Here is a 230,686-nt window from a genome sequence, read left to right on the forward strand (position 1 = left end):
ACCGCAATGCATTACCAAGGTAAATAAGTTTTCTACCATTTTACCACTTTGAAATGCTGCGCTAGATAAACCAGCATAAGCCGCAAGTGCTAATCCAATTGACTTACCCGCATAGCGAATACCAATAGAGGTATTTTCTAAGCCAAAATTACTTTGTAATGATGCACCTTGATTCGCTTTGGCAAAGCGGTATTCTCGTATTTTACTGTCTATGGCAAACATACCTTGTAATAAAAAAAAGCTCACCGAGGCAATTAATAAGCTACTAAAGCCCTTAGCGTGAGTCCATTTATACAAACCAAGGACTAAAATCAGGTTGGCAATCAGCATTCCAGAATCAACCAGCGCGGCACAGACGTTTTGTTTTAATATTGCTGCTTCTTCATTAAAGCGATGTAATATCCATTTACGGTGAATTAAATGCCCTATTTTAATAAATGAAAATAACAGCACAATTAATAATATGACCTTTAATGGGTTTGATTGTGCGGTGCTAATGCTTATTTCATCAAACAAAAATGCGATCGTGGCGATCACTACTAATATTTCAGAGGCAAAACTAATCCCCATTGCAAAATTATCATGTTGCGCTAATTCTTCCTTAAGTGCTTGTTTTGCTTTTATTTGAGTTACAATTCTCAAACAAATAATGGTAATGCAAATAACAACAAAACTAATGGTAATCGCAACTAAACTAGTGTTAGATAATGACAAATATGACATGGTGTTCCTAAATAGATTTACCTTGATAGGTTTTTAATCATTCTAGTATGGTTATTGGTGAGATAAAAGAGGGTATTGATGAGTAATGACACGCAGCTTCCTATTCAATTACAAAAACTTGGCGAAACACGCTTTGCAGCGCTGTATCCAGCGCAACAAACGCAGCAACAGATAGTGCGGCTATTAGCGTTAAGTGATTTTGCTTGGCGCAGTTTAAGTTCTCAACCTACGCTGCTGTCTTGGTTGTTATGTGAGCAAGAAATTAAAAATAGAAAAATTTCTGATCCTTTTGCGCAGCTTGATATTAGTGAAATAGAGGAAAGTGAGTGTCATAAGTTACTGCGCCAATATCGAGAAAAATATTGGTTAAAGGTGGCTTTTTTAGATTTATGCTGTAAAAACCCGATTGAAAATAGTATTCACTACATTAGTGAACTTGCCAACAAACTGATCGACAGTGCTAATCAATGGGCTTATAAAAATGTCGCTAAAACCAATGGTGAGCCAGTCGATGAGCACAACAATCCACTACCGTTAATGGTATTAGGAATGGGAAAACTAGGTGGGCAAGAACTTAACTACTCATCAGATATCGATCTTATTTTTGCATACCCGCGCAATGTTAAAACCCAAGGTGGGCGTCGTTCACTCGAGGCATCTGTTTTCTACACTAAAGTGGCGCAAAAGCTGATTGCAGCGCTTAATCAATGTACGGTCGATGGTCAGGTTTTTCGTGTCGATATGCGTTTGCGTCCATTTGGTGAAAGTGGTCCATTGGTGATGAGTTTTACTGCCATTGAAGATTATTACCAAGAGCAAGGGCGTGATTGGGAGCGCTACGCGATGTTAAAAGGGCGTATAATTGGGTCACCTAATGTTTATTGGGATGAATTTAATACGTTATTAAAGCCATTTGTGTATCGCCGCTATATCGATTTTTCGGTTATTGAGTCGCTAAGAAAGATGAAGCTTATGATTGCCCAAGAGGTGCGCCGTAAGCGCTTAACTAATAATATTAAATTAGGCGGCGGTGGAATTCGCGAAGTGGAGTTTATTGTTCAGGCTTTGCAAATGGTGCGAGGCGGCAGAGAGGCAAACTTACAAACGCAATCTTTACTAATTGCATTAAAAGAGCTGACTCTTAGCCAAGTTATTGATGAACTTGAGGCTAAAGATTTAAAAAACAATTACTTATACTTACGCAAAGTAGAGCAATACCTACAAATATTTGATGATCAACAAACACAAACACTGCCCGAAGATGAGCTAAATCAACAGCGACTATATGTATTGCTAAATAAGGCTGATTTTAAAGCAACACTTGTGAAAATTGACCATGTTATGAGCCAAATACATAACGAATTTACCCAAGTTATTGGTGAAGAGATTGAACCATTAGATACCTGTGAAGGGGCGTTTATTAGTGCTTGGGATCATGGCGATGTGAGCTTTTTAAATGAGCCCAGAGATGAATGGCAAACACCACTTCATGATTTTAAACAACGGCTTTGTAAAGCTAAAGTGGGCAATCGTGGACGTGATATCCTTGATAAATTAATGCCTGCATTACTTAAGCAATTAAACGACTTTAATGCCAGTGCGAACGCCTTTGCAACGGTATGCCAAATTTTAAATAAAATTATTTCGCGCACTGCTTATTTAGAATTGTTGTATGAAAATCCTGGCACATTAAAACAATTGGTTTTGCTCTGTTGTCATAGCAAATGGATTGGCGAGCATATTTCATTGTATCCCATTTTACTTGATGAACTTATCGACCCCGCTGTACTTTACAAACCAACCCCATTAACGGCCTACAAAGATGAAATAAGGCAGTATTTTTTACGCATCGAACATGATGATTTAGAGCAGCAAATGGAGGCCTTGCGTCAATTTAAGCAAACCCATCAATTACGCATTGCCGCCGCTGATGCCACAGGTGTTCTTGATGTGATGAAAGTAAGCGATCACTTAACAGCACTGGCTGAGTCGATAGTTGATCAGGCTGTCAATATTGCTTGGTATCATTGTGTAAAACGCTTTGGTATGCCGCCTAACACTAATGATGAGAATAAGGGGTTTGCGGTTATTGCTTATGGTAAAACGGGGGGCTTTGAGGTGGGTTATGACTCTGACTTAGATCTAGTTTTTGTGCATAACCATGATGGTACAAGCTACACCAGTGGTGATAAAACAATTGATTCAAGGCAGTTTTATTTAAAACTAGCGCAACGATTAATGCATTTATTTAATACTCGTACTGCCTCTGGCATTTTATATGAGTTAGATACTCGTCTGCGCCCAGAAGGGGCTTCTGGATTATTAGCGATAAACCTAGAAAGCTTCCATCATTATCAGCAAACACAGGCATGGACGTGGGAGCACCAAGCATTGGTTAGAGCTCGGTTGATTTTAGGCCAAGCTGAACTAGGGGCACGGTTTGCGCAAATTCGAGCCGAAATATTATGCCAAAAACGTGATGAAAATATTTTAAAACAAGATGTTATAAAAATGCGTGAAAAAATGCGCGGTCATTTAGCTAAAGGCAATGCGCAGCAGTTTGATTTAAAACAAGATGTCGGTGCTATGACGGATATTGAGTTTATAACGCAATACTTGGTATTAAAACATGCCCATGAGTTTACTCATTTATGTGACAATTCTGACAATGTCAGAATTTTAACTGACGCGGCTAAAATTGGGTGTATCAGTGATATTCAAAAACAGCAGCTTATTCAAGCGTATATAGCTTATCGCTCTCGCTATCATGTGTTGAGCTTAGATCAGCTAGGTCGTTGCGTAAAACGAGAAGAATTTAGCGAAGATATTAATAATGTAAGTGCTGTTTGGATGGCTATATTTGCGTTAGATAAAGAGGTTTAATGCCTCTGCGCTCAATATATTTGAGCGCATACATATCAATAAAGTAAACCAAAGGTAGTTAATTACTTATTTTTAAACAGTTTGAACGCACAAACTCAGATGGTAACTCGGTAATAACGGCAGCACGTTGTTTTGGACAAAAGAACGCGTACACTTCATTTTCAAAGTCATCATTGATAGATCGGCTAACGCGGTATAAAGCTGAATTAAAGCTACCGTCTATACGAAAATGATCTTTTACTACGTAATCTTTGTCTAAGTACCATAATAATTTAACACCTTCATTATCAGCATATTGAGTGAGTACTGTACGTAAGGTTTCGTCGCGTTGGAAGCGACGCGGTCCTGTTTTTCCACTCCAATTTAAAGGCATAGGTTTTACTACAAAAGAGCGTTGATTAAGTGCTCTATCGAGGCTGAGATCGGGTTTGTCCAATTGAATGACAAATTTATTATTATTTTTATCAGTGTTGATTCTGTTGCGAATTGATGCATAAAACCGAGAAAACCCTTCAGCCGCAGCATTAGTGGTTTGTTTATAATTTAGCGACGAAGCACTATTGAGCAAAAAGTAAATGGCTGCGCCAATTAACAATAAAGCTAAAAGTAAATATCTAATCCAAAACCACATAGGCGTTACTCATCATTATTATTTAATAATCCACTTTTAATAAAAAGATGGAGCGTCTTTATCTGGTCGTGTTTTAAAGCGCCTATGTAGCCACATATATTGCTCAGGAGCGGCATTTATTGATTGCTCCATACGCTGATTTACACGCCTTACATCTGCTTTATCGTCGCCACTTGGGAAGTTTTCAAGCTCAGGGACGATTTCTAAATGATATTTTCCGTCGTTATCTCGATGCGTAATTAGGCTCATTGTTTCGCAACTTTTACTGCCTGCAAACATCAGTGTTCCGGTGGTTGTTGCAGTGTCGGGCACGGCATAAAATGGCACAAACTCACAGCGGTTACGACCATAATCTTGATCAGGTAAGTAATAGCACACTTTTTTATTTTTTAACGCTTTTAATAGCCCTTTTACGTCTTTTTTACCAACCATGTATTCGTTAGAGCGAAGACGCCCGTTGGTAGTGAAATACTCCATTAATGCGTTATTATGTGGGCGATAAAAACCAATACCCTGGCACTTTAATCCCATTACGCGACTGGCCATTTCAAGATGAAGTACATGTGGAACAAGTAATAAAACACCTTTTCCAGATTGTTGGACGCGTTCAAAATGTTCAAGTCCTTTTAGTGAACCCAGCACTTTTTCGACGCGCCATTTCGGCCACCACCAAGCCATACCGGTTTCAACCATGGCAATGCCGGTATTTTCCATGTTTTTTAGTACTAAGTGTTGCTGCTCGGCTTCGCTCATCGTCGGAAAACAGCGTTTAATGTTAACCTCAGCGATGTGTCTTCTGCGTTTCATATATTTGTAAACTAAATGCCCAAGTTGTTTACCCATGGTTAATTGTAGTTTTTGTGGTAACCACGAAATAAGATATAAAAACAAGACACCAATCCACGTTAGCCAATAACGAGGACCTAAAAAAGAGGCTTTAAAAGGGGATGAGTTAACCACAAAAATTTCTCTAAAAAATAAAAGGCTAGGGTCTGGTGACCTTTACGGATTAATATTTGTTCAAACTAGGGACAATTTAATCGCGGCGCGAGGTTTGTAACCTAGTGGGCTAAGTAAAAACCGAGCAACAAAGAGTTAATTGTCCCTAGGCAGAACCCTTCGGGCAGCGCCTGTTTGGCATTGATGCTACGTTATCGCCTATTTATGAGGAATAACTACACCACATAAGCTCTGCCTTGCCTAAATACCAAACAGGCTGCTGCAAATTTAACCTTGAAAGGTCAACAGACCCTAGTTTAACGTTATGCGCTTAAAAATACAAAAAGCCAGAAAGAATCTGGCTTTTATAATTTTACACTAATAATGTGGTTGCTTAGTTTACGGTGTTTAACCCTTGATTTATAGCCACTAAATCGTCGCGGCTTAATGTGCCTGTTGCTTGTTTTAGGCGAAGCGTTGACAAAACATAACGGTAGCGCACATCAGCTAGATTACGCTTTGCATTGTATAAGTTTTGCGTACTTACGAGCACATCAACAATGGTACGTGTACCCACTTCAAAACCTGCTTCTGTGGCTTTGAGCGCACTTTGAGCTGAAACAACCGCTTGTTCGAGCGCTTTAAAGGTGGCAATGTCAGAGACCACTTGATTATAAGAAGTAATAACTGAGCGAGTTACTGCGCGATAATTAGTTTCAAAGTCTTGGCTTGCAGCAACATAAAATGCACGTGCTTGATCCGTTGCAGCTACAGTCGCTCCACCTGAGTAAAGTGGTACGCTAAAGTTAAGCCCAACAGAGCTTGAGTCTGAACGAGGTTGGCTGTCAAAACTCACACCATTTGTTTTACGGTCTGTTAATGAATCCCCATAGCTAGCATTTAAGGTTAGTTTTGGATAATGCCCCGCTTTGGCAAGCTCAATTTGCTCTTTAGCTATATCAACGGTGATTTTAGACACTTGCAGATTTAAGTTTTTGTCTTTCGCTATTTTAACTAAATCAGTTGCAGGCGTACTTGGCTTAACAGTAGAAAATGTTTCGGTGTTTAACATATCTAGCTTTGCATGGTATTTACCGGTGATCTCACGTAGTTGCTCACGGGCTGTTTCTACCGCATTATTAGCAATGATTTCTTGTGCTACTGAATTATCAAATTGCGCTTGTGCTTCGTGCACATCAGTGATAGCGGTTAAGCCAACGGCGTAGCGTTGTTTCGTTTGTTCAAGTTGACGCTCAATGGCACGTTTTTCTGCGTTTACAAACTCTAGGTTATCAATGGCACTTAATACGTTAAAATAGCCTTCGGCTACACGGACTATTAAATCTTGTTTAGCAAAGTCATATTGGCCGCTAGCTTGAAGTGCTTGTTTGTCGGCTATACCTAATGAATTCCATGCGCCTAAATCAAATAAGGTTTGGCTTAAGCTAACACCACGTGTGAATTGATCTGTGTCGCTTTCTACTTGAACTTGGTTTGATAAATCGCCAACACTTTGAAAAGAGGTTGAGTCGCTTTTTTCATAACCCATGCTCAAGCCAATTTGTGGTAATAGTGCGCTCATGGCACGATCACTTTGGTAAGATTGTGCATCAGCTTGGGCTTTTGCTTTTAATACTGTCGGGTCGTTAGCGGTTGCGATTTCAAAAACTTGAAGTAAATCTTCTGCATTGGCTACGGTTGAGCCCAATGCGCATGATAAACTAACCAGTGCTGCAAGGATGTTCTTTTTCATGTGATGTTCGGTCCTTAGACAATTTTTGTACTACAGGCATGTTAACCTGTTTTACTTAATAACTAAAAAAAAAATTAGTAAAACAACTTTTTCAAGTGTAACAGAATATATATCTATAATGGCGTTGATGTATTTGCGCATTTAAAAAAGGAAAATAGATGATTAACAAAAGTCGTATTAAATTTACTCATGACGATGTGAGCTTAAAGCCGATTGAAAACTTGTATGATGGTTTTTTTAAAATAAACCTTTATCAATTTAAGCATGCGCTGTTTGCGGGTGGAGAATCTGAGGTTATTCGTCGTGAAATTCTTGAGCGCGGTGATGCGGTCGCAGTATTGCCTTATGATCCGGTGACGGAGCAAGTTCTGCTAATCGAACAAATTCGAATTGGCGCAATTAAAAGCAAACATTCGCCTTGGCTGTTAGAATGTATAGCGGGTATGACTGATAGCAGTGATGATTATGAATCGGTTGTTAAAAAAGAAGCGTTTGAAGAAGCGGGACTTAATTTAACAGAACTTGAATTTATGTTGTCTTACCTTTCAAGCCCAGGAGGCACGACAGAGCGCTTATATCTATATTTAGCCCGGGCAGATCTAAGCCAAATAGCCACCGGTATTTATGGGCTTGAAACCGAAGGTGAAGATATTAAAACCCATATTATGGATTTAGATGAAGCATTTGAACGACTTAATAATGGTGAAATAGATAATGCTGCTACGGTAATTTGCTTGCAATGGTTAGCACTAAATCGCGATAAAATACGTAATAAGTGGGCATAGTTTTTAATTTTTAATAGTAACGGCGGTATTTTGACAGCACTTTTAACCACAAATCGATACATTCAAAGCCTTCCAAAGTATTTAACACTTTGTGAGCATAATTACGTACGCCTTTTAAAATTACTACCTCATGAACGAGCGATTGGTAGTGTTAGAGAAATCAAATTAGGCCACAGTGAATTTGCCATCAGCATTGATAACAGTGCTAAGTACACCCTTGATGTATCTATTAAACAGTTATCAGCAATGCTAAGTGGTATTGCGCCTTTGTATTTAACTGTGCGCTTATATAATGATGCTAAGGTAGCCGAAATTGTTCATCATGATTACCACCAACGTATCAAACCTTCTTATGGTTATCCTAATCCTAAAATGCATCAAAAAGATGAAAAATATCAATTAAATGCTTTTTTATATGACTGGTTAGTCGCTTGTATAGAGCGAGGCCAATCAACAGTTAATTGGGATATAAATAATGGCTTGGTTTGATGACACGTATTATTTTGAGCAAACTCAGCTGCGTATAGCCCATGTAACGGATTGTCATCTTTTTAGTGATAAACAGGGCGAATATTTTGGGGTTAACACCGCTGAATATTTTGCAAAGGCGCTCACCGATATAGCAAAAAAAAAACCTGATGCCTTGATATTTGGTGGTGATTTAACCCAAGATCACAGTTTTAATTCCTATTTGTTATTTGCTGAATTGATCCATAATAGTGAACTCAGTTGCCCAGTGTTTTGGGTGCCTGGTAATCATGATGAAATTGAGCAGCTCAATTTAATTAGTGGTGGGCAAATACAACGCGCTAAACATATTGTGGCGCAAGGAATTGAGCTTTTATTACTTAACTCTAAAGGAAATACGCCTGCTGGGTGGGTAATGCCCTCGCATTTAGATGAAATTATGGCGTGTTTAGTCGATTCAGATAATCGTCATATTGTATTTTGCCATCATAACCCATTGCCTATTAATGGCTACCTAGATAAACACATGCTAGAAAATGGGCCGCAGCTATTAAATTTATTAGTTAATAATGGTCGCGTTGATGCGCTGTTTCATGGTCATGTTCATAACGATTATCAACAGCAATTTAGAGAGCTTGATATTTACGCGACACCGGCCAGCTGCGTACAATTTACAAAGCACACTGCTAGCTGGCAGCAAGAGGACAAGGGGGCAGCTTATCGTATGCTGTATTTAAACGCTAAACAACAACAGGTGCATATACGTACGGACGTGGTATGGTTAAACGAGTAATTTATATTCATGGTTTTAATAGCTCTGAAAAATCATATAAAGCTGTGCGCTTTGGTGAGCTTATGGCACACTATGATGTTGATTATTGTGTGCCGCGCTTAAATCATGAACCGATAGAGGCAATTTTAGCGCTTGAACAACTAATAACGCCGAATACGGTGTTACTGGGCAGCTCGTTAGGTGGTTTTTTTGCCACGTATTTATCGCAGCGTTATCAAATTCCTGCGGTGGTAATTAATCCTGCCGTTGCCCCATATACATTATTAGAGCCTATACTTGGGCCTAATTATAATCCGTATCAAGATTATAATTACCAATTACAATCTCGTCATATAGATGCGTTAAAAGCATTAACGGTGACAGAGTTAAAACACCCTGAGCTGTTGTATTTATTACAGCAAACAGGGGATGAAGTGTTAAATTTTCAGCACGCAATAAAGTATTACTCACAATGTAAACAGTTAATTGAATTTGGCGGCGATCATAGCTTTAATGGCTTTGAGCGAGCTTTTTCAAGCATTGTCGATTTTCTTAAAATCAGATATTAGCGTATATAAAGATAAAAACTATGACTCAACAAAATTATAACGCCGAAGCCATTGAAGTACTTAATGGATTAGAGCCGGTAAAACGCCGCCCAGGCATGTATACAGACACATCGCGCCCCAATCATTTAGGCCAAGAGGTTATTGATAACAGTGTTGATGAAGCAATGGCCGGGCATGCGACGCGTATTGATGTCATTTTACATGAAGATAACTCATTTGAAGTGAGCGATGATGGTCGGGGGATGCCGATAGATATTCACCCTGAAGAAGGTATTCCTGGGGTTGAACTCATATTTACCAAATTACACGCAGGTGGTAAGTTTTCAAATAAAAATTACCAGTTTTCTGGCGGTTTGCATGGCGTAGGTATCTCGGTTGTTAATGCGCTATCTACCCGCGTGGAAGTAACGGTTCGCCGTGATGCACAGCAATTTAGAATGGCTTTTGAGCATGGCGATAAGGTTGAAGATTTAAATGTGATTGGCTCAGTGGGTAAACGCAACACCGGTACGACTGTGCGTTTTTGGCCAGATACCCGCTATTTTGACTCAGCTAACTTCTCATTGACTAAGCTTAACCATTTATTAAAAGCCAAAGCGGTTTTATGCCCAGGGCTGCGTATTAAGTTTGTAAATAAACAAACTAAAGAAACCCAAGAGTGGTTTTATGAAACCGGCTTAAAAGATTACTTAGTAGAGGCAGTTAAAGGCTACGAAATACTACCTAAAGACCCATTTGTTGGAGAGTTTTCTAGTTCTATTGAAGGCGCTGATTGGGCGGTAGTATGGATGCCAGAAGGTGGTGAGTCGATAGCCGAAAGTTATGTAAACTTAATTCCTACCGCGCAAGGGGGCACCCATGTAAATGGCCTACGCCAAGGGCTTTTAGAGGCTATGCGTGAATTTTGTGAGTTTAGAAATTTATTACCACGTGGCGTAAAGCTTACCCCAGATGATATTTGGGAACGTTGTAGTTATGTGTTGTCGGTAAAAATGCAAGACCCACAATTTGCAGGCCAAACCAAAGAAAAACTCTCATCACGTTCATGTGCTGCGTTTGTATCGGGTGTCGTAAAAGATGCCTTTAGTTTGTGGCTAAATGAGCACACTGACACCGCAGAGCTACTTTCTGAATTATGTATTTCAAATGCGCAGCGACGCTTACGTGCGGCTAAAAAAGTAGTTCGTAAACGTGTTACTTCAGGCCCTGCATTACCAGGCAAACTGACCGATTGTAGTGCTGCTGATAATGACCGCACGGAATTGTTTTTAGTAGAGGGTGATTCAGCAGGCGGCTCGGCAAAGCAAGCGCGAGATCGTGAGTTCCAAGCTATCATGCCACTAAGAGGTAAAATTTTAAATACTTGGGAAGTAGAATCAGGACAAATTTTAGCCTCTCAAGAAGTGCATGATATTTCAGTGGCATTGGGTATTGATCCCGACTCAACAGATTTATCAGGACTACGTTACAATAAAATATGTATATTAGCGGATGCTGACTCGGATGGATTGCATATTGCCACTTTATTGTGTGCCTTATTTGTGCGCCACTTCCCACAGTTGGTAAAAACGGGGCATGTATATGTTGCTATGCCACCATTGTTTAGAATTGATATTGGTAAAGATGTTTACTACGCGCTTGATGAAGACGAAAAAACCGGCATATTAGCGCGTATAGAAGCAGAGAAAAAACGCGGTAAGGTCAATGTGCAACGCTTTAAAGGCTTGGGTGAAATGAACCCGCTACAATTGCGTGAAACAACTATGGATCCGAATACCCGTCGTTTAGTGCAGCTTACACTTGATGAAGAAGAGCAAACAATGGAAATGATGGATATGTTACTTGCTAAAAAACGTTCATCAGATCGTCGTCAATGGTTAGAAGATCACGGTAACAAAGCACAAGTTTAATGCAAAACGAAACTACATTTGGACGCCCCGTTGTACTTACACAATTGAATGATGGCAGTCTATTGGTAAGCGATGATTACGCTAACGTAATTTACCGCGTAAGCTATAAGAAAAACTAGGTAAGCTTTAATGAGTGATACAGATACCTTGCTAATGCAAGGAATTGAACAACAAACAATGGGGCGTTTTACTGAAGACGCCTATTTAAATTATTCAATGTACGTGATCATGGATCGTGCTTTACCGCATGTTGGTGACGGCCTAAAACCAGTGCAACGTCGTATTATTTATGCGATGAGTGAATTGGGGTTATCGGCAAATGCCAAATATAAAAAGTCAGCTCGTACCGTGGGTGACGTATTAGGTAAATACCACCCTCATGGTGATAGTGCCTGTTATGAAGCCATGGTATTAATGGCGCAGCCGTTCTCTTATCGCTATCCTTTGGTAGATGGTCAAGGTAACTGGGGGGCAGCTGATGATCCTAAATCGTTTGCGGCAATGCGTTATACTGAAGCGCGTTTATCTAAATTCTCTGAGGTATTACTTAAAGAATTAGGGCAAGGGACTGTTGATTGGACGCCAAATTTTGATGGCACCATGGATGAACCTTTAGTTCTCCCCTCGCGCTTGCCACATATATTACTCAATGGTGTAACAGGGATTGCGGTCGGTATGGCCACCGATATTCCGCCGCATAACGTGCGTGAAGTCGCCAGTGCGTGTTGTTTATTACTTGATAAACCAAAAACAGAACTCGAAGAGTTACTTGAGCTCGTTCATGCGCCAGATTACCCAACCGATGCTGAAATAATTACGCCTAAAGCTGATATTCACAAAATTTATAAAACCGGTCGTGGCTCAATTAAAATGCGCGCAGTGTATTGTGAAGAGCAGGGCGATATTGTTATTACAGCCTTGCCGCATCAATGTTCGGGTGCAAAAGTACTTGAGCAAATAGCAGCGCAAATGAACGCTAAAAAGTTGCCAATGGTGGCTGATTTACGTGATGAGTCTGATCATGAAAATCCAACCCGTATTGTGATTGTGCCGCGTTCAAATCGAATTAAAGCTGAGCCATTAATGGCGCACTTATTTGCAACCACTGACCTTGAAAAAAATTATCGCGTAAACCTAAATATGTTGGGCTTAGATGGTCGCCCGCAGGTTAAAGACCTACGTGGCATTTTAACTGAATGGCTGACTTTTAGACGTGAAACAGTGCGTCGTCGTTTGCAATACCGGCTTGATAAGGTACTCGCACGGTTACATATTTTAGAGGGCTTACTTGCTGCCTTTTTAAATATTGACGAAGTCATAGAAATTATCCGCTCTGAAGACAAGCCTAAACCATTATTAATGGAACGCTTTGAGTTAACTGATATTCAAGCAGAAGCTATTTTAGAATTAAAACTTCGTCATTTAGCAAAACTTGAAGAGTTTAAAATTCGTGGTGAGCAAGATGAATTAGCCAAAGAGCGTGACAAACTAGAGCAAACATTAAGCTCAGACCGTCGCATGTCGACGTTGCTTAAAAAAGAAATTCAAGAAGCCGCAGAAATGTATGGTGACGATCGTCGCTCGCCTGTAATTGAACGCGTAGAAGCCAAAGCACTGAGCGAAAAAGACTTAATTCCTTCAGAGTCGGTGACTGTTGTTCTATCTGATAAAGGTTGGGCTCGTGTAGGTAAGGGTCATGACTTAGATGTAGAAGGGTTAAATTACCGCGCCGGTGATGGTTATAGAGCATCCGCGCGAGGTAAAAGCAATCAACCTGCGGTATTTTTAGACTCAGCAGGGCGCGCATTTGCGACCGATGCCCACAGCTTACCTTCAGCGCGAAGCCAAGGCGAGCCGATGACAGGACGCTTTAACTTAACCTCAGGCGCAAGCTTTGAGCATGTAGTTATGGGTGAAGACGCTCAAGTACTGCTAATGGCCTCCGACGCCGGTTATGGCTTTATTACTGATTTTAAAGACTTAGTAAGTAAAAATAAAAACGGTAAAGCTTTGGTGAGTGTACCAAAAGGTGGGGTGTTGTTATCACCAATTCGCGTTAATGACGTAGCCAGTGATTACTGTATGGCGATTTCTAACGAAGGGCGGATGTTGTTATTCCCACTACGTGATTTACCTAAGTTAGGTAAGGGTAAGGGCAATAAAATAATTTCTATTCCGGGCGCTAAGATACAAGCGCGCGAAGAGTTTGTAAAAGTATTAGCTGTAGTGCCCCAAGGCAGTAGTGTTACGCTGCATGCTGGTAAGCGTAAGCTAACTCTCAAGCCAAGTGACCTTGAACATTATTACGGTGAGCGAGGCCGCAGAGGGAATAAGTTACCTCGTGGTTTACAACGCGTTGATGAAGCTGTGGTAGAGTTAACGCCGCAGCAAGTGGATGAGCCAAGCTCAGACGCAGAGCCAAGTTAACCTTTGGACTAAACTAGACAACGGCTTACTTAGGTAAGCCGTTTTTTTATGACTGTTTTATTTCAGCGCACGCTTGTTCGCTATTTTCTCGTCTGCGCCATCAAATAACGTTATAATAACGCAATACATAATTGTGGTTACATTGGAGAGGCGCACTTGCTAGCTGTTATACGTATTTTAATAATGCTGTTGTTTATATTATTAAGTTGTTTTTTTGGTTTATTGTTATCAATTTTTAGACCCTTTCACCCCAATAATGTACACGTTATTGCAAGTTGGTTTGGCTCAATGGCTAAAATGCTTGGGGTTAAATTAGAACTAAAATATCATCCTGACGCGCTTCATGTTGGCCCTGCGGTGTATGTAGCGAATCATCAAAATAGCTATGATTTATTTACTATTCCAGCCATGGTGCCAAAAAATTGTGTGAGTGTGGGTAAAAAAAGTCTTAAATGGATCCCATTTTTTGGGCAATTATATTGGTTGTCGGGTAATATTTTAATTGATAGATCAAATCGTTCAAAAGCCGCCGGGACAATCTCTAAAGCTGCTGCTAAAATCAAACAAAAAGGTTTGTCGGTGTGGATGTTTCCTGAAGGAACGCGTAGTTATGGCCGTGGTTTACTCCCTTTTAAAACCGGTGCCTTTCATACGGCAATGAGTGCAGAGGTGCCTATTGTACCGGTATGTATGAACACAACCGACAAAACCATTAAACTAAACCGTTGGGATAATGGTACAATTTACATTGAAATGTTAGCGCCCATCGCACTTGATAAAAATATCAGTGCCCGTGAACATGCTAAAGATGTTCATTGTGTTATGGCTGCTAAAATAACCGAATTAGATGCTCAAGTGAGAGAGAAATAATGGAAAACTGGCGTGAAATAAGTGAAGACATCGTAACTTCATTACTTGAAGATGGGTCTGATCCGGAAATACTTTATGAAGTAGAACACCATTTTGTATGTGAAGATTTTGCCAAGTTAGAGCAGGCAGCATTAGCTGCGTTTAAGCTAGGCTACGATGTGGAAGAGCCAGCAGAACTTGAACTTGAAGACGGTGAAAAAATTTGGGGTTTTGACATTGTTGTTGAAGCTGAGTTAGACGTTGACGTGATAATGGAAGACGTTGATAAACTCGCGCAACTGGCTGTTGAATGTGATGTAGAATACGACGGGTGGGGCACTTACTTTCAAGAGTAAGGTGTAAACCAAAGGAAAAGGCGAACGTTCAATGTTCGCCTTTTTTGTGCCTTGTTGGATCTATGCAGTAATTACAGCCACTTTTTATTTTTAAAGTAAATACCAATCCCACCAGTCAAAATAATTAAAAACACCACAAATGCAGTGAATGCATAGGGGCTTTCTGTTCCAGGTATACCGCCAACATTGACTCCTAATAATCCAGTTAAAAAGCCCAGCGGTAAAAACAAAGCAGCCACTACCGACATTACATACATACGCTGATTTAATTGCTCAGAGACCTGATTTGTAATGGTTTGTTGAATAACTTGTGCGCGCTCAATTGAACTATCGAGCTCTTCTAAATAACGAATAAGTAAATTGGTGGTTTCGTTTAGTTTGGCTTTATCGTCGTTAAATAGCCACGGGTAATAGTTATTAACCATGTTGCTTAGTGCTTCTTTTTGTGGTTTTAAGTAGCGCTTTAATGCGATTGTTTGCCTGCGAAGTTGCGACAAACCTTGGTTATCAAACTTTTTACTGGGCTCATCAATTTCTTCTTCAAAGTTATCTAAACTTTCATCTAATTCATCGATGACTGTTTGCATACGCGAGGTTAGCTTATGCGCTAATGAACATATAAGTTCAGAAATACTGCACGGCCCCTCATTATTATTTAACGAGGTCAAAATATCTTGTACAGATAATAATTGGCGTTTGCGAGTGGTGATAACCACATCATTATTTATAAATAGCCGAATGGACACCATGTCTTCAGGGCTTTGTGCTGGGTTTAAATTAATTCCGCGTAAAAATAACATATGGCCATTAGTTGTAGGCGTTATTCGTGGGCGTGTTTCATCAGCAGTGAGTGATTCTAGCTCGTAGTCGTTTAACAGCCCACAATTTTTTAACCAATCAACTGCCTCTGCTTGGCTGTAGTCCATATGTACCCAAAGCTTCCCTTGTGCTGGTTGCCATTGATGTAATTGTTGGCTATTTTCTATTGGGCGTGCACCGCCTTGTTCATCAAGAATAAGCGCATGAAGTAAGCCGTTAATCATAATAATTTCTCATCGAAGGTATATTTTTAATATAGTTGACTGTAATGTATTTAATTAAGTAAATAAAATTTAGCTTTACTTTCGTATGTTAAATTGAGTTAAGTAACAAAAAATTGTTTTTTAGCCCATGGTTAAGTGCATCCGTTAAGGGGGCATTGTTAAACGACTTAACTCAAAAGGTCAATCAAATCGGCTTATCGAGTGGATAAATTTATTTTGTTGGTGTTTTAATCGCGGTAGCGTATAAAACACTTTTTTTACTAAGGGCACATTTATGACGACAAAAATAACAGTTGGTTGGCGTGAGTGGTTGAGTTTACCCGAGCTGGGCATCGAGCAAATTAAAGCAAAAATAGATACTGGTGCGCGTACTTCCTGTATTCATGCAATTAATATAGAAGAGTACGAAGTAGATGGCGAAAAATGGGTTAAATTTACAGCCCAACCATTGCAAGAAGACGAGCAAACGCAAATTACCTGCAATGCCAAAGTTAAAAAGATGAAGTACGTCACCAGCTCAAGTGGCCAGAAACAATTACGTTATTTTATTGAGACCACACTACATGCAGGCGAATTTAGTTGGCCAATAGAAATTACATTAACAAGTCGTGCGTCTATGAAGTTTAGAATGTTATTAGGACGCACAGCTATGGAAAATCGTATCGTCGTTGATCCGGCTTTATCACATTTATTATAAGAATTCGTTGAGTAGCAAACATTATTATATCTGCTTGCTCAACATTATTTAGTTAAGGTTTTAACTATGAAAATTGGTATTTTATCTCGCAACAAAAACTTATATTCAACGCGTCGTTTAATTGAAGCGGCTGAGCAACGAGGTCATGAAGTAAAAGTGATTAACGCGTTACGTTGTTATATGAACATAAATTCAGAACAACCTGAAATTCATTATCGTGGTGAAAATTTAAAAGATTTCGATGCTATTGTGCCACGTATTGGTGCATCGGTAACATTTTACGGTTGTGCAGTATTGCGTCAATTTGAAATGATGGGTGTGTACCCAGTGAATGAATCTGTGGCTATTTCTCGTTCGCGCGATAAGTTACGGTCATTACAGCTATTATCACGCAAAGGCGTAGGCATGCCAGTAACCGGCTTTGCTAGCAAGCCAGATGACGTTAAAGACTTACTCGAAATGGTCGGTGGTGCACCGGTCGTTATTAAGTTACTTGAGGGCACTCAAGGTATTGGTGTGGTACTTGCAGAAACGCGAAAAGCAGCTGAAAGTGTTATTGAAGCGTTTATGGGTTTAAAAGCCAACATTATGGTACAAGAATACATTAAAGAAGCCGGTGGTGCTGATATTCGTTGTTTCGTTCTCGGTGATAAAGTTATTGCCGCTATGAAGCGCCAAGCGCAAGAAGGGGAGTTTCGTTCTAACCTTCACCGTGGTGGTAGCGCTACACTGGTTCGTATCACGCCTGAAGAGCGTAAAACCGCCGTTGCTGCAGCAAAGGCTATGGGCTTAAACGTTGCTGGTGTTGATTTACTTCGCTCATCTCGTGGTCCATTGGTGATGGAGGTAAACTCATCACCAGGCCTTGAGGGGATTGAAGTGGCAACAGGCAAAGATATAGCTGGCATGGTGATTGATTTCATCGAGAAAAATGCTGCAAGTAAAGGAACCGCAACTCGTGGCAAAGGTTAAAATTAACCGACCTTTCACCCTATTAGGTGAAAGTATTGGTGTAGGTGAACGTAAAACACTCGCGCTAGAAGCTGCAAAGCTTTACACCCATTCACCGCTTAATATTCCTATTGAAGTGGTTAACGGTGTAATGGAAGGCCCTGTATTGATGGTGTGTGCGGCTATACACGGCGACGAACTAAATGGGGTTGAGGTTGTGCGCCAGTTACTGGCTAAAATCGACCCTAATCAGCTGCGTGGTACATTAATTGCGGTTCCGATTGTGAATGTATTTGGTTTTATTCATAAATCGCGTTATTTGCCCGATCGCCGTGATATGAACCGGAGTTTTCCGGGGTCTGAGCGTGGTTCATTAGCAGGTCGCATGGCGTATATGTTTTTTAACCAAGTAGCTGTGCATTGTACGCATATTATTGATTTGCATACGGGGGCGATTCACCGTACTAACTTACCGCAAATTCGTGCTAATTTAGCCGATGAAGCAACAGCGCAAATGGCTAAAGCCTTTGGTACGCCTGCGGTTATAGATGCGTCATTACGTAATGGGTCATTACGCAGTGAAGCCGCTAATTTAGGTATACCTGTTATTACTTATGAGGCGGGTGAAGCACTGCGCTTTGACCCAATTGCGATTGCTGCAGGCGTGCAAGGTGTTGATTATGTGATGCGCCATTTAAAAATGATTCGTGGCAAGCGCCCTAAAAAGCTACCAGATCCTGTGATTGCAAGCTCCACTAGCTGGGTGCGTGCTGAGGTTGATGGCATCGTAAGAGCGCAAGTTTCGTTGGGTGAACGTGTCACTAAAGGGCAAATATTAGCGTATATTAGTAGCCCACTAGGTGACTCTGAGCTTGAGCTACTTGCGCCTCGTAGTGGTATTATTATTGGCCAACAAACCATGCCATTAGTAAATGAAGGCGATGCCGTATTCCACATTGCTTATTTTGCACATGCAAATAGCTTGGTAGAGCAGCAGCTAGAAACCTTTATTGATGAGATTAATGATTTAGATGATGAGCTGAAAACGGCTGAACTAAATAATTAATACCAATTCGCTCAATTAAGAGAATTGGTATGACTGCATCTGTAAATATAAAAAACCGCCTTAGTTTTAAACTAACGCGGTTTTTTAATGCATGTTGTTTAGCTGCGTGGTTTTGGGCCAATAATGCGTTTAATTTTAGGCGCTTTTGTTGGTTTAGGCTCCGTATTTAGCACTAACACGGGGCGGGTAACAAATAAGTTATTAGGGTAAATCACTCTGTGTCCATCAACGTGCTCGAGTAACACATTCATCAATCCCATTTCAATAATACGCCCTTCAATGGCATTGGCCCCATCGACAATTCTAACCCAATAGCCTACGCGGCAGTCGTTTTGAATAAACATCAGTAAAAAAGCAGTTAAGTTACTCAATAATGACCAAGCGGCAAATAATGCAACTCCTAACATAGCAAATAAAGAGGAGCCTAATACTAATAAACCGCGCAACTCTATTCCCCAAAAAACCAACACTAAGCATAACATCACAAAAGCGAGTATTATTTTTAGGAGCAGCTCAGCGCGATATTTACGATGTAAATCGATTTTACCTTTAATGGCTTTTTCGAGTAATTGTTTAGTCAATCTTAGTAGTAACGGAAAACTCAAAAGAGCAACGACGGTGACGATAAGTTTATATTGTGTGCCTAAAAGCTTTAAAAGAGTGATTAATTCCAAAATGTATTCTCACAATAATAATTGGCGCAAAGTGTAACGCTTTAGTTCACTGCGCAGTAGTGATTTTAAAAAGAATTTTTAACACTGAGCAACCACTGTACTGAGTCAACATCATCATATTTATTTAACGGTGCAGCTATATCAAGATGGATCATAGTACCTGCATTGGCGCGGCTTGGCGCAAGGCGTAAACCTAAGCCGACATTTTTGAGTACCGGTGTGTTTTCAATTTTATACTGAGTATTCGAGTCGTTGTTATACCATGCGCGGCCTACATCTAAAAAAGCAGCACCGCCTACTTTGAACAGCTGTAGTAAGTCATATTCCCAATAATAGCGCTTTTCTAAACTGACTAAAAAGCTCCGATCGCCATGTTGAAACTCCATGGGGTAGCCGCGCAAGCCCGTTTCGCCACCTAGAGTAAGCTGCTTATCGCTTGTGAGGTTTTTCGCGTATTGCAACCTTGCTTTTATATACCAAGACTGATCAATACTGGTATTTAAATAATATTGAACCTGACCAGTTGTAAATAAGTTTTCGAGCTGTTTTTGCGTTGTATTCCAATATCCTTGAATATCAGCATGAAAACGCCACAGCGTGTTTTCACCACTAAAATGAGCTTTGTTGAAGTTAAATGAATATATGGCGCGGCTATCGTCATTACTGATTGATTCATCGGAGTAGCCTAGTGTTGCTTTTATATTCCAACCTAAGTTTAAATCCTCGGTCCGATGAATGCTGTCAAAGTTACGCACTTTTATAAAATTATCTTCAAACCAATGGCCACTTACATAAGGGTAACTAAGCTGCCTATTTTGAGGTAGAGGCACTGTGGTTTTATCTATGCTTTTAAATGTTTGCTGCTCGTCTATGTAACCAAGGGTTAGGCGCTGTGTCCAGTTATGGCTAAGCGTCTTAGAGTGACCAAAAAAGACTTGATTTAGATCGGTTGTCTGTTCAAATTCACTAAACTTTTCGCCTCTAATATACAAGGCTTCTTCTCGTTGAGTTGAGTAACTTAAAGCACCATAACTATAAGGTGTATTTATGGCATAAAATGGATAGGTTAGTTCAACTAAATGGCTTTTACCGTCACTGTTGTCAGCATACTCTAGGCGACCTCTGTAGCGCGTCGATAAAATATTAGGATCATCGTAAACAAATAAATAGCCATTGCGGTCACTGTCGGTTTTGCGTGAAAACGATAGCCGTTTACCCCAGCCAAATAAGTTAGACTCACGAAAGCCTATACTTGATTTATTTTCGCCTCCGCTGCGACTAAAGCTAAGTTCGGGTAATAAAGTCCATAAATCACGTGTAATAACAACTACATCTACATTGCCGTCGCAGTTTTCTGTGGCCGTTATTTGTGCGTCATATAAATAGTTTTGTTTGCGAAGTAGTCGTTCTGATTCAGCCAAGGCTTTTGGATTAAAGGTGTCACCTGTCTCGAACAACAAAATGCGCTTAATTACTTCAGGTTCAGTTTGAATGTGTGCTCGGTTAGCAAACCGAAACAATGCATTATTCTGGGCCTCTTCAGTATTAAATACATTAAGCTGCTGCAAAGTTATAGAGGCAACTTTGGCGTTACCTTGTGTTGTGAGCGCTGGTGTTTGAGACGTAATTTGGCGACGTAGGTTACTTTCATGAGTTTGTGATGAGTTGTCATTAGTGCAGCTTTGGGCTAGTGGCGCTTCTTGCGCGCAAACGCTGAGCATAAACATACTCGAAATAGAAAGGCTAAAACAACTACGTGCAATCCATTTTCTATTTAACATTGACCCTCTTTAGCGCTATTTTGCAAAATAAAACACTTACTCTAAGCTTACATCATTGTTATTGATATGTAAGTAAAAGACAGATTTAGTTTTGTTTTTATAGCGATTATAAGGTATTAGCTATGCATTTAAGTTAAATAAAAAGTTAACGCTGCCAATAGGTTGTCGGCATCTTGTCCTTCACCATTAATCCACACACTTTGGCTATAATGCTCAAAATTTAAATTAAATGTGTGGTTTGCATAGTTAAAACGTAGTTGATGACGATCTGCCCCAGCGGCATACTCATTAATGCTAATTTCATCGCTGTGCAAAAATAACGTTCCCCACAATTCAAAATCTTCATCGTGCGGCAGCTCTGCCGGTTTAACAATAATACATTGATGTGTGTGGTCGTATTCAAGTTCGGTCATAGGAGCTTATTGTTTTGCTAAATAATGTCGAATTGCGGTTAAAAACTCACCGCCATATTTGTTTAATTTGGTAAAACCAACCCCTGAGACTTTTAAAAACTCACTGTCGTTGGTGGGCATTAGCTGCGCCATTTCGGCCAAGGTTTTATCGTTAAAGACCACATAAGGAGGCACATCGTCGGCATCGGCTAACTCTTTACGTAGGGCACGTAGACGAGCGAATAGTTTTTTATCGTAATTAAACTGCGCTAGTTTATCTTGATAAACATGTTTAGCTTGTAAACGAGGCTCAGCCAATTGCAGCGCATATTCACCTTTTAAAACAGCCCGTGCGGCCTCAGTTAAACGTAGCGAAGCGCCTTGGGTTATATCTTGGCTTAGTAGTCCTTGGTGAATAAGTTGGCGTAAAATACTGAGCCAAAACTCACTACTTTTATCTTTACCTATGCCGTAGGTACTAAGCTCATGATGATTATTATCACGGATGCGACTTGTATTCGCACCGCGTAATAACTCCACAATGTAACCTAATCCAAAACGCTGCTGCGCGCGATATACGCACGAAAGTGCTTGCTGTGCGACTAAGGTGCCATCAAAACTTTTAGGTGGATTTAAGCAAATGTCACAGTTACCACACGGTTCGCGTTGGTATTCACTAAAGTAATTTAATAATATTTGACGGCGACACGTTTGCGCTTCAGCAAAGCTGGCCATGGCACTAAAGCGCTGCTCTTCTACGCGGCGACGCTGTTCATCGTCAATATCTTCAAAAAAGCGCCTAACTCGGCCTATATCGGCAGGATCAAAATACATAATGGCTTCTGCAGCCAGTCCATCTCGCCCAGCGCGGCCTGTTTCTTGATAATAAGCTTCAATACTTTTTGGAATGTCGTAATGCAGAACAAAGCGTACGTTAGGCTTGTTAATTCCCATACCAAAGGCAACGGTTGCCACCACAATTTGAATGTCGTCACGGGCAAACCCTGTTTGCACAAACTGACGATGTTCGTTACTCATTCCCGCATGGTAAGCGGCAGCATTAAAGCCTGCATCGGCGAGTTTTTCAGCGATATCATCAACGCGCTTACGGCTGGTACAATAAATAATGCCACTTTGGTTTTTTTGTTCTTTTAAGTAACGCAGCAACTGCACCATAGGTTTAAATTTTTCTTCTATGGTGTAACGAATATTAGGGCGGTCAAAGCTGCCAGTATGAATATAAGGCTGTTGTAGTTTTAATTGTTCAACAATATCAAAGCGAGTTGCTTTATCGGCGGTGGCCGTCAGTGCCATCATAGGCACGTGTGCAAAGCGCTGCTTAAGCTCATTTAATCTAAAGTAATGCGGTCTAAAATCGTGACCCCAATGAGAAACACAATGAGCTTCATCAATAGCAAACAAGCTCACATTTAAATGAGAAAGTCGTTCTAAAAAATCGTGCTGTAACACTTTTTCGGGAGCGACATAAAGTAGCTTTATCAGCCCTTGATGTAGCTGTTGATATACTAATTGTTGTTCTTCACGGGCTAAACTGTTATTGATATAGGCCGCTTTTACGTCAAGTGCTTGTAATTGGGCAACTTGATCTTGCATTAAAGAGATCAGCGGCGAAATAACAATCGTTACTCCCTCTAATACTAACGCCGGTATTTGGTAACACACTGATTTACCGCCACCGGTAGGCAGTAATACTAACGAGTCTTGGCCATTGATTGCGGCATCAATGACTGCACGTTGACCATCGCGAAACTCACTATAACCAAACACTTGTTTGAGTACAGTTTCAGGTTGACGCACTAGCGTATTAGGAGAAGGAGTGTGTGTATTCATCGGCGCTATTTTAGTGGTTTTTTATCAAGATGTCTTTAGCTTTCATCGCTTGATGTCAATATGGCTAATGATAAACTAAAATTTACGGGGGGTTACAATGGCTTCTAGCTGTGCTTTACTCATCGTACCACCTCAATACACAGAGAATAAAAATGAATAAAGAAATGTTGATTGACCAAGTAGGGGCGTTGTTTGTAAACAATATGCCTTTTAACCAGTTTTTAAAACTAGAAGTAGAGTCACTCAGTACTGAGCACGCTAAAATATCCTTTCCATGGCAAGATGTATTAATAGGCAATCCGGCGCAAAAAATTCTTCATGGCGGTGTTATTTCTGCGGTACTCGACAACGTAGGCGGAATGCTAGCTGCGGCAAGTATAATTAGTAAGCTCGACGACGCTGACTTGCCCAGTGTACACACAAAGTTAGCGACACTCGGCACCATAGATTTACGTACCGATTACTTACGTCCAGGTAAAGGGGATGTGTTTATTGCCAGTGCCACACTTATTCGTTCAGGTAATAAAGTGTGCGTATGCAGAATGGAGTTACATAACGAACAGTCAGTACAAATTGCTTTTGGAACGGGGACGTATTTAGTTGGCTAAAAAGTGAGAGGGAGTTAAACTGACGGCCTTTTAAATCACCAAGTGTTTACTATGCCGATTGATACTGAGCAGCGAAAGGGCGCTATTTTTGCCTGCCTTGCTTTTTTTATGTGGGGACTTGCACCCATTTATTTTAAGATGATCCAACATGTGTCAGCATTTGAAATTTTAATGCATCGTGTTATTTGGTCTGTTGTATTTCTTATTGTGGTAGTGAGTGTGTTCAACTACTGGGATAAAATAAAACGTATTTTAATCCAGCCTAAGCTTATTTTAATGTTAGTTATTACCTCTGCTTTACTAGGGTTTAACTGGGGGCTGTTTATATGGGCTATTAATAACAACCATATGCTAGATGCCAGCTTAGGCTACTATATTAATCCTTTGTTAAACGTTTTGCTGGGCATGGTGTTCTTAAATGAGCGGTTACGTAAATTACAAGGGGCTGCCGTTGCCTTAGCCTTTACAGGTGTTTTATTACAGTTAATTAGTTTTGGTTCATTCCCGGTTGTCGCATTTTCATTAGCGACGTCTTTCGCGTTATATGGTTTGTTACGTAAAAAACTACAGGTTGATGCATTGCCGGGGATTTTAATTGAGGCATTAATATTATTACCTGTGGCACTCACTTATTGGTGGTTAATGGCGCCAACAGGAACGTCTAGCTTACCTGCAAATGATTGGTCAACTAATGTATTATTAGTGAGTGCGGGCATAGTGACTACGCTACCATTGCTATGTTTTACTGGCGCGGCTAAGCGTTTACAATATACAACACTAGGGTTTTTTCAGTATATAGGACCTAGTTTAATGTTTATTTTAGCTGTGGTCTTTTATGGTGAGGTGTTTGATGCTGAACGGGTAATTACTTTTGCGTGTATTTGGAGTGCCTTGGCTATTTTTAGTTGGGATTCACTTCATCAATCGCGTAAACGCAAAAAAGCAGCTATTGTTGCCTCAGGTGTGGTTTAAAAACTAAACCACTCTGTTACGACCCGATTCTTTGGCCTTGTAAAGCTTTAAATCGGATTGTTTTAATAGATCGTCAATTTGATAGGTCGTACTGCAGCTGAAACCTATCGACAGTGTAAACTTAATCTTTGCGTGGCTAAATTCATGGCTATTGAGCTCAATAAAAAGCCTAAAACTTTCGAGTCGTTTTAACGCTTCTTGTTCGGTCTGCTCAGTAAAAAATACCGCAAATTCTTCTCCCCCTAAACGAGCGATTAACTGATTTTCAAAGTATTTATTAAAGCATACCGCAAGCCCTTTGAGGACTTCATCGCCGGTATCATGACCATAGGTATCGTTAATCGCTTTAAAATGATCAATATCAAGCATAGCTAACATGGCCGGTATTTGTGCCTTTTTGAAATTGTTTAAAAATTTGTTCGCCTCTTCGAAAAAGTAACGACGATTAGGGAGTTTAGTTAAATAATCGGTATTCGCTTGTCGCTTTATAGTGGCTATATGTTCCAGCATATCTACGTTTTGACTTAACCGGCAGTAAAACTCTTCACTATTAAAAGGTTTATACAAATAGTCGTTTGCCCCATTTTTTAGAAATAAAGCGGACAAATTAGACGCGGTAACTGCAGAAATACCTATAATAGCCTTTTCACCATTACCATATAGACGCCTAACTTCACTGCACAGTTCAATGCCTCCCATATTAGGCATTTCTTTATCGGTAATGATCACAGAGATATCTGGGGTTTTTTCAAGCTCTTTAAGTGCCTCTATGCCATCAGCTGCTTGTAATATTTGGTATTTATGGCGTGTTAATAAACTACAAATATATTGGCGTGTTGACGCAGAGTCATCAACAACCAGTACTTTTACCTGCTTATTGCGAGGAAGGCGATAAAGCTGCTTTTCTAAATACTCATAAGCTTGTTTATTGCCTTTGATAATATAATCGATAATAGGGTATTTTTCGACGGTATCGCGGGTTTGTTTATCGATATTACCTGTCATCACTATGGTAGGAATATCTGCTGCAATGGTACAGGGCACCGCTTCACCTTGTGGCGCGTCAGGTAATATGAAGTCGACCACCGCGCAAAAGTAATGATGCTTACTGATAAGCTCTTTAGTCTCAGCCAATGATTGAGCAATATCAACCTCGTAGCCGGCTTTTTGCGCTATATGCTTCTGAACTCTCGCAATAGTGGGAGTGTCTTCAACAATAAGTATCTTGTTCGTCACTTAACAACCCTGTTTAATATTTTACAAATATATTTGCTAATACAAGTTGTAACTGTTAAAACGCCAAAAAGCAACTACTGTAATGATTTATAAATTATCAGCTTCTGAATAATACTCTTGGCTTATTGTTGTTGGCCCTGATATTTTTGAGCGTCCAAATAATGTATGGAATTTTGTTTTACAGGTTGTTAACTTTAAATATTTAACCCATGCTCGCTCAATTGGATTGCTTGGCTCTACTATGCCACTGACAGCATTTACAAACTGTTGCTGGTGCTCGTTTTGAGGTTCAACGGTTTTGTTGTACAAGCTTTTTAAAATAACACCGTGCTGTTCTAAGATACTTGCCTCTAACAGGGTAAAGTGTCCGCTGCGACTAAATCCGCGTGGAAAGTTTTGGTCATCATAAAATTGACGTTGACTAACAAATGCTTGACGAAGTAGTGAAATATCATTGCTCATAGCTATACCCTCATACCAATTATTAGCTGGAGTATGGGACATAATCGCTATTTTTTTAAACAAAAAATTTTTATCGTGAGGATAAAAAATTGGATATAGATTTATTAAAAACATTTGTGGAAGTGGTGCGTACTCGCCATTTTGGTAAAGCGGCAGAGAACCTATACATAACCCAGTCTGCGGTGAGCTTTAGAATTCGCCAATTAGAGCAAGGTTTAGGGGTCAATTTATTTATTCGCCAGCGAAATAACATTCAACTTACCGCTCCCGGTGAGCGCTTGTTACCTCATGCGCAAATGATTATTACCGGTATGCAAAGAGCTAAAGTTGATGTAGCACTTGCTGATAATATGCATAAACAAATCAGTTTAGCAGGCACCCCCAATATTTGGGATGCATTTTTACAATTTGGTATTACAAATATTGTATCGGCTATGCCCGGTGTATCGCTGGTGGCAGAAGTGAAAGCGCAGCAAGAAAGTACTCGCTTACTATTGGAACGTACGCTTGATTTAGCTATTTTATTTGATCCACCAAAAGTTGATGAACTTGTTGTAGGACGTATTTGTGAACTGCCCATTATTCCGGTGAGTGGTTATGATACGGCAACCTGCGATAATTTTTTTGATAATCAATACGTTTATGTTGATTGGGGAACAGCGTTTTCTCTTTGGCATGCGCGTCAGTTTACCGGTAAAACACCGCCTTATTTTAGAACCAGTACTGGGCGTATTGCGCTTGATTTAATCCTGCAATGTGGTGGCAGTGCATTTATTCCACACGTATTAGTCAAAGATCATTTAGAAAAAGGCGAACTTTTTCATGTTAAAGGGGTAGAGAATACGTCAAGAGAGGTATTTATTGCCTATCATAGAGATAACGAGCAAAAAGAGTTAATAGAAACTTTAGTTAATTTGCTGTCACAAATGACACCGAGTTTATTAAATAAAAACAAGTCGTTGTCGAGTTAAATTTCATTTATATGTTATTTTGATTTCAGATTTAATGCATTTTTATTAACTTAAAAAGACAAAAATATGTCCGTTGTAATATTTTTGTCATTTAGCGATGGCACACTGCTGCTGCTTTAAAAGTTGGTCTATTGCGATTATCGAGGAAATAACATGAAATTTTTAAAATCGAGCTTATGCTTAGCTTTACTAAGTGGTTTATCTTTTAATGCGTTTGCACAAGTAAACATTTATGGTAAAGCAAACGTAACAGTCCAATCATCGGATGATGGCGAAGGGTCGTTTACTGAGATTAAAAGTAATGCATCTCGTTTTGGACTGAAAGGCTCTGAAAAAATTTCAGATAGCTTGGAAGCTGTTTATAAGTTTGAATTTCAGGTTGATGTTTCTGACGCTGATTCTAAAGGTGATGACGACAATATTTCTTCGCGAAATCAATATGTGGGTTTAAAAGGTGGATTTGGTCAGGTAGTAATAGGCCGCAACGATACCGCATTAAAGCAGGCACAAGGCAAGCTGGACTTATTTAATGACCTTGAGGGCGATTTAAAAAATACTTTTAAAGGTGAAAATCGTTTAGGTGATTCAGTGTCTTATACTTCAAACTCATATCAAGGCTTTAAAGTATTAGCGTCATTTATTGCACAAGACGACCTAGATGCCAAAAATGGCTACTCAGTGGCGTTAACTTATGGTGATGCAGGCCTTAAAAAGAGCGCAGTATATGCTGCCATTGCTGCTGATAGCGAAGTAAACGGGTATGATGTAGTACGTGCAACAGTTCAAGGTAAAATTGAAGATTTTAGACTTGGTGCTATGTACCAAACCCAAGAAAAAGTAGATGGCAGCGCAGAAGCTGACGGTTACTTAGTAAATGCAGCTTATCTAATGGGTAGCAACACTTTTAAAGTGCAATACCAAACAATGGATTTTGATGACGGTGATGATAAAAGCGCGGTATCGGTAGGTGTTGATCATAAGCTAAACAAAAATCTTAAAGTATTTGGTTTTTACTCAAGCTTTGATATGGATAACAATGTTGACCAAGATTACCTAGGTTTAGGTTTGGAATATAAGTTTTAACTTACGCTTAACTTCCCTTTTTTAACCGCACTCAGTTGAGTGCGGTTTTTTTTGCTTTAAATTATTTACTTATCTGCGCATAATAGCAAAGCATTTGGAATGAGGTGAAACTCCTCAACTATTCCCGTAACTGTGATCAGTTTTACTGTAAGTCAGATACAAATGCCTTAAAAATTCATATAACGAGCGGGTTAACTCATTTTCTTGTTGGTACGTATCAGTACTGAGTATGCCCCTGCCTAGGATAATTTTTTGCACACTCAAACCTCTAAAAAATCACCGCTTTTAACCGTTAATAACGTCTCTTGGCGGGTGGGAAATACATTAATTCTTAAGCACATTAATGTGAACATTGAGCATGGCAAATTTATTGGTTTAATAGGACCTAATGGCGCAGGGAAGTCGAGTTTACTGCGTTGTTTATATCGATTTAATCAACCATCAGCAGGCGATGTTAAATTTAACAATACCGATATTTGGCAGCTAAAAAGTGCAGATTACGCGAAGCAAGTAGCGGTAGTGCTACAAGAAACACCCTCGCAATTTAATCTCTCGTTATTCGATGTTGTGGCTCTAGGGCTTACCCCGCATAAAACACTCTTCAGTTCGACCACTCATGCCGATAGACAAAAAATAGTGCAGGCTATTAGCCGTGTTGGGCTTGAATTTCATAGTAATCAGTCGTTTGACTCACTATCTGGCGGTGAAAAGCAACGAGCGCTTATTGCCAGAGCCATTGTGCAGCAACCGCAACTTCTTATTATGGATGAACCGACCAGTCACCTTGATGTTAAATACCAAATTCAGCTTATGGAGCTTGCTAAATCTTTGGGTATTACCGTGTTTGCGTCATTTCATGATTTAAATTTAGCGGCAGCTATGTGCGATGAGTTAGTGGTTATTAAAAACGGAGAAATCGTTAGTGCGGGGAAGCCTAACAAGGTGCTCACTGAGCAAATACTCAACGACGTTTTTGGCGTTTGTGTGCAAGTGAGTAACCATCCTCAAACAACCTCTAGTGGTGAGTCTATCCCTCATATTACTTATTATTATGGATACCAATAGCATGGCTGTTATACCCAACCACAGTGTCGCGTTAATTAGTGCGCTATTATGCGCTGTATTAAGTTTATTTGTCGCATTGAGCTTTGGTGCGGCCCCCACCTCACTTGTAGATGTATACCAGAGTTTAACCTTTTCAAACGAGGCCTCATTTACCAGTCGCATTATTTTTGAATTAAGGATGCCACGCACGTTGTTGGCCTTTTTAGCTGGCAGCGGTTTAGCGATTGCAGGCTTAATACTGCAAACGGTCACTCGTAACCCATTGGCCGATCCTTACTTGTTTGGAATTTCGTCGGGTGCATCCTTAGGGGTTGTTATTTTGATGATTTTTATAGGAGTTGGCGCAGGCATTGCGCTATCAGTAGCGGCATTAATAGGTAGCTTAGTGGCGATGGGGCTATTAATTTTAATTGCTGGCAGCCAACGCAACGCCCAAGTGGAGTCGATGTTATTAGCTGGGGTGGCGTTATCATTTTTATTTAGCGCCTTTACCAGTTTGTTGCTTTATTGGAGCGATCCGCAGGCCGTCGCGGCTATTTTATTTTGGACTTTAGGAAGTTTTGCTAGGGCGCAATGGCAGTCACTGCTATTACCTGCCTTGGTCATCATTACATGTACAGTCATTATGTTAGGTTTTAGACGCCAACTTAATGCCATGTTGTTAGGTGATGAAAGTGCCACAACGCTTGGTGTACGGGTGCATCGCTTTCGAATTTTAATGCTTATTTTAAGCTCACTGATCACAGCTGTATTGGTTGCTATGTGTGGCGGAATTGGCTTTGTTGGCTTGATGGTGCCGCACATAGTGCGTTTTTTTATCTCTCAAGGCAGCAGCGTTGGGTTGTTAATGACTGCCTTAGTAGGGGGTATATTTATGGTATGGGTCGATGTACTAGCACGTTCATTACTCGCTAACCAAGAGCTGCCAATAGGGGTGATCACGGCGGCTATGGGGAGTATTTTCTTTTTAAGTATCTTGTATTTTCGTAAGCGCCAGCTGGTGGGTAAATAATGAAAACATTAATGGTACAGGGGACGACCTCCGATGCGGGTAAAAGTACCTTAGTCGCTGCACTTTGCAGAGTGTTTGCTAACCAAGGGGTGAATGTTGCACCGTTTAAACCACAAAATATGGCGCTTAATAGCGCCGTAACGCATGAGGGTGGCGAAATTGGCAGAGCCCAAGCATTACAAGCCATAGCCGCAAAAGTTAAACCTGAAATTGACTTTAACCCTATATTACTCAAACCCAATAGTGATACCGGCGCACAAGTTATAATTCATGGTAGAGCTATCAGCAATATGGAAGCAGATGCTTACCATGACTACAAAAAAGTGGCTATGGATGCGGTATTAACCTCGCATAATCGTTTAGCTAAACGCTTTGATTTATTACTGGTAGAAGGGGCTGGCAGCCCAGCCGAAATTAATTTACGCGCAAACGATATTGCAAATATGGGTTACGCCGAGCAAGTTGATTGCCCTGTTATTATTATTGCCGATATTGATAAAGGAGGAGTATTTGCGCACTTAGTTGGGACTTTAGCGCTATTAAGCGAGTCTGAGCAAGCACGAGTAAAAGGCTTTGTGATTAACCGTTTTCGTGGTGATATTAGTTTATTACAAGGTGGGCTAGATTGGCTCGAGGAGTACACCGGTAAACCTGTATTAGGGGTATTACCTTACTTGCACGATTTAGCACTTGATGCCGAAGATGCTATTGTAATAGATAATAATGTGACCGATGCCAGTATAAATATTGCTGTACTGTTATTGCCACATATTAGTAACCATACCGATTTTGATGCTCTGCGATTACACCCGAATATAAATATAACCTATGTGCGCCATACACAAGCAATTCCTGCTGTTGATTTAATTATCGTACCTGGCAGTAAAAATGTACTCAGCGATCTCGCGTTTTTAAAAAATGAAGGCTGGGATCAGCAAATTAAGCGCCATCTACGTTATGGTGGCAAAGTATTGGGTATTTGCGGTGGTATGCAAATGCTGGGTAACAGTATAAGTGATCCAAATGGGGTGGAGTCATCGTTGGGGCAAGTGACGGGTTTAGCGCTTAGCGATTTTGATACGCTATTGGGTGAGCAAAAAGTGTTAAGCCGAGTGAGCGCAGTGCTTAATTTAAATGAGCAACAGGTTGCATGTGATGGCTACGAAATACATGCAGGTATTAGTCAAGGAAAGGCGCTCTACAAGCCACTCATTCGCTTTAATAAACACCCCAATGACTTTAAAACCGATGGTTTTGTGAGTGATGATAATGCCATTGCTGGTACCTATTTACATGGCTTGTTTGATAGTCCTGCAGCCACAGAGCAGCTGTTAAAGTGGGTGAAACCAGAAAGTGCAATTAGTGCGATTAGTATAAATGAGCATCGTGAACGCCAGTTAGAACGCTTAGCTGATATGTGTAAAGCGCATTTAAATATTGAACAAATTATTAAAATTTATCAAGGATATAACAATGACTGAATCAACTAACGACAAGCACCAACAGCGTCAACAAAAAGTAAAAGAACAGGTTGACGCGCGAGTAGCCGCAGCGCAACGAGAAAAAGGCATTTTTCAGGTTATTACTGGTAACGGTAAAGGCAAATCGACTTCTGGTTTTGGTGTGGTTACACGCTGTGTCGGGCACGGTAAAAAAGCTGCGGTATGTCAGTTTATTAAAGGCACATGGGAGTGTGGTGAGCGTAATTTACTGCAAGGTGCTGGGGTTGAATTTGCTGTTATGAACACCGGGTTTACGTGGGATACGCAAAATAAAGAGGCCGATACCGCGGCAGCGCAAGCAACATGGCAAGAGTCAAAACGGATGCTAAGCGACAGCAGTATCGATGTGGTATTACTCGATGAACTCACCTATATGGTGACCTATGGTTATATCGACCTAGAGGAAGTGGTTGTTGCTGTAAATAATAGACCGCCTATGCAATCGGTCATTATTACTGGTCGTGCTGCGCATCGCACCTTAATAGAGCTTGCCGATACGGTAAGTGAAGTACGTAATGTAAAACATGCGTTTGAGTCGGGCGTAAAAGCATTGAAAGGCTTTGATTACTAATGTTAAAGCGTATTGTTTTTGGGCTGTTATTGTTAGCTGTCAGTGCATCCCAGGCTTTAGCCGACAAGCCGCTTCGTATAGTGGCTTTAGCACCACACATAGTTGAAAATTTATATGCTATTGGGGCGGGTGATTTAATAGTGGGTACGCTGGATTACGCAGATTATCCGCAAGAGGCGACTAAAATTGAGCGTATTGGTGGCTACAATGGTATTTCTATTGAAAAGTTACTCATGCTAAAACCTGACATGGTAATTGCGTGGAAAAATGGTAATCAGGCCGAAGATTTAGCACAAATAAAGCGTTTAGGAATTGAATTATATTTAAGTGATCCACGCTCTATTGAAGGGGTTGCTTCGGAAATACTAAAACTAGGTCAATTAACCGGTCACACTGAGCAAAGTAAAAAGGTGGCTGAGGCATTTACAGCGAGGTTCAACGCGATTAAAGCCACGCAGCAAGATAAAACTATCCTTAAAGGGTTTTATCAGCTCTGGCCTGAGCCAATGATGACAGTATCAAAAAATACATGGATCAATCAGTTAATTGAAACCTGCCAAGTCACGAATGTATTTGCCAATAGCGACACAGATTATCCACAAATTAGCATCGAAAACGTAATAGTCACTAAGCCACAAATTATTATTATTCCCGATGAAAAGTCAAAGCGAACAATACCCACGGTTAATTGGCAGCAGTGGCCTGAAATTCCTGCGGTAAAGTATGAGCAGTTTATTAGCGTCAATGCTGATTTATTACATCGGTTTACACCTAGAATGCTCGATGGGCTTGCGCAGATGTGTGACAAAGTAGATATATCTAGAGAATTTATTAAGAGTCAATTATGAGCAACTGGTCATCTTTTTTAAACCATGAACTTAGTCAAACATATATGCAGCAAACCCTTAAGTATGTTGCTAATAAACGCGCACAAGGGATTGCTATATACCCGCCAGAATCGCAGGTGTTTAGTGCATTTGATGCAACTCCACTTAGCGACATTAAAGTGGTTATATTAGGTCAAGACCCTTACCATGGAGAAGGGCAAGCGCATGGTTTGTGTTTTTCAGTATTGCCTGAGGTTAAAAAGCTCCCGCCTTCGCTCAAAAACATTTATAAAGAGTTAGTAACTGATATTAATGGCTTTACCACGCCAGAACACGGCTATTTACAAGGCTGGGCAAAGCAAGGTGTGTTTTTGCTCAATACAGTATTAACTGTAGAGCAAGGACACGCTCATTCTCATAAGCATTTAGGTTGGGAACAATTTACCGATAATGTGATTGCGCATATTAATGAGCACTGCCAAGGTGTGGTATTTATGTTGTGGGGAGCACATGCACAAAAAAAAGGTCAAAGTATTGATCGCCAGCGCCATCATGTATTAACAGGACCGCATCCTTCACCGCTTTCGGCACATCGAGGCTTTTTTGGTTGTCAGCACTTTTCAAAAACCAATGAATTGTTAAGCGCGCAAGGGGCGCAGCCGATTAATTGGCAAGTGTAACAGGCATTAAAAAAGGCTTTAAAAATGAAAGCCTTTTTAGTTGCTGCTATTGATTAAAACTCCAACTCATCAATAGCAATACTATCTGCAAAATAGTCGAGTTCCTGTAGTTCTTTGCGCAAACGTTGCTTATCTTTAATTGCTTCTATTTCGCGCCATTTTCTTTTTTTATTTTTTTGAGAGGTTTTTTTCGATGTATCAGACCCTTCTAATATTTCTATTATTTCGTTTAGGCTATCCATTGATTATCTCCTATTGACCACTTTTTGAACCTCGGTAGTATCTATACCACAGCTATTAATAAAATAGAATACAAATGTGACAAAACTGTTACCAATGAGTGATATTTTGATGAAGATCAATACAAAAAGCACTTAAATGAAGACAAGGTGATTATTTATAATATAGTGGCGGGTATAAAAAAACGCCGCTAAAAAGCGACGTTTATAAACTTGTTAAACAACTTGTGGTTACATTGCTTTAAAGCGTGCTTCTAATTGCTCTTGCGCATCTGCAAATGAGCGAATGCCTTCAGCGAGTTTTTCAGTCGCCATAGCATCTTGGTTATGTAACCAACGAAATTGTGCTTCGCTAAGCGGATCAGGTTTAGGCTCTTTAGTAATGTCGCTCTCTAGTAAGTATTCTTGTGCGTCTTTTAAATTATCTAATTCTTCTAAAAGATTTGGACTAATAGTGAGCTTATCACACCCTGTAAGGGCAATAATTTCACCTGTGTTACGAAAGCTTGCGCCCATAACCACAGTTTTGTAATCGTGACGTTTGTAAAACTCAAAAATACTACGTACAGATTGAACACCTGGATCTTGAAGCGGATCGGTTGGTTTTTCCATACCGTTTGCCACGTGCCAATCTAAAATACGGCCAACAAATGGCGAGATTAAAAATACGTTTGCATCAGCACAAGCGCGCGCTTGGGCATCGCTGAATAATAAAGTAAGGTTGCACTTAGTGCCTTCTTTTTCTAATTGTTCAGCCGCCTTAATGCCTTCCCATGTTGACGCTATTTTAATTAAAATTTTGTCTTTGCTTACGCCTTCTTTTTCGTAGAGGCTTAGTAAAGTATGTGCTTTATTAATGGTTGCTTGGGTATCAAATGATAAACGTGCATCAACTTCAGTAGAAATATAACCCGGTACAATTTCACTAATTTCTTTACCAATTAATACTGCAAAATAATCGCAAGCCAGTTCTAGCTGTTTTGCAGGCTGCTGTTCGGTTTCTTTAGCGTATTGCCATGCTTTATCTAGATAAGGTTTGTAAGCTTCAATCTCGCTTGCTTTTAAAAGTAGCGATGGATTGGTAGTCGCATCTTCAGGTTGATGTTTTTTTATGGCTTCTATATCGCCCGTGTCGGCCACGATAGAAGAATGTTGTTTAAGCCTTTGTAGAGCGCTAGTCATTTGCTTTTCCTCATTCCAAGCAAGTTAAAAGAAAATCTAAACTACCTTAATATAGCTATACTGCAACAGTGTGACAATGCTTGATAGGTCTTATGTCCTTATCAATAAAAAAACGGTAACGGTTGAGTTTTAGGTAGGATAATTTTAAACAAAACGTGCTTTTCGTTTCATTTAATGTTGAAATTGACATTAAATAATTTACAAGTCAATAGCTAACTATGATCACTGTTATTTCACCAGCAAAGAATCTTGATTACGACACGCCACCCGCAACAGATAAGTTCACTCAACCTGAATTACTTGAGCACAGCGAAGCGCTCATGAAAGTATGCCGTGAACTAACTCCTGCGCAAATTGGCAGTTTAATGAAAATTAGCGATAAACTCGCAGGCCTCAACGCAGCGCGTTTTAGTGAGTGGGCACAACCATTCACTACCGATAATGCTAAACAGGCCGTGCTTGCCTTTAACGGCGATGTATACGGCGGGTTAGATGCTAATACCCTCACTACTAAGCAGCTTGATTACGCTCAAGACCATTTACGTATACTTTCGGGATTATACGGCGTGTTAAAGCCGCTTGATTTAATGCAGGCTTATCGCTTAGAAATGGGTACAAAACTTGAAAATAGCCGGGGTAAAAACTTATATGAGTTTTGGGGCAGTGTTATTGCTAATAAACTTAACGACGTATTAGCGGCACAAGATGCACAATACTTAGTAAACCTAGCCTCTAACGAATACTTTAAAGCGGTAGATAAAAAAGCGCTTAACGCACACATTATTACCCCACACTTTAAAGACTGTAAAAACGGTCAATACAAAGTGATTAGCTTTTACGCTAAAAAAGCGCGCGGCATGATGGCGCGCTACATCATCGAAAATCAGGTGACTCAATTAAGCCAACTCAAAAAGTTTACTGTGGCCGGCTATTACTTTAGCCCAGAGGCAACCACCAAAGAACTTGAACCGGTATTTTTACGCGAAGAGCAAAACTAACACGCCTTTTAACGTATTTAATAAGCCATGCATTGCATGGCTTACTTATGTAGGTGCTTTTTTTACGCCTTAGATTTAGCTAAGCTAAATGATAATATTATTTTTAATACGTTTTACCCCATCCATATTTTCTAAAAACTTTTGTGCAAGAGCACGTTCAAAACCGTTATTGGCTTCGCCTTTAAGTTCAACGTCACCGTCATTAACGTGTACGTTTAGCTTTTCTAACTTTAAATTTGGGTTAGTGCGTAACTCATGAGTAATAGATTGTTGTAAATTAGGTTGTGTAGCCACACTGCTAACTACAGCTAAATGCGTTGCTGCATTGACTTTAAAAGCAGAGGCTAATAAAAATAAACAACAAAACGAAATAAAACCGATAGTAAATTTAATGCGATTCATAACTATATCCTTAGTGTGTTACTAAAAAGCAACGCCATTACTCGGCGTTTTAAAACTCATATGCTAGGTAGGGTTACAAGTTTCATTCCAAAATTAACTATTTGAAATAACTTACTATTTTATTAATCGGTTATTCAGCTAAGTATTTTTTACATGTTACTTTGAATAGCTTACTCACTGTTTTTAAGCCACAAAAAAGCCGACAAACGTCGGCTTAATTAAATGTGTTAAAGCTATTTTTTCTTTTTAGCTTTTTTCTTTGCTTTCATTTTTACTGGATCTTTACGCTTTTTAACCGGTGGCTTGGCTTCTTTATGCTTTGGCTCTAATCCTTTAAATACACGGCGTTTTAGCTTTTGCTCTATGTAACGTTCTACTTTGTAAAGTATACCAATGTCATGCGCTTCAATTAATGAAATCGCAATCCCTTTTTTACCAGCACGACCGGTACGGCCAATACGGTGTACGTATACATCTGCAGTACGTGGCATATCAAAGTTGATTACATGGCTAATATCAGCAACATCAATACCACGGGCGGCGACATCAGTTGCTACCAAAATACGGGTTTTGCCACTGTGGAAGTTTTCCATGGCTTTCATGCGTTTGTCTTGCGGCATTTCACCACGTAACCACGCAGCTTTTACGCCATTATTAGTAAGCTCACCAACGAGGGTTTCAAGGCGCTCACGCGTTTTTACAAACACAATCGCTTTACTGACATCAGGGCCATTTAAGGTGTTAACTAATAGCTCTAGTTTATGGCGGTAGTCGTCTGCTAAATGAACCCATTGATGAATTTTAGCTTTTTCTTTGCGTGTTGATTCGGCTTCAAGTAGTGCAGGGTCATTTAAAATACGCTCAGCAAATAATTCTACGCTATCGCCCTCAAGGGTTGCTGAGAATAAAAAGCACTGACGACGGTTTTTAGCTTCATCACAAATACGCAGCATTTCTTTACGAAAACCCATGTCGAGCATGCGGTCGGCTTCATCAAGAATGAGCATTTCTACGTTTTCAGCGTGGAAGTTTTCGGTTTCTAGATATTCCATTAATCGCCCAGGTGTGGCGATTAAAATGTCGTTATTATTTTCAAAAATTTCTTTGTGTGTACCGTAGTTAATACCGCCGGTAACAACCCCAATTTTTAACTGGGTTTGCTTTGCAAGTAACTCACATTGTTCATGAATTTGATAAGCAAGCTCACGGGTTGGGGTCATAATTAATACCCGTGCAAAGCCCGGATCACGACGCGGGAAATCCATTAAATATTGAATTGCCGGAATTAAAAATGCCGCCGTTTTACCTGTACCTGTTGGTGCTGACGCTAGAATATCGCGCCCTTGCAACGCCTCAGGAATGGCCTGTTGTTGAATGCTAGTAGGGGTTTCGTAACCCATTTTATTAATAGCATTGAGTAGCTTATCATCAAGATCAAATTCAGAAAATTGCATAGAGTGTCAAAAATAGGGGACAATTGCCGTTAATTATACGCACTTAAACCTGCTTGGTGAATGAAAAGGTGAAAAAATGTCTGGTTTTGCATTTAAACAATTTAAGGTTGAGCACGAACAGTGCGCCATGAAGGTCTCTACCGATGGCATTTTACTAGGCGCATGGGCTGATTTAAATGGAGCAAAGACGTTACTTGATATAGGAACAGGTACAGGGTTACTGGCTCTAATGTGTAAGCAACGAGCGCCACATTTAAAGGTAAGCGCGGTTGAAGTTGATGAAGCCGCCTACCAGCAAGCTGTACAAAACTGCCAGCAAAGTCCTTGGCCAGATATTAGTATTTACCATCAGCCTATTCAGCAGTTTGAGGCTGCGGGTTTATTTGATTGTGTTATAGCTAATCCGCCTTATTTCAATCAAAGTTTAAAAGGTGATAATGCAGCGCGTAATGCTGCTCGCCATACCGATGGTTTAAGCTTTGCAGAACTGCTTGGTGCGTTTAGGCAACTAAGTCATCAACATTCGCGTTTTAATCTTATTTTACCCACCACTGAGGCGCAGTTATTTATAACATTAGCACAGCAGCAAGGGCTGTATTTAAATCGTCACTGCCAAGTACAAGCTATGCCAAATAAGCCTTTTAGCCGCAGTTTGATGACTTTTAGTTATGAGCAGAGTGAGATAAGTACAACTAAGTTATGTATAAGAGCCGATGATAATAGCTATACCCCGCAATATCAGGCGTTATGCCGCGAATTTTATTTAAAAATGTAGCATGTTCTAGTTATTTAATCAGTTTTGCATCTGGGTATTTATTGTTAGTATGGATTCATTAATCACAAATATAGTAACGCAATGAATTTATTAAATAAAAAAAGAGTTAATACGCTATTGATGGGTTTTTTAGTTGGCAGTATTTTTGCTTCATTTAAGTTATTGGCTAACCCCACACCGGTTGGGCTTTGGAAAACCATTAACGAAGAGACCAACGAGGCTAAGTCGTACGTTCGCATTACTGAGAAAAATGGCGTGCTGACTGGTAAAATTGAAAAAATACTTAATAAAGCCAAGCAAGATACACTTTGCAGCGAGTGCAGCGGTGATAAAAAAGATCAGCCTATGTTGGGGATGACCATTATTGAAAATGTGACCTATGCGGGTGACGGTAGTTGGGAAGACGGTGAAATACTCGACCCAAATAACGGTAAAACCTACAGCGTGCGTTTAACACCGCAGCAAAACGGCGAAAAGCTTGAAGTGCGCGGTTATGTGGGCTTTTTTTACCGTAATCAATATTGGTTAAAAGTAGAGTAATTTAGGATTAAAAAGCGCTGCATGGCAGCGCTCTTTGCAATAGTGAGTTATAGAGTTTCAGCGTACTCTGTCATCACTTGTTCTACCCACGTGGCAATACGCTCGTCGCTTAGCTCGTACTGACTGTCTTCGTCTAATGCTAAACCTACAAACTGTTTACCGTCTTCGGTAAGTGCTTTTGATGCTTCAAATTCGTAATTGCTGTCGTTCGGCCAAAAGCCAAGTTGAGTAATGGCTTGAGCATTTATTTCGTCGTGAAGCATGCCGAGTGCATCTTGAAACCACTGGCCATATCCTTGCTGATCGCCCATACCAAATAGCGCAATGGTTTTACCATTTAAGTCAACATCTTTTATGTCGTCCCACTTTGATTCCCAATCTTCTTGAATTTCGCCAAAGTCCCACGTTGAGATACCAAAAATGATAAAGTCATATTGCTCAGCGTTTTTAAGCGGTTCGTCTTTAATATTGTGTAAACTGACGATATCGGCGCCAATAATGTCGCGTATTTTTTCTGCCGCCATTTCGGTATAGCAGGTAGTAGAACCAAAAAATAAACCAATCTGCATCGTATTTATCACTGTGTAATTGCCTGTTATGATAGGCCCAAGTTTACCGTAAGGTATTTTTAATTGATACCTTCTACCGTGGTATTACCAATATGAGATCACAACGTGACAACGCTATCTGACGATTTACCTGAACAAAATACTGAGCTAAGCAGCAATAGCGACTTTTTAGAAACCTTTTTAGATAGCCTCTATTTAGAGCAAGGCGTAAGTGAAAACACACTGAGCGCTTATCGCAGTGACTTAGATAAGTTTTGCCAATTTTTAAAAGGCGAAAACTTAATGATGGTGACAGGCTCTGACATTGAAAGTTATTTAGCACACCGGGTTGATTTAGGGCTAAAACCACGCAGCACTGCGCGCAGCATTAGCGCATTAAAACGTTTTTATCAGTACTTTGTGCGTGAAAAAATAATTACCGACTCACCTATGGTCAATATTGCTCAGCCTAAAGCGGGGCAGTCGTTACCAAAAACGCTTTCTGAGGCCGAGGTAGAAGCGCTTTTAAGTGCGCCTAATATTGAAGAACCAATGGGACTGCGTGATAAAGCCATGTTAGAGTTACTGTACGCGACAGGCTTGCGAGTAACTGAGTTAGTGGGGCTGAGAATGGAGCAAATAAATTTGCGCCAAGCTGTGGTGTTTGTAAAAGGTAAGGGAAACAAAGAGCGATTAGTGCCTTTAGGTGAAGAAGCTATGTATTGGCTCGAGCAGTTTTTAAAGCTCGGGCGAGCACAAATGATAAAACATGCCACCGATTTTGTATTTCCTTCTAAACGAGGGGTAGGCATGACACGACAAACTTTTTGGCATCGGATTAAACACTATGCTATTTTGGCATCCGTTGAGTCGCCGTTATCACCTCACACTTTGCGACATGCATTTGCAACGCATTTATTAAATCATGGGGCTGACTTGCGTGTGGTGCAGATGATGCTTGGCCACAGCGACCTATCAACTACCCAAATTTATACGCATGTAGCGAATGAGCGATTAAAATCGGTGCATGCTGAGCATCATCCTCGTGCTTAAGCGAATTTTTTTGTCACTAAGCCGGTCATATAGGCACGATAAGATAAGTATTTTTTAGGATAGAGAACCCGTTATGAAAAAATTAATGTTAGCAGGTGCCATGTTGTGCACTAGTTTGAGCGCTTTTGCTAATGGCGTTGCAGTAACACCCGATGCCAATGATCCTATCGTGACAAAATTTGCCGCGCTAGGAGTAACTGTTAAACAAATAAACCCAAGCCCCGTTGCAGGCTTAAAAGAATTGATCACCAATAAAGGCGTGTTATATGCAAGCCCAGATGGCCAGTTTTTAATGCAAGGTACGCTTATTGACTTAAACAACCGCAGTAATTTAACTGAGCAAGCACTTAATGGTGTGCGCCAATCAGGGTTAAAAGAATACGAAAATTCAATGATTGTGTACAAGGCGCCTGAAGAAAAACACAGCATTACCGTATTTACTGATATTAGTTGTGGTTATTGTCGCAAATTACACCGTGAGCTTGATGATTTACTTGAGCTAGGCATTACCGTTAAATACCTAGCGTTTCCACGCGGAGGGCTGCAAGGATCTGGTTATACTGATTTAATGAACGTATGGTGTGCTAACGATCAGCAAGAAGCATTAACAGAAGCTAAAGCGGGCGCTGACACAAAAGTTGTAAAAGACTGTAACGCACCCGTTGCAGAGCATTACCAGTTAGGCCAGAGCTTTGGTATTAGTGGTACACCGGCTATTATTTTGGAAGACGGCACTATGATCCCAGGCTATCAGCCTGCTGCGGCATTAAACGCTGCGCTTGAGGCGAACAAAGCGGGCTAAGTGATATCGCGAGTATGTATTTAAAAAGGCCTTAACGGCCTTTTTTTGTCTTATTATTAACACCATAAGTTAAAAAACCAGCATGAAAAAAATGATCATTGCGCGAGAACCCGTTGACGACTCTCATCTGCCGAGCCATCTTCATCCTGTTATTAAGCAAATTTATGCCACGCGAAATGTTTCCCATGCCGATGAGCTAAACAATAGCGCAGCTACATTGCACGACTTCACACTTTTTAAAGATATAGACAAAGCCAGCCAACTGTTAATTGAAGCCCTACACGCACAAAGCAAAATACTTATTGTTGGCGACTTTGACGCCGATGGCGCAACCAGCACCGCCACCTTAATGCAAGGGTTGGCCATGTTTGGCTTTACCCACTTAGATTACTTAGTACCAGACCGCTTTAGTTTAGGATACGGCTTAAGCCCAGCATTGGCAGAGCAAATAGTGACAATGCAGCCCGGTTTAGTGATCACCGTCGATAACGGCATATCGTGTATCGCAGGCATTGATATTGTTAAAGCCGCAGGCATAAAAGTGCTGGTAACAGATCACCACTTGCAGGGTGAACAACTGCCAAATGCCGATGCGATTGTTAACCCTAACCGCCACGATTGTGATTTTCCCTCTAAGTCAATAGCCGGTGTTGGGGTGGCATTTTATTTACTCATTGCCCTGAGAAGCGCACTGCGTGAACAAGGTTATTTTGAGCAGCATCCTATGCCAAATATTGCTGATTTGCTTGATATTGTAGCACTAGGTACGGTGGCCGATGTGGTAGCACTTGATGCGAATAACCGCACCTTAGTGCACCAAGGCTTGGCACGTATTCGCAGCGGTAAAACTCGCCCAGGGATCACCGCACTTATTGAAGTGGCTAACCGCAATGCAGCGCGTTTAAGCGCCAGTGACTTTGGTTTTTCGCTTGCACCACGCTTAAATGCAGCAGGGCGCTTAGACGACATGAGTCTAGGCATAGCGTGTTTACTTAGCAACGACATAAATCAAGCAAGGCGCATAGCCGGTGAGCTTGATAGCTTAAACTTTGCCAGACGTGAAATAGAGCAAGGCATGCAAGCAGAAGCGCAAGCGGTGCTCGATAGGCTCGCCTTTAAAGAAGACAGTGTGCCCGATGCTATTTGTTTGTACCAAGACGATTGGCACCAAGGGGTCATTGGTATTTTAGCCGGGCGCTTAAAAGAAAAGTACCACCGCCCAACGGTGATATTTGCCGGTGGTGAAAACGGTGAAATAAAAGGCTCATGTCGCTCAATTGAAGGCTTGCATATGCGCGACCTACTTGAGGGATTAAACACCGCGCAGCCTGGTTTGATTAATAAATTTGGTGGCCACGCAATGGCGGCAGGGTTAAGTATTAACGAGCAGCAATTTACTGAATTTAAACGTGCGTTTGATAGTGCGGTCAGCGCGCAACTCAGTGAAGAAAGTAAACGCTGCATTGTATTTACTGATGGCGAGCTACCTAATGACTGCTTTAGCATGGATTTTGCGCAATTATTAAAGCAATCAGGCCCGTGGGGGCAGCAATTTCCTGAGCCGATATTTGAACACACCTTTGAAGTGATACAGCAGCGCATTGTGGGTGAAAAACACCTAAAGTTAGTCCTTAAACACCAATCTGCACGTTTAGTTGACGCCATAGCTTTTGGCATTGATGTAAAAGCGTGGCCAGATACCGAGGCGCAGTTTGTTAAAGTAGCGTACCAGCTCGATATAAATGAGTTTAGAGGTAAATTTAGCTTACAACTTATAGTTAGAGAGCTTGAAAAAGTGGGCTAAAAAAGTTCTTCAAACCATGCATAAAAGGCTAATAAAACGTGCGGTTTTTTGTTAAAATCGGGCGTTTTTATTATTTGATGATTTTTAATTGCGCTCAGTCCCTTTTTTAAGTGCGCAATAACCTAGCCATTTTGGAGTAATGACCATGTTTGAAGTGAATCCTGTGATTAATCAAATCAAGGAAATTCGCGAGCGTACTGAACTGCTTCGGGGGTACCTTTGACTATGCTCTTAAACAAGAGCGTTTAGAAGAAGTTAACGCCGAACTTGAAGATTCAGCCGTATGGAATGAGCCTGAGCGCGCACAAGCCCTTGGTCGTGAAAAGTCAGCACTAGAAGCGGTTGTTGAAACCATTGACACCTTAGTGGCGGGTACTGACGACGTTGAAGGGTTACTTGAATTGGCAGTTGAAGCCGAAGATCAAGACACCTTTGATGAAGCACAAAGCGAACTGGCTGATTTAAATCAGCAGCTTGAAGGACTTGAGTTTCGTCGTATGTTTTCAGGTACTCATGATTCAAACGATGCCTACCTTGATTTACAGTCAGGCTCTGGCGGTACGGAAGCGCAAGACTGGTGTAATATTTTACTTCGTATGTACTTACGCTGGGGTGAAGCAAAAGGCTTTAAAGTAGAGCTAGTTGAAGCGACTGATGGTGATGTTGCCGGTATTAAAGGCGCAACGGTGCGTTTTTCTGGCGAATACGCTTATGGTTGGTTACGCACCGAAACAGGTGTACATCGCCTTGTACGAAAAAGCCCATTTGATTCAAGTGGTCGTCGTCACACCTCGTTTGCGTCTGCGTTTGTGTACCCTGAGGTTGATGATAATATTGAAATTGATATTAATCCGGCTGACTTACGTATAGACGTTTACCGTGCATCGGGTGCCGGTGGCCAGCACGTAAATACTACAGAATCAGCGGTACGTATTACGCACGTACCCACCAATACTGTGGTGCAGTGTCAAAACGAGCGCTCGCAGCATAAAAATAAAGCCCAAGCAATGAAGCAGTTAAAAGCGAAATTATTTGAGCTTGAGCTACAACAGCAAAATGCAGAAAAGCAAAGCCAAGAAGACAACAAGTCTGATATTGGCTGGGGAAGTCAAATTCGTTCTTACGTACTTGATGACTCGCGTATTAAAGATTTACGTACCGGCGTTGAAAACCGTAATACTCAAGCGGTACTCGATGGCGACTTAGACAAATTTATTGAAGCCAGCTTAAAATCTGGTTTATAACCACCAAGCTAAAAAAGAGCTAAAAAATGACTGATCAAATCCAAGACGAAAATAAGTTAATCGCTGAGCGTCGCGGCAAATTAGACGCTATTCGCGCAAATTGCCCAGCCAACGGTCATCCAAACCAATTCCGTCGTGAGCATTACACGGCAGATTTGCAGGCTGAGTTTGGTGATAAGAGTAAAGAAGAATTAATCGAATTACAGCACCTAGTATCGATTGCAGGTCGTATTCTTGCTAAGCGTGGTCCGTTTATGTCTATTCAAGATATGAAAGGCCGTGTACAAGTTTATGCATCAAAAGACGTACAAAAAGATTTAAAAGCAAAATATGGCCAACTCGATATTGGCGATATTATTGGTGTTAAAGGGCCGCTTAATAAATCGGGTAAAGGCGATTTATACGTAGACATGGCTGAGTACGAACTACTGACTAAGTCACTTCGTCCACTTCCTGAAAAATTCCATGGCCTATCGGATCAAGAAACGAAATACCGTCAGCGTTATGTTGATTTAATTACTAACGAAGCAACGCGTGAAACATTCCGTATTCGCTCACAAGTGGTTGAAGGTATTCGTCGCTTTTTAGCAGACCGCGACTTTATGGAAGTTGAAACGCCAATGCTACAGGTTATCCCTGGTGGCGCATCTGCGCGTCCATTCGTAACTCATCATAATGCGCTTGATATCGACATGTACTTACGTATTGCGCCTGAGCTTTACTTAAAGCGTTTAGTAGTCGGTGGTTTTGACCGTGTATTCGAAATTAACCGTAACTTCCGTAACGAAGGGTTATCGACGCGTCACAACCCAGAATTCACTATGATTGAGTTCTACCAAGCGTACGCTGACTACATTGATTTAATGAACATCACCGAAGACATGTTACGTACAGTTGCAACTAACGTACTGGGCAGCCCAATTGTGGTTAACACCACTAAAGATGAAAACGGTGAAGTGATTGATTCAGTAGAGTATGACTTTGGTCAACCGTTCACACGTTTAAGCATGAGCGACGCAATCTTAAAATACAACCCAGAGTTTGATGCTGCGGTATTTAACGACCCAGAAAACCACTTTGAAGAATTAAAAGCGTACGCTAAACAAGTGCATGTTAAAATTCCAGAAAACTGCGTATGGGGCCCGGGTAAGTTTTTATGTGAAATATTTGAAGAGACGGCTGAGCATATGCTTATCCAACCTACATTTATTACAGGGTATCCGTGGGAAGTATCTCCACTTGCACGTCGTAACGACGAAAACCCATTTGTAACTGACCGCTTTGAATTCTTTGTTGGTGGCCGTGAGCTTGCAAATGGTTTCTCTGAGCTTAATGATGCACAAGATCAAGCTGAGCGTTTTTCTCGCCAAGTTGAAGAAAAAGACGCAGGTGATGATGAAGCAATGCACTACGACGAAGACTACATTCGCGCGCTAGAGTATGGTTTACCACCAACAGCGGGTGAAGGGATTGGTATTGACCGTTTAGTCATGTTGTTTACTGACTCACCAACAATTAAAGATGTTATTTTATTCCCGCATATGCGCCCACAAGCAGACTAAGCTTAAAGGAATAAACTAAAAAATTATCAACGCCGCTAACTAGCGGCGTTTTTTGCCCTATTGTTTGTGAGACATTGCCTAAACTGCTCATTAAGCCTTTTAATTAATTGTTTTCACATTAATGATGAAGTCTAGTTATAAAGAGGTGTTAACCTTTAATTCAGTTTTACTTGTATTTGGTTACTCCATTACTTAGCAATATTACAGCTGTGACATAACTTTTTGTTATGATTGTTTTTTAAACATTATGTTGTATTTATGTGAATTTTTTAGTTAAAATATGGCCGAAATTTATACGCTGTCATTCTTAGTCGTAAAAAATAAAAATTTCTAAAGGACTTAGAAAAATAATATGAAAGTTAAACAAGTAGAACCTTTACCGGATGAAAACACCACTGAACAAGAGCGACAAGCATATTATCGTGCGTGCATTGTTGAGTTTCAGAAGTTGGGTTATCAAGAGCAATACCTTGCTGAGCTTACGGACGAACTAGTGCCAGTGATGGGTGTAAACTCCAATATTCCAAATGCAAAATCCGATTAAATTTCAAGCTAATTTCACTGTAAAACTAAACATATGTGCAATCTATAGCCATATAGTCACTTTTGTCAGAAAAGTGTTTGACATATTTTCTGAAATCTTTATTATACGCCCCACAAGACGGAGAGGTGTCCGAGTGGCCGAAGGAGCTCCCCTGCTAAGGGAGTATAGAGTTTGTAGCTCTATCGAGGGTTCGAATCCCTCCCTCTCCACCATTTTTATAATGGCGCATCTTGTAAAATAAAGTATGGGCGCATAGCTCAGCTGGATAGAGTACCTGGCTACGAACCAGGCGGTCGGAGGTTCGAATCCTCCTGCGCCCACCATACTTTACTCTTTTTTAGAGAACGCTCTGCTTAGAGTTAAAACAAGCAAAATGAAAGTGGGCGCATAGCTCAGCTGGATAGAGTACCTGGCTACGAACCAGGCGGTCGGAGGTTCGAATCCTCCTGCGCCCACCACCTTCATACAAACTCAAACTAAGAGTATAAAGTAAAGTGTTGGCTAAAGCCAAGCGGTCGGAGGTTCATTCTTACAAGATACGTCCTACGCCCACCACTTTCAGCTCTCACTTGAGTTTATAATGGCGCATCTTGTAAAATAAAGTATGGGCGCATAGCTCAGCTGGATAGAGTACCTGGCTACGAACCAGGCGGTCGGAGGTTCGAATCCTCCTGCGCCCACCATACTTTACTCTTTTTTAGAGAACGCTCTGCTTAGAGTTAAAACAAGCAAAATGAAAGTGGGCGCATAGCTCAGCTGGATAGAGTACCTGGCTACGAACCAGGCGGTCGGAGGTTCGAATCCTCCTGCGCCCACCACCTTCATACAAACTCAAACTAAGAGTATAAAAAAGTAAAGTGTTGGCTAAAGCCAAGCGGTCGGAGGTTCATTCTTACAAGATACGTCCTACGCCCACCACTTTCAGCTCTCACTTAGAGTTTAAATAAGTAAATATGAAAGTGGGCGCATAGCTCAGCTGGATAGAGTACCTGGCTACGAACCAGGCGGTCGGAGGTTCGAATCCTCCTGCGCCCACCACTTTCATACATAAGCCGACACTAAGTCGGTTTTTTTGTGCCTGAAATAAAGTGAATATGGGAAAGTAGCAAGCTACAAACCAGACGGTCGGAGGTTCACTCTTAGAAGATACATCCTGCGCCCATCACTTTCATACATAAGCCGACACTAAGTCGGTTTTTTTGTGCCTGAAATAAAGTGAAAACGAGATAAGCTACCCTGCTAAAGCTCTCTGTGGTTCAAAGCGAAAGTTAACGAGCAACGACAATAGGTTGCAGGCTAAAACTGCGAGCCTTTACACTACAAATATTCAAATACTTTAATTACGCGCTCTACGCCTGAGATATTACGGGCGATATTAACGGCTTGGCTCGCTTCATCGTCAGATACTAAGCCCATTAAAAAAACTTCAGCGTTTTCTGTCACTACTTTTATATTATTACTGCTGATATTTTTAGCGGCTAAAAGCTGGGCTTTAACTTTTGAGGTTAACCAAGTGTCGTGTGTTTGTGTGGTTATGCTGATGTTTGAGCCTATCCGTAGTTGGTTATGAATTTTACGAATACCTGAGATGTGTTCAATGGTTTTTAACGCTTGGTTTTTCATTTCTTGATTAGGGACTTGGCCTACCATTAATACCACCCCATTTACGCTGACAACGCTGATATGCGCAAATTTATTGAGGCGTTCTACTTCACTAATGGCAAAACTGGCTTTTATTTCAATATTGTTATCGTCTATTTGTGAGCCAATAGTGCGCCTATCATTTGCTGCAGTAACGGCGCCAGCGGTACCTGCAACAACTGCTGCGGCACACCCTTGTAATAATAAAACCGTGCTTAAAATAACTAGGGAGCGTTTAAACATAATTATCATCCTGTGGGAAGAGGGTTAAATCTACCAATTCACTTAAACAGTGAAGGTTTACTAAATGCGATTCAATGATGCGGCTAGGACGTTTTGATGGGGTACGTATTTCTACATCGTTATGCCCAAGTAGACCAACGAGTTCGCCGCCATCATCGCCTACCATCACTATGACCTTCATATCCTTGGTTAGTGCCGCTTCTACTGCTGAAATTATGTGTTTTTCATTGCCATTAATGGCTAATACCAGTAATAAGTCGCCTTGCTGAGCAAATGCACGTATTTGGCGTGCAAAGGTGTCGTGGTCATCAATTTGATAACTTTGACCTAAATTAATATTCGCTTGTGAGAGGGCGATTGCAGGTAAGCATGGCCGCTCTGTTTCGTAAAAGTTAACTAAAACGCCTGCTATATGTTGCGCTAGCATGTGGCAATTTGCTGTGCCGCAGCAAATAAGTTTATTTCCGTTGATTAAACTCTGTGCAATGGTAAAGGCGGCAGATTCGAGTGCACTTGGTAGCACTTCTCCAGCTGCTATTTGTACTTGAATGCTTTCTGTAAAAATTTCTTTTATTGTATCTTGCATGGGTTACCAACAATTAATATCTAATTCTATGTGAGCTCACACCCGCTTAATTTAAGTTATAAAAAGCGTTCGCTGATTTTTATCTATTGACTATTAAAATACGTTTTTTAGCCAGTTTATATGCAATGACGGCTCGCCTGTAATAGCAACATAGTCAATTCGTAATGGCTGATTTTTTAAATTTTTAGCCGCTAAATAATGATAGATAGCGCGCTTTAACTTTGCCTGCTTTTGCGGGCTAAGTGCATAATTAGCGCCGCCTTTACTATTATTTTTACGAAATTTAACTTCGACAAAGACTAAAGTGTCACCATCTTTCATGATCACATCCAGCTCACCATAGGGGCAGTAGTAATTGCGCTCAATGGCTTTTAAACCTTGCGCTTCTAAATACTTCTGCGCTTGGCGCTCATAATACTGGCCTTTTTCACGAGTATTTTGCCACAGCTGTTTAAACCACGACATATTCGCCCTTAGTTAATTGTTGAAATGCCATCGTTTGCAGGTTGCATAAATAATGGTAAGGGGCGTTGTGTTTTTAATTCTAACGGTTGTATGCGGTTATTTTTATATTGTGCCCACTGCAGCGTGCGTTCAATATTACCCGCACTATTAATCGACAATTTCCCACTTAAACCTGAGAAGTATTTATCAGGTTTAACAGTTAATTGCCTAATATCTTCAAGCATGCTTACGGAATCATAAGCCATAGCAAATAAACGTTGGCTAATATCGGCTTGTTCAGGCCATAATTCATTGTGTTGCTGACGCAGATTATGTTGCGTAATATATGAGTCTAACATCCAAGGTAGTTCAGTAAAGTACAGTCCGTCTAAATCGCCTTTGTCGGTTGTATCTATTTGCTTACTATGACTTTTAGAGCTGGCATAAATGGGAATTCTATCGGCAAAGGTACTTACGTTAACATCAAGGTAAGGCTTAATTAATCGAGTTTCAATGGCGTCACCCAGTATATAAATAGCGTCTATATCTCTACGTGAGCGTGTTTCGCTTTCAACTTCTTTATTAAACAGTGTTTTAATTGTTTTAATGCGCTCTTTTGATTTGTCAACTTCTAGCAAGCTAGTGATGGTATTTGGCATATCTTTGTTATTATTATAAAAACCAACTTGTGTGGTTGTTTCGCTATAGCGTTGCCACTGCAGATTAAAGTAGTCAATTAAACGCTGACCATTGCTATTATTTGGCGCTAGCAACATAGGTTTTTGATAACCTTGCGCTAAAAAATGATCTAGTGTTTGTTTTACTTCGTGCTCAGGATTTAAGGCAAAAAAGTAATGTTGTAATGAAACTCTTTCACCATCAAAGGTGTTTAAATGAAGTGTAGGTATATCGAGTAGTGTATTTGTGTTAGCGAGTTTATCTATATTTACTTTTAAGAGCGGGCCAATCACAAAGTCTGGCTGTAACTGTGCAATTTTTGCGCTCAACGCCTCAGTTTCAGTGTTTTCATCTATGAACAATGTTTCGTTAATCGCTTTTTTATCAAGTGCTGCCAGCACACCAGCCTTTAATGCATCCCCAAGGCGTTTATTGGCGCCTGACTGAGGTAGTAAAACAATTAAACGCTTAACATTAATGGGTGTAAATTCATTGGCGTAAGTTTCTTGTTTTTTGAGTACGTTACTCCCAGGATGACCAATATAACGACGGCGCCAATTATTAATGGCTTGGTCTAAATCAACTGAGTTACTGGCATAAACCTGATGATACAAGGCTAAGTTAACCCAGCCTTGTTGGATCACAGAGCCACGATTAAATCGTTCCAATGCATACGAAGAAAGTTGCGTTAAATTTCCCCAAAGCGCTTCACTAAGTTGAGGAATTGAAATGCTATTTTTAGTTGCAGATTCAGATGCGGCGAAAAAGTAAGGTATTGCGCGTTTTGGCAAATTTTGAGAAGCGAAAATACTGCCGGTTAAAAATTGGTGCCAAGCAAAATGCTCAGGTTGCTTGAGTTGTCCTTCAAGTGAGTTTAATACTTCGAGCGCTTGCTGGTTTTTATTTTGCTCTTTTTGTGCAAAAGCAATGTATAAACGGTTTTGGATTTGATCGACACTTGGCGTGAGTTCCAGCTCAGTGCATATTTTTTCGAGTAAAGCCCAATTTTGCTCGGTAATAGCACTATCTCGGGCAGTATAAAGTAATTGAATTTTATCGGCGCCATAGCGGTTTTGCGCCAATTGGTAAATAGATTGCGCATTCAGTGCTTCATTTTTCAGCGTATCGGCACTGCTATATAAGTTATCGCTGGTTTTAGTTGGTTTTTCGGTTGTGCTACACGCCGATAACCCTGACAATATAATTAATAGACTAACTAGTTTAAGTCGCACAATGATTTCCCATACGTTAACGCGATTTGCTTATATTACTGACTGACGCAGGAGACCTCAATGTTAAATGAGGAGAATTCACATAAAATTGGCACTCTTTACGTTGTTGCCACCCCAATTGGCAATTTTGATGACTTAAGTCAGCGTGCAATCGCGACATTATCGCAGGTTGACTTAATCGCGGCTGAAGATACCCGTCATACAGGTAAGCTACTTAGCCACTTTGGTATTAAGGCTAAAACTTTTGCGTTACATGACCATAATGAAAAGCAAAAAGCGCAGCAAATTATCGATCAACTTAATCAAGGGTTAAATATTGCATTAGTATCCGATGCCGGCACGCCGCTTATAAGCGACCCAGGTTATGCCGTTGTTAATTTATGTCGTGAGCAGGGCGCAAATGTAACACCCGTGCCTGGTGCGTGCGCTGCAATTACTGCGGTATGTTGCTCAGGCTTACCCACCGATCGTTTTCAATTTATTGGTTTTACGCCAGTTAAAAGTAAAGCACGGCAAGACTTTTTTATTGATGCGGTTAACTCAAGCATCACCAGTATTATGTATGAAAGTACCCATCGTATTATGGCAAGCTTAGACGATTTAGAAGCAGCGCTAGGTGGTGAGCAGCAAGTGGTATTTGCCAAAGAGCTCACTAAAACATTTGAAACCTTCTTTAATGGCACCGTGAGTGAGTTAAAACAGTTTTTAACTGACGATCCAACTAAACAACGCGGCGAAATAGTACTCATGCTACCGGGTAAACCTAAGGTAGTTGACGATATTCCGCCAGAAGCCCGTAAAATGTTAGCCTTACTTGAAAACGAAATGCCAATGAAAAAAGCCTGTGGTGTGGTAGCCGATTACTTTGGTATGAAGAAAAACGCGCTATATAAAACAATTATTGAAGAAAAACAGTAAATGTTTACTGCGTAGTGGAGTGCTCTGATGTATACTGCGCGCCGAGTTAGCCAAGATAATCGCTGCCTGCAACGAAAATGCGCAGGGGGAGGAAAGTCCGGGCTCCACAGGGCAGAGTGCCAGTTAACGGCTGGGGGGCGTGAGCCCACGACAAGTGCAGCAGAGAGAAGACCGCCAATCTTCGGATTGGTAAGGGTGAAAGGGTGCGGTAAGAGCGCACCGGGCCGCTAGTAATAGTCGGTTGCAAGGTAAACTCCACTCGGAGCAAGACCAAATAGGGTTCTATCATTTTAAATAATGAACGCGTGGCCCACGTGAGAACCGGGTAGGTTGCTTGAGCCATAGAGCGATTTATGGCCTAGACGAATGATTATCACTTTCTTCGGAAAGGACAGAACCCGGCTTAATGGCTGACTCACTCATTCAATAAAAAAGCCTGCAGTTAACGCTGCGGGCTTTTTTGTAGCCGGACGACGGGTAAGAGCTTCGGGCAATGGGCGGCGAGCTTCGGGCCTAGAACCTCGAGCCTAGAATCTAAAACATGCGCGAGGTAAACTCCCGCCTACGGTTAATCACCGCGTTTTAATTGTTTTTGGCGGGGCTTTATGCCGCGCACTTTAGTTACGGGTTAAGGGCGTCGGGTTATGAGATTCGGGTCTCGAGCCTAGAACCTCTCTATATAATATTTTTACTTTGCTCTGGGTCGCGTGATTCATCGGCTTGCTCGCGAATATCATTATCGTAGCCAATACCGATTGAGAAATGGCCGCGCATTTTTGGATTAGCGGTTAAGTTTTTAATGGTATTCTTATACACAGTCGCATTGGGTATTTGAATATGTTTGCCATCGTAGTCAACTAAAGTGGTTGCCCGTGCAGTTACTTTTTTAACAATACCAACTCTGCCATCAACTTCTATTACATCATCTATTTTAAATGGGCGCTGTACACTCAAAAGTAAACTGGCAATAAAGTTCTCAGCAATATCCCGAAAGGCAAAGCCCAAAATAAGTCCAATTAATCCGGTGCCACTCATAATTGCCATGGCAAACTGGGTTAATCCGGCTAAGCGTAAGAACAGATAGACTCCCAGTAAAATGATCAAGGTGCTAATACTGCGTCTAATCACTAAATGCACTAAGGTGCTGTCGGTCATATAACTAACAGGTTTTATCAATAAGCGCGATAATGGCGCAGCGATTAAGTAGCTAATCACCAAAATAACAATCCCTAAAAATAAAGTAGGCAGTAATTGCATGAATGTGTGTAGTAATTGCGTACTTTGATCTTTTAAAAAACTCTAGGAAATAGAGTTTGGCTTAACGGTGTCGATTACTGGAATTGATGTGTTATTAGCGAGTGTTGCAGTTAAAGCACTGAGCATAGAGGTCATCCCTGTTAGGTCGAAGTGATTAGGGCCTGTGTTAAACAATAGCAGCAAGTCTAATACCAAGCAGTATTTGTTTGGCAAGCATTTTGCTGCTTAATTAGGAAAAGGGAGTTAACTATGAGTGACTTTAAGCGAGGCCAAAGAGCCAAGCAGCCTAACCATATCCCTCTGCGTGGCTGGTGGGATATTACAAGGCGAATAGTAAAACAAATGAGCCGTGATAATTTATCTTTAGTGGCGGCTGGCGTGGCATTTTATGCGTTACTGGCTATTTTTCCCGCCATTGCAGCATTGGTGTCTGTGTATGCTTATTTGGCATCACCGAATGATATTGGTGTGTATTTAAGTCAATTTATGGCGTTATTACCACAAAGCACTCAAGAAATTATTTTATCTCAAGTTTTAAGTCTTGCGCAAAAGTCACAAACTAGTTTAAGCCTTAGTGCGCTGGGTACTTTATTGCTCACCATTTGGAGTAGCTCTAAGGGCAGTCAAGCATTGATCACAGCATGTAATATTAGTTATCACGAATACGAAAAACGCTCATTTTTAAAAGCGCAACTTGTACGTTTGTTATTTTCAGTGGGTGCAATTGTGGTGGCAGTAATAGCACTGGTAATTATAGGTATATTACCGCTTGCTCTTAATTTACTCGGAATTAAAGAGAGTATTGATTTTTTAATCATGCTTATATCATGGCCATTGCTGGCACTGACCTTTAATTTTGCATTATTAATTTTATACCGTTATGCGCCTCACAGAAAAGCAGCTAAATGGCGCTGGGTTACCGTGGGATCATTCACAGCCACCGTATTATGGATTGTGGCATCTATTGGCTTTTCATTTTATGTATCTCATTTTGCTAGTTACAACGAAACATATGGCTCTTTAGGTGGAGTGGTTATTATGCTTATGTGGCTATTTATTAGCGCTTATATCATTATTTTAGGAGCTACAATTAATGCAGCGTTAGAGCAGCAAACGGCACAAGATAGCACGAGAGGCCCAGATAAAAAAAGAGGGCAGCGAGGTGCTTATGTTGCAGATCACCTCGACACAAAATAACCAGTATTAGGGCTAAATGACTTTTATTTTAAACTAATCACTTGGTTTGTTGTTATCAGCTGCATAAACGAGGCTTTGTGCAGCGGCTTTGAAAACAAATACCCTTGGCCGTAATCACAACCGGCCTCAAGCAATAAGTCCATTTGTAATTTTGTTTCTATGCCTTCGGCAATCACTTTTAAACCGAGCTGATGTGCCATCATGATGATGGCTTCACACAGGGCAAGTTCTTGGCTGCCTTTTTGAATATTATCAACGAATCGCTTGTCTATTTTAAGGTAGTCGGTATCCATTTCTTGTAAGTAGGCAAGCGATGAATAACCGGTGCCAAAATCATCAAGGGCTAATTGCATCCCTGACTTAACTAAGGCTTTTAAGCGACTTTGGGTAAGCTCTTCAGGGTTAACCATTAAACCCTCAGTAATTTCAGCCACAATTGCTGAAGCTGGTATGTTGGCGCTTGCTAACATTCTACTCCATTCGTCTATGCCGCTATCGACGGTTGCCAATTGCACTGGTGAAACGTTAATGCTTATCTGAAATTCATCTTGAATGTGTTTTTTAATATCATTAAGTGTTTGTAGTGCCTCAGCAAATACAAATTGACCCAGCGCATTTATTTGTCTGGTTTCTTCAGCAAGAGGAATAAAGTCAGCAGGGCTGATCAGGCCTTTTTCTGGGTGTTGCCAACGTATAAGTCCCTCGGCTTTATGAATATGCAAACTATCAAGCGAGACAATAGGCTGGTAATACAGTTCAAACTGCGCAAGCTCTATTGCTGAGCGCAGCTCTTTAAGTAATTGCATTCTTGCGTTTGCATCTTCTCGCATATCTTGAGAGAAAAATTCAAAGCCATTGCGGCCGCTATTTTTTGCTTTATACATGGCTTGGTCAGCGGCTTTAAGTAACTGCTCTGGACTTTGGCCATCGTCAGGGGCGCAGGCAATACCAATACTGGCACTAATATATACTTTTTCTTCTTCGATAAAAATAGTAGAGGCAAGGCTGAATAAAAGTGAGTTTGCCATTTGTTTGATGTTTTCGCTACCGTGTAAATTACTAAAAACGACAACAAATTCATCCCCGCCAATTCGGGCTACAAAGTCGGCCTCTTTGGCAGTGAATACAATACGTTCAGAGACTAATTTAAGTAATCTATCGCCGTAGTGGTGGCCTAATGTATCGTTAATATCTTTAAAATGATCAATATCTAACAACATAATAACCAGCGTTTGATCGTCACTGGTTAGATTTGTGAATCGCTGATTTAAGCGCTCTTTTAGCTCTAATCGATTAGGTAAATCGGTTAAGTGATCAAAATGGGCTTGTCGCCAAATTAGTTCATCAGCTTGTTTTTTCTCGGTTAAATCGGTAAAAATAGCAATTCGGCTAGTTGGAACTTTGTTTTTATCGTAAATCGTGTCTATGGTTAGCCATTCAACATATAACTCACCATTTTTACGCCGATTAGTTATTTCACCTTGCCAGCGACCTGTTGTATTCAGTGATTGCCACATGTAGTCATAAAACTGCTTGTCGTGTTTACCTGAAGATAAAATCCCCACAGTTTGGTTTATCACTTCGTTTTTTGAATAAAAGGTGGTTTTGCAAAAGGCTGGATTTACATCATAAATAATACCGTCTTTATCGGTAATAGCCATACCTTCGCTACTGTTGTTGTAAACTAAGGATGCCAAGTGCAAGGATTCTTGGTTTTGCTTTCGTTGCGTTATGTTACTAATTACAACTACAAACTCGTTATTCTTTTTCATCGGGCTAATTTTAGCCTCAAAAAACTGGTTATTCTGCTTACTTTCAAGTTCAATAACAATAGGCTCAGCTATTGGCTTTAAATATGATTTTATTTGTTTTAAGTTGGTTGTGTCTAATAAGCAAGACAACTTTTGAGGTGGGGTTAAATTATTAGAATTTAATGCTCCAATATACCCTCCACAGTCTAGAATAGTGCCACTAGTATCAACACGCAAAAAAGCATCAGGTAGCGCATTAAGCAAGCTGTTGAGTTCGTCATGTTTATGCTGCAGTTGTGCTTCAGCATTTAAGCGAGTTTTAGCCATGTATTTAAAACAATGATAAAGCTCATTTAGTTCAGGACTATTTGGTTGTTCGTCGTGATGTGGCATATTACCGGCCGCGAGACGATTAATGGCTGAGGTTAGATTTTCAATAGGAGATAAAATACTTTTGTTGACTAACCTTTTTGTCAATGTTGCCAATACTATAATTGATAACAAAAATACTAAAACCATTCTTAAAAATTGAATATCAATTTGCTCAAGAGATTGAGTAACTGGCTGGGTGATAAATATAGAGAGTTGATTGGTATTGTCGTCACGATAGAGTGTTGCACGGTGGAAAATACGGCTAATACCATCTTTGCTTTTGTATATCTGCGTTTGTTTCTGGTTATGAGCTAAATCATGTTCTTTTAGCTGCTGACCTAATCGATCGGTTGAGACTGGGTGGTTTGCTACAATTCGTCCGTCAGAATCAGTAATTACTGCACGTACCCCTTTAGGTAACTTTATCGTGTTGAGCGCTGAGCTCCACCAATCTAATGCAATTACAGTAACAACTACACCTTCAATATTGTTGTTTTTATTTAAGATAGGATAAGCAAAGTTAATACTTTGTGCGCTGAGGCTTCGATCGTGTTGAAAGTGACCAATACTAAAGCCTTTATTAGTTAACGTACTTTGAAAATAAGGGCGATCGCTGATATTAATATGGGTAGTATTATTTTTGGTAGTGCACAATACATTACCGTTTTTATCTACAATTCCAATATTAGCGATGTTGCCGTTTAGCGTTTTTATATCAAAAATATGAGAGGGGCAAGAAGAGGTTATAGTCTCAATACTGCTTTGTTTTTTTGCTAAAAAAATAGTAGCTCGGCGTACATCATCTAGCATACTTTGTTGCTTAAAAATTAAATGCTTAGTAAGGTCCTGAACTTTTTTTTCGTGTTCTTTGATCGCAGCGTCACGGCTAAACCATAAAGTTACTAAAATAACAGCAACCACAGGTATGCAAACAAGCATTAGAAGGCGATAGAGTTGATGTTTTAGTGATGAAGTAAAAATAATCGAATCCAAATTATGTATAGTACCAATGTTATTAAAACCATGGCCATGCTAACGAGTAAAATAACTTGCTAATATAATTAAAAATTATTGAGCTGTTTTTATCGCTATACTTGACCACTAATTTAATGAAATTGGTATAAATTAGAGTTTCACAGACAATATTACTATAAATAATATTATAAGTACTATTGCTATATCTCAAATATCAAATGTATATAATTGAAATATATTAAAAACATGATGAGTAATAGATTAGTCCCTTATATTTATTTAATAAATTTTAGGCAATAAAAATGAAAATTACTAAAGTGCTTACAGCTTATGCTACCCAAGATGGCGATGGTGTTAATATTCGTCGTATACCTGGGTTTGATGGTAAATATTTAGATCCATTTTTAATGATAGATGAACTTAAATCTGACAATAAAAGTGACTATATTGGTGGCTTTCCTCCTCACCCGCATCGAGGTATCGAAACCTTTACCTATATTTTAAAAGGCGGATTTGAACATCAAGACCAAATGGGTAACAAAAAAGCGATTCGCGTGGGTGACGTACAATGGATGAGTACCGGTAGCGGTGTTATGCACAGTGAAATGCCACTTGCAGATGCTGAACAAGGTTTACATGGCTTTCAAATTTGGCTCAATATGCTAAGTGCTGATAAAATGCGTGAGCCTCAATACCAAGATACCACAGATCATCCTGCACCGAGTTTTACTAATCAGCAAGGTGTTTCACTTAAAGCCTTAGCAGGGACATGGCAATTTGAATCACACCAATTGGCTGCAAGCTTACAAAACTTAGCTGCTAATGGCGCTATAGCCGATGTAGCTTTACCTGCGGGTGAAGGTCTTCATTTACCGGCTTTAAAACAGCAAAAAGTAATGATTTATATTCATACAGGCTCATTAATTTCACAGACAGGTGACATGCTTGATGCGGGTAAGTTACTTATATTAGAACCATTGAGTGACATTGTATTACAGGCAAAGAAAACAGCGGGAGTTCTTATTTTAGCAGGCGATCCACTTAACCAGCCAATTGTGCACATGGGGCCGTTTGTAATGACTAGTGAAGCTGAAATTCGCCAAGCTATAAGTGATTACCAAGATGGTTTTTTTGGCTCGCTTTAGGAAGAATTTAAGCAAGCAGCTTTAGTAGCCAAGTGTATTTTTTGATTGTGTTGGCATCACCTTTTGCAGATTCCACAGCCACACCAGCTGCAAACGCACTGGCGAGCCCTATTTTTGTTGCAGCAAAACGCTTGGCTCTATATTTTATAGCCGCTAGGTGCTGAGACTTTAGTTCCGCTCGTATAGCGACATCTTTATTTAATTGTTTTACTTGGGAATTAGGTGAGTTGATCAAAAAATTGATTAACATAATTGCCAGTGCCTCATAGTTTGAGTAATTGCTTTAGGCTATTTAACGTTTTGGAAAAGCCAATTTTGTTGCTTAGGTAAATGGCGTTTCGCCATAACCAAATTAAGCATAAAGTTTGTAGGCATATCACTACACCAATGCTTAACCATATCGAGTTAAATAGATCAAACGTGGCATAGCCTACAATGCCTAAAAACCCCACCCACAGTAACACCAAGCCACTGGCAAAACATCCTAGTAGGATGGTGATCAGTGCTAAGGATCTTAACGACAGTTTCCACTCAGCTATGGCTAGCTGATGCGTTAACTTTCCTTGTTGGTGATAATCATCCTTGAGCTGCGCTGCATAATCAGCAAGCTTAGCAACATGATCTTGCCAGTCATCGGCTTGTGTAGCGGCCGATGACTGCGAGTCTGTTGCTTGTGATTCACTTGGTGTTGAATGTTGGTTTTGCATCAGTAATTACTTACGACGAAACAGTGCTGTAACTAACATACCAGCAGCAAATGCAATCCCCGCAGTTGCTAGTGGATTTTCTGATGCGAGTTGACGCGTTTTAGACGTACACTCTTCTATTTTCTCACGTGCAGCTAACTGCTTTTCATTAAGTGTTTCAGCTGAACTGGTTGCGCCTTTACGAACGCCACTTTCTGCCGCTGCCGCTTTGCTTGATAGTGCATCTACTGCGTCATGCGCGGCTGATGTTGCTTTGTCTGTTAGTGGGGCTTCATTGTCTTGTTTTGAATCAAGTGGTGTTTTGCTCTTAGTTGCCGTAGCCATAATCAATCCTTATTTTTTAAAAGTAATTAATGTGGTGCAATGATCGAACCAGTTTTATTTTTTGTTTAAGTTGTTGTTTTTTATGGGTTTGCATTTTTTTGTTTGTTTCTTATGTCGTTAAGGCTGTAACTATTGCGACACTAGGTTGTAATTTTTACATATTAAAAAATTGTAATTATTTACTGTTTATTTATTAAAAAAATAAGGTCAACAAGCGGATAAAAAAATCAGAAAAAAATTTTTTATTAGTTGAGTCGATTTTTTATTAAACAATTCAACCGCTTTAATCTGAGCCTTATTTTTTCAGGCTTAGCGGGGTGTTAAAGCTGGGTGACTTACTTGACAAAAAGGCTTGTCAAGCCCTAAACTGGAGCACTGTGGTAAAAAGTGGTGTTTAGTGGATCAAACTGGATCGGGTTAATCAAAACGTTGATTAAAAAATTTTGCAATGGGCTTTTTATGTTTCGTGGTGCAAGTTCGCTGAGTTTGGACGATAAAGGACGTTTTGCGGTACCGACTAAGTACCGAGATACGCTGTTGTCTGAAGATCAGGGAACGGTTATTTGTACTGTTGCACTTAATGAACCTTGCCTTTGGTTATACCCGTTTGCTGAGTGGTTAGAAATAGAGAGCCGTTTAGCAAAAATATCTAATATGAATCCCAGAGCACGACGGATGCAACGTATGTTGTTAGGCAATGCGACAGAGTATCAGCTTGATAAAAATGGTCGAATTTTGCTGGCGCCTTCATTGCGTTCACATGCAGAACTTGGCAAAAAAATTATGCTGGTGGGCTTAATGAATAAATTTGAAATTTGGGATGAAGCACGTTGGCACGAACAAATGCGCCAAGACACTGAGCTTGAAAGGCTCGGTGATTTTGAACCCAATGACGATTTAGATAACTTTACCCTCTAGCAGCACAATAAAAAGGCAGCTAATAGCTAATGACAGCGCAATTTGAACACGTATCCGTATTAATGGATGAAACCATAGATGCACTTGCAATTAAGCCAGACGGCATCTACATGGATGGCACCTTTGGACGTGGCGGACATTCAGGGCAGATATTAGCTCGCTTGGGTGATAATGGTCGCCTTCAGGCTATTGACCAAGATCCACAAGCTATTAAATCAGCAGAGAAATTTGCAGACGACCCGCGTTTTTCGATTGCCCATTCTCGATTTTCAAAACTATACGAAGTTGCTGAGCAAAACGATCTTATTGGTCAGGTTGATGGCATTTTACTTGATATTGGTGTGTCGTCGCCGCAGCTAGATGATGCAGCACGCGGTTTTAGCTTTATGAAAGATGGCCCGCTCGATATGCGAATGGATCCTAGTACTGGTCGTAGTGCAGCGCAGTGGTTAGCCGAAGCCGAATTAGATGACATTACCCATGTGATTAAAAAGCTAGGCGAAGAAAAATTTGGTAAACGTATTGCGCACAAAATTTTAGAAGTGCGTGAACACACGCCTATTACCACGACCAAGCAACTTGCTGATTTAGTTGATGAGGCTGTACCGGTTAAAGATAAGTTTAAACACCCTGCAACGCGTACATTTCAGGCTATTCGTATTTATATCAATAGCGAATTAGAGGAAATTCAAACGGCATTACAGGCGGCGATTAAAGTGCTTAAGCCGGGGGGACGTTTAGTCGTTATCTCTTTTCATTCGCTAGAAGATCGCATAGTAAAACAATTTATAAAAAAACAGAGTAAGGGAGAAGCGATACCCAGAGGTCTGCCTTTAACCGATGCACAAATAAATAAAAACCTGACGTTAAAGGCAGTGGGTAAAGCTATTAAACCAAGTGCTGATGAAGTGGCGCGTAATCCACGCTCTCGCAGCTCAGTGCTAAGGATCGCACAGAGGTTGGGATGAGTAAAAAAGCGAGCTATCGCCAGCCCAATTTATTTATCGAAATAATTAAAGGTCTAGGTGCAAACAAAATCACCTTGGCTTTATTGGTTGTGATATTTGTATCAAGCTTGAGCGCGGTGCAAATAACTCACTTATCACGATCGCAGTTAATTAAGCAAGACTCCTTACTTCAAGAGCGTGATGAGTTGGATTTAGAGTGGCGTTATTTTTTAGTGGAAGAAGAGTTTTATTCACAACATGCGCGCATTGAAGAAGTAGCAACGTCACAACTTGAAATGAAGCGGCCAACCAGCCAAGATGAGCAGGTAATCATATTAAGATGAGAACGCGAGGCAAAAAAACAGTCAATAAACTAATCGCATGGCGCTTTATTTTAGTGTGTACGGTGATTTTTTTAGTGTTTGTGACTTTGGTGTCACGTGCTGCTTACTTGCAAGTAATTGAACCCGATAAAGCACGTTCTGAAAGCGATAAGCGCACGGTACGTATAGAAAGACTACATGTACAACGTGGAATGATCTTTGATCGTAATGGTAAAGAGCTTGCCGTGAGTGTGCCTGTAGTGAGTGTGTATGCAGATCCTAAAGCTTTGCATAAATCATTGGTTAGCAAAGTCCTCAGGCAAGCTCGTAAAAATGGTGAAGATCAGCAAACACTGCGTGAAAATGTCGCTGAGCTAAATAAGCGTACTGCCCTGTATTATGAAAACGACTTACGCTGGCGTGAATTAGCCGATGTACTGCGCATTGAACCTAGCAAAATTAATTCGCGATTACTTGATGATCCAAGTCGTCGATTTGTTTACTTAAAACGCCAAGTCACCCCTGCTGTGGCTAATTACATTGGTGATTTACGCCTACCTGGTATTCATTTATTGGATGAATCAAAACGTTATTACCCCGCCGGTGAAGTAAGTGCACATATTATTGGGTTTACCAATATTGACGGAAAAGGTATTGAAGGCATTGAAAAGCTTTACGAAAACGCATTAACCGGTGAAGAGGGCCGCCGCACTATTCGAAAAGATGCGCAAGGGCGTGAAGTTGAAGTACTCGATGAGCGCGAGCGTGTAGAGCCCGAAAACATTCAGCTAAGTATTGATCAACGTATTCAAGCCATTGCCTATAAAGCGGTAAAATCAGCGGTATTAACTTACAAGGCGACATCGGGTTCTGCCATGGTAGTTGATGTAAGAACTGGTGAAGTATTGGCCATGGTCAATAGTCCGTCATTTAATCCTAACAACTTAAGCGGGGCAGCTCCGCATAAACGTCGTAATCGTGCAATTACTGATTTGTTTGAACCTGGCTCAACTGTTAAGCCCCTAGCCATCTTAGCTGGATTAGACTACGGCACAATCCAACCGGATGACGAAGTTGATACCTACCCAGGCTGGATGCGTTTAGGGGGCAGCTTAGTACAAGATACCCGTAATCACGGTGAAATGACGCTGCGCGATATTTTAAAATATTCCAGCAATATGGGCGTAACTAAAATAAGTCAAACCGTTCCAAAAGACTACTTTGTGGGTTTGTATCAAAAAGTGGGGTTTGGTAGTGATAGCGGTACTGGTATGGTAGGGGAAAGCAGTGGTTTATTTTACCCTAACCGCCGTTGGTCAGATCACGAAATTGCAGCGCTCTCGTTTGGTTATAATATTGCCGTGAGTACCGCGCAAATGGCACGTTTTTACGCCATGTTGGGCTCAGGTGGTGTTAACCGCCCGCTTACTGTACTAAAGCAAGATTCTATTCCTGAAGGAGAGCGTATTTTTCAACAAAAAGACGTTGAAGCCCTTGTGCATATGATGGAAAGCGTGTTTGAAAAAGGCGGTACCGCAAGACGCATTAAAGTGGATGGTTATCGCGCTGCTGGTAAAACGGGCACCTCTAAAAAAGCCGCTGCTGGTGGCTATGGTGACGAATATGTAGGTTACTTTGCCGGTATTGCCCCTGCAAGTAACCCGCGGTTAGCCGTTGTGGTATTGATCAACGAGCCCGGTGGAGATGTTTATTATGGCGGTGCGACGGCAGGTCCAGCATTTGCAGAAATAATCTCTAATTCATTAAGAATTTTAAACGTTGCCCCAGATAAAGATTCGGTGGCATTCGTGAAAGGCAAAGATGATGGTGCGTGATTTACACACAATTTTAAAACATTTAGAAATAGATGCAGCACGTTTAATAGTAAACGAGCTACGTTTAGATAGCCGCGATGTCAAACCAGGTGATGTGTTTGTGGCGATAAAAGGGCATCAGCTTGATGGCGGACACTTTATTGATAAAGCGATTGAAAATGGTGCCAGTGCCATTATTGCCGACAGACTTTGCGAGTTTGAAAGTGATTTTGAACCGCTATATTTAGTCTCTGAACTCAACAAAAAGCTGCCAGAATTAGCGTGTCAATTTTACCAGCAGCCTAGCCAACAATTAGACTTAATTGGCGTAACAGGCACTAATGGTAAATCAACAACAACCGCAATGATTGCTCATTTAGCACAATTTTGTGATATCCAAGCCGCTATTATTGGCACCTTAGGTTATGGCCATCCTGATAACTTAACAGCGCTACAAAATACCACGCCTTCGGCAGTTGATTTACAACGTATTTTAAGCAATTTAAGCGATCAGCAATATCGCTTAGTCGCTATGGAAGTATCATCCCACGGTTTGGTGCAGCATCGCGTTGAGCAGTGTCATTTTAAAGCAGCTGTATTTACTAACTTATCTCGCGATCACTTAGATTATCATGGCAATATGAATAGCTATGGCGATGCAAAGTTGATGCTGTTTCGTGATTTTGATGCCACTAATGTCATTCTTAATCAAGACGACGGACAAGCACAGCAATGGATTGAAAAATACAGCTTTAATAATTTAGTGTGTTATGGGCGTAAAAACTTAGCGCCTAAAAATACACAATGTGTTTATTTTAGTGACGTTAGCTATTCAGCTACCGGTATTTCGGCGCAGTTAGCCACAAGTTGGGGGGATGTTGCTATAAAATCCCCACTGTTTGGTGAATTTAATCTTTATAATTTAACCGCCGCTTTAGCAACGCTATTATCGCTAGGTTATCCATTGGCGCAGTTAGCGGCAGGGTGTGAGTATTTACAGCCGGTTGCAGGCAGAATGCAAGCATTTTCAACTCCTAATATGCCTACTTGTGTGGTTGATTATGCACACACGCCTGATGCACTCGCTTTAGCATTACAAGCGCTGCAACAACATGTACCAGGTGGTGTAAGTTGTGTATTTGGCTGTGGTGGCGACAGAGATAAAGGTAAACGTATATTAATGGCGCAAGCCGCTGAACAATTTGCAGACAAGGTGATCATCACCAGTGATAACCCGCGCTCTGAAGATCCTAATGCAATTATTAATGACGTAGCTGCAGGTTTAGCGCACCCAGAGCGTGCCCATTTAGAGGCAGACCGCGCTACAGCAATACAATTTGCTATTAGTAACGCCAAAGCAGGCGAGGTTATTTTAATCGCCGGTAAAGGGCACGAAGACTATCAAATTATAGGTGATAAACGCATCAATTTTTGCGACCGCCAATTTGTACAACAACAATTAAAAAATGCAGTAAGAGGGTCTCAAGCATGATCCCAATGGATTTTGATTGGCTAGCTAACGTGCTAGCAACGGATTATCAGGGTGATAATCGCAAGGTGATAAATATAAACACTGATACGCGTACTTTATGTGATGGTGAAGTATTTTTGGCACTAAAAGGCCCTAATTTTGATGGCCATAAGTTTATTGCCCAGGCTAAACAAAAAGGCGCTATTGGTGTGATTGTTGATCACGCTGTTAATACCGATATTGCTCAATTTGTAGTGCCTGATACACGCATTGCGTTGGGTGAGTTAGGTGCGGCGGTTATGGCAAGTGTGGCACCTAAAACCATTGCTATTACAGGCAGTGTAGGTAAAACCACAGTCAAAGAAATGTGTGCCGCTATTTTATCAAGCAAAGGGGATGTATTAGCGACCAAAGGGAATTTTAATAACGATATTGGCGTACCGTTAACGTTATTGAGATTAGAGCCACAACATCGTTATGCGGTTATTGAGCTCGGTGCTAATCATATTGGTGAAATTGCGTACACCACCGCGATGACCAAACCTGATGTAGCAGTGGTATGTAATGTTGCTGCGGCGCATTTAGAAGGCTTTGGTAGCCTGCAAGGTGTGGCACAAGCGAAAGGCGAAATTTACGACGGGTTAAAAAAAGATGGCATTGCCATCGTCAATTGCGACAGTGACTTCAGCCAATATTGGCTTGATAAGTTAGCAACACGCAATATTAAGTGTATTTCTAGTACTGAAAAGCGCGATATATGGGCTGAGGAGATTCGTTTAGACGATAGTGCACGTGCCAGCTTTACCTTATGCACGGCCGAACAACGAGTACCTGTTACCTTAGCTTTACCAGGTAAACATAATGTTAATAATGCGCTAATTGCTGCCGCTTTGACGCGTGAATTTGATGTGTCGCTTGAGGAGATAGCGCACGCATTAGCCAATATGGGAGAGGTTAAAGGACGGGTTAATCTAATTAAAGCGGGTGACTCTTTAACCATTATTGATGATACCTATAATGCTAACGTTAAGTCGGTAAAAGCAGCGATTGATTTACTCAGTGATATACAAGGTCATCGTATTTTGGCACTCGGAGATATGGGGGAATTAGGTGAAGATGCCCGTAAATATCATCAGGAAGTGGGTGAGTACGCATTAGCGCAAGGGATTGATGAGTTATTTACACTGGGTGTATTAAGTAAGTATGCAAGCGATGTATTTGCGCTGCCAAATCGTCATTTCTCAAACCGTGAGCAAATGCTGCAGCAAATTCAAAATAGCATTAGCAAAGTAGATAAAAAAATTACCCTTGTCGTGAAAGGATCACGCAGTTCTCGCATGGAGCTTTTAGTAACCGATTTAGTTAATGGCCAGCAACAAGCCATCAATGGAGCATCATCATGTTAGTTTGGCTGGCTGAGTATTTAACTCAATATTATAGTGGCTTTAATGTTTTTTCGTATTTAACTCTGCGTGCTATTTTAGGTATTTTAACCGCATTAATGATGTCGCTGTATTTTGGACCTAAGTTAATTCGTGGTTTACAGCGCATGCAAATAGGCCAAACAGTGCGCGACGATGGTCCGCAATCGCATTTATCTAAATCGGGTACGCCTACTATGGGTGGCTTACTTATTTTAGCGGCAATTTTTACCAGCACTTTATTATGGGCAGATCTTTCAAACAAATACGTGTGGGCCACTTTATTTGTAATTGGTTCGCTAGGTATTGTGGGCTTTATTGATGATTACCGTAAAGTGATCCGCAAAGATCCCAAAGGACTTATTGCCAAGTGGAAGTACTTTTGGCAATCGGTAATTGCATTGGTTGTGGCAACAGCACTTTATATGACCAGTACCCAGGCGACAGAGACATCGCTTGTAGTGCCATTCTTTAAAGATGTGCTACCACAGTTAGGGTTGTTTTATATTGTGATTACGTACTTTGCGTTAGTGGGCACGTCAAACGCAGTTAATTTAACCGACGGCCTAGATGGTTTGGCCATTGTACCTACTATTTTGGTGGCTGCGGCACTGGCTATTATTGCTTATTTAACTGGGAATATTAATTTTTCGGCTTATTTACATATTCCGCATTTACCACTGGCGAGTGAGTTGGTTGTGGTGTGTACCGCTATTGTGGGGGCTGGGTTAGGTTTTTTATGGTTTAACACTTATCCAGCGCAAGTATTTATGGGGGATGTGGGTTCATTAGCACTCGGTGGTGCGCTGGGTATAATTGCGGTACTTGTTCGTCAAGAGCTGTTGCTGATAATTATGGGGGGCGTTTTTGTAATGGAAGCGCTGTCGGTAATTTTACAAGTTGGATCTTATAAGTTACGCGGGCAACGTATTTTTAGAATGGCGCCGATTCATCATCATTACGAACTTAAAGGTTGGCCTGAGCCACGGGTTATTGTGCGCTTTTGGATAATTTCTATTGTGCTGGTACTTGCTGGCCTTGCGACATTAAAGATTCGATAAATGCAGTATTTAAACGAGATAAAAAATAAACATATAGCAGTGCTCGGACTCGGTGTAACCGGTCTGGGCATTGTGCGTTTTTTAGTATCTCAATCAATACAGCCTTATGTGGTCGACAGCCGTGAAAACCCTCCCGGTGTTGATTGGCTTTATGAGCACGCAGCACGTTTAAATTCGCACTTTGGTGACTTAGATAACGCAGCGCTTAGTGACTGCGATATGATAATTATTAGCCCTGGGCTGAGTTTAAAAACACCGGCAGTGGCGCAGGCAATTAACGCAGGCGTAGAAGTGATTGGCGATGTTGAGTTGTTTGCGCGCATTAATAAAAAGCCAGTCGTTGCGGTAACGGGCTCTAATGGTAAATCAACGGTGGTGACGCTTGCCTATCAAGTGTTAAAAGCCGCGGGTTATAAAGTGGCACTTGGTGGTAACATCGGGACCGCTGTATTGGATTTGCTCGACGGTGACTTTGATGTATTTGTACTGGAACTGTCGAGTTTTCAGCTTGACACTACCCACAGCTTAAAAGCGATGAGTGCAACTGTACTTAATATCTCAGAAGATCACCTTGATCGTTATGATAGCTATCAAGCTTACATAGATTCAAAACTAAGTATTTATAATGGTGCTGCACACTTAATTGTTAACGCTGATGATATACAAACGCGTCCAGTTGATCGTACGCTAGCGCCAATAATGAGTTTTGGTGAAACACAAGGCGATTACCACTTAGCACAGCACAATAACGAAGCGCACTTTATGGTCAAAGGCGAAGCTTATTTACCTGTAAGTGCTTTAGCCGTGGTGGGTAAGCATAATTATTTAAATACACTAGCGGTAATGGCGTTACTCAGCCCATTTATAATTACTAAGGCGCACTACAAAACCGCATTAGCGCAGTTTAACGGCTTAGCACACCGTTGTCAGTTTGTGGGTGAATTTAATGGCGTTAAATACTTTAACGACTCTAAAGCCACTAACGTAGGCGCAACAGTGGCGGCAATAGATAGTTTAGCGGGTAAGCACGAAAATCTTGTAGTTATTGCTGGTGGTGATGCTAAAGGGGCTGATTTAGAAGTATTAAAGCCTTATATACAACAGCATGTAAAAGCGCTTATATGTTTTGGTAAAGATGGCAAAGAGTTAGCCGCACTGACAACCAAAGGGCAGTTAACTACTAATATGCGAGCAGCTGTTGCCCTTGCTAAACAATTAAGTGCGTCAGGCGATATTGTTTTATTAGCCCCCGCTTGTGCCAGCATTGATATGTATAACAATTATATGCAGCGCGGTGATGATTTTGTGCAGTGCGTGCAGGCGGTGCATTCATGATTGCTTTTGCTGACATAAAAGAGGCACTTACGCCTAAGCCATCAGCACAGCTTTATGATGTGCCCCTACTGTATTGCATGATTATGCTCATTGGCGTGGGTTTTGTGATGGTAACCAGTGCTTCTATGTCAGTAGCCGATAGAATGTTTGACAATGCTTATCACTTTACATTGCGTCACGGTATCTTTTTGGCTTTGTCGTTTTGTTTATTTTGGATCACGACGTTAGTGCCTATGAGTTGGTGGAAAAAAGCAAACCCGTATTTGTTAATGCTGGGGTTAGTGTTGTTAGTTGTGGTGCTTATTGTGGGTCGGGAGGTAAATGGGTCTACACGCTGGATACCTGTTGGACCATTTAATATTCAAGCATCTGAACTGGCTAAGTTATTCTTTTTTAGTTATATAGCCGGCTATTTAGTCCGTAAGCGCAACGAAGTTCAAGAAAACATAAAGGGGTTTGCAAAGCCAATTGCTGTATTTACCGTATACGCTGCGCTTATTTTAATACAGCCCGATCTAGGGACTGTTGTGGTGATGTTTGTGACCACGGTTGGCTTATTGTTTTTAGCCGGTGCAAAACTGTGGCAGTTTCTTGCTTTAATTTTAACCGGTGCTGCACTTGTAACTGGTTTAATTATATTTGAGCCTTATCGTATGGCCCGTGTTTTGGGTTTTTTAGATCCATGGGAAGATCCCTTTGGTCGAGGGTATCAGTTGGTGCAATCGTTAATGGCTTACAGTCAAGGTGATTGGTTTGGTCAAGGACTAGGTAATAGTGTGCAAAAGTTACAATATTTACCTGAAGCACACACCGATTTTATTTTTGCTGTTATTGCTGAAGAATTAGGTTTTTTTGGTGTGTTTAGTATTTTAATCGTGTTAGGTACTTTGGTGTTTAGAGCATTGTTAATTGGCCAACATGCCTTAAAAAATGACAAAGAATATGAAGGGTATTTAGCGTTGAGTATAGGTATTTGGTTTGCGTTTCAAACCATGGTAAATGTGGGTGCAAGTGCTGGAATATTGCCAACCAAAGGGCTCACATTGCCGTTTATTTCTTATGGTGGTTCTAGTTTATTAATGATGACGATCGCTGTAGGGATTTTATTACGTGTTGATTTTGAAACTAAAATGGCAACCAAGCAGGCGACGTCGGGCGGTGCGAGACGATGAGTAAAAAAATAGTCATTGTAGCTGGGGGAACTGGTGGGCATATTTTTCCTGGCATTGCTGTAGCTGATCATCTCAAACAGCAAGGGTGGCAAGTTAGCTGGATAGGCACCGCAGATAGAATGGAAGCTAATGTTGTGCCTAAACACAACATAAATATAGATTTTATTAATGTAAAAGGCGTACGAGGCAATGGTATAAAACGCCTTATTAAAGCGCCATTCATGGTTATTAATGCAATATTGCAAGCGCGTAAAGTATTAAAACAACAACGTCCGGACGTCGTTTTAGCAATGGGGGGGTATGTAACTGGCCCAACAGGTATTGCGGCAAAAAGCCTGGGTATTCCTTTGGTTATTCATGAACAAAATGCCGTAGCAGGCATGAGTAATAGGTGGTTGGCTAAATGTGCTAATCGTGTTTTAGCTGCTTTTCCCAGTGCGTTTGCCAATGGCAAAGCTGAACTAGTGGGTAACCCTGTGCGTCAAAGTGTGGTTGATATTACTAAGCGTGAAGTAACCAGCCCTATAAATATTTTAGTAGTGGGTGGTTCGTTAGGTGCGCAAGTGCTAAACCAAACACTACCTGAAGCATTTAAGCGCTTAAATGATACTTGTGCCATTAATATTTGGCATCAAACCGGTAAAGGGCACCTTGGCAGTGTAAGTGAAAGTTACCAGCAGCAACAAATGGGTAATGAGCAAGTAACCGTTGCTGAATTTATTGATGATATGGATACCGCTTATAGCTGGGCAGATATTGTAATTTGCCGCGCGGGTGCGCTTACGGTCAGTGAAATTGCTGCTGCGGGTAAAATGGCCGTATTTGTACCGTTTCCGCACGCAGTTGATGATCATCAAACCGCGAATGCACAGTATTTAGTGATGGCAGAAGGGGCGTTATTAATGCCGCAAGCGCAATTTAATCAACGCAGTATTGTTGAACTTTTGAGCCCCTATTTAGCCGAACCTTTATTAATCACTAAAATGGCTACCAAAGCAAAACAGCAGGCCATATTAGATGCCACAGCCAGCGTAGCGATGCACTGTGAGCAAGTAACAAATAAGAGAACATAAGTGAAAGAAACATTAATAAAAGAAAAATATACACGCCCAGCGATGCGCCGCATTGAAACTATTCACTTTGTGGGAATAGGCGGTGCAGGTATGGGGGGTATTGCCGAAGTACTTGCTTTTGAAGGTTACCGTATTACCGGTTCAGATATAGCCCACAGCGCGATGACTGAGCGTTTAATTAAAGCCGGCGCTGAAGTGTTTATTGGTCATCATGAGAATAACGTAAAAGACGCCAATGTGGTGGTGGTTTCAAGTGCGATTGATAAGACGAATCCTGAGATTCAAGCCGCACAAGCGGCACGTATACCGGTTGTGCGCCGTGCCGAAATGCTCGCAGAACTGATGCGTTTTCGCCATGGTATCGCTATTGCGGGTACTCATGGTAAAACAACGACAACCAGCTTAATTGCCAGTATTTATGCACAAGCAGGGCTAGATCCAACCTTTATAATTGGTGGTTTGCTTAATAGTGCGGGCAGCAATGCTAAGGTAGGTAAAAGCGACTTTTTAATTGCCGAAGCAGATGAAAGCGATGCTTCTTTTTTGCATTTACAACCTATGGTGTCGGTGATCACTAATATTGAAGAAGATCACATGGAAACCTATGGCGGCAGTTTAGAAAAAATGAAAGATACTTATGTTGAATTCATTCATAACCTGCCGTTTTATGGGTTAGCTGTGGTGTGTATTGATTCAGACGTTGTTGCTGAATTGATCCCACGTTTTGGTCGCCCGGTGATCACTTACGGTGAGTCACACGACGCAGATTATAGAATGAGTGACTTTAGCCAAACAGCGAATACATGCCAATTTACGGTAACTAATAAACAAGGTGAGAGTTTAACCGCCAAGCTGAATATGCCGGGTAAACACAATGCCCTAAATGCAACAGCTGCGATTGCGGTGGCTAAAGATCAAAACATTGCGAATCATGCCATTTTAGCAGCACTTGATACCTTTGAAGGCATTGGTCGGCGTTTTCAGCACTACGGTGAATTTGAAAATGAACGCGGTAGCGTAATGCTAGTAGATGACTATGGTCATCACCCGTCAGAAGTGGCCGCTACTATCACCGCAGCGCGAGAAGGCTGGCCTGACAAGCGTTTAGTGATGGTATATCAGCCACACCGTTATACCCGTACTCGCGATTTATACGAAGATTTTGTAAAGGTATTGGCTGAGGTTGATCAGCTTTTATTACTCGATGTTTACAGCGCTGGCGAAGAGCCGATTGTGGGCGCTGATAGTAAGAGCTTATGCCGCAGCTTGCGTCAACGAGGTAAAGAGCCATTGCATGTAGCCTCAAGTTCAGAGCTTGCGGGGGTGCTTGCTAACTGCCTACAAAATGACGATCTCGTGCTTACACAAGGTGCGGGCAACATAGGTCAGCTGGTTAAAAACTTAGCGGCTACAAATATGTCGATAGAAAAATTACAGCAAGGTGAAGTATGACACAGATAAATTCCCAATTTGGTAAAGTAGCGGTGCTGCTAGGTGGAAACTCAGCAGAGCGCGATGTGTCATTAAAATCTGGCCAAGCAGTACTTAATGCCCTGTTAGCAAGCGGCATTGATGCAATTGCGTTTGATCCACAAAGTCGTTCGTTGTGGGAATTAAACGCATTAAAAGTTGATCGTGTTTTTATTGCTTTGCATGGGCGTGGTGGTGAAGATGGCACAGTACAAGGGGCATTAGAGTTTATGAACCTGCCTTACACTGGCAGTAATGTACTGGGTTCGGCACTGGCCATGGATAAAATTCGTTGTAAGCATTTGTTTAAATCAGCAGGTTTAAGCACCGCACCTTATACTGTGGTTGACGCTAAAAAAGGCTTTGATGCCAATGCTATTATGGCGCAATTTAAAAAGGTGATGGTTAAGCCATCACATGAAGGTTCTAGTATCGGTATGGCACAGGCAAGCTCTGTAAAAGAGCTTGAAGAGGCGCTTACTAATGCATTTAAGTTCGACACCCAGGTGTTGGTAGAACAGTGGATCATGGGTCGCGAATTTACGATTGCTGTGCTTGGCGATGAAGTACAGCCTGTCATTGAAATGAGTACCCCAAATGGGTTTTATGACTATCAAGCTAAATATCAATCAAATACTACGCAATACCATTGCCCTGCTGATTTATCACAGTTGGATAGCGAAAAATTACAAACAATGGCACTTGATGCGTTTGATTTGGTAGGTGCAAGTGGTTGGGGACGAGTGGATGCGATGCAAGATCAACAAGGGCATTTTTACTTGTTAGAAGTAAATACTGTACCTGGCATGACAGAAAAATCATTGGTGCCAATGGCAGCAAAAGCCAATGGGGCAAGTTTTGAGCAATTAGTTGTTCGCATTTTGGAGCAAACCCTTTAATATGCATCCCTTTTTAGAGAAGGCAAAGCAACTAAAACAGCAGCTTAACTGGTCGCTGATTTTTGGTGTGAGTTTTTTTCTAGCGGTGGTGATTGGGCTAATTGAAATAACCAGTGGCGTTTCGCACTGGTTAGTTGAAAATAAAGATGCACAAATTAAGCATTTAACGGTGTTAGGGAGCCCCAAATACACTGATGAAAAAGCAATAATAAAGGCTATAAAAAAAGCAGATTTAACGAGTTTTTTTAAATTAAATGTAAAGCAAGTACAGCGTTTAGTGCAGGAACTACCTTGGGTTGCTACGGTGTCGGTGAGAAAACAATGGCCTGATACCATTCAAGTTTATGTAGTAGAACATCAAGCGGTTGCCCATTGGAATAGTGACTTGTTAATTAATCAAAGCGGTGACGTATTTGAAGCAAAAAGTGATAAATTAAGTGCCACTTTGCCCCAGCTTTATGGCCCTGAGGGCAGTGAAAAAGAAGCATGGTTGGCGTTTAAGCAGCTGGATGAAATGCTTAAAGTAAATGCATTAACGCTCACTAGTCTCGCGCTATCTGAGCGGTTCTCGTGGCAACTTTGGTTAGATAATGGCGTGCGTTTAAATTTAGGACGCAAAGATAAAGCCAAACGCGTTCAACGTTTTATAGACGTTTATTCGCGCCTAGAACAACGTGCTGATGCACAAATAGATGTAATTGATTTACGCTACGATACCGGCCTTGCAGTGAGCTATAAGCCAGTGCAAGAACAGCAATTATAATAAAGAGTAAGGCATGACTAAGTCAGCAGAAAGAAACCTAGTGATTGGATTAGACGTTGGCACTTCGAAAGTAGTGGCTACGGTAGGTGAAATCACCACAGATAACAAGCTCAGCATTGTTGGCGTGGGGAGCCAAATATCTCATGGAATGGATAAAGGCGGCGTTAACGATTTAAATTTAGTGTCTGAGTCTATTCGCCGTGCGATTGATGAAGCAGAGCTGATGGCTGATTGTCGTATTAGCTCGGTTTATTTGGGGATTTCGGGCAAACACATACAATGCCAAAACGAAAGCGGTGTTGTGGCTATTAACAACACCGAGGTCACCGATGAAGACATAGAAAATGTTATTCATATTGCCCGTTCAGTGCCTATTTCAGCTGAGCGCAAAATGTTACATGCTTTGCCACAAGAGTACAGTATTGATATGCAAGAGGGGATTAAAAATCCACTCGGTATGAGCGGTGTGCGCATGGAAGCTCGAGCGCACATTATTACGTGTTCAAGTGATATGGCTAAAAATATAGAAAAGTGTGTAGAGCGTTGTGGGCTTGAGGTAGATCAACTTATTTTTACTGCATTGGCATCATGCTACTCAGTATTAACCGATGATGAAAAAGAACTGGGCGTTGCGGTGCTTGATATTGGTGGTGGCACTATGGATATTACGATTTATATCAATGGGGCATTGCGTCATTCGGCAGTTATACCGGTGGCAGGTAACCAAGTAACCGGCGATATTGCAAAAATATTTCGTACACCTATATCACATGCAGAGGCTCTCAAAGTACAATATGCCTGTGCAAGTAGCCAAATGGCCAGCAATGAAGATACCATTGAGGTGCCAAGTGTGGGCGGGCGACCAGCAAGGCTGATGTCTAGGCACACACTATCAGAAGTGGTTGAACCACGTTTTAGAGAATTATTTGAATTGGCGATGGAAGAAATTCGTCGTTCAGGATTAGAAGACCAAATTGCAGCAGGTCTGGTCATTACCGGCGGGACAGCTAAAATGACGGGTGCCATGGAAGTGGCTGAAGATATTTTTCAAATGCCAGTAAGAATAGGTAAACCAATTGGTGTCGTAGGTTTAACTGATTATGTTGATGATCCTTCGTACGCAACCGCTGTAGGTTTGTTACAATACGGGCGTACTATGCAGTCGATGAATGCACAAAAGTCGAAAGCGGATGATAATAATAATTGGTGGAACCGCATCACAAAATGGTTTCAAGGCGAGTTTTAATACTCAAGTCGGAGAGTAAATATGTTTGATATAATGGAACAACACAGCGAAGAAGCTGTAATAAAAGTAATAGGTGTTGGTGGCGGCGGCGGTAACGCAGTTGAGCACATGGTAAAACAACAAATAGAGGGTGTACGTTTTATTGCAGCGAATACGGATGCACAAGCATTACGTAATTCAGCCGCTGATGTAACGGTACAGCTAGGCACGCAAATAACTTCGGGGTTAGGTGCAGGTGCAAACCCTGAAGTAGGTCGTCAATCGGCTGAAGAGGACGCAGAAACCATTCGTGCCAGCCTTGAAGGTGCCGACATGGTATTTATAGCGGCAGGTATGGGCGGCGGTACAGGTACTGGTGCTGCGCCAGTTGTGGCTAAAATTGCTAAAGAACTGGGTATTTTAACTGTTGCTGTGGTAACACGTCCGTTTGATTTTGAAGGTAAGAAGCGCGCCGCTGCTGCAGAGCAAGGGATTAGCGAACTATCTGAAATCGTGGACTCGTTAATTACTATTCCAAATAATAAGTTACTGAAAGTACTGGGTAAAGGTACAACATTGCTGGATGCATTTGCTAAAGCAAATGACGTGTTATTTGGTGCGGTGCAAGGTATTGCTGAACTGATCACGCGCTCGGGTCTAATTAACGTGGATTTCGCCGATGTACGTACGGTTATGTCTGCAATGGGTACTGCGATGATGGGAACTGCATCAGCATCAGGCCCTGATCGTGCGCAAGAAGCAGCCGAAGCGGCTATTTCAAGTCCGTTACTTGAAGATGTTGATTTAACCGGTGCTAAAGGTATTTTGGTTAACATTACTGCTGGTATGGATATTGCGATTGAAGAATTTGAAATTGTGGGTAACCATGTTAAGGCGTTGGCCTCTGAAAACGCTACGGTTGTTGTGGGTGCGGTAATCGATCCTGAAATGACAGATGAGTTGCGTGTCACCGTTGTTGCAACAGGCTTAGGTGGCGATCGTCGTCCACAGTTTGGTATTGTAGATAACGGCTTTAAAAAAGCATCGGGTTCTGATGTATCAAGTGCTAGCACGCAAACCAGTAGCAGTATGTATGTGCCTAGTTTTGCCAGCCAAGGCTCAAGTGCTGAAGAAGGTACAGGCAATACGCAAGCGCAAACGAAAGAGCAGACAACATCGACTAGCTCAACGAGTTCTGCTAGCAATGCAACGTCGACAAGTAATAAAAAGTCAGATAAGTCTGAAGGTGGTGATTACTTTGACATTCCTGCTTTTTTACGCAAACAAGCGGATTAACATAAAATAGTACTTTTGTGCGAAATGTGAACAAATATTGTAGTGATGCCGTATTTATGTTACAATCCGCCGTCTAACTGTAATATTTACTAAAGTGAGCGAACCTATGATTAAACAGCGTACGATTGCACAAGTAGTCAAAGCCATAGGAATTGGACTTCATAAAGGTGAGAAGGTCACAATAACTCTCCGACCTGCGAGCGCAAATACTGGTATTGTATTTCGTCGTGTCGACCTTGATCCGGTTGTTGATTTTGAAACAACACCTGAAGCCGTTGGTGATACGCAATTGTGTACCTGTTTAATTAACAAAGATGGTGTTCGCTTATCGACCACAGAGCACTTAATTGCGGCAGTTGCAGCAATGGGTATCGACAATTTAATTGTTGAACTTGATAGCTCAGAAGTACCAATAATGGATGGTAGTGCATTGCCATTCATTTATTTATTACAAAAAGGCGGTATAGAAGAGCAAAATGTTGCTAAACGCTTTATTCGTATTAAAGAAAAAGTACGCATTGAAGAAGGTGATAAATGGGCCGAAGTAGAACCTTACGACGGATTCCATATTGATTTTGAAATTGCTTTTGATCACCCTGCAATTAATGAAAGCCGCCAACGCATTGGTTTAGATATTACGGCACAAAGCTTTACTGAAGAGATCAGCCGTGCACGTACTTTTGGCTTTATGAAAGACATTGAATATATGCACGCTAACAACTTAGCACTAGGCGGTAGTATGGATAGTGCAGTGGTACTTGATGAATTTAAAGTTTTAAATCCAAACGGTTTGCGTTACCCAGACGAGTTCGTCAAGCATAAGATATTAGACTGTGTAGGTGACATGTTTATGACAGGTCATAATCTTTTAGGCAAAGTAACTGCATTTAAATCAGGCCATGATTTAAATAATAAGTTGCTACGCAAAATTATGGCAACAGAGTCAGCATGGGAGTGGGCAACCTTTGAAACGCCTGTGACTATGCCTGCACCCGGCCTTGAATTAGCTCATACCTAATTAATATAAGGTTATGCCCCATACAATTATAAAAAATGACGCTAATTAGCGTCATTTTTTTTGTTTGTCAGCACAATACTTATTATCAAAGACCTAATATCGTTTGTAACTGTTTTAACTCAGTTACCTGGTAGGTTGGTTTAATGCCTTCAGGTAAGTTTACTCCAGGGTGCTGTAACCAGCAGGTGTCTATGCCCACATTTTGCCCGCCAAGAATATCACTACTGGCGGTATCACCGACCATTAAAATTTGCTCTTTCGGCGGGTTACCCATTAAGTTAAACGTGTGCTCGAATATTTCTTTTGCAGGCTTAGCAATACCGACTTGCTCAGAAATAACGAGCCAATCAAACATATCTTGCAGCCCAGTATGTGCTAAGCGGCGCTCTTGCAGCTGAGAGAAGCCATTGGTAATAATGCCTAATTTGGCATGGGGTTTAAGCGCATTTAATAACTCAACCGCACCGGGTAAAGGCATACAAATTTCGGCCATTGCTGATAAAAAATCATCATTGAGCTGCTGGGCAGGTACATTAAGCTTATTTGCCAGCTCGCTAAAGCGCGTTACTTGTAAGTGACTGGCGGTGATCTCGTTGTTTTGATATGCAACCCATAATGGTTTATTGGTATTTTGGTAATGGGCATAATCGGCCTCGGTAAAATCCATCTTATAGTTTGCCAGCATTGTTTTAAGCCCAGCAAAGGCATTGAAGCTAAATAAGGTTTCGTCGGCGTCAAATAATACGTAGTGATACTTCATTAAAACATCCATTATTGATTATATAAAGTGGGATTAAGGAAAGGCGCCATGGCAAGTGTTAGCGCTTGAGTATAGGTGCTTTCACGTGTTGCATGATGATTAGTTAATAAGCCAATAGCCCCTCCTTGCTGCTTAATATTGGTGGTATTAAATGCTTTATCTAACACATCTCCAAGCTCTTCACCTTGCAGTAATGCTTTATAGAAAATCCCAGGTAGAGGTAGGTTACTGCTTCGTCCTGTTACTTGCTTTGAGCCATTATCAATAACTACATAGGCAAAGGTTGCTGCACCATAGCTAAATTGTGCTGCGCCGCCCTCCATTGCCACATAGTAGTCTGCTTGATGCTGTGCTTTACAGTAGTTAACGCGATTTTGTGCACCTAAATGAGTTTGCTCTTCACCTAAGGGTTGATCGGGTACATTTGAAGGTGCGTGAACGCCACTACACTCGATTACATGCTCAGGGAAATACATGGTAAAAATGTGTTTAGCGGCATTTATTTTTACTGGGTTTTTAGACCCAACAATAATTTTAATTGGTTGCGACATACTACACTCACACAAGTTAAAACCAGCAGTGTACGTGAGTTAGGATTAACAAAAAAGAGCCTAAATAGGAATTTCAGGCGGGGCTAACTTTGCTAAGGCGCGTTTTTTTAAAATAATGTCTTTTATTAGCGGGGTAAGTACTAATTCCATGGCCAGTGCCATTTTGCCACCAGGGACCACCAAGGTGTTTATACGCGACATAAAACTCCCTTCAATCATCCGTAAATAATACGGAAAATCAACATCATCAATGCCTCTAAAGCGAATAACCACAAAGCTTTCATCAAGGGATGGAATATCTTTAGCGCTAAATGGGTTTGAAGTGTCGACGGTGGGAACTCGCTGAAAGTTTATATGGGTACGTGAAAATTGCGGCGTTATGTGATTGATGTAGTCATCCATACTGCGCACAATTGAGTCCATGACTTTTTCACGAGAATGGCCGCGTTCTGAGGTGTCGCGAATGAGCTTTTGGATCCATTCAAGATTGATAATTGGTACCATGCCGATGAGCAAATCAACATGTTTGGCAACATCATGATCTTCATCTACTACACCGCCATGTAGGCCCTCGTAAAACATCAGATCAGTATTTTTTTCAAGTTCTTGCCAAGGAGTAAATGTGCCTGGTAATTGATTATAAGGGACAGCTTCGTCAAAGGTATGTAAGTAACGGCGTAGTTTTCCTTCACCTGTTTCACCGTATTTAGTGAATAAATCTTCTAATGCGCCAAAGTCGTTGGCTTCTCGGCCAAAATAGCTGATGTGTTTACTTTCTTGTTGTGCTTCACGGATTTTTTTGTCCATTTCAGGACGTGTATAACGATGAAAACTATCACCTTCGACAAATGCAGCATTAATATCAAGACTACGAAAAATATGCTTCACGGCGCTGGTGGTTGTTGTAGTGCCTGCTCCAGATGAGCCGGTAATTGCAATAATGGGGTGTTTAGCTGACATGTTTATTCTCTTTTTTATGACCCGTTAGTTATAAAGACCTTACTAAGCTAGGTCAAGTGACGTCATCAGTAAATAACGTTATCATGAGGTGCTTAAAATTAAAACGAGAGAAAGCATGAAACTGATCAAACCATTGTTAGGGCTAATAACAATTAATGCTTTGACATTAGGCGTTGCCCAAGCAAATATGCCTAAAAGTCAAATACTACTTGCCGATTTAAATACACCTCATGGTATACGCGTAAGCTTAGTTACGGATAAGACTCGTTATAATAATCAGCCTCATTTAACCGATACGGGTCTATATTATACGCGTGAGGTAATCAGTAATAATCAAAGTCAAACCGATATTGCGTTTTATAATTTATCATCAAAAAAAACGGTTATGATTACTAATACGCCACAAAGTGAATACTCGCCCACGTTAACACCGGATGGGCTGCATTTGTCGGCTATTGTGGTTGAAGACGATGGCAAACAAAAACTATGGCAATACCCGTTGGCATCTGAGTTGGCTGCAAGTCGTATTTTTGATTGGATTGAACCTGTAGGTTATCATGCTTGGGGAAGTAAAAATGATTTAGTGATGTTTATTTTAGGTGAACCGCACACGCTACAATATACTACGGTTGCTGCGGCAAAAGGTGAGGTGGTAGCAAGTGATATTGGTCGCACGCTTATTTATAATAAAGCGCAGGCTGAGTTTTTGTTTAGTTATAGTCAGCACGGTCAGCATCATCTAGCACGTTTTGATCCGCAAACAAAGCAGGTCAGCAATATACTCAGGCTACCAAATCAAGTGCAAGACTTTATCCTCAAAGATGAAAATACGATTGCTTACGCGATTAAAAACCGTGTTTATCAACGACACTTAAAAGGTGGCTCTGATATATCGCAATGGCTTGATTTAACAACATATTGCGATAACGAAATAAGCCGTATGAGTTATAAAAATCAGCAGCTGGCTTTTGTATGCAGTGAATAAATTCGGACTTTCACTCATGCATGAGTTAGTCTAGGGTCTGTTGACCTTTGCGGATTAAAATTTGTTCAAACTAGGGGCAGTTTAATCGCGGCGCTTGGTTTGTAACCTAGTGGGCTAAGTAAAAACCGAGCAACAAAGAGTAAATTGCTCCTAGGCAGAACCCGAAGGGCAGCGCCTGTTTGGCATTGATGCTGCGTTATCACCTATTTATGGGGAATAACCACACCACATAGGCTTTGCCTTGCCTAAATACCAAACAGACTGCTGCAAATTTAACCTTGAAAGGTCAACAAACCCTAACCTCTATTAAATAAAAAGGAAAGTCACGTGGCATTTAGTGCAGACGAGTTAACCGAGCAGCTGATCAAACTAGAGTGTAGAAGTAACTTTAAAATTAAAAACATAGCTGAGTATATGCTAGTAAACTCTAAAGAAGCGTTTTATACCCATGCTGAAACGGGTAAGGGGAAAATTGTGATCCGCCCTGCATTTGAAGTCTTTAGTGACGATTTTACCGATATTGACGGAGTTGTGCGTACTCAAGGGTATTTTCATAGTAGTGAAATGACCCGATTTCCTACCCGTATTTATAAAAGTGCGCAGCCGATTCATTATGGTGTTGCTTTTAAAATTAACTCTGAGCAAGCAGCGAAAGAATTTATAGCCAAGCTCACAATGATTATTGGTAATTAATACTAGTTTTATTAAAACATAATCATTCTAGCGTATTAAGTAACTCGCTATCTGCGTTGAAAATTATTTATATAGAACAAGTATATGGCATAAATTTCGCCTTGTGAACGACTTACTTCCTTGTTGCTACGATAGATCACTAATGTAATTGGTACAAATAAAGGCTAGAATCGGATAATTAAAAACCGCTAAGTTCTCACTTGGCGGTTTTTTGTTACTTAATAAAAAATTTAGGCTTATCAGTTGAAAACATCACCATAAATAACTTACTAAAATTAGTAGCTGTCTCGAGCTATAAACCGTTGCCAATGAATATGAGAATTGATCACGCGGATCTGTTGAAGCACTGTATTTAACAAGGGTATGTCGGTAAAGTGATCTTGTGGGTAATCATTAAAGCCCATTAAGTAATTAAAGCAATCTTTAGAGCCAGCTTGCAGGGCATAAATACGAATTTGCTGTTCAAAGTTAAGCCGTAAACTACTAATTGCGGTTTTCATACCGAGCTGATCTACCGAAGGAATGGCACATTTTTGCAAATATCCCGCGCGTTCACCCTCTCCTGAAAACCATATGCGCACTTTTTCGCTATAGCGCCCTGTTTTAGCGGGAAGATCAAACATTAAACGGGAGTGATTTTGTGCTTCTACATAAGCTAAATAGTCATTAAATCCGGCACTAATAAGGGCATGATGAACAGGCACCAAACGTGGCTTAATTTTACCGTGTGTATGAAAGCTAAAGCACAGAATATTATTTTTAAGTATTAGGTCATCAAGGGTTAAGCAGCCAATTTCATCACTGTAAGCGCCACTATAATAAGTAATTAAGGGCAGCCAAAAGTGCCAGTGTTTGGGCTGTTCACGGGCAAGCCTTATATCACTATAAATATAACCGTTATAGAGCGTATGCAGCTCCATGGCTGAAAATGGACGACGACCAAGATGGGTTTTCAACGTATTACCTTGACAGTTTTTATTATTTTTATATCCCAACTAACCGTTGCTGTTAGTTGGGATAATGTCAGCGAACTAACGCCTAAAACTTATTCGCTTAGCGCGCGAGCTAAACCAACTGGCTCAATTTCTACACACACCTGATCGTCATTCCAATTTAAACCTACGAGTGCATCATCAGATTTAAGGTCTTCAACCCAATCATCTAAAAACTCATCAAGGTTAATTTCTACAGGGCTGTAGTCTTGCCACTCTTCTTTACACTGTGCTTGTGCTGCGTCTTGTGATTCCCACAGTAAAAGTACATCGGTGTCGTCAAACTGATTTGACTCACATACAACAAAGCCACCATCATCGGCACCCAGTGCCCAGATCTGCTCACTAACACGTACTTTTTCTACAAAGCTAACTAGTTGTGATTCAATTTCGATATCGCTCATGTATCCACCTTTTAAAATTTAAGTCGAGGGTTGGTATTTTTAGTCGCTTGACGCTGACTAAACGCCTCATGAAACTTAACTAATTGCGTCTGCGCGCTAAAATCGGCTAGTTCACGAAAGCGTATCCGATCAAGTAAGCAGTATAAACTGATGTGGAGGCATTCACAGCTTTTAAATTCATCATCGCATAAATGATCATTTAAATAGTGTGATATTTGCGCAACTCGCTCATTTTGCAGATTAAAAAAATAGCTTATCGGCTTGCATATCAAATCCAGAAAGTTGGCATAGCAATAGTTCAACAAATGAATCATTGTAGGTCCTAATTAAAAATGCTCTTGAGGTCATATAAGTGGAGGTTGTTGGTTTTTTTAAGTAATACCAACCTGCATAAATATTTGAACAATTTAGGGCTGGCATGCCAGCGACTAAGTATAGGAATTTTAGCCGTTGGATTTTTTGTGATTACCAAGGGCCTTAATAAATTCAAGCGCATAATTGTTTTTTTCTGCCCAGATTCTAACGCGCTGAACATAAGGGGAGGGAATAGAGCCAAATAATTGCATAATGGGGCTTTTGCCAATTCCACATAAATAAAAAGCCGCTGCTGCGGCTTTATAAAAAAATCAATTTGCTTACTCTGAACGGCTGGTTACTTCTAATAAGTGGTAGCCAAACTGTGTTTGTACAGGGCCTTGTACTTGATTTAGTGGTGCTGAGAAAACCACTGTGTCAAACTCAGGAACCATCATGCCAGGTCCAAATTCTCCTAGTGCACCTCCATCTTGACCCGATGGACAATTAGAGTGCAATTTAGCCAGTTCTGCAAAGTCTTCACCTTGCTCAATTTTTTCTTTAAGGTCTAAACATTGTGATTCACTGTCTACGAGTATGTGCCTTGCACTTGCAACTGCCATAAGTTCTCCTACCTGTAAGTTTAGTTTTTAAATCTGATAACCACATCTTAGTAAGGTTAAACTGAAAACACAAAATTAAAATGCACTTTTGATTGCGCTTTCCAGTTTTGCTGAATCTGGTGCTACGCGACTATTAAAACGTTTGATAGTTTTGCGATCCGCTGAAACCACGTATTTATAAAAATTCCAATTAGGTGAACTCGTTTGTGCGTTTAAATGCTTAAAAATAGGATTGGCATCACTGCCGCGCACTGCGCTGGTGGCCAGCATAGGGAAGGTAACACCGTAGTTTATGTAGCACACTTTGGCAGTGTCTTTTTCATCGTTTTCTTCTTGAAAAAAGTCATCTGATGGAAAACCTAACACCACTAAACCTTGTTCTTTATATTTTTTGTAGAGTGCTTCTAATCCTTCAAATTGCGAAGTAAAACCGCAGTTACTTGCGGTGTTAACAATTAAAAGAGGTTTGTTTTTAAATTCACATAAATTAAGGGTGTCGGTTGAGCGAAGCTTTCTAAGAGAAACATTAGTGAAGTCATTGCAGGTGTTAGCTTTAACTGAAGGTGTATTGGCGTCTGTGGCATTAATGTTTAGCGAAACACCACTTAGTGTTAAAGTTAAACCGAATATTATTTTTTTTATCATGCTATTACCTTGAGTGCGCAATGTGGGTATTTATGTGACTTATCATACGCTACTATAAGATAAATTGATCAATTAAACTTATTTTTCTATGACTATACGATTAGCAAAACCTGATGATTTAACTGCCATTGTTGCCATTTACAATGAAGCTATTCCTAGTCGAATGGTTACCGCAGATACCGAAGAGGTCACCGTTGCTGATAAACAATCATGGTTCGATAGCCATACCGCTAAAAGACCTATTTTTGTTTACTGCGAAAATGACCAAGTATTAGCGTGGGTTAGTTATAAATCATTTTATGGTCGTCCAGCTTACAACGGTACTGTTGAACTAAGCATTTATATAACTGCAGCAGCACAAGGTAAGGGGCTAGGTAAAAAACTCATGCAATTTGCGCAACAACAGGCAAAACAATTGGATATAGAGGTGTTGCTTGGATTTATTTTTAGCCATAACACGCCAAGTATTAAATTGTTTAAGCATTTTGATTTTACTGTTTGGGGAGAGCTACCTAATGTAGCTAAAATGGATAGCCAACTTTATAGCCTAACTATTTTTGGTAAACATTTATAATACGAGGTAAAAACGGTGTTTGCTCCAAAACATTAACGCTAAAGGCTTATGCGTCTCTGGGTAAGCCTTTTTCAACTATACGTATTAATCGAGCTGTTTTTCGACGTTGCTGCTTTTGTTTATCATGTTGCTGGGTGAGCGCCCAATTGATGTGCTCGCAAACTAATTCGCTCGCATCGTGGCGTTTATCTTCGAGAGCGTGAATAATTGCTGGGCTAAAATCTGCGTTGCCTAAGCCAACCGCTATATTTCGTAACCAACGCTCATGGCCAATGCGCCGAATAGGGCTGCCCTCGGTATTTGTTAAAAAGGTAGTTTCATCCCAGGCAAATAACGCGAGTAAATCTTTATTTTTTAACTGTGTACGGGGGTGGAAGTCTTGTTCGTCGGTAATTTGTCCATAGCGATTCCATGGGCACACTAACTGGCAATCATCGCAACCATAAATGCGGTTACCCATTAAGGTTCGGTATTGCTCTGGAATAGCTCCTTGATGCTCTATGGTTAAATACGATATGCATTTACGTGCATCTACCACATAAGGTTCTACAATAGCGCCGGTGGGGCAAAGGGTTATACAGGCAACACATTTACCACAACCTTCGAACGTGTTTTCATCATCAATAGGCAGTGGTAAATCTACAAATAACTCACCTAAAAAGAACCAAGAACCCGCCTCTTTATTTATTAATAAAGAATGTTTACCTCGCCAGCCAAGCCCTGCTTTTTCAGCTAATTGACGCTCAAGCACTGGCGCTGAATCAACAAAAGGCCTAAAGCCATAGTCACCTACCTGCTGTTCAATTTTTTTACCTAATTGCTTGAGCCGATTGCGCATTAATTTGTGGTAGTCACGGCCAAGCGCATAGCGGCTGATATAGGCTTTTTCGGTATTTTTAAGGTTTTTGGCAAAGCCTGAATCTGGCGGCAGGTAATTCATTTTTACTGAAATAACCCGTTGCGTGCCAGGGACTAGCTCGCTAGGGCGGGCGCGTTTCATTCCATGTGCAGCCATGTAATCCATTGAGCCATGAAACCCTGCATCAAGCCAACGCTGAAGCTGTGCTTCATGCTTAGTTAAATCAATGTCAGTAATGCCCACTTCACTAAAGCCAAGTTGTTGGCCCCATAATTTTATTTGCTGGGCTAGCTGTTCATAGTTTGGTTTTACGTCGCTCACATACTTCACACAGTTAAATGACAAGCCGCTTAATTTAGCATAATCGCGGCTTGGGTGAAATTGTTATTGCCTAATCTACAAAGCGTTTTAACTGTTGTTGGGTTTGTTGGCTTAGCTTTTGTGATTGCTCAGAATCATGCAGTGCTGTATCTATTTGTTGCTTAGCTTGTTCGCCTAGCGCCACAATTTGCTCAACCGATTCATGCGTTTGGTTTTGGGTATCTTCGAGCAAATGCACGGCATTGGCTATTTGCTGTAATTGTTGTTGATTAAGTTCAAACTCATTGAGCATTTTACCAAACCCATCAGAGGTGGTGTTAATTGATGTTTGCGCATTATTTGAGTGGTTTATTAATTGCTCTGACTCTTTATTCGTTTCATTAACGAGCTCATTCATTTGGGTAATAAAATCACTAATTTGGCGTGTTGCGTCGCTTACTTTAACCGATAGGGTACGAACTTCATCGGCAACCACGGCAAAACCTCGCCCGGCTTCACCAGCGCGTGCCGCTTCTATGGCTGCATTAAGTGCTAATAAGTTAGTTTGATCCGAAAACTCTTCAACCATTTTTAAAATACTGCGAATGTTTTCGCTGTTCTCTTTCAAGCCCGCAATCGTTTTAGAAAAACTACCCAGCATTTCATTAATAAGTCTTACCTGTTCAACTAGTTTTGACAGCTCACCAGCAGAGAGCTTTACAAAATTAAGGTGTTCATTATTGACCTGATGTACGCTATCAGTGTTACTTACTATATCTTGCAGGCTTTGGGTAATTTGGTTACTGGCATTAATTATGGTGTGGCTTAAATTAATTTGCTGCTCACTCAATTGTTCAGTGTGTTGCATTGATTGCGTTACTTGGCTGTTACTCTGCACACTCTCTTGGGCGCTGGTGTAGGTAGTACTTAATAAACTATTTAAATGGGTAGTAAATTGATTGTATTGCTCACTTAAATCTCTAAATTCATCAAACGTGAAATGGGGTAATTTGGCTGCTAAATTCGCATCTTGTTGATTAATATTAATCAACGTATCGCGCATTGCTTTTACCGGGCGCACAATTAAAAAGCGCATATAAAAAATAGTAAAAATAAAGCCTGCAATAATAAGTAGCGCAAGTGCCCAAAATAAGCCAGTGCTTTGCTGGTTTTCGGTTAAACTACTGTGTAACCAAAACAAAGTAATGGCTTGAAATAAAAAAACAAAACTTAAATTCCCAACTATTTTTCGGGTCAAAGTATAAAACAGTGTTTGTTCTAAAAAATTATAAATACGCATGTAGCTACTCATTAAATAGTGACCTACTAAATTATTGTTTTTATAGCATAAATGGCAATTAAATAATTAGTTATAGTTCATTTAATTGCGCTAAATAATGCTTAGTTCGTTCAGGGTCGTTAGTAAAAATACCATCAACACCACAGGCAAGCATCAGTTTAATATCTTCGACTTCATCTACGGTGTAAGCAAATACTTGTAAACCGCGCATTTTGGCATCGTCTACAAACGGTTTGTTCATAAAGTTTTTGTCAATATGAATGCTGTAGGCGTGTAAGTCTTGTGCAAACTTTGCATACTGCAATGGAATTGATGCAGTAAGTGCGCCAATTTTAAGCCACGATAAACGGCTCTTTAGCCAGTGTAGTTGATGATGATTAAATGATGAAACTAAAATATTGTCAGCGGTTATTTTTTTGTTCGCAATGTTACTTTCAAGCACGGTTGCAAACTTTTCAAGTTCAAAGGTATGCTTTAGCTCTAAATTGAGTAAGGTTTGGTTATTATTCCAGTCTATTAATTGCTGCAAAGTAGGGACTTGTTCGCCATTTCCTGCATCAAACAGTTTAATTTGCTGGGCACTAAAGTCGCACACTTTGCCTTTGCCATTAGTGGTTCTATCGAGGTAGGTATCGTGAATAATAACGTAATCATCAAGCGCGCTTTGTACATCAACCTCAATGCCATCTACATTCGCTTTTAACGCCGCTATAATGGCGCTTTGCGTATTTTCGGGGAAGTGTGTGCTTGCGCCTCTATGTGCAAATATTTTCATGGCTGCTTTTTCCGTGAAATTGACCAAGTTTCAAAGCACGCAGCACTAACAATCAGTGCGCCACCAATCAGGGTCATCACTGAGGGGCGTTCGTGCAGAATAATTATAGCCAGTATTGTGCCATAAAGGGGCTGTAAGCAAGAAATCAATCCAGCGGTTGCTGCTGATAAATGTTTTAAACTCGCTGCAAATAACGAATGCGGCATCGCAGTAAACACCACACCGGCAATAAGCAGCAATATTAAATCAGTATCATTAATTTCTGTTATGGGCACTTCAATAAAAGCACACAGCATCAGGCTTGCCACTAAGGTTTGGTAAAACATGGTTTGCGGTCCACCATACTCGCTAAAGTAGCGTTTATGAGTAATATTACGAAGAGCAAAAAATAATGCTGATACCACGCCCGTCACAACACCTAAAGTGATGTCATCGCCTAAATTAACGTTAGGGATCAATAAATAAATGCCAAAAATCACCACCACAGCACTTATTATATCTTTTGTTTTGGGCTTACTTTTATTAAATAGGGGTTCTAAAAATACCGTGATCACGGGATAGGTAAAAAAGGCTAACATGCCCACGGTAATTCCCGCCAATTGCATGCCTGCAAAATAGGTTACCCAGTGAATACCTACGGCAACGCCTAATAAAATGGCAATCACATAATCTTTAGCGCGATGCAGCTTAATTGGTTTTTTTTGCAAAGTTAGTAGCACACAAATTGCCAGCCCAGCGATAGCCGCGCGATAAGCGGTAATATCTAATGCATTCAAACCAATTAGCTTTGCGAATAAGGCGGTACCGCCAAATAAAAGGACAGCAATGTGTAAGTAAATTAAGCTTTGTTGTTGGGACTGCATTAAATTTCCTGGTCACTTTTTTTGGCTATATTAGCATTGCTTTTATACTCAGAAGATGAATTTTTCTATTTCATGACAAATGTCAGCCAAGTTAATGACACTTCACACTCTTATCTATTTTACCCACTGGCATAGTTACCTTACTTATATTGGAGGGTGTTATGAATTCTTTAATTTTAACAAGCTTAAGCATTAGCGATTTTTTAGAAACACTAAGTTTTACTATCACTTATGTCGATTGTTTTATGTTCGTATGCATTTTTATGTTATTTGTATTTATTAATAAAAAGAGTGCTATAAATAAAAATAATAGGCCAGAGGTATTGGTATGAGCTCGGTTAACAGGTTTTCTCAGCAAAGCGATAAAGATTTTTGGAAATATGGTCATTTAGTTTTTACCGGTTTTTATTTACTCCCGATGATCATCAATTTTGCCAACTTTACGGCTAACCAAATCACTTTGTCTTTAGCCTTTTATATTGCGTTTATACTTTTATATGTAAAAGCAATAAATTGCAAAAATAGGGGAGTAACTAAGTTATTTATCGCTATGTTACTGGTGTGTTTTAGTGCCACTTTTTATAGCGCTGGTACACCAACCTTATTTGGCTTTATAGCTTATGTAGCGGGTTATGCATATAGCAATTATCAAAGAATTTATGCCGCATTAGCGATAATTTTAACTGTTTTGCTAAGTTCGTATGTGGGTGATATAGCCAAGCTTGAGTACTTTTTAGCGGTGGCTTTAATTTTATGTGCTGCTCTATTTAGCTATGGTATAGCGGCAAAAAGAGAGCATTTACATAAAATTCGCGAACAAGAAAGCGCAAAGCAATTAGAGCAACTAGCAGCCATTGCTGAGCGTGAGCGCATAGCCCGAGATTTACACGATATTTTAGGTCATTCATTGTCATCAATAGCTTTAAAAGCTGAGCTTGCCAATAAACTCAATCAAGGTGAGCGCTACGATCAGGCCAATAACGAAATTGCCCAAGTAGCAAACCTTGCAAGGCAATTGCTTAGTGATGTGAGAAACGCGGTAAGTGATTTAAAGCAACTCGACCTAGTGAGCCAAATCGCACAGCTAAAACAAACGCTTATAGCGCAAGGCTTTAACATAAAATTTAACGTTAATTTAGCAACCTTACCCGTTAAAGTAGAGGGCATTGCGAGCCTTATTATTAAAGAGTCGGTTACTAATTTATTACGTCATAGCAGCACTAAAAACGGCTCTATCAATATAGAACAAACAAAGCAGCAATTAATTATCAGCGTTATTGATAATGCGCCATGCGCTACATTAAAGGCGGGTAATGGTTTAAATGGCATTAAAGAGCGAGCTGAGCAATTAAATGGCAGTGCAACATTTACCTGTGGCGATACATTTACTTTAAATGTTGTGTTACCACTGAGTGCTGAGGATTTAAAATGATCAAAGTATATTTAGTTGAAGACCAAGCGCTGGTGCGCGATGCCGTTGCAGCCTTATTAAGCCTTGATTTTAATATTGAGGTGATTGGTCAAGCAAGCAATGGCCAAGATGCGTTAAATGAAATCAACGCGCTTAGTAAAGACTTGCATCCAGATATTGTTTTAACAGACATAGAGATGCCAAGCATGAATGGCATTGAGCTTAGTGAACAAATAGCCGCTAAGCATCCTGCAATTAACATGGTAATTATGACCACCTTTTCGCGTGCCGGTTATATTAGGCGTTCTTTAAGTGCGGGTGTTAAAGGTTTTATTTTAAAAGAAGCGCCAAGCGAAGAGCTAATCAATGCGCTTAAAAAAGTAATGCAAGGGCAAAAGGTTATTGACCCAGAGCTGGCAATTAACGCATTAGACGATACCGATCCACTCACAGATAAAGAACGCAAAGCATTAAAACTTGCAAGTGATGGTTTAAAAACCAGCGAAATAGCAAAACAGCTTTATATAAGTGAAGGCACAACTCGTAATTATTTATCCGATGCAATTGCTAAACTCAATGCCACAAACCGAATTGATGCAGCACGTATAGCCCGCCAAAAAGGATGGTTATAACTGTGCGAATACTTAAACGCCACGTCTTAAGCTCTCGCTCCTTTGATGGTGACAAAAAATAGACGCTTTATAAATTTCATACAGTGTATTACTATTCAGTTTATAATTATAAAAGTAACGAAAAGTGCTAAAAGCGCGGCTAAATGCACTCAAAGAGGCTCTAATGACAGCATTGATAGAAATTACCACGCAAGGAAGCACGGCTATCCTTACTATGAATACAGCAGAAAACCGCCATAATCCAACCTTTATAAACGAGTTTAATCAACACCTAGATACGATTGAGGCTAACGAGCATATTAAAGCGGTGGTGCTAACCTCAAGTAGCGATAAAAGCTGGTCGTTAGGCATTGATTTACAGTGGATGGCAAACCCTGACAACACACCACAAATAATTGCCGATTTTATGAACTCGATAGGTGCCTTGTTTAAACGTATTGTTACTTTTCCTATGCCTATTATTGCCGCGCTAAACGGCCACACTTATGGTAATGGTTCGATACTGGCGTGTGCCTGTGATTTTCGTTTTATGAAATCTGACAAAGGCTTCTTTTGTTTCCCCGAAGTCGATGTATTAGTGCCGTTTGTACCGTCTATGTTTCCGATTATTAATAAAGCGATTAATCCGCAATTTTTTAACCGCTTAGCCATGACCGGCGAGCGTGTTGATGCGCAAAAATTATTACAACATAACGTTGTAGAGGCCACCTTTGCTGATGAGCAAGCCTTGCAAACGGGTGTGTTAGAGTTTGCGCAAAGCTTTAATAAAAATCGCTGGATATACTCTCAAAACAAAACCCAAATGAACAAACCAATACTCGATACTATGGTAAAACAAGACCCGAGTTTTATCGATAATATAAGTAATTTGCTGTGGAAAAACTTACAGCAAAAATAAGTGATTTTTAAAAAGTGAGTAAAACTACTACCGGCAGTTTACTCACTTTTAAGCTCTTAAATTAAGTACATGTTAAGTGTTATTTAGTTACATTGCTACAAAATGCAAAAGGTAATAACGCTTTATTAAAAGTTTAATGGCTTTTACCTGTCTCATTACGAATATATGAGTTAAAATACTTACATAACCAACTAACAAGATAGTGAATGTCAAACCAAGATCCAAATCTCAGTCGAGAACAAGAAAAGTACGAAAACCCAGTCCCTAGTCGTGAGTTTATACTTACTCACCTGCAAGAGCGTTCCAAACCTGCTAACTACGCACAATTATGTGAAGAACTAGCTGTAAACGATGACGAACGCCAAATAGCATTTAAGCGCCGACTTCGCGCCATGGAGCGTGATGGGCAGCTGTATTTTAATAAATTTAAATGTTATGCCCTGATTGACGAAGCCGGTTTAACCAAAGGCAAAGTAGTCGGTCACAGAGACGGTTTTGGCTTTTTAGAAGTTGAAGGCGAGAGCAAAGATTGGTTTATTGCCAAACATCAAATGAACATGGTGTTGCATGGTGATATAGTCCTTGCGAAAGGCACTAAGCGTGGCTCAGGCTCAAAATGCGATGCGCGTATTATAAAAGTACTCACCAATGAGCGCGCACCTATTGTCGGCCGCTATTTTGTTGAGCATGGTATTGCTGTTGTTGTGGCTGAAGATCCGCGCATTACCCAAGATATCATTATTTTACCGGGTAACGAAAAAGGCGCGCGCCATAACCAAATGGTGCAAGTGCAAATAACCCAAAATCCAAGCCGTAATATGAATGCGGTAGGTAAAGTTATCGACGTACTGGGCGAGCATTTAGCGCCGGGTATGGAAATTGAAGTTGCGCTGCGTAATCACGATATTCCACACGTATGGCCAGAAGAGGTTGAACAACAAGTTGCTCACCTTGGTGAGTTTGTTGAAGAAGCCGATAAACAAGGTCGAGTTGATTTACGCGACTTACCGCTTGTAACCATAGATGGCGAAGACGCTCGCGATTTTGATGATGCCGTATACTGTGAACCTAAAAAGTCAGGTGGCTGGCGCTTATGGGTAGCCATTGCCGATGTATCACATTATGTAGGTATGAACACCCCACTTAATGCCGAGGCAATCGAGCGCGGTAACTCTGTGTACTTCCCAGAGCAAGTTATTCCTATGCTGCCTAAAGTATTGTCTAACGGCTTGTGTTCGCTTAATCCTGAGGTTGATCGCTTGTGTATGGTTGCCGAAATAACCGTATCGCAACAGGGTAAGCTTTCGGGGTATAAGTTTTACGAAGCGGTAATGAATTCACATGCACGTTTAACTTACACCAAAGTAAATGCCATCTTGCAAAACGATGAAAAGCTACGTAAAGAATACGCAGCTGTAGTGCCGCATTTAACTGATTTGCAGCAAATGTACATGGCATTAAAAGCAGCGCGACAAGAGCGTGGTGCCATTGAGTTTGAAACACTCGAAACTCGTTTTGTATTTAATGCACAGCGTAAAATAGAATCAATTGTGCCAGTTATTCGTAACGATGCGCATAAGCTCATTGAAGAATGTATGATTTTAGCCAATGTTTCGGCGGCTAAATTACTGGAAAAACATGAAGCCAGCGCACTGTATCGAGTACACGATGAACCCGATAGCGAAAAGCTCAGTAACTTTACGCAGTTTTTAACTGAGCTGGGGATTGAAAGCACGCTAAGTGATGAACCAACCCCAAAAGAAATTACTCATGTGTTGGCTCGTTTAGGTGACCGCCCAGAGGCTGAACTTATTCAAACCATGTTGCTACGCTCGATGAAGCAAGCGGTTTATCAGCCAGATAACATAGGCCACTTTGGCTTAGCATTATCTGCTTACGCGCACTTTACCTCGCCAATTCGCCGTTACCCAGATTTAGTGGTGCATCGTGCAATTAAAGCGGTATTAAAAGCACAAGGGCAGCAAACCTCTGGTGAATACGCTTATAGCGATGATGAAGTCGATCAACTTGGTGAGCAGTGTTCTACCACTGAGCGCCGCGCAGACGATGCCACCCGTGAAGTAGCCGATTGGTTAAAATGTGAATACATGCAAGATCATGTAGGCATGGAGTTTAACGGGGTTATTTCATCGGTTACTAACTTTGGTTTATTTATTCGTTTAGATGACTTACAAATTGATGGATTAATTCATGTTACCAATTTAGGTGATGAATATTTCCAGCATGATGCAGCTAAACATTGCTTGGTGGGTGAACACACACATACGGTTTATCGTTTAGGCGACAAAGTGACTGTGCAGGTTGCCTCGGTAAGTTTAGATGATCGCCGTATAAACTTAACGCTTAAAGGCGATGTTGCCCAAGATCGTTACGCGCGTCGTCGTGCACCTAAAAAAAATGCTCCAGCCAGTGTTCGCTCGCAACTTAAAGCCGGTAAGATCCCGGGTAAAAAGTCAGCAAGTGATGACAAAAAGCCAAAGGCGGGTAAAAAGCCTGCTGCAAAAGGCAAATCAGCGAGCAAATCAAAAGTAAAAGCGGATGACACCACCGCCAAGAAAAAAACCAGAAAGAAAGCGGTCAAAAAGCCCAAAAGACCAGGCAAAAATGCCCGTAAAAGTAATAGCCCAGGAGCAAGCAATTCGTGAGTAATGAATTAATTTTTGGCTTTCACTCTGTTGAAGCAATTTTAGCAAAAGAGCCAGAGCGTTTTTTAGAAATATACGCCCTTAAAGGACGTGACGATAAGCGCTTATCGCCGGTTATTGAGCAAGCGCGCCAATTTGGTATTTCAGTACAATTTATGCAACGTAAAGCGCTTGATAACAAAGCGAAAGATGAGCAGCATCAAGGCATTATTGCTAACGTTAAAGCGGCACGTGTGTTTAACGAAAAAGATCTTGATGAGATCATTGAACGCGAAGACACCCCGTTTTTATTAGTACTTGACGGCATTACCGATCCGCATAATTTAGGTGCTTGTTTGCGTAGCGCCGACGCTGCCGGCGTTCATGCGGTGATAGTCCCTAAAGACAAATCAGCAAAGCTTAATGGCACGGCACGTAAAGTGGCCTGTGGCGCAGCTGAAACAGTACCGCTTATTCAGGTAACTAACCTTGCACGTACACTGCGCGAAATAAAAGACGCAGGTGTATGGGTTGTAGGCACAGCCGGTGAAACCGACACGCACGTATTTGATGCCAGCTTAACAGGCCCAATGGCGATTGTGATGGGTGCTGAAGGTGAAGGCATGCGCCGCTTAACCCGTGAGCATTGTGATGTACTTGTTAAAATTCCAATGGCGGGTACGGTTTCAAGTTTAAATGTATCGGTTGCAACCGGTATTTGTTTATTTGAAGTATTACGCCAGCGCGCAGAAACAAATTAAGCCTATTAATTACATAGGCATTAAAAAGCCGAGATTGATTTAATCAACCTCGGCTTTTTCAATGCCTTTATAATTTCATACCCATTTTTAGTAAGTAGGTACTCTGCTATAACGCTAGGAAAATAACTCAATAGCAATTACGCTTATATGAGTTATTTTCAACGCAGCTAAAGGGTTATTTAGAATGAGTAGCTGTAGCCCATTTGTACTGAACGTGGTTTACCAGGTTGAATACCGCCATTTGCACGGTTAGCAATGTAGGTTTTATCAAACAGGTTATCTACGCTTAGGTATACCTTTTGGTTTTCGTCGATTAAGTACTTAGCAGCTAAATCCCATACAACGCGACTATCAATCGCATTTAAGCCTGAGTTAGTTAAATCAGCATGTGCATCTGACACGTAACGTATTTGGCTATTTACCACAAAGTTATTCACTTCTGCGCCAAACGATAAAGCAACCTGGTTCTCTGGTACGTAAGGCATCGCATCGCCTTTTTCTACTGAGCCCCAGATACCAGAGTTAAATGAGTTTTTAAACTCTGAGTCTGTGTAGGTGTAAGTTAATTTTACTGGGAATGCAGCTGAGGCTGTATTAAACGTACGACCAGCGCTAAATTCAAAGCCTGATACCTCTACCTCACCGTAGTTATATTGGTCGCCAATATTTTCATCGCTACAACCAACTGATGCGGTACAGTTACCATGCATGTTGTCGTAATCAGAGTAAAACGCAATTACTTCACCGTTAAAGCCGCCAGCATTAAATCGAGAACCAAACTCGATGTTTACACTTTCTTCTTCCTCTTGCTCTGCATTACCTGGTGCTGCAGGGGCATAGCCTTTTTGAATGCCGGCAAGTAAAGTCAGGTTGTCGTTAAGTGTGTAAGTGGCGCCTAAAGAAGGTATTAAAATTTCAGTGTCATTAGAGATATTTTTAGTCAAGCCTTGGCTACGTGTTGGATCTGTTTTAGCCCACTCTTCACGTTTTATTGTAATGTCTTCATAGCGCAGGCCCGCATTAACAACTAATGCATCTAATGTCCATGTATCATGCACAAATAACGTGCTGGCTTTTGCGCTATCAAAACGGTTACTGTTAGAACCCGGTAGGCCTTGCGAGGTTAAAGTCATGCTTAAATCTTGATTAAGCGTGTACATATCTTCCCACTGAAAACGATCCATTTCATCTTCGTGGTAACGTACGCCAACCGTAATGTAGTGAGCGCCCGCTGGGATATGCAATTCAGACTGAATACCTTTTGCTTGGTAGTCACGGTTATTGGCTTTAACACCTATATTTTCAATACCCTCAGCTGTTGGGTTTGCTTCAAACTCGCTGTATTGCTCAAGTGTGCTTGAACCAACACTGCTTGCTTTGTACCAGTTACGGTGGAAGTCGTTTAAGTACGCTGTTGCTAAAAATTCATAACCGTCAGCAAAACGAAACGCGTAGTTTACTTGGTAAGCATTATGGCGAGTGTTCATTTCATCATTTTGCGATGCCGCATAACGACGGTACGGGTTTTGTTGGTAATCGGCATCAGTTAAGCCCATGTAGGTTTCGTCTGATGTTTCTTCAGAATACTTTACTTTGAACTCAATATTGTGTGCATCCTTTTCACCAAAGGTATGGCCAAACTTTACTAGTACATCGTTTTTTTCAAACCCTGTGTTGTCATCACCTACTGGTAATTCTTTAAAGCCATCAGCACCGTAGGTAAATACTTCTATTAACCCTGCGGTGTTATTTTTTTCTTTTGCGAAGTAAGCATGACCTTTGTAGTAACCGTCGCTACCAAGTGCTGCGTCAACCATGCCCATAGCGCTATTAGGTTCAGTGGGCAAGCTGCGAGAAAGTAAGTTTAAAACCCCGCCGGTTGTACGCGGGCCGTATTTAACAGAGGCTGCGCCTTTTAATACTTCAATTGATTCCATACGACCCATAGTAGGGAAGTAGTAAGCTGATGGTGCAGCGTAAGGAGCAGGAGCAGCTAATACACCGTCTTCCATTACTGAAATTTTATCGTTACGGCCAGTACCTGTGCCACGCATACCAATATTAGGGCGTAGGCCGTAGCCATCTTCTTCTTGAACGTATACGCCAGGTACAGATGCTAAAACGCGAGAAATATCAGTAAATTCGAATTTTTGCAATTCTGCATCCGAAATAAACGTCGCTGATCCAGGGATGTCATTAATTGCTTCTTGTGAGCCAATAACAGTAATTTGTTCAAATCCGCGTTCAAATTTATCAGCATCTTTCGCTATTGCAACAGTGCTCAAAGACAATGAAATAGCTGCGGTTAATGCAGAGACTAAAAATTTTTGTGACATGATTACCCTAAAAATAGTTTAACGAGTTAAATTGACGTAATTTAAACATGTTAACGAATGATAATCAATATTGTTAAGCTTTGCCTTTGTTTACAATTGCCGTAAAGTTACGCGCTTTTTATAACATTTTTTACTAAGTGTTTAGCTTTGCTTTATAAAAACAACATAATGTACTGGCTGGTGGTGGTTAATTTAACCTGAACGCTGCTTGAGATAGATTTATTATCCAGAGTTCAGGTTATTTAAGGAGTGGGGTAGCCTAGGCGCAGCTTAATAAACTCAGCGAGTTTAAACACGGCGTTTTCAGGCTCGCTGGCGGTTTTGACTAAACTAATGCCAATGCTACCAAGCGCAGGTAAATTTTTAGTGTGTAATTGATAGGTTAAATCGTTCGGCACCGTACTTCTTGCCAGTACAGTAATACCTAAACCTTCTTTTAATGCCGCAATTAAACCGGTTAAATCGGCGTTGCTGTAAACAATACGGTATTTAATACCTGCTTTTTCAAGCGCTTGGGTTGCTCTGCGTCGGTAAATACAGCCCTCAGGCGCTGTTACTAAGGTAACGGTTTCATTTTGCGCCAGTGAAAGATCGCCAACCCACACTAATTGGTCTTGAATAAAAATAGGGAATTTTTCTGAATCAAGCTGCTCATTTAGCGCCAGTACTAAATCAAATTGATCTTGGCGCTCATCCGAAAGTAAATGTTTACTCAAACGTGATTTTACTTCTAACGATACATCAGGGTAGAGCGCCACAAAGTCGCCAATAATAGAGGGTAAAATACGTGCTGCAAATTCGCTAGGGATCCCTAAGCGCACTTTACCAGTCACACTTTCGGAGGTGAACAACTGCAAAATGGCATCGTTATGTTGCACCATTTGTTTTGCCATAGGCAGTAACAGTTCACCATATTGATTAAGTACTTGGCGTTGCCCCTGCTTTTTAAATAATTTATAGCCTAATAAGTCTTCTAAACGTTTTACTTGTAAGCTTACCGCCGGTTGCGAAAGGCCAAGTAAATCGCCTGCTTTGGCAAATCCACCTACCTCAACCACCATAACAAATGTGCGTAAACTGTCGGTTGAAATGTTTTTCATATTTAAAATTACTATTTATATGGCTATATATATAAGTATTATTTATCAATTGATAAGTAATTACAATTTGTTGTTGTAAGCCTTGCGCAATATACTTTTGCTATTAAAGATAGATAGGTATTTGTTATGACTTTTAACCCGATAATGTTTGCCCGCCATAGCAACGCTAACAGCGCGGTTATTAATGCCTTACAAGCTAATAACAGCCACGTTGTTATTGATTTTAGCGGCAGTGAAGCATCGGTATTTTTAAGTGCTATTTTAGGTCATGACCTCACCAAACTAACCGCCAGTGGCTTTGGTTTTAAAGGCACATTGGATGGCGATTTAAATTCTGATTTTAGCTACGCCGTTTACTACTTCAGCGAAACCGCATTTAGATTTGTACTCCCAGTAAATGCCAGCCTGCAATTACAATCGCTTATTAACGAGCAACAGCTTAGGTACGATATCGACTTTGTGGTACGCACTGATTTAGCAACCTTTACCTTAACCGGTAGCAACGCCTTTGATACCTTAGTTGAAGCGTTTAAATTAACCCCAGGCTTGCGCCTTGCTGATGCGCAGCTTTGTTATGGCGCGCAAAGTGGCGAAGTGTTTGTTACCGCGGTAGATGAAAACAACGAGCAGCAGTTTATAGTGATTGCTAAAACGCCTACGCTTGATAAGTGGCAACAGTATATGCAGCAACAAGGCTTTAGTGTTACTAACGCCTAAGCCATTTAATTCGTTAAACATATTTTTGTTAAAGATTACAATTTGGTAGGCGTATTAATGGCTACCATGTTATTCCCCCTCATTTAATTGAGGCCACGCCCACACACATGGGTTAATTTAAAAGTGAAGGAATATTATGACTTCTAAAACAGTATTACATGCAAAGCACCTTGAAGCCGGCGCAAAAATGGTTGATTTTCATGGCTGGGAAATGCCAATTAACTACGGTTCACAAATAGAAGAACACAACGCCGTACGTAACGATGCGGGCATGTTCGACGTATCGCACATGACCATTGTTGATATACAAGGTGAGCAAGCACAAGCATTTTTACGCAAGCTTGTGGCTAACGACGTTGCTAAATTAACAGTACCTGGCAAAGCACTTTACACTGGTATGCTTAACGAGCAAGGTGGCGTAATTGACGACTTAATTATTTACTACTTTAGCGAAACATTTTATCGCTTAGTGGTTAACTCAGCGACCCGTGAAAAAGATCTAGCACATTTAGCTAAGGTATCGAGCGACTTTGCAGTAACGGTTACTGAGCGCCCTGAATACGCCATGATTGCAGTACAAGGTCCTAATGCTCGCGCTAAAACTGCCAAGGTTTTAAACGCAGACCAGCAAGCTGCAGTAGAAGGCATGAAGCCATTTTTTGGTGTTCAAGCCGGTGATTTATTTATTGCTACAACAGGTTATACTGGCGAAGACGGTTACGAAATTGTAGTACCAAACGAGCAAGCAGCCGATTTATGGCAGCAACTGCTTGATGCCGGTGTAGCGCCTGCGGGCCTAGGCGCGCGCGACACACTACGTTTAGAAGCAGGTATGAACCTTTACGGCCTAGATATGGACGAAAGCGTATCACCACTGGCGGCTAACATGGCATGGACGATTGCATGGGAACCAGAAGATCGTGACTTTATTGGTCGTGATGTTTTGGTAAAACAACGTGCAGAAAAAAGTACTCATAAGCAAGTAGGCCTTATTCTTGAAGAAAAAGGCGTACTGCGTAGTGGTTCTAAAGTAATTGTTGATGGTGGCGAAGGTGTTATTACATCGGGCACATTCTCACCAACATTGGGCTATAGTGTTGCATTAGCACGTGTACCACGTTCAACGGGCGACACGGCTCAAGTAGAAATGCGTAAAAAATTAGTTAACGTAAAAGTGGTTAAATCGGGCTTTGTACGTAACGGTAAATCAATAATTTAAATAATTTGGTTATACCAACAAAGAAGCGAATAACGCTAAGTTGGTATGTTCCCAATCTAAACCAAAGGATGAAAAAAATGAGCAATATCCCTAGCGAGTTAAAATACGCACCTTCACACGAATGGGTTCGTAACGACGGCAACGGCACTTACACTGTTGGTATTTCTGAGCACGCCCAAGAACTGCTTGGCGACATGGTGTTTGTTGAATTACCAGAAGTTGGCGATGTAGTCGATGCAGGCGAAGACTGTGCAGTAGCAGAGTCAGTAAAAGCGGCGTCAGACATTTACGCACCAATTAGCGGTGAAATTGTTGCTATTAACGAAGAGCTAGAAGATTCTCCAGAAACAGTAAACAACGACGCTTACGGCGACGGTTGGTTATTCCGCATTAAAGCATCTGACGAATCTGAAGTTGATAACTTGCTCGACGCAGAAGGCTACGCACACACTATTGACGAAGAGTAATCGTTAATTAGTTAAAAGCCCCTCTATTTAAAACATTGGGGCTTTTATGATTAAAGCGCTTATTTTTCCATACAAGGTGAGCAGCTAAGTCATAAATATTTTTTATTATTACTAGTTACCCATTGGTAATAATTACACTTTTTTGGATCATAGGAATCTGGACACATGTCAAACGCCAAATCTCTTGAACAATTAGAGCAAAAGCAAGATTTTATTCGCCGTCATATCGGGCCAAGCCCAGCGCAAGTAAACGAAATGCTAAGCGCTCTTGAAGTATCGAGCGTTGAAGAGCTGATCGGTCAAACAGTACCTGCTGGTATTCGTCTTGAGCAAGGTCTTAATATCGGCGAAAGCCGCACCGAAGTTGAAACACTAAGCTACTTAAAATCGGTAGCAAGCAAAAATAAAGTTTTCAAATCGTATATTGGCCAAGGCTACCACCCAACTCACGTGCCGCACGTAATTTTACGTAACGTACTTGAAAACCCGGGTTGGTACACAGCGTACACACCGTATCAGCCAGAGATTGCACAAGGGCGTTTAGAGTCACTATTAAATTTCCAGACTATGACCTTAGACATTACCGGCCTAGACTTAGCAAGTGCTTCACTGCTTGACGAATCAACTGCTGCAGCCGAGGCAATGGGCCTTGCAAAACGTGTATCAAAAGCTAAAAAAGCCAATGCGTTCTTTATTGCCGACGACGTACACACGCAAACCATTGACGTAGTGAGCACCCGTGCAGAGCAATTTGGTTTTGAAATTATTGTAGGTAAAGCCGCTGATGCCGTGAACCACGACATTTTTGGTGCGTTATTTCAATACCCGTCAACATCAGGCGAAATTGTTGATATAACTGACCTAATTGCTGGCGTACAAAGCAAAAAAGCGATTGCCTGTGTGGCAGCCGATATCATGAGCTTATTACTATTAAAAGCACCAGGTAAATTAGGCGCCGACGTAGTACTTGGCTCTGCACAGCGTTTTGGTGTGCCAATGGGTTACGGTGGTCCACATGCTGCATTTTTTGCAACACGTGATGCATACAAACGTTCATTACCAGGGCGTATTATTGGTGTATCAAAAGACCGTTTAGGTAACGATGCACTGCGTATGGCAATGCAAACCCGTGAGCAACATATTCGCCGCGACAAAGCCAATTCAAACATTTGTACTGCGCAAGTATTACTAGCCAACATGGCGGCGTTTTACGCGGTATACCATGGCCCGCAAGGCTTAAAAACCATTGCACAACGCATTCACCGTTTTGCTGATATTTTAGCAACAGGCTTAAAAGCAAAAGGTGTGGCACTTAAGCACACTACTTGGTTTGATACATTAACTGTTGTTGATGAAAACAAAGCCGACGTGATTGCGCGTGCTGTGGCTAAAGGCGTTAACTTTGCTGCTAACCATGCGGGCGAGTACTCAATTTCAGTATCAGAAACCACAACACGTGCAGACATTGCCGAGTTATTTGATATTATTTTAGGCGAAGGCCACGGCCTAAGCGTAGATGCAATTGCTGCGGACGTTGAAGCAAATGGCAGTGACTCTATTCCTGCAAGCCTAGTGCGTGATGATGAAATCCTTACGCATCCAAACTTTAACAGCTACCACAGCGAAACAGACATGCTTCGCTATATTAAGCGCCTTGAAAACAAAGATTTAGCGCTTAATCACTCAATGATCTCGTTAGGTTCATGTACCATGAAACTAAACGCGACCGCTGAAATGATCCCAATTACCTGGCCTGAATTTGCAAACCTTCACCCATTCTGCCCGCTAGACCAAGCAGAAGGTTACCAAATAATGATTAACGAGCTACACGATTGGCTAGTTAACATTACCGGTTACGACGCGGTTTCATTGCAACCAAATTCAGGTGCACAAGGTGAATACGCAGGCCTAATCGCCATTCGTAAATACCACGAGTCACGAGGGGACGCACACCGTAATGTGTGTTTAATTCCAAGTTCTGCGCACGGTACTAACCCAGCGTCGGCACAAATGGCGAGCATGAAAATTGTAGTTGTTAACTGTGATAAACACGGCAACATCGACATGGAAGACTTAAAAACCAAAGCTGCTGAGGTGTCTGAAAACCTATCATGTGCCATGGTAACGTACCCATCTACCCACGGTGTATACGAAGAAACGATTCGTGAGCTATGTGAAATTGTTCACCAGCACGGTGGCCAAGTTTACATGGATGGCGCAAACATGAACGCGCAAGTAGGTGTTACTAGCCCAGGCTTTATTGGCTCAGACGTATCGCACTTAAACCTACACAAAACATTCTGTATTCCACACGGTGGCGGTGGCCCAGGTGTTGGCCCAATTGGTGTTAAATCGCACCTTGCGCCATTTATGCCAAACCACAGTGTAATTAACCTACCAGGTACTAATGCTGGTAACGGCGCAGTATCGGCAGCCCCTTATGGCTCTGCAGCTATTCTACCTATTTCATGGGCTTACATTGCCATGATGGGCTCTGAGGGCTTAAAACAAGCCACAGAAATGGCGATTGTAAATGCTAACTACCTAAGCAATGAGCTTAGCAAGCACTTCCCAATTTTATACCGTGGCCGTAACAATCGCGTTGCCCACGAATGTATTATTGACCTACGCCCATTAAAAGAAGCCTCAGGCATTACTGAAATGGACGTGGCTAAGCGCTTACAAGATTACGGTTTCCACTCACCCACTATGTCGTTCCCAGTAGCGGGCACATTAATGATTGAGCCAACTGAATCTGAGTCTAAGGGCGAGATTGACCGCTTTATCGAAGCCATGGTATCGATTAAAGGTGAAATTGATAAAATCATTTCAGGTGAATGGTCAATCGAAAACAACCCACTGGTATTTGCACCACACACACAAGCTGATGTGTTAGGTAATGAATGGGATCGAGCGTATGACCGTTTTTACGCTGCATTCCCAGTACCAGCAGTTGCTAAAGACAAGTTCTGGCCAACCGTTACACGTATCGATGACGTATACGGCGACCGTAATTTAGTGTGTGCATGTCCTCCGATTGAGACATACCGCGATTAATTTTTGAACTTTAATTGGTAGTAAGTTCCACTGTAGAGTGGGGGGTTATCGAAATTATAAAAGCCGTTGCAGCAATGCAGCGGCTTTTTTGTGTTTGGTGAAAAACCATTTCAAATGCTTATGTAGGTTGGGTTGAGCGAAACGAAACCCAACGATTCTCCAATATCATTACCATCTTCCAAGCATGTAAATATGCATTGTTTGTAGGTCGCTCTTTAGGGCGAAAAAAAGCGAGAAAAAGAATTTCACCACAGAGATCATAGAGGCGCTTTGCGCTACACCGAGGTAAAAGGTATTACTGTAGGCGCTAAGCTTGCTGGCGCGTTGGTTGATAGGCTGGGCTTTAGCCCAAAAGTTGTATTAGCTTGGCTGATGGTTTTTATTGCTAACTTTCCAAGCCCAAACTCCAACCTAACGTTTAACACCCTCCCCCCCGTCATTACGCCCTGAAAATAAGCAATTGATGAGTAATGTCGCGCATGGATGCGCGATAAGGCGAAACTAGGCCATGGATGGCCTATCTTCGCTGTTTACGTTCACATCAATTAATTATTTGAAGGATTAAGCGTAATGCTCGGGTGCGCTGGGAGAGTCCAAGGAGGGGTCAGCGGCAGCCCCTATTTGGCTGCCGTCGCCAGCGCGATGGAAAAATACACGGCCTGACTTCATGCTTTAGTAGGTGGCCAAATTAACTATGCCACTACACTGCGTTAAAGGTGCAAAATACAGCAATGGGAAGAAGAAAGGCGCTACTAATCAAAAGAATGGTAATCGTTACTTAGCGTGGGCGTTTACTGAGGCCGCTAACTTTGCCATTCGGTATAACCCAACAATTAAAAAATATTATCAACGAAAACTGGCTAAAACGAACCACGTTATCGCAATTAAAACGGTTACGCATAAGCTCGCAAGAGCCTGTTATCACGTGCTTAAAGATAATGTCCCATTTGATGAACACAAGGCGTTTACTTAGCGACTATAAAAAATTAGGTTAACGTGTTGAGCTAATAATGGGGTTGGTAAAACCATTAGATTTGATTGAGCCTGCACGTTAACCGCTCATATTTTAAATACTGGATATGCCCAATGTTTGAGCCAAAAAGGGGTGGTTATGTTCAAACATAAACCACAGAATTGTTACAGCGCAGTGTGTAAACACAGCCAGAAACTGGACTGACATTGGTACTAAACGATGACTGAGGCGAAAGCCAAGGGCCTTAATTAATCATCCATGATGCTTAATTAAACTGCCTAAATTCACATGGGTGACTGGTGCATATTCACACCAATCGACGTCATTACTGGGTGCGTAGTCATATTTAAAGTGAGTTTAAAAAGTAACAACACTTGGTTTTTTGAATAAAAAGATCAAGAAAACACAGCTGCCTGCTTGACCGGAACTTTCTAATGGGTGACCCCATTTGGCTTTCTTATGGCCGTTCTGAGCCTGGCGGTACTATTAACATCATCACTAAATGAAGAACAAGGCTCTTTGAAAGTATCTGCAGGGAGCTGGCAAAGTTATCGCGCTGAAGGCGACTACACTAATGCAATTAATGATCAAGTTGCTTTTAGAATAAACGGTGCAATTGAAGACGGTGAGGGTTTTAGAGACTACCACGAAAATAAAAAAACAGTGATCACACCTTCAGTTCTTTGGTTAATATCCGACACAACAAAATTAAATTATGAACTAGAATATGTTGATCAGAGTGTGACGTTTGACCGTGGTATTGTTGCTCTAGATGGGAAGATAGACGCATTACCTATTGAAACATTTTTAGGTGAGCCAAGCGATGAACAAACAGAGGTTGATGCGATTTCTCATCAACTGACTTTTGAGCATCAGATAGGGCAATGGTCACTTTTAAATGGGCTTAGCTATAGCGATTCTAAATTTATAAGCGAATCGAGTGATGCTGAACTCGCCCCTAGCAGGCAGCTTTATTTTACTGATGGCGAAACCTTAAGTCGGCAACATAACGAACGTGATTTTCAAACTAAAAACATCTCAGCGCGCACTGAGCTAAGTGGTAGCGTTACTGCTGCTGGGTTTACCCATCACTTATTAATTGGCGCAGATGCCAGCAAGTTTGATTTTGACAAACTCTGGTACAGATACCGCCCTACGCTTGAAGATACGCGCTATGCAATCAATATGTATAACCCCATGTATGGGCAAACAGCACCCGAAGGCTCACTTTTATTTGACAGCACTGAAGTACAGCACAGTTACGGGGTTTATATTCAAGATCAAATCGACATCACTGAGCAGTGGAAAGTACAAGTAGGCGGTCGTTATGATTGGTTTGATCAGCAAATAGATAATCACATTAATCAAAGTCAGTCTAAAAGCAATCAGAGTACATTTAGCCCACGAGTAGGCTTAGTGTATGCTTACTCAGACGACATACAGTATTACAGCAGTTACTCGGAAGGTTTTAGGCCAAACAGTGGTTACGATATAAACGGTGATGCATTTAAGCCAGAATCGACAACCTCTATTGAGGCGGGTGTTAAATTTAGCACCGATACCCTAAATGGTAGCTTTACAGTATTTAGCGCCGAAAAAAGCAATATGTTGACCACAGATTTGCAAGCAGGCGTGTCGACGGCGTTAGGCGAGGTAACTAGCGAAGGCGTTGAGTTTGATTTACACGGTTATATTACAGAGCGCACGTCATTTGATTTTGCCTATACCTACACCGATGCAAAAACAGCAAACGACACGGTTAATACAGATTGGTGGGTAAAATTACCAAAAGGTAGCCCTTTACTTAATATTCCTAAACACAGTGCAAATGCGCGTATTAAAAGAGAATTAAATGATTTAATCGATTTAAATACGACCGTTGGTATAGCTGTTCAGTATGAGGGGGAACGCTTAGGTGAAACCATAGACCCTACGTATTACTTACCTTCGTATACGCTGGTGAATTTGTTCGCAAATTACAACGTTAATGAAGATGTGATGGTACAACTGAACATTAATAACGTGCTTGATAAAGAATATTACTCAAATTCTTACTCTGCAATTTGGACTCAACCCGGTGAGCCAGTTAATTATAAGCTGAGCTTAAAATATAGCTTTTAATTTATCCTTGGGGCAGGCTTAACGATGCTTGCCCCATCACTCTATTCAGGCTGTGCATCTGTTCCAAGTAAAGTGTCAATATAGGCGAGTTCTTCGCTAAAAATACCACTAAAAAATGCAGATTGTTCAATTATTACAGCGTCATTAGGCTGGGCTTTGTAGCTTTGCTGGCATCTGATAAGTTCACGGGTTAACCACGAGCACTCATTACTTGCAGTGTTTATAGCTGCTTTTAAAAAAGAGGGCCATTTGATTTTTTGTAAATTAAAGCGATAGAGCATTACAGCGATACAGCCATAGGCTTGTTGCTCAAGTGATGGTGGGTTATCACTCGTTACTACGTCGCTGTTTAACAGTTTACTGTTGATAAGTGCTTGTTGCAGTGCGACCTGTTGTGATTGACTTAAAAAGCTTGTTGTCATAATGCGTGAGTAGCCCTGGTTACAATAGAAAATAGCATTTTGTATTAAAGGCTAAGCAAGGCGTTTTATGACTCATGCAGCACCGAAAAAAATGCAACAACAGTGATAACAAAATTGGCCTGACTCTTTACTGAATTATTAAAATACAATTGTAATTGATTGGATAGTTTTTAAGAATAAAGCTAAATGAAACTGTACTTCCCTAAAATGAATTTTATCCAAAACTGCGTTATTATCTAAATACTTTGGACAACTGCTGAGATTACCTTGAATTACTTAGCCCACCTTTATTTAGCAAAGCCTACGGCTGATTCTCATTTTGGCAATTTGCTGGGAGATTTTGGTGGCCAACGACAGGTAACGCATTTATCTACAACTGTAAAAAGCGCACTAGATAATCATTATTTAGTGGATAAATTTACTGACACACATCCTTTAGTAAAAGAAGCTAAGCAGCTTTTTTCAGCCAAGCGCAGGCGCTTTGCAGGTGTGGCAGTTGATGTGGTGTTTGATCATTTTCTTATTGCGCATTGGCAGCAGTTTAATAACCAATCACTAATTGATTTTAAGCACACCAGTTATGATCTTTTGGACAGGCGTATACCTGTAATGTCACAGAAAATGCAGCGTGTAGTAACCCACATGACCCAAAACGATTGGTTTAAAGAGTACGAAAGCATTGATGGGGTAGGGCGGGCGCTTGATAATATTGCTTCGCGTATTCGATTTACTAATAACTTTGCAGGTGCTAACGAAGATATAATCCGTCATTACGGTGAGCTAGATGAGTTGTTTTTGGCGTTTTTCCCTGTGCTGATTAAGCACGTTAATGAGTTTAATTTGGAAAGCGCACATAGTTAGTGTGCGCTTTCCAAATTAAACCTATATAAGTTAGTATTTACATTTACCGTAGTCCGCATAAACCCCTAAGCGTTAAAATATAAGCAAACCTTTTGTCCGTTAACATTAATTATATCAAATGGGATCTCATAGATAGACTCCATCGTTTTTCTCTCTACAACCTCGCTGACTTTACCAGACGCAAATACTTCACCATTTTTCATTGCAACAATATTATCGGAATACACTGAGGCAAAGTTAATGTCGTGGATCACGATAACAACTGCTTTATTAAGATTATGTGCTAAGTTTCTTAACGTGCGCATAATTTCTACTGAATGTTTAATATCAAGATTATTAAGTGGCTCATCCAAAAACACATAATCGGTATCTTGAGCTACGACCATTGCAATAAATGCCATTTGACGTTGACCACCACTTAGTTCATCAAGATATTTCCCCTCGATATCCGTAATTCCTAGGCGAGCAATTGAGTCAGTAATAATACATTTATCCTCAGCCGTTAGTTTGCCTTGTGAATGTGGGAACCTACCAAAAGATACTAACTCTCTGACAGTGAAACGCATATTGATATTATTTGATTGTCTTAGAACAGCTAACTTCTTTGCTAATGCTTTACTATCCCATTGCGCTAATAACTTATCTTCAATTAAGACTTCACCTGCATCGCTTTTAGTTAATCTACTCGCCATTGATAACAAAGTGCTTTTGCCGGCGCCATTCGGACCTATGATCGACGTCACTTCACTACATGGAAATAATGCGTCAGCATTCTTAACAACGAACGTTTTACCATATTGTTTACTTAGTCCAGATAGTTTAATCATATTACGCCTTTTAATTTATTTTATTTTTCAGTAGTAACCATAAGAAGTAGCTACCACCGGCAAAGTTAATAATGACACTAATCGTCGTTTGAAAAGTTAGTACTTTTTCTACCAACCACTGACCAGTTACTAAAAGAAAAACGGCTAGTAAACTGCTGGCAATAATAAGAAAACGATGCTGAAATTTGTTGAACAACTCTCGCGTTAAACTCACGGTAATTAGGCCAAAGAATAGCACCGGACCGACTAACGCTGTTGATATAGCAATCATTACAGTAATCACTATCATTATCTGCTGAGTGAGTTTTTTGGTATCAATACCTAAGCTTCTCGCATTATCTTCACCGAGCCATAGTACATCGAGTTGCTTGGAAAAATGCATTAATATGAATAAACATATCGTTAATGGAATAGTGCTCCAATAAACTAAATCAGCATTTATATTATTAAAGCTTGCAAACATTTTACGTTGAATTACAGTAAATTCATTAGGGTCTACGAGCATGGTTAAAAAGCCAGTTACACTATTGAATAAACTCCCACAAACAATTCCAATTAATAATAGTGTGAAAATATTACTATGTTGACGATTGAAGTAAAAACGAAACAAAAATAGGGAAAACCCAATCATAATAAGAATACAAAGCAAAAAGTTGTTTGTAACATTAACAACCCAAAAACTTGTGCTGCCAAAGATAACCACTAGCAGCACTTGTACCATTAAATACAAACTATCAAAACCCAAGATAGAGGGCGTTAGAATGCGGTTATTAGTCACTGTTTGAAAAACCAAAGAAGATGCTGATATTGCTACTGCGGCAAAAATAATCGCTAATACTTTAGGTAAACGTAATGATAAGAAAAACTCATAGTTTTCATGTGTCAATCCTTGCCCAACAAACCAAACAATGATCATAACGGTTACTATAAAAAGCGTGCCTAACTTTAGATTTTCAGCCATTAACTTTGTCTCTTAGTATTAGATAGATAAACAAAATACCGCCAAATACACTGATAATCATCGCAATAGGCATTTCGTGAGGAAAGATGATTAAGCGACTTAAAATGTCGCAAGCTAATACTAAAACAATGCCCCAATAGGCTGTCCACGGTAAGATTTTTTTCATATTATCACCCATAAATAAGGCAACAATATTAGGGATAATTAGACCTAGAAATGGAATAACACCAACAATCATAACCACGGTAGATGTTGCTAGAGCAATGAGGATAACGCCTATTAGTACTATTTTTTGGTAATCTAGGCCAATATTTTTAGCAAAACTCTCTCCAACACTTGCTGCACTAAAGTGGCTTGCGTAATAGTAAGCAAGCACGCATGCTGGGATTGCCAGATATAGAATTTCGTAGTTTCCTTGCAGAACACTAGCAAAATTAGCAATTGTCCAAGATGACATAGTCTGAACCAGATCATACTTATAAGCTACAAACGTGGTTAAAGCGGATATGACATTGCCATACATAATGCCAACTAAAGGCACCAGCATAGTATTTTTGAATTGTATACGCTGGAGTATACGGACAAATATTAAAGTGCCTACCACTGCGAAGGTAAAGATAAACCCCAAATGTTCCCATTGTGTTGCATGCTGCAACCAAATAAGACTCAGTATGTAGCCCAATAATGCACACTCAATCGTGCCGGTTGTAGAAGGAGATGCAAAGCGGTTTTGCATAATTTGCTGCATAACTAGACCAGCAATACTTAACCCCGCGCCAGCCAGGATAATAGCAATTAAGCGCGGAATTCGACTGACAATATAAATTGAAGAAGCGTGTTCATTACCTTTAACAACGTCAAAAACACTTATGTCTGCAGCACCCACTAATAGCGATATAGACGCTAAGCTCAATATGCCTAAACAGGCACACATTCTTTTTATATTTTCCATTAACTTCATCAATAATGCGTTGAATTTTAATACACAACCGTAAATAAATTTGGCATTTAATTACAAGGTGAACTAAATACCTTTTTAACATCTTCAATCATCATCTGGGTGGCGGTGATACCACCGGCGGTAATGTACCAAGCATTAGAATTAATAAAAATTAGCTTGCAGTTTTGTGATGCTGGTGTCGAATATACTAGTGGGTTATCGAATAGAATTTTTGCTTTGCCTGAACTTTTACCGATAGCTTGCTGGCGATCCATTACAAACATTACTTGTGGTTTTGCATCTGCTATATACTCAAACGAAACTAAATTACCATGATGCCCTTTAATTGGTGCAATATTGTTACTACTCGCTTCAGCAAAGCCAAACTCATCGAAAATAAGTGAAAAACGGCTACCTTTATTAAACATGGCGACACTATTACCGTTATTCATTAACGCAAGTGCTTTTAGCGGTATATTTTTATTGTGGTGGGCGACAGAGTCAATTTTAACTTGTGTCTGAGTGATAAAAGCTTCAATTTCGTTTTGCTTACTAAATAAGCTACCTAGCATACGCCAGTTCTTCTTTGTATCAGACCAATATTGAGCACTGTCTACATAAAACATTACCGTAGGTGCAATCTGGTTTAACTTATCATGTAAAGTTAACATCCGGTTTTCAGCAATAATTACATCTGGCTTTAATGTAAAAATAGTTTCGAAGTTTGGTTCAGCAACTGTTCCTGTATTTTCAGTACTTAAACGATACTTTTGTAAATGCTCTGGCAACAAAGAGTGAGGCGTCCCTACAGGGGTAATACCTAAGTTGTCGAGGACATCTAAACTCCCATTACCTAAAACTACAACGCGTTTAGGAACGCTTTTAAATATATTCGTCCCTTTCAAATGTTTTACAATAATATCTTGTGCAGATAGTGGAAATGTAAACAGTAAACTAAACACTATGAGGAACTTACATAATTGCATATTTTTCTCTATCGATTTATTTGCTGAGTAATTCTGAGTACTTGTGCCTGCGTGCAATCTCTCAGCATATCAAACGCTTTAACTGCTGTTTCTGTACCTAATACAAACGGGTGTGGTTGACCGAGTTTACGAGTTTTTATTAGAGATAATTTTTTAACTGAACCGTCAGTCCTTGGATGATTTGACATAAAAATATCAACCTCTTGTGTTTTAGCAATTTTACCAAATCTAGCTGCTGCATCACTGTAAGCTTGAATCCGCTGTTTATCTGGTCCGTAATTTAGTCCTGTACCGCCCCACAAAGCGACCATATGTTTTTTACCGTTGTCATATACAGGAAAAATCAATGAAATAGTACCAGGCGTATGACCCGGTGTTTCATAAATTTGTACTTTGGTATCGCCTAGGGTCACTATGTCACCGTCTTTTACGGTAATATCACGTTTTGGCATTGCTCCCCAGCGAGGACTAAACACAGTTAACTGATTGTTTTCCATACGAGTCCATGCAGTATCACTCATCACAACTTGTGTTAAATATTTATCAACGAAATATCCTTGGCCACCATAATGATCCCCATGCTCATGACCAATAATTAAAAACTTTGTATCTGCAGGGGTCAAACCCAGTTCCAGCATGCCCTTTTCAATAAACGTTTTAGCTTGCTCGTTGGTATTAAGTGCATCGATTAAAATAAGTCCTTTACTCGTTTCAAGAACCCAACTTGACACGCCACTTGTCCCAACAAAATAAAGATTATCAAAAACTTTCACTGGCCCTATAGGCTGTCGTTGTATGTTTCTGTTAGGTTTACTTCGCTGTTCGGAGTTATCCGACACTGAACGTTTGCGGTTAGACAAATCACGAATTGGAGAGTCAATATCACACAGTTTTGTGAGCCCTGGAAACAATTCTGCATGTTGCATCCCTTTTTGCGACAAACCTTTAGCCGTTAAATCAGTTGCACTTGTATTGAAACTAGCGCCAGACATGACAACTAATAGAGTCGTTACTATTGGTATTATAATTTTCATGTTTCACACTCTTCGTTAAAAATTGGTTTCAACCGATAACCATAAGCGACGGCCGTCTTCTTTATAACCGTATTCTTCAGTGGTAATTTCTTTATCAAATAAATTGTATATGCCACTAGAGAACGTGAACATATTGTTTACTTTCCAGTTAACACCGAAATCTATGTAGGTTAACGATTTTGCTATGGTAGAACGCGAACCAAGGGTAATTGGTTGGCTATCTTTACCGCGGTAGGTTACTTTTGCCCATGTATTTATAACATTACTTAATTGCCAATTAATACCAGCATTAGCTAAATGCATTGGCACTTGCGTTAGTGGTTGACCTTTATTTTCACCAGACTTTTGTTCTGAATCGTTATAAGTGTATGCAGCATTAACAGATAATAACTCGGTTATGTCTGTCGAAATTGACGCTTCGACTCCTGAAACAATAGCTTTATCAAGATTTTCATATTGACGAGCTCCTTCTTGCGCACACCTTTCAATAGGGCAACTGGCTAAGTTGTTCTTATCGTCAAAGTCATTGTAAAATAATGTAATTTGTGCGACTAAGTTATCTTCACCAGTGTAGTAAACACCCACTTCATTATTTAGAGAAGTTTCTGGGGTTAATTCTGGATTCCCATAAATATCACCGCCACGGCTTTCTTGAATCCACTCTGGTGTCATTGCTCTGATTTTAGGAGCGCTGTACCCAGTTGATATACCACCCTTTAACGTCCAGTTATTGCTCAATGACCAAACGCCATATACACGATAACTAGCGTATGAATCAAAAATTTCATTATTATCTAAACGAAGGCCCAAGGTAATCGATAAATCATCATTAGTTTGCCACTCGTTATCTGCAAATAAAGCCCATTGATAGTTAGAAATCTCAGTTGTGTCATTTACATTACTTGCATCTTTTAATTTCTCAGATTCATAGGATAAGCCAGCAATCACATTATTTTGTTCAAATACCGTTGACCACTGTGAGTTAAATACTAAATTATCCAGCGTAATAACACGACCTACATTCTCAACGGTTTCTTTTTGGATAAAACTAGTACCTGCACCCCAGTCATAACTCCCAATATGAGATAATGAAAAGGATTCTCGATTATTATTTGTTTCAGAAGCTGCAAGAGCTGAATCAGCTGATTTACCCTCAGATGTGATACGTTTCTGATCTTGCTTGGCATAGTCTAGGGTAATACGGTCTGACTTTGTTGGTGTAAAGTGAAGTTCTGCGCGGTAGTTTTCCATTTCTTTAGCGCCATAACCATTAATTATTTCGTCTTCTTTACGCTCCTGTATAAGTCCTGTGAACGATGCAGATAGCATATCCTGTATCACTGGCATTGCCATGTAAACTTGTGCTTGTGAATGATTACCAGCATCACTATCCTCTTGAATCGTTGACTCTAAACGAATACTTCCTTGGAATTTATCAAAATCTTTTCGAGTTATAATGTTAATTACGCCACCAATTGCACCTGAACCGTACAGCGTCGCCATAGGGCCTCTTATCACTTCAATTCGTTCAATAGCATCTAATGGCGGTAACCAATCTTGTTCCCAGCCCGCACCACTTCCACTTGGCTGTGTTTCACGTCCTGATTGTTTTTTCCCATCAATTAAAATTGCCGTATATTGACCATTCATCCCTCTCAATGAGACATCCTCACTAGCGCCACCGCGAGTAAGAGTAACACCGGGAATGTCTCGTAATGCATCAGTAAGATCTTTATAAAAACCTTTTTCAATATCAGCACGATCAAGTACGCTAATAGACGCTGCAGCTCGTGACAGAAGTTGCTCTCTACCAGCGGCTGTGACCACAATAACTTCAGTGTCGTTTTCATTAATTTTCGTGACAGACGTTTGTTCGGCAAATGCCGGCGCAGATGAAAAAGCTGAAAGGGTAAATACAGCGTAAGAAATAAAGCTTAGAGAAAAAGAGTTATACTGCATTGAATAATGAAAACCTGATAAAAATGATAATGGTTCGTATTTAAGAGGTTATTTAGGAAATATGCAAGTGTTAAACTATTCACAATTGACATGGTCATTATGCACAAACTGCAAACAGTCTAGAGTCTGTACCTTTGTGCAACTAAGAATAGCCTTGAGAGCACTCCCTAGGGGCGATTTACTTTTTGTTGCCACCATGGATGATGGTAAGGGGCGTGAACAGGACGCACAAGCTTTGCTCGGTTTTGACTTAGCCCACTAGGTTACAAACCTCTTGGGGCGATTAAATCGCGCCAAGTTTGAACAAATTATCATCCGCAAAGGTCAACAGACCCCAGTATTAAAATTATTTCTTAGAATAAAATAAATTAGATTTAAGCAAATACTACTTTGTTTTCGTAGAGAGTTTTAAAAATATCACGTACCCATTCGCACATAGGATCGTCATGAAAGCGCTTATGCCAATATAAATAAACATTGGTAAAATCGAGCTGAATTTTTTCTGGTACTTCTCTCATAACTAATCGCGTATCTTTACAGGCTGATTCAGCAAACGGTGTAGGCAGATGAAAAATAATATCAGTTTCTGCAGCAATGTTTGGTGCACTGTTAAAGTTTGATAATTGAAGTGGTACTTTTAACTTATTTTTGCTATTTGCTAGCCCAAGGGCCTTGAACTTGTTTTCAAATGAGATTGATTTTTCACCCTGTAATGAAATTTGCCCAAAATGGCACTTGGCTAACTGTTCGGCAGTAAACTCTTCTTTGGCAAGCGGGTGAGATTTATTCATCAATAATCGAAAATCGCGCTTTGCGACTATCATTTGATAAATATTTTGTTCCGCTTTAGGAGGTAGATGTGAAGATAATACAAAATGTACATCACCACTTACAAGTGCTTCAAAGTGTCTCTTTGGGGTCGTATCTATACTAACCACAAGATTTGGGGCTTGTCGCCGTGTTTGTGCAATAACCTTTGGCATTAAAGCATCAATTTGAGGCTGCAAACCATAGAATTTAACAGTACTATCAACCGTTTTAGGATCAAATACTTGTTTATGCACTAGACGTTCTAGGCTCTCAATAACATAATTTAGATCCTGCTTAATTGATTCTGCTTTTGGCGTGAGCTCATAACCAAAGTTGGAGCGAACTAAAAGCTCATCCTCAAAAAATACTCGCATTTTTTGCAATGCTCGACTTATTGTCGATTGGCTTATATTAAGAGACAGCGCTGTATTTGAAATATGTTTTTCAATTAATAATTGTTTGAGAATAATTAAGGCGTTTAAATCGATATTCGTTAAGTTCATATTCACCATACACTAAAAGGTTCAAAGGTCGCCGCTCACTTAAAGTAGATTGTAATCGTTAGCTATAAAGTATGTAGACGATAGCGTTAATTATGAAGCCAATCAAAACAAAAAGTAACAGGAGCACTCCTTATAAAAAATCTTTCATATATTAAAGTTAATTTTTCGCAAATCTACGTAAAAAGTTTAATCCTCTGGCCCTGTTAAGGTAAACACTAAATGCTTGCGCATATCTTTTAAAATCACGCCTTTTTTAAGCATGGCGCCGCTTAAGCGTTTTTGCCACTTTAATAAGTCTGGCTCTGCCTCTGCAAGCGCTTGTTGATTTTCAAATTGAAAACACATCAGTAAAGAACCTGGAAATAAATGATATTCCACATCAAACCAGCATTGCAGCATACCAGGGAGCTCAGCACGGCCTTGTTCTTCTATTTTATCAGCAACACTGAGGACGAGTGCTTGTTGTTTTACTTGCACAGCAGATAGTTTTTTCATGTGGGAATCCAATTTAGAGGCTAAAAATACAGCCGGAATAATGCATTATACTCAAGCTTTTAGGTAGGCAACAACGTTAACTACGCTTTAAGTTTAATAGCACACTACGAGGGCTGAATCTGGTTTAATTTAATTAAATGATACAGTTAGTTTGAATACACTATTTATCAAGGGAAATCATGAACCATATAGTTATTATTTTTATATTGTCAGGATGCTCTGAAGAGCAAGTTTCTGAGAAAAAATTAAAACCTGTTTCTGTCATAGAGTTAAATAAAGCTAAATCGTTTGATAGTCGTATTTTGTCTGGTGTTATCCAACCTGCTAACACAGCAACTTTAATGTTTGCGGTTAGCGGAAAGGTCGAAGACGTTTTTTTGAAGTTGGCGAGGCTTTTGAAAAAGGTAAGCCGTTAGCCAAGCTGGAACAAACAAAGTATTTATTGGCAGTGCAAGAGGGCGAAGGGCAGGTATCTAATGCGAAGGCTATGCTGCTAAATGTTAAGCAAAATTTTGAACGCAAAGCATCTCTTTAAGACGTTTACGACCTATATTAATGTCTACTTGTACAACAATAATAGGCTTAATGCCGCTCATTTTATCTAAAAATGTTTTGTTTTATGGTCAAGCAAGTACTATTGCGTTTGGTCTTGCAATGGGAACAATTTTAACATTAGGGTTTGTTCCGGTTGTGTATACTTTTTTCTTTAAAATAAAGCCGGTTAAAGCAGATAAGCAACAAACCCAGCGTGAGTCAGAGCAGGCTTAATACGAAGGGCTGATAATAGTTTTAGCCACTAAATAGGCCTGTTTTACTCATGCTTTAATTGTTTAGATAAAAACAAGTTAGTAACGTCTGCGACTTTGATTAACGACTCTTTATCAGCATGACTCCAAGTTACCTTTGAGCCCACACTTTCACAACAAATAACACCTAACGGTTTGTTATCAATTATATAAATGTAATCAAGTAAAGAATAAATATCGAAAGGCTTAAAATAAGAGCTAGTAAATTGTTTAGTTGCTTCGTTATTTCTGGCATCAGAAGCGTCGAGTACTTGGTTAGCTAAAATATAGTCGAAATAAGCAGGGGAGTTTTCTGTGTATAGAGCAGTTCCACTTAACACGTCATTATTTTCATCAAGACAAATTAAGCAATTTAATGCACTGTATTCTTTATTAAATAACCAAAGGCTCACTCGATTAGCATTGGGGATAAGCGCTTTTAACTCTTTGCATATTTGCTTTAGCTTCCGGTCGCTAGAAACATTAGGATCGCTAATTTTTACTGCTAAGTTTTTTAGGTTGAGGTTCTTAGGATTATAAACATTGAGTAAGCTATTGATCTTAGCTTTATCAAACGGTTTAGTTAAGTAGCCATCCATACCAATATCTAAATAATGCTCAATGTCTTGTTTTAGGGTATTTGCTGTCATAGCTATAATCGGAACGGTTTTACCTGTAGGAAGCGCTCTAATAGCTTGCGTAGCTTTTATGCCATCCATTTCAGGCATTTGTATATCCATGAAAATTAAGTCTACCGAGTGCTCTTTGAAGTACTTAATGCATTCTTTACCGTCCTCTGCGATAATTAAATTAGCATTATGTGCTTTGAGCATTTTAACAATAATAAGCTGATTTATTTTATTATCTTCGGCAATTAAAACAGTACTACCATGAAGGTTTGTTATATCAGTGCACTGCTTCGAGGTTGGTGGCAATAAAGCAATCTCAAAGCTTTGCTCATAGGTAAACGTGGAGCCCTTATCTATTTTGCTGGTAAAGCTAAGGTGCCCCTGCATTAACTCACTTAAACGAGCGCAAATTGATAAGCCTAAACCTGTGCCTCCATATTTCCTTGAGGTTGATGAGTCGGCCTGATGAAATTCTTTAAATAAATGCTCTTGAACAGTCTCATTAATACCAAGGCCTGTATCAATAACTTCAAAGGTGAGTACTTGTGTTTGCAATGTACTATTTTTAACACTTATCTTCAGCTCTACTTGGCCAAAGTTGGTAAATTTAATCGCATTTGAGCACAGGTTATTTAAAATTTGCGAAACCCGAAGTGGATCGCCTTTTAAATTGGCTGCTATTTCAGAATCTACAGATGTAGTTAGTTTTATGCCTTTAGCATCTGCTTGTTTTAATAGGGGGTTGACTACGTTGTTGATGACTTCGGTGAGATTGAAGTTGATATGCTCAATCTCTAATTTACCAGCTTCAATTTTAGAAAAATCTAAAATATCATTTACAATATTTGATAAGTAATATGTTGATTTTAAAATGCTTTTTAAGGCATTGTTTTTTTCTTTTATAGTGGTTTCTGATATTCCAAACTCAGCTAAATTTAAAATTCCATGTAATGGGGTTCTCAGTTCGTGAGTCATATTTGCTAAAAATTTACTTTTTGAGTTATTGGCAATATCAGCTTTATTTTTGAACCTCTCTAGTTCTTTATTGTGTTTTTCTTGTTTTTCTAACGCCGTAACTAGCTTTTTATTATTAAGCCGAAGCTCTAATTGCGTAATAACCTCTTTGCTCAAAACCGTGAGTGCATTTATTTGTTTGCTTGAAAGCTTTTTTGGTTTATCACTAATAACACATAGCGTACCTATGGCATTGCCTCTTGGTGTTATAAGCGGTGCCCCTGCATAAAAGCAAATATTTGGGTCGTTTGTAACCAAGGGATTATCGTGAAAGCGGGTGTCAGTAAGTGCATTTTGAACTTCGAATACTTTGTTTTCTAAAATTGCGTGAGAACAAAACGAGATATCTCGTGCGGTTTCGGCTACATCAATACCATGCTTTGACTTAAACCATTGCCTGTTCGGATCAACAAGGCTTATCAGTGAAATGGGCGTTTCGCAAATATCAGATGCAAGCTGGGTTAAATCGTCAAAAGATTTTTCAGCTTCAGTGTCTAAAATGTCATACTCATATAAGTCTTTTAGCCGTGATAGTTCATCTGCAGGTGTTGACGCTTTTATCATTATTTAACCTTGTTTTTGTTATGCTTAACAATGAGTAATCAAATAAAAATAATAACGCATTGGCTAGTATAAAATGAAAAAATACGCGTTTAATGTCAATTTGCTTAAAGTGTATTTTTACTTACGAATTCATCTGCTGTTGAAAATTTAAGCTAAATTATTGTGCTTAAGTATTTAGCTTATATGACCTTTTAAATTTTTACGAATTGATTTAAAACAATCCGTCTTATAGCGGGTCAATCAACAATTTTATTTCGACCACTATTTTTTGCCTCGTATAAATAGTCATCAACGTATTTTAAGCTGCTTTGTAGGCTAATTGTGCCATTGTGGGTAAGCAGTCCAATACTGACAGTAAAGCTAATATTTTTATTACGATAGTAAACTTTATGTTCATTCACTGCGTTTTTAATACGCTCAGCGGCTTGCTTAGCTTCGGCTTTGTTTGTGTTAGGCATAATAATTAAAAACTCTTCACCGCCAAGGCGAAATACGGCGTCATTTTTTCTGATGAGGCCATGTAAAATATTAGCGAGTTCTTTTAAACCCTTATCTCCAGCTTCGTGGCCGTAGTTATCATTTATGGCTTTAAAGTGATCTATATCGAGCATTAATAATGAAATATAGGTATTTTCATCTTGTGTTTTTAATAGCTCATCGGTAAGAAACCTGTATAAGGTTCGCCTATTTAAACAGCCTGTAAGTGGGTCTACATTAGCTTGTTTTTCTAACTCTTTGTTAAGTGTAAATAGCTCTTGAGTGCGCGCCTGTATTCGTTGCTCTAAACTAGTATTAAGGGCTATGAGTTTGTGTTCTATGTTTATTTCTTTGCTTACATCGTTTTGCACCGCGAAGTAATAAGCGATTTTTCCATCTCTATAAATCGGCGATATTGCCAACTCATTCCAATAGGGTTCCCTACTTTTGGTGTAGTTTAAAATTCGGGTGCTTATAGGCAGCCCTTTTTTAAGGTGAGTTTTAAGTTTAGCTATCGTTTTTAAATCAGTATTTTCACCTTGTAAAATAGAGCCGAGCTTTTTGCCTTCGACCTCAAAAAGGCTATACCCCGTCATTTTTTCGAATGACCCATTAACCCAAATAACATGCTTATTTTTATCGGCAATGACCATTCCTACCGTAGTTTCTTTGAGTGCGGTAACTAAAAAGTCTCGTTCAAGGGCTATTGTTTCACTTCCTGTTATATCCTGAAAAATGCCGTATAGCTTAGTAATTTCACCATTTTTATTTCTTGATACATTACCGCTTGATATCACCGTGCGTTCTTGTTGGTCGTCATCTACAACACGTAATTTTATACAACGCCATTCTTGCCCCGTTAAAAGCGCATTTTCGACAGCGCTAGCTATTTTGGGCTTATCATCTACATGATAAAAGTTTATTGCAGTATCTAACTGTGGTGTGTAGCGACTAGGGGAAACACCATGGATAGTGTAAATTTCATCGGTCCAAAATAATTGGTTGTTATTACAGTCGAGCTGCCAATAACCTACTTTTAAAACTTCGCCTGCGTTTTCTATGATGGTTTGTAATTCGTTATTACTAATAACAGAGGACACTTGGGCAAAATGCTGGTTAAAAACTAAAACCATATATTGGTGTTGGTTTTGATCCACATTATGTAAGCAGCAATTTAGTTTAATAGAGCAATCGATTGCGAATGTGAGCTCAATATTAAATTGGTCTAACTCATTATGTTGCGATTTTAGTGCGAGAATTTGTTGTAATAGTGTTTTGCTTTCAGTTGTACAACAGGCATACAGGCTTTCAATGGTTGGCATGTTTTTGGTTGTAATATTTAGCTCTGACCACCCATCTGAGAGATAACTGAGCTGATGATGGTTATCAAATACCATTAAAAGAAAGTTGCATTTTTCTAGCAGTGCAATATTTATGTCTTTAATATCCATAAGCTCCCTACATACTGAAAAGTAGTACAACGATAAGCTGAGTATAGACCCACTCATAAAGTTTAACAGTATGGAAATGGTTAATTTATCGACAGATTTAATTCAAAATGACTAAAGACTTTACAGTGCGCGCATTGTTATTAGCGAGGGATATGTGTTTATAGCCTATGGTTGCTTTTAGAGCAGATTATTTTGTTTTTTGAGTTGTTTGCGTTTTTTTCAATAAAAAGCAGTTCTTTTGTATTGTTTTTAGTTTATTTTATAAGAAACAAGTCCAGTCTCTGTTAACATTCGTATATTACCCTATTATTTTAATTGAGCTTATTTATGCTGAACTTCTTTTCTTCTTTGTCTATTAGGGCAAGGTTATCTATTGGTTTTGGAGTTGCATTAGCTTTGCTAGTGCTGTTGACTGCGCAAGGTATTAATCGCGTTAACTACATTGACAGAACCTTAGCAAAAATCACTGATGTAAACTCAGTTAAGCAACGCTACGCTATTAATTTTAGAGGCAGCGTACACGACCGCGCTATTGCTATTAGAGATATTGCTATAGCCGATAGCGATGCAAGAATTAGTGAATATGAAAAGGAAATTAAAAGATTAGAAGGGTTTTATACTGAGTCAGAATCTCAGATGACGCAAATGCTCAATAGCGGCACTCTTTTTACGCCCAAAGAGCGTGAAATTTTACGTCGTATTGAAGCCATTCAAGCTCAGACCTTACCCATTGTGAAAACTATTATTACAATGAAAAAGGCGGGCCAGAAAGTAGATGCTAAAGTACTTAACGAAGCGCGTCCTGCTTTTATTAATTGGCTTAACACTATAAACCAGTTTATTGATTATCAAGAAAACCAAAACCAAATAGCGACACCTCAGGCACGTAATGTGGCCGGATCATTTCAAAATTTTATGTTGATATTATGCGCCATTGCGATTGCTTTTTCTGTTGCGGTCGGTTTTTTGATAGAGCGCAGCTTAAGAGCTACATTAGGCGGTGAACCTAATGAAGCGCAAGAAGTTATTGCCGTACTGGCTGATGGTGATTTAACAAAGAGCTTAAAAACACCTTACACGGGCAGTATTCTTGATTCGTTAGATACAATGAGCGAAAAACTGACCAGTATTGCTAAAAACATTATTTGTGCCTCTAATAAATTGCAAGACAAAGTAGAAGAGGTATCTAATGGTTCTACCTTGGTGCTAAATGGCGCGCAGCAACAAGCCCAATTAACCACTCAAACGGCCTCACAATTGAGCAGCATGAGCGCTAGTATTGATAAAGTAGCCGACATTGCCGCTAAAACAGAAGTGAACTCAGAGCAAACAGCCGATTACGCAATGGAAGGGCGTAAAGTGGTCAATGCCGCCGCTAAAGAAATGGAGCGGATTGCCACTACGGTTGATGAAACGGTAGAGCAAATAAGATTACTTGCTGAAAATACAAAGCAAATAGGCGGTATTGCGAGTGTGATCAGCGGTATTTCTGAACAAACTAACTTGTTGGCGCTAAATGCTGCAATAGAAGCAGCAAGAGCCGGTGAGTCGGGTCGTGGTTTTGCGGTCGTGGCAGATGAAGTACGCCAGTTAGCGCAGCGCACCGGTGAAGCGACTTCTCAAATAGAGATTATGATTAACGATGTGCAAACTCAAACTGCAGCGTCAGTAAGTGCAATGGAAACGACTCAACCACAGGTTGAAAACGGAAAAGCCAAAATTATGCAGGCAACCGATTTACTCAAACATATCGAGGAACAAGCAATGGATTCGTTAAGCTTGGTTAAGCAGGTGTCTAGTGCTGCTTCTGAGCAAGTTCAAGTTGTTACTGAGTTTAGTGCTGCGATGGAGCAAGTAGCGGTAATGTCTGAAGAAACCATAGAATCGATGAATAAAAATGACACCGCAACTAAGGTACTTACTGATTTATCGGGTTCGCTAAAAAAAGAAATTGCCTTCTTTAAAGTGTAAAACAGTTTTTAAGTTTACCAAGCGATAAATAGCATCGTTGAGATGTTTACTCGCCTTGTTTAAAAAGCAGCAATAACCGATTTGGTATGCTGCTTTTTTTATTCTTATGCATTATTTATCGAATTGTTTTTACAATAAAGTGTATTCACGCTTTGTTTTTGTGACTTTCCTGATAAGGTATTGGTTGTATAACAATATTTTAACGTTGTTTCGTTGTTGTTAACGAAAAACGAATCATTGGAGATTTTCATGAGCAAATTTCGATTGAGTGTTATTACCTCGATTTTTTTAGCCGCAAATTTTTGCGCCAGTAGTGCACAAGCCAATACTAAAGTGATTCATGCGGGAGAGCTATTAAGCGTCCCTGGCGAAAAATCACAGCAAAAACAAACTGTAGTAATAGAAAATGGCAAAATAGTGTCTGTATCTGCTGGTTTTTTACCGGCCTCTCGATTTGGTGATGATGCCCAATTAATCGATTTATCGACCAGCTTTGTTATGCCAGGGCTTATGGATATGCATGTGCATTTACAAGGTGAGCTTGGGCCAGATAATAAAAAAGAACTGGTTGAAATGTCTGATGCAGATATAGCAATGCGCAGCGTTCATTTTGCTAATAAAACCCTAATGGCGGGATTTACCACCGTGCGTGATGTAGGTAGCCAAAGCGAGCAAATGTACGCTTTACGTAAAGGGGTGGCGAATGGTTGGGTTAATGGTCCGCGTATTATTGCCGGTGCCGGAGTAACTATTACTGGTGGTCATTTAGATGTTGATGGTATGAGTCCTGATTTACTCACCATAAAAACACCACCAACAGTGTGTGATGGCGCAGTTGAGTGCCGTAAAAAAACACGTTATGCAATTAAGTATGGAGCCGATTTAATTAAAGTGGCCTCTACCGGTGGTGTGCTTTCTGATACCACCACGGGGACAGGTCAACAAATGGAAGACGATGAGCTCAAAGCCATTGTAAAAACTGCACATGGGTTAGGACGAAAAGTAGCAAGCCATGCCCATGCTGCACAAGGTATTAATGCCGCACTTCGTGCAGGGGTTGATAGCATTGAACACGGCAGTTACACCGATGAAGAAGGCATCAAGCTCTTTAAAGAAACCGGCGCTTACCTTGTACCAACGTTATTAGCTGGCGATACTGTGGTTAATATGGCAAAAAATTCAGATTTTATGTCTGCACCTATTAAGGCTAAAGCAACGAGAGTAGGGGGCGATATGCTCAACAACTTTACTAAGGCTTACAAAGCCGGCGTTAAAATTGCTTTTGGTACTGACAGTGGCGTATCAAAGCACGGTATTAACGCAAAAGAAGCTGTATTGATGTATGAAGCTGGTATGAGTACCTCCGATATTTTAAAGTCGGCAACCGTCAATGCTGCTGATTTAATTGATATGAGCCAGAGCTTAGGCACTATAGAGCCTGGTAAGTTTGCTGATATTATTGCCTTAGATTCCAGCCCTCTTAGCGATATTAGCGCTTTAATGGATGTTGATTTTGTGATGAAAGAAGGCGTAATTTTCAAACAACAATAAACATTATATTTATTTTATTATGAATGGCGTTATAGCGCTGGTAGGTCGTACTACAGAATGTTTGTAGACGATTGACCAGCATTATTTTGTTATACCGTTTTTAGGGTTTGTTGATCTTTGCAAATTTAACCTTAAAGTTCACCTAGTCTTAGGTAAAAGGAAGTAGTTTATTTTGAAGAGCTTAGTGGTTTTATTTTTTAGTGTATGGCCTTTGTTAGCAAATAGTGCTTCGCAGCGACCAGTTGAATTTCCTGATGTTGAAAATAATGTAGCTTATGCAAAAGTGGCTTCATTGGGATTTAACTTAGCCGATGAAAAAATAGCTTACGGCAGTGATGAGTCACAGTACGCATTACTTTGGCGTGCAAAGCAAACACTGGTGCAAACGCCGTTAGTTATTTTACTCCATGGTGGCTGTTGGCTGAGCGAGTACGATATTAAACACACGTATGCGTTAAGTACGGGGCTTGCACAAGCTGGCTTTAACGTGTGGTCTTTAGAGTATCGAAGAAGTGGTATAAGCGGTGGTGGCTGGCCTGTCACATTTAATGATATAAAAGCCGGTATTTTAGCGGCAAGTACTTACAATAATGGCGAGTTTAAATTAGCTGACTCGGTTGCTGTAGGGCACTCTGCTGGTGGGCATTTAGCACTGCTTGCGGGTGGTGAAATAAGCCAGCTTAAAGGTGTTATTGGCTTAGCCCCTATCACTGATATAAAAGCATATTCACGTGGTGATAATAGCTGTCAAAAAGTGACAAAAGATTTTATGCAAGGTATGCCAACTGATAAACCTAAGGCTTACACGCAAGCTAATCCGAGTGAGCAGCCACTTCATCCCCAGAGCATTATTTTACAAGGTGACAAAGACGCCATTGTCCCCGCTTTTAATTTAGCGCAGCTTAAACGCCCGGTGGTGATGCTCGAAGGCGTGGGGCATTTTGATTGGATCCACCCAGGATCTGAGGCATTTAGTACACTAATAAAAAATTTAAATGAGATATAAAAATGAATTTTAATGAGATTGTAGCGCTTGATAAAGCCGACCCGCTGGCTAATAAACGCGATGAATTTGATTTACCCGCAGACACTATTTATCTCGATGGTAATTCACTAGGAGCTTTGCCTAAAGCCGTTAAGTCGCGCGTGGCAGAGGTGGTAAACCAACAATGGGGTAGTCACCTAATTAGAAGTTGGAATGATCACCAATGGATTGATTTACCTACTCAGGTAGGGGATAAAATAGCGCCGATTATTGGTGCTGCAAAAGGCCAAGTGATTTGTTGTGACTCTATTTCAGTTAACTTGTTCAAGCTGTTAAGTAGTGCGTTATCGTTAAACCCTGGCCGAAATGTGGTGTTATCCACGCAAGATAACTTTCCAACCGACTTATATATGGTACAAGGGCTAAGTGATTTATTAGGCCCTGACTTATGTCAGCTTAAATTAGTAGCAGAGCAACACATTGAGCAAAGCCTTAATGATTCAGTGGCGGTGCTGCTATTAACGCAGGTGAACTTTAGAACCGGGCAGCTATTAGATATGCAAAAGCTGACCAAGCTTGCCCACGAAAAAGGCATTTTAGTGATATGGGATTTAGCCCACAGCGCGGGTGCTTTACCGGTTGAACTCGATAACTGTAATGCAGATTTTGCCGTTGGCTGTGGCTATAAATATTTAAATGGTGGTCCGGGCTCGCCTGCATTTTTATATGTGGCCAAACGTCATCAGGCTAGTGTAAAGCAGCCTCTATCAGGCTGGATGGGTCATGCTAAACCGTTTGCTTTTAATGCTGAATATCAGGGCGCTGATAATATAAATCAGTATTTATGTGGCACACCCAGTGTAATTGCTATGAGTGCGTTAGATGCCGCCCTTGATGTATGGCAAAACGTAGACATTTTACAAATAAGAGAAAAGTCGATTGCACTTGCCGACGTATTTATTAAATTGCTAAAAACACATTCATGCTTAAGTGATTTGCGTTTATGCTCTACTGAAAACGCGTGCCAAAGAGGTAGCCAATTGGCGTTTTCACATACAGACGCGTTCGCTATATGCCAAGCGTTAATTGAAAAAGGGGTTGTTGCTGATTTTCGTGCGCCCAATATATTACGCTTTGGTTTTACACCTCTTTATACCTCATTTGAAGATATATGGAATGCGGTCACGATTTTGGCTGAGGTGGTTAAAACCCAGCTATATACTCAGCCACGTTTTAATTTAGCAGGTAAAGTGACGTAATGTTAAAAAGTTATTATTGATCATATTACAAACCAATAATGACTTTTTAGAGCTATTGTTAGAGGGTGTTTATAGCGCAATTAGACTGTGTTCTAACATGGTTTGAATTTGTTTTACTATTTTAGCTTCGGTTTCGGGTTCAAACTGGGCAATGCGCGGGGTGTGAATATGCCCTGTCGGAATATCTGAATTGAGTTGATCGCGAAGGCGAATACTGCGATACGAAATTTCGTTAGACAGATAACCCCCACCACCGCCTTGCACTGCAACTGCGTTTTTTAATTCTTTAATTGTGCTGGCTTTAAAATCTTTTTCTAGAGTCATAACGTGGTGGTTATCATTAATAGAATATGGCCCTTTAGCAGATAGCATGGCCGCAACAGGTAAACTAAATTCAACAAATTCGTTCCCTGGTAATGGACGGTCATGCAAACTAGGAATAAGTGGTGCTGTTTGGGTGCCGCCATATACTATATTGGCGTTGTCGGGTGCTGTTACACTGCGGCGTTTACCAGGAAAGCGCTCAAGGTCAAAATCTTTGCGCCCCATGCTAACGGTCACTATCATATCCACATTGTTTAGTGCGTAATATGGGGCAAGTAATGATTCTATGATGCCTTGATCAAAATCTTCATAACGTACAGGGATCATCACTGTATTTATTTCAGCGGTTATGCCTTTATAGCGAATGACTTGGCCGTCAAGTAACAATGCGGCTACACCCGATGGATTGCTTTGATTTATATTTATATCCAGTAAAAACGGGTCAAACCCCGTTAGTAATATTTTTTTAGTGGTGTTTTGTGAGTAGCTAAGATCGGTGCGACCCCGGCTGCCATTCTCTAGAAGTGTTAATAACACTGTTTGCTGAGCGGTGCTCAGCGAAAATGCAGGCTTTGTGGTGCGAATAATTTTGCTTGATTGTAAGCGAGCCCAGTAAAGTGCGCGATCATCTAAGTTTTGCGTTGTAGCGATGCGTTTTTTTGCACTAAACCATAATCGTTTTGAGTAGTCATTAACGGCATCTACGGCTTGTGCATAGCTTGAGAGTGACTTGAATTGCTGCTCAAATTGATTAACTTCGCTGGCAAAAGCGCTTAGCACGCTAGGCATCGCTTGGCTGGCTTTTTCAATTCGCAATTCTTCTGGAGTTAGCGGTGTGTTTAAATTAGCTAACGCATTAAAAGAAGAAAAAATTAAGCTAGAGGCAATGAGTGTTTTTATCATGGAAATCCGGTGCTGTATCACATTTTATTGCCTACTATCCTACGCTTAATAAGTGGGTGCAAATAAAATCGTTAGTTGGCTTTGTATTTTGAGAAATAGCAAACTAGGCGTTAAATCAAAAACTACTGACATTTTATTAAAAAGAGTCGAAACTCTGTGGCGGGTTTAGCTACAATGGGGGCTGTGAATTTTTTAGTTTTAACTTTTAGGCAACTATGCAACTTATTCAAATAGATAAAGCTCGTTATCGTAAACATTTAAACCGCGTTATAGTCGGTTGTGCAGCAGGCTTAGCGATTGGAAGTTTAGCTATTTCGCAAACTTTGATCGCATTATTTCCCAATGAAAGTGGTAGCCATTTTCATTGGAATTTATTAGGCGTTATTGTAACTAGTCTTGGTATAGCTTGGTTATTAAATAAATATCGCGCACATCCGTTTATGACAGAGGTGGTGTATGTGTGGGAGCTTAAAAAAGCGCTCAATAAAATTACCCGAAAAATGGCCAAGTTAAAAGCGGCAGGGCGTGAAGGTAACCCCGATGCACTATTAGCCATTCAGTATAGTTATGCGGGATCACGGTTGTTATGGCAGCTTGATGATAACACCATCACCATGGATGAATTGGCAATTAAACAAGCAGAGCTTGATAGCGTCGCGGCCAAGTTCAACTTAACCTTGAATGCGGACGATTACGATGATGCAATTTTAAAGCAGTTTTAAACTTTGGCTAAGGAGTCCTGATGCAAAAAATACTGATTGTTTGTTTAGGCAATATTTGTCGCTCACCAACAGCTGAGGCGGTATTAAAGGCTCGGGCCAAAAAGCTAGGTGTTGATGTTGAGGTGGATTCTGCTGGAACGATAGGCCATCACCAAGGTAATCCACCGGATAGTCGTTCAATGCAGGCTGGTGAAAAGCGAGGTTATAGTTTTAAAGGTATTTTTTCGCGTAAGATACGCAGTCGTGATTTTGACGAGTTTGATTTAATTTTAGCGGCTGATACACAAAACTTAACGGATTTAAAGGCTCGTTGCCCCGAGCATTTGCAGTACAAACTTGCGCTGTTTTTAGAATATGGCGAGCAAACACAGAGTGAGATCCCCGATCCTTACTATGGCGGTGAGGATGGCTTTGAAAAGGTGCTTGATTTAATAGAAGCCGCCAGCGATAACATTTTAGCTAAGTTAAAACAGCCATGATAATAAACTAAAAAGGCGCTTAAAACGCCTTTGGTAGGTTATTAACGGTTTACTTTAAAGTCGAGTTGTACTTTGGAAATTGCAGCAACGGCTTTTCCATGTGCAAACTTTGGTGCATAGCGCCATTGCGATAATGCTTCTACTGCTGATTTTTCAAATGCCACGCCACCTTCAGAACTAAGTACCCGCGGGTTTTTTACAAAGCCAGACTCATCTACTTCAAACTCCATAACGACTTTTCCATCTTTACGAAAGCGTGCTTTGTTTGTAGGGTATTTAGGATTTACGCGGTATAGCGGCGTTTGCTCTTGGCTTTCTTTCCACGGCACCATTTTAGCAATCGCTATACAATGTTTAGTGGCTTCATCGCTTTTGCCTTGTTTTTCATACAAGCCAATCAGCCTTGAGTGTGCGCTAAGCTCGGCGCTGTGATCGTAACTTAAGTTTTCATCAAACACCTTTACTACACGATTAAGTCGTTCTATTGCTTGGTCGTATCTTTTTCGGCCTTCCGCAAACGACGCCATTAAAAAATCAGCTTTTATTTGTTCAACTGAGTTTTTAGGTAAGTTAGCTTGATAATATTCATCGGCTTTTTCTAGATAGTTTTTAGCTTCATGGTATTTTTTATGGCTGAATTTATTCGCTAATATGGTTGCCGCTTCTAATTGCATGTCGGCCAAAAATTTAGGTTTGTTTTGTATGTTTGCTATTGCAATCACTTGATCTAAATAATAATCCGCTTTTTGGGCAGAAGGAGAAAAACTAGCCATACCGACTAAAGCATCAATGGTTTCAGGCGATTGCTTACCATGGTTATTAACTAAAATAGTATAGGCTTGTTGATATAGCGAAAAACGTTTTTCAATCCACTGTTTACCATAGCCATTAATTGATTTTGCATAGTTAATCGCTAAGTTTGCGGTGTTATCTGAATTTTCACCGTAAACAATTTTACCTAATGTGTAAGCCTGCTCTGCGGCTTGCCGCACATTTTTTCCGATGTTAACCGCATTTAGGTAATTTTGATACGCGTCGTTGAAAACGGCTTGAGAGTTATTTTTTTGTTCTGCAAATGACGTTGTGCTCAATACAGATAAACACAAGCTTAGTAATACACGTTTGTTTAGTTTCATAATATTCCCCTATTATTTGTCGATAGCAAATTCGTGTATATATGTCACTATTTTAGGTAAACCAAAGTAAATGCTCGCTGGTAATATATTTGTGATAAAAGATTGAAAATAGTCGCTACCGTCGCCATATATTTGCCATTACCTAGGATGTACTACGATCCAATTTTAAACTTTTGTGATATTATCACTTTATCGTGTCGTAGTTTTTTAATATTTGGATTGGTCGTGGCGCAAGTAAGAGCAAGAGTCCAGCTTAATGTTGGCAAAAATAGTGATATTCCTGCAGAAATTATTTCCTTTAGTGGCTTAAAAGATGGCCAAGAGCATGTTGCGTTAGTGTTTAAAAACGCCGACACCCATCAAGACGTGCCGCTTATTCGTATGCATTCCGAATGCTTAACCGGTGATGTGTTTCACTCGTCGCGCTGTGATTGTGGTGAGCAGCTAAATGAGTGTATTGAAATGATGCACGAGCAAGGTGGTATTTTATTGTATTTACGTCAAGAAGGGCGTGGCATTGGTTTGTACAATAAAATTGATGCGTATGTATTGCAATCGCAGGGTATGAATACCTATGAAGCTAATAATCATTTAGGTTTTGCTGATGATTTGCGAGATTTTTCGGATGCTGTATTAATGCTTAACGCGCTAAATTTAAAGCACGTTAAGTTAATGACTAACAACCCTAAAAAGCTTAATGCATTAAAAGATGCAGGTATAGAGGTTGACTCGGTTGTGGGTACTCATGCCCACATAAAGGCAGGACTTTCAGGTAATAAGGCTTATTTAGAGACTAAAATTAAGCATGGCTCTCATATGCTTGATATTAAGAAAATTAAAAAACCTTAATATTACGTAATTGCCCCCTGTAATACCAACCAGCGCCGAGTTATACTCGGCGTGTTTTGTTTTAATTAAGAGCAAGTATGTCTACACAATTACGAATTTTTAAAGCGGATGCGGCGTTAAAATGGTTTAAAGCCGGTTGGCTAATTTTTAAAACTCAGCCATTAACTTTTATTTTTATGCACTTATTTATTGGCATTGTTGGTTTATTGTCTTTGTTTTTACCGTTTCTGCAAATAATTGCCGCGCTGGCTACGCCATTTTTAACAGCAGGTTTTTATCAGGCTGTTATTACTAAGCAGCAAGGCGGAAAAATTATGTTAGCCGATATTTTAAAACCATTTTCTGCAAAAGGAAATCGATTGGGGTTGTTTCGTTTAGCGCTTTATCAAATGGGTGCTGGTATTTTAATTGCGTTGCTTGCCAATGGTTTATTTGCTGATGCAGTGGCTGTTATGTCGCAGCCCGATTTAGATCCTAATACAGCGCTTGGGCAAATGCTTGAGAGCATTTCTTTTGCTAATGTTGCGTTGTTTTTAATTGCGCTGTCGGTCTACTTTACTTCGTTTGCCTATGCGGTACCGCTTGTTTACTTTAATAAAGAACAACGTATTTTAAATGCCTTAAAAAGTTCGTTTATGGTGTTTTATTACAATATTATACCACTGAGTGTTTATGGTATTATTTGCGCATTATTAATTGTGGTGTCGATGTTCTTATCGCTACTACCGCTGTTGATTTTAATGCCAATTTGCTACATTAGTTTTTTTGTTTCTTATCAGGCTATTTTTATGCCCGTTGTGCCACCAAGTGATGACAGTAATATTAAGCCTTTAAGTAGCGAGCAAAGTGGGCGCTTTGACGCTTAATGGACGATACGTTAAAACAAAAATTAAAAAACTATGTGCTTTGGTTACTAGGCAGACAAGAGTATTCTCGCCGAGAGTTAACCCAAAAGTTACAGCAAAAAGAAGCAACTGACGAATTCATAGAAAACCTGCTTGATTGGTGTGAAAAGCACAACTTTATTAATGAGCAGCGTTACTGTGAAGGGTTTGTAAGAAAGCACATATTTAAATGCCATGGCTTAAAGCGTATTCAAAGTGAGGCCATGAGTAAAGGGATTGATAGAGCACTGCTTGAAACAGTAATTGAAGAGCTGGAAATAGATTGGTTTGAGCTCGCGCAGGAAGCGTACAATAAAAAATATTCAACGACACCGGCAAACCTTGAGTACAAAGAAAAAGCTAAGCGCGTGCGCTACTTGATGTATCGAGGTTTTAGCTATGATGAAATAAATTTTGCAATGCAAGCACAGTAAATACAGGTGAGACTTTCACATGCAGCACATGACTACCGCACAAATTAGGCAACAGTTTTTAGACTTTTTTGCCAGTAAGCAACACCAAGTTGTTCCTTCTAGTTCATTAATACCAGGCAATGATGCCACGTTGTTATTTAATAATGCGGGTATGGTGCAATTTAAAGATGTATTTTTAGGCGCTGAAAGCCGTCCTTATACACGCGCAACGAGTTCGCAGCGTTGTGTGCGTGCCGGTGGTAAACACAACGATTTAGAAAACGTAGGTTATACAGCACGTCACCATACCTTTTTTGAAATGCTCGGTAATTTCAGCTTTGGTGATTACTTTAAGCAAGATGCTATTAAGTTTGCGTGGGAATTTTTAACTGATGTTTTAAAATTACCAAAGGAAAAGCTGTTAGTTACTATTTACCATGATGACGAAGAGGCCTTTGGCTACTGGGCTAACGATATCGGTTTACCTGAAGATCGCATTATTCGTATTGCAACAAGCGATAACTTTTGGTCTATGGGTGATACGGGTCCTTGTGGTCCATGTTCTGAAATATTTTATGATCACGGTGAGCATATTTGGGGGGGACCTCCGGGCACACCTGAAGAAGATGGCGATCGTTTCATTGAAATTTGGAACTTAGTATTTATGCAATACAACCGTCAAAGCGACGGGACTATGGAGCCACTTCCTAAGCAATCTGTTGATACGGGAATGGGCCTTGAGCGTATTTCAGCTATTTTACAAGGTGTGCATTCAAACTACGAAATCGATTTATTCCAAGGCTTAATTGCCGCAGCAGCAAGCGTTACTAATGCTCAAGACATGGATGATAAATCGTTACGCGTGGTAGCGGATCATATTCGTTCATGTGCGTTTTTAATTTCAGATGGGGTTATGCCATCAAACGAAGGTCGCGGTTATGTACTGCGTCGTATTATTCGTCGTGCAGTTCGCCATGGTAATAAACTAGGCGCTAAAGGCGCGTTTTTCTATAAATTAGTGACTGCACTGATTGACCAAATGGGTCAAGCGTATCCAGAGCTTGCTAAACAGCAAGAAATTATCGAAAAAGTACTGCGCATTGAAGAAGAGCAGTTTGGTAAAACGCTGGAGCGTGGTTTAGCTATTTTAGAAGAAAGTTTAAGCGATTTAACCGGGGATGTGATCCCGGGTGATTTAGTGTTTAAACTTTACGATACCTATGGTTTCCCTGCCGATTTAACAGCCGATGTAGCGCGTGAACGCCAGATGACAATTGATCATCAAGGTTTTGAAGCATGCATGGCAGTACAACGTAAAACAGCGCAACAAGCGGGTAAATTTGGCGCTGACTATAATGAGCAATTAAAATCAGACAAACATACCGACTTTAAAGGCTACGATAGCACCCATTATCGTGCCACTGTGGTAGAAATTTTTGCAGGTGGCGAAACAGTCTCGTTACTTGAAGATGGTCAACAAGGTATTATCGTTTTAGATCGTACCCCGTTTTATGCAGAATCAGGTGGTCAAATTGGTGATAGCGGGTTAATTACTGTTCCCGGTGGTGAGTTTAGTGTGACTAACACCACAAAACTAGGCAATGCATTTGCTCACCATGGAACCGTTCAAGGGCGTATTGGTGTTAATGATAAAGTAGATGCAACCATTGATGCTGCGCGTCGCGATAGCATTAAGAAAAATCATACTGCCACGCATATTTTACATGAAGCATTACGTCAGTTGTTAGGTGAGCATGTGTCGCAAAAAGGCTCACTTGTACAGCCAGATCGCCTGCGTTTTGACTTCTCACATTTTGAAGCGGTGACCAAAGATGAATTACGTGAAATTGAGCGTGCAGTGAATAATGAAATTCGTCGTAACTTTGCCCTTAACACTGAGCTAATGGCAATTGATGATGCTAAAGCAAAAGGTGCAATGGCGTTGTTTGGCGAAAAATACGATGACGAAGTACGCGTTGTGACCATTGGTGACTACTCAATCGAGCTTTGTGGTGGTACACACGTTGAGCGCGCGGGTGACATTGGCTTGTTCAAAATTGTATCTGAAAGCGGTATTGCTGCGGGTGTTCGTCGAATTGAAGCGGTAACAGGTGCAGAGGCAATTGCTTATGTAAGCGAGCAAGAGCAGCAATTAGCTGATGTTGCAGCGCTTGTAAAAGGTGACAATGCGTCAGTGCTTGAAAAAGTAACTGCCTTGCTTGAAAAGTCGAAAGGGCTTGAAAAGCAAGTTGCTCAGCTTAACGATAAACTAGCCAGTGCAGCAGGCGCATCGTTACTAGATTCAGTTATAGAGATTAATGGGATTAAATTACTGGTAGCCAATGTTGAGGGGACTGAATCAAAAGCGCTTCGCGGTATGGTTGATGATCTTAAAAACAAAATTGGCTCAGGTGTTATTGCGCTTGGTGTTGCCAGTGGTGACAAAGTAAGCCTTATTGCCGGTGTAACTAAAGATTTAACAGCCAAAGTAAAAGCGGGTGAGTTAGTTAATCACATGGCAGGTCAAGTAGGTGGTAAAGGTGGCGGTCGTCCAGATATGGCGCAAGCGGGTGGCTCTGAACCACAGAACTTAACGGCGGCACTTGATAGCGTAACAGCTTGGTTAACTGAGCGTACCTAAGCTTAAGTGGCACTTATAGTTCAAAAATTTGGCGGCACTTCGGTAGGCTCAATAGAGCGTATTGAAGCGGTCGCCGACCTTGTTGTTAAAACCAAGCAACAAGGGCACCAAGTGGTGGTCGTGCTTTCGGCAATGTCGGGAGAAACCAATCGCTTAATTAATCTTGCCAAACAAATCGATCTTCGCCCGAGTAGTCGTGAACTCGATGTATTACTGAGTACCGGTGAGCAAGTTTCTATTGCTTTGTTAGCGATGGCTATTATTAAACGCGGCCATTCTGCGGTAAGTTTATTGGCCGATCAGGTTAATATTTTAACCGATAATATGTTCGGTAAAGCGCGGGTGGAAGAGGTCGCGGCTACGCGTTTAAAACATGAGCTTGAACACAACCGCATTGCTATTATTGCCGGATTTCAGGGGCGCGATATTGAGGGCAACGTGACTACGCTTGGCCGTGGTGGCACCGACACTTCAGCCGTTGAAATTGCGGGTGCGATAAAAGCTGATGAATGTCAGATCTATACCGATGTTGATGGCGTATATACTACAGATCCTCGTGTTGAGCCCAATGCACGACGTTTGAGTCATGTAACATTCGACGAAATGCTTGAGCTGGCAAGTTTAGGTGCTAAGGTGTTGCACATTCGTTCAGTAGAATCTGCCGGTAAACACAATGTACCTTTAAGGGTTTTATCTAGTTTTAAACCCGATGAAGGCACATTAATTAGTTTTGAGGAGAGCGACGTGGCAAGCAATGTCGTATCGGGTATTGCATTTAATCGAGATGAGTGCTTAATTAAGGTACATGGAATGCCACAAGGCACCAAACATCTTGCAAAAGTTTTGAAACTTTTTGCTGATAATGGCATCGAAATAGATATGATTAATCAAATTAATCATAAAGTTGAAAAAGTTGACTATGCTTTTACTGTGCATTTAAATGATTACTTAAACGCACTTGATTTATTAACGGTTGAGCAACAACAATTTGACGCACAGGCAATTGACGGATTGACCAATGTGGCGAAAATTTCAGCGGTGGGTATGGGGATGAAATCTCATTCTGGGGTAGCGAGTTTATTTTTTGATTCGTTAGCAGAAGAAAATATTGATGTGATGTTTGTTGCCACCTCAGAGATAAAAATATCAGTTTTAATAGATGAAAAATACCTAGAGCTGGCTGTTCGTGCATTACATAAAACATTTTTAACAGAAAATGAATAGATTGAGAGTTTTTACTTACTTTTTAGTCTAATTTTAATTAAAATGCTTGTGCGGAATCTTATAATTTTATTGGAACATGGGAGCAAGAGAATGCTAATACTAACTCGTAGAGTAGGCGAGACCCTTATGATTGGTGACGAAGTAACCGTTACTGTTCTAGGTGTTAAAGGAAATCAAGTTCGTATCGGTGTTAACGCACCAAAAGACGTATCAGTTCATCGTGAAGAAATTTACATGCGCATACAAGCTGAAAAGTCTAACCCTAATCCGGGCAATGCTTAATCAACAAAAAATGTATTAGGAAATAACAAATACATTTTAAAAGCCACTCATTGAGTGGCTTTTTTGTTTATAAAATCAATAGTTTCATCTGTTAGTATAGCTTTTGAAATGTATTGCATACCGCTTTTTGTTTTTAAGATGAGTCCACGTTCAGTAGAAATTATTTCATTAATATCTTGCCATGTAAGTTGGTAATTTTTGTAATGATTAGCTGACCTTATACCTTCTTCGTCAAAAGTCAGAGTAACTTGCGAACCTGATGCCCTGCTGAGCATTTGTCTGGTTACCCACCATGGGCGGCGATAGTAAAAGGCGATGCATTCAAGTAAGGCTAGCATGAGTAAAAATGTACCTAAGTAATGATCGCCTAGGCCATAAATACCAAATAATCCTAACGCTACAAGCAATACCAATAAAAAGTATTTAGGTCGCGCCCGTTTACTATAAGGCAGCGATTGATCGAAGCATTCATAAAAGTAAGGTTTATCGAGTTTATAGGTTGTTGTGAATATCATGTATTTATACTTAAAGGCTATTTTTTACCATTTTAGCAAGCTATAGGATGAATGCGCAGCTTAAATAGATTAATGAGCTCTAAAGTTTATTCACTGTGTTCACGGGATACAAAAAAAGCGATCGAAAGATCGCTTTTGTAAAAAAAGAAGCCAATTTAGCAATTTGTCTCTTCGGCATTAACGCCTTCTTTTACTTCTTCACAGGTATCTTCTACCTTGTTTTGAACATCTGTCACGGCTTCGTCGATACGTTCACCGGCTTCTTCTGCGTTATTGTCTTCACAACCCATAATGAATGCACTTGCGAATAGGCCAATAGCTGCTGCTTTAAGTGTTGATGATTTCATAATGTAATTCCTTGTATATAAATTTAAAAAAGTTCGTTGTTGCTTATCTACCTGGGGCTTTTACCACGTAAAGCGCTTGAAACCAGTGAAATAACGAGTAAAACTAAAAAGATAAAAAATATGATCTTAGCAATGCCTGTTGCGGCTCCTGCAATACCACCAAATCCTAAAACGGCTGCGATTAGTGCGATCACCAAAAATGTAATTGTCCAGCGTAACATTGTCATCTCCTTGATTTATCTAAGTGTTAAAGTGTTGTTTATAAATAAGCGAGTAATGTGCCAGTATTTTATTTTGTTTTAAATCAATGGTTTATTTTGTTTTTTGAGTTTGGATTTATATTAGATTGGTAATTTTTACGATTTTATCTGTAACTTATTCATAGTGGTGTCTGATGAGATAATAAATAGTTTTTACAATTTTTATTTTGGTAAGACCAATTAACATTTGCTTTAGCGGTTTTTAGTGGATTAGCTCATTAGGTATATTTTTATGTGTTTTCAAAGAATATTAGGGTTTTATATATTCTTTATTTATAACGAACATTTTTATTATCTATATATCAGGGTTAAATAAGCCATTTTAGGTGGTGTTAACCTTATTGGTGATATGTTAGTTTTGGATTAATTGGTTTTACCAATTTACAAGCTGTAGACAAAAGTGTGATTTTTGTTATTATTGGTGAATAATTATTTAAACAAACCGACTTTTTATTTATTGGTGCGGTTTTGAAAGGGGGAGAACTATGGATATTGGGGCTTTGCTCACAACTGCAGGCAATTTAATGCTAACCGGTATGGTGAGCGTGTTTGTATTTCTTTCTTTATTAATAGGCGCTGTAACAGCTATGTCTAGGCTGGTTAGTAAATTTGCTCAACCAGATCTTGAAGCACCACAAAGAACACCATCTTTTAAATCTCAAGGTGTGCCAAATGAGCACATCGCTGCAATTAGTGCTGCCATTGCTCAGTACAAAAAAAATAATAATTAGAGGAGCATACCAATGGCTAAATTAAAAATAACAGAACTTGTACTTCGTGACGCACATCAGTCGCTTTTAGCTACCCGCATGCGATTAGACGACATGTTACCTATTGCAAAAAAAATAGATGATGCCGGTTATTGGTCTATCGAATCCTGGGGGGGGGCTACCTTTGACTCATGTATTCGTTATTTAGGCGAAGATCCGTGGGAGCGTATTCGTGCGCTTAAAAAGGCCATGCCAAATACGCCACAGCAAATGTTACTCCGCGGACAAAACTTATTAGGGTACCGTCATTATGCTGATGATGTTGTTGAAAAGTTTGTAGAGCGCGCATACAAAAATGGTGTGGATGTTTTTCGTATTTTTGATGCCATGAATGATGTGCGTAATTTAGAAACTGCGATTAAAGCGGCGGTTAAAGTAGGCGCGCATGCCCAAGGCACTATTTCTTACACGGTAAGCCCAGTACACACATTGGATATGTGGCTAACACTCGCTAAGCAGCTTGAAGAGTTAGGTTGTCATTCAATTTGTATTAAAGATATGGCGGGATTGCTTAAGCCTTACGATGCAGAAAAACTGATTAAAGGCTTAAAAGAAACGGTTTCAATTCCTATTGCTATGCAATGTCATGCAACAACGGGTTTAAGTACCGCAACGTATCAAAAAGCAATTGATGCCGGTATTGATATGCTCGATACGGCTGTGTCATCTATGAGTATGACCTATGGTCATTCAGCAACAGAAACAATTGCTGCAATTGTAGAGGGCACAGAGCGTGATACCGGCCTAGATTTAAACCACTTAGAAGAAATTGCAGCTTACTTTAGAGACGTACGTAAAAAGTACGCTGCGTTTGAAGGCAGTTTAAAAGGTGTGGATGGCCGTATTTTATTAGCGCAAGTGCCTGGTGGCATGTTAACTAACATGGAAAACCAACTTAAAGAGCTAGGCGCCGCTGATAAACTAAACGAAGTATTACTTGAGATCCCACGTGTACGTGAGGATTTGGGCTTTATTCCACTAGTTACCCCGACTTCGCAAATTGTTGGTACTCAGGCGGTATTAAATGTACTCACTGGTGAGCGTTATAAAACCATTACTAAAGAAACCGCAGGCGTATTAAAAGGTGAATATGGTTCAACACCTGCACCGATGAACAAAGCGCTACAAGAGCGTGTACTTGATGGCAGCGAAGCAATTACTTGTCGCCCAGCAGATGTGATCAAACCTGAACTTGAAACGCTTGAGGCTGAATTAAGTAAGCTTGCGCAAGAGCAAGGCTTAACGCTTGCTGATGAGCAAATTGATGATGTGCTTACTTATGCTTTATTCCCACAAATTGGTTTGAAATTTATTAAAAACCGCAATAACCCTGACGCATTTGAACCTGTTCCTAGTGCTGATGATAGTTCTGATAAGGCACCCGAAAAATCAGCGGCAAACAATAAAGGCGTCAAGGCTGAGCAATACAGCGTTAAAGTCGATGGTAAAGTATACGATGTCGTGGTTGCTCAAGGCGGTGAGCTTAAAGAGGTTACGTTAAAAGACTCCGAGCATATTCCACAGTCGGCATCGGTTGCTTCGGGTGAAACCCTTAATGCGCCACTTGCCGGTAATATCTTTAAAATTAAAGTAAAGCCTGGTCAGGTCGTAAATGAAGGGGATGTGGTGATTATTATGGAAGCCATGAAAATGGAAACCGAAGTACGCGCCATGCATACGGGTACAATTGCAGACGTGCTTGTCAGTGAAGGTGATTCAGTGTCAACCGGCGATGCTATGATTGCACTAGCTTAAGGAGTAAATAGAGGATGGATAGTATTTTAAACCTCTGGCATGCCACTGGCATTGCTAACTTTACGTTTCCTGGGTTGATAATGATTGCTGTTGGTTGTTTGCTGTTATTTTTAGCGATAGCCAAGAACTTTGAGCCATTATTGCTGCTGCCTATTGGTTTTGGGGCAATTTTAACTAATATTCCAGTAGCGGGTTTATCAGACCCTGGCGGCTTACTTTATCATGTTTACTATGTAGGTATTGATACTGGGATTTTTCCGTTATTAATATTTATGGGAGTAGGCGCACTCACTGACTTTAGTGCCTTAATTGCCAACCCGCGTATGTTGTTATTAGGTGCTGCGGCGCAGTTTGGTATTTTTGCGACTTTATTTGGGGCTATTTTACTTAACTTTATCCCTGGGTTTGAGTTTAGCTTACAAGATGCGTCAGCAATCGCCATTATTGGTGGGGCTGATGGGCCAACCGCTATCTTTTTAGCGTCAAAGCTGGCACCTGATTTATTAGGCGCCATAGCTGTGGCTGCTTACTCATACATGGCACTGGTTCCGATTATTCAGCCACCCATAATGCGTGCGTTCACAACGTCTGAAGAACGTAAAATTCAAATGCCAGAGCTGCGTAAAGTATCTAAAAAGGAAAAAATTATTTTTCCATTGATGGTACTTACTTTAACCGCCATTTTTCTGCCCGCTGCCATTCCACTGGTTGGTATGTTTTGTTTAGGTAATTTAATGCGTGAGTCAGGTGTGGTAGATAGGCTTAGTAACAGTGCACAAAACGAAATTATTAATATTACTACTATATTTTTGGGGCTGGCTGTAGGGTCTAAACTTGCCGCAGATCAGTTCTTAACAGTAGAAACCCTTGGTATTTTAGTATTAGGCGCACTGGCGTTTGCTATTGGTACAGCCTCAGGCGTATTTATGGCAAAAGGCTTAAATAAAATATCAAAAACCCCAATTAATCCATTAATTGGTGCAGCCGGTGTATCGGCTGTGCCTATGGCTGCACGTGTTGTTAATAAAGTTGGGCTTGAAAATAACCCGCACAACTTTTTATTGATGCATGCTATGGGGCCTAATGTAGCTGGCGTACTGGGAAGTGCTGTTGCTGCAGGTATTTTATTAGCACTTGTTGGCTAGTAATACATAATCCAACCATTAGCGCAGTTTACTGCGCTTTTTTTTGTCTAAAATTTGATGTTTTAGATTAAGCGGTTTCTTGTATAGGGGTTTTTGTTTAAAGTAATCACTCTTCCTATTTTTTAAAGGCTGTCAAAATGTTACACACTCCGCTGGCAAAATATTTACCCAAAGTAAGTAAACTTGTATTTGGTTGTATGGGCTTGGGAGGTGCTTGGAATAAAGAGGCGATTACCAGTGCGCACTTAAAGCAAGCTCATTCATGTATAGATACAGCAATTGAGAGCGGGATTAACTTTTTTGATCATGCTGATATTTATACTTTTGGCAAAGCTGAGCAGGTATTTGGTCAAGTATTGGCTGAGCGTCCTGAGCTCAGAGAGCAAATGTATATTCAATCTAAGTGTGGTATTCGCTTTACTGATGAGAAAACCCCGCAACGTTATGACTTTTCAGCTGATTGGATTGAACACGCCGTTGAGGGGTCTTTGAAACGATTAAATACCGGCTTCTTAGACGTGCTTATGTTGCATCGCCCAGACCCTTTAATGGAGGTAGAAGACGTTGCCAAAATATTTAGTTGTTTAAAAGAAAGTGGCAAAGTGCGTCATTTCGCGGTGTCCAATATGTCCCAGCATCAAATAAGGTTTTTGCAGCGCGCTTTAGATATGCCGATTGTGGCAAATCAAATAGAGGCGAGTTTACAAAAACATCAATGGGTCGATGAGGGGGTTTATGTCGGTAATGTCGATGGCAAAGATATTAACTTTACTGCGGGCAATATTGAATATTGTCGGGAGCATGACATTCAAATTCAGAGCTGGGGCAGTTTGTGCCAAGGTTTATACTCAGGTGGAGACTTATCAAAGGCGTCACAAGCGGATGTAAACACGAGTATTTTAGTTAGTAAGCTTGCCGTTTTATATGGCACAAGTGCTGAAGCTATTGTGTTGGCATGGCTACTGCGTCATCCTGCATCGATTCAGCCAATCATAGGGACAACTAATGTAGAGCGTATTAAAGCATCGAGTGATGCAATTAATATTCACTTAAGCCGTGAGCATTGGTATGAGTTATATATCAGCGCGAAAGGCTGCGCTTTACCGTAATCTAATAGTAGTCCGCAATAATACTTCAGAGAATTGGTATAACACGAGGGCGTTGATATGAATATATTTGTTATTTTAATTAGTTTAGTGATAGCGTTGGTGATCATTATTCCTTTGCTAGAAAAATACCAAAGTAAATTGGGATTAGAGGGCGCTACTAAATACAGTAAGTATATTTGGCCACTGGTCATGATATCCTTGATTATCCAGCTCATTTACGTACTTGTAAATTAAGCTTGAAAGTTAAATACCATATACAAAAAAGCCTTTGCGAGTCAGTCCAGCAAAGGCTTTTTTGTTTGATCAGCGAAGCGGTTTATTTAAGTGCTAGTTGTAATTCACGATTACGCTCAAGTTGTGCGATAAAGTTATCAGCAATCGGCTTAAATTTAGCAAGCTCTGAACGTGGTAATGGCTCTGACTTAGGTAACTTTACGGTTTTAGGATTACGATGCACGCCATTAACTAAAAATTCGTAATGTAAATGTGCACCGGTCACGCGACCCGTTGCACCAACGGTACCAATTTTTTCACCTTGTTTGACTTTTTGTCCTGTTTTAACTAGACGTTTATTAAGGTGTAAGTACTTAGTCACGTATTGAGTGCCATGACTAATAAAAACATAATTACCGTTATATTTGCTATAGCCAGACTTAATAACTTTACCATTACCTGAAGATACAACAGGTGTGCCAGTGCGGGCTGCGTAATCAATACCTCGGTGTGCTTTCACTTGCCCTGTAACTGGGTGTAGGCGGCGAGGGTTAAAGCTTGAGCTAATATATTTAAAGTTAACAGGCGCACGCAAAAAGGCTTTTTTCATGCTGCGGCCTTCTGGGGTATAAAAATTACCGTCAGTGTGACGAATAGCAGTGTAGCGCTCACCTTGGTTTATAAATTCAGCCGCAATAATTTTACCGGTACCAATAAATTCACCGTCAACAAAGTGAGATTCGTAAATTAAGCCAAACTCATCACCTTTACGAATATCATTCGCAAAATCCACATCCCAGCCAAATATATCAGCAAAATTCATAATTTGGCGCTCACTTAAGCCCGCTGCAATTGCTGAGGTCCAAAAGCTGTTTGAGATTTCACCACCGGCCGTTTTGCTCAGTGTTTCTATTTCTTTGCTGTCAATTGAGGTGTCGTATTGACCTTCCTCATTAAGGGTAACGTAAAGCGTATCTGTTTTAGAAATAACATAGCGTAATTGAGCCAGTGAGCCGTCTTCTGCGGTGGCAAAGCTTAACGTTTCACCAGGGTGAATTTTAGTCAACTTACGGGTTTCAGCGTTGGTGTTTACGAGTTTATAAAGCGTTTGCGCAGAAAAGCCCGCGCGTTTAAAAATAATAGCTAAGTTGTCACCATTTTTAACAAGGTGATCGACAAATTCGTATTCTGGAAGTTTTTGCGCTGCCTGCTCTGAGTTTAAGTCTGTGAGTTTTTCGTCTTCACCTACTTTGATTTGTAATTCGTAGCGCTTACCAATTTCTAGTGTGTTTTCACTATTGTCTTTGGATGCAGTAGCTTTTTCAGAAGGGAGGAAGGCTAAGGCAACAATAGCAGAAACCAAACCTAGAATAAGCATTTTGTGTTTTTTTGGGAGCGTGCTAACCACGTGAACCATAACGTGCCTTTTTCTGCTGTCAAGATAATAAATAGATTATATTGCAGGATATAACGAATATTCTGTGAATACTAGTATTTTGTTGATTTAAACTCGAGTTAAATTAAGCTAAAATCTCAGGGTATTCAGGCTGTTTGTGTTTAAAGTTGAACTACTACACTATTTTATATTCTTGGATACTTTGCTTTTTCACCATAAGGTTAAATTAGCTTATAAAACGATTTAATTCCAAAAAGTGGTTAATTTACAAACCTTTTTGAGTTTGTGGTAAACACTTTTAGCGCATTATTAATCACACGTTTATATCCTTTTTTAGGACGTACGCCCTACATTTTAGTTGGTGCTGCGATTAGTTAAAAAAGTTGTTCTAATTAGGTGGAAATTTGTTATGTTAGCTAAATAGTTTTATTTGCTTTGTGATAACGCGCTAGCAATAAATCGTAAGCATATTTCACCCCCCTTCGTTGTCAGAATTTTTTGGAGTAACACACAGTGGATTTACAAACCGCTCTAGCAGAGATAAAACGCGGTGCAGAAGAAATATTAATTGAAGATGAGTTGGTTGAAAAATTAAAGTCGGGGAAAAAGCTAAAAATTAAAGCTGGTTTTGATCCTACGGCTCCAGATTTACACCTAGGTCATACTGTACTAATTAATAAAATGAAAACCTTTCAAGATTTAGGTCATGAGGTTATTTTCTTAGTTGGTGATTTTACTGGTATGATTGGCGATCCAACTGGCAAAAATGTAACCCGTAAACCACTTACACGTGATGACGTGCTTGCCAACGCTGAAACTTACAAAGAGCAAGTGTTTAAAATTTTAGATCCGGCTAAAACAACCGTCGCTTTTAACTCTACTTGGATGGAAAAGCTTGGCGCTGCGGGAATGATTAAATTAGCCGCTCGTCAAACTGTGGCACGTATGCTTGAGCGTGATGATTTTAAAAAGCGCTATGCTGGCGGTCAATCTATTGCAATTCATGAGTTTTTGTACCCACTGGTGCAGGGCTGGGATTCAGTCGCATTAGAATCAGATGTTGAACTAGGCGGAACTGATCAACGTTTTAACCTACTAATGGGTCGTGAGCTGCAAAAAGATGAAGGTCAAAAACCACAAACCGTATTAATGATGCCTTTACTTGAGGGGACTGATGGCGTTCAGAAAATGTCGAAATCACTCGGTAATTATATTGGTATTACAGATACACCTTCTGACATGTTCGGTAAAATTATGTCAATTAGTGACGTACTCATGTGGCGTTACTACGATTTGCTAAGTAGTCTTTCTATTGAGCAAATTGCAGCGCAAAAGCAGCGTGTAGAGCAAGGTACAAACCCGCGGGATATTAAAATTGAATTAGCTAAAGAGCTCATTGCACGTTTCCACAGTGAAGCTGACGCGCAAGCTGCGCATGATGACTTTATTCAGCGCTTTCAGAAAAAAGCACTGCCAGATGAAATTCCTGAGCTGACAGTTAATATTGATGAAGAGTCAATTTTAATCGCTAACTTACTTAAAGAGGCGGGCCTAGTGGCGAGTACCTCAGAAGCAATGCGTATGATCAAACAAGGTGCTGTAAAGCTAAACGGCGAAGACAAAATTACAGATACGAAATTGGAAGTAGCAAAAGGCACAACGGCTATTTACCAGGTAGGTAAACGTAAATTTGCAAACATTACTATTGCCTAATATTTTAGTTTACGAAAAAACCAGCTATGGCTGGTTTTTTTATGCGCGCTTAAAAAGCGAGAACAGCCTTAATAATTTCAAGAATAACAATAACCAGTAACCAAAAAAAGCGGGTTTGATCAAGTATATAGAGCAGTTTTGGTACGTCATCGGCGTTAGGAAGTCGCTCTACACCCACCCGCATTTTATTAAAGCGTTGTGAATTGTATATTGCCGGTCCACCGAGTTGAATCCCCAAAGAGGCGGAGCATGTACTGAGTAACCAGCCTGTATTGGTTTGATAAAAATGTCGGCCATAATGCTTAATATAATGCATGCTTTTTTTACTGGCTTTTAGTGACGCAATTGTCAGCGCGAATAAACGTATGGGAATATACTCAATAATAAAAATAATCAGTTTAAGCGGCATTAAAAAAGAGCTATTGGGGGCAATATTACTTCGCCATGCTTGTTGAATTAAGGTGATCAAACGATAGGCCAGAGCAGCAATGGGGCCCAAGAGTAAAAATATGAAAATAACCACAAAGTAATGACGTGCCGTTCTAAGTATAACACTTTCCATAACGGCTTTAATGATCCCAAGGCTTGAAAGCGCTTTGACCTCACGTGCTACCAAAGGCTTTAATAATTCGCGGGCTGTGGATTTTTGATTTTTTTTGACCAGCCTAGCTATGCGTATCGCTTTTTTATTTAGGCTAGTGTTTTCTAAGCACACATATAAAATAAGTCCTGATAACAGTTCAGGATAAAAAGCAAATTCGAGTAGTAATACGATAATAATTATAATAACACTGAGTATAAGCGTACTTGCTAGTGAGGCTGCTAGATAATGATACTGCTTGGTGTCTGTTTTATTATAAATGCGCTGGCCTATAGCGCTAAAAATAGCGCAGAGTATGTGGTTAGGATGATACCAGCTTACTAAAGGTAGAAAGCGCTCTACTAGGAGCGCACAAATAAATACAATAAAGTCCAAATGATTTTGAACAATATTATTGAGCATTTACAGCGTAACCGCCGTTAACTTCTCAAGTAAAGCTACGACCATTTTTGATGAATTAACAGAAGCTGTTTCTAAGTATTCTTCAAATGATTGCGGAGATTCTTTGCCAGCTATGTCAGACATTGAGCGAATAACAACAAAGGGTGTATTTAATGCAAAACAGGTTTGCGCAATTGACGCGCCTTCCATTTCTACCGCTAGCATTGTCGGGAAGTCACTACGGGCTTTTTCAATACGAACAGGGTCACACATAAACGAGTCACCGGTGCAAATTAAACCAATGAGTGTTTTTACTTCGCTAATTTGTGCAATTGTTTGCTCGGCTGCTTCTACAAGTTTAGGGTGAGCAGTAAAGCCTGCTGGCATTTGTGGTACTTGACCAATTTCGTAACCAAACGCCGTAACATCAACATCGTGATGACGTACTTCAGATGAAATCACAACATCGCCAACGTTAAGTGATGGGTCGAATCCACCGGCAGAGCCTGTGTTAATAACACAATCTGGATTGAAGTTATCAATAAGTAAGGTGGTTGCAATTGTTGATGCGACTTTACCAATACCTGATTGCACTAAAGTCACTGTATTGCCTGCAAGCTCGCCTGTGTAAAAAGTAAAACCTGCTTTGGTTAAAACGTGTGAATTTTGCATCGCCTCGCGCAAAATTTTAACTTCTGGCTCCATTGCGCCAATAATACCAACATTCATAGTGTTAAATTCCTGAGTTTGAATACGGTGATTATACTGCAAAAAATAACATGGGGTAAAACAAACAAAAATGCGAGCTTAAAAAGCTCGCATTATATAAAAATTACTTATCATACTTCAGCAAGAGCAGTTGATTGTGCCTTTGCTTGAGAGGGCGACAGTACTGCAGGTTTGTGAACTCTAGCACGAGCGGGTCGTGAAGGTTTTGATGCCACAGGCTTACCTAATTTAAACATAATTGCATCGCGGACTTCGCTTGGGCGATAACCCGATTTTACTTTCATACGAATATGTGGAATGCCAGCGGCTTCTAATGCGCCATTAACAAACCAGTCGCGCTGTGCTTTATGACCATCTTTGTTGGCATTATTAACTAAGTCAACGGCAGCTACTATAGTCATTTTTTCTTTGTCTACTAAAACAAAGTCGAGCTGTTTATTTTTTGCTTTAGCTAATGCTGCACGTTTTGATTTAGCCGACAGGCCCTGTTTACAGTCAATCACATCAATTAACTTAACGCGGCTAACAATTTTATATTGATCGCCAACAGCGCGCTCTAATAAATTTAGAAACGCCCCTTCTACTTGGGTAAATACACTTTGCTTACGAGTAAAAGGATAAGGGTTTCCGCCGTCATCATTAAATTTTGACGCAACCACAGATGCCCCAACAACTAGCACTAATATTAATAATAAAGCGAATTCCATACGGTAACTCCATAACAACAAATTGACACTGCTTTTCTAAAGCAAGTTATGTGCCCAAATAGTTGTTATGGTTATTTTATTAACGAATGGGATGAGCGCTATTATGCTTTATAACCGCCTTCAATACCTTTTACGGCAATAGCGACGGCATCATGGGCATGTAAAGATTCATAATGGTTAATTTGCAGGAAATAATCGCTAAATTGCTTAGACTCTAACGTTGTTTTAATTTTTCGTGCTGCGTCTTCACAAAACATCAAATTTTGACCGTTTAAGCGAGCAAACTCTTGTTCATCTTCACGCTTGACCGCAGCTTGTACTGGTGTTTTAAGCTCATCTTCGAGTAAATTAATTAAGTTAACTACATCAAACTCTTGAATGTTTTGATCAAGCTTTACTTTAACATTAGCAATTGAGCGCTGTGAGTGCGGGGTGGCAACAATTCCTTGAGTTGTTCCAAGCCACTCTAAAACTTCTGATTGAGTGAGTGTTTCTTGAGAAAACTTTTCGCTGAATGCGTTTTGAATTAATTGGCGAGCCAGTGCAGCAGAGCAGGGGCAGGTTGATGAATAAGTCACATCAACACTGAGCTCAAAGCTAATGACACCTTGATTGATAGTGCTGGTAAGTACAATAGGGTAGCTTTTCCAACCTGCTTTGCCACTAAGTAATGACTTACGGCGTAGCGGCAATTCAAATTTAAATTCAATGTGTGCTTTATCACTTAAGCCTTCATGACTGGTGATAAAGGTATCTAACGCTTGTGCTAAGGTTTGTGGGTTGACCTGTTGCTCAGTTGAGAGGTGATCCAGCGCTAAAAATAGTCGCGACATATGAATGCCTTTAGCATCTTCTTTGTGTAAATTAACAAAGGCGCGGGCTTTTGCATTAACGGTAACAGGAGCTAAATCAAGAGATTCAAAAATAAAAGGCAGCTCTATATCGCCCATACCTACCCAGTCTAATTTACCTGTTTGTAAAGCGGCAGCCGTGATAGCAATATCTGGCATAGTTGTTTGCATGATACGTTACTCGTTATTTGCAATATTAAAAACGCAATATATTACACTAAATTAAGGGTTGCTGAAATGCAGCAAATAATACCAGCATGAAATTTTATTGTTTTTGTCGCACAACATGAAATTAGTGACTAGAAAATGCTAAAATTAGCCTTTAACCATACTTAACTAAGCATTTAGCTAAGAGAAACACTGATATATGACTGACTCTTCTTTGAATCCGTGGGTTCGGGTTCTTTCCAGTTCAATAACTCGTTTTGGTGAGTTTAAAACTGCCGCTATTTGCTATGCACTATTGCTGACGGTGTCGCTGGTTTTATCAAGTATGTTTTATTACGTTGCCATAGGTGAAGTGAACTTAGTTGATATACTTGCGGTGGTATTTTTTACCTCAGTTGTTTCTCCATTGGTAATTAGCGTTTTATTAAACTCTATTCGGCAACTTGATGCCTCTTATGCCTATTTAGACAGTGCCACAAAACAAGAAAAACTTTTAAATCAAACCCTCAAAGATAATATCAATCGCTTAAATATTGAAATTGACGAACGAAAAATGGCCTTTCATGCCAAGCACCGTGCAATAGAAGAGCTCAGGCGTGAAATTGCAGAGCGTAAAAAAACCCAGCAAGAGCTGGCGCAGCAAGGTATGTTACTGCGCTCAATTGTGGATTCCTCACCAGATTTATTTTATTACCGCGATAATAACGGGGTATTTGCTGGTTGTAATAAAATGTTTGAAGAGGTAATGGGTAAAACGAGTAAAGAGTTGATTGGTAAAACAGCAGAGGAAATATTTCCAAGTCACTTTTTATCTGAAGTACTCAGAACCGATGAAAAAGTTGAGCGTACTCATCAAGGATTAACCATAGATGTAGAGTATTCAGTAAACGGCGAAATCAGGTGGTTTGAATTGCGTAAACTTCCTTTTATTAATGAACAAGGGGATTATATTGGTTTACTTGCATTTGGTCGCGATATTACTAGCCGTAAAGAAGCAGCACAGGCACTGGAAACAGCTTATAAAGATAAAGGGAAATTTATTGCCACACTAAGCCATGAGTTACGCACACCGCTAAATGGTATTGTGGGCTTAACACGTATGCTATTGGATACTGAATTAAATAAACAGCAACGCAGTTGGTGTAATACCGTGTTCTCAAGCGCCGAAACGTTGGGGAATATATTTAACGATATTATTGATTTAGATAAAATAGATCGTGAGCAATTAGATATTGCCGCCAACGAAGTAAATGTTTCTGATTTTATTAATGATGTGGTTAACTTTGCAGGCTTAATTGCGGAGCAAAAAGAGCTGTCGTTTGAAGTTAAGCGTTCAGGGATGCTCGATATACACGCTTTGCTTGATCCAACTCGTTTACGGCAAGTGGTATGGAACTTAATTAATAATGCAGTTAAATTTACCCAGCAGGGAAGTGTTACTTTAGATTTTGCCAGAGAAAATCGAGAAAGTGGTCCATGGCTTATTATTAAAATACTTGATACAGGTGAAGGTATTCCACAAGGGCAGCTCCCACGTATTTTTGATATGTATTATAAAGCCCCCGATCTCAAAGGCACCAATGCGATTGGTTCAGGTATTGGTTTGGCAGTGACCAAAGCGCTAGTGAGTGCAATGAAGGGCACAATAACAGTTAATAGTATCCCTGGAGAGGGGAGTTGCTTTACTGTACAAATTCCACTGAGCTTATGCAATGCGCCTACTGAGCATAGTTATGTTGGCCGAGGCTTATATATTTTATTGGTAGAAGATGTGCCGCTTAACGCTGAAATTGCAACTAATCTATTGGAGCAACGTGGACATGAAGTATTGTGGGCTGAAACAGGTGAAGATGCTTTATCATTTGTAGAAACCGAAGATGACTTAGATTTAGTGTTACTCGATATGCAGTTACCTGATATTAATGGTGATGAAGTAGCAAGACAAATTCGTTCACAAAGTCATTTTGATCAGCTGCCAATCGTGGCATTAACGGCTAATGTACGCAGTGCTGAAGAAGAGCTTGAGGGTATTTCTATTCAAGGTGCGCTCGCTAAACCAATAAACACCAGCAAGTTAGATAATATGCTCGCTGAACTCTTTGGTATTAAGCAATCGCAAACCGAGCTACCTCAACCAGTGGTAAATCAAGCGTTATTAAATCAAACTAATACTGACTTGTTGGATGTTGAAACCATTGAAGACTTTGTAAATTCGATGGGTGTTGAAGTATTTAAACGCAGTAGCCAGTTGTTTGCAAAGCTAAATCCGCAGTACCAACAAGAGCTATTAGCTTCGTTAAACGCTGCTGATAGAGAAGAGTACAAATCGGTTGCGCACAAATTAAAAGGTGCGGCAGGTTCGGTCGGTCTTAATGATGTTCAGTTGCATGCAAAGCAAATGGAGCATGGGGCGCTGGAGCAAAGTAACGAAGTGTTAGCTGTGTGGCTTGAGGAGTTAACGGATAAAATAAATGAAGGACAACAGGCCCTTCATTTATTTTTACAGCAATTAGAGTAATACCTAATTAGCTGTCGATTTTACCAATGAAACGGTAACCTTCACCATGGATGGTGCTGATTAACTCAGACGTTGAGTTGTCGCTTTCAAAGTGTTTGCGGATACGACGAATTGTTACGTCAACCGTACGGTCGTTAGCGCGAAGCTCTCGGCCAGTCATGTGCTTAATTAGTTGCTCACGGCTAAATATACGACCCGGAGAGTCAAGCATTAAACGCAGTGCTCTATACTCGCCTTTAGGTAGACGTTTTGCGTCTCCGTTTGGAGAAGTAAGGCAGCGACTGTTTTCGTCAAGTTCCCAACCGTTAAAGGTGATCACGCCATTTGTTTCAATAGCAGACTCTTCACCACCTAATGCAGTACGCGTAATTAAGTTACGAGCACGAATAGTTAATTCACGCGGGTTGAAAGGCTTAGTAATATAGTCATCAGCACCAATTTCAAGACCTAAAATACGGTCTACATCGTTGTCACGGCCTGTTAAGAAAATAAGACCAACTTTGCGTTTTTGGCGTAATTCGCGAGCTAAAATAAGCCCGTTTTTACCTGGCAGGTTGATGTCCATAACTACAAGATTGACGTCATCGTTATTTGTAAGCTTATCATGCATATCATCGCCATCAATGGCTTCAATAACTTTGTAACCTTCGGCTTCAAATAAACTAACGAGGTTTAGTCTAGTTACGTCTTCATCCTCTACGATCAGAATGACTGGCGTTTGCATTTTTAATTAACCTTTTTGGAGTGTGTTTTATTTATAAATCGGCGTATTTATCAGTACCGACAACTAGAATTATAGGATTATATCAAAATGTTAACAAGTAATACCAATCCGCAATAATGCTAAATCATTCTGAGGGGGCTAATCAGGCGCTAGCTGCGTTAAAAATTCTTCACTTAGAACAACTAAATAATAAAATTTTCTTTGCTATCGACGTGATTCCCCACTCTTAAAATAGCTCACTTAATTAAGTGAATTGGTACAAAACAAATTAGATAAAAACAGCTGCGCGCCCAAACCTACTTTGACGTATTATTAAAAACCGCGGCTTAATTGATACTTAACGTTGGATGTATAATTTGAATTATAAAGTCGAAGCCATTTCCCTTTAATAATTGATACATCCATCAACCACCTAAAGATACTTAAAATAATCAGACTAATTCAAAACGAAATTATATCACTTTACAACTTTTCCTCAATCTATGAGATATGTTAAAGGTAATAAAGTTCATTAATAGTGTGAAAATTAAGCATTAATAGTACAACAATTTAGTTAGTGGTATTTAATTATGGCCATAAAGTTGTAATTCAAGCGCATATAAAAATTTTATTTCATATTTTTAAAATAATGTAATAATAAATCGTGCGCCTGATTGGTACTCAGTATCTAGCATAATTTCTCCAGCTAACGCTTGCGTTACTAAGTTATAGACTAAATGCATGCCTAAACCACTGGCTCCTTGGCCGCGTTTTGAAGTAACAAAGGGGTCAAAAATTTTCGCTCTTATATTGCTCTCAACGCCTAGGCCGTTATCGGTGTAGGTAATTTGTGTTTTTGTTTTTGTTGCCACAATATCAATTTGCACTATATTGTCACCGCCAGCTACAAATCCGTGTAGTAGGGAGTTTAAAATTAGTTGATGGAAAACTTGCTGCAGTGGCTCTTTTTTACTTTCAACGGTTAAATCTGCTGGACAATTTATAAGAACTTTAGGGTTTTTTATTCTCAACTCTTGCCCCATAGACAATAATGTATCGTTTATGAGCTGCTGTAAGTGAACGGTGCTAGTGATTTCATCATCTTTGATCACGGCTACTTTTTTAAAGTTAGAAATGAGATCTGCCACACGGTTTAAACTACTGTAGATGAGGTCTAAGTTTTCAATACCATCGTTAGTAAATTGCTCAAATTGACTTGCAGTCAATGACTTATTTTGAAAGTTAATTTGTAGCTCCGCGAGTTTATCCCTTAGTAAAGTAGAACCGGTGATCCCAAGCCCTATAGGGGTATTTACCTCATGAGCTACACCTGCCACCATTTGCCCTAATGAAGCCATTTTTTTGTTTTCGACAATTTGAGTTTGGTATTGATGCATTTTTTCAAGTGTAGATAACAGCTCTTTATTTGCTTCTCTGAGCGCTATGGTTCGTTGGCTTACTTTTTCTTCAAGATTTGAGTTTAGTAGCTTAATTTCTTTTTTATCTTCTTCGTGGCGCTCTATTTGTTTTTGTGTTCGCGCTAGCATTACATTTAAGCTATTGGATAGTCGAGTTATTTCAGTTAAGTTTGTTAAAGGCGCGCGAGCGAAGTAGTTATGGTTTTTAGCTATATTTTGCAGTAACAAGCTTAAGTTTTCTATGGGGCTGGCGATCTTTTTTTGTAGTCTTAAAATAATCAAAGATATAAAAATGAGTATTAAAGCCATAATAGCAATATCGATGATAATTTTTTTAGTAATAAGCTCATTTAAATCATCCAAGCTGCCTCTTATGTATACATAACCTAGTAACTGTTCATTATTGAGAACTGGCGTAATGTATTCAATATATTCATCGCTAACTTGCGGTTCAGTAAAGTCATTAATGCTGTCTGTTTTAATGGGGACAGGTGGCGATTTTCGGGCATTAAAACTGGTAAAAAATACCGGTTTATTGGTTTGCTCATCTAGCGCATAAATATGTAAGTTTGTAACCGATGATACTTGTTGAAGAAGCTTTAACCGCCTTTCTTCTGCAGGTCTATTTTTATTAAGTAATGACGGCATTGCATCAAAGGCAATGATCTCTGAAACCAAAACAAGTTTACTAATGAGCTGCTTTTTTTGCTCTTGGGCACTTAGATAGGTAGAAATCGAAAGAGACAATAGCAAGCAGACGGCTGTTATAAGCATGATAGTTTTAAATAATATGCTACGAATGCTATTTTGCTCTTCAGTTTTAGGCATTACGAGAGGGTCATCCGTGTCAATTGTGAATGTAATAAATACTAGTTTAGCAAAAACAGGAAAAAGTGAAGCAAAAAGATTAGCTTAATTACACAATTTATTCTTAGTTAATCTACGTCATAAAGTAAATATGCGGCTAATATACCGCATATTTATGTTTTGATAGGGGATTAATAATTAGTTTTAGCTACTGTATACAGCAAACTTATTATTCTTAAACACCGTTTGATAGCTATCAAATTGGGCTTCTAAAATAGGAGGGTATTTTAAAAAGCTATTAGCAACAATAGTTAACTTACCTGTTTTAGTTAGGTGCTGTTTAGCATTATTTAAAAACGATTCGGCCACTGTGTAGTCAGTTGCAATACCAGTATGAAATGGTGGGTTACTAATAATTAAATCAAACTTACCTGCAATGCTGTTTAAACCATCGCTCAGTATGGCTTCACCCTTAACGTTATTAAGTTTAAGCGTTTGTGTTGTTGCATAGGCAGCAAGTGCGCTTACATCACTACATGTAAATGTGAGAGCCGGATTTTTTAGCCCTAAAAACGTAGCAATAAGCCCCGCGCCACAACCAAAATCAAGAACGTTACCGTGTTTTAAATTTGGCGCATTTTCTAGTAGCATTTTAGTGCCGGCATCAAGGGCGCCATGGTTAAACACGCCAGGAATACTGATTGCTGTAAACTCAATATCACTTACGTTTACCACAAACTCTTTGTGGTAAGTACTAATATCAAATGTTGAATTAAGGGTTATTTCTGAAAATGAATATAAAACGCAGTGTTTTGCAGAGTCAATTTTATTACTAAACGCCGTTTTACCGGCGAGTTGCTTTTCAATTGATTTTACACCGCTTTTGTTTTCGCCAACGACTAGCAGCTCAGCTTCTTTGCTTATCACTGCACGTATGTTGTCTAATGCCATTAATAGCTCGGGCTTAGATTTGGGGTAATAAAGAATCACTAAATCATATTCACCGGCGTTAATCGTGTGATTAACTTCGACATTAATACCCGATATGTTTTTAGCAAATTCACCATTTGCATGGTTATAGCTAAAAGCCGTTATTTTACTTTGTGGGTTGAGCGTTATTAGCTCATTTAAAAAGCCATCTTGAACAAAGTTGACCACCAATATTGATTTACCTTTTAGCTCCTCGCTGTTGCGAAGTAATAATAGGCTCGGATTGGTTAATACGCTCATAAATGGCTTTACCTTACTTGATTATTTAATTAACGGTTATTTAGTACGTTCGAACATTAAATCCCATACGCCATGGCCTAAACGATGGCCACGTTGTTCAAACTTAGTCAGCGGACGTAAATCAGGACGAGGTACATAGTCGTTAGTCTCTGATTGGTTTTTGTAGCCAGGTGCTGCTTGCATTACTTCAAGCATATGCTCTGCATAGTTTTCCCAATCGGTTGCCATATGAAAAACGCCGCCAATTTTTAATTTAGAACGTAGTTTTTCTGCAAATTCAGTTTGTACAATACGGCGCTTATGGTGACGCTTTTTGTGCCATGGATCAGGGAAGAACAACTGTAAGGTCGATAAGCTTTCATCACTTATACAATCAGCAAGGACTTCAACGGCATCGTGTTCAAATACACGAAGATTAGTAACGCCTGCTTCGTCGGCATCCATTAAACACGCGCCAACGCCTGGGCGATGTACTTCTATACCGATAAAGTTAAGATGTGGTGCGTTTTTTGCCATTTCAACCAATGACTTGCCCATACCAAAGCCAATTTCTAACACTACATCATTGTCATTGCCAAATACTGCGTTTAAATCAAGCAGGCCGTTTTTATGCTCAAGCCCCATTGTTGGCCAGCATTTTTCGATTGCAGCGGCTTGGCCTTTGGTTAATCGGCCTTCGCGTTTTACAAAACTACGAATAGTGCGGATATACTTACCTTCTTGCTTAGCTTGCTCAAGGTTGTTGTTACTTGATTCACTCATATTATTGGCCTGACAAAACAATGTGTTTAAAAATGGTTGCGTATTATCCCTGACCCGCGAGGGGTTGACAAGCTCTAGGGCGTTATAGCTTGATCTTTTCAACAACTACAATAGACTGAGCCGCCATTAAGCATTAGTAAAAAAGTAAATATGTTGGATTTAAAAAAGCAGCAGTCTGATTGGTTTTCTAACCAAGTAGTTGATTGGTATCATCTCCATGGCCGCAAAACATTGCCATGGCAATTAGCTAAAACACCTTATAAAGTATGGGTGTCTGAGGTGATGCTGCAGCAAACCCAAGTTGTGACTGTTATTCCTTATTTCGAAAAGTTTATGCAAAGCTTTCCCGATATTATTGCTTTAGCAAATGCTGATGAAGATCAGGTTCTGCATCACTGGACTGGTCTAGGTTACTATGCACGCGCGCGCAACTTACATAAAACGGCCAAGATAGTGCGAGATACATATCAAGGCCAGTTTCCCAGCACACTTGAAGAGGTGATGGATTTACCCGGAATAGGGCGCTCTACTGCCGGTGCTGTTTTATCTTTATCTTTGGGGCAGCATCATCCTATTCTTGATGGTAATGTAAAAAGAGTGCTTGCGCGATTTTTCATGGTTGAAGGTTGGTATGGCGTCAAAAAGGTAGAAAATCAGCTGTGGCATTTAAGTGAACAACTCACCCCTAAAAATAATGTGACTGAGTTTAATCAAGCTATGATGGATTTAGGGGCAAGCCTTTGTTCACGAAGTCGTTTTGACTGTGAAGCATGCCCGTTAAAAACACAATGTGGTGCTTTTAATGCGGGTAAGGTTAAAGAGTTCCCACATTCTAAACCTAAAAAAGCAGTGCCTAAAAAAAGTTGTCATCAGTTAATTATTAAACATAACGACAAAGTACTTATGGAAAAACGCCCAAGTAGTGGCATTTGGGGGGGATTATTTGGTTTTTTTGAATTTAATGAGCACAGTGAGCTCGATACTTTTTTAGCACAGCAAGGGCTAAAAAGTGAGCTTGAGATATTAGCGCCTTTTAGCCATGTGTTCTCACATTTTGAGCTAACCATAAACCCACATGTGCTCAATGTTCAGCAAATCCCTGATGTGGTGAACGACAAGCAATTAATATGGTATCCACTTGATCAATCAATAGAGGTGGGTTTAGCTGCACCGACTAAAAAGTTGGTTAAACAAATGAGCCCAATAGGTTAAACTAGCAGCATTTAGCGTTAGAGAGAATAAATCATGGCACGTACTGTATTTTGTCAAAAGTTACAAAAAGAAGCTGAAGGCCTTGGATTTCAACTTTATCCTGGGGAAATTGGCGAAAAGATTTTTAATAATATATCTAAAGAAGCATGGGGACAGTGGCAGCATAAACAAACGATGCTGATCAACGAAAAGCATTTAAATATGATGGACCCAGAACATCGTACCTTTTTAGAAGAGCAAATGGTTGGCTTTTTATTTGAAGGAAAAGAGGTTGAGATTGAAGGCTATAAGCCAGTAGAAAAATAATCGTTAAAAAAGGGCTATAAAAGCCCTTTTTTGTTGTGTATATCTATAAACAGTTTAGTTAAATCTAGTCATCTTGTTGAGCGTGGTTTGTAATTTGTTCTTTTAAAAATTGTGCTGCTCTTGAGTATTCAATTTCGAGCTCATCTCTCATCTCAATTAACTCATCGGCATTAATTTCATCAGCCTTACACTTATCCTCAAATGACTGCGCTAAATCAGCAACAATATTAGCCCCGACAGTTTTCGATATAGATTTCAATTGATGGCAGGCAGCTAAAATCTCACTTTGACTCTTTTGTAGTACCGCAAAGTTAATTGATTTGATTTGCTCTTGGCTTTGCTCTAAATACATTTTAAAGAAGCGAATTTTTTTATCATCATCGCCATTTATATATTTGTTGGCAGACTCCATGTTAATAGGCATGACTGGCTTTTCAGCTGAGCTAATTTGTTTTGGCTGTTTACTGTCTAAATTACTCCATTGATTTAATATGTCTTCAAGTGCATTTAACTCAATCGGTTTAGTAATAAAGTCATTAATTCCAACAGCTAAACAGCGCTCTCGTTCACCTTTTAAAGCATTGGCAGTCACTGCAATAATATAGGGCTGAGCGTCGATTGATTCGAGTAATGAGGCTTCTTCTCGAATCTTTTCAACCATATCGTAGCCAGACATTTTCGGCATATGTAAATCGGTTAGAATAAGTGAGTAACTATTTTTACGCCACATCTCTATGCCTTCTTCACCGTTATTCGCCACTTCTACACTATACCCTAGTATGTGTAATTGCTCGGTAAGTACTTCTTGATTTAATAAATTATCTTCTACAAGTAATACAAGCCTATTTGCGGCGAGTGCTTCTTCTGAATTTAGGAAATGATTTATACTTTTAGTTTTTTTAATTTGCTTAGGTTTATGCAGTCCCGCCGCAACCAAAATTGAAAGCATAAAGTTAGATTTACACAGTGGTGAAGCATTAATATAAAAAATATTTTCATGATTAATAACGGCTTCATCTAGCTTACTTAATACCACCATTTGCTGATTATTATCTTCTAGTGAGTAAAGTAAACTTCTTAGCAAGGTGCTAATACTGCTCATGTCGTCAATACCATCAACAACCCAAATAATATCCTTTGTGTCTTGATGAGCTTCTATATCATTTGGCTCATAGGCATAGGTTATTTTAGCCCCCATAAATGACAAGTAACGATAAATTACCTTGCCGCGTTCAGCATTGTCACTAACAACAACAACATGTTTGCCATTGAGTGTATTTTTATGAGCAAATTCAGTTTTACCTGCCGTTGAAAAAGGCAGTTCAACGGTAAACTCACTACCAATCCCCTCATGGCTTGTAACATTTATATTACCAAGCATTAGCTCGGTTAAGCTTTTACAAATTGAAAGCCCAAGCCCTGTACCACCAAATTCTCGAGTGATTGAGCTTTCAGCTTGAGTAAAGGGGTTAAATATTTTTCTTAATTGAGACTGGCTCATTCCTTTACCATTATCACTTACACAAAAGCGTAAAGTAAAATGATCGGCTGTATTATGTGCTACTTCAACCGATATTTTCACTCTTCCTTGGGTAGAAGTATTGGTACTAGTAAATTTAATGGCATTGCTGCATAAGTTATATAATACCTGGCGAACTCTGACTGAGTCACCCATAAGGTTATTAGGAATATCAGGGGCGATTGACAAATCTAGCTCTAGGTGTCGGTTTTTTGCAACCGACGATAATACCTTTACTACTTCTTCTAATGTATCTGAGACAGAAAATGGAACAGGGTCTATGTTTAACTTTCCTGCTTCGATTTTAGAAAAGTCTAAGATATCGTCTAGAATACTTAGTAGCGAAAATGCGGATTCACGAATAATTGTACTTAAACGTTGCTGTGCACCATCAAGCTCTGTTTGGCGAAGTAAATCAATGGTGCCAATTACGCCATTCATCGGTGTTCTTATTTCATGACTCATGATAGCTAAAAAGGTAGTTTTAGCATCACTTGCTTTTAACGCTTTTTGGGTTTGTTTTTCTAATTCAAATGTACGGTTTTGTACTTCGGTTTCTAGGCTTGTTTGTAATTTTTTTAATTCTTTTTTTGCTGCTTGATCATTGTCTATCATCACATTAATGCTTTTTAGTAATGCATTAACTTGTTCAGCTACAGGCTTTAAACCACACCCTAGATGCTCATCGATGGTACTTTGAAAATCATTATTTTCGGTGATCGTTTTAAGATCTTGTATTAATAGATCTGTATTGTTACGTAATCGCTTTTTTATGTATTTATTAAACATAAATGCAAGGACAATAAGTGTAACAAGACTAATAACAGCCATGATGTAAGCATCTGAAATTGAACTATGTTTGGATAAAGCTATGGTTGGTTGCTTCCGTTTAATTATTAATTCAGCAATTACTTGACCATTTAGTGTAATAACCCGATGAAGTGTATTTCGTTCTTTTATATGTTTATTCATTGCTAAAGGGGCTATGGCATTATTGTTATTGTTATAGACTAGGGACGCTTTACTATTTTCGTCAAAACGATGAAGTGTGAATGCATAATCGTCATTTAATAAGGTAGCAATATCGAAAAGTTTCTTAACTTTGTGCTGTCCATATATTGTTAAAGCATCAATAATTGGTTGTTCAAGTTGAAATGCCAGTTCTTTAATTAAAGTTGCTGAAGTTAGTTCATTTTTTTGGGTGGTACTTTTAAAATAAAATGAGAAACTTGTCACAAATAATGTTGCAATTATTATATTGCTAATTAAAAACAAAGGAAGCAAACCTTTAATTATTGAGGAAAATTTATTCTGCATGAATTTCACTGTCGTCCTATTATTAAAACGGTAAGCCTTTACCAAAAGTTATAAACTAATCGTAACAGCTAAAAAAAATAATTCACTACGTTTTTTTAGCTTTATTGCTTGATAAATAAACTGCATTGGTGAAAATAACTTTGAGTTGTTTGAAAACCGCTCAAACGGTTATAAAGAATAAAAAAAAAGTTGACTTGTAAGGTCAAAACTCGTTTAATACGCCGCACGCCCAGATAGCCAGACAGTAGAGCTAAGTGGGAGCTTCATTGGAAATCTGTTAAGATTTTTAATTAGCACTGTTTAAGTGCCTCGATAGCTCAGTTGGTAGAGCAGAGGATTGAAAATCCTCGTGTCCCTGGTTCGATTCCGGGTCGAGGCACCATTATTAAAGTAATGGTGTTTTAAATCATAAGATTAAACATTGTTACACGTGCCATAGCACACAGTTTAGTGTGCCGACTTAGCTCAGCTGGTAGAGCAACTGACTTGTAATCAGTAGGTCAACCGTTCGACTCGGTTAGTCGGCACCATTTATAATGTAACTAGATAAAGAAACTGTAATCAGTAGTCTGTTTAAGTTACCCGTCGACTCGGTTAGTCGGCACCATTTATAATGTAACTAGAAAAAGAAACTATAATCAGTAGTCTATATTCAAGTTACCCGTCGACTCGGTTAGTCGGCACCATTTATTTAAATAGTTAATTTAACTATTGCACTGTTTAGTGCCTCGATAGCTCAGTTGGTAGAGCAGAGGATTGAAAATCCTCGTGTCCCTGGTTCGATTCCGGGTCGAGGCACCATTTATACAAAGCCTCGCTCGTGCGGGGCTTTTTTGTTTTTGAATTTGGCTGGACTGTTGTTCGGCATCAAACTTCGTTCGATTATAAAATACATCCTTGTATTTTCCCCTTCGGGCCATCTTTTAGATGTTAAAAATTGTTCCTGACAATTTTTTGCCGGGTCGAGGCACCATTTATACAAAGCCTCGCTTGTGCGGGGCTTTTTTGTTTATGCTTACGCTATAACTGTATTGCTTTTACGACCTGCCAAGGTAATACCAACTTTATTAAAAACACGATCATTCTAGCGTATTAAATAATCCGCTATCAGCGTAAAAATTATTTATATAGAACAACACCGTGTCATAATTTCGCCTTGCTATCGACTTATTTCTTTGTCGCTATAATAGAACCCTAATTTAATGCAGTCGGTATAACTTTTAGCTTTTATTAAATTTTGTGCCACACTTAGCAACAAAAATTGGCTTTTTACCATGTTGCTATTAAGACTATTACTACTGTTTTTATTAATTTTCACATGCAAAAATGCAATTGCGAAAGAGACTAAAATATTACTCGCAAGCAGTGATTATTATCCTCATTATGCTCACGATCTGGTAAAGCAAGGCCCAGTGAGTGAAATTGTTCGTCAAGCTTTTTTAGCGCGGGGAATAAGCATAACTATTGATTTTCTGCCTTTTGCTCGTGCGTATCGAGAAAGCCTTAATGCTCATTATGTGGCGCTTGTGGGGGGGTGGTATTCTCAAGAGCGAGCCGAGTCTTTTTATTATTCACAGCCATTGTATTCAAATGAAATTGTATTTTTTAAACGTCAGAATAACGAAATACAGACCACAGACTATCAAGAGCTTATTAATAAACAACTTACACTTGGTTTAGTGCAAGGTTACATACAGCCTAAAGGGCTTCAAGAAAGTGAATTTACCTATATAAATGTAGCTCATGATGAACAGGCATTTAAAATGTTGGCGCTCGGGCGTGTGGATTTAGTTCCTGCAGATAGGCTCAATGGCCTTTATTTAATTGAGCAACGCCTACCTGAGTATATAAATGAGATTGACTACTTAATGCCTGCGCTAGAATTAAGGCCAATGTATTTATTGTTCTCAAAAAAAGATCCTACCTCTAAATTACTGATGAAAGAGTTTAATAATGGATTGGCTGAGTTAAAACGCTCTGGAGAATATACAAAAATACTACAAGCCCATTTTCCTATTGATGTTGCACAGTCTGAATATCAATTGAATTAATACCATAATATGTAATTAATGTGAGGGGCAAACCTGACGCTAGTTGTGTTAAAAATTTCTCATTTACGACTGCAAGGGCACAGATTGATTTTGCACACTTGGAAAATCAACATATGTAATGTTATGTAAAGTCAATTGAGCAAAACTGACTAAAGTGCTTGAATAACATTCATAAATAGCATTAATCAGGTTTAAATATGATTTGGCAATATAAGCCATCTTTGTTGGCATTAAGTATTTTGCTGCTAAGTGGTTGTGCGAGTAACTTAAACTCGCAGCAGCGTGAGCAAGCACTAAGCACGCTTCCTGCTCAGTGGCAACAAGCGACTGTTGAATCAGTGGTTGCCGTGAATGATACTTGGTTTAACCAATTAGCTTCACCGACCGTACAACAGTTAGTTACCCAAGCGCTTAAAAATAATCAACAGCTACTACAAAGCCGTTTTGATGTAGAAATACAAAAACAACAATTAATTGTTGCTGGGTCTGCTTTATGGCCCAGTTTAGATATTTCATCGCGAGTAGGGCGTACTAAAAATAATCGCCCCGTTAGCTATAATAACGCAAGCTCTGCATCGTTAGAGCTAGGTTATGAAATTGATTTATGGGGTAAACTCTCAGATGCAAAACGCAGAGATAACCTTAACTACCTTGCTCAGCAGGCACGTTATGAGCAAACAAAACAGCAACTTATTGCTGATGTGGTTACAAATTGGTTTAACCTAATTAGTGCAGAGCAATTACTTGATTTATTTAAGCGCAGAGAAGCTAATGCCAAACAAAATCTCGATATTATTGAATCGGGTTATCGTCAAGGCTTAAATGAAGCGTTAGATGTTTATTTAGCGCGCAATGAGTTAAATAACGAACGCTCTCGTATCGCAACCCAAAGAGCAAACTTAACTCAAGCAGCACGCAGCCTTGAGCGCTTATTGGGCGAATATCCAAAAGGGGTATTTAAGGCGAATAATGACTTACCTGTTATTGATGACGATATTCCTCTTGGTTTACCTTCAGAGCTTATTACTCGTAAACCTGCGTTACGTGCTAGTTGGTATCAATTATTAGCCAGCGACGCTTCACTTGCGTATGCCCATAAACAACGTTTTCCAAGTTTAAATTTAGCCGCAGGTTTAAGCGACAGCACTAACAGAGTGAGCGACTTATTTTCTGCATCCAGCTTAGCATGGTCGTTAATCGGTAGTATTTCAGCGCCTATTTTTGACGGTGGGCGACTTGCTGCTAACGAGGAAATTGCCAGTTTACAAACGCAAAAGCAAGAGCAAGCGTACCTGCAATCTCTATACGATGCATTTGGTGATGTTGAAAATGCCATTACCCAGCAACAGTCTTTAAAAGCACGTTATCACAGTACATTGCAGGCAAAAGATAACGCCTTAGCGGCAGAGCAACTATCGTTTGAGCAATATCAAAGTGGTTTAGTGAGCTACACCACGGTATTAGATGCACAAGCGAGGTCATTTGATGCACAAAGTTCATTGATTGAAATAAAAAATCAATTACTCACAAATCGAATCAATTTACATGTTGCCCTTGGTGGCGATTTTGCAAAATCACTATCCGCACAGGATGAATAAGCAATATGAAACTCAATAAACAAAAAATCATTGTTCCCGCTGTTATCATAATAGTTACATTGTTTTTAGTGGTGTTTATCAAGGAAAATCCACCAAAAGCGACACGTTTTGCCTCACCGCCAAAAGCGAAAATTAATGTAGCGGTAAAACCTCTTCAGTTAATCGATTACCCTGTTGAAATTGACAGTTTTGGTACGGTTAAACCACGTACTCAGAGTATGTTAGTGGCCCAAGTTTCGGGGCAAATTATTGATATAAATGAGCAGTTTCGCGAAGGTGGCTTTTTTGACAAAGGCGATGTGCTACTTCAACTTGATGACCGTGATTTAAAAGCAGAAGTTAAATCAGCACAAGCTAGTTTACTCAATGCCGAGCAAAATCTATTAGAAGAGCAAGCGCGAGGACGCCAAGCGCTTACTGATTGGCAGCGATTAGGCAATGAGTCTAAACCGAGTATTTTAGTGCTGAGAAAACCGCAGCTAGCAGCGGCACAAGCACAAGTACTATCCGCTAAGGCACAGCTAGAGAAGGCGCAATTAAATCTTGAGCGAACCAAAATTAAAGCCCCTTATGCTGGGCGAGTACTCAATCGAAGTGTTGATCTTGGGCAAGTGGTATCTAACAACATGCAGTTGGCAACAATTTATGCCACCGACAGTGTAGAAATACGTTTACCCATTAAAAATAAAGACCTGCCTTTTATTAATTTACCAGAGCAATACCGTGATGGAGCTAAGAACCTGAGCGGCTCAGTGGTTAACTTTACTTCTGATTTAATTGGTGAGCAACAATGGCAAGGCCAACTAATTCGTACCGAAGGTGCAATAGATGAAAGCGCTCAGCAATTATACGTTGTGGCTAAAATCAATGATCCTTATAAATCGACCAAAGATAATCAATACCCAGTAAAAATAGGGCAATACGTTAAAGCTAAAATTAATGGCAAAGTCGCTCCTCAGGTACTTGTTATTCCTAATAACGCGATATATCAAGGTAGTTATGTTTATGTGGTTGAAAACGGCACACTACAGCGCAAAAATATTGCCTTAGCATGGCAAAATGCACAGCAAAGCATAGTAAGTGAGGGCCTCGAAGCTGGCAGTCAGTTAGTGCTTACACCACTGGGTCAAGTGAGTTCAGGTACGCCAGTGCAGATAATGGGAGCTACTGCTAAAGCACAAAAACGAGGAGAGCAGCCATGATCGCTTGGTTTACTCGTAACCACGTGGCAGCTAACTTACTGCTTATCAGTATTGTGTTGGGTGGATTATTTAGCCTATCTTCAAAGCTACCTTTAGAAGTGTTTCCTTCGTTTGTTTCGGATCGTATTAATATTAGTGTGAGTTTACGTGGCTCAACCCCTGAAGATGTTGAAAAAGGGGTCACCATACGAATTGAAGAAGCATTACAAGATCTTGAAGGTATTAAGCAAATATCAAGTCGCTCATCTGAGGGCTCATCGCAAGTGAGCGTTGAAGTTGATAGCGGTTACGATGAACGTGAATTGCTAGCTGATATTAAAAGTCGGGTTGATGCCATTAACACTTTTCCAGCCGATGCAGAAAAACCAGTAATAGGCTTAATTCAGCGTAAACGCGAAGTAATAGCCGTTACTGTTGCAAGTGACTACAACGAAAAAGAAACCTTAGAATATGCTGAGCAAGTACGCGATGAATTATTGCGTATTCCCGCAATCACTCAAGTCGAGCTCAGTGGCGTGCGTAACTATGAGTTGGCCATTGAAGTCAGCCAAGATACTTTGCGCCAATACGATTTAACCTTGGCGCAAATATCTAACGCTATCGCTAATTCAAGCGCTGATATTTCTGCAGGGAATCTTAAAACAGAGGGGGGCGATGTACTTATCCGCTCAAAAGGGCAAGCTTATCGTAAAGATGAATTTGCTAACATTGTGATAAAAAACCAAGCCGATGGCACCATTATTCGCCTACGTGATATTGCTAGCATTAATGATGATTTTGAAGAAACACCAGTACGTACCCGCTTTAATGGCAAACAGGCGGCATTTATTGACGTTTACCGCATTGGCCCACAAAGTGCGATAGAAGTGGCTGACGCAGTAAAAAGTTATATAAAAACGCAACAGGCAAACTTGCCGCAAGGATTTTATTTAAGCTACTGGGACGATGACTCAGAAGTGGTGAAAAGTCGTATTGCAACTTTAACCAGCAATGCTTTACAAGGCGGTATATTAGTACTTGGCTTACTCACTTTATTTTTAAGACCCGCTATCGCATTTTGGGTATTTATTGGTATTCCAGTTTCATTTATGGGCGCATTTATGGCAATGGCTGCCTTTGGTGTCACCATTAATGTGATCAGCTTATTTGGCTTTATATTGGTACTTGGGATTGTAGTTGATGATGCTATTGTTACCGGAGAGAACGTCTACACCCATTTAAAAACCGCTAAATCGGGGGAAGAAGCGGCTATAAAAGGAACCCAAGAAGTTGCCACGCCAGTTACATTTGGGGTGTTAACCACAGTGGCGGCATTTTTGCCGTTAGCCTTTATAGAAGGCGCTCGAGGTGCTATTTTTGCGCAAATACCGGTCGTGGTTATTCCGGTACTGTTGTTTTCGTTGATTGAGTCTAAATTTGTGCTGCCTGCGCATTTAAAATATATCAAACTGCGCCAGCAAAAAGGCGAAGGGTCTAAATTAGAGCAACTTCAACAACGTTTTGCTGATGGTTTTGAACATGCCATTTTAAAATATTATCAACCCGTACTCGGCTTAGCACTGCGTAATAAACTAGCCACAGTTAGTTTATTTATGGGCGTGTTTTTAATTATTTTAACCATGATCACCAGCGGTTGGACTAAATTTATTTTCTTCCCTCGTATCCCCAGCGAAACTGTACGGGCTAGTTTAACTTTTCCGGCGGGAACACCGTTTGAGGTGACTAATAAATATATTATTGATATGTCAGATAAGGCCAGAGAGCTGCAGCGTAAGTATCAAGATGAAGAAACTGGCGAAAGTATTATTTTAAATATTTTAGCCAGCACTGGCGGGCGAGGCGGTGCAGCTAATTCCGGTAGTGTGCGTTTTGAAATTACTCCAGCAGAACAGCGAGAGTCAGATATTGGTTCGCGTGAGTTGGTAAAAGAGTGGCGGCAGTTAATTGGGGTGATCCCTGGTGCTGAAAGCGTCACATTTAGAGCTGAAATAGGCAGAAGTTCAAACCCAATTGATGTTCAGTTATCGGGCAATTCCATTACCACACTACAAACCGTAGCTGAGCAAGTTAAACAACGATTAGCTACTTACCCAAGCGTGTTTGATATTGCCGATAGTATGTCTGATGGCAAAGAAGAATTACAAATAGAGATAACGGAGCAAGGGCTTGCACTAGGGTTAAATAGAGTGGATGTATCTAGACAAGTACGCAACTCGTTTTTTGGTGTGCAAGTGCAACGTATTCAGCGTGGCCGTGATGATGTGCGCGTTATGGTGCGTTTACCTATAGATGAAAGGCGCTCAGTGGCTGATTTAAAAGATATATTAATACAAACGCCTAATGGTGGGCGAGTGCCATTATCACACGTAGCCACTTTAGTGCCGGGGCAAAGCCCATCAACCATTACCCGTATTGATCGATACCGTACACTTAATGTGTCTGCGGACGTAGAAAAAACCGATACCAATATGACGGTGTTGCAAGCCGATTTAAAAGCGTATTTAGATGAGCTGGTACAACAATACCCAGGTGTTAGTCATTCACTCGAAGGCGAAGCCAAAGAGCAGCGCGAATCATTTGGTTCGTTATTGTGGGGCATGGTATTTGTATTTTTTGTCATTTATGGGTTGCTCGCAATTCCCTTTAAATCGTACTTACAGCCACTGGTGGTGATGAGCATTATTCCTTTTGGCATGATTGGCGCAGTAATTGGCCATTGGATCATGGCTATGGAGCTCACCATTATGAGTTTGCTGGGAATGCTCGCGCTAATTGGGGTCGTGGTGAACGACTCGTTAGTATTAGTTGATTTTATTAATAAAAAGCGCAGTGAAGGGTTCGATTTAATGGAAGCTGTTAAAACCGCTGGCGTGGCGCGTTTTCGCCCCGTTATGCTCACCAGCTTAACTACGTTTATAGGCTTAATGCCGCTGTTATTTGAAAAAGCGACGCAAGCGCAGTTTTTAATTCCTATGGCCGTTAGTTTAGGCTTTGGAATTATATTTGCTACTTTTATAACTCTGTTATTGGTCCCTGTTAATTATATGCTGATGGCTCGTTTTCAAGGCTGGTTTAAATTAGAAGGGCAAAGGATTAAAAGCGATTAGGCGTTAGAAATAAAATTAAATATCGGGCTGTGGAGACGCAGTTCGGTATATTTAAAGAGAAAAAGTAAGGATAAATTTAATGATAAATAAATGCTTGAGAACCTAGAACCTAGAACCTAGAACCTAGAACCTAGAACCTAGAACCTAGGCTATAAAAGAAGGTGTTCCCCGAGAATGCGGTGCCCGGTGTCAGTCCTGAAACCTTAAGGTTTCAGGGCGGAAATCTGCGGTCTACCGTAGGCTTCTCGGTACATGCCGAGCTTGCACAATAGTAAACGAACAAAAATCCTGGTATAAAATTTATCGGCTCAGGGACTTAACCAAGCTCCTGCACCCCAGGGAACAAATTTAGTATATAAGACATATTCCAATCCTTAAACCCCAAACGTAAAAAATTAAACCGTTCGCTCAGTTTTCCTGCAAATTTAATCTTATATTTACTTTTAAGATTGCTTTTTGAACTTAATCAGCTTTTCAATCGCTTGCTTTTGACCTCAGTCATAGAATTCATTGGAGTTGCTTTTTATCGAGTGGTAGCATTGCTTTAATTAGCAAAGCGAAGACGTCATTATGAATAACTTACCAGATTACGAAAAAGCCCAACTTCTTTTAGAGAAAAACGAAATATTTGTATCACCTGCTGAAGCGCATGGCGTTATTAGCGGTTTACTTGCTTGTGGGCTAAGCATTGACGATAAAGAATACTTGGGCTTACTGAGCGACGTATTTAATGATGGCGAGTCGTTTAGCAACGATTTAAAACAGTTTTTTGGTAAAGTTTATCAACAAGTTGTTGAAAGCTTTAACAATGAAGAGTTTCAATTTGATTTGTTTTTACCGAGTGATGACGAAACACTCATCGATCAAGCCAATGGGCTCGTATCATGGGTAGCTGGGTTTATGCTGGGCTTTGGCTTAAAGCAAAAAGACTACGGCAAGCTGTCGGCAGATGTAAAAGAAGTGATCAGTGACTTTAGCGAAATTACGCGCCTTGATACAACCTTTGAAGAAACCGAAGAGGATAGCCAAGCACTCCATGAAGTGATTGAGTATGTTCGTGTATCAGCTTTATTGTGTTTTGCAGAGCTAGGCAAAGAGCAAAATCCGCAAAGTGCAAAAAAAACACTTCATTAATTGGCAACACAATCAAAGTAATGGGTTAGTTATTAATGGTTGAAATACAAAAGTCAGAGTTTAAAGCGCGCCGCGAGCGTTTATTGGCGGCAATGGATAGCAACAGTATTGCGATAATTCCTGCTACAACCGAGCTCACACGTAGCCGAGATACTCACTACCCGTTTAGACAAGACAGTGACTTTTTTTACTTAACTGGTTTTAACGAACCTGATGCGGTATTGGTGTTATGCAAAGACAGTGATACGCCTTCTATATTGTTTTGTTTAGATAAAGATAAACTTGCAGAGGTATGGCACGGCAGGCGCATTGGTTTTGAAAAAGCGCAAAGCGAATACTTATTCGACAAAACTTATGCATTAAGTGAAGTAAACGAACAATTATTGAATTTGGTGAACGGCCAACAGATTTTATTTTATGCACAAGGGACGTATCCTACCTTTGACGGCAAAGTATTTTCAATGCTCAATACTTTGCGCAGTGCCCCCAAAAAAGGCGATACAGCACCGAGTACAATTAAAGATATTCGCCCGTTATTACATGAAATGCGCCTATTTAAATCGCCAAGCGAAATTAACATTATGCGTGAAGGCTGTGAAATAAGTGCCCGAGCGCACATGCGTGCCATGCGTTTTTCCCACGTTGGCGCAACCGAGTTTCAATTAGAGGCAGAGCTTCATCATCACTATGCAATGAACGGTGCGCCATATCCAGCTTATGGCACCATTGTCGGTAGTGGCGATAACGCTAATATTTTGCACTACACCCAAAACAGCGATGTATTAAACAATGGCGACCTAGTGCTGATTGATTCAGGTTGTGAGCTACAAGGTTACGCAGCCGACATTACCCGTACTTTCCCCGTTAATGGTAAATTTAGCACCGAGCAAGCTGCGCTTTATAATATTGTGCTTAAAGCGCAAGAAGTGGCATTTAACGAAGTAAAGCCCGGTGGCTACTTATCGCAGGCTAATAAATTAGCTATGCAAGTGCTAACCCAAGGTTTACTCGATTTAGGTATTTTAACCGGCGACTTTGATGAGCTAATGGCGCAAGGAGCCTGTAAAGAATACTACATGCATGGTCTTGGCCATTGGTTAGGACTCGATGTTCACGATGTAGGCGATTACCGAGTAAATAATGAAGAGCGTGCATTTGAGCCTGGTATGGTACTGACCATTGAACCTGGGCTTTATATTAGTAAAGACTCAAACGCACCCAAAAAATACCAAGGCATAGGTATTCGTATTGAAGATAACTTATTAGTAACTGAGTCAGGTCACGAAAACTTAACGATTACCGTGCCTAAAAAAATTAGCGAAATAGAAGCGTTAATGCAAAGCGCTAAAAACGTATAAGCTTGGAGATAAAAGTGGCTAAGCAGTTTGATGTTGTAGTTATTGGCGGTGGTTTAGTGGGCGCAAGTTGCGCACTGAGCATAAGTAAAAAAAATCCCAGCCTACATATTGCCGTGGTTGAAGCAAACCAAGTAACCACAGATTATCACCCAAGTTTTGATGACAGAAGCATAGCGCTTGCACAGCAGTCGGTGGAGTATTTACAAAGCCTCAATTTATTTGAAATAAACGCTCCCTATGCGGCAGCCATAAAAAAAGTAAGTGTGTCAGACAAAGGGCACTTTGGTAAAACCCATATACACAGTGATGAGTTTTCTAAACCCTCATTAGGTTATGTGGTTGAGGTAAACCCATTTGGCAGAGCGCTGCATCAGCGTTTAACGCAATCAAATATATCGCTTTTTTGCCCTGATAGCGTAACGGCGATAAAACAAAACGCCGAAAGTAATGAACTTACATTACAAAGTAGTGAAAAACTAAGCGCTAAGCTGTTAGTGATTGCCGACGGTGCACAATCGCCAACACGTCACTTGCTAGGCCTAGGTTTTAATACCCAGCCTTATGAACAAGGCGCGATTATTGCCAATATAGAAGTGGTTGGTGGACATAACCATCATGCGTTTGAGCGTTTTACCCAAAACGGCCCAATGGCCTTATTACCCATGAGTAATAACCGTTATTCGTTAGTATGGTGTATGCGTCAAGAGCATATTGAGCAGCATATGACATTAAGTGAGTCAGACTTTTTAAGTGTTCTGCAAACCACCTTTGGTTATCGCGCAGGGCAATTTATAAAAGTCGGTATGCGCGCCAGTTATCCGCTGGTTTATGGGCAAGTCGAATCGTTGACGGCGCACCGTACTGTGGTAATAGGTAACGCGGCACACGCCATTCATCCAATTGCAGGGCAAGGCTTTAATTTAGGGCTGCGCGACGTACAAGTGCTTAGTGACTTAATAGCAAACAGTGAACATGATTTAGGTAGTTATGCCTTTACTCGTCAATATTCAATTAAGCGCAGTGATGATATAAAAACGGTAATGACATTGACCGATGCATTGGTTCGGCTTTTTTCAAACTCATCACGGGTGTTAGCGCTTGGTCGCAGTATTGGGCTGTTTTCGATGGATTTATTCCCCGTATTCAAAGCCCCATTAGCAAAACAATTAATGGGGCAAGTTAAACAAGGTACACGTTTATGAAACAAGTACAGGTTTGTATAGTGGGTGGTGGCTGCGTTGGGTTAACCTTGGCGCTGGGGCTTGCTAAAGCGAATATCAGCGTGGTTGTGTTAGATGCAGCGCCTACTCAAGCTCCACCGAGTGACGATTATGGTTTACGCGTTAGTGCGCTTAGTATTGCCAGCCAAACCTTGCTCGAGCAATTAAATGTATGGCCATATATAATGGCCGAGCGGGCATGTGCGTATACGCATATGGATGTACGCGATGCCGATAGCTTTGGAAAAATAGCCTTTAATAACGAGCAACTTGAGCTTGACCATTTAGGCCACATAGTTGAAAACGACATTATTCGCTTTGCACTAATAAAAGAGCTTGAGCAGCAAAGCAATGCTACACTCATGTTTAATACCGAGTATCAGCAAATACACCAAAGCGAGTCTGATGTATTTATTAATTTAAAAACTGGCGAACCTATTATTGCTAAGTTGCTGGTGGCGGCTGATGGGGCAAATTCAGCGATTCGTACACAGTTTAATATGGCGCTGAGTTTTAAAGATTACGATCACCATGCGTTAGTCGCCACAGTTAAAACCAAAGAGCCGCACGGTAATACCGCGCGTCAAATATTTTTACCTACTGGGCCTTTAGCATTTTTACCACTGAGTGATGAGCATACTCATTCAATTGTGTGGTCTACCAGCCCTAATCATTGCGATGATTTGCTTGCGATGGACGATAGCAGCTTTAATAAAGCAGTTATGGCTGCAATAGATAGCCAATGTGGTTTGTGCGAAGTGCAAAGTAAGCGTGTCGCGTTGCCACTTAAAATGCGTTATGCGCAGCAGTGGGTAACTGGCAAAGTAGTGCTAATAGGCGATGCAGCACATACCATTCACCCTTTGGCAGGGCTTGGTATGAACCTTGGCCTAAAAGATGCGGCTTATTTAATTGAGCTATTAACAACCGATAGTGAGGAGTTTGCAAGTACTCGCACACTGCGTGATTACGAGCGCACCCGCAAGCTCGACGCACAAAAACACATCGCCATGATGCAAGGGCTAAAAGAGTTGTTTGAAGGCGCAAACCCAGTTAAAAAGCTGATCCGCGGAGTAGGGCTTTCACTCGTTGATAACCTAGGCCCAATAAAACACTTATTCGCCAAAGAAGCGATAGGGAAATGATAAAGACAAGCGGTCAGTTTTTAGCTGTCAGCTATCAGTTAAAGAAAAACCGATGTTTAGTTTAAGCATCGGTTTTTTTATAGGCTAATGCTTTCTTTAGTGTATGCGTACAGCTTGCTGACGCGACGAGCGAAGCTCGTAATGCTTTTAAATTAATGAGCTACAAGTTTTCTTGTGCTTCATTCACCATATCTTGCAGTGCATCGATTAATAGCGGGTCACGCGAGTTCTGTTTAGCAAGTTCTAGTGCGTGTTTCATACTAGTGAATGCCTCTTTGAACTGCTTATTAGCAGTGTAGCCTTGCGATAATCGCATGTGAGAGTAAGCAGCATTAGGGTAATTGTTAGTAAAGTGTTTAAGTGTTGAAATAGCTTTTTTAGTGTTACCAAACTCTTGCTGGCTGTGGGCAAATTCTACGTACACATCTTGTGGAATTTTAAGCTCAAATCCGTACTTATTACTAAGTGCTTGGTAGTAACCGGTAATCAATGATACATCCGAAAATTTTCCGTGCTCGTCAGTAACTTTAAATATCAGGTCGCTAAATAAGTGAATTAGGCTATCGCTAAGTGCTGGAAGTATGGTTCCCATATGAGTAAAAGTGGGATAATGCTTATATTTCCATTTTAGCTGCGTGGGCATTTGTTGCTCTAAATTTACTAAAGTATTTAATACGCCGGTATAAAAGCGTGCGCCTTCACTTGCAACACTAATAAATAACGCTTGACCGCCTTTGGGGTTTTTAGTGTATTTAATAATATTACTTTTTAACTCTTCATCACTCCACCAACTATTTGGGCTTATAGCGATGTAGTTGTTAAATAATGCCGGTTGATTAACTAAAGTATAAAGCGCTAATGTACCAGCATTAGAATGACCAATTAAGGTGTTGTAACCATTAGTTGGGTAGTTGCTATTTATATAGGGCATGAGTTCGTCAGACACAAACTTTAAAAAATTATCGGTTTGCCCTGCGTCAGGCCATTTATTTGTAACAAAGGTTTGAAACTCCGTTTTAGGCTCACCTTGTACTTTAGGTAAGTAATCACGAACACGGTTGGTTGTATCAATAGCAACAAGCATTGCATTAGGTATCTGCTCGTAATCAACAAGGGATTTTATAACGCCAGACGCCGTATGAAACTGCTCAACACCATCAAGTAAATAAATAACATAGAGCGGCTGATCGTCTTTTACATTGTCAGGTATGAATATTCTGATAGGTCTGTCTTCGTTAAGTATTTTTGATTGTAGAATGACCTTTTTACCCACGGTTATGTCGGTTGTAGCGGTGTCTGCATAGCTTAAAACAGGTGTACTAAAAGTAAGTATTAACACAAGCGATAGTAAAAGCTTCATAAATATCCTTATTAAATAATGTGTTGCTCAATAATTGCACGACTTTAGATTTGAGTAAATGTTTATATTTTAGGGGTAAATGTAGGGCTTAAGTAACTAAAGGCTTCGCTTTTCACGCGAGCAAGCTCAGCGCCTACCACAAAAAATTGAAACACTTATCTTTATTTGTTGATATCAAGAAAGTATCTAGTAATGTCTTCCCGAACCCCGAACCCCGAACCCCGAACCCCTATACCTTCAACACTTATCTATTAAAGCTTAAAAAACCTGCTTGCTTAATTATCCTACTAAGCGTAAAATGCGCGCTCATTTCGGCTTTTAAACTATTAATTCCTTGCCTTAAACCGACCGGCCGAAACGGTAGAAGGCTCTATTAACCGTAAGGAATATCCATGCGTCATTACGAAATCGTATTCATGGTTCACCCTGATCAGAGTGAGCAAGTATCTGGTATGATCGAACGTTATACTGGTTCTATCACTGAAGCAGGTGGTACTATCCACCGTCTTGAAGACTGGGGCCGTCGTCAACTGGCTTACCCAATCAACAAGCTTCATAAAGCTCATTATGTTCTTATGAACGTTGAAGCACCAACTGAAGTAATCAGCGAGCTAGAAACTACTTTCCGCTACAACGATGCAGTGCTTCGTAACTTAGTTATGCGTACTAAAAACGCTGTAACTGAAGCGTCTCCTCTTGTAAGAGAAGAGAAGAAAGAAGCACCAGCTGCTTAATTGTTTTGAGTCCTAGCATGGCACGTAGTCAGCAGTTACTATAATGGTTAGCCCATATACGAATCAGCTGGTTATATCGGGGGTCGTTTGTAAAACACCCAAGTTTAGCCAAAGCCCCGCGGGCATACCGCATTGTATTTTTGTTGTAGAACATAAATCAATGCAAGTTGAAGCAGATCTTAACCGTAATAGTTATGTGAGGCTTCAGGTGGTTGCCAGTGGTAAGCAAATGCAACAACAGACTCAACATTTGCACGTTGGGCAGGCATTGCAAGTGAGTGGTTTTTTAAATCGCCACGAAGGTCGTAACGGCCTTAGCCAATTGGTTTTGCATGCTCAGCATATAGAAAGAATTATTTGAGGAATTAATCTCATGGCACGTTATTTCAGACGTCGTAAGTTCTGCCGCTTTAAAGCGGAAGGCGTACAACAAATCGATTACAAAGATCTAGCTACTCTTAGAAACTATGTTACAGAAAGTGGCAAAATCGTACCTAGCCGTATCACAGGTACTAGCGCTAAATACCAGCGCCAGCTAGCAACTGCTATTAAGCGTGCTCGCTACTTAGCCCTTCTTCCATACACTGACTTACATAAGTAAGCAGCGGATTAACACGTTTTTAAAAGGTGTAGAAACATGCAAGTTATTCTACTAGATAAGATCGCTAACCTAGGTGGCCTAGGTGACCAGGTTGTTGTTAAATCTGGCTTCGCACGTAACTTCCTTTTCCCACAAGGTAAGGCAGTTCCTGCAACTAAAGCAAACATTGAAACGTTTGACGCACGTCGCGCAGAACTAGAAGCAAAAATCGCTGAACAGTTAACTGCAGCACAAGCACGCGCTGACAAACTTGAAGCATTAGCAGAAGTTACATTAGTATCTAAAGCTGGTGACGAAGGTAAATTATTCGGTTCAATCGGTACTCGTGACATCGCTGACGCTATCTCAGCTGTTGGTGTTGAAGTTGCTAAATCAGAAGTTCGTTTACCTCTAGGTACTATCCGTGAGACTGGCGAATTTGACGTTGCAATCGCAGTACACTCAGACGTAACAGCTACTATTAAAGTAATCGTTATTGCTGAAGCTTAATTTTTAAAATTAAGTTAAAAAAAACCGTGCTTTGCACGGTTTTTTTGTATCTAAAATTTGTAATTTAAAACAATAAATTGTTTGCTGTGGATTAAATCAAACACTTTTCTAAAATAAAGCTTCATTTTCTACAAATATTTTCTATTTCATTTAAACCTTTCTATTTCTCCTCGCGTCTAATAAGTTAAATTGCAATTACATAATTATAAACAGGAAAAATTTGCGATGTTAATGGACGCTAATCAGCCAATAACTGATCAAGTGCAGCAAATGCTTATTGATCAAGTTAAAAACGGCGACCAGTTAGCCTATAAAGCGCTCTATGACATGCATAAAGCAAAAGTTTATGGCTTATGCCTGAGGCTAATTGCCGATGAGGGGCATGCGCAAGATGCAACTCAAGAAGTATTTGTACAGGTATGGCACAAAATAGCGCAATTTGATGGGCGTTCGCAGTTTTCTACCTGGCTTCACAGTGTCGCCAGTAATATTGCCATTAGTTATGTGCGTAAGCAAAAACATTGGCTAAATACAGTTATTAGCTTTGAACAAAGCGGTATGGATGAGCAATCTGCAAATGACTGCAATGGCTTAAATGGCTTAGATAAATTAATCGTTAGGCTGCCTGAGCGCGCAAGAATGGTATTTGTACTGTATGCCGTTGAAGGTTATAGGCATGAAGAAATAGCAACCTTGCTAGGCATGGCTGTAGGCTCTAGTAAGGCGCAATATCATCGTGCAAGGCAATTATTAAAACAGTGGTACGAAAATGAGTAAAACAAATTTTGATGACTACTTAAATGAGTCGCTAACACAATTAAATAAAAATATAACACCCGATAAAGAGCTCTGGGATGGGATTGAGCGCGCCATAATGACTAATAAGCAGGCAAGTACAGTTAAGAGTGTAGTTTGGCCGAAGCTAACTGCTATTACGGCATGTTGTGTGGCTGCTTTGGTTAGCACTATGGTGTTTTTTACATCTCCAGAGACAAATACCGCTGTGGCGATGAGTGATTTTTTTACTAAGCAAAAACAAAGTTTACTTGTTCAATACCAAAGCCAAGCGGCACTAACAGATAACTGGCAAGTGCAGCTACAAGAACTTGAAGATGCTGAGCAGGCTATAAAGCAAACACTTGAAAATGAACCACAAAATAAGGCGCTACTGTCTATGTTAGCGCAAGTATATCAACAACAACTCGACTTAATTAACAAGGTGCATGCACCGCGTTGGCAACAAATCTAGGAGAAATAAATGAAAGCAATAATACTTGGAATCGCTTTATTACCAATGGCTGTATTTGCCGGTGAAAAAATAGAACAACAAATTGAAGTACCAAACGGTGGCGTTATTCATATAGAAAATCAGCGCGGCAATGTAAATATTATGGGCTGGGAGAAAAATCAATTTAAAGTGAGCGGCGAGCTTGATGATAAAGCACAAGGCTACACTCTTAAAACACAAGGTAATAAAACTCAGTTTATTGTAAAAATGCCTGATCTTTCAAATTGGGATAATAACAATAATGGCTCAACGCTAACTATTTTCATGCCTCAAAGCAGTGCGCTGGAGTATGTTGGGGTTAACGCTTCGGTAACTGCAAAAGAGTTAAAAAGAGGCACTGAAATTGATGTAGTCAATGGCGCCATTACAGTAAATGATCTTAACGGCGACATTAAGCTTACTAGTGTTAACGGTGACATCAACGCAAAAAACCTCAGTGGTAAAGTGCAATTTGAAACTGTAAATGGCGCAATTGATGATCAGCAATCTAACGGAGAAGTTCGTTTTAATGCGGTTAATGGGAATATAAAATCAAACTCGACTGCCAATGATATTCGCTTAGAAAACGTAAACGGTGATATCAATCTTACCTTCGATGCAATCAAAGAGTTACAAATAAGCACTGTAAATGGCGAAGTTGAAGTGCGTATTAATCGCCTTTTAAGTGATGCTGATTTAAGTTTTGAATCTGTAAGTGGCAATGCTGAGTTTTACTTTCCAGCTGATTTATCGGCACAATTTGAAGTGCAAGCCCATGCCGGCGGTAAAATTGACAACCAGCTAACCAAGGATAAAGTACAAAAAGCCAAATATGGCCCAGCAAGTGGAATTAAGTTTAATACTAATGGCACCGATGCCAGTGTAGAAATGAATACCATAAGTGGGGCGATTGGACTTAAGCGCCAATAATCATCCATTTTATTTTAAGTTACAAAAAGCAGGAAAGATTTCCTGCTTTGCTATTTGCACAGCCCCGCCAAGTCGATAGAATAGAGCCATTCAATTTTAGTACTGTGAAGTTATGGCCAAACCAGATAAGCAAGTCGACACTCTTAAAGTTCCTCCCCATTCAATAGAAGCTGAACAATCTGTTTTAGGTGGTTTAATGCTTGATAATCAAGCATTTGATCGCGTAGCTGAACTTGTTGTGTCACAGGACTTTTACACCCGTACCCATAAGCTTATTTTTGAGGCAATGACAGCACTGGCTGAAATTGGCGATCCGATTGATTTAATTACTATTTCTGAAAGTTTAGAAAAAAATAATCAGCTTTCAGGGATTGGTGGCTTTGCGTATTTAGCCGAAATAGCTAAAAACACCCCAAGTGCTGCTAATATTGATGCTTACGCTAGCATTGTACGCGAACGTGCAGTTGTGCGTGAAATGATTGGTGTTGCCAATGAAATTGCTGAGGCAGGCTTTAACCCAGAAGGGCGCACAAGCCACGATCTGCTTGATTTTGCTGAGAGCAAAGTATTTAAAATTGCTGAGCAACGTACAAAAAGTAGTGATGGCCCGCAAAGCATTCACAACATACTTGAAAAAACCGTTGATAAAATAGAAGAGCTTTATCAATCACCACAAGATGGTGTTACCGGTGTAAGCACAGGTTATGCTGATTTAGATAAAATGACGACTGGCCTGCAGCCCTCAGATTTAATTATTGTGGCAGCACGTCCATCGATGGGTAAAACCACCTTTGCGATGAACCTTGCTGAGCATGCAGCAATGACCCAAGACAAGCCTGTACTTATCTACTCACTAGAGATGCCCTCTGAACAAATTATGATGAGGATGCTGGCGTCCCTTGGTCGTATTAATCAAACTAAGGTACGTACTGGTCAGCTAGATGACGACGACTGGGCGCGTCTTTCATCAACCATGGGGTTACTCATGGAAAAAGGCAAAATGTATGTTGATGACGCCTCAGGCTTAACACCCACTGATGTACGTTCACGTGCACGTCGTATTGCCCGCGATCATGGTGGTATTAGTATGATCATGGTCGATTACCTACAATTAATGCGCGTACCTAGCTTGTCAGATAATCGTACCTTAGAAATTGCCGAAATTTCACGTTCACTTAAAGCATTAGCAAAAGAATTACAGTGTCCGGTTGTTGCACTATCGCAGCTTAACCGTACCCTAGAGCAACGTGCTGATAAACGCCCAATTAACTCAGATTTACGTGAATCGGGCTCTATTGAGCAAGATGCCGATTTAATCATGTTTATTTATCGTGACGAAGTATATAACGAAGACAGTACAGATAAAGGGGTCGCAGAAATTATCATCGGTAAGCAGCGTAACGGCCCGATTGGTAAAGTGCGTTTAACCTTCCAAGGTCAATTTTCTCGCTTTGATAATTACGCGGGGCCTGCTGTAGATGATGATTACTAATGCGCTTAGCTATTGCCGAAATTAACCTACAAGCACTTGCTCATAATTTAGCGCAAGTGCGACAGTTTGCGCCTAACAGTAAAGTTATGGCGGTATTAAAAGCCAATGCTTATGGCCATGGTTTAGTAAAAATAGCGCAACACCTTAATGATGCCGACGCATTTGCAGTGGCACGAATAGATGAAGCGCTCGCACTGCGAGCAGGCGGGCTGACCAAACCTATTGTGTTGCTAGAAGGTTTTTTCCATCAAAATGATTTACCGATTTTATTAGCCAATAACTTTCAAACCATTATCCATGATGAAAACCAGCTCAGAGCACTTGAAAATGCAAAGCTCGATGCACCAATTAGTTGCTGGTTAAAAATCAATACGGGCATGCATCGCTTAGGGGTTGCACCAACGCAGTTGAATGATTTTTATCAGCGCTTGCAAGCGACCAATAACGCTAAAGATACAATTAATTTAATGACGCACTTTTCCAGTGCCGATGATGTTAATGATCCCAAAACAACTGAGCAAATTGCTTTGTTTGATTCATTAGTGCAAGGCAAACAACAAGCACATTGTTTAGCAAATTCGGCTGGTATTATTGCGTGGCCTGCCGGTCATGGCGAATGGGTGCGTCCAGGCTTGATGATGTATGGTGTATCACCAATGCTTAATACTTCTGGCAAAGACTATCAGCTTAAGCCGGTGATGCGCTTAACCACTAAGGTCATTGCAATTCGCGATGTTGATGCTGCGCAAGGTGTTGGGTATGGTGGCAGTTGGCAAAGTACTAAGCCGACTAAGCTTGCAGTGGTTGCCATGGGCTATGGTGATGGCTATCCGCGCCATGCTAAACATGGAACACCTGTGGTGATTGCTGGCAAACGTTATGGTATTGCTGGCAACATCTCTATGGATATGATCAGTGTTGATATTGGTGAAAATGCTGATGGTATCAAAGTAGGCGATGAGGTGGTGATGTGGGGGCCCGAGTTACCGGTAGAAGAGATTGCGCAATGTGCTGATACTATATCTTACGAATTATTGTGTAATATTACACCGCGCGTAAGTTATGAGTACCAGCGCTAATATTTATTTTAAAAATACCTATTAAGTTTATGTAGCTAGAATGATCGTGATGCTAACTTAATCGGTATGGTTACTCTTTTATAAAGTAAATATCGCTAAAGCCCATGCGGGCAAATTCTTGATCACGAAAGTTACGTACAGCCGATGATCCTTTAGAGGTCATTTCAATTTGGCGTACCATGTTTAAATAGTTAGTTAAATCGATACCCTCGGCAGCCGCAATAGCCTGATACATATCGTGATATTTGTCTTTAGCGAAATTAATTTCGCGCGGTTGGTTTTTAAAAGTATAGGTAATTCTGCGTGCCATAATAAGCTCATTTAAATTGAGTGTTAGTGTAATTTTACACTGTATTTAAGTTGCGTTGAATGATTAGTTGAAATCAAATAATTAAAAAGGTGAGTTTGAAATGAAATTATCAGTAGAGATCAGTAAATACCCGCTCCACCAAGATTACATACCTTTTATTAAAGGCTTTATCGACAGAGTTAATGCCTACGAAGAGCTTAAAGTGATCACTAATACTATGTCGACCCAAATATTTGGTGATTACGACCTAGTTATGCAAGTGATCAGCACAGAAATTAAACATTCATATGAGCAATTTGGTAAAGCTATATTTGTGTGTAAATTTATTTCGGGCGATTTATCTCCCGAATAACCTCTTAACAAACACGGTCGTTTTATAATGATGGATTTTGTAACGCAAATACTCAGTGGTTTTACTGCTATGTCGCATTGGGAATATATTGCGGTTGCTTTGTCGATGGCGTATTTATTACTGGCCATTAAAGAGAACTTATGGTGCTGGCCTGCGGCTTTTTTTAGTACGTTAATTTATACCATTATGTACTGGAATGGTGCGTTGCTAATGGAGTCGTTACTAAACTTTTATTATATGTATATGGCGGTGTTTGGTTGGGTCGTGTGGCGCAAAGGCAAGGCTAATCAAGCGCAGCGACTAATTACATCCTGGCCGGTAAACCGACATATTATTTTAATTTTACTCACTACATTAGCGTCATTAGCGATTGGTTACGTGATGCAAAATTACACCCATGCAGATTTTGCTTACCTTGATAGTTTCACAACCTGCTTTGCTGTGGTTACTACGTATCTGGTAGCTAAAAAAGTACTAGAAAATTGGCTCTATTGGATAGTCATTGATGCGGCCTCTATGTATTTGTATTATGAAAAAGGTTATTACCCAACACTCGTGCTTTTTATATTTTATACCTTTATGGCAGCGTGGGGATTTAAAACGTGGTACGAAGAATATGCGCAAAGCCAAGCCAAGCCCATAGCGCAACTTTAATCTATGAATCAACATTCCCAGTTAGTTAATATTTGTCGTGCATTTTTAGTACCGAGTAAAATAACCTCAATAGAATATTTGGTTAACGGTTTAAGCAATGATAACTTTTTGATCCGTACTGACAACCAAGCTTATTTATTAAAGTGTTATAAAGCGTATTGGCCAAAAATAGGGCTGCATGCTCAGTATGAGCTTAGTAAACAACACGTTTGCCCTGCTCCCATATGGCTCGATAAGCAAAATAAGCGTGCAGCTTTTAACTATATTGATGGCGACGTCGCACAGTCTTATTTGGCGACGCCGCTACTGACTAAACTTGTTAAAGTACATGCGCATACAGCTAATAATGAGGCAATGAATGTAGCTTTGGAATTGCAAGCTTATCAGCATTTATTAGTGTTTAAACAGTATGAAAAGCTCATAAACAAGACATTAAAAAGCATAGCCAACATGCCCGTAGATAGCGGCTTTTGCCATAACGACTTAGTCAAAGAAAATATCGTGGTAAACCCGCAAGGCGTTTATTTAATCGATTTTGAGTATGCTCAAACAAATGATGTATATTTTGATCTTGCTGCGTTAGCGGTTAGTTTTAAATTAGATGCTTCAGGCAAGCAGGCTCTGCTTAACAATTACAAAACGCAAACCCTATCAGGTCAGTTTTATTTATCTATGCACAAACTCAATTGCTATCAGTTAGTTTATTTACTGTTATGCATAGGTTGGTATGAGCAACGCGCTATAAACAATCAGGTTGTTGTATTGCGCGCGCAACTGGATGAGCTTATAGCTTTAATGGAGAGTTAAAGCCCGCCAAAGCGCTCCGCTAGCTCTTTGTATTTTGCTACTTCATCAGCGTCAAATTGTAGTTCACCCTTATCATCTTCAGATTTAGCCATTAATAAGCTTTCTCGAGCAAGGCGTTTGACACGTTCTGTTTTTACACCCAAAAATTCAGCTACTTGCTCTGTTGACATTAACTTCATAATTACTTCCTCATGTTTAATCTTTCCATTCAGTGATAATAATAGATAATATGTTTGTAAAGCGTTACTGTTTTTTTATGTAATGTAAATAAATGGCGCTTTTTTGAGTTTTTGTGAAATGATTAGTCTAAATTATAGGCAACTAAACTAATCGTGCTGGCATTTACACAAAGATGCCTTTATTATTGCGCATGCTAACACATTGATATCGCGAGTTGATGTGGTGGCAACAAATGTGCTCTCGTGGTGAAATGGATATCACGTGGCCCTCCGGAGGCTAAGTTGTAGGTTCGATCCCTACCGAGAGCGCCATTTGCTTTTTAAATATTACTTCCTGATTTTCCTCAATCTACCTTCAATTATTTAAATTAGTTTATTATTAAATAATAAAAATCTAGCAATTTTTTCATACCTAAATTCGGATAATAAGTGCAATTTCTCAGATTAGATGGCCAGCTGTTATAATTCGGCCATTTTCTCGCCAAAGGAAATTGCTTTAATGAAATATAAACAGCTGACACAAGAAGAAAGATACCAGATTTACGCGTTAATAAAAGCAGGAAATAACCAAAAACAAATTGCTGATGAACTAACTCGTTCACCGTCATCTATTTCCAGAGAGTTAAAACGCAATAAAGGGCTTAAAGGCTATCGGCCTAACCAAGCCAATAATTTTGCAGAGCAAAGACGCAAATCATCTTTCAAAGCAAGTAAGTTAACAGATGAAGTTACTGAATGGATTAATAAATTGTTGCTTAACGGACTTTCGCCAGAGCAGGTGGCAGGTCGCTTAGCTTTAGAGAAAAAGGTCGTTTTACATCATGAAACGATTTATCAATATATTTACAGGGACAAGGCGCGTGGTGGTGAACTACATAAGACACTCACTCGTGCATGTAAAAAGTATAAAAAACGCTATGGAAGCTACGATAAACGTGGGCAGATAGTTAATCGAGTCAGTATTGATGAACGCCCAAGTATTGTGGATGCAAAGTCTAGGATTGGTGATTGGGAGGGTGACACAGTGATAGGCAAAGGGCGTAAAAATGCCTTTGTCACAATGGTTGAACGTAAAACGTTATATACAATCGTTCACAGAATTGAAAGCAAACATGCGCAAATAACAGCCGATGCGCTGATAAAGTGTATGACACCATATAAAGATAAGGTTATTACCGTGACTTTAGATAATGGAAAAGAGTTTGCTTACCATGAGCATATTGCACAAAAATTAGAAGCGGATGTGTATTTCGCTCACCCATATTCATCATGGGAAAGGGGCATAAATGAGAATACCAACGGCTTACTCAGGCGCTTCTTCCCCAAGGGAACTGACTTTATGGCGCTAAGTGAGTCAGAAATACAGGCGGCAGTTGATAAGCTCAACCATCGGCCAAGAAAGACAAGAGGGTATAAAACTCCTCATGAATTATTTACCGGGCAATCAGAAGTTCTGGTGGCTGCATAATGATTGCACTTAATACTTGAATTCAAGATACTTTCAAACGTATACTTATAATTTATTTCATAGCGTGTGTAATCATCATTTATTATTAACCTAACCTCGAAAGCTAGACTTTTATAGTTAAATAATGCTATTTAAAGTATATATTCATTAACTATAGACCCCCTCGTTTTTATGCTAATAACCTTACCTATATCAGAGCTCGTCCCCGGCATGTACGTTAATAGCGTTACTAAGCAGCAAGAAAGTGCAGATAGTATAAAAATTAAAACCAGTGGTTTGGTTCGCGATAAATCAATCATTCAGCGTTTAATTACCGAAGGGGTGCTTGAGCTTCTCATCGACTTTACAAAAAGTGATGTCGCCGTACCAACTAAATACAAAGAAAAACAAAAACCACAAGCTCCTATAGCAAAGCAGGAGAAGCCAGTTAAGGCAAAGATTGCTATAAGCTTAGAGCAAGAGTTTGCAAAAGCCAGTGTGAGTTATGATGCGCACAACAGAAAACTACAAAGTATTTTTGGTGATTTAACTTCTGGTTTATCACTTAATATTGAAGCGCTTAATGAAATAAGTAATGAAATAGTAAGCTCAGTATTTCGTAATGAGCACGCCATGACTATTTTAACTCGGATCAAAGATAAGCACAGTTACAACTGGCGCCATATGATCAACTGCACCATTTTTACAGCGGTGTTTGCTAAATACTTAGGTTATAAACGCGCTGTTGTGCAAGAGCTTGCAATGGGGGCTTTAATGCATGACTTAGGTCAAGCAAAGTTACCGCAAGGTATATTTTCCAAGCCAGGAAAAGTCACGGGTAACGAAATGACGGCAATAAAAAAGCATGTTGTACAAAGTTTAGGATTGTTAAAAGGCGGAAAAGGTATTACGCCTTTAATGCTAGATATGATTGTAAATCATCATGAGCGTCTTGATGGTTCAGGCTATCCAAGAGGTGTAGATGAGAGCAAATTAAGCCGTCCAGCTCGAATCATTGCGATTGTAGACGTCTACGATGCACTGACAGCAGATAGACCGCATCAAGAGGGTGATGAGCCAATTAATGCGCTTCGCTATTTGTTGGCTAACAAACAGCTGTTTGATGCAGAGTTAGTGCAGCTATTTATTAAGTGTTTAGGTGTACACCCAGTAGGGACTATTGTTAAGTTAACCAATGAGCGTTTGGCGTTGGTGCTAGAGGGCAATCATTCAAACCCTATTAAACCCAAAGTGAAGCTTTTTTACAATGCTAAACATAACCACCATGTTACCGCAAAAGATATTGATTTAAGCTTAAATAATAACGACATAAAAATACAGGCAAGTGTAAAACCGGCTGATTACAAAATTAATTTGCCTCGACTTTTAAAAGAGCATTTGCTTCTTTAGTGTTTTTACACCGCCTTTTTTTATTAGCTTTAACAGAAATAAACCCACCTAAAAAACAATTTCCCATGAGTGTTAACCACAATAGCGTACCTAGCTCTACATGTAATGCTGAGCAGCAAAAACCTAAAGAGGTAAGCGCCGTAGCAATAGCCGCAAGCCAATATTGATTAACCGGATTGTCACACTGTCCTGCACGTGTACAGGCGCAATAATTTGCCTTGTAAAAGAAATAAACACTTACACCGCAAAAAATAAGCCCAGCAATAATAAGTAAAATGATCACTGTTTTCTCCCTTTGTGATTTTATTGGCAGTGTAAATTGCAATGCATAGCAAGTCAATGCAAATGAGAATTAATTGCATTAGAGTATATACTCTAATAACACACTTCTGCTCCGATGAGTTTTAAATAGTTGTTAAATTGTAGTTAAAAAACGTGTTTTTTGGCGTTTTTTAACGTTTTAGTAGAGTTTTTTATAAAAAATTAAGGTAGGGTACGCGGGTTTGAAATCCTAATAACAACACACACAGCTATCCAAACAGTAAGTTTGGTCAAGGAAACAACAATGAAATTTACTAAAACACTTATCGCAGCATCGCTTGCATTTGTTTCAGCTGATACCTTTGCAGCGGCTTTTCAGCTTGCTGAGCAAAACGTATCTGGTTTAGGCCGTGCGTACGCAGGTGAAGCCTCTGTAGCAGACGACGCGTCTGTGGTTGCGCGTAACCCAGCATTAATGACCTTATTTAAAGAGAAGCAACTTAGTGTGGCAGCTATGGCTGTACTGCCTGATGTGAGCCTTAAAGGTACTGGTAATGGTTACGGTTTAGATAATAGTGTACTAAACGATGACAGCATTGCACCGAGTGCGATTATTCCGGCTGGTTATTTTACTATGCCAGTAAACGATAAAGTATCGGTTGGTTTTGGTGCATTTTCTAACTTTGGCCTTGCCACTGAATTTAATGATGATTATGCGGCAGGCCAAATTGCCGGTGAAACTGAAATTGTTACTGTGAATATGAATGCAAGCGTTGCTTATAAAGTATCAGAGCAGTTTAGTTTTGGTGTTGGTTTAAATGCAATTTATGCAGAAGCGAAGATTATTCGTAAGTTTGGTGTAGTACCTCCTGTAAACCCACTTATTGCTTCTATTCCTGCAAGTGCTGATGCGGTTAACCTTGAAGGTGATGATGTGGGCTACGGCTTAAACATCGGCTTAATGTATCAATTAGATGAAAACAGCCGTTTTGGTTTTAACTACCGCACAGAAACAGACATTACTTTTGAAGGCGAGTACTCGAATGAACTACCTTTACCTATTCCTGGTGGGTTAAACGGTCAAGTTGAATTACCTGGCTCTGTTGAAATTACATTACCCGCTATTGCTGAGTTTTCTGGTTCTCACCAGTTAGACGAAAAACTAGGCGTTCACTACAGCGTATTATGGACAGGTTGGAGCAGCTTTGATTCATTAGAAGCGCAAGTAACTAGCCCTACAGGTGACAAGTTTATTGCGTTTGAAAAAACAGAAGACTTCTCTGATGCAATGCGTTATTCAATCGGTGCTGATTACCAATACAATGAAAACTTAATGCTACGTGCCGGTGTTGCATTTGATGAGTCGCCAGTATCACAACAGCACTTATCAATTTCTATTCCTGATACAGACCGTTTTTGGTTCTCGTTTGGGGGTAACTACACGATTGATCAAAACTCAAACCTTGATTTAGGTGTGAGTGTATTACGTGGTAAAACGCAAAACTTTACTGAAAAAGTAGAAAGCGAAACGTTACCTCAGCAATGGTCTTTTGAATCAAAAGGTCATGCAGTATTGTTAGGCGCACAGTACAACTACACATTCTAATTCTACCTAGAACCTAGAACCTAGAACCTAGAACCTAGAGCCTAGAACCTAGACACAAAAAAGCCGCTCACTTTAATTAAAGTAAGCGGCTTTTTTAATACCTACTAAATTGCTTTAGTAGGTGACTAAAATTTATAAGCTTTCTATTTTAGCTTTTTGCTCAAGCAGCTTAGTTTTAGCATCTGTAAATTCAGCTAGTTTTGCATTTTCTTTAGCCAGTACGGTTTCAGGTGCGTTGTTAACAAACTTTTCGTTTGCCAGTTTGTTTTGCACTTGGGCTAGCCCTTTTTCTGCTTTTTCAAGTTGCTTATTAATACGTGCAAGCTCGGCTTCTACATCAATTAAGCCCGCCATGGGGATCATAATCTCAAGATTGCCAACATAAGAGGTTGCACACGCTGGAGCATCGTCTTTGTTGTCAAGCAGGGTAAACGCTTCAAGCTTAGCGAGTGATGCTAAGAATGATTCATTCTCGTTAATGCGGCGCATATCATCGCTTGATGCGTTAGCCAGTAAAACGCTAAGTGGTTTACTTGGGCTGATGTCCATTTCACCACGAATATTACGAATTGCTAAAATGAATTGCTTAACCCACTCTAAGTCATCCATTGCTTGTGCATCAACATTAGCTTGGTTATAAACAGGGAAACCCTGAACCATAATGCTGGTACCTGCTGTTTCAAGGCCCGCAAGTGGTGCTACACGTTGCCAAATCGTTTCAGTGATGTAAGGCATCATTGGGTGCATTAAGCGTAATAAGCTTTCAAGTACAGTAATAAGGGTATGACGTGTACCGCGTTGCTGTGCTTCATTACCTTTAAATAATACCGGCTTCGTCAGCTCTAAGTACCAATCACAGAACTGGTTCCAGGTGAATTCATACAGCGTGTTCGCCGCTAAATCAAAACGGTAGTTATCAAGGTGCTCAGTGTAGGTTTTAACCGTGGCTTCATATTGACCTAAAATCCAACGATCAGCTAACGAGTACTGCTTTTCGCTCTCGTTAAAACCACAATCTTGCTCTTCTGTGTTCATTAATACGTAACGGCTCGCGTTCCATAATTTGTTACAGAAGTTACGGTAACCTTCAAGGCGGTTCATATCCCAGTTAATATCACGACCGGTTGATGCCATGGCTGCTAAGGTAAAGCGCAGTGCGTCGGTACCGTGTGCTTCAATACCGTTTGCAAATACTTTGCGGGTATCTTTTTCAATTTTAGCGGCAAGTTTAGGCTGCATCATGTTGCCAGTGCGCTTTTGTACTAAGTCTTCAAGGCCAATGCCGTCAATCATGTCGAGTGGGTCAAGTACGTTCCCTTTAGACTTTGACATTTTATCGCCGTTGTCATCTCGTATTAAACCCGTTACATACACAGTTTTAAAGGGGACTTGTGGTTTGCCATTTTCATCTTTTATAAAGTGCAGCGTCATCATGATCATGCGCGCAACCCAGAAGAAAATAATATCAAAACCGGTTACCAACACGTCAGACGGGTGGAAGGTTTTTAAGTCATCGGTATTTTCTGGCCAACCTTGGGTCGAGAATGTCCAAAGTGCAGATGAAAACCATGTATCGAGTACGTCTTCGTCTTGGCTTAGCGCTACGCTGTCTGCAATGTTGTTATCGCGGCGTACCTCTGCTTCGTCACGACCAACGTATACGTTACCTTCGCTGTCGTACCAAGCTGGAATACGGTGGCCCCACCATAGTTGACGTGAAATACACCAATCTTGTATATCGTTCATCCACGAAAAATACATATTTTCGTATTGTTTGGGCACAAATTGAATATCGCCATTTTTAACGGCCTCTTTTGCAGGCTCTGCCAGTGGTGCAACACGCACATACCATTGGTCGGTGAGCAGTGGCTCAATTACAACACCTGAGCGATCACCGTAAGGCACAGTTAGGCTATGGTCTTCAATTTTTTCAAGTAAGCCCAGCTCTGCAAACTCTGCAACAATGGCTTTACGTGCGTCAAAACGGTCAAGGCCGTGTAAGCGTTCAGGAATGGGTGCATCAAACTCCAGCTCTTTGCCGTCAAAAGTATAGGTTTCACCTTTTGTTAAAATAGCCGCGTCTTTATTAAAAATATTGATCATCGGCATTTGATGGCGCTTGCCAACTTCGTTATCGTTAAAGTCGTGCGCTGGGGTGATTTTTACACAGCCCGTGCCTTTGTCTTTGTCGGCATGTTCATCGGCAACAATTTTAATACGACGATTTACAATTGGCAGTAAAACTTCTTTACCGATCAAATCTTGATAGCGCTCGTCATCTGGGTTTACCGCTACGCCTGAGTCACCTAACATGGTTTCTGGGCGGGTAGTAGCTACAACAATGTAGTCTTTACCGTCTTGCGTTTTTACACCATCAGCAAGTGGATAGCGTAAGTTCCACATGTGGCCTTGTTTGTCTTTATTTTCAACTTCAAGATCAGAAATCGCGGTATGTAATTTTGGATCCCAGTTTACTAGGCGTTTACCACGGTAGATTAGGTTTTCTTTATGAAGGCGAACAAATACTTCTTTTACGGCTTCAGACAGACCATCGTCCATAGTAAAGCGTTCACGATCCCAATCAACAGAAGCACCAAGGCGGCGAAGTTGTTTTGTGATCGTGCCGCCAGACTCGTTTTTCCATTCCCAAATTTTATCGATAAAAGCATCACGGCCTAAATCGTGGCGTGTTTTACCTTCTTCAGCAGCAAGCTTTCGCTCAACAAGCATCTGTGTGGCAATACCTGCGTGGTCAGTACCTACTTGCCATAATGTATTGTTACCTTGCATACGTTTAAACCGTGTTAGCGTATCCATAATGGTATCTTGAAAAGCATGGCCCATGTGTAAGCTACCGGTGACATTTGGCGGCGGGATCATAATTGAATAGGGGGTGCCTTGGCCAGATGGCTTGAAGTAGCCTTTTTGTTCCCAGTCTTGATAGAGAGACTGTTCAATATTTTGCGGATTGTAGGTTTTATCCATTACACTGAACCTTAAATAAGTACTTAAATGAGTTAGTTAGCTTTGTACGCAGTGAGCGTTAGCAATTAATATCTTGCGTGGTGATAGTGGCACCGAGTTGGCGTAGTTTTTTAAAGCGCTCACGAGCGGCTTGTTTGGCTACGGGCTCTACGGGTACAAAATCAAAAACTTGGTGAAACCGACGAATAAAATCCGGTAAATGATTGGCCAAGTTAATTAATACTTTACGGTTACCAACGGGTGGTGTTGTGCCTATTTCTACAGGTGCGCCGCCTTTTGGGCCTTCGCCTTGCAAATTGTGAGGTACAAAACTGTCGGCATCAAATGTCCAAATCGTTTCATCAATGCTATTGGCGGTTTCTTCGCTATCTACAAAAATAAAGACGCGTTGACCTAGTCGATACTGCTGCCCAGCTATTTGAGCTGCTAAAGCAAAATGATCATCGGCTTTTGCTAATGACTCATCTTGTTGCTTTAAAATGAAAAACTGAGCATTCATGTTCATTGTATCGGGATTTCCCATGACATTGATTGTGCTGTTATTAAATACACACAAATTAGGAAAGAGATTTTGCCATATAACGGGGTTTGCTTCAATTAATACCCAATAAATAAGGCGCTATAAAAGCGCCTTATTATATACTTAACAGCGAGCCTTGAAGCCCTATGGAGTTTATTAATCGTGAGTTGTTTCGTTAATGCCTGCTCGGTTTAATAAATATTGAGTGAGCATAGGAACAGGGCGACCCGTTGCGCCTTTTTTAGCACCGCTACGCCATGCTGTACCTGCCACATCCAAATGAGCCCAATGATACTTTTTAGTAAATTTAGATAAAAAGCACGCTGCAGTAATAGTGCCAGCCGCTCGTCCACCTAAGTTAGTAAAGTCGGCAAAGGGGCTTTCTAGTTGATCCTGATAATCATCCCATAATGGCAGTTGCCATGCACGATCGCCACTTTGATCCGACGCTTTTAATAAATCATGTGCCAGTGGATTATGATTAGCTAATAAACCTGTAGCGTGTGCACCTAAGGCGACAATACACGCACCGGTTAAGGTTGCAACATCAATGACGGTTTCAGGTTCAAAGCGCTCAACATAAGTTAGCGCGTCACATAATACTAAACGTCCTTCGGCATCAGTGTTGAGAACTTCAACGGTTTGCCCTGACATGGTTGTTAAAATATCGCCTGGGCGATATGCATTTGAGCTTGGCATATTTTCACAGCCAGCTAAAACGCCTATTACGTTTATAGGTAACTGCATTTGTGCAAGAGAGCGCATTGCACCAAGTACACCCGCAGCGCCGCCCATATCGTATTTCATTTCATCCATGGCTTCGCCTGGCTTGATAGAAATACCGCCTGAGTCAAAGGTTAAGCCTTTACCAACCAGTACAATAGGGGCTTGCTCATCACTTGCACCTTTGTAGTTAATAACCGACATTACTGACTCATTATCACTACCACGGCCTACCGCTAAGTATGAGTTCATGCCCAGCTCGGCCATTTTATCTTCGCCAATTAACTCAACAGTGATATTGTCAAAATTGGCCTCAAGCTCTTTAGCTTGCTCACCAAGGTATGCCGGATTACAAATATTTGGTGGCATATTGGCCACGTCTTTACATAGTTTACTACCCGCAGCAATAGCTAAACCATGCTCAATAGCGCTTTCACCTATAGGAAGCTCGCGGCGCGTAGGTACATTAAATACCATTTTACGCAGAGGGCGACGAGGATCTACTTTTTTACTTTTTAGCTGATTAAAAGTGTATAAGCAGTCTTGTGTTGTTTCTACAGCTTGGCGAACTTTCCAATAGGTGTCACGGCCTTTAACGTGTTGCTCAGTTAAAAAGCACACCGCTTCCATCGAGCCTGTCTCATTTAAGGTGTTAATAGTTTTTGAAATAATTTGTTTATATTGTTTGTCGTCAAGTTCGCGCTCTTTGCCACAGCCAACAAGCAAAATGCGTTCACTTAAAATATTCGGCACATGGTGTAATAGTAATACTTGCCCTGGTTTGCCTTCTAAGTCGCCACGGCGTAATAAGTTAGAGATATAACCATCACTGATTTTATCAAGTTGTTCACCAATGGGAGATAATCTGCGTGGTTCGTATACACCTACAACAATACATGCACTACGTTGTTTTTCTGGGCTACCACTTTTTACGTTGAATTCCATTGTCACTCCTGATTTTGAGTCATCTATAGCAACTAAATTGGGACTAAAAATGTATTTTCTAGTCTTTTTACCTAAGTTTTTAGGTTTAGCGCTAATAATAGTAAATTTTACTCGACTCTTACTGTGTATTTGAACTTTATATGCTTAAGGGTTACTAATGCAACATTATATCGTGATGTTAGGTAGGATAATTAATATTGATGGCTTATAATATGCACTTAATACTCATTTAAAATGAGTGAATTAACTAGTTCACTTATCGTTTTTTATTATTATATTGAAATTCCATGTTCAACAGGGGCGAATGTTGCTAATTTTCCGTTATTTGACCATTGAGGTTTTAAAATCGCAGGTCGCCGTATTTTTAACTTTAATGACTATTTTTTTGTCGCAAAAGTTTGTTGTTATTCTTGGTGATGCCTCAGAGGGCAGCATTCCTGCAAAGCTTGTATTTGCTATGATTGCGTTAAAATTACCGCAATTAGCTTCACTGATCTTACCGCTGAGTCTATTTTTAGGGATTATTTTAGCTTACAGCCGTATTTACGCTGATAGTGAAATGACGGTACTTAAAGCGTGTGGTGTAAGTGAGTGGTATGTTGTACGTATTACATTAATCTCAAGTGTTATTTTGGCTTTATTGGCCGCTGTACTTACATTATATATTGCGCCTTGGGCTAGTGAACAAGAATACCAACTAAAAGAACAAGCAAAAGCTGATGCTGGATTATCTGCACTTAGAGCGGGGCGATTCCAGCAAACCGGTAACGAAAAAGCGGTGGTATTTATTCACAACATTGAAAATGATGGTAAAGAGCTTAATAAAGTATTTGTTGCACAGCTGCCTGATAGTGAAAAAGATAACTTAGCGCGTTTAGTGTACGCTGAACAAGGCGTGGTTATTGAAGCGCAGAACGGTGAACAAAAGTTAGTGCTTACTGATGGCAAGCGTTACGAAACTAATGGTGAAGCACCCTCGCTAAACTTAACCGAATTTGATGGCTACAGTGTACAAATTCGCGAGCAAGAAATAGAACATCAACGTCGTAAATTAGAAGCGGTGCCAACCCGTGAACTTATGTCAATTAATACGCCCGAAGCAATTGCACAGTGGCAGTGGCGTTTGGCCATCCCACTTTCTATTCCATTATTAACTTTGCTGGCCGTGCCTTTGAGTGTAGTAAACCCTCGCCAAGGTAAATTTGCAAAATTAGTACCCGCTATCAGCTTGTATTTAGGCTATTTTATTTTACTTAATGCGGCCAAATTTGCGGTAGAAGATAGTAAAATTCCGCCATCAATTGGGCTGTGGTGGATTCACTTAAGCGCATTATTTATTGGTAGCTTATTAATTATAAAAGGTCGCCCGTTAGGTGCTTGGCTGAAGGCTGTTGTGACTAAGCGGGAGCGAAATATATGATGAAAACACTCGATTGGTATTTAGGCCGCAGTATTGTACAAACCACAGGTTTTGCACTTTTGGTATTAGTGGGCATAAGTACCTTAATTAAATTTATCGAGCAATTAAAGTCAGTAGGGCGTGGTAGTTACGACATAATGGCTGCTTTGTTATATACCATTTACAGTATTCCCGGTGATTTAGTGGTGTTTTTTCCTATGGCAGCGCTTATTGGTGGGTTAACTGGGTTAGGTGCATTGGCTTCAAATAGCGAATTGGTTGTAATGCAGGCAGCGGGTATGTCACGATTACAAATTATTGGCTCAGTAATGAAAACCGCTATTTTTATGGCCTTATGTGTAATGGCTTTAGGGGAGTGGGGAGCACCAGCTGCACAGCTTCATGCTAAAGAAATGCGCAATCAAGCAATTTATGGTGGCGATGTTTTTAATGCGCAAAAAGGGGTGTGGGCAAAAGATGGCAGTAACTTTATTAACATAGAAGATGTTGATCAAAATGGTATATTACGTGGCGTTAATATGTATTATTTTGATAAGTCACTGGCACTAACTCAAATTACCAAAGCAAAAGAAGCCGTAGGGCGCGATAACGGATGGTTGTTACGTGATGTAAATAAGGTCATGGTCAGTGAAGAGCTAATTACTACAGAGCAAGTTACTGAGGAGTTTTATCCATCAAAGCTAACAGCTGAAAAACTCGGCGTGGTATCAGTGAAGCCAGAATCATTGTCGTTCTCTGGGTTATGGTCGTATTTAGCTTATCTGCAGCAAAATGAGCAGGACACCAGTAGCTATGATTTGGCGCTATGGCGCAAACTCATGCAGCCCGTGTCGATTGCGGTAATGTTGCTAGTGGCGTTGTCATTTATATTTGGTCCTTTGCGAACGGTAACTATGGGCGCGCGTATTATTATGGGCGTTGTAACGGGGATAGTGTTTCATTTAACCAATGAGATATTTGGCCCTGTGGTGATGGTTTATCAAATCCCTGCAATTGTAGGTGCAGTTCTACCGAGTATTTTATTTACTGGGTTTGCCGCTTATTTAATGAATAAGCGTGTATAACGTTTAAATAAAAAACGCGGCCTTTGTTAAATGTGCCGCGTTTTTATTTAAAAGATCGAGTTTATTCGTTAATCAAGTTCTTTATATACACGTTTGTTTTCTTCTTTGGTCAGTGTAACAACCTCTGTTTTTGATAGGTAATCTTGTAATGCTTTTTTATTTTTAAAATCTACCAATACCACTAAATTCCCTAAACCCAATAATGCGCTAATGCTTCGAATAATTGCTTGTGGCCAGCTAATTAAGTTTCCCTGATGGGTTTGTACTTTTAATCGCCATGCTCGCATACCAATGGTTTGTCCGCTTTTTGTCCAAAAATAAGCAAAAAATACAATATTTACACCAACAAATAAGGCACTGCGAATACCAGATAATAATGGAGTTTCATCTATAAAACCTGCAGGGTCTAGGCCTTCGGTTTGTACAATAACACCCAGTGTAATTAAAATTTGGATCACAGCAAAATACAAAATAGCAGTCAGCATTGATAATGAAATAACGACTAAAGAGTCGTAAATCAATGAAGCAAAGCGACGCCAAAAGCCCGCACGTGGAAACTCACCAGACATAAACACACTCACAAAGTTAATATGCGCGCTAGTTTAGCAAATAGCGAGACAAATACTAGCCGCATCGTAGCCCGCTTTAATTGGGATATGTTAATGGTTGCTTAATTGTTAAGCGGTTGATCGTACTTAACACATAAAACGCTTGCCGCTTTGCTCATTGTTTGTATAATGCTAGGCATTGAGATGAAAGAGGGTACATAATCTTTCACTCTAAAGTGGTTTTTCTTTATCTTCTCATGCTTAGAAGGTCAAAGAAAAATGATGCCAGCGTGATGAAATTGGTATACATGGGGGATTCAAAATCCCCTGCCGCAAGGCGTGCCGGTTCAAGTCCGGCCGCTGGTACCACTTTTAATAGCCCTGACCAAATTGGTCGGGGTTTTTTTACGCCTTAAATTTGAGTTGCCGGACTTGAGCGGCACGTGAGGTGCCGCTGTTATAAGTAAAAGTCCGGCCGCTGGTACCACTTTTTATAGCCCCGACCAAATTGGTTGGGGTTTTTTTATGCCTTAAATTTGAGTTGCCGGACTTGAGCGGCACGTGAGGTGCCGCTGTTATAAGTAAAAGTCCGGCCGCTGGGTGAGAGTGAACCGAAACGTAGTTTTGCAGTGACTCGAAGTGAGTTCATGGATGAACGATGGATGCAGCTTCAGGGATGAATTATTTATTCAGCTATATACGTTATAGCCCCTGCTAGATTTAGCCGGGTTTTTTTTATGCCTGAAATTTGGCTTACAGCCCAAGCTAAGGACCTTTATGATTTGATCTCATTTTATTTTAATAACGTTTTATTAAATATTCTCACAGCATTACATTATTTACCGATATTAAAATACGTCGGGTTGTGTAATGTGTTTTGACTCGGGTATTATATGCCTTAACCTTTTGTTGCGAAAAAACATCATGACTCAATTAACCGCTAAACAGAATATTCAAGCTATTGTTAAAGCAATCAAAACCGAAGAAGCTTTGCTTCGCCAAAAACACCCACTATTAATGCATCAAAATATGATTGGCATGGCCATTTTGTTATTATCTCTGGGGGCGTTAATAGGCGTTGGTTCGTTGTACTATTTTGCTATTATTCCTGCTTGGGTATGTATTATTTTAGCAGCTATTGCGGCGTCAATTTCCCACGAACTTGAGCACGATTTGATTCATAAACAATATTTTAGCAATCAGCCATTTTTACATAATTTTATGATGCTAACCGTGTGGTTGATGCGCCCTAACACAATTAGCCCGTGGTATCGCAGAAAAATGCATTTACATCATCATAAAACCTCGGGTACTGAGCAAGACTTAGAAGAACGCTTGGTAGGAAATGGCATTAAAAATCCTTTTTTACGTGCGCTAGTGATTGTTGATGGCTTACTGGGTTTATTAATAAACGCAAAGCGCTTTAGTAAAGAAATTAAAGGGTTTAGCTTTTTTAACGTGTTCAATGCAGGATTTCCAATTACCACCGCTTATTTTGTTATTCTATACAGCGTAATCGCTTTTCATTTAATTAACTTATTTACCCCGCTCACGGCAAATTCACCAACATTATTGCTTGATGTAATGAATGTGTTTGAGTTTTTAATGGTGGTGTTGATTGTGCCTAATATTGTTCGTTCGAGTTCACTCAACTTTGTTACCTCAAGCATGCACTATTACGGTGGGGTAACTAATATGTTGCAACAAACGCATGTAATCACCAGTCGTTTGTTTATGCCATTTAATTTATTTTGTTTTAATTTTGGCCATACGCATACTATTCACCACTTTGTGCCAAACCAGCCATTTTATTTACGCCAAATGATCAGTAAAAAAGTTCTTGAAGTGATGCGCCAGCACGGCGTTCGTTTTAACGACTTTGCAAGCATAAAGCGAGCTAATTTGTATCAGTAAAACGACATTACAATGCAGCTAAACGCGCAACGACAATTAACTCAACAAGATGCGTTAGCACACTGTGTGCAGGCTATTAATGGGGTTGGCTTTGCGCAAAAGCTAATTAATTATATTGCGCTTTTAGTTGAGTTTGACTGCGCCGTTGTGTTGGCCTGTAGAGCAAACAAACACCCAGTTTATTTATTCGATTCTATAGATAAGCAGCGCGAGCTTTTATTTCAGCGTTATCTTACTAACTCGTATGTAAATGATCCTTTTTATACTGAGTTGGTTAACAAAGCGGAGGAAGGAGTATTTCGACTCGCTGATATAACCAGTTATCAAAATGAGCTGGCTTTTAAAGTATATCAACAGCAGTTTTATACTCGTACCGGTTGGGCTGATGAACTAAGTATTTGCATTAATATAGGCAATGGTCGTTCGATTATGATTTACCTTGGCTTATTAACCCAAATGCAGTGTTTCAGTGCGTCACACAAGCAACAATTAATTGCACATTTTAATTTAATTAAAGCACTTTGTAGTCAACATTGGGGCAGTCAGCTGTTACTATTAAATCAGTTTAGTAGCACCACTACTGGGCAGCTTATTGAAGGTGCTCTCACATCATTTGCTAATCAACAATTAACTGAGCGTGAGCATCAGGTTGCTTGTTTACTAGTGCAAGGTTGCGACTCTGCAGATATTGCTTTGCAGCTTGGGATCACACTAGGCACAGTTAAAAACCATCGAAAACGTATTTATGCGCAGCTGAATGTAGCTTCGTTAAGTGAATTTTTTCGATTGTTTTTAAATCATTTAATCACTATTAAATAAAACCCGTTTATATCCCTTTAGGGATATATTGTTGAGCTTGTAGTTTCATTAGTATTTTTCTAATAGATAACTTTGAGAAATACAATGACGGCACATTTACTTAACGATATTTCACAACGCGGCTTGGTCTCTCAGGTTAGCGATATTGAGCAGTTAACCCAAAAACTAGCAACCCCACAGGTGGTTTATTGTGGGTTTGATCCGACAGCGGGTAGCTTACATATTGGGCACTTAGTGCCATTAATTATGCTAAAACGTTTTATAGATGCGGGGCATCAAGGTGTCGCATTGATTGGCGGGGCAACAGGGCTGATTGGTGATCCAAGCTTTAAGGCTGTTGAGCGTACTTTAAATACTAAGCAAACCGTTGCTACTTGGGTTAATGCATTAACCAATCAGGTTGAAAGCTTACTTGCTCCACATATTAATCAATCATTGCAAATAAAAAATAACGCTGATTGGTTTAGTGGTGTTGATGTTTTGGATTTTTTCCGAGATGTGGGAAAACATTTTTCAATTAATAGCATGATTAATCGTGAGTCGGTAAAGCAACGCTTACAGCGGCCGGAACAAGGCTTATCGTTTACAGAGTTTAGTTACACCTTATTACAGGCGTATGATTTTGCCAAACTCAATAGCGAACTAGGCTGTACTATACAAATAGGCGGAAACGACCAGTGGGGTAATATTGTAAGCGGCATTGATTTAACTCGGCGTTTAAATAAGCAAACCGTGTTTGGGTTAACATTGCCACTTATTACCAAATCAGATGGTACAAAGTTCGGAAAAACCGAAGGCGGTGCTATTTGGCTCGACCCTAAAAAAACCTCACCGTATCGCTTTTATCAGTTTTGGCTCAATTGTGATGATAATGATGTATATAACTTTTTACGTTTTTACACTTTTTTATCAGTTAAAGAAATTGAAGCGATAGAAGCAAACGATATTATAAGCGGGCAAAAGCCTCAAGCGCAGCGTATTTTAGCCGAGCAATTAACTCGTTTTGTTCATGCAGAAGAAGGGTTAGTTAGTGCACGGCGTATAACTGAATTACTATTTAACGGGCAAATACACACACTTAGTTTGGCTGATTTAACACAGCTAGAACAAGATGGTTTACCAGTAACAATGATTGCTGATATTAAAACAAGTACAGCAGAACTATTAGTAAGCTGTGGTTTGGCAAGCTCTAAACGTGTAGCAAGAGAATTAATAGCTGCAAATGCAATAAAAATAAATGGTGAAGCTATTTCGATTGCTCAGAGTCAACTGGGGTTGGCGTTGTACCAACGCTTTTGGTTAATTCAGCGAGGGAAAAAGCAATTTAGGTTAGTTAAACTTAATTTATAAATGCGGGTCGTGTGTATTATCTCGTCGGATGACGCCAGCGGCTTATCCAACCTACGTTTATGTATACGTAGGTCGGTTAAGCGGCGAAGCCGCGCCACCCGACATCAATTCCCGACACAAATACACCCGATACAAATTCCCGAACATAAATTCATAAATCAATCTGTTTAATCGTCGGATGATACCTGTGGCTTATTGCACATGGCAATTGATCTCTTTATTCGCCTGTTTGAAATATTTCTGTAATATTTAGGTGTTCTAATGCGCTCTGAAACAAAAACGTCATTAAAATGCCACAATTGGCAAGACAAAAATTGAGATTTAAACATGAGTGAATCAAAGCAGAACACGCTATTAATTAAAACACTTAACTGGGCTGCCATCGCCTTTTTGGTTTATTTAGTCCTTGTGGCTGTGAGTACTGTAAGTGGTGGTTTTAAGTTAGCGTCGGGTGGCGCTCAAGGTGCGCAAGAAATTTTTGCTTTTGCAACTAATCCGTTTATCGCTTTATTGTTAGGTGCATTAGCCACCGCCTTAGTGCAGTCATCGTCTACGGTAACCTCCGTAACAGTAGGTTTAGTCGCTGGTGGCCTGCCATTAAGTATTGCTATTCCAATGATCATGGGAGCCAATATTGGCACCACCATTACAAATACCTTAGTGTCTATTGGCCATATTCGCTCAAAAGAAGAGTTTCAACGCGCGTTTGCAGCATCTACGGTTCATGACTTTTTTAACTTATTTGCTGTTATTATTTTTTTACCGCTTGAGATTATGTTTGGTTTACTCGAAAAGATGTCTGCTACTTTATCGCACCTATTTATTGGTGATGCAGACTTATCATTAAAGAGCTACAACTTCATTAAACCACTGGTTAAACCAGCTGTGGGTGTAATAAAAGACGCGCTGAGCTTTTTAGACACTAAAATGCTGGGTTTTGCTATGGTGCTAGCAGGCATTGGCTTGATTTTATTTGCCGTAACTACACTAGGCAAGCTACTTAAAAAAGCGCTGGTTGGTACGGCTAAAAATATACTGCATAGTGCTATTGGGCGTGGACCTATTGCGGGTATTACCTCGGGTGCGGCGGTCACTGTTATGGTTCAGTCATCATCAACTACAACGAGTTTAATGATCCCGTTGGCGGGTAGTGGTGTATTTACTACGCGTCAAATTTACCCATTTACACTAGGGGCTAACATTGGTACAACTATTACCGCTTTATTAGCTGCCACATCAATTACAGGGCCTATGGCTGAGGTTGCGTTAACAATTGCGTTGGTCCATGTTATGTTCAATGTATTTGCGGTTGCACTTATATACGGTATTCCAGTACTGCGTGAAATACCGCTTAAGTTGGCTGAAAAGCTAGCTGAAATTGGCACAAATAATAAATCAGCGGCATTAGGATATATATTAGGCTCGTTCTTTGTGGTGCCTGGTTTAATCGTACTTGCTGTTAGATAAACAAAAATAATTATATAAATCAATGCGCTATATAGTTTATATAGCGCATTATTTTACCACTGGTAACTTACAGACAACATGGCATTACGTGGTTTACCTGGGAAGTAACGATCACCAGTAAAGCTGGTGTAATCGGCGCGTTCAGCATAGGCAGTGTTGGTTAAGTTTATGATTCGCGCACTGAGTAATAGCTGTGAACTAATTTGCCATTGGCCGCGCAAACTTAAAATATCATGCCCTTGGTACATATGTAGGTTTTCAGGATCGGTAAAGTAGCGGCTAACATAGTGCCATTGCAGTGCAAGGTTAATACTCTCGTTGGCTTGCCAGTTAAAATCAATATTAGCGACCTTACGGGGCGCGGTATCTATATCGTTACCTTTAATATTTCCAGTGGTTTGCTCATTCGAATAAGTATGCTTGGCATAAGTGCCTGCAAAATTAACCGATAAGTGCTGGTTAAAGCTATGCGCTAATTCAAGCTCAATACCGCGATGCCGAGTTTGACCATCATTAACGGTAAAAAAGTCACTGTCGCGATAGATGGTGTTGTGTTTGCTCATCGCATACATCGATAAGCCATAGCGAGTATTGTTGTACACCCCTTTTATACCTAACTCAGCATTATTTGCTATTTCAGCGTCTAAGTCGGCAGTACTTTGCTCGCGTTGTAATTGATAGAGCTCAGCCGCTTGGGGGGCTCGATAGCCTCTTGAAAAGTTAGCGTATAATGTATTGTTAGCATTAAATTGATAGCTTACTCCAAGTTTGGGGGATAGGTTACTAAAACTGTTTTTTGTGCTTTCTGGGCGGCTATAACGACATCCACCAAAACCACATTCGTTGCCATCCTCTTTTGTACGCCCTGCAAGCATATTATTTTGATAGTCATATTGCATGTGCTCATAACGCAGTCCTGCGCTAATAAGCCAGTCATTAAGCTGCCAATCAATAGCGGCAAATGGGGCATATAAGGTAGCATCTACTTGGTAATCGTAATGTTTACCTTGCGGCACAGTGGCCACTAAAAACGCAGAGCCTTGGGTGGGGTTATCTTGGGTTTGTAAAAAATCGGCTTGGGTAAACTCACCATCAAAGCCAAGCTTTAAGTTCGTATTGTCGTTCACATTATATTGATAAAGCGATTGTAGGCCAAACCCCGTTTGACTGTTTTTTTCAAGTGGTGTGCCGGGTAAAAAGTGTTTGAAAAAGTCCATGCTTTGGTCACGAATATAAGGAGTAACAACAAGCGTGTTCTCACCTAATTGCCAGCTTGCTTTACTCCAAGCCCTAAGCGATCGGGCTTTTCTAAAGGCGTCAGGATCAAAATTTTGCTGTGCAATATCTTCATCTTTATAGCTTTGAAAGCCACTAATATATCCTGCGGTTTGTTGGTCTAAGTCGGTATAGGTCAACCCCGATATCAAACTTAAGTTGTTGTTAGCGTATCGATGTCGCACATTTATTTTTTGTTGTTTAACGCTTTCATCATCTCGGTAACCGCCATCATCGGTAAAGCTGGCATTAATACCGAACCCTGAATTATCCATAGCATGGCCTGCACGCAATTTATAGCGAGCATAACCGTAAGAGCCATAATCAACACCCAGTAAACCACCACCTTGGGTCGTGTCTGGTGTAATGACGTTAATTACGCCATGCACTGCATTTGAGCCATACAGTGCAGAGCCTGGGCCTTTTAATACTTCAATACGCTGTGCCATTTCGCTATGCGCTTCAAACAGCTCATTAATATTACAAAACCCAGCTGCACGAAGTGCAATACCATCTTCAGCAGTTAAAATCCCTCCACAAGCCCCCGTACCAGAAAGCACCTGCGAGCGTAGGGCGGGTAAATATTCTTGACCATTACCACGTTGTACATTGGCACCTGCAACGCGTTGTAGTGCTTCTTCTACATGGGTAGGGGCAATAAGCTCAAGCTGTGATTCACTTAATACACTGATCACCAAAGGCAATGGGGTGGAAAGCGCTTCACTACGTGATGCTGTGGTGGTGATACGTTCAATTGATTGCGCTGTATCTTCAGCACACGCACTATTAATTAAACTTAACTGACTGCATAACAATAAAGGGGGTAAATAGTAATATTTCATAAATTCCAGCACATTGGCAAGTTGATAAGTTTAGGGTAGGGGATTTTGTGAATTGGTTAAAGCACACTCAACCTATAAACCCGATAAGTAATCGATAAAACAATACAAAAAATACCCGGAAAAACTAAAGTGAGCACTGAGTAAAGTTTAAATAGTAATACACCAGCCACTCCGCCGGCTAAAAAACCAGCAATAATTAAGACAAAGACCAAGCACTTTCTGCTGTCAAAAGCTTCCCCTTTGAGGGCTTTACCAAGCATTAAACCTAAATCGGTAAAAATACCTGTTAAGTGGGTAGTACGCACAACAGCACCACTGTAGTTTGTGGCTAAAGCATTTTGTAAACCGCAGGCAGCAGAGGCGAGTGTAAGTGCGTAAGGGTAGGAATGTTGAAGTAGCTGTGCGCTTACCAGTAGTAAAATACCCTCAATAAATAATAACGTATCGTAATGGCGTCCTAACTTAAGTGACCCGCCTGAGAGCATTAACCCTGTTAATGTTGAGCCGAGTATAAAGCTCAGTACAATCGCAATTAAAAATAACGCTGCATTGATGTTGGTAGTAAGTTCAATAGCTAATGAGGTAATCGACCCCGAAACATGAGAAATTGCTTGCTGTTCAAATCCTAATAAGCCTACAGCGTTTACCATACCGGCAATAAAAGCGAGGGTAAATGCACCATATTCAACCCACTTAGGTAGTTTTGTAAACATCCTTTAAGCCCCAGTTTCAGTATGTAGGTTTATCATACACTTAATTAAAGTTAATAAATAAAAAGAGATTATATTTTTAACATAACAACCGAGTGATGATCGCTAAATTTAACTTTTGCGTATCAACAAAATTTGGAATAAATATGTTTAACCAAGAACAGCAATCACGCATTATAGAAATGGCATGGGAAGATAGAACACCGTTTGAAGCCATTGAAAATCTTTATGGGCTAAATTACTCGCAATTAGTTAACTTTATGCGTGACCACATATCTAGTGGCTCATTTAAAGTATGGCGTAAGCGCCATGCTGGGCGTAAAACTAAACACCTAAAGTTGCGCGATCCCGCGATTATGCGAAGCCATTGTAAAACCCAGTATAAAAATCGTTAATTTGATACGCTTTTGTATTTAGGGGGAAAGAGCTTGCAAATGCAAGCTCTCAGTTAGCTACTGACCTAAATTAAACTGATAGCTATGCTCAGCAAGTGCGTGTTGGTTGCCAACGGCATAAGTTGCAACGTCTACTTCTCCTGCTGGGCTGATATTAAATACACGATACATAGGATTGTGGCGTGTCTCATCAGGAATTTTAGTGCGCTCTAGGGCAGGGATATGTAAGTAGTGTACTTTGTCGATTTTTTTAGAGTGATTCACTCTGTCCATGTCCATATGTAAATCACCAGAGATTACTGCTTTTAGATTTGGCTGTGCAATAACGTCGGCAAATTTTATGTTGCCAATCCCTTTATCTGCATTCTCAGGGTAAACGCCTTTTTGTGCGCCGTGAACAACGAGTAAAACCGGTTTTGGGTTGAGTTGTTTTAGTTGCTCAAGAACCCATGAGACCCCTTTGTTATTAAAGTCACGGCCGTGATCGGGTGATGCAAGTACAATCGCTAGGTCGTCAAACTCTAAAACATACTTATCTGATTTAATAGTCGTTTTACCTTTATTCCATAAATTGGCAAAGTGTAAAAAACGTGTCACTGCGTCGTCTGCACCATGTTCTTCATTGCCCATAATTGGGTAAAAAGGCAGTGTTAGGCGCTGTAATTCAGGTGTTACATTATTATATTGCAGCATAGTGCCTTTGTGGGGAATGTCGCCTACACCTAATACAAAGTCGATTTTATTTTCGCCGGCTAGGCGGTTTACATCATCAACGGCACGCGCTAAATGAGGAAATTCTGCAACGGGTTTAGGCTCTGCGTCACCGAGTACTGCAAAACGAATGCCAGATTCTGCTGTGTGCGTATTTTGTGCGCAGAGCGTGCTACTTAATAATGAAATAGTGATTAAAAGTAGCGCTTTTAATGTAAATATTAGTTGTGTCATGTTTGCCTCATAAATACCTGTTAAGGTTATTGTTTTGTTATAAATGTGTATGTTTACTTTTAATTAGCGTGAGCACTTTGCTCAATCAGTGCTTGCACCTTACGCCAATCGATTATTTTAAAGTTTTGGGGTTGTTGTGGTAGACGGTTACGGCCATCTTGCACTATCATCACCCCTTGTGGGTAACCTGGCAGTGCAGCTGCTGTGACGGTAAGGCCATCGGTTTCCGACACGCCATCAATGCCGCTACTTAAATCCATATCGATTCTAAAGTTAGCCAGTATTGGGTAGTCATCCCATAAACCATATACAACAAAGCTGTCGTTGCCTTGGCTCGAAACCACTAAGTAGCTGGCGTTTTCACCATGGTAGACTTCCATGCCTTCCACATCGTCTTTTAAAATCTCACCAACATGGCTGATAAGTTGCGGTTGAGCGGTCGGGGTTGGTTCGGCATCTATTTGCCAAATTCCAGCATCTTCTTCACCCATGTAAAGCAGGCTTGTTTTGTCATCGGCGCTACACCCCTCTGGTTGACTAGGAAGGGCAAACTCTCTGACTTTTTTGGCAACAATGTTAGGTGTGGTTGCACTAATGCGATACTGCTGATAACGACCGTCTTTATCGTTTACAAATACATAGCTACCCGAGTCAGATTGATACATACATAAACCATAAATATCAGTAAGATCGGTGGCTATATCACCTAGATGCTCAACATTGCGTTGTGTATCTAATGCAAATACGCTAATGCTGCTGTTGGTTCTATTACTGGCGGTGATCAAGGTATTGAGGGGGCTGTTAATACCAGAATGTTGGCGAATATCAACGTTGTTAATTCGGCCAATTTCCAAGCTTTGTAATAGTGTGCCATCAAGTGCATACACCATCAGTCCAGCACGTTTGTCGGTACCTAAAATAAGGCTGTTGGCAGGATTTTGCTGATCAACCCATATTGCAGGATCATCAGCTGCATCGCCAAACCTTGCAACAGGATCCGTTTGTGCATCGGCGGTAATGGTAGTAATGAGCGCGTGTTTAAGCGGTTTTTGAGGAGTAATCTCTTTTATATTTAGTTGCCAATAGTTGTCATTTTCAGCATCAAAAGCGACTGCCTGAAACTGTTGGTTATGCCAAGTAACGCTTAGAGTTTCTGGCTCTGTAAGATCACTAAGTGTGATTGTTTGAGTTAAACCCGTTGTTGGCTGCACAACATGCAATTGTTGGCTTTGTGGGGTGGTGATCCATACTGAGCCTTCAGGTGTGACCGACACATCGGTGACTTCCCCTTGTAATGTACCAAATGGACGGGTAGCAGCAACTAGGGTGCGTATAGGATCAGACTCCGGATTGGCATTGTATTGCCAAACGCCGATATTGCCTTCAACCAAGTAAAGTTGCTCGCGCTTATCATCAACCGCGCAACTTTGCACTTCAGGGACGCCAGTAAAGCTGCGTATTGGCTGAATATCAATGAGTTGTTGTTTAGCATCGTAAATCATAAACTGATGTACTTGGCCTACAGCATCGGCTGTAAATAATGATATATCACCAGATGGCTGACGAAATAGGCACAGTGTTTCAAGTTGGCTGTGCTCAAAGGGTAAGCTGCCTTGCAGGGTAAAAGTATGATCTTGCGTAAGGCTCAACAGCTTTATGGTGTTTTGCTCGTTGTCGATAGTGGCTATTAAGGTATTTGTTTGCTTGTTAATGGTCACGTTATCGCGCACCGCTAATGCTTCAAAGTTACCACTAAAGCGGCTAATTGGTTGCGCCTGGTGATCAAGCAATAATAAACCTTGGCTTTCACTGGTGAGCAGCCATTTTGATTGTGAGCCACTTAACAGAATACCGCGTTTACCTCTTAATGCATGTTGTGAATAAAGAGGCTCAGAGTCAAGCATTGTAATAGCGCTTTCTTCTTGTTGTACACTACAACCAGTAATAGGAAGCAGCAATAACAACATGGCTGTGGTTAGGAAGTATTTCATTCATGTCCTTGTTTAGCTGTTGTTTTGAGCGGCTTTACAATAAAGCCGACTCATGATTAAAATGTGCGTATGTCATAATGCTTTTTGGTGTTACATTTTCCAGGTAAAACCAAGTTCAAAGGTGCGGCCATATTCTTCGTATTGCGCATTGCGATTACGCTCAGAGAAGTAGTTGTAAAATGGCTCATCAGTGATATTGATAGCGTTAAAATATAAGTTCATGTTTTGATTTATATAATATTTACTAGAGAAGTCTAATTGCTGGTGGCTGTCTTCCATAAGTAGTAAGTCGCCGTCTATTTCTTCTAGGTTTTCACTTTTATGGGTCATTGTTAGACGTAAGTTCCACGTTTGGTTTTCGTAGCCCACAGTTAGATTACCAACCCGATCAGCTTGATTAGGCAATGTGGTTTCAAAGCGTTCGCCATCGAGTAAAGTAACGGCTTCAGAGTCAGAAAAAGTAGCGTTAGCGGCCAGTAGTAAGCCATTTTCAAAGGTTTTTACCCAAGAAAATTCAATCCCTTGTAAGGTGGCTTTATCCCCATTAATAGGTTGTATAACTTCGTCAAAACCTTGCCATTGCGGTTGGTCAGCCACATCGGCGTAAATAACAAAATTGCTAATGTCTTTATAAAAGTAGCCCGCCGATAGCGCGCCAATGCCACCAGGATAATATTCAAGAGTGAAGTCGATATTGTCTGACTCAAACGGTTTAAGATCGGGGTTACCGACACTGGCTTCGCGCTCTGTTATCAAAGCGCCGTCATCTTCAGCGGTTTTTGATTCTATAATTTGATAAGCTGCAGACTCTTCAAACTTTGGTCGGGAAATTGTTTGTGTATAAGCAAAGCGTGAAATTAACTTTTCGCTTATGTTATAGCGCACATTCACACTCGGGAGTAAATAGTCATAATCTCGTTCTACTTGCCATGGGGTAACGTCTAATTGCTCACGATCGGTTAGTCCGTCTTCTATTAGTTCAACTTTATGTCCTGATGTACTAAATTGGGTTTTTTCATAGCGAAAGCCTGCTACAATTCTTAGCTGATCAATGTCAATTTTGCCCATAATATACGCGGCAAAAATGTCTTCTTTATTAATAAACGACTCACCTTTAGACTCAATATCGGAATCTAATTGGGCAATGTCAAAATTAGCTCGTTGGCTGTTAAAAAAGCGGCGTAATTCACGCTTGTTTAAACCGTCACCAAATTCTCCTAATCCCCACTCAGGTGAGCTGTCAGCGAACATTCCCGAGTCAATATCGTCAAAGTTGCCATCAAAGAAGGTTACTTGCGTTGTTTGTTGTTTCTCGCGGCTACGATATTTGCTACCAAATTTGACTTGGCTTGGATAATTTAAAAATGTTAAATCTTTGGCTAAATCAAATTTAAAGCTGTATTCCTTATCGTTAGCTTGATTATTAGCATATTCAATTTCGTCGAGTTCATAGTTGGCAAGTTCTGATACACCCGCTTGCTGCTCTACGTGAGGAATTTGGCCAAGTAAATCCGAGCTAATTGCAAACCCGTCGGTTTTAAATGTGTAGTTTAATGCCTCTGGTTCGTCTTCTGATGATTTCGAATAGCCCGCTTGATAGGTGAGTAGCCATTGATCTATTTGATGTTCAGCGCCGGCAGTAATTGAAAAAATTTGCTGCTCTTCAAAACGGTCTTTAGAGCTGCGCTCGATTTCAGAATCATCACCAGCAAAGGTAAAGGCATTTGCTTGCCTAAATTCGGTATCTGAAAATTGGCTGTAAAGTGTGCGTAAATAATACTGATTATTAAAGTCTGGGCGATAATCTAGATTGACCGCTGTCCCTAAGCGTTCTCGGTTGATTTTGTAATGACGTTGCTCTACTTCATCGTCGCCATTGCTTTCTATGTTATCTGAGCCGAAGTCACGGTCAGACCAAGATACGGCCGCGGCAATACCTAACACATCATCAATATTGCCAAAGCTGTAGCGATTAGTATAGCTGGCAGACACCTTTGGGCTGGTATCACTTCTGAGTTGATTGTGGCTTGCCTGTAGCGTTACACTGGCCGATTCGCCAGCGCGGTCAAAGGCACTCAAGCTTTTAATTTCGACACTACCACCAATGGCGTCTGCGTCCATATCGGGTGTCACTGATTTAGATACTTCTAAACCTTCCACTAACTCTGAGGGAAACACATCTAACGCCACTGAGCGCACACCCGCTTCAGGTGAAGGGATATTAACGCCATTCACAGTAACATTATTAAGATTAGGATCTAAACCGCGAATACCAACAAAACGACCTTCACCTTGATCTCGTTCAATCGATAAACCAGGTAGTCGCTGCAGTGCTTCGGCAACATTTTGATCAGGGAATTGGCCAATAGCATCGGATGACACAATTGATTTGATACTGTCGGCACTGCGCTGCATATTAAGCGCGCCAGCCTGACCTGCTCGTTGGCCGTATACCACGATGTCTTCGCTTACCGTATTGCTTTGCGCTAGTGTAAATTCGCCGCTGAGCGTTTTGTTTTCTTCAATAAAAATTGTTTTTACAATGGGGGCTGCGCCCAAGTAAGAAATTTCTAAGGTGTAATTACCTGGCTCTATATTGTTAAAGCGAAAGCTGCCATCACGGCGGGTTTGCGTGGTGAGATTTAACTCTTTAATTTTGACTTGCGCACCCTCAAAGTAGACCTGCTTGTTACTGTCACTTAATGTTCCAACAAAGTTTCCTGGTTCTGCGTAGGCACTTGTACTAAGCATCGCGGCTAAGCAGGCCGAGGAGAGGATAGATAATTTAAATTTCATGAGCGCATTCCTTGGTTGTAAATAAATCAGATGGCAGCACACTAGAAAGACTTGATGACGGTTTTATGAACGTTTCACCATGAAAGTAGGGACAAGCTATTAAAAGCGAAGCTAATAGCGATTTTTAGCGGTACTTATGAGCTATTTTGACCCTAGTAACTGTAGGTATGAGCTTGTTTTTGAGTGTTTACACTGTAGATATGTCATTCTTTTGTCATCTTGCTGAGCTAATTTGACCCTCAAAGAAAATCGAGTTTGCAGTTATCCTCGCCATAACAAACAGCTTTTTGAGTAATAAGATGAATTTTGCTTTATTAAAATTGCACCCGCGAATGATTGTGCTCACGCTCAGTATGATTGTGCTTGCGTTTGTACTTAGTAGCACAATAGGCACAGTAAAACCATGGGGGCAGATTGATTGGTGGGACGTGCTCGGTGAAGGGGGGATTGTACTGCTAACCATATTATGGCAATTTTTTTTATTGCTTAGTCGCCCACCAGGACGGGTTACCACCTTATTGACCGTTGGGCTTTGTTGTTTCATGTTCTCCGGTTTATTGGATTTTTTGGATGAATTTTTTCGCTACCCTGAAGATGCTTGGTTGCCATTAATTGAGAATATCCCCGCCCCATTTGGCATGCTCTTGATCAGTAGAGGTTTGTATTTATGGTATCAAGAAATGCAAGTGCTTAACGCCCAATTACGCCGCCGTGAGGCAAATGTGCGTGAGCATCAAGACGTTGATTGGGTAACACGATTATACCGTGCAGACTACATGCGCGAGCAGTTGCGTTTACAGCTTGAGCAAGGTGGCCGTTGTTGTGTTGCAGTGGTTGATATTGATCAGTTTGATGCCTTTAATCGTCGCTTTGGTCACCCTGAAGGGGATCGCTTACTGCGCGAGGTTGCCGAGTTAATTTTAATGAATGCACGACTTACTGATTTGGTTTGCCGTTACGCCGGTGATCGCTTTATTTTACTGATGCCGCAATTAACCTTCGCGCAGGCATCTTTGCAAGTGCAGCAAATAGCAAGTGCAGTTAAACATCTCGCTTTTAAGTCGGGGGATATGGCGGTGTTTCACACACTCACCACTGCGGTGGTTGAAGCGGCAGAAAATGAGTCGTGTAATGCGTTGCTAAAGCGGCTAAATACACAGCTTGCACAAAAAAAAGTCACTAAGCAGGAGTTGCATGGTGCGACCGTATGTCACGCTCGAGGATAAATTTATCCCTGTTCAGGGCATGGTGGCGTGTTTGCTCGACCTTGCCCAACAACGACAGTTAAATCAGCATAAATTATTACGTGGAACGGGCATTTTTGCTGAAGATTTGCTTCGTCCTGAGTTTTACCTGAGCTTATCGCAACTATTACGATTGCTAAAACAGTTTCACCGTTTAATGCCAGGGCGAGATGCCGCTTTTCAACTAGGGCATCGACTATTTCCTTCTCCTAACGCTGAAACAAGCGCTATTTTATATAGTCAAAACCTCACTCAGGTGCTGCGCTTATTGAGTTGTTTTAGGCTACAGTTAGCGCCGTTATTATTTGCCTATCATTATCAGCATAATGGTTATAGTTATTTACAGCTCAATGATGCGGTGGGTATGGATGAGCAACAATATCAATTTGTGGTTGAGCTTTACTGTTGCTTATTGGTCTCGGCGAGTCGACATTTGCTGGGTGAGCGTATCCCTTTTTGTTTTGAATTTCCCTTTCCACGCCCGCGTCATATTTACGAATATGAAGAACATTTAGGGCTTAGACTTGCCTTTGACCGACCCTCTCTGACGGTTAAATTTGCGCAGCAATGGCTTACACACCCTTTGCTGCAAGCGAGTCAATTACGTCGTCAATTAGCGATGCAACAAGTGAGTAAAAAAGCGTTTAAACAGACATTTATTGAAATGGTCACCCATTATCTACATCGCCATCGCCAAGCTAACTTGCAACAAGTCAGTGAGCATTTAAATATGAGTATGGCAACATTGAAACGGCGCTTAAAAGAACATAATTTACGCTTTTCGCAACTGCAAGATAGGGTCAATATGCAGCAGGCATTTCATTTACTGACCGTGCAAGGGTTGAGTAATGAGGAGGTAGCTGAAAAGCTTGCTTTTCATGATGCGCCAAACTTTCGTCGAGCCTGTAAACGCTGGACAGGATTAACGCCCACAGAGCTTAAAGCATTAGCATTAGGAAAGTGATAGCTAGCGTGTTAAATAACGCATTAATTTAAGACCTGTTTATCTTGCTATCAGCGAATTTTTCTGTTGCTATTAATATTCAAAATAGCTCACTTGAGCGAATGGGTATAATAACCCTTACTTTAGCTTATTTATTATTGATAAGTGCTTTAGATAATAACAATAAAAAGGGTATTAAATGTTACTTATGTTGGTTGTTTTTTTATGTATGTTGCTGGTGATTACGCTATTACCTATTTCTTACAGCCAGCATTATTTAGTTCGTAGCTGTGATTTTATTCGCCTACAGGTTTTTTATCTTGCATGCTTGGCAGGGATCTGTGTGTGTTTATTTTTTAGTACACAATTAAGTGTTTTGAATGTTGTATCCGTGCTTATTTTGGGCATTATATTAGCTGTTCAAGGTTATTGGATTTACCCTTACACGTGCTTTGCTCGTAAAGAAGTTGCGTCATCGGCTAAAGATGCAACGCACAGTATTCGTATACTGTCTGCCAATGTATTAATGTCGAACGACCATTACTCAGCGCTTATCGAACTTGTTGAGCAGCATCAACCTGATTTATTAATCACCTTAGAATCTGATGCTAATTGGCAGCAGCAGTTAAGTTGTTTAGAAGAGCTTTACCCTTATAGAGTATATTGCCCCAAAGACAACCGTTACGGTATGCATTTATATAGTAAGTATAAAATTAAACAATACCAAGTATGCGAACTGGTTGAGGATGATATTCCCTCAATTCACATTCTGTTTGAAAATACACAAGGTATCACCATGCAGGGGCACTTTATTCATCCTGCTCCACCAAGTCCAACGGAAGAAGATACTTCACGCCCGCGTGATACTGAGTTGATTATTTTAGCAAAAGCGCTTAAAAATGTGACAAGGCCCATTATTGTTGCAGGTGATTTAAACGATGTGGCGTGGTCGCGAACAACGCGGTTATTTATGCAGATAAGTGGCTTATTAGATCCACGAAAAGGACGAGGCTTTTATAATACCTTTCATGCTAAGTACTTTTTTATGCGCTGGCCGCTCGATCACTTATTTCACTCACAAGGTTTCACTGTAAAGCGGATTAAACGTTTAGCTAAATATGGCTCTGATCATTTTGCACTACTTAGCGAATTAGTTTTTGAAAACGTTAACCAACAATCACTCGAAACAAAGTCCAGAGAGCTAAAGCAACAAGACATTGAGGAGCTGGCTATGAATAAAGCCGATAAGCGCAAAGTGCCTAGGTTTGATAAGGACTAGCTCAATGAATTAAGTGCTGTGGCTTGCGTTCGTGGTGCAACATTTTGCTTTAACATTAAGTGTTCTAGATAGCGTTCGACTTCATTGTCTCCCATTGAGGCGGGGTGGCGCTTATTATGAAAATGAATATAAGATGCAATCCATCTCAGGTAGGTATCTACGGTACGTAATGAATACTGACGCACTAACATATATTCAGCGATATAATTTAAAAATGGGGAACGCGTTTTCATATTTTCACCAATAAGAATACTGTATTTATATACAGATTAGTTGTTTTGCTCCCATATTCAAGAAAATGCGCGCCGAGCGCACTTTCTTCTTTCTTATTATATTTAGTACCAAGAAAAAATTATAGCTGGTAATGAGTTAAGTTATTTGTTAAAAAGTAATTAATAAATATATTAGCGTAACGTTGGTAGAAATATACGCGACGAGCGCACTATAAAATTGTTATGTTTTTGAAATTTCAATAAAATTAAACGGTTAGAGAAACGCCGTGCCATTAACGCTTTCTAAATGAGCAACAGAAGTTTATCAGTACGGGTTAGTTTTAAAGCAGTCACATTAGTTCATCAAATGGGTAAACAGCCTTTGTCGTTATTAAGTGCAAAATATGGTGTTCTATTCATAGTTCTGCGGTTTGTTCGGGTTTATACTTCGGTTCAAGTTTTCACGCTGTCGTAGCCTGAGAGCTTGGGTGGCCCAAGGTTCAAAATTAATCGCCAACCCTCGAAGCACATCAGGTTATCAACAGGTGGCAGAAATAAACGGCATCAGTAATCGGATGCTTTTTAAAGACAAAGGGCAAAAGCGGTAGCCCGGTAGGGCAGTGCTAAATGCAAAATGTACATAACCAGCAGCTCCACCGGACAAATTTTAGCTGTCACCTTTTGTGCAAAAAGACGCACAAAAAGCGCCATCCAAAATTTGCGCGGTGAGCTGAGCGTTAGTCGGTTCAATCGTCTTAAGGTTTGGTTTTTTGGTTGCGAAAAGTCCGGTTATTATCCTGCACGGTTTCGTTTGAAGTGCAGGGGGATGTGGCACGTTTTCCCGCTGTTCCGGTGCACTTTTGAGTTTTCGTTTTGGCCAATAGTTTTGTGGCTTCGCTTGTGGTGTTTTGCTTGAGACTTCATCACAAGCTTTAAATTTAGTGGTTTTGTTCTAGTAGTTTCGGTTTAACTTCTTGGGAACAGGAACTGTATTTTTTTAACCTTGAATCATCAGCTCCGCTGGAAGTGCTTGGCTTCGCTGGAACTTGGAGGTTCACCAAACTAACCAGTCGCACCACCGGACGTCTAATCAGTCGCGGTTTTTGCATAGGGCCGCAAAAACGCGCGCCAGCTTAGCCGCTCGGTGTGCTCAGCGTTAGTCGGTTCAATCGTCTTTAGGTTTGGTTTGTAGGTAAACGAAAAGTCTGGTTATTTCCCGGCACGGCTTCGTTTGAATTGCGCTGGGATGTGGCACGTTTTCCCGCTGATCCGGTGCCAGTTTAAGGTTTTGTTTTGGCCAATTATTTTGTGGCTTCGTATGTGGTGTTTTGTTTGAGACTTCATCACAAGCTTTTAATTTAGTGGTTTTGTTTCTGTCGGTTTCGGTTTAATGTTGCGGGAATAGAATCTGTATTTTTTAACTTTGAATCATCAGCTCCGCTTGAAGTGCTTGGCTTCGCTGGAACTTGGTGGTTCACCAAACTAACCAGTCGCAGCACCGGACGTCTAACCCGTCGCGGTTTTTGCATAGGGCCGCAAAAACGCGCGCCAGCTTAGCCGCTCGGTGTGCTCAGCGTTAGTCGGTTCAATCGTCTTTAGGCTGGGTTTGGCGGTTGTGAAAAGTCCTGTTTTTTTTCAGGCACGGTTTCGATCAGGGTTTACGTAATGTGGCACCTTTTTCTTTTGTTCCGGTGCCAGTTTAAAGTTTTGTTCTGGCTATGAATTTAGTGGCTTCGTTTGTGGTGTTTTGTTTGAGACTTCATCACAAGTTTGTATTTAAGTGGTTTTGTTCCTGACGGTTTCGGTTTAGTTTTGCAGGAATACAAACTGTATTTTTTAACCTGAACCATCAGCTCCGCTGGAAGTGCTTGGCTTCGTTGGATCTTGGTGGTTCACCAAACTAACCAGTGGCACCACCGGACGTCTAACCAGTCGCGGTTTTTGCAAAGGGCCGCAAAAACACGCGCCAGCTTAGCCGCTCGGTGTGCTCAGCGTTATGTTTTTAAAATTTGAATAAAATGAATAAGTTGCCGAAACCCTATGCCATTAAAGCTTTCTAAATAAGCAACGGAAGTTTATCAGTGCGGGTTTGCTTTAAGCAGTCACAGCCGTTCATCAAAATGGTAAACAGCCTTTGCCGGTATTAAGTGCAAAGATGTCGTTCTGTTCAAGGTTTTGTGAGTTAATCAGGTTTAAACTTCTTGGGTTATTTTTAGTCCGGTAAAGCCGGAGAGCTTGGGTGGCCCAAGGTTCAAAATTAATCGCCAACCCTCGACGCACATCAGGCTATCAACAGGTGGCAGAAATAAACGGCATCAGAAACGGGATGCTTTTTAAAAACAAAGGTCAAAGGCGGCAGTGCGATAGGGCAGTGTTAAATGCAAAAAGAACATAACCAGCAGCTCCACCGGACAAATTTTAGCTGTCACCTTTTTTGCAAAAAGACGCAAAAAAGGCGCCATCCAAAATTTGCGCGGTGAGCTGAGCGTTATGTGCCGCCGATGATGTGGCGCTACTGAATTATAAAATTGCCCTTAGCCAGCTTGGTGAGCTATATAATCTGCGCAATTTAGAGAGCGAGTATGGTACATGAGAAAAATTAAAACTTGCTTAAGTAATATTGCGGTCATAAGCCCAAGGTCGATTGGTTGTTTAATAATTCTTGGTGGGTGGGAGCCTATCTATCAGTTATTAAGGTGGTTCAAATTAGTTAGCGATGGATTTAATGGTATTTTTATCACCACAGCCATCGTCATAGCTATAGTAACATTTACATTCGATTATATTAGTTTGAAAATACGTGCTAAGCGCCTTAGAAATAGGTGAAAATGCAGTCAAGTTGACCGGAATGTAAAAAGTAGCGCTATTAACTTGCACATAACAAACAAATTATGGCACTCGCTGTAGCTCGTTGGGACGCAAACACGTGCGCGGCTTCGCCATTATCGCACACGTGTCTGCGCCCCATATTTGGAAGTTATGCACTACAAGGAACTTGATGGATCACTCATTCACTTTTAAGTCTACTCAACTTGGTGTAATACCAGGAGAAGACGACGAAACAAATCCTCTTCGGTACGGTAAGTCCGTAGCAAATTGGATTTCTGGCGGTCTTAACGATGTAGGTTTTAATACAATAGTTAGCCCCGAAGATTGGGGGTGGCGCATAGATTGTATGTCTGAGCCTTATCCAATCTGGATTGGTTGCGGCAATATGGAAGAAGAGGATGGGCAGGGTAACTTTAAAGAGCCTGATATAAATAATTTAACTTGGCAGTGTTTCGTTTCGGCAGATAAACCGTTCTTCAAAAGCTTATTTAAAAAGTTAGATGCAACTGAACAAATTAATCAGGTTGCAATTGCGCTTAAAAAGCTCATTGAAAATGCCGATCACATTACACAAGTAAGCGAGCAATAAATGCATAACAAACAGCTCCACCGGACTCCGTAATGTTTGCACCTTTCCTGCAAAAACACGCAGTAAAGTCGCCAACATTACTACGCGCGGTGAGCTGGGCGTTAAATATATGAGAAATATCGTCGCAATTATCTTGGGGTTATCTATGATGGCAAATGCAACGATTGCATCAAAAGAAGGCTCTGTAGAGAAAAGACCATTCCTGGCAGTCTATGACTACGGAATGGGAGGTGTCTGGTTGCTAATTGATGCCCGCTCTGTAGAAGAGGTTGAATCGAAGTATCCCAAGCTAAAGGCATACGAAGACAAACCTGAGTGGATGTCGAATTCAGACAAAAGTGAATATATCCAAGATATCGAAAGTATAAAGTATCACTGGGATATAGACGAAAAGCCAACGGGGTGGTTAGCCGATCTATGAGTAAACATTTAACAAGCAAAGGCAGCATCGCCCTTCGGGCTGGACGCGCTAACGCGCGCCGCTGCTTTGGGCGTTATGTTCTCTAAAAGGATTTTGTGCATTGAACAAAAGCAAAAAATTTAAGCTCTCGCTTGTTGCATTAATTGTCTGCATTATTGGCTTTCAGTTTTCTACGCCGAGCATTAATTTTTATACTAACCCGTTCTATATAGGTTCTTTCATTTTCGCTATTGCTTTGTTGGTTATTGCGGTTAATTTTACCTGCCCCAATTGCAGGAAAAATCAGGTTGCGCTCTCTTTAAAGCAGTTTAGGCTTCCGAGTAATACATGCTGCAATTGTGGTTACAGTGTTGGTAAAAATGGCAGTGAATAACATCGGTGGTAAGAACATAACAAACAAATATTATCGCCAGCAAAAAGCGCTGGCTGCGACTTCAACCCGCTGCGCGGCTTTCCGCGCTAAATTTGGGCGTTAACTTTCAAGGAGGCTCCATGCCTGAGATGCCAGCATTTTGCGATAACTGTGGAGCTATTTTTGGTTCTGGTTTCGTATTTGAAAATTGTAGGAATGTAACTCTAAGCGGAAATCGGGTAGGTCCTTGCCCAAACTGCGGAGGCATGGGTCATGTACCTGATGGCGTTTACGACATCACTGGCAACGCAATAAAGTTGCTGCAAGGAAGTATCAAGACAGTTCAGCAGTTACAGAAATTATCGGCTGTATTGGCGGAAGCGCAAAAGAGAAACCTTTCAAAAGAGCAAGTTCAGGCAAACATACAAGAAACAGTCCCTGAGTTAACGAATTTCGCTTCTGTATTGCCGCAAACAAGGTCTGAATTGTACGGTTTCATCGGAATTATATTAACAGCTATTGGGTTAATGATTGCGGCCTACGGTACTTTCAAAGATGATCCCGTGCCGGAAAGAGAGATAGAACAAATTATTGAGCGCTCTATCGAGCAATCAATTCAAAAATTACCTCCACCTAAACCAACCGCACCTAAGAAGCAAAAGAGAAACGATCCGTGCGCATGCGGAAGTGGTGTTAAATTTAAAAAGTGCTGTTATTTGTCAGCATAAAAGTTAACAAGCGCAATCACGCGGATCAATTTTTCGCTGCGCTACAAATTGCCCGGTGTTGCGGGCGTTGAGGCTGAAGAATAACTCATTTGGTCAAATTTTTAGGTGGTTTAAGGGGTCTCAAATGCATTGCTTAGTACGAGATAATCGCTTAGAAAGCGATACAGGAGGTCTAAAAAATGGCCAAATTTATAAAAATAGAAATTCTACAGGCTCGTTAGGTGCCCACCGGCTACAATCAATCGGTAGGGAATTTTTGCTTCTGGTGTAGAACTCGCATTATGCGAATAATTGAACCTTCTACCCAGTACGAAACGATCATTGAGATTTCGGGAATAATGAATAATCGTCCTCGAATTCCATCTCGTTGAACACCCATCAATGGTTGTTCGAGTAAGTTTTCTACTTTAGCCTCAATAATGTCATCAGTTTTTTCAGCCGCATCAGGGTTAAAGTCATAAAGAAACTCAAAGATCTTCTCACGATCATTTAGCGATTCTTCTTCCCATAAAATCATTGCTGGCCTCGATTACGAATTTTGGCCTTTCGTTCAGCCATTCGTGCTTTAGCTGAATTATGTTCAACAAATGAAGATTTTCCTGAGTCAAACTTCTCAAATGCTAGGTTTATTTGTTCAGTTAACCAAGCGTCATGAGATAATGTTTTTCTTTGTTGCTCAGCCATTTGTTCAGTAAGTTCACGGCAAGCATCGCTGAGTGTGCGACCTTGGCTCTCAGCCATTTGTTGGGCTAAACGTTTAATTTCGTCATCAACACGAAATTGAATTCTAGTGTCCATAAGTAGTTCCTAAGTTTGCGTGTGTACAAATGTTAGCACTGGAGTTGGGCAAGGGCAACTAACAAACGGCTCAAGAGGGATTGCCAACGCTTGGCGGCTTTGGTGCAAAATTGAAGTTCAGTGTTTACAGTGTTTTTTTGAGTTCGGCTATGCGTTGTCTAACCCCTTAGCCGGGCGTTGAGGCTGTAGAATTACTCTTTTTAGGAACTGATTCTACGCATTTGGCTTGATTGTTTTTTAACCTTGAATCCATTTGGTTACTGTGATCTAATAGATATTATTCACCCACGGTAAATTGTTATGGCCAACTACAAGCCTGATTTATCCTGCCAAAATAAATTCATCCCTATCAATTTCGCTGAGCAAATTCTGCCAGGTACCTTTGAGTATGCGCTTTGTTATATTGTCGAAAATAAACTCGACTTGTCGGGCTTTGACGCGTGGTATAACAACGATAAAACGGGTGCAGCGGCGTATCCGCCCACGGTGATGTTAAAGATTATTTTACTCGGTTATGCGCATGGGTTAATAAGTAGCCGCCGAATAGCCAAGGCCTGTGAGAACAATATTTTATTTATGAGTGTGTCGGGCGATATTCAGCCGCATTATACATCAATAGCGGGTTTCGTGGCCAAAATGCATGAACAGATTGAGCCACTATTTACGCAAGTATTGATGATATGCGACGAAGAAGGGTTGATAGGCCGTAACATGTTTGCCATTGATGGGTGCAAATTAAAGTCCAACGCAAGTAAAGAATGGAGCGGCACATTCGATGAGCTAGGGCGTAAAAAAGCAAAACTAGAACGCGCGAGTAAACGTATTATCGAACGTCACCAATCACAAGATAGCCTGAGCGAAGAGCTGATAACTCAGGACTTAAAACAAAAAGAAAAGCTCGATAAAAGTGCAGATAAAATCACCGCGTTCTTAGCAACCCACGAAGAGAAAACAGGCAGTAAAGGCAAGCCTGTTAAAAGTAATATTACCGACCCCGATAGCGCGAAAATGACCACGTCAAAAGGCACAATCCAAGGCTACAATGGGATAGCGATAAATGACGATAAACATCAAATTATACTGCAAGCACAGGCATGGGGCTCGGTGGGTGAGCAACAAACCTTGCAGCCAGCAGTTAAGCAATTAAAGCAACAGTTAGATAAACTGAGCACAGATGAATCCTCAGATAAACACGCCATCAAATTCACCGCAGACAGTGGGTTTAATAGCGAAGCGAATCTTGAATACATGGCGAAAAGTGGCTTTGATACTTACATTGCGGATAACCAATTTAGAAAACGAAACCCGTTATTTAAAGACAGCGAAACATACGAAACAGAGCAAGAAAAACGCCGACTAAAACGCAGTAAAGGTAAGCCACGCTTATTTACTTCAGAGGACTTCCATTATGATGAAACGACACAAACCTGCCGCTGTCCCGCAGGCAATGACATGTGGCGAAGTGGTATCAATGTAAAAAGCCACAACCAAAAATACACGCGATTCTGCGGTTTGCATATTCTCCCCAGCTTTGATCACCCAATGGCATTAACTTTGATCGCTTATTCTCATTAAGCTTTGATCACGAAAATTACTCGATAATGATCACTTTTGTGCTCTTAATGATTTTGCCGATCAAAGCTTAATGCCACTCGTCACCGAGTTCACGTTTTATCATTTTTGTAGGTATGTTAAACCGTTATCTAAATCATTTGATGAGGATAACAATAATGTCAACAAGACCTATATCTATGAGTAAATTACATGCTATTTTACGGCTGAAATATTCAGCAAAATTATCCCATCGAAAGATTGCCAGAAGCTTAAATATTTCACCTGGCACTGTGGCTAATTACGTTAAAAAGGCCAATGAGTTAGGCTTAAACCAATGGCCGTTACCTGAAGATAAACAACACGGTACGTTTCTTAATACAAAAATCAGGGACTTCTCACCCCGTCAAAAAAGATACCCAACACCTGACTGGCTCACCATCAATAAGGATTTAAAGCAGCACAAACATTTGACGTTGCAGTTAGTATTCGATGAATTGCGTGAGAAAGTCGGTGAGCCATATTACAGTTATAGCCACTTTTGCCGAGCCTATCGGGAATGGGTGGGCAAACAACGATTGTCGATACGTCAGCATCATAAAGGCGGTGAAAAATTGTTTGTGGATTATTGTGGCCCCACGCTGACCATCACGTGCCCTACAACACAGGAGACACGCACTGCTCAAGTGTTTGTTGCCGTGCTCGGCGCATCAAATTATACCTATGCTGAGGCAACGTATAGCCAGCAACTTGAAGATTGGGTGATGAGTCATGCCCGTTGCTTTACGTTTTTAGGCGGTGTGCCTGAGCTTGTTATTCCCGACAACTTAAAAAGCGCCGTTAGTAAACCCTGTCGCTACGAGCCTGATTTAAATCCGACGTACCACCAGTTAGCCGAGTACTTTAACGTGGCTGTCATTCCGGCTAGACCTTATAAACCCAAAGATAAATCGAAGGCTGAAGTCGGTGTACAAATTGTTGAGCGTTGGATCATGGCACGCTTGCGTAACCAAACCTTCTACAGCTTAGCGCACCTAAATCAAGAAATAGCAAAGCTACTTGATGTAATGAACAATAAGGTGATGAAGCAATATCAACAGTCACGTAAACAGCTCTTTGATATAGTGGATAAAAGCGCATTAAAGCCATTGCCTGAAAAGCCCTATCACTATACACAAATCAAAACGGTGCGAGTACACATTGATTATCATGTTGAAATAGAGAAACATTATTACAGTGTGCCGTATCAGTGGGTTAAGAAACAATTACGCGCACACATAACCAATCAGCTAGTACAGCTTTATCATGACGATACCTTAATCGCACAGCATCCGCGTTCACATCGTTTAGGTGGGCATACAACACAGTCTCATCATATGCCTCTGGCGCATCAAAAACAGCATGAGCAGTCACCGATAAATTTACGCTCATGGGCATTAAGTATCGGGGAGTATACCCATCAAGTTATTGAGTTACAGCTTAGTGGACGGCGTCACCCCGAGCACGCTTATCGCGCCTGTTTAGGGGTGTTAAGTTTAGCTAAAATCTATTCAAAAGAGCGGCTTGAGCAGGCCTGTTATCGCGCAATCGTGATGAATACGGCAACACTCAAATCAATTAAGCAGATGCTGAAAAAAGGATTAGATCAACAACCGTTACCCACACAGCAAACAGAGCCAGAAAAGCCAGTTACACATAGCAACATACGTGGCACAGATTATTACCATTAAGGAAACGAATCATGATAGACACCATTAACCAACAACTTCAACTACTTAAGTTATCGGGTATAAAGCAGGCACTCAAGCAGCAGCTTGAACAGCCTAACTTATATCAAGAACAAAGCTTTATAGAGCGCGTTAGTTTATTGCTAACACATGAAATTGACACGCGTGAGCAAAGAAAAATTGACCGGCTCGTGCGACAGGCTAAATTCCGCTTACCGGCTCAGTTAAATCAACTGATTTACTCGCCGACACGCAATATAGAAAAAGCACAGATACGCAACTTAAGCCAAAATAGCTGGCTGAACTTACATCAAAATATCTTAATCACTGGCGCAACAGGCTGTGGCAAAACATACCTCGCATGTGCTTTAGGGCATGAGCACTGCCTAAAAGGAAAAAGTGTTTACTATGTTCGATTAAAAGAACTACTTGAAAGCCTGTTTCTAGCACAAGCAGATGGTAGTTACCGAAAATTACTAGCGAAGTTAATAAAGTATGATCTACTGATCTTAGACGATTGGGGGCTTGAACCACTGAGTGCACAGCAACGAGGTGACTTACTCGAATTAATCGATTCACGGTATGGGTATAAATCACACATAATAATAAGTCAGCTCCCGCAGGAAAACTGGCATGAGATGATAGGAGAATCAACCCATGCTGACGCCATTTTAGATAGGCTAATTCATGGTTCGATTAAGTTGAACTTAAAAGGAGAATCGATACGAAAACAGTTAAATAAATTGACTGATGATGATCAGTTAAGCTAATTTAAAAATGGCTCTACAAAATGATAAATCAGGTGATCAAAGCTGATGAGAATCGGTGATCAAAGTCATGAGAATACGCACGGTTACTTAAAAGATTGCAAAGTATGCCCACTGCAACAGCAATGTATGCGAAAGCCACCGATAAAAACAGGGCGGCAAGTACAGTTTAAAAATGATGAATCGCGTAAACAGCTAAGCTATATCGACAAAATGAAGGCCAAAATAGACAGCCCGATGGGGCGACGGCAGTACAGCAAACGACTTGGCTGTATAGAGCCGGTGTTCGGCAATATTACGGTAAACAAAGGCATGAACAAACTGACCTTACGAGGACAAACGAAAGTGAATGCGCAATGGCAACTGTACTGCCTTGTTCATAACATAGAAAAGCTGCAAAACAGGCTGCATTAAAAAAGGGGAGCCCTTTTAAGCCGAAATATAGCGACTTAAGCACCTGTAATTCCCTCTAAAACAGCCATTAAAACAATCGTACATTCTCTTTTTCTATTTTAAGTAAACTAGCGATAACTGATTGAACCAAAATAGGAACTCGGCTATGGTTAATGCATCAATAAAAATAAATTAAAAACGAGTTATTCTACAGCCTCGTTAGTTTACCAATCAATATTGTCACCCTAACTCAAAATGCTAGGGTGTGATAATTATCGTAGATGATTTTGTGGTAATTGCGATTGTCCAAGAACTGCAACGACCAAAATAAAGCCGTCTTCCTTGGTAAAGTAAGCCGTGTGCTTACCAATCGGGAAATAAAATCCATTTTCATATAAATCGTTGCAGCTTCTGCCTACTGATGGATTGTCAGCGAGCATCTGAAATCCAGTGAGAAGTGTGTCTTTGTATGCGTTCCACTGCCTCTCGGAAAAGTTTGTAACGGTATAATTTTTGATTTTGTGTAAATGAGCCTGTGCTAATTTACTTAGTTTATATTTACTCTTGTGCATACTTTACTTACAACGCGTTTAGGAAGTTTTCACCGTCAACTACATTACCTTGGGCTAAGTCTGCTTTTGCGGACTCAAAGCAATGTTTGATGTAATCTGCTTTCATAGCTTCAAGTTCTTCATAGTCTCTAATCGACATCACAACAACGGCATCTTTGTTGTTTTTACTAATTTTAACTGGTTCACGTTGAGCGCTTAGCAGCAGCTCACCGAAATTACGTTTGGCATCATTTGCTGTTAATGTGTACATGGTTAAGCTCCAAGTTTGGAAGTGCAATAACATTATAGTTTATCGCGCAAAATGTGCAATTCAATTAAATCGTGCGATTAATGCGAAAGGTAAACTAACAAAGCGTTTAAGAGTGATTCCAAACGCTTGCCGGTTTCGCTTCGCTCAAGTATGGCAAACGCTTGTTACACTTTAACGCAGCGTTACCGAATAAATATTCCAACTCATTTTTGTCCAAAAACGAGCTTACCCGACCATCAGCTCCTCGCTCATACCTGCCTACTGTAAGCCTATCCATCTAAACTCTTAGTTCAGTACCAGCTTCTATATATCGAATCTTAGCGCTATGTTTTGCAGAGTTTATCGAGCTATCTGAAATCATAATTTTAAACAACATGCCTGAGCTTTTACTAAATAAGCTAAATTGTGAAGTGAAGTTTTAGGTGTGTATTTTTAAGCAAAATATAGCCTTTGAGCGGATTATACTTAGCGGCTTTAACCATAAAAAAGCCTAAAAGTGTTTGCACAATTTTAGGCTTGGTAATATTTTTTAAACACGTAGAAATACTCTTTCAATACGTGTATTTCACTTCTGTAGCTAAATTAGCTATGAATCATAATGCTTTTAACATTCACAAACTCGCGAATACCAAAGCCACCATGTTCTCTGCCATAGCCACTGTCTTTAACACCGCCAAATGGTAGGTTCGGTTGTGCCAGTCCGTAACCGTTTATGTTGATCATACCGGTATCAAAATGCTTTTTAGCCAGCTCAATGGCTTTTCTCTCATCTTTTGAAAAGATACCGCCGCCTAGTCCATAACGAGAGTCGTTGGCAATACGCATAGCGTCATCATTATCTTTGGCTTTAATCAAAGATGCTACAGGGCCAAATAATTCGTCATCATATGCAGGCATCCCTGGTGATAAATTTTCTAGTACTGTAGGTGGATAGTAATAGCCTGTTTGCTTCGGAATTTCGCCGCCTACAATTACTTTTGCGCCTGCATTTACCGAGTCTTGCACTTGCTGATGAATTTTGTCGCGTAAATCTTCTCGTGCCATAGGGCCCAGTTCAGTATCTTTATCCATAGGGTCGCCCATTTTAATTGCTTTAAATTGCTGGCTCAGTGCTTCTTTAAAGTCATTGTATAATGAGTCAACTACCACAAAACGCTTGGCAGCGACACAGGTTTGGCCATTGTTAATAATGCGGCCCTGCAAACAGGTTTTAACTGCCAGCGCGAGGTCGGCATCATCAAGTACAACATAAGCATCGTTACTGCCAAGCTCTAATACGGTTTTTTTAACGTGCTTAGCAGCTTGCTCAGCTACTTTTTTGCCTGTGCCATCACTTCCTGTAAAGGTAACGCCACTAATGTGTTTATGAGAAATAAGGGCGCTGGCGGTTTTTCCATCAATCAGTAAGTTACTAAAGCAATACTCAGGGAACCCAGCTTGTTTAAATAAGGTATCTATTTTTTCAGCCATACCAAATACATTGCCCGCG

209 protein-coding genes, 11 tRNA genes, 2 other RNA genes, 3 pseudogenes and 1 riboswitch (2 of these 226 running past the window's edge) are annotated in these 230,686 nt (G+C 40.3%); of the genes and pseudogenes, 141 read left to right on the forward strand and 84 right to left on the reverse strand.

Annotated features, from left to right (window positions below):
- On the reverse strand, window positions 1-723 hold the 5' portion of the coding sequence (locus KG708_RS13680) for a hypothetical protein (RefSeq protein ID WP_213610621.1). 171 nt of this gene lie to the left of the window's left edge; 723 of the gene's 894 nt are visible here — the first part of the coding sequence; it begins with the start codon at window positions 721-723; its stop codon lies off the left edge, out of view.
- 78 nt (window positions 724-801) lie between these two features.
- Here KG708_RS13680 and glnE point away from each other — a divergent pair, with 78 nt between their 5' ends.
- A complete protein-coding gene (gene glnE / locus KG708_RS13685; RefSeq protein WP_213610623.1) occupies window positions 802-3,606 on the forward strand; it encodes a bifunctional [glutamate--ammonia ligase]-adenylyl-L-tyrosine phosphorylase/[glutamate--ammonia-ligase] adenylyltransferase in 2,805 nt (934 codons plus the stop codon).
- 58 nt (window positions 3,607-3,664) lie between these two features.
- Here the strand turns inward: glnE and KG708_RS13690 are convergent, their stop codons facing one another.
- From KG708_RS13690 to tolC, 3 genes are all read right to left on the reverse strand, one after another.
- Window positions 3,665-4,237, reverse strand: a complete 573-nt coding sequence (locus KG708_RS13690; RefSeq protein WP_213610626.1) for a toxin co-regulated pilus biosynthesis Q family protein — start codon at window positions 4,235-4,237, stop codon at window positions 3,665-3,667.
- Between the two features lie 36 nt (window positions 4,238-4,273).
- The gene (gene lpxL, locus KG708_RS13695) at window positions 4,274-5,197 is read right to left on the reverse strand and encodes an LpxL/LpxP family Kdo(2)-lipid IV(A) lauroyl/palmitoleoyl acyltransferase (RefSeq protein WP_213610628.1); all 924 of its coding nucleotides are present in this window, start codon (window positions 5,195-5,197) and stop codon (window positions 4,274-4,276) included.
- 373 nt (window positions 5,198-5,570) lie between these two features.
- Window positions 5,571-6,929: an outer membrane channel protein TolC gene (gene tolC, locus KG708_RS13700; RefSeq protein WP_213610630.1), complete on the reverse strand. Its 1,359-nt coding sequence runs from the start codon at window positions 6,927-6,929 to the stop codon at window positions 5,571-5,573.
- A gap of 158 nt (window positions 6,930-7,087) precedes the next feature.
- Between tolC and KG708_RS13705 the strand changes: the two genes are divergently transcribed.
- From KG708_RS13705 to rraB, 9 genes and pseudogenes are all read left to right on the forward strand, one after another.
- Window positions 7,088-7,714, forward strand: coding sequence for an NUDIX domain-containing protein (locus tag KG708_RS13705; protein ID WP_213610632.1), 627 nt, complete (start codon window positions 7,088-7,090; stop codon window positions 7,712-7,714).
- A 30-nt stretch (window positions 7,715-7,744) separates the two neighbouring features.
- A complete protein-coding gene (locus KG708_RS13710) occupies window positions 7,745-8,203 on the forward strand; it encodes a DUF1249 domain-containing protein (protein ID WP_213610634.1) in 459 nt (152 codons plus the stop codon).
- The gene (locus KG708_RS13715) at window positions 8,190-8,975 is read left to right on the forward strand and encodes a metallophosphoesterase (RefSeq protein ID WP_213610636.1); all 786 of its coding nucleotides are present in this window, start codon (window positions 8,190-8,192) and stop codon (window positions 8,973-8,975) included. Before KG708_RS13710 ends, KG708_RS13715 begins: the two co-directional genes overlap by 14 nt.
- Entirely contained in the window at window positions 8,960-9,523 is a 564-nt protein-coding gene (locus KG708_RS13720; protein ID WP_213610638.1) for a YqiA/YcfP family alpha/beta fold hydrolase, read from the forward strand. The genes KG708_RS13715 and KG708_RS13720 overlap by 16 nt, the downstream gene beginning before the upstream one ends.
- A 20-nt stretch (window positions 9,524-9,543) precedes the next feature.
- Window positions 9,544-11,433 carry a DNA topoisomerase IV subunit B gene (parE, locus tag KG708_RS13725; RefSeq protein WP_213610640.1) on the forward strand — a complete coding sequence of 630 codons (1,890 nt, stop codon included), beginning with the start codon at window positions 9,544-9,546 and terminating at the stop codon, window positions 11,431-11,433.
- A pseudogene (locus KG708_RS17705) lies at window positions 11,433-11,552 on the forward strand (sorbosone dehydrogenase family protein); the annotation flags it as partial. The gene parE and the pseudogene KG708_RS17705, both read left to right, overlap by 1 nt.
- 10 nt (window positions 11,553-11,562) lie before the next feature.
- Complete coding sequence (gene parC, locus KG708_RS13730; protein ID WP_213610642.1) at window positions 11,563-13,860, forward strand: DNA topoisomerase IV subunit A; 2,298 nt, start codon at window positions 11,563-11,565, stop codon at window positions 13,858-13,860.
- Window positions 13,861-14,016: 156 nt separating this feature from the next.
- Window positions 14,017-14,730 (forward strand): 1-acylglycerol-3-phosphate O-acyltransferase, encoded by a 714-nt coding sequence (locus tag KG708_RS13735; RefSeq protein ID WP_213610644.1) that lies wholly within the window; start codon window positions 14,017-14,019, stop codon window positions 14,728-14,730.
- The gene (gene rraB, locus KG708_RS13740; RefSeq protein ID WP_213610646.1) at window positions 14,730-15,065 is read left to right on the forward strand and encodes a ribonuclease E inhibitor RraB; all 336 of its coding nucleotides are present in this window, start codon (window positions 14,730-14,732) and stop codon (window positions 15,063-15,065) included. Before KG708_RS13735 ends, rraB begins: the two co-directional genes overlap by 1 nt.
- 71 nt (window positions 15,066-15,136) lie before the next feature.
- Here the strand turns inward: rraB and KG708_RS13745 are convergent, their stop codons facing one another.
- Window positions 15,137-16,108 carry a zinc transporter ZntB gene (locus KG708_RS13745; protein ID WP_213610648.1) on the reverse strand — a complete coding sequence of 324 codons (972 nt, stop codon included), beginning with the start codon at window positions 16,106-16,108 and terminating at the stop codon, window positions 15,137-15,139.
- Between the two features lie 274 nt (window positions 16,109-16,382).
- Here KG708_RS13745 and KG708_RS13750 point away from each other — a divergent pair, with 274 nt between their 5' ends.
- The 3 genes from KG708_RS13750 to KG708_RS13760 all read left to right on the forward strand — a co-directional run bounded on the left by KG708_RS13750 (window position 16,383) and on the right by KG708_RS13760 (window position 18,822).
- Window positions 16,383-16,805 carry an ATP-dependent zinc protease gene (locus KG708_RS13750; RefSeq protein WP_213610650.1) on the forward strand — a complete coding sequence of 141 codons (423 nt, stop codon included), beginning with the start codon at window positions 16,383-16,385 and terminating at the stop codon, window positions 16,803-16,805.
- A 66-nt stretch (window positions 16,806-16,871) separates the two neighbouring features.
- Window positions 16,872-17,777 (forward strand): 30S ribosomal protein S6--L-glutamate ligase, encoded by a 906-nt coding sequence (gene rimK, locus KG708_RS13755; RefSeq protein ID WP_213610652.1) that lies wholly within the window; start codon window positions 16,872-16,874, stop codon window positions 17,775-17,777.
- Window positions 17,764-18,822 (forward strand): succinylglutamate desuccinylase/aspartoacylase family protein, encoded by a 1,059-nt coding sequence (locus tag KG708_RS13760; RefSeq protein ID WP_213610654.1) that lies wholly within the window; start codon window positions 17,764-17,766, stop codon window positions 18,820-18,822. The genes rimK and KG708_RS13760 overlap by 14 nt, the downstream gene beginning before the upstream one ends.
- Window positions 18,823-18,920: 98 nt before the next feature.
- On the opposite strand, the gene KG708_RS13765 is transcribed toward KG708_RS13760, so the two are convergent.
- From KG708_RS13765 to recQ, 4 genes are all read right to left on the reverse strand, one after another.
- The gene (locus KG708_RS13765) at window positions 18,921-19,496 is read right to left on the reverse strand and encodes a mechanosensitive ion channel domain-containing protein (protein WP_213610656.1); all 576 of its coding nucleotides are present in this window, start codon (window positions 19,494-19,496) and stop codon (window positions 18,921-18,923) included.
- Window positions 19,497-19,561: 65 nt separating this feature from the next.
- Window positions 19,562-21,277: a POTRA domain-containing protein gene (locus KG708_RS13770; RefSeq protein WP_213610658.1), complete on the reverse strand. Its 1,716-nt coding sequence runs from the start codon at window positions 21,275-21,277 to the stop codon at window positions 19,562-19,564.
- Window positions 21,278-21,405: 128 nt separating this feature from the next.
- Window positions 21,406-21,690: a DUF3630 family protein gene (locus KG708_RS13775; RefSeq protein ID WP_213610660.1), complete on the reverse strand. Its 285-nt coding sequence runs from the start codon at window positions 21,688-21,690 to the stop codon at window positions 21,406-21,408.
- A gap of 6 nt (window positions 21,691-21,696) precedes the next feature.
- Entirely contained in the window at window positions 21,697-23,520 is a 1,824-nt protein-coding gene (gene recQ, locus KG708_RS13780; protein ID WP_213610662.1) for a DNA helicase RecQ, read from the reverse strand.
- A gap of 152 nt (window positions 23,521-23,672) precedes the next feature.
- On the opposite strand from recQ, the gene KG708_RS13785 reads away from it, so the two are divergent.
- Window positions 23,673-24,128, forward strand: a complete 456-nt coding sequence (locus KG708_RS13785; protein ID WP_213610663.1) for a thioesterase family protein — start codon at window positions 23,673-23,675, stop codon at window positions 24,126-24,128.
- A gap of 51 nt (window positions 24,129-24,179) precedes the next feature.
- Window positions 24,180-25,100: an EamA family transporter RarD gene (gene rarD / locus KG708_RS13790; protein WP_213610666.1), complete on the forward strand. Its 921-nt coding sequence runs from the start codon at window positions 24,180-24,182 to the stop codon at window positions 25,098-25,100.
- Window positions 25,101-25,103: 3 nt separating this feature from the next.
- On the opposite strand, the gene KG708_RS13795 is transcribed toward rarD, so the two are convergent.
- Together KG708_RS13795 and KG708_RS13800 are read right to left on the reverse strand one after the other, a co-directional pair.
- A complete protein-coding gene (locus tag KG708_RS13795) occupies window positions 25,104-26,336 on the reverse strand; it encodes a diguanylate cyclase (protein WP_213610667.1) in 1,233 nt (410 codons plus the stop codon).
- Window positions 26,337-26,423: 87 nt separating this feature from the next.
- On the reverse strand, window positions 26,424-26,798 hold the full coding sequence (locus KG708_RS13800; RefSeq protein ID WP_213610668.1) for a DUF413 domain-containing protein: 375 nt from the start codon (window positions 26,796-26,798) through the stop codon (window positions 26,424-26,426).
- Window positions 26,799-26,887: 89 nt separating this feature from the next.
- Between KG708_RS13800 and KG708_RS13805 the strand changes: the two genes are divergently transcribed.
- The 8 genes from KG708_RS13805 to ung all read left to right on the forward strand — a co-directional run bounded on the left by KG708_RS13805 (window position 26,888) and on the right by ung (window position 34,509).
- On the forward strand, window positions 26,888-27,769 hold the full coding sequence (locus KG708_RS13805) for a LysR family transcriptional regulator (RefSeq protein ID WP_213610669.1): 882 nt from the start codon (window positions 26,888-26,890) through the stop codon (window positions 27,767-27,769).
- Between the two features lie 153 nt (window positions 27,770-27,922).
- On the forward strand, window positions 27,923-28,852 hold the full coding sequence (locus KG708_RS13810; RefSeq protein ID WP_213610670.1) for a porin: 930 nt from the start codon (window positions 27,923-27,925) through the stop codon (window positions 28,850-28,852).
- Between the two features lie 55 nt (window positions 28,853-28,907).
- Window positions 28,908-29,032: riboswitch (cobalamin riboswitch) on the forward strand.
- A 72-nt stretch (window positions 29,033-29,104) separates the two neighbouring features.
- A complete protein-coding gene (locus KG708_RS13815; protein ID WP_213610671.1) occupies window positions 29,105-29,917 on the forward strand; it encodes an ABC transporter ATP-binding protein in 813 nt (270 codons plus the stop codon).
- 1 nt (window position 29,918) lies between these two features.
- A complete protein-coding gene (locus KG708_RS13820) occupies window positions 29,919-30,929 on the forward strand; it encodes an iron ABC transporter permease (protein ID WP_213610672.1) in 1,011 nt (336 codons plus the stop codon).
- The gene (locus tag KG708_RS13825) at window positions 30,929-32,410 is read left to right on the forward strand and encodes a cobyric acid synthase (RefSeq protein WP_213610673.1); all 1,482 of its coding nucleotides are present in this window, start codon (window positions 30,929-30,931) and stop codon (window positions 32,408-32,410) included. Before KG708_RS13820 ends, KG708_RS13825 begins: the two co-directional genes overlap by 1 nt.
- Window positions 32,403-33,002 carry a cob(I)yrinic acid a,c-diamide adenosyltransferase gene (cobO, locus tag KG708_RS13830; RefSeq protein WP_213610675.1) on the forward strand — a complete coding sequence of 200 codons (600 nt, stop codon included), beginning with the start codon at window positions 32,403-32,405 and terminating at the stop codon, window positions 33,000-33,002. The genes KG708_RS13825 and cobO overlap by 8 nt, the downstream gene beginning before the upstream one ends.
- Complete coding sequence (locus tag KG708_RS13835) at window positions 33,002-33,850, forward strand: cobalamin-binding protein (RefSeq protein ID WP_213610677.1); 849 nt, start codon at window positions 33,002-33,004, stop codon at window positions 33,848-33,850. Before cobO ends, KG708_RS13835 begins: the two co-directional genes overlap by 1 nt.
- The gene (gene ung, locus KG708_RS13840) at window positions 33,847-34,509 is read left to right on the forward strand and encodes a uracil-DNA glycosylase (protein ID WP_213610679.1); all 663 of its coding nucleotides are present in this window, start codon (window positions 33,847-33,849) and stop codon (window positions 34,507-34,509) included. The genes KG708_RS13835 and ung overlap by 4 nt, the downstream gene beginning before the upstream one ends.
- A gap of 53 nt (window positions 34,510-34,562) precedes the next feature.
- Here the strand turns inward: ung and KG708_RS13845 are convergent, their stop codons facing one another.
- On the reverse strand, window positions 34,563-34,751 hold the full coding sequence (locus tag KG708_RS13845; RefSeq protein ID WP_008110646.1) for a DUF3545 family protein: 189 nt from the start codon (window positions 34,749-34,751) through the stop codon (window positions 34,563-34,565).
- 228 nt (window positions 34,752-34,979) lie between these two features.
- A complete protein-coding gene (gene tal / locus KG708_RS13850) occupies window positions 34,980-35,930 on the reverse strand; it encodes a transaldolase (RefSeq protein ID WP_213610681.1) in 951 nt (316 codons plus the stop codon).
- A 218-nt stretch (window positions 35,931-36,148) separates the two neighbouring features.
- Here tal and yaaA point away from each other — a divergent pair, with 218 nt between their 5' ends.
- Complete coding sequence (yaaA, locus tag KG708_RS13855) at window positions 36,149-36,928, forward strand: peroxide stress protein YaaA (RefSeq protein ID WP_213610683.1); 780 nt, start codon at window positions 36,149-36,151, stop codon at window positions 36,926-36,928.
- Window positions 36,929-37,012: 84 nt separating this feature from the next.
- On the opposite strand, the gene KG708_RS13860 is transcribed toward yaaA, so the two are convergent.
- Entirely contained in the window at window positions 37,013-37,330 is a 318-nt protein-coding gene (locus KG708_RS13860; RefSeq protein ID WP_213610684.1) for a BON domain-containing protein, read from the reverse strand.
- Window positions 37,331-37,563: 233 nt separating this feature from the next.
- Window positions 37,564-38,784, reverse strand: coding sequence for an ATP-dependent RNA helicase SrmB (gene srmB / locus KG708_RS13865; RefSeq protein WP_213610685.1), 1,221 nt, complete (start codon window positions 38,782-38,784; stop codon window positions 37,564-37,566).
- A gap of 76 nt (window positions 38,785-38,860) precedes the next feature.
- Here srmB and KG708_RS13870 point away from each other — a divergent pair, with 76 nt between their 5' ends.
- Together KG708_RS13870 and KG708_RS13875 are read left to right on the forward strand one after the other, a co-directional pair.
- Window positions 38,861-39,559 (forward strand): methyltransferase, encoded by a 699-nt coding sequence (locus KG708_RS13870; RefSeq protein ID WP_213610686.1) that lies wholly within the window; start codon window positions 38,861-38,863, stop codon window positions 39,557-39,559.
- Window positions 39,560-39,640: 81 nt separating this feature from the next.
- Window positions 39,641-40,099: a DUF2147 domain-containing protein gene (locus tag KG708_RS13875; protein ID WP_213610687.1), complete on the forward strand. Its 459-nt coding sequence runs from the start codon at window positions 39,641-39,643 to the stop codon at window positions 40,097-40,099.
- 47 nt (window positions 40,100-40,146) lie between these two features.
- On the opposite strand, the gene fldB is transcribed toward KG708_RS13875, so the two are convergent.
- Window positions 40,147-40,668: a flavodoxin FldB gene (fldB, locus tag KG708_RS13880; protein ID WP_008467792.1), complete on the reverse strand. Its 522-nt coding sequence runs from the start codon at window positions 40,666-40,668 to the stop codon at window positions 40,147-40,149.
- Between the two features lie 105 nt (window positions 40,669-40,773).
- On the opposite strand from fldB, the gene xerD reads away from it, so the two are divergent.
- The 12 genes from xerD (at window position 40,774) to KG708_RS13940 (ending at window position 48,694) form a co-directional block, all read left to right on the forward strand.
- A complete protein-coding gene (gene xerD / locus KG708_RS13885; RefSeq protein WP_213610689.1) occupies window positions 40,774-41,700 on the forward strand; it encodes a site-specific tyrosine recombinase XerD in 927 nt (308 codons plus the stop codon).
- 73 nt (window positions 41,701-41,773) lie between these two features.
- Entirely contained in the window at window positions 41,774-42,502 is a 729-nt protein-coding gene (gene dsbC / locus KG708_RS13890) for a bifunctional protein-disulfide isomerase/oxidoreductase DsbC (RefSeq protein ID WP_213610691.1), read from the forward strand.
- 82 nt (window positions 42,503-42,584) lie between these two features.
- On the forward strand, window positions 42,585-44,306 hold the full coding sequence (recJ, locus tag KG708_RS13895; RefSeq protein WP_213610693.1) for a single-stranded-DNA-specific exonuclease RecJ: 1,722 nt from the start codon (window positions 42,585-42,587) through the stop codon (window positions 44,304-44,306).
- 145 nt (window positions 44,307-44,451) lie between these two features.
- Window positions 44,452-45,550 (forward strand): peptide chain release factor 2 gene (prfB, locus tag KG708_RS13900; protein WP_213610695.1). Its coding sequence is split into 2 segments (ribosomal slippage): window positions 44,452-44,526 and window positions 44,528-45,550, totalling 1,098 coding nucleotides; the frame shifts between segments, so codons are not numbered across the junction.
- A 26-nt stretch (window positions 45,551-45,576) separates the two neighbouring features.
- On the forward strand, window positions 45,577-47,112 hold the full coding sequence (lysS, locus tag KG708_RS13905) for a lysine--tRNA ligase (protein ID WP_213610697.1): 1,536 nt from the start codon (window positions 45,577-45,579) through the stop codon (window positions 47,110-47,112).
- Between the two features lie 352 nt (window positions 47,113-47,464).
- Entirely contained in the window at window positions 47,465-47,656 is a 192-nt protein-coding gene (locus tag KG708_RS13910) for a hypothetical protein (protein WP_213610699.1), read from the forward strand.
- A gap of 119 nt (window positions 47,657-47,775) precedes the next feature.
- Window positions 47,776-47,868, forward strand: a tRNA-Ser gene (locus tag KG708_RS13915).
- A 34-nt stretch (window positions 47,869-47,902) separates the two neighbouring features.
- Window positions 47,903-47,979: transfer RNA gene (locus KG708_RS13920), tRNA-Arg, on the forward strand.
- A 58-nt stretch (window positions 47,980-48,037) separates the two neighbouring features.
- Window positions 48,038-48,114 (forward strand) — tRNA-Arg (locus KG708_RS13925).
- A 148-nt stretch (window positions 48,115-48,262) separates the two neighbouring features.
- A tRNA-Arg gene (locus KG708_RS13930) sits at window positions 48,263-48,339 on the forward strand.
- A 58-nt stretch (window positions 48,340-48,397) separates the two neighbouring features.
- Window positions 48,398-48,474: transfer RNA gene (locus tag KG708_RS13935), tRNA-Arg, on the forward strand.
- Between the two features lie 143 nt (window positions 48,475-48,617).
- Window positions 48,618-48,694 (forward strand) — tRNA-Arg (locus KG708_RS13940).
- Window positions 48,695-48,973: 279 nt separating this feature from the next.
- Here the strand turns inward: KG708_RS13940 and dolP are convergent.
- The 4 genes from dolP to KG708_RS13960 all read right to left on the reverse strand — a co-directional run bounded on the left by dolP (window position 48,974) and on the right by KG708_RS13960 (window position 52,480).
- Complete coding sequence (dolP, locus tag KG708_RS13945; protein WP_213610701.1) at window positions 48,974-49,540, reverse strand: division/outer membrane stress-associated lipid-binding lipoprotein; 567 nt, start codon at window positions 49,538-49,540, stop codon at window positions 48,974-48,976.
- Window positions 49,533-50,126: an SIS domain-containing protein gene (locus tag KG708_RS13950; protein ID WP_213610703.1), complete on the reverse strand. Its 594-nt coding sequence runs from the start codon at window positions 50,124-50,126 to the stop codon at window positions 49,533-49,535. The genes dolP and KG708_RS13950 overlap by 8 nt, the downstream gene beginning before the upstream one ends.
- 93 nt (window positions 50,127-50,219) lie before the next feature.
- Entirely contained in the window at window positions 50,220-50,591 is a 372-nt protein-coding gene (locus KG708_RS13955; protein WP_213610705.1) for a YraN family protein, read from the reverse strand.
- 8 nt (window positions 50,592-50,599) lie between these two features.
- The gene (locus tag KG708_RS13960) at window positions 50,600-52,480 is read right to left on the reverse strand and encodes a penicillin-binding protein activator (protein WP_213610706.1); all 1,881 of its coding nucleotides are present in this window, start codon (window positions 52,478-52,480) and stop codon (window positions 50,600-50,602) included.
- Window positions 52,481-52,540: 60 nt separating this feature from the next.
- On the opposite strand from KG708_RS13960, the gene rsmI reads away from it, so the two are divergent.
- Window positions 52,541-53,398 carry a 16S rRNA (cytidine(1402)-2'-O)-methyltransferase gene (gene rsmI, locus KG708_RS13965; protein ID WP_213610708.1) on the forward strand — a complete coding sequence of 286 codons (858 nt, stop codon included), beginning with the start codon at window positions 52,541-52,543 and terminating at the stop codon, window positions 53,396-53,398.
- Window positions 53,399-53,440: 42 nt separating this feature from the next.
- Window positions 53,441-53,820, forward strand: an RNA gene (gene rnpB / locus KG708_RS13970) — RNase P RNA component class A.
- Between the two features lie 304 nt (window positions 53,821-54,124).
- On the opposite strand, the pseudogene KG708_RS13975 reads toward rnpB, so the two are convergent.
- Window positions 54,125-54,781 (reverse strand): annotated as a pseudogene (locus KG708_RS13975) (mechanosensitive ion channel domain-containing protein); the annotation flags it as partial.
- A 123-nt stretch (window positions 54,782-54,904) separates the two neighbouring features.
- Here KG708_RS13975 and KG708_RS13980 point away from each other — a divergent pair.
- Window positions 54,905-55,852: a YihY/virulence factor BrkB family protein gene (locus tag KG708_RS13980; protein WP_213610711.1), complete on the forward strand. Its 948-nt coding sequence runs from the start codon at window positions 54,905-54,907 to the stop codon at window positions 55,850-55,852.
- Between the two features lie 23 nt (window positions 55,853-55,875).
- Here KG708_RS13980 and KG708_RS13985 read toward each other — a convergent pair whose 3' ends face one another.
- Window positions 55,876-58,914: an EAL domain-containing protein gene (locus KG708_RS13985; protein ID WP_213610713.1), complete on the reverse strand. Its 3,039-nt coding sequence runs from the start codon at window positions 58,912-58,914 to the stop codon at window positions 55,876-55,878.
- Window positions 58,915-59,252: 338 nt separating this feature from the next.
- Between KG708_RS13985 and KG708_RS13990 the strand changes: the two genes are divergently transcribed.
- Window positions 59,253-60,095 carry a pirin family protein gene (locus KG708_RS13990; protein WP_213610715.1) on the forward strand — a complete coding sequence of 281 codons (843 nt, stop codon included), beginning with the start codon at window positions 59,253-59,255 and terminating at the stop codon, window positions 60,093-60,095.
- A 7-nt stretch (window positions 60,096-60,102) separates the two neighbouring features.
- Here KG708_RS13990 and KG708_RS13995 read toward each other — a convergent pair whose 3' ends face one another.
- From KG708_RS13995 to KG708_RS14005, 3 genes are read right to left on the reverse strand one after another with little or no spacing between them, the layout of a single operon-like run.
- Window positions 60,103-60,345 (reverse strand): hypothetical protein, encoded by a 243-nt coding sequence (locus KG708_RS13995; protein ID WP_213610725.1) that lies wholly within the window; start codon window positions 60,343-60,345, stop codon window positions 60,103-60,105.
- Window positions 60,346-60,358: 13 nt separating this feature from the next.
- Entirely contained in the window at window positions 60,359-60,802 is a 444-nt protein-coding gene (locus KG708_RS14000; RefSeq protein WP_213610727.1) for a hypothetical protein, read from the reverse strand.
- A 6-nt stretch (window positions 60,803-60,808) separates the two neighbouring features.
- Complete coding sequence (locus KG708_RS14005) at window positions 60,809-61,126, reverse strand: DUF883 domain-containing protein (RefSeq protein ID WP_213610729.1); 318 nt, start codon at window positions 61,124-61,126, stop codon at window positions 60,809-60,811.
- Between the two features lie 459 nt (window positions 61,127-61,585).
- Here KG708_RS14005 and mraZ point away from each other — a divergent pair, with 459 nt between their 5' ends.
- The 16 genes from mraZ (at window position 61,586) to lpxC (ending at window position 79,332) form a co-directional block, all read left to right on the forward strand.
- Window positions 61,586-62,044 carry a division/cell wall cluster transcriptional repressor MraZ gene (gene mraZ / locus KG708_RS14010; protein ID WP_213610731.1) on the forward strand — a complete coding sequence of 153 codons (459 nt, stop codon included), beginning with the start codon at window positions 61,586-61,588 and terminating at the stop codon, window positions 62,042-62,044.
- A gap of 29 nt (window positions 62,045-62,073) precedes the next feature.
- On the forward strand, window positions 62,074-63,012 hold the full coding sequence (gene rsmH, locus KG708_RS14015) for a 16S rRNA (cytosine(1402)-N(4))-methyltransferase RsmH (protein ID WP_213610733.1): 939 nt from the start codon (window positions 62,074-62,076) through the stop codon (window positions 63,010-63,012).
- Window positions 63,009-63,335 carry a cell division protein FtsL gene (ftsL, locus tag KG708_RS14020; protein WP_213610735.1) on the forward strand — a complete coding sequence of 109 codons (327 nt, stop codon included), beginning with the start codon at window positions 63,009-63,011 and terminating at the stop codon, window positions 63,333-63,335. Before rsmH ends, ftsL begins: the two co-directional genes overlap by 4 nt.
- Window positions 63,332-65,149 (forward strand): penicillin-binding transpeptidase domain-containing protein, encoded by a 1,818-nt coding sequence (locus KG708_RS14025; RefSeq protein WP_213610737.1) that lies wholly within the window; start codon window positions 63,332-63,334, stop codon window positions 65,147-65,149. The genes ftsL and KG708_RS14025 overlap by 4 nt, the downstream gene beginning before the upstream one ends.
- A complete protein-coding gene (gene murE, locus KG708_RS14030) occupies window positions 65,142-66,620 on the forward strand; it encodes a UDP-N-acetylmuramoyl-L-alanyl-D-glutamate--2,6-diaminopimelate ligase (RefSeq protein WP_213611108.1) in 1,479 nt (492 codons plus the stop codon). The genes KG708_RS14025 and murE overlap by 8 nt, the downstream gene beginning before the upstream one ends.
- Window positions 66,617-68,005: a UDP-N-acetylmuramoyl-tripeptide--D-alanyl-D-alanine ligase gene (gene murF / locus KG708_RS14035; protein WP_213610739.1), complete on the forward strand. Its 1,389-nt coding sequence runs from the start codon at window positions 66,617-66,619 to the stop codon at window positions 68,003-68,005. The genes murE and murF overlap by 4 nt, the downstream gene beginning before the upstream one ends.
- Window positions 67,999-69,081: a phospho-N-acetylmuramoyl-pentapeptide-transferase gene (mraY, locus tag KG708_RS14040; protein ID WP_213610741.1), complete on the forward strand. Its 1,083-nt coding sequence runs from the start codon at window positions 67,999-68,001 to the stop codon at window positions 69,079-69,081. The genes murF and mraY overlap by 7 nt, the downstream gene beginning before the upstream one ends.
- The gene (murD, locus tag KG708_RS14045) at window positions 69,082-70,416 is read left to right on the forward strand and encodes a UDP-N-acetylmuramoyl-L-alanine--D-glutamate ligase (RefSeq protein WP_213610743.1); all 1,335 of its coding nucleotides are present in this window, start codon (window positions 69,082-69,084) and stop codon (window positions 70,414-70,416) included. It begins immediately after the preceding gene.
- Window positions 70,413-71,588: a cell division protein FtsW gene (ftsW, locus tag KG708_RS14050; protein ID WP_213610745.1), complete on the forward strand. Its 1,176-nt coding sequence runs from the start codon at window positions 70,413-70,415 to the stop codon at window positions 71,586-71,588. Before murD ends, ftsW begins: the two co-directional genes overlap by 4 nt.
- A complete protein-coding gene (gene murG, locus KG708_RS14055; RefSeq protein WP_213610747.1) occupies window positions 71,585-72,661 on the forward strand; it encodes an undecaprenyldiphospho-muramoylpentapeptide beta-N-acetylglucosaminyltransferase in 1,077 nt (358 codons plus the stop codon). The genes ftsW and murG overlap by 4 nt, the downstream gene beginning before the upstream one ends.
- Window positions 72,662-74,113 (forward strand): UDP-N-acetylmuramate--L-alanine ligase, encoded by a 1,452-nt coding sequence (gene murC / locus KG708_RS14060; RefSeq protein ID WP_213610749.1) that lies wholly within the window; start codon window positions 72,662-72,664, stop codon window positions 74,111-74,113. It begins immediately after the preceding gene.
- Entirely contained in the window at window positions 74,110-75,030 is a 921-nt protein-coding gene (locus KG708_RS14065; protein ID WP_213610751.1) for a D-alanine--D-alanine ligase, read from the forward strand. The genes murC and KG708_RS14065 overlap by 4 nt, the downstream gene beginning before the upstream one ends.
- Window position 75,031: 1 nt before the next feature.
- Entirely contained in the window at window positions 75,032-75,793 is a 762-nt protein-coding gene (locus tag KG708_RS14070; protein WP_213610753.1) for a cell division protein FtsQ/DivIB, read from the forward strand.
- A gap of 13 nt (window positions 75,794-75,806) precedes the next feature.
- A complete protein-coding gene (gene ftsA, locus KG708_RS14075) occupies window positions 75,807-77,039 on the forward strand; it encodes a cell division protein FtsA (RefSeq protein ID WP_213610755.1) in 1,233 nt (410 codons plus the stop codon).
- 21 nt (window positions 77,040-77,060) lie between these two features.
- The gene (gene ftsZ, locus KG708_RS14080) at window positions 77,061-78,314 is read left to right on the forward strand and encodes a cell division protein FtsZ (RefSeq protein WP_213610756.1); all 1,254 of its coding nucleotides are present in this window, start codon (window positions 77,061-77,063) and stop codon (window positions 78,312-78,314) included.
- Between the two features lie 106 nt (window positions 78,315-78,420).
- On the forward strand, window positions 78,421-79,332 hold the full coding sequence (gene lpxC, locus KG708_RS14085) for a UDP-3-O-acyl-N-acetylglucosamine deacetylase (protein WP_213610757.1): 912 nt from the start codon (window positions 78,421-78,423) through the stop codon (window positions 79,330-79,332).
- Between the two features lie 85 nt (window positions 79,333-79,417).
- Here the strand turns inward: lpxC and yjjG are convergent, their stop codons facing one another.
- From yjjG to KG708_RS14100, 3 genes are read right to left on the reverse strand one after another with little or no spacing between them, the layout of a single operon-like run.
- Window positions 79,418-80,092, reverse strand: a complete 675-nt coding sequence (gene yjjG, locus KG708_RS14090) for a pyrimidine 5'-nucleotidase (RefSeq protein WP_213610758.1) — start codon at window positions 80,090-80,092, stop codon at window positions 79,418-79,420.
- An 11-nt stretch (window positions 80,093-80,103) separates the two neighbouring features.
- A complete protein-coding gene (yjjX, locus tag KG708_RS14095) occupies window positions 80,104-80,643 on the reverse strand; it encodes an inosine/xanthosine triphosphatase (protein ID WP_213610759.1) in 540 nt (179 codons plus the stop codon).
- Window positions 80,644-80,703: 60 nt separating this feature from the next.
- Window positions 80,704-81,603, reverse strand: coding sequence for a phosphoribulokinase (locus KG708_RS14100; RefSeq protein ID WP_213610760.1), 900 nt, complete (start codon window positions 81,601-81,603; stop codon window positions 80,704-80,706).
- Window positions 81,604-81,718: 115 nt separating this feature from the next.
- Between KG708_RS14100 and KG708_RS14105 the strand changes: the two genes are divergently transcribed.
- Both KG708_RS14105 and KG708_RS14110 read left to right on the forward strand, forming a co-directional pair.
- Window positions 81,719-82,588, forward strand: a complete 870-nt coding sequence (locus tag KG708_RS14105; RefSeq protein WP_213610761.1) for a hypothetical protein — start codon at window positions 81,719-81,721, stop codon at window positions 82,586-82,588.
- 327 nt (window positions 82,589-82,915) lie between these two features.
- Entirely contained in the window at window positions 82,916-83,281 is a 366-nt protein-coding gene (locus KG708_RS14110; protein ID WP_213610763.1) for a hypothetical protein, read from the forward strand.
- Between the two features lie 275 nt (window positions 83,282-83,556).
- On the opposite strand, the gene KG708_RS14115 is transcribed toward KG708_RS14110, so the two are convergent.
- The 4 genes from KG708_RS14115 to KG708_RS14130 all read right to left on the reverse strand — a co-directional run bounded on the left by KG708_RS14115 (window position 83,557) and on the right by KG708_RS14130 (window position 86,239).
- Window positions 83,557-84,237 (reverse strand): hypothetical protein, encoded by a 681-nt coding sequence (locus KG708_RS14115; RefSeq protein WP_213610764.1) that lies wholly within the window; start codon window positions 84,235-84,237, stop codon window positions 83,557-83,559.
- An 89-nt stretch (window positions 84,238-84,326) separates the two neighbouring features.
- A complete protein-coding gene (locus tag KG708_RS14120) occupies window positions 84,327-84,677 on the reverse strand; it encodes a DUF2750 domain-containing protein (protein WP_013464070.1) in 351 nt (116 codons plus the stop codon).
- A 635-nt stretch (window positions 84,678-85,312) separates the two neighbouring features.
- Window positions 85,313-85,594, reverse strand: a complete 282-nt coding sequence (locus tag KG708_RS14125) for a peptidylprolyl isomerase (protein ID WP_213610766.1) — start codon at window positions 85,592-85,594, stop codon at window positions 85,313-85,315.
- 75 nt (window positions 85,595-85,669) lie between these two features.
- Window positions 85,670-86,239, reverse strand: coding sequence for a glutathione peroxidase (locus tag KG708_RS14130; RefSeq protein WP_213610775.1), 570 nt, complete (start codon window positions 86,237-86,239; stop codon window positions 85,670-85,672).
- Window positions 86,240-86,327: 88 nt separating this feature from the next.
- Between KG708_RS14130 and KG708_RS14135 the strand changes: the two genes are divergently transcribed.
- On the forward strand, window positions 86,328-86,813 hold the full coding sequence (locus KG708_RS14135; RefSeq protein ID WP_213610777.1) for a GNAT family N-acetyltransferase: 486 nt from the start codon (window positions 86,328-86,330) through the stop codon (window positions 86,811-86,813).
- 46 nt (window positions 86,814-86,859) lie between these two features.
- Here KG708_RS14135 and queG read toward each other — a convergent pair whose 3' ends face one another.
- The 4 genes from queG to KG708_RS14155 form a co-directional block, all read right to left on the reverse strand.
- Window positions 86,860-87,993: a tRNA epoxyqueuosine(34) reductase QueG gene (queG, locus tag KG708_RS14140; RefSeq protein WP_213610779.1), complete on the reverse strand. Its 1,134-nt coding sequence runs from the start codon at window positions 87,991-87,993 to the stop codon at window positions 86,860-86,862.
- Window positions 87,994-88,063: 70 nt separating this feature from the next.
- Window positions 88,064-89,284 (reverse strand): methyl-accepting chemotaxis protein, encoded by a 1,221-nt coding sequence (locus tag KG708_RS14145; protein WP_213610781.1) that lies wholly within the window; start codon window positions 89,282-89,284, stop codon window positions 88,064-88,066.
- Between the two features lie 58 nt (window positions 89,285-89,342).
- On the reverse strand, window positions 89,343-90,047 hold the full coding sequence (locus KG708_RS14150; RefSeq protein ID WP_213610783.1) for a glycerophosphodiester phosphodiesterase family protein: 705 nt from the start codon (window positions 90,045-90,047) through the stop codon (window positions 89,343-89,345).
- Complete coding sequence (locus KG708_RS14155; RefSeq protein WP_024601220.1) at window positions 90,044-90,910, reverse strand: DMT family transporter; 867 nt, start codon at window positions 90,908-90,910, stop codon at window positions 90,044-90,046. The genes KG708_RS14150 and KG708_RS14155 overlap by 4 nt, the downstream gene beginning before the upstream one ends.
- A 328-nt stretch (window positions 90,911-91,238) precedes the next feature.
- Here KG708_RS14155 and KG708_RS14160 point away from each other — a divergent pair, with 328 nt between their 5' ends.
- From KG708_RS14160 to rlmB, 5 genes are all read left to right on the forward strand, one after another.
- Window positions 91,239-92,342, forward strand: coding sequence for a sensor histidine kinase (locus KG708_RS14160; RefSeq protein ID WP_213610785.1), 1,104 nt, complete (start codon window positions 91,239-91,241; stop codon window positions 92,340-92,342).
- Window positions 92,339-92,953 (forward strand): response regulator transcription factor, encoded by a 615-nt coding sequence (locus KG708_RS14165; RefSeq protein ID WP_213610787.1) that lies wholly within the window; start codon window positions 92,339-92,341, stop codon window positions 92,951-92,953. Before KG708_RS14160 ends, KG708_RS14165 begins: the two co-directional genes overlap by 4 nt.
- A 163-nt stretch (window positions 92,954-93,116) precedes the next feature.
- Window positions 93,117-93,851, forward strand: a complete 735-nt coding sequence (locus KG708_RS14170; protein ID WP_213610789.1) for an enoyl-CoA hydratase/isomerase family protein — start codon at window positions 93,117-93,119, stop codon at window positions 93,849-93,851.
- A 206-nt stretch (window positions 93,852-94,057) separates the two neighbouring features.
- Window positions 94,058-96,517, forward strand: a complete 2,460-nt coding sequence (gene rnr, locus KG708_RS14175; RefSeq protein ID WP_213610790.1) for a ribonuclease R — start codon at window positions 94,058-94,060, stop codon at window positions 96,515-96,517.
- A complete protein-coding gene (rlmB, locus tag KG708_RS14180; RefSeq protein WP_213610792.1) occupies window positions 96,514-97,257 on the forward strand; it encodes a 23S rRNA (guanosine(2251)-2'-O)-methyltransferase RlmB in 744 nt (247 codons plus the stop codon). Before rnr ends, rlmB begins: the two co-directional genes overlap by 4 nt.
- A gap of 179 nt (window positions 97,258-97,436) precedes the next feature.
- Here the strand turns inward: rlmB and KG708_RS14185 are convergent, their stop codons facing one another.
- Window positions 97,437-99,593: a TonB-dependent receptor gene (locus tag KG708_RS14185; protein ID WP_213610794.1), complete on the reverse strand. Its 2,157-nt coding sequence runs from the start codon at window positions 99,591-99,593 to the stop codon at window positions 97,437-97,439.
- A 242-nt stretch (window positions 99,594-99,835) separates the two neighbouring features.
- Window positions 99,836-100,693 carry a LysR family transcriptional regulator gene (locus KG708_RS14190; protein WP_213610796.1) on the reverse strand — a complete coding sequence of 286 codons (858 nt, stop codon included), beginning with the start codon at window positions 100,691-100,693 and terminating at the stop codon, window positions 99,836-99,838.
- Between the two features lie 126 nt (window positions 100,694-100,819).
- Between KG708_RS14190 and KG708_RS14195 the strand changes: the two genes are divergently transcribed.
- The 6 genes from KG708_RS14195 (at window position 100,820) to KG708_RS14220 (ending at window position 109,247) form a co-directional block, all read left to right on the forward strand.
- Complete coding sequence (locus tag KG708_RS14195; protein WP_213610798.1) at window positions 100,820-101,410, forward strand: hypothetical protein; 591 nt, start codon at window positions 100,820-100,822, stop codon at window positions 101,408-101,410.
- 136 nt (window positions 101,411-101,546) lie between these two features.
- On the forward strand, window positions 101,547-102,629 hold the full coding sequence (gene gcvT / locus KG708_RS14200; RefSeq protein WP_213610800.1) for a glycine cleavage system aminomethyltransferase GcvT: 1,083 nt from the start codon (window positions 101,547-101,549) through the stop codon (window positions 102,627-102,629).
- A 77-nt stretch (window positions 102,630-102,706) separates the two neighbouring features.
- Window positions 102,707-103,096, forward strand: a complete 390-nt coding sequence (gene gcvH / locus KG708_RS14205) for a glycine cleavage system protein GcvH (RefSeq protein ID WP_213610802.1) — start codon at window positions 102,707-102,709, stop codon at window positions 103,094-103,096.
- A gap of 165 nt (window positions 103,097-103,261) precedes the next feature.
- Window positions 103,262-106,153, forward strand: a complete 2,892-nt coding sequence (gene gcvP / locus KG708_RS14210) for an aminomethyl-transferring glycine dehydrogenase (protein WP_213610804.1) — start codon at window positions 103,262-103,264, stop codon at window positions 106,151-106,153.
- A gap of 694 nt (window positions 106,154-106,847) precedes the next feature.
- Entirely contained in the window at window positions 106,848-107,126 is a 279-nt protein-coding gene (locus tag KG708_RS14215; protein WP_301003434.1) for a transposase, read from the forward strand.
- 459 nt (window positions 107,127-107,585) lie between these two features.
- Window positions 107,586-109,247, forward strand: a complete 1,662-nt coding sequence (locus KG708_RS14220) for a TonB-dependent receptor (RefSeq protein ID WP_301003435.1) — start codon at window positions 107,586-107,588, stop codon at window positions 109,245-109,247.
- A 41-nt stretch (window positions 109,248-109,288) separates the two neighbouring features.
- Here the strand turns inward: KG708_RS14220 and KG708_RS14225 are convergent, their stop codons facing one another.
- A complete protein-coding gene (locus KG708_RS14225) occupies window positions 109,289-109,669 on the reverse strand; it encodes a hypothetical protein (RefSeq protein ID WP_213610806.1) in 381 nt (126 codons plus the stop codon).
- 267 nt (window positions 109,670-109,936) lie between these two features.
- Between KG708_RS14225 and KG708_RS14230 the strand changes: the two genes are divergently transcribed.
- Window positions 109,937-110,530 (forward strand): ACP phosphodiesterase, encoded by a 594-nt coding sequence (locus KG708_RS14230; protein WP_213610809.1) that lies wholly within the window; start codon window positions 109,937-109,939, stop codon window positions 110,528-110,530.
- 65 nt (window positions 110,531-110,595) lie between these two features.
- Here the strand turns inward: KG708_RS14230 and KG708_RS14235 are convergent, their stop codons facing one another.
- The 8 genes from KG708_RS14235 to KG708_RS14270 form a co-directional block, all read right to left on the reverse strand.
- Entirely contained in the window at window positions 110,596-111,357 is a 762-nt protein-coding gene (locus KG708_RS14235; protein WP_213610811.1) for an ATP-binding cassette domain-containing protein, read from the reverse strand.
- A 10-nt stretch (window positions 111,358-111,367) separates the two neighbouring features.
- A complete protein-coding gene (locus KG708_RS14240) occupies window positions 111,368-112,318 on the reverse strand; it encodes an iron chelate uptake ABC transporter family permease subunit (RefSeq protein ID WP_213610813.1) in 951 nt (316 codons plus the stop codon).
- Window positions 112,311-113,270, reverse strand: a complete 960-nt coding sequence (locus KG708_RS14245) for an iron chelate uptake ABC transporter family permease subunit (protein WP_301003436.1) — start codon at window positions 113,268-113,270, stop codon at window positions 112,311-112,313. Before KG708_RS14245 ends, KG708_RS14240 begins: the two co-directional genes overlap by 8 nt.
- Window positions 113,271-113,326: 56 nt before the next feature.
- A complete protein-coding gene (locus KG708_RS14250; protein ID WP_213610815.1) occupies window positions 113,327-114,244 on the reverse strand; it encodes an ABC transporter substrate-binding protein in 918 nt (305 codons plus the stop codon).
- An 8-nt stretch (window positions 114,245-114,252) separates the two neighbouring features.
- Entirely contained in the window at window positions 114,253-115,278 is a 1,026-nt protein-coding gene (locus KG708_RS14255) for an MBL fold metallo-hydrolase (RefSeq protein WP_213610817.1), read from the reverse strand.
- A gap of 15 nt (window positions 115,279-115,293) precedes the next feature.
- Window positions 115,294-117,237 carry a TonB-dependent receptor gene (locus tag KG708_RS14260; protein ID WP_213610819.1) on the reverse strand — a complete coding sequence of 648 codons (1,944 nt, stop codon included), beginning with the start codon at window positions 117,235-117,237 and terminating at the stop codon, window positions 115,294-115,296.
- 374 nt (window positions 117,238-117,611) lie between these two features.
- The gene (locus tag KG708_RS14265; RefSeq protein WP_213610821.1) at window positions 117,612-118,550 is read right to left on the reverse strand and encodes a LysR family transcriptional regulator; all 939 of its coding nucleotides are present in this window, start codon (window positions 118,548-118,550) and stop codon (window positions 117,612-117,614) included.
- Between the two features lie 186 nt (window positions 118,551-118,736).
- Window positions 118,737-119,045, reverse strand: a complete 309-nt coding sequence (locus KG708_RS14270) for a hypothetical protein (protein WP_213610823.1) — start codon at window positions 119,043-119,045, stop codon at window positions 118,737-118,739.
- A 179-nt stretch (window positions 119,046-119,224) separates the two neighbouring features.
- Here KG708_RS14270 and KG708_RS14275 point away from each other — a divergent pair, with 179 nt between their 5' ends.
- Together KG708_RS14275 and KG708_RS14280 are read left to right on the forward strand one after the other, a co-directional pair.
- A complete protein-coding gene (locus KG708_RS14275; RefSeq protein WP_301003437.1) occupies window positions 119,225-119,461 on the forward strand; it encodes a hypothetical protein in 237 nt (78 codons plus the stop codon).
- A 112-nt stretch (window positions 119,462-119,573) separates the two neighbouring features.
- Window positions 119,574-119,813: pseudogene (locus KG708_RS14280) on the forward strand (efflux RND transporter permease subunit); the annotation flags it as partial.
- Between the two features lie 43 nt (window positions 119,814-119,856).
- Here KG708_RS14280 and KG708_RS14285 read toward each other — a convergent pair.
- Both KG708_RS14285 and KG708_RS14290 read right to left on the reverse strand, forming a co-directional pair.
- Window positions 119,857-122,037: a response regulator gene (locus KG708_RS14285; RefSeq protein ID WP_213610825.1), complete on the reverse strand. Its 2,181-nt coding sequence runs from the start codon at window positions 122,035-122,037 to the stop codon at window positions 119,857-119,859.
- A 236-nt stretch (window positions 122,038-122,273) separates the two neighbouring features.
- Window positions 122,274-123,965 carry a sensor domain-containing diguanylate cyclase gene (locus KG708_RS14290; RefSeq protein WP_213610827.1) on the reverse strand — a complete coding sequence of 564 codons (1,692 nt, stop codon included), beginning with the start codon at window positions 123,963-123,965 and terminating at the stop codon, window positions 122,274-122,276.
- Window positions 123,966-124,292: 327 nt separating this feature from the next.
- On the opposite strand from KG708_RS14290, the gene KG708_RS14295 reads away from it, so the two are divergent.
- The 4 genes from KG708_RS14295 to kynU all read left to right on the forward strand — a co-directional run bounded on the left by KG708_RS14295 (window position 124,293) and on the right by kynU (window position 129,731).
- A complete protein-coding gene (locus KG708_RS14295) occupies window positions 124,293-125,936 on the forward strand; it encodes a methyl-accepting chemotaxis protein (RefSeq protein WP_213610829.1) in 1,644 nt (547 codons plus the stop codon).
- A 249-nt stretch (window positions 125,937-126,185) separates the two neighbouring features.
- Window positions 126,186-127,487: an amidohydrolase family protein gene (locus KG708_RS14300; protein ID WP_213610831.1), complete on the forward strand. Its 1,302-nt coding sequence runs from the start codon at window positions 126,186-126,188 to the stop codon at window positions 127,485-127,487.
- 172 nt (window positions 127,488-127,659) lie between these two features.
- Window positions 127,660-128,493: an alpha/beta hydrolase gene (locus KG708_RS14305; RefSeq protein WP_213610833.1), complete on the forward strand. Its 834-nt coding sequence runs from the start codon at window positions 127,660-127,662 to the stop codon at window positions 128,491-128,493.
- A gap of 2 nt (window positions 128,494-128,495) precedes the next feature.
- Complete coding sequence (gene kynU / locus KG708_RS14310) at window positions 128,496-129,731, forward strand: kynureninase (RefSeq protein ID WP_213610835.1); 1,236 nt, start codon at window positions 128,496-128,498, stop codon at window positions 129,729-129,731.
- Window positions 129,732-129,800: 69 nt separating this feature from the next.
- Here kynU and KG708_RS14315 read toward each other — a convergent pair whose 3' ends face one another.
- A complete protein-coding gene (locus tag KG708_RS14315; RefSeq protein WP_213610837.1) occupies window positions 129,801-130,958 on the reverse strand; it encodes a hypothetical protein in 1,158 nt (385 codons plus the stop codon).
- A gap of 215 nt (window positions 130,959-131,173) precedes the next feature.
- Between KG708_RS14315 and KG708_RS14320 the strand changes: the two genes are divergently transcribed.
- Together KG708_RS14320 and KG708_RS14325 are read left to right on the forward strand one after the other, a co-directional pair.
- Entirely contained in the window at window positions 131,174-131,680 is a 507-nt protein-coding gene (locus KG708_RS14320) for a DUF3087 domain-containing protein (RefSeq protein ID WP_213610839.1), read from the forward strand.
- A gap of 20 nt (window positions 131,681-131,700) precedes the next feature.
- The gene (locus tag KG708_RS14325) at window positions 131,701-132,159 is read left to right on the forward strand and encodes a low molecular weight protein-tyrosine-phosphatase (RefSeq protein WP_213610841.1); all 459 of its coding nucleotides are present in this window, start codon (window positions 131,701-131,703) and stop codon (window positions 132,157-132,159) included.
- Between the two features lie 41 nt (window positions 132,160-132,200).
- Here the strand turns inward: KG708_RS14325 and KG708_RS14330 are convergent, their stop codons facing one another.
- A complete protein-coding gene (locus KG708_RS14330) occupies window positions 132,201-133,295 on the reverse strand; it encodes a TonB family protein (protein WP_213610843.1) in 1,095 nt (364 codons plus the stop codon).
- Window positions 133,296-133,520: 225 nt separating this feature from the next.
- Between KG708_RS14330 and ribA the strand changes: the two genes are divergently transcribed.
- From ribA to csrA, 6 genes are all read left to right on the forward strand, one after another.
- Window positions 133,521-134,144: a GTP cyclohydrolase II RibA gene (gene ribA, locus KG708_RS14335; RefSeq protein WP_213610845.1), complete on the forward strand. Its 624-nt coding sequence runs from the start codon at window positions 133,521-133,523 to the stop codon at window positions 134,142-134,144.
- A gap of 77 nt (window positions 134,145-134,221) precedes the next feature.
- Entirely contained in the window at window positions 134,222-135,010 is a 789-nt protein-coding gene (locus tag KG708_RS14340; RefSeq protein WP_213610854.1) for a BPSS1780 family membrane protein, read from the forward strand.
- On the forward strand, window positions 135,010-135,462 hold the full coding sequence (locus KG708_RS14345) for a regulatory protein RecX (RefSeq protein WP_213610856.1): 453 nt from the start codon (window positions 135,010-135,012) through the stop codon (window positions 135,460-135,462). Before KG708_RS14340 ends, KG708_RS14345 begins: the two co-directional genes overlap by 1 nt.
- 19 nt (window positions 135,463-135,481) lie before the next feature.
- On the forward strand, window positions 135,482-138,082 hold the full coding sequence (gene alaS, locus KG708_RS14350) for an alanine--tRNA ligase (protein ID WP_213610858.1): 2,601 nt from the start codon (window positions 135,482-135,484) through the stop codon (window positions 138,080-138,082).
- Between the two features lie 6 nt (window positions 138,083-138,088).
- Complete coding sequence (locus tag KG708_RS14355; RefSeq protein WP_213610860.1) at window positions 138,089-139,306, forward strand: aspartate kinase; 1,218 nt, start codon at window positions 138,089-138,091, stop codon at window positions 139,304-139,306.
- A gap of 90 nt (window positions 139,307-139,396) precedes the next feature.
- The gene (gene csrA / locus KG708_RS14360) at window positions 139,397-139,588 is read left to right on the forward strand and encodes a carbon storage regulator CsrA (protein ID WP_004587515.1); all 192 of its coding nucleotides are present in this window, start codon (window positions 139,397-139,399) and stop codon (window positions 139,586-139,588) included.
- Window positions 139,589-139,635: 47 nt separating this feature from the next.
- Here csrA and KG708_RS14365 read toward each other — a convergent pair whose 3' ends face one another.
- The 3 genes from KG708_RS14365 to KG708_RS14375 form a co-directional block, all read right to left on the reverse strand.
- Window positions 139,636-140,103 (reverse strand): YcxB family protein, encoded by a 468-nt coding sequence (locus KG708_RS14365; RefSeq protein ID WP_213610862.1) that lies wholly within the window; start codon window positions 140,101-140,103, stop codon window positions 139,636-139,638.
- Between the two features lie 155 nt (window positions 140,104-140,258).
- Window positions 140,259-140,450 carry a hypothetical protein gene (locus KG708_RS14370; protein WP_213610864.1) on the reverse strand — a complete coding sequence of 64 codons (192 nt, stop codon included), beginning with the start codon at window positions 140,448-140,450 and terminating at the stop codon, window positions 140,259-140,261.
- A gap of 47 nt (window positions 140,451-140,497) precedes the next feature.
- A complete protein-coding gene (locus KG708_RS14375) occupies window positions 140,498-140,671 on the reverse strand; it encodes a DUF1328 domain-containing protein (RefSeq protein WP_213610866.1) in 174 nt (57 codons plus the stop codon).
- Window positions 140,672-141,195: 524 nt separating this feature from the next.
- Between KG708_RS14375 and KG708_RS14380 the strand changes: the two genes are divergently transcribed.
- From KG708_RS14380 to KG708_RS14400, 5 genes are all read left to right on the forward strand, one after another.
- Window positions 141,196-141,441 carry an OadG family transporter subunit gene (locus KG708_RS14380; protein ID WP_213610868.1) on the forward strand — a complete coding sequence of 82 codons (246 nt, stop codon included), beginning with the start codon at window positions 141,196-141,198 and terminating at the stop codon, window positions 141,439-141,441.
- 12 nt (window positions 141,442-141,453) lie between these two features.
- A complete protein-coding gene (oadA, locus tag KG708_RS14385) occupies window positions 141,454-143,235 on the forward strand; it encodes a sodium-extruding oxaloacetate decarboxylase subunit alpha (RefSeq protein ID WP_213610870.1) in 1,782 nt (593 codons plus the stop codon).
- A gap of 14 nt (window positions 143,236-143,249) precedes the next feature.
- Window positions 143,250-144,380 carry a sodium ion-translocating decarboxylase subunit beta gene (locus KG708_RS14390; RefSeq protein ID WP_213610872.1) on the forward strand — a complete coding sequence of 377 codons (1,131 nt, stop codon included), beginning with the start codon at window positions 143,250-143,252 and terminating at the stop codon, window positions 144,378-144,380.
- A gap of 137 nt (window positions 144,381-144,517) precedes the next feature.
- Window positions 144,518-145,489, forward strand: coding sequence for an aldo/keto reductase (locus KG708_RS14395; RefSeq protein WP_213610874.1), 972 nt, complete (start codon window positions 144,518-144,520; stop codon window positions 145,487-145,489).
- Window positions 145,490-145,546: 57 nt separating this feature from the next.
- The gene (locus tag KG708_RS14400) at window positions 145,547-145,723 is read left to right on the forward strand and encodes a hypothetical protein (RefSeq protein WP_213610876.1); all 177 of its coding nucleotides are present in this window, start codon (window positions 145,547-145,549) and stop codon (window positions 145,721-145,723) included.
- A gap of 82 nt (window positions 145,724-145,805) precedes the next feature.
- On the opposite strand, the gene KG708_RS14405 is transcribed toward KG708_RS14400, so the two are convergent.
- Window positions 145,806-147,119: a peptidoglycan DD-metalloendopeptidase family protein gene (locus KG708_RS14405; protein WP_213610884.1), complete on the reverse strand. Its 1,314-nt coding sequence runs from the start codon at window positions 147,117-147,119 to the stop codon at window positions 145,806-145,808.
- Between the two features lie 492 nt (window positions 147,120-147,611).
- Between KG708_RS14405 and tyrS (KG708_RS14410) the strand changes: the two genes are divergently transcribed.
- Window positions 147,612-148,811: a tyrosine--tRNA ligase gene (gene tyrS / locus KG708_RS14410; RefSeq protein ID WP_213610886.1), complete on the forward strand. Its 1,200-nt coding sequence runs from the start codon at window positions 147,612-147,614 to the stop codon at window positions 148,809-148,811.
- 49 nt (window positions 148,812-148,860) lie between these two features.
- Here the strand turns inward: tyrS (KG708_RS14410) and KG708_RS14415 are convergent, their stop codons facing one another.
- From KG708_RS14415 to folE2, 4 genes are all read right to left on the reverse strand, one after another.
- Complete coding sequence (locus KG708_RS14415) at window positions 148,861-149,814, reverse strand: cobalamin biosynthesis protein (RefSeq protein WP_213610888.1); 954 nt, start codon at window positions 149,812-149,814, stop codon at window positions 148,861-148,863.
- A complete protein-coding gene (gene mtnN / locus KG708_RS14420; RefSeq protein ID WP_213610891.1) occupies window positions 149,815-150,522 on the reverse strand; it encodes a 5'-methylthioadenosine/S-adenosylhomocysteine nucleosidase in 708 nt (235 codons plus the stop codon).
- Window positions 150,523-150,632: 110 nt separating this feature from the next.
- On the reverse strand, window positions 150,633-151,229 hold the full coding sequence (locus KG708_RS14425; RefSeq protein WP_213610892.1) for a DUF2726 domain-containing protein: 597 nt from the start codon (window positions 151,227-151,229) through the stop codon (window positions 150,633-150,635).
- 101 nt (window positions 151,230-151,330) lie between these two features.
- Window positions 151,331-152,251, reverse strand: a complete 921-nt coding sequence (folE2, locus tag KG708_RS14430) for a GTP cyclohydrolase FolE2 (protein ID WP_213610893.1) — start codon at window positions 152,249-152,251, stop codon at window positions 151,331-151,333.
- Window positions 152,252-152,447: 196 nt separating this feature from the next.
- On the opposite strand from folE2, the gene arcB reads away from it, so the two are divergent.
- Window positions 152,448-154,766: an aerobic respiration two-component sensor histidine kinase ArcB gene (gene arcB, locus KG708_RS14435; RefSeq protein WP_213610894.1), complete on the forward strand. Its 2,319-nt coding sequence runs from the start codon at window positions 152,448-152,450 to the stop codon at window positions 154,764-154,766.
- Between the two features lie 7 nt (window positions 154,767-154,773).
- On the opposite strand, the gene arcA is transcribed toward arcB, so the two are convergent.
- From arcA to trmB, 4 genes are all read right to left on the reverse strand, one after another.
- Window positions 154,774-155,490, reverse strand: a complete 717-nt coding sequence (arcA, locus tag KG708_RS14440; protein WP_008110444.1) for a two-component system response regulator ArcA — start codon at window positions 155,488-155,490, stop codon at window positions 154,774-154,776.
- Window positions 155,491-156,110: 620 nt separating this feature from the next.
- A complete protein-coding gene (locus KG708_RS14445) occupies window positions 156,111-157,715 on the reverse strand; it encodes an ATP-binding protein (protein ID WP_213610895.1) in 1,605 nt (534 codons plus the stop codon).
- A gap of 183 nt (window positions 157,716-157,898) precedes the next feature.
- Window positions 157,899-158,924, reverse strand: a complete 1,026-nt coding sequence (locus tag KG708_RS14450) for a methyltransferase (protein ID WP_213610896.1) — start codon at window positions 158,922-158,924, stop codon at window positions 157,899-157,901.
- A gap of 36 nt (window positions 158,925-158,960) precedes the next feature.
- Complete coding sequence (gene trmB / locus KG708_RS14455) at window positions 158,961-159,686, reverse strand: tRNA (guanosine(46)-N7)-methyltransferase TrmB (RefSeq protein ID WP_024601262.1); 726 nt, start codon at window positions 159,684-159,686, stop codon at window positions 158,961-158,963.
- 150 nt (window positions 159,687-159,836) lie between these two features.
- On the opposite strand from trmB, the gene mutY reads away from it, so the two are divergent.
- Window positions 159,837-160,898: an A/G-specific adenine glycosylase gene (gene mutY, locus KG708_RS14460; RefSeq protein WP_213610898.1), complete on the forward strand. Its 1,062-nt coding sequence runs from the start codon at window positions 159,837-159,839 to the stop codon at window positions 160,896-160,898.
- A 33-nt stretch (window positions 160,899-160,931) separates the two neighbouring features.
- Complete coding sequence (locus tag KG708_RS14465) at window positions 160,932-161,204, forward strand: oxidative damage protection protein (RefSeq protein WP_013464143.1); 273 nt, start codon at window positions 160,932-160,934, stop codon at window positions 161,202-161,204.
- A gap of 64 nt (window positions 161,205-161,268) precedes the next feature.
- On the opposite strand, the gene KG708_RS14470 is transcribed toward KG708_RS14465, so the two are convergent.
- On the reverse strand, window positions 161,269-164,040 hold the full coding sequence (locus tag KG708_RS14470) for an ATP-binding protein (protein WP_213610900.1): 2,772 nt from the start codon (window positions 164,038-164,040) through the stop codon (window positions 161,269-161,271).
- Window positions 164,041-164,346: 306 nt separating this feature from the next.
- Between KG708_RS14470 and KG708_RS14475 the strand changes: the two genes are divergently transcribed.
- The 7 genes from KG708_RS14475 to KG708_RS14505 all read left to right on the forward strand — a co-directional run bounded on the left by KG708_RS14475 (window position 164,347) and on the right by KG708_RS14505 (window position 171,998).
- Window positions 164,347-164,422: transfer RNA gene (locus KG708_RS14475), tRNA-Phe, on the forward strand.
- Window positions 164,423-164,494: 72 nt separating this feature from the next.
- Window positions 164,495-164,570, forward strand: a tRNA-Thr gene (locus KG708_RS14480).
- A gap of 195 nt (window positions 164,571-164,765) precedes the next feature.
- Window positions 164,766-164,841: transfer RNA gene (locus KG708_RS14485), tRNA-Phe, on the forward strand.
- A gap of 473 nt (window positions 164,842-165,314) precedes the next feature.
- Window positions 165,315-166,091: a transporter substrate-binding domain-containing protein gene (locus KG708_RS14490; RefSeq protein WP_213610902.1), complete on the forward strand. Its 777-nt coding sequence runs from the start codon at window positions 165,315-165,317 to the stop codon at window positions 166,089-166,091.
- A gap of 197 nt (window positions 166,092-166,288) precedes the next feature.
- Entirely contained in the window at window positions 166,289-167,689 is a 1,401-nt protein-coding gene (locus KG708_RS14495; RefSeq protein WP_213610904.1) for a TolC family protein, read from the forward strand.
- 5 nt (window positions 167,690-167,694) lie between these two features.
- Window positions 167,695-168,891 carry an efflux RND transporter periplasmic adaptor subunit gene (locus KG708_RS14500; RefSeq protein ID WP_213610906.1) on the forward strand — a complete coding sequence of 399 codons (1,197 nt, stop codon included), beginning with the start codon at window positions 167,695-167,697 and terminating at the stop codon, window positions 168,889-168,891.
- Complete coding sequence (locus tag KG708_RS14505; RefSeq protein ID WP_213610908.1) at window positions 168,888-171,998, forward strand: efflux RND transporter permease subunit; 3,111 nt, start codon at window positions 168,888-168,890, stop codon at window positions 171,996-171,998. Before KG708_RS14500 ends, KG708_RS14505 begins: the two co-directional genes overlap by 4 nt.
- 161 nt (window positions 171,999-172,159) lie before the next feature.
- On the opposite strand, the gene ssrS is transcribed toward KG708_RS14505, so the two are convergent.
- Window positions 172,160-172,343: non-coding RNA, 6S RNA (gene ssrS, locus KG708_RS14510), on the reverse strand.
- Window positions 172,344-172,568: 225 nt separating this feature from the next.
- Between ssrS and KG708_RS14515 the strand changes: the two genes are divergently transcribed.
- The 4 genes from KG708_RS14515 to KG708_RS14530 are packed head-to-tail and all read left to right on the forward strand — an operon-like array spanning window position 172,569 to window position 176,855.
- Window positions 172,569-173,132 (forward strand): UPF0149 family protein, encoded by a 564-nt coding sequence (locus tag KG708_RS14515; RefSeq protein WP_213610910.1) that lies wholly within the window; start codon window positions 172,569-172,571, stop codon window positions 173,130-173,132.
- Between the two features lie 35 nt (window positions 173,133-173,167).
- On the forward strand, window positions 173,168-174,490 hold the full coding sequence (pepP, locus tag KG708_RS14520) for a Xaa-Pro aminopeptidase (RefSeq protein ID WP_213610912.1): 1,323 nt from the start codon (window positions 173,168-173,170) through the stop codon (window positions 174,488-174,490).
- 14 nt (window positions 174,491-174,504) lie between these two features.
- Window positions 174,505-175,692 (forward strand): 2-octaprenyl-6-methoxyphenyl hydroxylase, encoded by a 1,188-nt coding sequence (gene ubiH / locus KG708_RS14525; protein ID WP_213610914.1) that lies wholly within the window; start codon window positions 174,505-174,507, stop codon window positions 175,690-175,692.
- Window positions 175,689-176,855 carry an FAD-dependent monooxygenase gene (locus KG708_RS14530; RefSeq protein WP_213610916.1) on the forward strand — a complete coding sequence of 389 codons (1,167 nt, stop codon included), beginning with the start codon at window positions 175,689-175,691 and terminating at the stop codon, window positions 176,853-176,855. The genes ubiH and KG708_RS14530 overlap by 4 nt, the downstream gene beginning before the upstream one ends.
- Before the next feature lie 160 nt (window positions 176,856-177,015).
- Here the strand turns inward: KG708_RS14530 and KG708_RS14535 are convergent, their stop codons facing one another.
- Complete coding sequence (locus tag KG708_RS14535; protein WP_213610918.1) at window positions 177,016-178,215, reverse strand: alpha/beta hydrolase-fold protein; 1,200 nt, start codon at window positions 178,213-178,215, stop codon at window positions 177,016-177,018.
- 392 nt (window positions 178,216-178,607) lie between these two features.
- On the opposite strand from KG708_RS14535, the gene rpsF reads away from it, so the two are divergent.
- The 9 genes from rpsF (at window position 178,608) to alr (ending at window position 184,807) form a co-directional block, all read left to right on the forward strand.
- On the forward strand, window positions 178,608-178,949 hold the full coding sequence (gene rpsF / locus KG708_RS14540; protein ID WP_008110420.1) for a 30S ribosomal protein S6: 342 nt from the start codon (window positions 178,608-178,610) through the stop codon (window positions 178,947-178,949).
- Window positions 178,950-178,992: 43 nt separating this feature from the next.
- Entirely contained in the window at window positions 178,993-179,310 is a 318-nt protein-coding gene (priB, locus tag KG708_RS14545; RefSeq protein WP_008466122.1) for a primosomal replication protein N, read from the forward strand.
- A 12-nt stretch (window positions 179,311-179,322) separates the two neighbouring features.
- On the forward strand, window positions 179,323-179,550 hold the full coding sequence (rpsR, locus tag KG708_RS14550; protein WP_002962753.1) for a 30S ribosomal protein S18: 228 nt from the start codon (window positions 179,323-179,325) through the stop codon (window positions 179,548-179,550).
- 36 nt (window positions 179,551-179,586) lie between these two features.
- Window positions 179,587-180,039 carry a 50S ribosomal protein L9 gene (rplI, locus tag KG708_RS14555; protein ID WP_008110407.1) on the forward strand — a complete coding sequence of 151 codons (453 nt, stop codon included), beginning with the start codon at window positions 179,587-179,589 and terminating at the stop codon, window positions 180,037-180,039.
- A gap of 225 nt (window positions 180,040-180,264) precedes the next feature.
- Window positions 180,265-180,816, forward strand: coding sequence for an RNA polymerase sigma factor (locus tag KG708_RS14560; protein ID WP_213610919.1), 552 nt, complete (start codon window positions 180,265-180,267; stop codon window positions 180,814-180,816).
- A complete protein-coding gene (locus tag KG708_RS14565; protein WP_213610920.1) occupies window positions 180,809-181,288 on the forward strand; it encodes a hypothetical protein in 480 nt (159 codons plus the stop codon). The genes KG708_RS14560 and KG708_RS14565 overlap by 8 nt, the downstream gene beginning before the upstream one ends.
- Window positions 181,289-181,297: 9 nt before the next feature.
- Window positions 181,298-182,236 (forward strand): DUF4097 family beta strand repeat-containing protein, encoded by a 939-nt coding sequence (locus tag KG708_RS14570; protein ID WP_213610921.1) that lies wholly within the window; start codon window positions 181,298-181,300, stop codon window positions 182,234-182,236.
- Window positions 182,237-182,348: 112 nt separating this feature from the next.
- Window positions 182,349-183,728, forward strand: a complete 1,380-nt coding sequence (gene dnaB, locus KG708_RS14575; protein WP_016900130.1) for a replicative DNA helicase — start codon at window positions 182,349-182,351, stop codon at window positions 183,726-183,728.
- Window positions 183,728-184,807, forward strand: a complete 1,080-nt coding sequence (alr, locus tag KG708_RS14580) for an alanine racemase (protein WP_213610922.1) — start codon at window positions 183,728-183,730, stop codon at window positions 184,805-184,807. The genes dnaB and alr overlap by 1 nt, the downstream gene beginning before the upstream one ends.
- 70 nt (window positions 184,808-184,877) lie before the next feature.
- Here alr and KG708_RS14585 read toward each other — a convergent pair whose 3' ends face one another.
- A complete protein-coding gene (locus KG708_RS14585; RefSeq protein ID WP_004588463.1) occupies window positions 184,878-185,117 on the reverse strand; it encodes a DUF2960 domain-containing protein in 240 nt (79 codons plus the stop codon).
- A gap of 100 nt (window positions 185,118-185,217) precedes the next feature.
- Here KG708_RS14585 and KG708_RS14590 point away from each other — a divergent pair, with 100 nt between their 5' ends.
- Genes KG708_RS14590 through KG708_RS14600 form a run of 3 tightly spaced genes read left to right on the forward strand, consistent with a single transcriptional unit; the run spans window position 185,218 to window position 186,930 of the window.
- Window positions 185,218-185,469: a hypothetical protein gene (locus KG708_RS14590; RefSeq protein ID WP_008110382.1), complete on the forward strand. Its 252-nt coding sequence runs from the start codon at window positions 185,218-185,220 to the stop codon at window positions 185,467-185,469.
- 30 nt (window positions 185,470-185,499) lie between these two features.
- Window positions 185,500-186,123 (forward strand): nicotinamide riboside transporter PnuC, encoded by a 624-nt coding sequence (gene pnuC, locus KG708_RS14595; protein ID WP_213611112.1) that lies wholly within the window; start codon window positions 185,500-185,502, stop codon window positions 186,121-186,123.
- Window positions 186,124-186,126: 3 nt separating this feature from the next.
- Complete coding sequence (locus tag KG708_RS14600; RefSeq protein ID WP_213610923.1) at window positions 186,127-186,930, forward strand: phosphotransferase; 804 nt, start codon at window positions 186,127-186,129, stop codon at window positions 186,928-186,930.
- Here KG708_RS14600 and KG708_RS14605 read toward each other — a convergent pair.
- Window positions 186,927-187,109, reverse strand: a complete 183-nt coding sequence (locus tag KG708_RS14605) for a helix-turn-helix domain-containing protein (RefSeq protein ID WP_213610924.1) — start codon at window positions 187,107-187,109, stop codon at window positions 186,927-186,929. The genes KG708_RS14600 and KG708_RS14605 overlap by 4 nt on opposite strands.
- Before the next feature lie 237 nt (window positions 187,110-187,346).
- On the opposite strand from KG708_RS14605, the gene KG708_RS14610 reads away from it, so the two are divergent.
- From KG708_RS14610 to KG708_RS14620, 3 genes are all read left to right on the forward strand, one after another.
- Window positions 187,347-187,421 (forward strand) — tRNA-Arg (locus tag KG708_RS14610).
- 187 nt (window positions 187,422-187,608) lie between these two features.
- Entirely contained in the window at window positions 187,609-188,577 is a 969-nt protein-coding gene (locus KG708_RS14615; RefSeq protein ID WP_213607586.1) for an IS30 family transposase, read from the forward strand.
- A gap of 171 nt (window positions 188,578-188,748) precedes the next feature.
- Entirely contained in the window at window positions 188,749-189,966 is a 1,218-nt protein-coding gene (locus KG708_RS14620) for an HD domain-containing phosphohydrolase (RefSeq protein ID WP_213610925.1), read from the forward strand.
- Here the strand turns inward: KG708_RS14620 and KG708_RS14625 are convergent.
- A complete protein-coding gene (locus tag KG708_RS14625) occupies window positions 189,926-190,249 on the reverse strand; it encodes a hypothetical protein (RefSeq protein ID WP_213610927.1) in 324 nt (107 codons plus the stop codon). The two genes, KG708_RS14620 and KG708_RS14625, sit on opposite strands and share 41 nt — an antisense overlap.
- Before the next feature lie 282 nt (window positions 190,250-190,531).
- On the opposite strand from KG708_RS14625, the gene KG708_RS14630 reads away from it, so the two are divergent.
- Window positions 190,532-191,833: an outer membrane protein transport protein gene (locus KG708_RS14630; RefSeq protein ID WP_213610929.1), complete on the forward strand. Its 1,302-nt coding sequence runs from the start codon at window positions 190,532-190,534 to the stop codon at window positions 191,831-191,833.
- Between the two features lie 132 nt (window positions 191,834-191,965).
- On the opposite strand, the gene KG708_RS14635 is transcribed toward KG708_RS14630, so the two are convergent.
- The 3 genes from KG708_RS14635 to pepA form a co-directional block, all read right to left on the reverse strand.
- The gene (locus KG708_RS14635) at window positions 191,966-194,818 is read right to left on the reverse strand and encodes a valine--tRNA ligase (RefSeq protein ID WP_213610931.1); all 2,853 of its coding nucleotides are present in this window, start codon (window positions 194,816-194,818) and stop codon (window positions 191,966-191,968) included.
- 58 nt (window positions 194,819-194,876) lie between these two features.
- Entirely contained in the window at window positions 194,877-195,323 is a 447-nt protein-coding gene (locus tag KG708_RS14640) for a DNA polymerase III subunit chi (protein ID WP_213610933.1), read from the reverse strand.
- Between the two features lie 171 nt (window positions 195,324-195,494).
- Window positions 195,495-197,006: a leucyl aminopeptidase gene (pepA, locus tag KG708_RS14645; protein ID WP_213610935.1), complete on the reverse strand. Its 1,512-nt coding sequence runs from the start codon at window positions 197,004-197,006 to the stop codon at window positions 195,495-195,497.
- Between the two features lie 307 nt (window positions 197,007-197,313).
- Here pepA and lptF point away from each other — a divergent pair, with 307 nt between their 5' ends.
- Window positions 197,314-198,426 carry an LPS export ABC transporter permease LptF gene (gene lptF / locus KG708_RS14650; RefSeq protein ID WP_213611121.1) on the forward strand — a complete coding sequence of 371 codons (1,113 nt, stop codon included), beginning with the start codon at window positions 197,314-197,316 and terminating at the stop codon, window positions 198,424-198,426.
- A complete protein-coding gene (gene lptG / locus KG708_RS14655) occupies window positions 198,423-199,490 on the forward strand; it encodes an LPS export ABC transporter permease LptG (RefSeq protein WP_213610936.1) in 1,068 nt (355 codons plus the stop codon). The genes lptF and lptG overlap by 4 nt, the downstream gene beginning before the upstream one ends.
- 68 nt (window positions 199,491-199,558) lie before the next feature.
- Here lptG and KG708_RS14660 read toward each other — a convergent pair whose 3' ends face one another.
- Window positions 199,559-200,059, reverse strand: a complete 501-nt coding sequence (locus tag KG708_RS14660) for an RDD family protein (RefSeq protein WP_213610939.1) — start codon at window positions 200,057-200,059, stop codon at window positions 199,559-199,561.
- A 263-nt stretch (window positions 200,060-200,322) separates the two neighbouring features.
- On the opposite strand from KG708_RS14660, the gene KG708_RS14665 reads away from it, so the two are divergent.
- The 5 genes from KG708_RS14665 (at window position 200,323) to KG708_RS14685 (ending at window position 205,588) form a co-directional block, all read left to right on the forward strand.
- Window positions 200,323-200,407 (forward strand) — tRNA-Leu (locus KG708_RS14665).
- 555 nt (window positions 200,408-200,962) lie between these two features.
- Window positions 200,963-201,952, forward strand: coding sequence for a fatty acid desaturase (locus KG708_RS14670; RefSeq protein ID WP_213610941.1), 990 nt, complete (start codon window positions 200,963-200,965; stop codon window positions 201,950-201,952).
- Window positions 201,953-201,964: 12 nt separating this feature from the next.
- Window positions 201,965-202,771, forward strand: coding sequence for a LuxR C-terminal-related transcriptional regulator (locus KG708_RS14675; protein WP_213610943.1), 807 nt, complete (start codon window positions 201,965-201,967; stop codon window positions 202,769-202,771).
- A gap of 84 nt (window positions 202,772-202,855) precedes the next feature.
- Window positions 202,856-204,121 (forward strand): tyrosine--tRNA ligase, encoded by a 1,266-nt coding sequence (tyrS, locus tag KG708_RS14680; RefSeq protein WP_213610945.1) that lies wholly within the window; start codon window positions 202,856-202,858, stop codon window positions 204,119-204,121.
- Between the two features lie 327 nt (window positions 204,122-204,448).
- Window positions 204,449-205,588, forward strand: a complete 1,140-nt coding sequence (locus tag KG708_RS14685; RefSeq protein WP_213610947.1) for a Na/Pi symporter — start codon at window positions 204,449-204,451, stop codon at window positions 205,586-205,588.
- Window positions 205,589-205,641: 53 nt separating this feature from the next.
- On the opposite strand, the gene KG708_RS14690 is transcribed toward KG708_RS14685, so the two are convergent.
- Both KG708_RS14690 and KG708_RS14695 read right to left on the reverse strand, forming a co-directional pair.
- The gene (locus KG708_RS14690) at window positions 205,642-207,705 is read right to left on the reverse strand and encodes a TonB-dependent receptor (RefSeq protein ID WP_213610949.1); all 2,064 of its coding nucleotides are present in this window, start codon (window positions 207,703-207,705) and stop codon (window positions 205,642-205,644) included.
- 56 nt (window positions 207,706-207,761) lie between these two features.
- The gene (locus KG708_RS14695) at window positions 207,762-208,418 is read right to left on the reverse strand and encodes a YoaK family protein (protein ID WP_213610951.1); all 657 of its coding nucleotides are present in this window, start codon (window positions 208,416-208,418) and stop codon (window positions 207,762-207,764) included.
- Window positions 208,419-208,561: 143 nt separating this feature from the next.
- Here KG708_RS14695 and KG708_RS14700 point away from each other — a divergent pair, with 143 nt between their 5' ends.
- Window positions 208,562-208,810 (forward strand): TIGR03643 family protein, encoded by a 249-nt coding sequence (locus tag KG708_RS14700; protein WP_213610953.1) that lies wholly within the window; start codon window positions 208,562-208,564, stop codon window positions 208,808-208,810.
- A gap of 57 nt (window positions 208,811-208,867) precedes the next feature.
- Here the strand turns inward: KG708_RS14700 and KG708_RS14705 are convergent, their stop codons facing one another.
- The 3 genes from KG708_RS14705 to KG708_RS14715 all read right to left on the reverse strand — a co-directional run bounded on the left by KG708_RS14705 (window position 208,868) and on the right by KG708_RS14715 (window position 214,542).
- On the reverse strand, window positions 208,868-209,755 hold the full coding sequence (locus KG708_RS14705) for a metallophosphoesterase (protein ID WP_213610955.1): 888 nt from the start codon (window positions 209,753-209,755) through the stop codon (window positions 208,868-208,870).
- A 59-nt stretch (window positions 209,756-209,814) separates the two neighbouring features.
- On the reverse strand, window positions 209,815-211,746 hold the full coding sequence (locus KG708_RS14710) for a phytase (protein WP_213610957.1): 1,932 nt from the start codon (window positions 211,744-211,746) through the stop codon (window positions 209,815-209,817).
- Window positions 211,747-211,836: 90 nt separating this feature from the next.
- The gene (locus KG708_RS14715) at window positions 211,837-214,542 is read right to left on the reverse strand and encodes a TonB-dependent receptor (protein ID WP_213610959.1); all 2,706 of its coding nucleotides are present in this window, start codon (window positions 214,540-214,542) and stop codon (window positions 211,837-211,839) included.
- 299 nt (window positions 214,543-214,841) lie between these two features.
- Between KG708_RS14715 and KG708_RS14720 the strand changes: the two genes are divergently transcribed.
- From KG708_RS14720 to KG708_RS14730, 3 genes are all read left to right on the forward strand, one after another.
- Window positions 214,842-215,768: a GGDEF domain-containing protein gene (locus KG708_RS14720; protein ID WP_213610961.1), complete on the forward strand. Its 927-nt coding sequence runs from the start codon at window positions 214,842-214,844 to the stop codon at window positions 215,766-215,768.
- Window positions 215,737-216,750, forward strand: coding sequence for a helix-turn-helix domain-containing protein (locus tag KG708_RS14725; protein ID WP_213610963.1), 1,014 nt, complete (start codon window positions 215,737-215,739; stop codon window positions 216,748-216,750). Before KG708_RS14720 ends, KG708_RS14725 begins: the two co-directional genes overlap by 32 nt.
- A gap of 178 nt (window positions 216,751-216,928) precedes the next feature.
- Window positions 216,929-218,008 (forward strand): endonuclease/exonuclease/phosphatase family protein, encoded by a 1,080-nt coding sequence (locus KG708_RS14730; RefSeq protein ID WP_213610965.1) that lies wholly within the window; start codon window positions 216,929-216,931, stop codon window positions 218,006-218,008.
- On the opposite strand, the gene KG708_RS14735 is transcribed toward KG708_RS14730, so the two are convergent.
- A complete protein-coding gene (locus tag KG708_RS14735) occupies window positions 218,005-218,241 on the reverse strand; it encodes a site-specific integrase (protein ID WP_301003440.1) in 237 nt (78 codons plus the stop codon). The two genes, KG708_RS14730 and KG708_RS14735, sit on opposite strands and share 4 nt — an antisense overlap.
- A 2,977-nt stretch (window positions 218,242-221,218) precedes the next feature.
- Between KG708_RS14735 and KG708_RS14740 the strand changes: the two genes are divergently transcribed.
- The 3 genes from KG708_RS14740 to KG708_RS14750 all read left to right on the forward strand — a co-directional run bounded on the left by KG708_RS14740 (window position 221,219) and on the right by KG708_RS14750 (window position 223,139).
- Window positions 221,219-221,638, forward strand: coding sequence for a hypothetical protein (locus KG708_RS14740; RefSeq protein WP_213610966.1), 420 nt, complete (start codon window positions 221,219-221,221; stop codon window positions 221,636-221,638).
- A gap of 223 nt (window positions 221,639-221,861) precedes the next feature.
- The gene (locus tag KG708_RS14745; RefSeq protein ID WP_213610967.1) at window positions 221,862-222,059 is read left to right on the forward strand and encodes a hypothetical protein; all 198 of its coding nucleotides are present in this window, start codon (window positions 221,862-221,864) and stop codon (window positions 222,057-222,059) included.
- Between the two features lie 492 nt (window positions 222,060-222,551).
- Entirely contained in the window at window positions 222,552-223,139 is a 588-nt protein-coding gene (locus KG708_RS14750; RefSeq protein WP_213610968.1) for an SEC-C metal-binding domain-containing protein, read from the forward strand.
- 238 nt (window positions 223,140-223,377) lie between these two features.
- Here KG708_RS14750 and KG708_RS14755 read toward each other — a convergent pair whose 3' ends face one another.
- Window positions 223,378-223,656 (reverse strand): type II toxin-antitoxin system RelE/ParE family toxin, encoded by a 279-nt coding sequence (locus tag KG708_RS14755; RefSeq protein WP_213610969.1) that lies wholly within the window; start codon window positions 223,654-223,656, stop codon window positions 223,378-223,380.
- Window positions 223,653-223,937 (reverse strand): type II toxin-antitoxin system RelB/DinJ family antitoxin, encoded by a 285-nt coding sequence (locus KG708_RS14760; RefSeq protein WP_017040620.1) that lies wholly within the window; start codon window positions 223,935-223,937, stop codon window positions 223,653-223,655. The genes KG708_RS14755 and KG708_RS14760 overlap by 4 nt, the downstream gene beginning before the upstream one ends.
- A 300-nt stretch (window positions 223,938-224,237) precedes the next feature.
- On the opposite strand from KG708_RS14760, the gene KG708_RS14765 reads away from it, so the two are divergent.
- The 4 genes from KG708_RS14765 (at window position 224,238) to KG708_RS14780 (ending at window position 228,396) form a co-directional block, all read left to right on the forward strand.
- On the forward strand, window positions 224,238-225,512 hold the full coding sequence (locus tag KG708_RS14765; protein WP_301003441.1) for a transposase: 1,275 nt from the start codon (window positions 224,238-224,240) through the stop codon (window positions 225,510-225,512).
- Window positions 225,513-225,667: 155 nt separating this feature from the next.
- Window positions 225,668-227,218 carry an IS21 family transposase gene (gene istA / locus KG708_RS14770; RefSeq protein WP_213608538.1) on the forward strand — a complete coding sequence of 517 codons (1,551 nt, stop codon included), beginning with the start codon at window positions 225,668-225,670 and terminating at the stop codon, window positions 227,216-227,218.
- Window positions 227,219-227,229: 11 nt separating this feature from the next.
- Window positions 227,230-227,985 (forward strand): IS21-like element helper ATPase IstB, encoded by a 756-nt coding sequence (istB, locus tag KG708_RS14775; protein ID WP_213608539.1) that lies wholly within the window; start codon window positions 227,230-227,232, stop codon window positions 227,983-227,985.
- Between the two features lie 45 nt (window positions 227,986-228,030).
- The gene (locus KG708_RS14780; protein ID WP_301003442.1) at window positions 228,031-228,396 is read left to right on the forward strand and encodes a transposase; all 366 of its coding nucleotides are present in this window, start codon (window positions 228,031-228,033) and stop codon (window positions 228,394-228,396) included.
- 251 nt (window positions 228,397-228,647) lie between these two features.
- On the opposite strand, the gene KG708_RS14785 is transcribed toward KG708_RS14780, so the two are convergent.
- The 3 genes from KG708_RS14785 to KG708_RS14795 form a co-directional block, all read right to left on the reverse strand.
- Window positions 228,648-228,947 (reverse strand): type II toxin-antitoxin system RelE/ParE family toxin, encoded by a 300-nt coding sequence (locus KG708_RS14785; protein ID WP_213610970.1) that lies wholly within the window; start codon window positions 228,945-228,947, stop codon window positions 228,648-228,650.
- A gap of 7 nt (window positions 228,948-228,954) precedes the next feature.
- Window positions 228,955-229,197 carry a type II toxin-antitoxin system Phd/YefM family antitoxin gene (locus tag KG708_RS14790; protein ID WP_213610971.1) on the reverse strand — a complete coding sequence of 81 codons (243 nt, stop codon included), beginning with the start codon at window positions 229,195-229,197 and terminating at the stop codon, window positions 228,955-228,957.
- Window positions 229,198-229,779: 582 nt separating this feature from the next.
- Window positions 229,780-230,686, reverse strand: partial view of an NAD-dependent succinate-semialdehyde dehydrogenase gene (locus tag KG708_RS14795; protein WP_213610972.1) — the 3' portion only. 470 nt of this gene lie beyond the right edge of the window; only the last 907 of its 1,377 coding nucleotides appear in the window; its start codon lies off the right edge, out of view; its stop codon occupies window positions 229,780-229,782.

It is taken from the genome of Pseudoalteromonas sp. (genome assembly GCF_018402495.1).
GTDB lineage: Bacteria > Pseudomonadota > Gammaproteobacteria > Enterobacterales > Alteromonadaceae > Pseudoalteromonas.

What these genes read in the sequence shown, in the direction of transcription:
- glnE (WP_213610623.1), top strand. Translation starts at nt 802, where the DNA reads ATGAGTAATGACACGCAGCTTCCTATTCAATTACAAAAACTTGGCGAA.
- gcvT (WP_213610800.1), top strand. Translation starts at nt 101,547, where the DNA reads ATGACTTCTAAAACAGTATTACATGCAAAGCACCTTGAAGCCGGCGCA.
- fldB (WP_008467792.1), bottom strand. Translation starts at nt 40,668, where the DNA reads ATGCAGATTGGTTTATTTTTTGGTTCTACTACCTGCTATACCGAAATG.
- tyrS (WP_213610945.1), top strand. Translation starts at nt 202,856, where the DNA reads ATGACGGCACATTTACTTAACGATATTTCACAACGCGGCTTGGTCTCT.
- KG708_RS14255 (WP_213610817.1), bottom strand. Translation starts at nt 115,278, where the DNA reads ATGAAAATTATAATACCAATAGTAACGACTCTATTAGTTGTCATGTCT.
- KG708_RS13825 (WP_213610673.1), top strand. Translation starts at nt 30,929, where the DNA reads ATGAAAACATTAATGGTACAGGGGACGACCTCCGATGCGGGTAAAAGT.
- KG708_RS14530 (WP_213610916.1), top strand. Translation starts at nt 175,689, where the DNA reads ATGAAACAAGTACAGGTTTGTATAGTGGGTGGTGGCTGCGTTGGGTTA.
- KG708_RS14590 (WP_008110382.1), top strand. Translation starts at nt 185,218, where the DNA reads ATGAAATTATCAGTAGAGATCAGTAAATACCCGCTCCACCAAGATTAC.
- KG708_RS14535 (WP_213610918.1), bottom strand. Translation starts at nt 178,215, where the DNA reads ATGAAGCTTTTACTATCGCTTGTGTTAATACTTACTTTTAGTACACCT.
- KG708_RS14640 (WP_213610933.1), bottom strand. Translation starts at nt 195,323, where the DNA reads ATGAACATGAATGCTCAGTTTTTCATTTTAAAGCAACAAGATGAGTCA.
- KG708_RS14760 (WP_017040620.1), bottom strand. Translation starts at nt 223,937, where the DNA reads ATGGACACTAGAATTCAATTTCGTGTTGATGACGAAATTAAACGTTTA.
- KG708_RS14260 (WP_213610819.1), bottom strand. Translation starts at nt 117,237, where the DNA reads ATGCAGTATAACTCTTTTTCTCTAAGCTTTATTTCTTACGCTGTATTT.
- alr (WP_213610922.1), top strand. Translation starts at nt 183,728, where the DNA reads ATGCGCTTAGCTATTGCCGAAATTAACCTACAAGCACTTGCTCATAAT.
- KG708_RS14565 (WP_213610920.1), top strand. Translation starts at nt 180,809, where the DNA reads ATGAGTAAAACAAATTTTGATGACTACTTAAATGAGTCGCTAACACAA.
- KG708_RS14495 (WP_213610904.1), top strand. Translation starts at nt 166,289, where the DNA reads ATGATTTGGCAATATAAGCCATCTTTGTTGGCATTAAGTATTTTGCTG.
- KG708_RS14220 (WP_301003435.1), top strand. Translation starts at nt 107,586, where the DNA reads ATGGCCGTTCTGAGCCTGGCGGTACTATTAACATCATCACTAAATGAA.
- KG708_RS13845 (WP_008110646.1), bottom strand. Translation starts at nt 34,751, where the DNA reads ATGGATAGCCTAAACGAAATAATAGAAATATTAGAAGGGTCTGATACA.
- lpxC (WP_213610757.1), top strand. Translation starts at nt 78,421, where the DNA reads ATGATTAAACAGCGTACGATTGCACAAGTAGTCAAAGCCATAGGAATT.
- mtnN (WP_213610891.1), bottom strand. Translation starts at nt 150,522, where the DNA reads ATGAATGTTGGTATTATTGGCGCAATGGAGCCAGAAGTTAAAATTTTG.
- KG708_RS14715 (WP_213610959.1), bottom strand. Translation starts at nt 214,542, where the DNA reads ATGAAATTTAAATTATCTATCCTCTCCTCGGCCTGCTTAGCCGCGATG.
- KG708_RS14785 (WP_213610970.1), bottom strand. Translation starts at nt 228,947, where the DNA reads ATGCACAAGAGTAAATATAAACTAAGTAAATTAGCACAGGCTCATTTA.
- KG708_RS14225 (WP_213610806.1), bottom strand. Translation starts at nt 109,669, where the DNA reads ATGACAACAAGCTTTTTAAGTCAATCACAACAGGTCGCACTGCAACAA.
- ftsA (WP_213610755.1), top strand. Translation starts at nt 75,807, where the DNA reads ATGACTAAGTCAGCAGAAAGAAACCTAGTGATTGGATTAGACGTTGGC.
- KG708_RS14675 (WP_213610943.1), top strand. Translation starts at nt 201,965, where the DNA reads ATGCAGCTAAACGCGCAACGACAATTAACTCAACAAGATGCGTTAGCA.
- dnaB (WP_016900130.1), top strand. Translation starts at nt 182,349, where the DNA reads ATGGCCAAACCAGATAAGCAAGTCGACACTCTTAAAGTTCCTCCCCAT.
- KG708_RS14300 (WP_213610831.1), top strand. Translation starts at nt 126,186, where the DNA reads ATGAGCAAATTTCGATTGAGTGTTATTACCTCGATTTTTTTAGCCGCA.
- KG708_RS14490 (WP_213610902.1), top strand. Translation starts at nt 165,315, where the DNA reads ATGTTGCTATTAAGACTATTACTACTGTTTTTATTAATTTTCACATGC.
- KG708_RS14105 (WP_213610761.1), top strand. Translation starts at nt 81,719, where the DNA reads ATGAAACTGATCAAACCATTGTTAGGGCTAATAACAATTAATGCTTTG.
- KG708_RS13860 (WP_213610684.1), bottom strand. Translation starts at nt 37,330, where the DNA reads ATGAATCGCATTAAATTTACTATCGGTTTTATTTCGTTTTGTTGTTTA.
- KG708_RS14670 (WP_213610941.1), top strand. Translation starts at nt 200,963, where the DNA reads ATGACTCAATTAACCGCTAAACAGAATATTCAAGCTATTGTTAAAGCA.
- KG708_RS14585 (WP_004588463.1), bottom strand. Translation starts at nt 185,117, where the DNA reads ATGGCACGCAGAATTACCTATACTTTTAAAAACCAACCGCGCGAAATT.
- KG708_RS14070 (WP_213610753.1), top strand. Translation starts at nt 75,032, where the DNA reads ATGCATCCCTTTTTAGAGAAGGCAAAGCAACTAAAACAGCAGCTTAAC.
- KG708_RS14690 (WP_213610949.1), bottom strand. Translation starts at nt 207,705, where the DNA reads ATGAAATATTACTATTTACCCCCTTTATTGTTATGCAGTCAGTTAAGT.
- folE2 (WP_213610893.1), bottom strand. Translation starts at nt 152,251, where the DNA reads ATGCAAACAACTATGCCAGATATTGCTATCACGGCTGCCGCTTTACAA.
- arcA (WP_008110444.1), bottom strand. Translation starts at nt 155,490, where the DNA reads ATGCAAACGCCAGTCATTCTGATCGTAGAGGATGAAGACGTAACTAGA.
- KG708_RS14130 (WP_213610775.1), bottom strand. Translation starts at nt 86,239, where the DNA reads ATGATAAAAAAAATAATATTCGGTTTAACTTTAACACTAAGTGGTGTT.
- KG708_RS14240 (WP_213610813.1), bottom strand. Translation starts at nt 112,318, where the DNA reads ATGGCTGAAAATCTAAAGTTAGGCACGCTTTTTATAGTAACCGTTATG.
- istA (WP_213608538.1), top strand. Translation starts at nt 225,668, where the DNA reads ATGTCAACAAGACCTATATCTATGAGTAAATTACATGCTATTTTACGG.
- KG708_RS14710 (WP_213610957.1), bottom strand. Translation starts at nt 211,746, where the DNA reads ATGAAATACTTCCTAACCACAGCCATGTTGTTATTGCTGCTTCCTATT.
- KG708_RS14720 (WP_213610961.1), top strand. Translation starts at nt 214,842, where the DNA reads ATGAATTTTGCTTTATTAAAATTGCACCCGCGAATGATTGTGCTCACG.
- KG708_RS13950 (WP_213610703.1), bottom strand. Translation starts at nt 50,126, where the DNA reads ATGCAAGATACAATAAAAGAAATTTTTACAGAAAGCATTCAAGTACAA.
- KG708_RS14570 (WP_213610921.1), top strand. Translation starts at nt 181,298, where the DNA reads ATGAAAGCAATAATACTTGGAATCGCTTTATTACCAATGGCTGTATTT.
- KG708_RS14380 (WP_213610868.1), top strand. Translation starts at nt 141,196, where the DNA reads ATGGATATTGGGGCTTTGCTCACAACTGCAGGCAATTTAATGCTAACC.
- KG708_RS13990 (WP_213610715.1), top strand. Translation starts at nt 59,253, where the DNA reads ATGAAAATTACTAAAGTGCTTACAGCTTATGCTACCCAAGATGGCGAT.
- KG708_RS13715 (WP_213610636.1), top strand. Translation starts at nt 8,190, where the DNA reads ATGGCTTGGTTTGATGACACGTATTATTTTGAGCAAACTCAGCTGCGT.
- rnr (WP_213610790.1), top strand. Translation starts at nt 94,058, where the DNA reads ATGTCAAACCAAGATCCAAATCTCAGTCGAGAACAAGAAAAGTACGAA.
- kynU (WP_213610835.1), top strand. Translation starts at nt 128,496, where the DNA reads ATGAATTTTAATGAGATTGTAGCGCTTGATAAAGCCGACCCGCTGGCT.
- KG708_RS14270 (WP_213610823.1), bottom strand. Translation starts at nt 119,045, where the DNA reads ATGAAAAAACTATCTGCTGTGCAAGTAAAACAACAAGCACTCGTCCTC.
- mraY (WP_213610741.1), top strand. Translation starts at nt 67,999, where the DNA reads ATGTTAGTTTGGCTGGCTGAGTATTTAACTCAATATTATAGTGGCTTT.
- KG708_RS14265 (WP_213610821.1), bottom strand. Translation starts at nt 118,550, where the DNA reads ATGAACTTAACGAATATCGATTTAAACGCCTTAATTATTCTCAAACAA.
- tal (WP_213610681.1), bottom strand. Translation starts at nt 35,930, where the DNA reads ATGACTAGCGCTCTACAAAGGCTTAAACAACATTCTTCTATCGTGGCC.
- istB (WP_213608539.1), top strand. Translation starts at nt 227,230, where the DNA reads ATGATAGACACCATTAACCAACAACTTCAACTACTTAAGTTATCGGGT.
- KG708_RS14195 (WP_213610798.1), top strand. Translation starts at nt 100,820, where the DNA reads ATGACTTTTAACCCGATAATGTTTGCCCGCCATAGCAACGCTAACAGC.
- KG708_RS14755 (WP_213610969.1), bottom strand. Translation starts at nt 223,656, where the DNA reads ATGATTTTATGGGAAGAAGAATCGCTAAATGATCGTGAGAAGATCTTT.
- KG708_RS14560 (WP_213610919.1), top strand. Translation starts at nt 180,265, where the DNA reads ATGTTAATGGACGCTAATCAGCCAATAACTGATCAAGTGCAGCAAATG.
- alaS (WP_213610858.1), top strand. Translation starts at nt 135,482, where the DNA reads ATGCAGCACATGACTACCGCACAAATTAGGCAACAGTTTTTAGACTTT.
- KG708_RS14365 (WP_213610862.1), bottom strand. Translation starts at nt 140,103, where the DNA reads ATGATATTCACAACAACCTATAAACTCGATAAACCTTACTTTTATGAA.
- KG708_RS14470 (WP_213610900.1), bottom strand. Translation starts at nt 164,040, where the DNA reads ATGCAGAATAAATTTTCCTCAATAATTAAAGGTTTGCTTCCTTTGTTT.
- KG708_RS14025 (WP_213610737.1), top strand. Translation starts at nt 63,332, where the DNA reads ATGAGAACGCGAGGCAAAAAAACAGTCAATAAACTAATCGCATGGCGC.
- KG708_RS14250 (WP_213610815.1), bottom strand. Translation starts at nt 114,244, where the DNA reads ATGCAATTATGTAAGTTCCTCATAGTGTTTAGTTTACTGTTTACATTT.
- KG708_RS14370 (WP_213610864.1), bottom strand. Translation starts at nt 140,450, where the DNA reads ATGAAATCATCAACACTTAAAGCAGCAGCTATTGGCCTATTCGCAAGT.
- KG708_RS13770 (WP_213610658.1), bottom strand. Translation starts at nt 21,277, where the DNA reads ATGTTAAATAGAAAATGGATTGCACGTAGTTGTTTTAGCCTTTCTATT.
- lptG (WP_213610936.1), top strand. Translation starts at nt 198,423, where the DNA reads ATGATGAAAACACTCGATTGGTATTTAGGCCGCAGTATTGTACAAACC.
- KG708_RS14685 (WP_213610947.1), top strand. Translation starts at nt 204,449, where the DNA reads ATGAGTGAATCAAAGCAGAACACGCTATTAATTAAAACACTTAACTGG.
- KG708_RS14500 (WP_213610906.1), top strand. Translation starts at nt 167,695, where the DNA reads ATGAAACTCAATAAACAAAAAATCATTGTTCCCGCTGTTATCATAATA.
- pnuC (WP_213611112.1), top strand. Translation starts at nt 185,500, where the DNA reads ATGGATTTTGTAACGCAAATACTCAGTGGTTTTACTGCTATGTCGCAT.
- KG708_RS13810 (WP_213610670.1), top strand. Translation starts at nt 27,923, where the DNA reads ATGAAATTTTTAAAATCGAGCTTATGCTTAGCTTTACTAAGTGGTTTA.
- KG708_RS13785 (WP_213610663.1), top strand. Translation starts at nt 23,673, where the DNA reads ATGAATAAAGAAATGTTGATTGACCAAGTAGGGGCGTTGTTTGTAAAC.
- KG708_RS14375 (WP_213610866.1), bottom strand. Translation starts at nt 140,671, where the DNA reads ATGTTACGCTGGACAATTACATTTTTGGTGATCGCACTAATCGCAGCC.
- rsmH (WP_213610733.1), top strand. Translation starts at nt 62,074, where the DNA reads ATGACAGCGCAATTTGAACACGTATCCGTATTAATGGATGAAACCATA.
- KG708_RS13750 (WP_213610650.1), top strand. Translation starts at nt 16,383, where the DNA reads ATGACGACAAAAATAACAGTTGGTTGGCGTGAGTGGTTGAGTTTACCC.
- recJ (WP_213610693.1), top strand. Translation starts at nt 42,585, where the DNA reads ATGAAAAAAATGATCATTGCGCGAGAACCCGTTGACGACTCTCATCTG.
- KG708_RS14620 (WP_213610925.1), top strand. Translation starts at nt 188,749, where the DNA reads ATGCTAATAACCTTACCTATATCAGAGCTCGTCCCCGGCATGTACGTT.
- KG708_RS14765 (WP_301003441.1), top strand. Translation starts at nt 224,238, where the DNA reads ATGGCCAACTACAAGCCTGATTTATCCTGCCAAAATAAATTCATCCCT.
- KG708_RS14150 (WP_213610783.1), bottom strand. Translation starts at nt 90,047, where the DNA reads ATGAAAATATTTGCACATAGAGGCGCAAGCACACACTTCCCCGAAAAT.
- pepP (WP_213610912.1), top strand. Translation starts at nt 173,168, where the DNA reads ATGGTTGAAATACAAAAGTCAGAGTTTAAAGCGCGCCGCGAGCGTTTA.
- KG708_RS13955 (WP_213610705.1), bottom strand. Translation starts at nt 50,591, where the DNA reads ATGTCGTGGTTTAAACAGCTGTGGCAAAATACTCGTGAAAAAGGCCAG.
- KG708_RS14190 (WP_213610796.1), bottom strand. Translation starts at nt 100,693, where the DNA reads ATGAAAAACATTTCAACCGACAGTTTACGCACATTTGTTATGGTGGTT.
- KG708_RS14400 (WP_213610876.1), top strand. Translation starts at nt 145,547, where the DNA reads ATGAATATATTTGTTATTTTAATTAGTTTAGTGATAGCGTTGGTGATC.
- KG708_RS13875 (WP_213610687.1), top strand. Translation starts at nt 39,641, where the DNA reads ATGAATTTATTAAATAAAAAAAGAGTTAATACGCTATTGATGGGTTTT.
- priB (WP_008466122.1), top strand. Translation starts at nt 178,993, where the DNA reads ATGGTTAGCCCATATACGAATCAGCTGGTTATATCGGGGGTCGTTTGT.
- dolP (WP_213610701.1), bottom strand. Translation starts at nt 49,540, where the DNA reads ATGTTTAAACGCTCCCTAGTTATTTTAAGCACGGTTTTATTATTACAA.
- KG708_RS14465 (WP_013464143.1), top strand. Translation starts at nt 160,932, where the DNA reads ATGGCACGTACTGTATTTTGTCAAAAGTTACAAAAAGAAGCTGAAGGC.
- parC (WP_213610642.1), top strand. Translation starts at nt 11,563, where the DNA reads ATGAGTGATACAGATACCTTGCTAATGCAAGGAATTGAACAACAAACA.
- KG708_RS14275 (WP_301003437.1), top strand. Translation starts at nt 119,225, where the DNA reads ATGAACCATATAGTTATTATTTTTATATTGTCAGGATGCTCTGAAGAG.
- KG708_RS14170 (WP_213610789.1), top strand. Translation starts at nt 93,117, where the DNA reads ATGACAGCATTGATAGAAATTACCACGCAAGGAAGCACGGCTATCCTT.
- KG708_RS14245 (WP_301003436.1), bottom strand. Translation starts at nt 113,270, where the DNA reads ATGGAAAATATAAAAAGAATGTGTGCCTGTTTAGGCATATTGAGCTTA.
- dsbC (WP_213610691.1), top strand. Translation starts at nt 41,774, where the DNA reads ATGAAAAAATTAATGTTAGCAGGTGCCATGTTGTGCACTAGTTTGAGC.
- KG708_RS14120 (WP_013464070.1), bottom strand. Translation starts at nt 84,677, where the DNA reads ATGAGCGATATCGAAATTGAATCACAACTAGTTAGCTTTGTAGAAAAA.
- KG708_RS13690 (WP_213610626.1), bottom strand. Translation starts at nt 4,237, where the DNA reads ATGTGGTTTTGGATTAGATATTTACTTTTAGCTTTATTGTTAATTGGC.
- rpsR (WP_002962753.1), top strand. Translation starts at nt 179,323, where the DNA reads ATGGCACGTTATTTCAGACGTCGTAAGTTCTGCCGCTTTAAAGCGGAA.
- mutY (WP_213610898.1), top strand. Translation starts at nt 159,837, where the DNA reads ATGTTGGATTTAAAAAAGCAGCAGTCTGATTGGTTTTCTAACCAAGTA.
- KG708_RS13800 (WP_213610668.1), bottom strand. Translation starts at nt 26,798, where the DNA reads ATGAGCAATGATATTTCACTACTTCGTCAAGCATTTGTTAGTCAACGT.
- rraB (WP_213610646.1), top strand. Translation starts at nt 14,730, where the DNA reads ATGGAAAACTGGCGTGAAATAAGTGAAGACATCGTAACTTCATTACTT.
- KG708_RS14345 (WP_213610856.1), top strand. Translation starts at nt 135,010, where the DNA reads ATGGACGATACGTTAAAACAAAAATTAAAAAACTATGTGCTTTGGTTA.
- KG708_RS14725 (WP_213610963.1), top strand. Translation starts at nt 215,737, where the DNA reads ATGGTGCGACCGTATGTCACGCTCGAGGATAAATTTATCCCTGTTCAG.
- rimK (WP_213610652.1), top strand. Translation starts at nt 16,872, where the DNA reads ATGAAAATTGGTATTTTATCTCGCAACAAAAACTTATATTCAACGCGT.
- KG708_RS14145 (WP_213610781.1), bottom strand. Translation starts at nt 89,284, where the DNA reads ATGAGTAGCTACATGCGTATTTATAATTTTTTAGAACAAACACTGTTT.
- KG708_RS14415 (WP_213610888.1), bottom strand. Translation starts at nt 149,814, where the DNA reads ATGCTCAATAATATTGTTCAAAATCATTTGGACTTTATTGTATTTATT.
- KG708_RS14450 (WP_213610896.1), bottom strand. Translation starts at nt 158,924, where the DNA reads ATGAGCGTATTAACCAATCCGAGCCTATTATTACTTCGCAACAGCGAG.
- KG708_RS14330 (WP_213610843.1), bottom strand. Translation starts at nt 133,295, where the DNA reads ATGAAACTAAACAAACGTGTATTACTAAGCTTGTGTTTATCTGTATTG.
- KG708_RS14185 (WP_213610794.1), bottom strand. Translation starts at nt 99,593, where the DNA reads ATGTCACAAAAATTTTTAGTCTCTGCATTAACCGCAGCTATTTCATTG.
- rpsF (WP_008110420.1), top strand. Translation starts at nt 178,608, where the DNA reads ATGCGTCATTACGAAATCGTATTCATGGTTCACCCTGATCAGAGTGAG.
- KG708_RS14515 (WP_213610910.1), top strand. Translation starts at nt 172,569, where the DNA reads ATGAATAACTTACCAGATTACGAAAAAGCCCAACTTCTTTTAGAGAAA.
- KG708_RS14215 (WP_301003434.1), top strand. Translation starts at nt 106,848, where the DNA reads ATGCCACTACACTGCGTTAAAGGTGCAAAATACAGCAATGGGAAGAAG.
- lysS (WP_213610697.1), top strand. Translation starts at nt 45,577, where the DNA reads ATGACTGATCAAATCCAAGACGAAAATAAGTTAATCGCTGAGCGTCGC.
- KG708_RS14125 (WP_213610766.1), bottom strand. Translation starts at nt 85,594, where the DNA reads ATGGCAGTTGCAAGTGCAAGGCACATACTCGTAGACAGTGAATCACAA.
- KG708_RS14325 (WP_213610841.1), top strand. Translation starts at nt 131,701, where the DNA reads ATGCAAAAAATACTGATTGTTTGTTTAGGCAATATTTGTCGCTCACCA.
- KG708_RS14135 (WP_213610777.1), top strand. Translation starts at nt 86,328, where the DNA reads ATGACTATACGATTAGCAAAACCTGATGATTTAACTGCCATTGTTGCC.
- KG708_RS14390 (WP_213610872.1), top strand. Translation starts at nt 143,250, where the DNA reads ATGGATAGTATTTTAAACCTCTGGCATGCCACTGGCATTGCTAACTTT.
- trmB (WP_024601262.1), bottom strand. Translation starts at nt 159,686, where the DNA reads ATGAGTGAATCAAGTAACAACAACCTTGAGCAAGCTAAGCAAGAAGGT.
- KG708_RS14395 (WP_213610874.1), top strand. Translation starts at nt 144,518, where the DNA reads ATGTTACACACTCCGCTGGCAAAATATTTACCCAAAGTAAGTAAACTT.
- KG708_RS14615 (WP_213607586.1), top strand. Translation starts at nt 187,609, where the DNA reads ATGAAATATAAACAGCTGACACAAGAAGAAAGATACCAGATTTACGCG.
- KG708_RS13910 (WP_213610699.1), top strand. Translation starts at nt 47,465, where the DNA reads ATGAAAGTTAAACAAGTAGAACCTTTACCGGATGAAAACACCACTGAA.
- KG708_RS14235 (WP_213610811.1), bottom strand. Translation starts at nt 111,357, where the DNA reads ATGATTAAACTATCTGGACTAAGTAAACAATATGGTAAAACGTTCGTT.
- mraZ (WP_213610731.1), top strand. Translation starts at nt 61,586, where the DNA reads ATGTTTCGTGGTGCAAGTTCGCTGAGTTTGGACGATAAAGGACGTTTT.
- KG708_RS14100 (WP_213610760.1), bottom strand. Translation starts at nt 81,603, where the DNA reads ATGTCAGCTAAACACCCCATTATTGCAATTACCGGCTCATCTGGAGCA.
- gcvP (WP_213610804.1), top strand. Translation starts at nt 103,262, where the DNA reads ATGTCAAACGCCAAATCTCTTGAACAATTAGAGCAAAAGCAAGATTTT.
- cobO (WP_213610675.1), top strand. Translation starts at nt 32,403, where the DNA reads ATGACTGAATCAACTAACGACAAGCACCAACAGCGTCAACAAAAAGTA.
- KG708_RS14000 (WP_213610727.1), bottom strand. Translation starts at nt 60,802, where the DNA reads ATGCAAAACCAACATTCAACACCAAGTGAATCACAAGCAACAGACTCG.
- KG708_RS14160 (WP_213610785.1), top strand. Translation starts at nt 91,239, where the DNA reads ATGAGCTCGGTTAACAGGTTTTCTCAGCAAAGCGATAAAGATTTTTGG.
- KG708_RS14320 (WP_213610839.1), top strand. Translation starts at nt 131,174, where the DNA reads ATGCAACTTATTCAAATAGATAAAGCTCGTTATCGTAAACATTTAAAC.
- gcvH (WP_213610802.1), top strand. Translation starts at nt 102,707, where the DNA reads ATGAGCAATATCCCTAGCGAGTTAAAATACGCACCTTCACACGAATGG.
- KG708_RS14750 (WP_213610968.1), top strand. Translation starts at nt 222,552, where the DNA reads ATGCCTGAGATGCCAGCATTTTGCGATAACTGTGGAGCTATTTTTGGT.
- KG708_RS13995 (WP_213610725.1), bottom strand. Translation starts at nt 60,345, where the DNA reads ATGTTAATCAATTTTTTGATCAACTCACCTAATTCCCAAGTAAAACAA.
- arcB (WP_213610894.1), top strand. Translation starts at nt 152,448, where the DNA reads ATGACTGACTCTTCTTTGAATCCGTGGGTTCGGGTTCTTTCCAGTTCA.
- KG708_RS13835 (WP_213610677.1), top strand. Translation starts at nt 33,002, where the DNA reads ATGTTAAAGCGTATTGTTTTTGGGCTGTTATTGTTAGCTGTCAGTGCA.
- rsmI (WP_213610708.1), top strand. Translation starts at nt 52,541, where the DNA reads ATGTTAAATGAGGAGAATTCACATAAAATTGGCACTCTTTACGTTGTT.
- KG708_RS14745 (WP_213610967.1), top strand. Translation starts at nt 221,862, where the DNA reads ATGGGAGGTGTCTGGTTGCTAATTGATGCCCGCTCTGTAGAAGAGGTT.
- KG708_RS14660 (WP_213610939.1), bottom strand. Translation starts at nt 200,059, where the DNA reads ATGTCTGGTGAGTTTCCACGTGCGGGCTTTTGGCGTCGCTTTGCTTCA.
- ftsL (WP_213610735.1), top strand. Translation starts at nt 63,009, where the DNA reads ATGAGTAAAAAAGCGAGCTATCGCCAGCCCAATTTATTTATCGAAATA.
- rplI (WP_008110407.1), top strand. Translation starts at nt 179,587, where the DNA reads ATGCAAGTTATTCTACTAGATAAGATCGCTAACCTAGGTGGCCTAGGT.
- KG708_RS14425 (WP_213610892.1), bottom strand. Translation starts at nt 151,229, where the DNA reads ATGGAATTCGCTTTATTATTAATATTAGTGCTAGTTGTTGGGGCATCT.
- KG708_RS14155 (WP_024601220.1), bottom strand. Translation starts at nt 90,910, where the DNA reads ATGCAGTCCCAACAACAAAGCTTAATTTACTTACACATTGCTGTCCTT.
- KG708_RS14290 (WP_213610827.1), bottom strand. Translation starts at nt 123,965, where the DNA reads ATGGATATTAAAGACATAAATATTGCACTGCTAGAAAAATGCAACTTT.
- csrA (WP_004587515.1), top strand. Translation starts at nt 139,397, where the DNA reads ATGCTAATACTAACTCGTAGAGTAGGCGAGACCCTTATGATTGGTGAC.
- yjjG (WP_213610758.1), bottom strand. Translation starts at nt 80,092, where the DNA reads ATGAAGTATCACTACGTATTATTTGACGCCGACGAAACCTTATTTAGC.
- KG708_RS13980 (WP_213610711.1), top strand. Translation starts at nt 54,905, where the DNA reads ATGAGTGACTTTAAGCGAGGCCAAAGAGCCAAGCAGCCTAACCATATC.
- KG708_RS14740 (WP_213610966.1), top strand. Translation starts at nt 221,219, where the DNA reads ATGGATCACTCATTCACTTTTAAGTCTACTCAACTTGGTGTAATACCA.
- ftsW (WP_213610745.1), top strand. Translation starts at nt 70,413, where the DNA reads ATGATTGCTTTTGCTGACATAAAAGAGGCACTTACGCCTAAGCCATCA.
- KG708_RS14790 (WP_213610971.1), bottom strand. Translation starts at nt 229,197, where the DNA reads ATGTACACATTAACAGCAAATGATGCCAAACGTAATTTCGGTGAGCTG.
- KG708_RS14165 (WP_213610787.1), top strand. Translation starts at nt 92,339, where the DNA reads ATGATCAAAGTATATTTAGTTGAAGACCAAGCGCTGGTGCGCGATGCC.
- KG708_RS14605 (WP_213610924.1), bottom strand. Translation starts at nt 187,109, where the DNA reads ATGAAGTTAATGTCAACAGAGCAAGTAGCTGAATTTTTGGGTGTAAAA.
- KG708_RS14705 (WP_213610955.1), bottom strand. Translation starts at nt 209,755, where the DNA reads ATGACACAACTAATATTTACATTAAAAGCGCTACTTTTAATCACTATT.
- KG708_RS13985 (WP_213610713.1), bottom strand. Translation starts at nt 58,914, where the DNA reads ATGCTTGTTTGCATACCTGTGGTTGCTGTTATTTTAGTAACTTTATGG.
- recQ (WP_213610662.1), bottom strand. Translation starts at nt 23,520, where the DNA reads ATGAATACACACACTCCTTCTCCTAATACGCTAGTGCGTCAACCTGAA.
- KG708_RS14700 (WP_213610953.1), top strand. Translation starts at nt 208,562, where the DNA reads ATGTTTAACCAAGAACAGCAATCACGCATTATAGAAATGGCATGGGAA.
- KG708_RS14735 (WP_301003440.1), bottom strand. Translation starts at nt 218,241, where the DNA reads ATGAAAACGCGTTCCCCATTTTTAAATTATATCGCTGAATATATGTTA.
- KG708_RS14730 (WP_213610965.1), top strand. Translation starts at nt 216,929, where the DNA reads ATGTTACTTATGTTGGTTGTTTTTTTATGTATGTTGCTGGTGATTACG.
- oadA (WP_213610870.1), top strand. Translation starts at nt 141,454, where the DNA reads ATGGCTAAATTAAAAATAACAGAACTTGTACTTCGTGACGCACATCAG.
- KG708_RS14600 (WP_213610923.1), top strand. Translation starts at nt 186,127, where the DNA reads ATGAATCAACATTCCCAGTTAGTTAATATTTGTCGTGCATTTTTAGTA.
- murF (WP_213610739.1), top strand. Translation starts at nt 66,617, where the DNA reads ATGATCCCAATGGATTTTGATTGGCTAGCTAACGTGCTAGCAACGGAT.
- KG708_RS14065 (WP_213610751.1), top strand. Translation starts at nt 74,110, where the DNA reads ATGACACAGATAAATTCCCAATTTGGTAAAGTAGCGGTGCTGCTAGGT.
- tolC (WP_213610630.1), bottom strand. Translation starts at nt 6,929, where the DNA reads ATGAAAAAGAACATCCTTGCAGCACTGGTTAGTTTATCATGCGCATTG.
- KG708_RS13820 (WP_213610672.1), top strand. Translation starts at nt 29,919, where the DNA reads ATGGCTGTTATACCCAACCACAGTGTCGCGTTAATTAGTGCGCTATTA.
- KG708_RS14340 (WP_213610854.1), top strand. Translation starts at nt 134,222, where the DNA reads ATGTCTACACAATTACGAATTTTTAAAGCGGATGCGGCGTTAAAATGG.
- KG708_RS14630 (WP_213610929.1), top strand. Translation starts at nt 190,532, where the DNA reads ATGAAATTTACTAAAACACTTATCGCAGCATCGCTTGCATTTGTTTCA.
- KG708_RS14445 (WP_213610895.1), bottom strand. Translation starts at nt 157,715, where the DNA reads ATGCCTAAAACTGAAGAGCAAAATAGCATTCGTAGCATATTATTTAAA.
- KG708_RS14005 (WP_213610729.1), bottom strand. Translation starts at nt 61,126, where the DNA reads ATGGCTACGGCAACTAAGAGCAAAACACCACTTGATTCAAAACAAGAC.
- KG708_RS13745 (WP_213610648.1), bottom strand. Translation starts at nt 16,108, where the DNA reads ATGATTAACGGCTTACTTCATGCGCTTATTCTTGATGAACAAGGCGGT.
- srmB (WP_213610685.1), bottom strand. Translation starts at nt 38,784, where the DNA reads ATGCAATTTTCTGAATTTGATCTTGATGATAAGCTACTCAATGCTATT.
- ftsZ (WP_213610756.1), top strand. Translation starts at nt 77,061, where the DNA reads ATGTTTGATATAATGGAACAACACAGCGAAGAAGCTGTAATAAAAGTA.
- KG708_RS14295 (WP_213610829.1), top strand. Translation starts at nt 124,293, where the DNA reads ATGCTGAACTTCTTTTCTTCTTTGTCTATTAGGGCAAGGTTATCTATT.
- KG708_RS13720 (WP_213610638.1), top strand. Translation starts at nt 8,960, where the DNA reads ATGGTTAAACGAGTAATTTATATTCATGGTTTTAATAGCTCTGAAAAA.
- murD (WP_213610743.1), top strand. Translation starts at nt 69,082, where the DNA reads ATGCAGTATTTAAACGAGATAAAAAATAAACATATAGCAGTGCTCGGA.
- KG708_RS14505 (WP_213610908.1), top strand. Translation starts at nt 168,888, where the DNA reads ATGATCGCTTGGTTTACTCGTAACCACGTGGCAGCTAACTTACTGCTT.
- yaaA (WP_213610683.1), top strand. Translation starts at nt 36,149, where the DNA reads ATGATCACTGTTATTTCACCAGCAAAGAATCTTGATTACGACACGCCA.
- murG (WP_213610747.1), top strand. Translation starts at nt 71,585, where the DNA reads ATGAGTAAAAAAATAGTCATTGTAGCTGGGGGAACTGGTGGGCATATT.
- KG708_RS13775 (WP_213610660.1), bottom strand. Translation starts at nt 21,690, where the DNA reads ATGACCGAACTTGAATACGACCACACACATCAATGTATTATTGTTAAA.
- parE (WP_213610640.1), top strand. Translation starts at nt 9,544, where the DNA reads ATGACTCAACAAAATTATAACGCCGAAGCCATTGAAGTACTTAATGGA.
- KG708_RS14405 (WP_213610884.1), bottom strand. Translation starts at nt 147,119, where the DNA reads ATGGTTCACGTGGTTAGCACGCTCCCAAAAAAACACAAAATGCTTATT.
- yjjX (WP_213610759.1), bottom strand. Translation starts at nt 80,643, where the DNA reads ATGTCGCAACCAATTAAAATTATTGTTGGGTCTAAAAACCCAGTAAAA.
- KG708_RS14315 (WP_213610837.1), bottom strand. Translation starts at nt 130,958, where the DNA reads ATGATAAAAACACTCATTGCCTCTAGCTTAATTTTTTCTTCTTTTAAT.
- ung (WP_213610679.1), top strand. Translation starts at nt 33,847, where the DNA reads ATGAGCAACTGGTCATCTTTTTTAAACCATGAACTTAGTCAAACATAT.
- KG708_RS13870 (WP_213610686.1), top strand. Translation starts at nt 38,861, where the DNA reads ATGTCTGGTTTTGCATTTAAACAATTTAAGGTTGAGCACGAACAGTGC.
- rarD (WP_213610666.1), top strand. Translation starts at nt 24,180, where the DNA reads ATGCCGATTGATACTGAGCAGCGAAAGGGCGCTATTTTTGCCTGCCTT.
- KG708_RS13705 (WP_213610632.1), top strand. Translation starts at nt 7,088, where the DNA reads ATGATTAACAAAAGTCGTATTAAATTTACTCATGACGATGTGAGCTTA.
- KG708_RS14635 (WP_213610931.1), bottom strand. Translation starts at nt 194,818, where the DNA reads ATGGATAAAACCTACAATCCGCAAAATATTGAACAGTCTCTCTATCAA.
- KG708_RS14780 (WP_301003442.1), top strand. Translation starts at nt 228,031, where the DNA reads ATGAGAATCGGTGATCAAAGTCATGAGAATACGCACGGTTACTTAAAA.
- KG708_RS14695 (WP_213610951.1), bottom strand. Translation starts at nt 208,418, where the DNA reads ATGTTTACAAAACTACCTAAGTGGGTTGAATATGGTGCATTTACCCTC.
- KG708_RS14285 (WP_213610825.1), bottom strand. Translation starts at nt 122,037, where the DNA reads ATGATAAAAGCGTCAACACCTGCAGATGAACTATCACGGCTAAAAGAC.
- pepA (WP_213610935.1), bottom strand. Translation starts at nt 197,006, where the DNA reads ATGGAATTCAACGTAAAAAGTGGTAGCCCAGAAAAACAACGTAGTGCA.